The organism is Pseudactinotalea suaedae (assembly GCF_009733815.1).
Lineage (GTDB): Bacteria > Actinomycetota > Actinomycetes > Actinomycetales > Beutenbergiaceae > Pseudactinotalea > Pseudactinotalea suaedae.
In genome coordinates, this window is record NZ_WNXY01000002.1 from 169568 (window position 1) to 400253 (window position 230686).

At 71.4% G+C, this 230686-nt stretch carries 199 protein-coding genes, 2 tRNA genes, 2 pseudogenes and 1 riboswitch (2 of these 204 cut by a window edge); of the genes and pseudogenes, 79 read left to right on the forward strand and 124 right to left on the reverse strand.

Annotated features, from left to right (window positions below; genetic code table 11):
* From GPA04_RS04205 to GPA04_RS04215, 3 genes are all read left to right on the forward strand, one after another.
* A protein-coding gene (locus tag GPA04_RS04205) for a LysR substrate-binding domain-containing protein (protein ID WP_156222703.1) crosses the window boundary here: on the forward strand, positions 1 to 32 show its 3' end. It extends 868 nt beyond the left edge of the window; 32 of the gene's 900 nt are visible here — the last part of the coding sequence; the start codon falls outside the window, past its left edge; it ends in the stop codon at positions 30 to 32.
* 12 nt (positions 33 to 44) lie between these two features.
* A complete protein-coding gene (locus tag GPA04_RS04210; RefSeq protein ID WP_156222705.1) occupies positions 45 to 533 on the forward strand; it encodes a hypothetical protein in 489 nt (162 codons plus the stop codon).
* 76 nt (positions 534 to 609) lie between these two features.
* Positions 610 to 682: transfer RNA gene (locus tag GPA04_RS04215), tRNA-Asn, on the forward strand.
* A gap of 124 nt (positions 683 to 806) precedes the next feature.
* On the opposite strand, the gene GPA04_RS04220 is transcribed toward GPA04_RS04215, so the two are convergent.
* Both GPA04_RS04220 and GPA04_RS04225 read right to left on the reverse strand, forming a co-directional pair.
* Positions 807 to 1214: a four-helix bundle copper-binding protein gene (locus tag GPA04_RS04220; protein WP_156222707.1), complete on the reverse strand. Its 408-nt coding sequence runs from the start codon at positions 1212 to 1214 to the stop codon at positions 807 to 809.
* Positions 1215 to 1446: 232 nt separating this feature from the next.
* Entirely contained in the window at positions 1447 to 2766 is a 1320-nt protein-coding gene (locus tag GPA04_RS04225; RefSeq protein ID WP_156222709.1) for an HNH endonuclease, read from the reverse strand.
* Positions 2767 to 3129: 363 nt separating this feature from the next.
* On the opposite strand from GPA04_RS04225, the gene GPA04_RS04230 reads away from it, so the two are divergent.
* Positions 3130 to 3909 carry a hypothetical protein gene (locus tag GPA04_RS04230; RefSeq protein ID WP_156222711.1) on the forward strand — a complete coding sequence of 260 codons (780 nt, stop codon included), beginning with the start codon at positions 3130 to 3132 and terminating at the stop codon, positions 3907 to 3909.
* 40 nt (positions 3910 to 3949) lie between these two features.
* On the opposite strand, the gene dnaG is transcribed toward GPA04_RS04230, so the two are convergent.
* From dnaG to GPA04_RS04250, 4 genes are read right to left on the reverse strand one after another with little or no spacing between them, the layout of a single operon-like run.
* Positions 3950 to 5911, reverse strand: coding sequence for a DNA primase (gene dnaG, locus GPA04_RS04235; protein WP_156222713.1), 1962 nt, complete (start codon positions 5909 to 5911; stop codon positions 3950 to 3952).
* A gap of 9 nt (positions 5912 to 5920) precedes the next feature.
* Entirely contained in the window at positions 5921 to 7336 is a 1416-nt protein-coding gene (locus GPA04_RS04240; RefSeq protein WP_156222715.1) for an MFS transporter, read from the reverse strand.
* Positions 7333 to 7917: a winged helix-turn-helix domain-containing protein gene (locus tag GPA04_RS04245; RefSeq protein ID WP_156222717.1), complete on the reverse strand. Its 585-nt coding sequence runs from the start codon at positions 7915 to 7917 to the stop codon at positions 7333 to 7335. Before GPA04_RS04245 ends, GPA04_RS04240 begins: the two co-directional genes overlap by 4 nt.
* Before the next feature lie 32 nt (positions 7918 to 7949).
* Complete coding sequence (locus GPA04_RS04250; protein WP_156223086.1) at positions 7950 to 9203, reverse strand: deoxyguanosinetriphosphate triphosphohydrolase; 1254 nt, start codon at positions 9201 to 9203, stop codon at positions 7950 to 7952.
* 103 nt (positions 9204 to 9306) lie between these two features.
* Between GPA04_RS04250 and GPA04_RS04255 the strand changes: the two genes are divergently transcribed.
* Positions 9307 to 11115 (forward strand): glycoside hydrolase family 13 protein, encoded by a 1809-nt coding sequence (locus GPA04_RS04255; protein ID WP_156222719.1) that lies wholly within the window; start codon positions 9307 to 9309, stop codon positions 11113 to 11115.
* A 15-nt stretch (positions 11116 to 11130) separates the two neighbouring features.
* Here GPA04_RS04255 and GPA04_RS04260 read toward each other — a convergent pair whose 3' ends face one another.
* From GPA04_RS04260 to GPA04_RS04270, 3 genes are all read right to left on the reverse strand, one after another.
* The gene (locus tag GPA04_RS04260) at positions 11131 to 12018 is read right to left on the reverse strand and encodes a sugar ABC transporter permease (protein WP_156222722.1); all 888 of its coding nucleotides are present in this window, start codon (positions 12016 to 12018) and stop codon (positions 11131 to 11133) included.
* Between the two features lies 1 nt (position 12019).
* A complete protein-coding gene (locus GPA04_RS04265) occupies positions 12020 to 13609 on the reverse strand; it encodes an ABC transporter permease subunit (RefSeq protein WP_156222723.1) in 1590 nt (529 codons plus the stop codon).
* Between the two features lie 137 nt (positions 13610 to 13746).
* On the reverse strand, positions 13747 to 15009 hold the full coding sequence (locus GPA04_RS04270) for a sugar ABC transporter substrate-binding protein (RefSeq protein ID WP_156222725.1): 1263 nt from the start codon (positions 15007 to 15009) through the stop codon (positions 13747 to 13749).
* A 156-nt stretch (positions 15010 to 15165) separates the two neighbouring features.
* Here GPA04_RS04270 and GPA04_RS04275 point away from each other — a divergent pair, with 156 nt between their 5' ends.
* Both GPA04_RS04275 and GPA04_RS04280 read left to right on the forward strand, forming a co-directional pair.
* Positions 15166 to 16203: a LacI family DNA-binding transcriptional regulator gene (locus tag GPA04_RS04275; protein WP_194238928.1), complete on the forward strand. Its 1038-nt coding sequence runs from the start codon at positions 15166 to 15168 to the stop codon at positions 16201 to 16203.
* 152 nt (positions 16204 to 16355) lie between these two features.
* Positions 16356 to 17246, forward strand: coding sequence for a DUF559 domain-containing protein (locus GPA04_RS04280; protein WP_156222727.1), 891 nt, complete (start codon positions 16356 to 16358; stop codon positions 17244 to 17246).
* Between the two features lie 153 nt (positions 17247 to 17399).
* Here the strand turns inward: GPA04_RS04280 and GPA04_RS04285 are convergent, their stop codons facing one another.
* On the reverse strand, positions 17400 to 18869 hold the full coding sequence (locus GPA04_RS04285; protein ID WP_156222729.1) for an alpha-amylase: 1470 nt from the start codon (positions 18867 to 18869) through the stop codon (positions 17400 to 17402).
* 28 nt (positions 18870 to 18897) lie between these two features.
* The gene (locus GPA04_RS04290; protein WP_156222730.1) at positions 18898 to 19119 is read right to left on the reverse strand and encodes a KTSC domain-containing protein; all 222 of its coding nucleotides are present in this window, start codon (positions 19117 to 19119) and stop codon (positions 18898 to 18900) included.
* A gap of 103 nt (positions 19120 to 19222) precedes the next feature.
* On the opposite strand from GPA04_RS04290, the gene GPA04_RS04295 reads away from it, so the two are divergent.
* The 3 genes from GPA04_RS04295 to GPA04_RS04305 are packed head-to-tail and all read left to right on the forward strand — an operon-like array spanning position 19223 to position 21693.
* Complete coding sequence (locus GPA04_RS04295; protein ID WP_241680598.1) at positions 19223 to 20590, forward strand: MFS transporter; 1368 nt, start codon at positions 19223 to 19225, stop codon at positions 20588 to 20590.
* A complete protein-coding gene (locus tag GPA04_RS04300) occupies positions 20587 to 21417 on the forward strand; it encodes a ChbG/HpnK family deacetylase (RefSeq protein WP_156222732.1) in 831 nt (276 codons plus the stop codon). Before GPA04_RS04295 ends, GPA04_RS04300 begins: the two co-directional genes overlap by 4 nt.
* Before the next feature lie 45 nt (positions 21418 to 21462).
* Entirely contained in the window at positions 21463 to 21693 is a 231-nt protein-coding gene (locus GPA04_RS04305; RefSeq protein WP_156222734.1) for a hypothetical protein, read from the forward strand.
* 6 nt (positions 21694 to 21699) lie between these two features.
* Here GPA04_RS04305 and dusB read toward each other — a convergent pair whose 3' ends face one another.
* Entirely contained in the window at positions 21700 to 22851 is a 1152-nt protein-coding gene (gene dusB, locus GPA04_RS04310; RefSeq protein ID WP_156223089.1) for a tRNA dihydrouridine synthase DusB, read from the reverse strand.
* Between the two features lie 117 nt (positions 22852 to 22968).
* On the opposite strand from dusB, the gene GPA04_RS04315 reads away from it, so the two are divergent.
* Positions 22969 to 23433, forward strand: a complete 465-nt coding sequence (locus GPA04_RS04315) for a YbaK/EbsC family protein (protein WP_156222737.1) — start codon at positions 22969 to 22971, stop codon at positions 23431 to 23433.
* Here GPA04_RS04315 and GPA04_RS04320 read toward each other — a convergent pair.
* Together GPA04_RS04320 and GPA04_RS04325 are read right to left on the reverse strand one after the other, a co-directional pair.
* On the reverse strand, positions 23382 to 25055 hold the full coding sequence (locus tag GPA04_RS04320) for an N-acyl-D-amino-acid deacylase family protein (RefSeq protein WP_156222739.1): 1674 nt from the start codon (positions 25053 to 25055) through the stop codon (positions 23382 to 23384). The two genes, GPA04_RS04315 and GPA04_RS04320, sit on opposite strands and share 52 nt — an antisense overlap.
* Positions 25052 to 25762 (reverse strand): IclR family transcriptional regulator, encoded by a 711-nt coding sequence (locus GPA04_RS04325; RefSeq protein ID WP_162458516.1) that lies wholly within the window; start codon positions 25760 to 25762, stop codon positions 25052 to 25054. Before GPA04_RS04325 ends, GPA04_RS04320 begins: the two co-directional genes overlap by 4 nt.
* Positions 25763 to 26007: 245 nt before the next feature.
* On the opposite strand from GPA04_RS04325, the gene GPA04_RS04330 reads away from it, so the two are divergent.
* The 14 genes from GPA04_RS04330 to GPA04_RS04395 all read left to right on the forward strand — a co-directional run bounded on the left by GPA04_RS04330 (position 26008) and on the right by GPA04_RS04395 (position 43458).
* Positions 26008 to 28026: a glycoside hydrolase family 20 zincin-like fold domain-containing protein gene (locus GPA04_RS04330; protein WP_162458517.1), complete on the forward strand. Its 2019-nt coding sequence runs from the start codon at positions 26008 to 26010 to the stop codon at positions 28024 to 28026.
* A complete protein-coding gene (locus GPA04_RS04335) occupies positions 28014 to 28784 on the forward strand; it encodes an SDR family NAD(P)-dependent oxidoreductase (protein ID WP_156222745.1) in 771 nt (256 codons plus the stop codon). The genes GPA04_RS04330 and GPA04_RS04335 overlap by 13 nt, the downstream gene beginning before the upstream one ends.
* Positions 28785 to 28889: 105 nt before the next feature.
* Entirely contained in the window at positions 28890 to 30446 is a 1557-nt protein-coding gene (locus GPA04_RS04340; protein WP_156222747.1) for an ABC transporter substrate-binding protein, read from the forward strand.
* Between the two features lie 7 nt (positions 30447 to 30453).
* Positions 30454 to 31413 carry an ABC transporter permease gene (locus GPA04_RS04345; protein ID WP_156222749.1) on the forward strand — a complete coding sequence of 320 codons (960 nt, stop codon included), beginning with the start codon at positions 30454 to 30456 and terminating at the stop codon, positions 31411 to 31413.
* A gap of 5 nt (positions 31414 to 31418) precedes the next feature.
* A complete protein-coding gene (locus tag GPA04_RS04350; protein ID WP_156222751.1) occupies positions 31419 to 32309 on the forward strand; it encodes an ABC transporter permease in 891 nt (296 codons plus the stop codon).
* Entirely contained in the window at positions 32306 to 33958 is a 1653-nt protein-coding gene (locus tag GPA04_RS04355; protein ID WP_156222753.1) for a dipeptide ABC transporter ATP-binding protein, read from the forward strand. The genes GPA04_RS04350 and GPA04_RS04355 overlap by 4 nt, the downstream gene beginning before the upstream one ends.
* The gene (locus tag GPA04_RS04360; RefSeq protein ID WP_156222755.1) at positions 33955 to 35469 is read left to right on the forward strand and encodes a M81 family metallopeptidase; all 1515 of its coding nucleotides are present in this window, start codon (positions 33955 to 33957) and stop codon (positions 35467 to 35469) included. Before GPA04_RS04355 ends, GPA04_RS04360 begins: the two co-directional genes overlap by 4 nt.
* The gene (locus GPA04_RS04365; RefSeq protein ID WP_156222757.1) at positions 35466 to 36785 is read left to right on the forward strand and encodes an aspartate aminotransferase family protein; all 1320 of its coding nucleotides are present in this window, start codon (positions 35466 to 35468) and stop codon (positions 36783 to 36785) included. Before GPA04_RS04360 ends, GPA04_RS04365 begins: the two co-directional genes overlap by 4 nt.
* Positions 36775 to 37848, forward strand: a complete 1074-nt coding sequence (locus tag GPA04_RS04370; RefSeq protein WP_162458518.1) for a pyridoxal-phosphate dependent enzyme — start codon at positions 36775 to 36777, stop codon at positions 37846 to 37848. The genes GPA04_RS04365 and GPA04_RS04370 overlap by 11 nt, the downstream gene beginning before the upstream one ends.
* Complete coding sequence (locus GPA04_RS04375; RefSeq protein ID WP_162458519.1) at positions 37845 to 38753, forward strand: succinylglutamate desuccinylase/aspartoacylase family protein; 909 nt, start codon at positions 37845 to 37847, stop codon at positions 38751 to 38753. The genes GPA04_RS04370 and GPA04_RS04375 overlap by 4 nt, the downstream gene beginning before the upstream one ends.
* Positions 38750 to 39736, forward strand: a complete 987-nt coding sequence (locus tag GPA04_RS04380) for a Gfo/Idh/MocA family protein (protein WP_156222763.1) — start codon at positions 38750 to 38752, stop codon at positions 39734 to 39736. The genes GPA04_RS04375 and GPA04_RS04380 overlap by 4 nt, the downstream gene beginning before the upstream one ends.
* 44 nt (positions 39737 to 39780) lie before the next feature.
* Positions 39781 to 40161 carry a RidA family protein gene (locus tag GPA04_RS04385; RefSeq protein ID WP_156222764.1) on the forward strand — a complete coding sequence of 127 codons (381 nt, stop codon included), beginning with the start codon at positions 39781 to 39783 and terminating at the stop codon, positions 40159 to 40161.
* A gap of 163 nt (positions 40162 to 40324) precedes the next feature.
* Positions 40325 to 42112 carry a glycoside hydrolase family 3 protein gene (locus tag GPA04_RS04390; RefSeq protein ID WP_156222766.1) on the forward strand — a complete coding sequence of 596 codons (1788 nt, stop codon included), beginning with the start codon at positions 40325 to 40327 and terminating at the stop codon, positions 42110 to 42112.
* A gap of 29 nt (positions 42113 to 42141) precedes the next feature.
* Entirely contained in the window at positions 42142 to 43458 is a 1317-nt protein-coding gene (locus GPA04_RS04395; protein ID WP_156222768.1) for an exo-beta-N-acetylmuramidase NamZ family protein, read from the forward strand.
* Here GPA04_RS04395 and GPA04_RS04400 read toward each other — a convergent pair.
* The gene (locus GPA04_RS04400; protein WP_156222770.1) at positions 43449 to 44162 is read right to left on the reverse strand and encodes a DUF899 domain-containing protein; all 714 of its coding nucleotides are present in this window, start codon (positions 44160 to 44162) and stop codon (positions 43449 to 43451) included. The two genes, GPA04_RS04395 and GPA04_RS04400, sit on opposite strands and share 10 nt — an antisense overlap.
* A 99-nt stretch (positions 44163 to 44261) precedes the next feature.
* Between GPA04_RS04400 and GPA04_RS04405 the strand changes: the two genes are divergently transcribed.
* Complete coding sequence (locus GPA04_RS04405) at positions 44262 to 44885, forward strand: TetR/AcrR family transcriptional regulator (protein ID WP_241680599.1); 624 nt, start codon at positions 44262 to 44264, stop codon at positions 44883 to 44885.
* A 23-nt stretch (positions 44886 to 44908) separates the two neighbouring features.
* On the opposite strand, the gene GPA04_RS04410 is transcribed toward GPA04_RS04405, so the two are convergent.
* Both GPA04_RS04410 and GPA04_RS04415 read right to left on the reverse strand, forming a co-directional pair.
* Entirely contained in the window at positions 44909 to 46186 is a 1278-nt protein-coding gene (locus GPA04_RS04410) for a YibE/F family protein (protein WP_241680600.1), read from the reverse strand.
* Between the two features lie 2 nt (positions 46187 to 46188).
* The gene (locus GPA04_RS04415) at positions 46189 to 47577 is read right to left on the reverse strand and encodes a glycine--tRNA ligase (protein ID WP_241680601.1); all 1389 of its coding nucleotides are present in this window, start codon (positions 47575 to 47577) and stop codon (positions 46189 to 46191) included.
* Between the two features lie 116 nt (positions 47578 to 47693).
* Between GPA04_RS04415 and GPA04_RS04420 the strand changes: the two genes are divergently transcribed.
* The 5 genes from GPA04_RS04420 to GPA04_RS04440 are packed head-to-tail and all read left to right on the forward strand — an operon-like array spanning position 47694 to position 51251.
* On the forward strand, positions 47694 to 48638 hold the full coding sequence (locus GPA04_RS04420) for a metal ABC transporter substrate-binding protein (protein WP_156222776.1): 945 nt from the start codon (positions 47694 to 47696) through the stop codon (positions 48636 to 48638).
* Positions 48629 to 49420 carry a metal ABC transporter ATP-binding protein gene (locus GPA04_RS04425; RefSeq protein WP_241680602.1) on the forward strand — a complete coding sequence of 264 codons (792 nt, stop codon included), beginning with the start codon at positions 48629 to 48631 and terminating at the stop codon, positions 49418 to 49420. Before GPA04_RS04420 ends, GPA04_RS04425 begins: the two co-directional genes overlap by 10 nt.
* A complete protein-coding gene (locus GPA04_RS04430; RefSeq protein WP_156222778.1) occupies positions 49417 to 50334 on the forward strand; it encodes a metal ABC transporter permease in 918 nt (305 codons plus the stop codon). The genes GPA04_RS04425 and GPA04_RS04430 overlap by 4 nt, the downstream gene beginning before the upstream one ends.
* The gene (locus GPA04_RS04435; RefSeq protein WP_156222780.1) at positions 50297 to 50704 is read left to right on the forward strand and encodes a Fur family transcriptional regulator; all 408 of its coding nucleotides are present in this window, start codon (positions 50297 to 50299) and stop codon (positions 50702 to 50704) included. Before GPA04_RS04430 ends, GPA04_RS04435 begins: the two co-directional genes overlap by 38 nt.
* Positions 50697 to 51251: a DedA family protein gene (locus GPA04_RS04440; RefSeq protein ID WP_156222782.1), complete on the forward strand. Its 555-nt coding sequence runs from the start codon at positions 50697 to 50699 to the stop codon at positions 51249 to 51251. The genes GPA04_RS04435 and GPA04_RS04440 overlap by 8 nt, the downstream gene beginning before the upstream one ends.
* Positions 51252 to 51334: 83 nt before the next feature.
* Here the strand turns inward: GPA04_RS04440 and GPA04_RS04445 are convergent, their stop codons facing one another.
* From GPA04_RS04445 to GPA04_RS04525, 17 genes are all read right to left on the reverse strand, one after another.
* Complete coding sequence (locus GPA04_RS04445; RefSeq protein WP_156222784.1) at positions 51335 to 52111, reverse strand: isoprenyl transferase; 777 nt, start codon at positions 52109 to 52111, stop codon at positions 51335 to 51337.
* Positions 52108 to 52839 carry a DNA repair protein RecO gene (recO, locus tag GPA04_RS04450; protein ID WP_156222786.1) on the reverse strand — a complete coding sequence of 244 codons (732 nt, stop codon included), beginning with the start codon at positions 52837 to 52839 and terminating at the stop codon, positions 52108 to 52110. Before recO ends, GPA04_RS04445 begins: the two co-directional genes overlap by 4 nt.
* A gap of 287 nt (positions 52840 to 53126) precedes the next feature.
* A complete protein-coding gene (gene leuA / locus GPA04_RS04455; RefSeq protein WP_206674114.1) occupies positions 53127 to 54872 on the reverse strand; it encodes a 2-isopropylmalate synthase in 1746 nt (581 codons plus the stop codon).
* A 144-nt stretch (positions 54873 to 55016) separates the two neighbouring features.
* Positions 55017 to 56240 (reverse strand): FHA domain-containing protein, encoded by a 1224-nt coding sequence (locus GPA04_RS04460; RefSeq protein WP_156222788.1) that lies wholly within the window; start codon positions 56238 to 56240, stop codon positions 55017 to 55019.
* A gap of 34 nt (positions 56241 to 56274) precedes the next feature.
* Complete coding sequence (locus tag GPA04_RS04465; RefSeq protein ID WP_156222790.1) at positions 56275 to 58569, reverse strand: transglutaminase-like domain-containing protein; 2295 nt, start codon at positions 58567 to 58569, stop codon at positions 56275 to 56277.
* Positions 58566 to 59843: a DUF58 domain-containing protein gene (locus GPA04_RS04470; RefSeq protein ID WP_156222792.1), complete on the reverse strand. Its 1278-nt coding sequence runs from the start codon at positions 59841 to 59843 to the stop codon at positions 58566 to 58568. The genes GPA04_RS04465 and GPA04_RS04470 overlap by 4 nt, the downstream gene beginning before the upstream one ends.
* Before the next feature lie 10 nt (positions 59844 to 59853).
* Positions 59854 to 60828: an AAA family ATPase gene (locus tag GPA04_RS04475; protein ID WP_156223093.1), complete on the reverse strand. Its 975-nt coding sequence runs from the start codon at positions 60826 to 60828 to the stop codon at positions 59854 to 59856.
* A gap of 50 nt (positions 60829 to 60878) precedes the next feature.
* Positions 60879 to 67109 (reverse strand): Ig-like domain-containing protein, encoded by a 6231-nt coding sequence (locus tag GPA04_RS04480; protein WP_156222794.1) that lies wholly within the window; start codon positions 67107 to 67109, stop codon positions 60879 to 60881.
* A 122-nt stretch (positions 67110 to 67231) separates the two neighbouring features.
* Positions 67232 to 67993 carry a hypothetical protein gene (locus GPA04_RS04485; protein WP_241680603.1) on the reverse strand — a complete coding sequence of 254 codons (762 nt, stop codon included), beginning with the start codon at positions 67991 to 67993 and terminating at the stop codon, positions 67232 to 67234.
* Between the two features lie 47 nt (positions 67994 to 68040).
* Entirely contained in the window at positions 68041 to 69495 is a 1455-nt protein-coding gene (locus GPA04_RS04490; RefSeq protein ID WP_156222796.1) for a serine/threonine-protein kinase, read from the reverse strand.
* Positions 69496 to 69502: 7 nt separating this feature from the next.
* The gene (locus tag GPA04_RS04495; protein WP_156222798.1) at positions 69503 to 71065 is read right to left on the reverse strand and encodes an FHA domain-containing protein; all 1563 of its coding nucleotides are present in this window, start codon (positions 71063 to 71065) and stop codon (positions 69503 to 69505) included.
* A gap of 31 nt (positions 71066 to 71096) precedes the next feature.
* Positions 71097 to 71954, reverse strand: a complete 858-nt coding sequence (locus GPA04_RS04500; protein ID WP_156222800.1) for a PP2C family protein-serine/threonine phosphatase — start codon at positions 71952 to 71954, stop codon at positions 71097 to 71099.
* Positions 71955 to 72010: 56 nt separating this feature from the next.
* Positions 72011 to 73510: an alpha/beta hydrolase family protein gene (locus tag GPA04_RS04505; protein ID WP_241680604.1), complete on the reverse strand. Its 1500-nt coding sequence runs from the start codon at positions 73508 to 73510 to the stop codon at positions 72011 to 72013.
* A 176-nt stretch (positions 73511 to 73686) separates the two neighbouring features.
* Positions 73687 to 74628: a GTPase Era gene (gene era / locus GPA04_RS04510; protein WP_156222804.1), complete on the reverse strand. Its 942-nt coding sequence runs from the start codon at positions 74626 to 74628 to the stop codon at positions 73687 to 73689.
* Positions 74625 to 75941, reverse strand: coding sequence for a hemolysin family protein (locus tag GPA04_RS04515; RefSeq protein ID WP_156222806.1), 1317 nt, complete (start codon positions 75939 to 75941; stop codon positions 74625 to 74627). The genes era and GPA04_RS04515 overlap by 4 nt, the downstream gene beginning before the upstream one ends.
* The gene (gene ybeY / locus GPA04_RS04520; protein ID WP_156222808.1) at positions 75938 to 76390 is read right to left on the reverse strand and encodes an rRNA maturation RNase YbeY; all 453 of its coding nucleotides are present in this window, start codon (positions 76388 to 76390) and stop codon (positions 75938 to 75940) included. The genes GPA04_RS04515 and ybeY overlap by 4 nt, the downstream gene beginning before the upstream one ends.
* Positions 76387 to 77439 (reverse strand): PhoH family protein, encoded by a 1053-nt coding sequence (locus GPA04_RS04525; protein WP_241680605.1) that lies wholly within the window; start codon positions 77437 to 77439, stop codon positions 76387 to 76389. The genes ybeY and GPA04_RS04525 overlap by 4 nt, the downstream gene beginning before the upstream one ends.
* Positions 77440 to 77558: 119 nt before the next feature.
* Here GPA04_RS04525 and GPA04_RS04530 point away from each other — a divergent pair, with 119 nt between their 5' ends.
* A complete protein-coding gene (locus GPA04_RS04530) occupies positions 77559 to 79094 on the forward strand; it encodes a phytoene desaturase family protein (protein ID WP_156222812.1) in 1536 nt (511 codons plus the stop codon).
* Between the two features lie 154 nt (positions 79095 to 79248).
* Here the strand turns inward: GPA04_RS04530 and GPA04_RS04535 are convergent, their stop codons facing one another.
* The 7 genes from GPA04_RS04535 to hrcA all read right to left on the reverse strand — a co-directional run bounded on the left by GPA04_RS04535 (position 79249) and on the right by hrcA (position 89103).
* Positions 79249 to 82875 (reverse strand): ATP-binding cassette domain-containing protein, encoded by a 3627-nt coding sequence (locus GPA04_RS04535; RefSeq protein WP_156222814.1) that lies wholly within the window; start codon positions 82873 to 82875, stop codon positions 79249 to 79251.
* Between the two features lie 76 nt (positions 82876 to 82951).
* Positions 82952 to 83836 carry an aminoglycoside phosphotransferase family protein gene (locus tag GPA04_RS04540; RefSeq protein ID WP_156222817.1) on the reverse strand — a complete coding sequence of 295 codons (885 nt, stop codon included), beginning with the start codon at positions 83834 to 83836 and terminating at the stop codon, positions 82952 to 82954.
* 27 nt (positions 83837 to 83863) lie between these two features.
* Positions 83864 to 85240: a Dyp-type peroxidase gene (locus GPA04_RS04545; protein WP_156222819.1), complete on the reverse strand. Its 1377-nt coding sequence runs from the start codon at positions 85238 to 85240 to the stop codon at positions 83864 to 83866.
* 152 nt (positions 85241 to 85392) lie between these two features.
* Positions 85393 to 86004, reverse strand: a complete 612-nt coding sequence (locus GPA04_RS04550) for a GNAT family N-acetyltransferase (protein ID WP_156222821.1) — start codon at positions 86002 to 86004, stop codon at positions 85393 to 85395.
* Between the two features lie 145 nt (positions 86005 to 86149).
* The gene (locus GPA04_RS04555) at positions 86150 to 86914 is read right to left on the reverse strand and encodes a 16S rRNA (uracil(1498)-N(3))-methyltransferase (protein ID WP_156222823.1); all 765 of its coding nucleotides are present in this window, start codon (positions 86912 to 86914) and stop codon (positions 86150 to 86152) included.
* 10 nt (positions 86915 to 86924) lie between these two features.
* On the reverse strand, positions 86925 to 88043 hold the full coding sequence (dnaJ, locus tag GPA04_RS04560) for a molecular chaperone DnaJ (protein WP_156222826.1): 1119 nt from the start codon (positions 88041 to 88043) through the stop codon (positions 86925 to 86927).
* A gap of 34 nt (positions 88044 to 88077) precedes the next feature.
* Entirely contained in the window at positions 88078 to 89103 is a 1026-nt protein-coding gene (gene hrcA / locus GPA04_RS04565) for a heat-inducible transcriptional repressor HrcA (protein WP_156222828.1), read from the reverse strand.
* A gap of 112 nt (positions 89104 to 89215) precedes the next feature.
* Here hrcA and GPA04_RS04570 point away from each other — a divergent pair, with 112 nt between their 5' ends.
* Positions 89216 to 90061, forward strand: a complete 846-nt coding sequence (locus GPA04_RS04570) for a DUF3097 domain-containing protein (protein WP_241680606.1) — start codon at positions 89216 to 89218, stop codon at positions 90059 to 90061.
* 9 nt (positions 90062 to 90070) lie between these two features.
* Here the strand turns inward: GPA04_RS04570 and GPA04_RS04575 are convergent, their stop codons facing one another.
* From GPA04_RS04575 to lepA, 4 genes are all read right to left on the reverse strand, one after another.
* Entirely contained in the window at positions 90071 to 90934 is an 864-nt protein-coding gene (locus tag GPA04_RS04575) for a hypothetical protein (RefSeq protein ID WP_156222833.1), read from the reverse strand.
* Positions 90935 to 90955: 21 nt separating this feature from the next.
* Complete coding sequence (locus tag GPA04_RS04580) at positions 90956 to 92008, reverse strand: DUF2189 domain-containing protein (protein WP_156222835.1); 1053 nt, start codon at positions 92006 to 92008, stop codon at positions 90956 to 90958.
* A gap of 84 nt (positions 92009 to 92092) precedes the next feature.
* Entirely contained in the window at positions 92093 to 93244 is a 1152-nt protein-coding gene (gene hemW / locus GPA04_RS04585) for a radical SAM family heme chaperone HemW (protein WP_156222837.1), read from the reverse strand.
* Positions 93241 to 95139: a translation elongation factor 4 gene (gene lepA / locus GPA04_RS04590; RefSeq protein ID WP_277754276.1), complete on the reverse strand. Its 1899-nt coding sequence runs from the start codon at positions 95137 to 95139 to the stop codon at positions 93241 to 93243. The genes hemW and lepA overlap by 4 nt, the downstream gene beginning before the upstream one ends.
* 94 nt (positions 95140 to 95233) lie before the next feature.
* Between lepA and GPA04_RS04595 the strand changes: the two genes are divergently transcribed.
* The 5 genes from GPA04_RS04595 to GPA04_RS04615 all read left to right on the forward strand — a co-directional run bounded on the left by GPA04_RS04595 (position 95234) and on the right by GPA04_RS04615 (position 99358).
* Entirely contained in the window at positions 95234 to 95905 is a 672-nt protein-coding gene (locus tag GPA04_RS04595; RefSeq protein ID WP_156222841.1) for a hypothetical protein, read from the forward strand.
* A gap of 69 nt (positions 95906 to 95974) precedes the next feature.
* A complete protein-coding gene (locus GPA04_RS04600) occupies positions 95975 to 96904 on the forward strand; it encodes an ABC transporter ATP-binding protein (RefSeq protein ID WP_156222843.1) in 930 nt (309 codons plus the stop codon).
* On the forward strand, positions 96901 to 97668 hold the full coding sequence (locus tag GPA04_RS04605; RefSeq protein ID WP_156222845.1) for an ABC transporter permease: 768 nt from the start codon (positions 96901 to 96903) through the stop codon (positions 97666 to 97668). Before GPA04_RS04600 ends, GPA04_RS04605 begins: the two co-directional genes overlap by 4 nt.
* Positions 97665 to 98741, forward strand: coding sequence for a sensor histidine kinase (locus GPA04_RS04610; RefSeq protein ID WP_206674115.1), 1077 nt, complete (start codon positions 97665 to 97667; stop codon positions 98739 to 98741). Before GPA04_RS04605 ends, GPA04_RS04610 begins: the two co-directional genes overlap by 4 nt.
* Complete coding sequence (locus tag GPA04_RS04615; protein WP_156222847.1) at positions 98738 to 99358, forward strand: response regulator; 621 nt, start codon at positions 98738 to 98740, stop codon at positions 99356 to 99358. Before GPA04_RS04610 ends, GPA04_RS04615 begins: the two co-directional genes overlap by 4 nt.
* A 210-nt stretch (positions 99359 to 99568) precedes the next feature.
* Here GPA04_RS04615 and GPA04_RS04620 read toward each other — a convergent pair whose 3' ends face one another.
* Positions 99569 to 100003 (reverse strand): GNAT family N-acetyltransferase, encoded by a 435-nt coding sequence (locus GPA04_RS04620; protein WP_156222848.1) that lies wholly within the window; start codon positions 100001 to 100003, stop codon positions 99569 to 99571.
* Positions 100004 to 100112: 109 nt separating this feature from the next.
* Between GPA04_RS04620 and GPA04_RS04625 the strand changes: the two genes are divergently transcribed.
* The gene (locus tag GPA04_RS04625; protein ID WP_156222850.1) at positions 100113 to 100394 is read left to right on the forward strand and encodes a GNAT family N-acetyltransferase; all 282 of its coding nucleotides are present in this window, start codon (positions 100113 to 100115) and stop codon (positions 100392 to 100394) included.
* 10 nt (positions 100395 to 100404) lie between these two features.
* On the opposite strand, the gene GPA04_RS04630 is transcribed toward GPA04_RS04625, so the two are convergent.
* Genes GPA04_RS04630 through GPA04_RS04655 form a run of 6 tightly spaced genes read right to left on the reverse strand, consistent with a single transcriptional unit; the run spans position 100405 to position 106117 of the window.
* Positions 100405 to 101271 carry a hypothetical protein gene (locus GPA04_RS04630; protein WP_156222852.1) on the reverse strand — a complete coding sequence of 289 codons (867 nt, stop codon included), beginning with the start codon at positions 101269 to 101271 and terminating at the stop codon, positions 100405 to 100407.
* A 44-nt stretch (positions 101272 to 101315) separates the two neighbouring features.
* Positions 101316 to 102176, reverse strand: a complete 861-nt coding sequence (locus GPA04_RS04635; protein ID WP_366464288.1) for a transglutaminase family protein — start codon at positions 102174 to 102176, stop codon at positions 101316 to 101318.
* A complete protein-coding gene (locus GPA04_RS04640) occupies positions 102170 to 103099 on the reverse strand; it encodes an alpha-E domain-containing protein (protein WP_156222854.1) in 930 nt (309 codons plus the stop codon). The genes GPA04_RS04635 and GPA04_RS04640 overlap by 7 nt, the downstream gene beginning before the upstream one ends.
* Entirely contained in the window at positions 103099 to 104679 is a 1581-nt protein-coding gene (locus tag GPA04_RS04645; RefSeq protein WP_156222855.1) for a circularly permuted type 2 ATP-grasp protein, read from the reverse strand. Before GPA04_RS04645 ends, GPA04_RS04640 begins: the two co-directional genes overlap by 1 nt.
* A 36-nt stretch (positions 104680 to 104715) precedes the next feature.
* Positions 104716 to 105357 (reverse strand): 3-oxoacid CoA-transferase subunit B, encoded by a 642-nt coding sequence (locus GPA04_RS04650; protein WP_194238929.1) that lies wholly within the window; start codon positions 105355 to 105357, stop codon positions 104716 to 104718.
* Between the two features lies 1 nt (position 105358).
* Positions 105359 to 106117 (reverse strand): CoA transferase subunit A, encoded by a 759-nt coding sequence (locus tag GPA04_RS04655; protein ID WP_156222857.1) that lies wholly within the window; start codon positions 106115 to 106117, stop codon positions 105359 to 105361.
* 149 nt (positions 106118 to 106266) lie between these two features.
* On the opposite strand from GPA04_RS04655, the gene GPA04_RS04660 reads away from it, so the two are divergent.
* The 3 genes from GPA04_RS04660 to rpsT all read left to right on the forward strand — a co-directional run bounded on the left by GPA04_RS04660 (position 106267) and on the right by rpsT (position 108468).
* Complete coding sequence (locus GPA04_RS04660) at positions 106267 to 107463, forward strand: acetyl-CoA C-acetyltransferase (protein WP_156222859.1); 1197 nt, start codon at positions 106267 to 106269, stop codon at positions 107461 to 107463.
* A gap of 18 nt (positions 107464 to 107481) precedes the next feature.
* The gene (locus GPA04_RS04665; RefSeq protein ID WP_156222861.1) at positions 107482 to 108021 is read left to right on the forward strand and encodes a type II toxin-antitoxin system PemK/MazF family toxin; all 540 of its coding nucleotides are present in this window, start codon (positions 107482 to 107484) and stop codon (positions 108019 to 108021) included.
* A 186-nt stretch (positions 108022 to 108207) separates the two neighbouring features.
* Positions 108208 to 108468, forward strand: coding sequence for a 30S ribosomal protein S20 (gene rpsT, locus GPA04_RS04670; RefSeq protein WP_156222864.1), 261 nt, complete (start codon positions 108208 to 108210; stop codon positions 108466 to 108468).
* Positions 108469 to 108530: 62 nt separating this feature from the next.
* Here the strand turns inward: rpsT and GPA04_RS04675 are convergent, their stop codons facing one another.
* Both GPA04_RS04675 and holA read right to left on the reverse strand, forming a co-directional pair.
* Complete coding sequence (locus GPA04_RS04675) at positions 108531 to 108761, reverse strand: glycine zipper domain-containing protein (protein WP_156222866.1); 231 nt, start codon at positions 108759 to 108761, stop codon at positions 108531 to 108533.
* Between the two features lie 85 nt (positions 108762 to 108846).
* Entirely contained in the window at positions 108847 to 109863 is a 1017-nt protein-coding gene (gene holA / locus GPA04_RS04680) for a DNA polymerase III subunit delta (RefSeq protein WP_156222868.1), read from the reverse strand.
* Between the two features lie 66 nt (positions 109864 to 109929).
* Between holA and GPA04_RS04685 the strand changes: the two genes are divergently transcribed.
* On the forward strand, positions 109930 to 110598 hold the full coding sequence (locus tag GPA04_RS04685; protein ID WP_156222870.1) for a hypothetical protein: 669 nt from the start codon (positions 109930 to 109932) through the stop codon (positions 110596 to 110598).
* Here the strand turns inward: GPA04_RS04685 and GPA04_RS04690 are convergent.
* Together GPA04_RS04690 and GPA04_RS04695 are read right to left on the reverse strand one after the other, a co-directional pair.
* The gene (locus GPA04_RS04690; RefSeq protein WP_156222872.1) at positions 110572 to 112047 is read right to left on the reverse strand and encodes a ComEC/Rec2 family competence protein; all 1476 of its coding nucleotides are present in this window, start codon (positions 112045 to 112047) and stop codon (positions 110572 to 110574) included. The genes GPA04_RS04685 and GPA04_RS04690 overlap by 27 nt on opposite strands.
* A 2-nt stretch (positions 112048 to 112049) precedes the next feature.
* On the reverse strand, positions 112050 to 112766 hold the full coding sequence (locus GPA04_RS04695) for a helix-hairpin-helix domain-containing protein (protein ID WP_156222874.1): 717 nt from the start codon (positions 112764 to 112766) through the stop codon (positions 112050 to 112052).
* 143 nt (positions 112767 to 112909) lie between these two features.
* Between GPA04_RS04695 and GPA04_RS04700 the strand changes: the two genes are divergently transcribed.
* The 3 genes from GPA04_RS04700 to GPA04_RS04710 all read left to right on the forward strand — a co-directional run bounded on the left by GPA04_RS04700 (position 112910) and on the right by GPA04_RS04710 (position 116480).
* On the forward strand, positions 112910 to 114754 hold the full coding sequence (locus GPA04_RS04700) for a helicase HerA-like domain-containing protein (RefSeq protein ID WP_156222875.1): 1845 nt from the start codon (positions 112910 to 112912) through the stop codon (positions 114752 to 114754).
* Positions 114755 to 114873: 119 nt separating this feature from the next.
* Positions 114874 to 115491, forward strand: a complete 618-nt coding sequence (locus GPA04_RS04705) for a maleylpyruvate isomerase family mycothiol-dependent enzyme (protein ID WP_156222877.1) — start codon at positions 114874 to 114876, stop codon at positions 115489 to 115491.
* Positions 115488 to 116480 (forward strand): RNA polymerase subunit sigma-70, encoded by a 993-nt coding sequence (locus tag GPA04_RS04710; protein WP_206674116.1) that lies wholly within the window; start codon positions 115488 to 115490, stop codon positions 116478 to 116480. The genes GPA04_RS04705 and GPA04_RS04710 overlap by 4 nt, the downstream gene beginning before the upstream one ends.
* Here the strand turns inward: GPA04_RS04710 and GPA04_RS04715 are convergent.
* The 9 genes from GPA04_RS04715 to GPA04_RS04755 form a co-directional block, all read right to left on the reverse strand.
* Positions 116438 to 116854, reverse strand: a complete 417-nt coding sequence (locus GPA04_RS04715; protein ID WP_156222878.1) for a DUF1801 domain-containing protein — start codon at positions 116852 to 116854, stop codon at positions 116438 to 116440. The genes GPA04_RS04710 and GPA04_RS04715 overlap by 43 nt on opposite strands.
* A 55-nt stretch (positions 116855 to 116909) precedes the next feature.
* Positions 116910 to 117287 carry a DUF4260 family protein gene (locus tag GPA04_RS04720; RefSeq protein WP_156222881.1) on the reverse strand — a complete coding sequence of 126 codons (378 nt, stop codon included), beginning with the start codon at positions 117285 to 117287 and terminating at the stop codon, positions 116910 to 116912.
* A gap of 16 nt (positions 117288 to 117303) precedes the next feature.
* The gene (locus tag GPA04_RS04725) at positions 117304 to 117882 is read right to left on the reverse strand and encodes a hypothetical protein (protein WP_241680607.1); all 579 of its coding nucleotides are present in this window, start codon (positions 117880 to 117882) and stop codon (positions 117304 to 117306) included.
* Positions 117883 to 117986: 104 nt separating this feature from the next.
* Positions 117987 to 118721: a GOLPH3/VPS74 family protein gene (locus GPA04_RS04730; RefSeq protein WP_156222885.1), complete on the reverse strand. Its 735-nt coding sequence runs from the start codon at positions 118719 to 118721 to the stop codon at positions 117987 to 117989.
* A gap of 5 nt (positions 118722 to 118726) precedes the next feature.
* Positions 118727 to 119302 carry a small multidrug efflux protein gene (locus GPA04_RS04735; protein WP_156222887.1) on the reverse strand — a complete coding sequence of 192 codons (576 nt, stop codon included), beginning with the start codon at positions 119300 to 119302 and terminating at the stop codon, positions 118727 to 118729.
* Between the two features lie 96 nt (positions 119303 to 119398).
* Positions 119399 to 120172 carry a MerR family transcriptional regulator gene (locus GPA04_RS04740; protein ID WP_156222889.1) on the reverse strand — a complete coding sequence of 258 codons (774 nt, stop codon included), beginning with the start codon at positions 120170 to 120172 and terminating at the stop codon, positions 119399 to 119401.
* Positions 120173 to 120196: 24 nt separating this feature from the next.
* Positions 120197 to 120421: a hypothetical protein gene (locus GPA04_RS04745; RefSeq protein ID WP_156222891.1), complete on the reverse strand. Its 225-nt coding sequence runs from the start codon at positions 120419 to 120421 to the stop codon at positions 120197 to 120199.
* 69 nt (positions 120422 to 120490) lie between these two features.
* Positions 120491 to 121330, reverse strand: a complete 840-nt coding sequence (locus tag GPA04_RS04750) for an alpha/beta fold hydrolase (RefSeq protein WP_156222893.1) — start codon at positions 121328 to 121330, stop codon at positions 120491 to 120493.
* A 48-nt stretch (positions 121331 to 121378) separates the two neighbouring features.
* Complete coding sequence (locus GPA04_RS04755; protein ID WP_156222895.1) at positions 121379 to 122287, reverse strand: protein kinase domain-containing protein; 909 nt, start codon at positions 122285 to 122287, stop codon at positions 121379 to 121381.
* A 305-nt stretch (positions 122288 to 122592) separates the two neighbouring features.
* Here GPA04_RS04755 and GPA04_RS04760 point away from each other — a divergent pair, with 305 nt between their 5' ends.
* Both GPA04_RS04760 and GPA04_RS04765 read left to right on the forward strand, forming a co-directional pair.
* Positions 122593 to 125325 (forward strand): ATP-binding protein, encoded by a 2733-nt coding sequence (locus GPA04_RS04760; protein WP_156222897.1) that lies wholly within the window; start codon positions 122593 to 122595, stop codon positions 125323 to 125325.
* 173 nt (positions 125326 to 125498) lie between these two features.
* The gene (locus GPA04_RS04765) at positions 125499 to 126149 is read left to right on the forward strand and encodes an NAD(P)H-binding protein (protein WP_156222899.1); all 651 of its coding nucleotides are present in this window, start codon (positions 125499 to 125501) and stop codon (positions 126147 to 126149) included.
* Between the two features lie 12 nt (positions 126150 to 126161).
* Here GPA04_RS04765 and GPA04_RS04770 read toward each other — a convergent pair whose 3' ends face one another.
* From GPA04_RS04770 to GPA04_RS04830, 13 genes are all read right to left on the reverse strand, one after another.
* Positions 126162 to 127064 carry a carbohydrate ABC transporter permease gene (locus GPA04_RS04770; RefSeq protein WP_156222901.1) on the reverse strand — a complete coding sequence of 301 codons (903 nt, stop codon included), beginning with the start codon at positions 127062 to 127064 and terminating at the stop codon, positions 126162 to 126164.
* Positions 127064 to 127939: a carbohydrate ABC transporter permease gene (locus tag GPA04_RS04775; protein WP_241680609.1), complete on the reverse strand. Its 876-nt coding sequence runs from the start codon at positions 127937 to 127939 to the stop codon at positions 127064 to 127066. Before GPA04_RS04775 ends, GPA04_RS04770 begins: the two co-directional genes overlap by 1 nt.
* Before the next feature lie 175 nt (positions 127940 to 128114).
* Complete coding sequence (locus GPA04_RS04780) at positions 128115 to 129470, reverse strand: ABC transporter substrate-binding protein (RefSeq protein ID WP_156222902.1); 1356 nt, start codon at positions 129468 to 129470, stop codon at positions 128115 to 128117.
* A gap of 54 nt (positions 129471 to 129524) precedes the next feature.
* Positions 129525 to 130670, reverse strand: a complete 1146-nt coding sequence (locus tag GPA04_RS04785) for a glycoside hydrolase family 183 protein (protein WP_156222904.1) — start codon at positions 130668 to 130670, stop codon at positions 129525 to 129527.
* Positions 130667 to 131779, reverse strand: a complete 1113-nt coding sequence (locus tag GPA04_RS04790; protein WP_156222906.1) for a glycoside hydrolase family 172 protein — start codon at positions 131777 to 131779, stop codon at positions 130667 to 130669. Before GPA04_RS04790 ends, GPA04_RS04785 begins: the two co-directional genes overlap by 4 nt.
* Positions 131780 to 131791: 12 nt before the next feature.
* Positions 131792 to 132748, reverse strand: coding sequence for a ribokinase (locus GPA04_RS04795; RefSeq protein ID WP_156222908.1), 957 nt, complete (start codon positions 132746 to 132748; stop codon positions 131792 to 131794).
* The gene (locus GPA04_RS04800; protein WP_156222910.1) at positions 132745 to 133371 is read right to left on the reverse strand and encodes a KpsF/GutQ family sugar-phosphate isomerase; all 627 of its coding nucleotides are present in this window, start codon (positions 133369 to 133371) and stop codon (positions 132745 to 132747) included. The genes GPA04_RS04795 and GPA04_RS04800 overlap by 4 nt, the downstream gene beginning before the upstream one ends.
* Positions 133372 to 133488: 117 nt before the next feature.
* Positions 133489 to 134526: a LacI family DNA-binding transcriptional regulator gene (locus GPA04_RS04805; RefSeq protein WP_162458520.1), complete on the reverse strand. Its 1038-nt coding sequence runs from the start codon at positions 134524 to 134526 to the stop codon at positions 133489 to 133491.
* Positions 134523 to 136244: a glycoside hydrolase family 183 protein gene (locus GPA04_RS04810; RefSeq protein WP_156222912.1), complete on the reverse strand. Its 1722-nt coding sequence runs from the start codon at positions 136242 to 136244 to the stop codon at positions 134523 to 134525. Before GPA04_RS04810 ends, GPA04_RS04805 begins: the two co-directional genes overlap by 4 nt.
* Before the next feature lie 4 nt (positions 136245 to 136248).
* Complete coding sequence (gene leuS, locus GPA04_RS04815) at positions 136249 to 138744, reverse strand: leucine--tRNA ligase (RefSeq protein ID WP_156222915.1); 2496 nt, start codon at positions 138742 to 138744, stop codon at positions 136249 to 136251.
* Positions 138745 to 139134: 390 nt separating this feature from the next.
* Positions 139135 to 140502: a mannitol dehydrogenase family protein gene (locus GPA04_RS04820; protein WP_241680610.1), complete on the reverse strand. Its 1368-nt coding sequence runs from the start codon at positions 140500 to 140502 to the stop codon at positions 139135 to 139137.
* Positions 140499 to 141908 carry a glucuronate isomerase gene (gene uxaC, locus GPA04_RS04825; RefSeq protein WP_170299342.1) on the reverse strand — a complete coding sequence of 470 codons (1410 nt, stop codon included), beginning with the start codon at positions 141906 to 141908 and terminating at the stop codon, positions 140499 to 140501. Before uxaC ends, GPA04_RS04820 begins: the two co-directional genes overlap by 4 nt.
* A gap of 81 nt (positions 141909 to 141989) precedes the next feature.
* Positions 141990 to 142991, reverse strand: coding sequence for a LacI family DNA-binding transcriptional regulator (locus GPA04_RS04830; protein ID WP_156222919.1), 1002 nt, complete (start codon positions 142989 to 142991; stop codon positions 141990 to 141992).
* Positions 142992 to 143058: 67 nt separating this feature from the next.
* On the opposite strand from GPA04_RS04830, the gene GPA04_RS04835 reads away from it, so the two are divergent.
* Both GPA04_RS04835 and GPA04_RS04840 read left to right on the forward strand, forming a co-directional pair.
* Positions 143059 to 143886 (forward strand): sugar phosphate isomerase/epimerase family protein, encoded by an 828-nt coding sequence (locus GPA04_RS04835; protein WP_156222921.1) that lies wholly within the window; start codon positions 143059 to 143061, stop codon positions 143884 to 143886.
* Positions 143883 to 144902 (forward strand): Gfo/Idh/MocA family protein, encoded by a 1020-nt coding sequence (locus tag GPA04_RS04840; RefSeq protein ID WP_156222923.1) that lies wholly within the window; start codon positions 143883 to 143885, stop codon positions 144900 to 144902. Before GPA04_RS04835 ends, GPA04_RS04840 begins: the two co-directional genes overlap by 4 nt.
* A 6-nt stretch (positions 144903 to 144908) precedes the next feature.
* On the opposite strand, the gene GPA04_RS04845 is transcribed toward GPA04_RS04840, so the two are convergent.
* The 8 genes from GPA04_RS04845 to ku all read right to left on the reverse strand — a co-directional run bounded on the left by GPA04_RS04845 (position 144909) and on the right by ku (position 155310).
* Complete coding sequence (locus GPA04_RS04845) at positions 144909 to 145586, reverse strand: vitamin K epoxide reductase family protein (protein ID WP_156222925.1); 678 nt, start codon at positions 145584 to 145586, stop codon at positions 144909 to 144911.
* A 45-nt stretch (positions 145587 to 145631) separates the two neighbouring features.
* Positions 145632 to 147488 carry a metallophosphoesterase family protein gene (locus GPA04_RS04850; RefSeq protein ID WP_156222927.1) on the reverse strand — a complete coding sequence of 619 codons (1857 nt, stop codon included), beginning with the start codon at positions 147486 to 147488 and terminating at the stop codon, positions 145632 to 145634.
* A 14-nt stretch (positions 147489 to 147502) separates the two neighbouring features.
* The gene (locus GPA04_RS04855) at positions 147503 to 147766 is read right to left on the reverse strand and encodes a hypothetical protein (protein WP_156222929.1); all 264 of its coding nucleotides are present in this window, start codon (positions 147764 to 147766) and stop codon (positions 147503 to 147505) included.
* Between the two features lie 2 nt (positions 147767 to 147768).
* Positions 147769 to 149265 carry a hypothetical protein gene (locus tag GPA04_RS04860; RefSeq protein WP_156222931.1) on the reverse strand — a complete coding sequence of 499 codons (1497 nt, stop codon included), beginning with the start codon at positions 149263 to 149265 and terminating at the stop codon, positions 147769 to 147771.
* A gap of 34 nt (positions 149266 to 149299) precedes the next feature.
* Positions 149300 to 150022: a hypothetical protein gene (locus tag GPA04_RS04865; protein WP_156222933.1), complete on the reverse strand. Its 723-nt coding sequence runs from the start codon at positions 150020 to 150022 to the stop codon at positions 149300 to 149302.
* A 51-nt stretch (positions 150023 to 150073) separates the two neighbouring features.
* Positions 150074 to 151918, reverse strand: coding sequence for an ABC transporter ATP-binding protein (locus tag GPA04_RS04870; protein WP_156222935.1), 1845 nt, complete (start codon positions 151916 to 151918; stop codon positions 150074 to 150076).
* Positions 151915 to 153792, reverse strand: a complete 1878-nt coding sequence (locus GPA04_RS04875; RefSeq protein WP_156222936.1) for an ABC transporter ATP-binding protein — start codon at positions 153790 to 153792, stop codon at positions 151915 to 151917. Before GPA04_RS04875 ends, GPA04_RS04870 begins: the two co-directional genes overlap by 4 nt.
* Positions 153793 to 154410: 618 nt before the next feature.
* Complete coding sequence (gene ku, locus GPA04_RS04880; protein WP_156222938.1) at positions 154411 to 155310, reverse strand: non-homologous end joining protein Ku; 900 nt, start codon at positions 155308 to 155310, stop codon at positions 154411 to 154413.
* A 106-nt stretch (positions 155311 to 155416) separates the two neighbouring features.
* Between ku and GPA04_RS04885 the strand changes: the two genes are divergently transcribed.
* The gene (locus GPA04_RS04885; RefSeq protein WP_241680612.1) at positions 155417 to 157801 is read left to right on the forward strand and encodes an ATP-dependent DNA ligase; all 2385 of its coding nucleotides are present in this window, start codon (positions 155417 to 155419) and stop codon (positions 157799 to 157801) included.
* 67 nt (positions 157802 to 157868) lie between these two features.
* Here the strand turns inward: GPA04_RS04885 and GPA04_RS04890 are convergent, their stop codons facing one another.
* A complete protein-coding gene (locus GPA04_RS04890; protein ID WP_156222940.1) occupies positions 157869 to 158402 on the reverse strand; it encodes a DUF4282 domain-containing protein in 534 nt (177 codons plus the stop codon).
* A gap of 177 nt (positions 158403 to 158579) precedes the next feature.
* Between GPA04_RS04890 and GPA04_RS04895 the strand changes: the two genes are divergently transcribed.
* On the forward strand, positions 158580 to 159068 hold the full coding sequence (locus tag GPA04_RS04895; RefSeq protein ID WP_156222941.1) for an SRPBCC domain-containing protein: 489 nt from the start codon (positions 158580 to 158582) through the stop codon (positions 159066 to 159068).
* Positions 159069 to 159125: 57 nt separating this feature from the next.
* On the opposite strand, the gene GPA04_RS04900 is transcribed toward GPA04_RS04895, so the two are convergent.
* Positions 159126 to 159569, reverse strand: a complete 444-nt coding sequence (locus GPA04_RS04900) for a Rieske (2Fe-2S) protein (RefSeq protein WP_156222942.1) — start codon at positions 159567 to 159569, stop codon at positions 159126 to 159128.
* Positions 159570 to 159666: 97 nt separating this feature from the next.
* On the opposite strand from GPA04_RS04900, the gene GPA04_RS04905 reads away from it, so the two are divergent.
* From GPA04_RS04905 to GPA04_RS04915, 3 genes are read left to right on the forward strand one after another with little or no spacing between them, the layout of a single operon-like run.
* Positions 159667 to 160065, forward strand: coding sequence for a hypothetical protein (locus GPA04_RS04905; RefSeq protein ID WP_156222943.1), 399 nt, complete (start codon positions 159667 to 159669; stop codon positions 160063 to 160065).
* Positions 160062 to 160310 (forward strand): helix-hairpin-helix domain-containing protein, encoded by a 249-nt coding sequence (locus tag GPA04_RS04910; protein WP_156222944.1) that lies wholly within the window; start codon positions 160062 to 160064, stop codon positions 160308 to 160310. Before GPA04_RS04905 ends, GPA04_RS04910 begins: the two co-directional genes overlap by 4 nt.
* A 31-nt stretch (positions 160311 to 160341) precedes the next feature.
* Positions 160342 to 160800, forward strand: a complete 459-nt coding sequence (locus GPA04_RS04915) for a hypothetical protein (protein ID WP_156222945.1) — start codon at positions 160342 to 160344, stop codon at positions 160798 to 160800.
* A gap of 12 nt (positions 160801 to 160812) precedes the next feature.
* On the opposite strand, the gene GPA04_RS04920 is transcribed toward GPA04_RS04915, so the two are convergent.
* From GPA04_RS04920 to GPA04_RS04935, 4 genes are all read right to left on the reverse strand, one after another.
* Positions 160813 to 163482, reverse strand: a complete 2670-nt coding sequence (locus GPA04_RS04920) for an FtsX-like permease family protein (RefSeq protein ID WP_156222946.1) — start codon at positions 163480 to 163482, stop codon at positions 160813 to 160815.
* Positions 163479 to 164210: an ABC transporter ATP-binding protein gene (locus GPA04_RS04925; protein WP_156222947.1), complete on the reverse strand. Its 732-nt coding sequence runs from the start codon at positions 164208 to 164210 to the stop codon at positions 163479 to 163481. Before GPA04_RS04925 ends, GPA04_RS04920 begins: the two co-directional genes overlap by 4 nt.
* Positions 164207 to 164794 (reverse strand): PadR family transcriptional regulator, encoded by a 588-nt coding sequence (locus tag GPA04_RS04930; protein ID WP_156222948.1) that lies wholly within the window; start codon positions 164792 to 164794, stop codon positions 164207 to 164209. Before GPA04_RS04930 ends, GPA04_RS04925 begins: the two co-directional genes overlap by 4 nt.
* 166 nt (positions 164795 to 164960) lie before the next feature.
* Entirely contained in the window at positions 164961 to 166121 is a 1161-nt protein-coding gene (locus GPA04_RS04935; protein WP_156222949.1) for a Gfo/Idh/MocA family protein, read from the reverse strand.
* Positions 166122 to 166230: 109 nt separating this feature from the next.
* On the opposite strand from GPA04_RS04935, the gene GPA04_RS04940 reads away from it, so the two are divergent.
* The 3 genes from GPA04_RS04940 to GPA04_RS04950 all read left to right on the forward strand — a co-directional run bounded on the left by GPA04_RS04940 (position 166231) and on the right by GPA04_RS04950 (position 168714).
* Positions 166231 to 166812: a YbjQ family protein gene (locus tag GPA04_RS04940; RefSeq protein ID WP_156222950.1), complete on the forward strand. Its 582-nt coding sequence runs from the start codon at positions 166231 to 166233 to the stop codon at positions 166810 to 166812.
* A gap of 12 nt (positions 166813 to 166824) precedes the next feature.
* Entirely contained in the window at positions 166825 to 167673 is an 849-nt protein-coding gene (locus GPA04_RS04945) for a phosphotransferase family protein (protein WP_156222951.1), read from the forward strand.
* Positions 167674 to 167805: 132 nt separating this feature from the next.
* Entirely contained in the window at positions 167806 to 168714 is a 909-nt protein-coding gene (locus GPA04_RS04950; RefSeq protein ID WP_156222952.1) for a DUF4349 domain-containing protein, read from the forward strand.
* Here the strand turns inward: GPA04_RS04950 and GPA04_RS04955 are convergent.
* The 4 genes from GPA04_RS04955 to GPA04_RS04970 all read right to left on the reverse strand — a co-directional run bounded on the left by GPA04_RS04955 (position 168671) and on the right by GPA04_RS04970 (position 171722).
* Positions 168671 to 169306 (reverse strand): GNAT family N-acetyltransferase, encoded by a 636-nt coding sequence (locus tag GPA04_RS04955; protein WP_156222953.1) that lies wholly within the window; start codon positions 169304 to 169306, stop codon positions 168671 to 168673. The two genes, GPA04_RS04950 and GPA04_RS04955, sit on opposite strands and share 44 nt — an antisense overlap.
* A gap of 25 nt (positions 169307 to 169331) precedes the next feature.
* A complete protein-coding gene (locus tag GPA04_RS04960) occupies positions 169332 to 170435 on the reverse strand; it encodes a PQQ-dependent sugar dehydrogenase (RefSeq protein WP_194238930.1) in 1104 nt (367 codons plus the stop codon).
* 61 nt (positions 170436 to 170496) lie between these two features.
* The gene (locus GPA04_RS04965) at positions 170497 to 171132 is read right to left on the reverse strand and encodes a class I SAM-dependent methyltransferase (protein WP_156222954.1); all 636 of its coding nucleotides are present in this window, start codon (positions 171130 to 171132) and stop codon (positions 170497 to 170499) included.
* Complete coding sequence (locus tag GPA04_RS04970; RefSeq protein ID WP_156222955.1) at positions 171129 to 171722, reverse strand: TetR/AcrR family transcriptional regulator; 594 nt, start codon at positions 171720 to 171722, stop codon at positions 171129 to 171131. Before GPA04_RS04970 ends, GPA04_RS04965 begins: the two co-directional genes overlap by 4 nt.
* 161 nt (positions 171723 to 171883) lie before the next feature.
* Here GPA04_RS04970 and GPA04_RS04980 point away from each other — a divergent pair, with 161 nt between their 5' ends.
* The gene (locus tag GPA04_RS04980; protein WP_241680613.1) at positions 171884 to 172198 is read left to right on the forward strand and encodes an ArsR/SmtB family transcription factor; all 315 of its coding nucleotides are present in this window, start codon (positions 171884 to 171886) and stop codon (positions 172196 to 172198) included.
* A 113-nt stretch (positions 172199 to 172311) separates the two neighbouring features.
* Here the strand turns inward: GPA04_RS04980 and GPA04_RS04985 are convergent.
* The 4 genes and pseudogenes from GPA04_RS04985 to GPA04_RS05000 form a co-directional block, all read right to left on the reverse strand.
* Positions 172312 to 173433, reverse strand: a pseudogene (locus GPA04_RS04985) (Cmx/CmrA family chloramphenicol efflux MFS transporter); the annotation flags it as partial.
* Between the two features lie 260 nt (positions 173434 to 173693).
* Positions 173694 to 176438: an ATP-binding protein gene (locus tag GPA04_RS04990; protein ID WP_241680614.1), complete on the reverse strand. Its 2745-nt coding sequence runs from the start codon at positions 176436 to 176438 to the stop codon at positions 173694 to 173696.
* 189 nt (positions 176439 to 176627) lie between these two features.
* On the reverse strand, positions 176628 to 177203 hold the full coding sequence (locus GPA04_RS04995; RefSeq protein ID WP_156222959.1) for a hypothetical protein: 576 nt from the start codon (positions 177201 to 177203) through the stop codon (positions 176628 to 176630).
* Positions 177204 to 177266: 63 nt separating this feature from the next.
* The gene (locus tag GPA04_RS05000; RefSeq protein ID WP_156222960.1) at positions 177267 to 178040 is read right to left on the reverse strand and encodes an SDR family NAD(P)-dependent oxidoreductase; all 774 of its coding nucleotides are present in this window, start codon (positions 178038 to 178040) and stop codon (positions 177267 to 177269) included.
* Positions 178041 to 178750: 710 nt separating this feature from the next.
* Here GPA04_RS05000 and GPA04_RS05005 point away from each other — a divergent pair.
* Positions 178751 to 179943, forward strand: a protein-coding gene (locus GPA04_RS05005) for an IS3 family transposase (protein WP_436277902.1) whose coding sequence is annotated in 2 segments (ribosomal slippage) — positions 178751 to 179035 and positions 179038 to 179943 — 1191 coding nt in all. Because the reading frame shifts where the segments join, the coding sequence is not laid out codon by codon here.
* A gap of 274 nt (positions 179944 to 180217) precedes the next feature.
* Positions 180218 to 180361, forward strand: a pseudogene (locus GPA04_RS21620) (hypothetical protein); the annotation flags it as partial.
* Positions 180362 to 180445: 84 nt separating this feature from the next.
* Here the strand turns inward: GPA04_RS21620 and GPA04_RS05010 are convergent.
* Genes GPA04_RS05010 through GPA04_RS05025 form a run of 4 tightly spaced genes read right to left on the reverse strand, consistent with a single transcriptional unit; the run spans position 180446 to position 183259 of the window.
* Complete coding sequence (locus tag GPA04_RS05010) at positions 180446 to 181396, reverse strand: aldo/keto reductase (RefSeq protein ID WP_156222962.1); 951 nt, start codon at positions 181394 to 181396, stop codon at positions 180446 to 180448.
* Positions 181393 to 181719, reverse strand: coding sequence for an L-rhamnose mutarotase (locus tag GPA04_RS05015; RefSeq protein WP_156222963.1), 327 nt, complete (start codon positions 181717 to 181719; stop codon positions 181393 to 181395). Before GPA04_RS05015 ends, GPA04_RS05010 begins: the two co-directional genes overlap by 4 nt.
* A 14-nt stretch (positions 181720 to 181733) precedes the next feature.
* Positions 181734 to 182369, reverse strand: coding sequence for a GntR family transcriptional regulator (locus GPA04_RS05020; protein ID WP_162458521.1), 636 nt, complete (start codon positions 182367 to 182369; stop codon positions 181734 to 181736).
* A 41-nt stretch (positions 182370 to 182410) separates the two neighbouring features.
* Positions 182411 to 183259 carry an amidohydrolase family protein gene (locus GPA04_RS05025; RefSeq protein ID WP_162458522.1) on the reverse strand — a complete coding sequence of 283 codons (849 nt, stop codon included), beginning with the start codon at positions 183257 to 183259 and terminating at the stop codon, positions 182411 to 182413.
* Between the two features lie 151 nt (positions 183260 to 183410).
* Between GPA04_RS05025 and GPA04_RS05030 the strand changes: the two genes are divergently transcribed.
* From GPA04_RS05030 to GPA04_RS05060, 7 genes are all read left to right on the forward strand, one after another.
* The gene (locus tag GPA04_RS05030) at positions 183411 to 184700 is read left to right on the forward strand and encodes an alpha-hydroxy acid oxidase (RefSeq protein WP_156222966.1); all 1290 of its coding nucleotides are present in this window, start codon (positions 183411 to 183413) and stop codon (positions 184698 to 184700) included.
* Positions 184693 to 186453 (forward strand): extracellular solute-binding protein, encoded by a 1761-nt coding sequence (locus tag GPA04_RS05035; protein WP_156222967.1) that lies wholly within the window; start codon positions 184693 to 184695, stop codon positions 186451 to 186453. Before GPA04_RS05030 ends, GPA04_RS05035 begins: the two co-directional genes overlap by 8 nt.
* 4 nt (positions 186454 to 186457) lie before the next feature.
* Positions 186458 to 187381, forward strand: coding sequence for a carbohydrate ABC transporter permease (locus GPA04_RS05040; protein WP_206674117.1), 924 nt, complete (start codon positions 186458 to 186460; stop codon positions 187379 to 187381).
* Positions 187382 to 187527: 146 nt separating this feature from the next.
* Positions 187528 to 188361, forward strand: a complete 834-nt coding sequence (locus GPA04_RS05045) for an ABC transporter permease (protein WP_241680615.1) — start codon at positions 187528 to 187530, stop codon at positions 188359 to 188361.
* Between the two features lie 52 nt (positions 188362 to 188413).
* Positions 188414 to 189709 carry an alpha-L-fucosidase gene (locus tag GPA04_RS05050; protein ID WP_156222969.1) on the forward strand — a complete coding sequence of 432 codons (1296 nt, stop codon included), beginning with the start codon at positions 188414 to 188416 and terminating at the stop codon, positions 189707 to 189709.
* A 208-nt stretch (positions 189710 to 189917) separates the two neighbouring features.
* Positions 189918 to 192164 carry a glycosyl hydrolase family 95 catalytic domain-containing protein gene (locus GPA04_RS05055; RefSeq protein ID WP_156222970.1) on the forward strand — a complete coding sequence of 749 codons (2247 nt, stop codon included), beginning with the start codon at positions 189918 to 189920 and terminating at the stop codon, positions 192162 to 192164.
* A gap of 1096 nt (positions 192165 to 193260) precedes the next feature.
* Positions 193261 to 194076, forward strand: a complete 816-nt coding sequence (locus GPA04_RS05060; protein ID WP_156222971.1) for a hypothetical protein — start codon at positions 193261 to 193263, stop codon at positions 194074 to 194076.
* 407 nt (positions 194077 to 194483) lie between these two features.
* Here the strand turns inward: GPA04_RS05060 and GPA04_RS05065 are convergent.
* The 9 genes from GPA04_RS05065 to GPA04_RS05100 all read right to left on the reverse strand — a co-directional run bounded on the left by GPA04_RS05065 (position 194484) and on the right by GPA04_RS05100 (position 202469).
* Positions 194484 to 194556: transfer RNA gene (locus GPA04_RS05065), tRNA-Ala, on the reverse strand.
* Positions 194557 to 194610: 54 nt separating this feature from the next.
* Positions 194611 to 195231, reverse strand: a complete 621-nt coding sequence (locus GPA04_RS05070; RefSeq protein ID WP_156222972.1) for a histidine phosphatase family protein — start codon at positions 195229 to 195231, stop codon at positions 194611 to 194613.
* Positions 195228 to 195650, reverse strand: coding sequence for a ribosome silencing factor (rsfS, locus tag GPA04_RS05075; protein ID WP_156222973.1), 423 nt, complete (start codon positions 195648 to 195650; stop codon positions 195228 to 195230). Before rsfS ends, GPA04_RS05070 begins: the two co-directional genes overlap by 4 nt.
* Positions 195651 to 195663: 13 nt before the next feature.
* Positions 195664 to 196860, reverse strand: coding sequence for a hypothetical protein (locus GPA04_RS05080; protein WP_156222974.1), 1197 nt, complete (start codon positions 196858 to 196860; stop codon positions 195664 to 195666).
* Positions 196857 to 197513 carry a nicotinate-nucleotide adenylyltransferase gene (gene nadD / locus GPA04_RS05085; protein ID WP_156222975.1) on the reverse strand — a complete coding sequence of 219 codons (657 nt, stop codon included), beginning with the start codon at positions 197511 to 197513 and terminating at the stop codon, positions 196857 to 196859. Before nadD ends, GPA04_RS05080 begins: the two co-directional genes overlap by 4 nt.
* Positions 197514 to 197552: 39 nt before the next feature.
* On the reverse strand, positions 197553 to 197711 hold the full coding sequence (locus GPA04_RS21095; RefSeq protein ID WP_170299341.1) for a hypothetical protein: 159 nt from the start codon (positions 197709 to 197711) through the stop codon (positions 197553 to 197555).
* Positions 197712 to 197801: 90 nt separating this feature from the next.
* Positions 197802 to 199106: a glutamate-5-semialdehyde dehydrogenase gene (locus tag GPA04_RS05090; RefSeq protein ID WP_156222976.1), complete on the reverse strand. Its 1305-nt coding sequence runs from the start codon at positions 199104 to 199106 to the stop codon at positions 197802 to 197804.
* A gap of 22 nt (positions 199107 to 199128) precedes the next feature.
* A complete protein-coding gene (locus tag GPA04_RS05095; RefSeq protein WP_156222977.1) occupies positions 199129 to 200142 on the reverse strand; it encodes an LLM class oxidoreductase in 1014 nt (337 codons plus the stop codon).
* 311 nt (positions 200143 to 200453) lie between these two features.
* A riboswitch (SAM riboswitch) is annotated at positions 200454 to 200567 on the reverse strand.
* Positions 200568 to 200654: 87 nt separating this feature from the next.
* Positions 200655 to 202469, reverse strand: a complete 1815-nt coding sequence (locus tag GPA04_RS05100; RefSeq protein WP_156222978.1) for a hypothetical protein — start codon at positions 202467 to 202469, stop codon at positions 200655 to 200657.
* A 140-nt stretch (positions 202470 to 202609) separates the two neighbouring features.
* On the opposite strand from GPA04_RS05100, the gene GPA04_RS05105 reads away from it, so the two are divergent.
* Positions 202610 to 204349 carry an NAD(P)/FAD-dependent oxidoreductase gene (locus GPA04_RS05105; protein WP_241680616.1) on the forward strand — a complete coding sequence of 580 codons (1740 nt, stop codon included), beginning with the start codon at positions 202610 to 202612 and terminating at the stop codon, positions 204347 to 204349.
* Here GPA04_RS05105 and proB read toward each other — a convergent pair.
* The 5 genes from proB to GPA04_RS05130 all read right to left on the reverse strand — a co-directional run bounded on the left by proB (position 204336) and on the right by GPA04_RS05130 (position 209327).
* Complete coding sequence (gene proB / locus GPA04_RS05110; RefSeq protein ID WP_156222979.1) at positions 204336 to 205487, reverse strand: glutamate 5-kinase; 1152 nt, start codon at positions 205485 to 205487, stop codon at positions 204336 to 204338. The genes GPA04_RS05105 and proB overlap by 14 nt on opposite strands.
* Positions 205484 to 207007 (reverse strand): GTPase ObgE, encoded by a 1524-nt coding sequence (gene obgE / locus GPA04_RS05115; protein WP_156222980.1) that lies wholly within the window; start codon positions 207005 to 207007, stop codon positions 205484 to 205486. The genes proB and obgE overlap by 4 nt, the downstream gene beginning before the upstream one ends.
* A 104-nt stretch (positions 207008 to 207111) precedes the next feature.
* Positions 207112 to 207378 carry a 50S ribosomal protein L27 gene (gene rpmA, locus GPA04_RS05120; RefSeq protein ID WP_156222981.1) on the reverse strand — a complete coding sequence of 89 codons (267 nt, stop codon included), beginning with the start codon at positions 207376 to 207378 and terminating at the stop codon, positions 207112 to 207114.
* A gap of 29 nt (positions 207379 to 207407) precedes the next feature.
* Positions 207408 to 207716, reverse strand: a complete 309-nt coding sequence (rplU, locus tag GPA04_RS05125) for a 50S ribosomal protein L21 (RefSeq protein WP_156222982.1) — start codon at positions 207714 to 207716, stop codon at positions 207408 to 207410.
* Positions 207717 to 207941: 225 nt separating this feature from the next.
* Positions 207942 to 209327 carry an MDR family MFS transporter gene (locus GPA04_RS05130; RefSeq protein WP_156223104.1) on the reverse strand — a complete coding sequence of 462 codons (1386 nt, stop codon included), beginning with the start codon at positions 209325 to 209327 and terminating at the stop codon, positions 207942 to 207944.
* A 137-nt stretch (positions 209328 to 209464) separates the two neighbouring features.
* Between GPA04_RS05130 and GPA04_RS05135 the strand changes: the two genes are divergently transcribed.
* Positions 209465 to 210193 (forward strand): Type 1 glutamine amidotransferase-like domain-containing protein, encoded by a 729-nt coding sequence (locus GPA04_RS05135; RefSeq protein WP_156222983.1) that lies wholly within the window; start codon positions 209465 to 209467, stop codon positions 210191 to 210193.
* Between the two features lie 83 nt (positions 210194 to 210276).
* On the forward strand, positions 210277 to 212334 hold the full coding sequence (locus GPA04_RS05140) for a hypothetical protein (protein WP_156222984.1): 2058 nt from the start codon (positions 210277 to 210279) through the stop codon (positions 212332 to 212334).
* Positions 212335 to 212383: 49 nt separating this feature from the next.
* Here GPA04_RS05140 and GPA04_RS05145 read toward each other — a convergent pair whose 3' ends face one another.
* Positions 212384 to 215410, reverse strand: coding sequence for an Rne/Rng family ribonuclease (locus GPA04_RS05145; RefSeq protein WP_241680618.1), 3027 nt, complete (start codon positions 215408 to 215410; stop codon positions 212384 to 212386).
* A 415-nt stretch (positions 215411 to 215825) separates the two neighbouring features.
* Here GPA04_RS05145 and GPA04_RS05150 point away from each other — a divergent pair, with 415 nt between their 5' ends.
* Genes GPA04_RS05150 through GPA04_RS05170 form a run of 5 tightly spaced genes read left to right on the forward strand, consistent with a single transcriptional unit; the run spans position 215826 to position 222985 of the window.
* Positions 215826 to 217301 (forward strand): cytochrome ubiquinol oxidase subunit I, encoded by a 1476-nt coding sequence (locus GPA04_RS05150; protein WP_156222986.1) that lies wholly within the window; start codon positions 215826 to 215828, stop codon positions 217299 to 217301.
* 20 nt (positions 217302 to 217321) lie between these two features.
* The gene (gene cydB / locus GPA04_RS05155; protein ID WP_156222987.1) at positions 217322 to 218368 is read left to right on the forward strand and encodes a cytochrome d ubiquinol oxidase subunit II; all 1047 of its coding nucleotides are present in this window, start codon (positions 217322 to 217324) and stop codon (positions 218366 to 218368) included.
* A gap of 2 nt (positions 218369 to 218370) precedes the next feature.
* A complete protein-coding gene (gene cydD / locus GPA04_RS05160; protein WP_156222988.1) occupies positions 218371 to 220035 on the forward strand; it encodes a thiol reductant ABC exporter subunit CydD in 1665 nt (554 codons plus the stop codon).
* Complete coding sequence (cydC, locus tag GPA04_RS05165; RefSeq protein WP_156222989.1) at positions 220032 to 221729, forward strand: thiol reductant ABC exporter subunit CydC; 1698 nt, start codon at positions 220032 to 220034, stop codon at positions 221727 to 221729. Before cydD ends, cydC begins: the two co-directional genes overlap by 4 nt.
* A gap of 5 nt (positions 221730 to 221734) precedes the next feature.
* Positions 221735 to 222985 (forward strand): GAF domain-containing sensor histidine kinase, encoded by a 1251-nt coding sequence (locus GPA04_RS05170; RefSeq protein WP_156222990.1) that lies wholly within the window; start codon positions 221735 to 221737, stop codon positions 222983 to 222985.
* Between the two features lie 3 nt (positions 222986 to 222988).
* Here GPA04_RS05170 and GPA04_RS05175 read toward each other — a convergent pair whose 3' ends face one another.
* The gene (locus GPA04_RS05175; RefSeq protein WP_156222991.1) at positions 222989 to 224359 is read right to left on the reverse strand and encodes a dipeptidase; all 1371 of its coding nucleotides are present in this window, start codon (positions 224357 to 224359) and stop codon (positions 222989 to 222991) included.
* The gene (locus tag GPA04_RS05180; protein ID WP_156222992.1) at positions 224360 to 225010 is read right to left on the reverse strand and encodes a response regulator; all 651 of its coding nucleotides are present in this window, start codon (positions 225008 to 225010) and stop codon (positions 224360 to 224362) included.
* Between the two features lie 123 nt (positions 225011 to 225133).
* On the opposite strand from GPA04_RS05180, the gene GPA04_RS05185 reads away from it, so the two are divergent.
* The gene (locus GPA04_RS05185) at positions 225134 to 226306 is read left to right on the forward strand and encodes a Gfo/Idh/MocA family protein (RefSeq protein WP_156222993.1); all 1173 of its coding nucleotides are present in this window, start codon (positions 225134 to 225136) and stop codon (positions 226304 to 226306) included.
* A gap of 22 nt (positions 226307 to 226328) precedes the next feature.
* Here the strand turns inward: GPA04_RS05185 and GPA04_RS05190 are convergent, their stop codons facing one another.
* Positions 226329 to 227315: a LacI family DNA-binding transcriptional regulator gene (locus tag GPA04_RS05190; RefSeq protein ID WP_156222994.1), complete on the reverse strand. Its 987-nt coding sequence runs from the start codon at positions 227313 to 227315 to the stop codon at positions 226329 to 226331.
* Positions 227316 to 227457: 142 nt separating this feature from the next.
* On the opposite strand from GPA04_RS05190, the gene eda reads away from it, so the two are divergent.
* Together eda and GPA04_RS05200 are read left to right on the forward strand one after the other, a co-directional pair.
* Entirely contained in the window at positions 227458 to 228084 is a 627-nt protein-coding gene (eda, locus tag GPA04_RS05195) for a bifunctional 4-hydroxy-2-oxoglutarate aldolase/2-dehydro-3-deoxy-phosphogluconate aldolase (protein ID WP_156222995.1), read from the forward strand.
* Positions 228085 to 228335: 251 nt separating this feature from the next.
* Complete coding sequence (locus GPA04_RS05200; protein ID WP_156222996.1) at positions 228336 to 229436, forward strand: sugar kinase; 1101 nt, start codon at positions 228336 to 228338, stop codon at positions 229434 to 229436.
* 155 nt (positions 229437 to 229591) lie between these two features.
* Here the strand turns inward: GPA04_RS05200 and GPA04_RS05205 are convergent, their stop codons facing one another.
* A complete protein-coding gene (locus GPA04_RS05205; protein ID WP_156222997.1) occupies positions 229592 to 230074 on the reverse strand; it encodes an LpqN/LpqT family lipoprotein in 483 nt (160 codons plus the stop codon).
* A gap of 44 nt (positions 230075 to 230118) precedes the next feature.
* Positions 230119 to 230686 carry the 3' portion of a hypothetical protein gene (locus tag GPA04_RS05210; RefSeq protein ID WP_156222998.1) on the reverse strand. The gene runs 671 nt beyond the window's last position, so 568 of the gene's 1239 nt are visible here — the last part of the coding sequence; the start codon falls outside the window, past its right edge — the gene reads right to left on this strand; it ends in the stop codon at positions 230119 to 230121.

Consider the following 230686-nt stretch of genomic DNA (forward strand, 5'->3'; position numbering starts at 1 on the left):
GGCAGACGTTCGAGCCGGGCATCCCGCTGTGATGGACTGAGCACATGTTCAAGCGCGCGCAGCGACCACCCGCGTTCGTGAGGGCCGCGGTCGCGGAGCGGCCGCTCGCCTGGGCGGCGCTCGACGGCGACCGGTGGCTCGTGCTCGCTCGGTCCGAGCTCGCTCTGCTCACCGGGGAGGCGCTCACGTGGCGGCGGCCGTGGCACGAGGTCGAGCGTGGCGAGTGGGACGGCGAGCGTCACGCGCTCACGGTGCACTGGGTGGGCGTCCCTGAGCCCGACGTGCTGGTGACGGTCGAGGAACGACCGCGCGACCTCCCGCTGACCTTCCGTGAGCGGGTGGAGGCGAGCGTGGTGCACAGCGAGTCCGAGCGCGCGGTCGGAGGCGGTCGACTGCGTGCGGTGGTGCGCCGGACTCCCGAGGGCGAGCTGCTCACCCAGGTGCTTGCGGTCGGGCGGGTTCAGCCCGGCCCGGCTCTCGATGCACAGATCGACGCCCTCGAGGCCAAGGTGCGCGACGCCGTCGGGCTCTGATCCACGGGTGTGACGAGGGCCGCACATCCAGGTGCGGGAGCACCCTCGCCGGGCCGGTATGATCGTCAGGCCGCATTCCCCTGTAGCTCAATTGGCAGAGCAGCCGACTGTTAATCGGCAGGTTGTTGGTTCGAGTCCAACCGGGGGAGCTCGGACACCACGGCCCCGTCATCGGCGGGGCCGTTCGTCGTCTCCGGGCGCTTGTCGTGGTCTTGGGGACCGCCGGCCGACGGCGTCGTGGAGAGCTGGAGCCGTGCGACCGTCGCGCGGGTGTCAGGTGAAAGCGGTGAGCAGCTGGCGGCATGCCGCTTCGCACGCGCGGCAAGCCTCGGCGCAGATGCGGCAGTGCTCGTGCATGCCGGCGTGCTGCTCGCACTCGTCTCCGCACGCCTGGCAGGCGATGATGCAGGCCTCGAGTGCAGCCTTGACGGTGGCGAGGTTCTGTCCTGTGCGGCGACTGAGCAGCTTGCCCGTGGTGGCACAGAGGTCAGCGCAGTCGAGGTTGAGACGGATGCAGCTGCGGAGGTCCGCGACCATGTCTTCAGCCAGGCAGGCGTCGGCACAGGCGGTGCAGGTCTGGGCACATTCGAGACACGCAGCGATGCAGTCGGCGAGCGTCTGCACATCCAGGCCCGCGGTGTCGTGGGGATGGGTCTCGATCATGGACGTGATGTGAGTCATCGGTGCGCTCCTTCTTCTCCGAGTCGATGCCAGGATGATCAGCCGATGTCGACGCTAGTCCGAGTTCCGGCTCCGGGACCGGTGTTCGAGCAACCCACATGAGGCAGGACACTCGCGCTGTCATAGCCGTAGTCGGGACTCGTGGTCGCCGCGCGCAGTCTCGGACGCCATTGCGGCGCCAGTCTCAAGCCGGTGCCATGAAGGCGCTCGTCGTCAGCAGGCCGAGCGACTGTCAAGCGGCGTATCGGAGCAGCTCGTCGACGATCCGCTCCCCGGGTGAGTAGTCCACGGGCACACGCTCCTGCTCGAGGAGCTCCAGATGTCCGGGTGGCGAGCCGGGCAGGGGCGGAGCACGATCGACGTAGCGGTGGCCGCTCGGCGTTCGGGTCTCCACGCTGTGCCGTTGCGGCTCGGCGCGCCATCCCAGCGCTTGCTTGGCGTAGTTGTGGGCCTCGCAGTACGACTGCAGGTTGTTCGCCTCCGTGGCTCCGCCCTCGGCGACCGGAACCACGTGGTCGACATGGCGCACCGGTGCGTCGCACCACGGGACGCGGCAGCGCCCGCCGTCCCGGATCCGCACCAGGTCGCCGAGACCCTGGGGAACCCTGCGACGGCGCGAGTCCATGGCAACCAGCGCCCCTGTTCGCGGTGCCATGTACAGGCGCCGCACCCAGGCGCCGGCGCCCGCAGCCTTCTCGACCATGTTTCGCGCTGTTGCCGCGGGGACCGGCCCAAAGCCCGGGAGCATGGCGGCTTCCGTGTCGGCGCTGGTGAACAACGCGGTGTCGGTCATCACCAGGTTCACCAGCACCGGCGGGTGCTGACCCTCGGGCTGCCCGGTCACGGCCGCGACCAGCGCGTCGGCCATCACCTGCCCGCGGGTGCGCGTGTCCTCCGCGTCACCCTCCTGCTCGCGGGTCCGTGCGGCGTCGGCACGCTGGACCAGCGCGGCGTAGGCGGCCACACCCTGGGCGACAGGGAGCAGCGCGGTCAGGTACGTCATCGTCTCCGGGGCCGGTCGCAGGCTGACCCGGCGCTCGGCCTCGGCCCTGGCGTTGCGCGCGACCACCGCCTCGGCGTTCTCCCGGGCGCACCACGCCCGGGCGACGTCACCGATCTGGCGGTCGCCCAGCCCAGCGAGCACGTGCGGATCAGCGCAGAGCTCCTCGTCGAACCGCTCGCGGTCCTCCCGGGGCAGGCACGCGGACTCCTTGACGAGCAGCGTCGCTCGCCAGGGCGACAACCTGCCGTTCGCGAGCGCCGCCATCGTGTGGGGCATCTCCAGGCACAAGGCCTTGCCGAATCCCAGCAGCCTGGAACCGCGCGAGAGGGATGTCCGGGCGGCCAGACCGATCTCGGCCGCCACCCCACGGCCGCGGCGAGCAGCGGGCACGCCACGCTCGGCCTCCTGCGCCCGGCGCTCGCGGTCGAGCTCGACGGCGGCCCTGGCCTGCAGCGCGGCCGCCGCAGCAACAAGGTCCTCCAGACCGGAGATGAGATCGACCAGCTCGCTGTCGGTGTCCGCCGAGTCGTCAGCGACCAGGCCGGCCATCGCCGCCGGATCCAAGGCAGCGGCCCCCAGGTCGCGAGCGTGAGTCCGAACCGCCTTCAGCAACCCTGCGATGGGGCTCGGGGAAGGCGCGACCTCGACACTTCTCTGTGTTGTCATATCGCCACCTCCATTAGTACGCATGTTCGATTCTAACTAGCCGTGTAGTACTTGTCAAGCCCTGACCGGATCGAGGTCTGCGGAGCCGTCCCTCTACGTGGATGAGCCATGACCTCACGCTAGAGCGAAGGTCTGACAACGCACCGTCGCGCTCGCGACTGGTCGCTTCCTGCGGGAGGACAACACCGCCGGCGGGTCGGCCTCGACCCGCGACGGACTCGTGGTCCCGGTGAGAACATCTCCCGCATGGCCGCACATCCCGACCAGCTGCCCCCACCGCCGGACAGGGCGCCGGACCTGGACGAGGACTTCGCCGGCGGACTGTCCTGCGACCGATGGATCCCGCACTACCTGCCGCACTGGACGACGCCGGACCGGTCGAAGGCCCGATATCGCCTCGTCCCCGCGGGGCTCGAGCTGCTGATCGAGGCGGACCAGCTCGACTGGCGTCCCGAGGACGCACCGCTGCGCGTCTCCAACCTGCAGACCGGCGGGTACTCGGGCGCGATGGGGTCTCAACGAGGCACTCACCGCCATCGCGACGACGGGCTCGTCGTGCGCACCGAGGTACCCGAGCAACTCCTCTTCGCACCCCGCCGCGGGCGCGTGGATCTGACCGTCACCGCGAGCCGGGACGAGGGGTGCATGCTCGCCGCCTGGCTCGTCGGCACCGAGCATCTGTCGCCGGACGACTCCGGAGAGATCTGCGTCTTCGAGATCGACGCAGCGTCGATCGGTGCGACCACCACGGTCCGCAGCGGGATCAAGGCCCATCACGATCCCCGCATGACCACCGACATGGCCGAGGTCACCGTCCCGTTCGACGCCGGCCGGGCCAGCACCTGGACCGCGATCTGGGACGACGGCGAGACCGTCATCGGCTGCGAAGGTCTCGTGGTGCGGCGCGTGCCCCAGGCACCGACCTACCCGCTGTTCCTCATGATCGACCTCTTCGAGATCGGGCCGGCCTCGGGCACCTATCCCAAGACCGCGACCCTCCAACGCGTCCGGGGCTGGAGCGGCTAGCCCGAAGCGTGCAGGCACAAGCCCACCCCGCCCGCCCGACCTACTCCCCCTGCAACGCCCGCCGCCGCTGCTCGAGCTCGATCAGCTCGGTGAAGGTCGCCTGGTAGACCGGGTCCTCGGGCTCGGTGCGCTGCAACCTCGCCTTGACCTCGCCGATCTGACGGTTCAGCCCGAGCCGGATCAAGGCCACCAGAACCCCGCGCGCCCAGGGACCCACCGCCTCCGGGCGGTCCTCGGGCAACGGCGCCACCGCCAGCTCGGTCACCATCGCCTCGACCGGCCCCGCGGACTCGCGCACCGACTCCGCCCACAGCGCCGCCGCCTGGGACGCGGCACCAGCACCCGCTCCGCGGGCGGTCATCTCCTCGACCAGCGTCCCGTAGGCGCCCACTCCCCCGGCGGCACGGATCGCGTCGTGCACGGCGCGGTGCGCGGGCACCGCGAACGTGTCCGCGCCCAGCTCGTCGAAACCTGCGGTCAGCGCGTGCTGCGGCAGCTGCAGCACCGCCACCAGCACCTCGCGCTCCAGCCGCACCACCGGATCGTCCGAGGGCGGCCGCCGCACCGGCGCAGGCTGCCCGCGCCCCTCGTCGGGGCCACCGCGCCGCTCCGACCCGCGCTGCTCGCCGCCGCCATCGCTGCGGCCCGCCCGCTGCACCGCCTGCCGCACCGGCACCTCGTCCATGCCGAGCCACCCCGCCAGCTCCCGCGCGTACTCGCTCCGCAAGGCGTGGTCACGGATCCGCGCCACCACGGGCGCGGCCGCACGCAACCCGCTCACCCGGCCCTCCGCCGTCGCGAGGTCGACCTGCCGGAGCACCGAGCGGATCGCGAACTCGAACAACGGCTCGCGCGTGCTGACCAGCTCCCGCACCGCGGCATCACCCTTCTGCTGCCGCAGGTCGCACGGGTCCAGGCCGTGGGGCTCCACCGCCACGAACGTCTGCGACGCGAACCGCTGGTCCTCGCCGAACGCCCGCAGCGCTGCCTTCTGCCCGGCCTCGTCGCCGTCGAAGGTGAACACCACCTCGCTGCCCATGGCCGCCCCCGAGGACAGCATCACGCCCGCCCCGCCGCCGACGCCATCCCCCAGCAGCCGCCGCACCACCCGCACGTGCTCGGACCCGAACGCGGTGCCGCACGTCGCGATCGCGGTCGGCACGCCCGCCAGGTGCATCGCCATCACGTCGGTGTACCCCTCGACGACGACCACCTGCTTGCGCTTGGCGATCTCACGCTTCGCCAGGTCGATCCCGTAGAGGACCTGCGCCTTCTTGTAGAGCGGGGTCTCGGGGGTGTTGAGGTACTTCGGCCCCTGGTCCTCCTCGTACAGCCGCCGCGCGCCGAAACCCACGACATCGCCCGTGGTGTCGCGGATCGGCCAGACCAGCCGGCCCCGAAACCGGTCGTAGACGCCCCGGTTGCCCTGCGAGGCGAGGCCCGACGTCGTCAGCTCAGCCTCCGTGAAGCCGCGTCCGCGCAGGTGATGGCTGAGCGACTCCCAGCCCTTGGGCGCGTATCCCACCCCGAACTGCGCGCTCGCCGCCCGGTCGAAGCCCCTCTCGGACAGGAACGCGCGCGCCGTGGCCGCCTCCGGCGACTCGAGCTGCTCGGTGTAGAACTCCGCCGCCACCCGGTGCGCCTCGAGCAGCCGCTGCCGCCGCCCGGGCTCCATACCGGGGCGGGCGCCTCCGCCCTCCTCGTACCGGAGCTGCACACCCGCACGGCCCGCCAGGTGCTCGACCGCCTCGGTGAAGGAGAGGCTGTCGATCTTCTGCACGAACGAGATGACGTCGCCGCCCTCGCCGCAACCGAAGCAGTGCCACAGTCCCAGCTGCGGCCGCACGTGGAAGCTGGGCGTGCGCTCGTCGTGGAACGGGCACAGCCCCTTCATCGACCCCACGCCCGCCTGCTTCAGCGTGACGTGCGCGCCGACAATCTCCTCGATCCGCGCCCGCTCCCGAACCGCAGCGATGTCCTCGCTGCGAATCCGGCCTGGCATGCTCGGAGTCTATGCGTCGCCGACGGCGGAGCTCGTCTCCTCCACAGGGCTCGCCTCTCCCGTGGTCGGCCCGGCCTCGTCCCGCGCCGCCTCGGCCTCCGCGGCGGCCTCGGCCGCCCGGATCTGCGCGGTGTTGACGCGCCTGGCTGCGTAGCCGAGCAGCGCCAGCGTCAGCACCCCGGAGATCAGGTACACCGAGCGCAGCGCCCACTCGCGCGAGAGCAGCTCCTGCCCCCACGCCACGAGCGCGCCGCCGAGCAACGCCCCGAGCGAGATCGTCCCCCAGCCGAAGAACCGGTACACCGAGTTCACGCGCCCGAGCAGCCGGTCCGGGATCAGCCGCTGCCGCAGCGACACCGTGATCACGTTCCACACCACCACGAACACCCCGGCCGCGACCCCGCACGCCCAGAACGCGATCGCCCACGGCAGCAGACCCATCAGGAGCGTCGCGGTCCCCATCCCCAGGATCGAGACGAGCAGCGCCGTCCCGGGCGAGAGCCTCGCGGTGACACGCTCAGCGGTGAGCGAGCCGATCACCGCCCCGGCGGCGAAGCCGGTGGTCACCAGGCCGAACTGCCAGCCCTCGTAGAGCCCGAGCACGTCCTGCACATACAGCACGCTCGTGATGAACGCGACGTTGCTCAGCAGGTTGAGCAGCCCGAGCAGGATCGCGAGGCTCCGGATGAGGCGGTGGCTCCACAACCAGGTGAAGCCCTCCTTGATCTCCCCCTTCCAGTCGATCTTGCCGCGCACCGCCGCAGCGGCCCCACCCGGCGCGAACGACCCGGCCAGCGCGAACACCAGCGCCGCGCTGACCGCCAGCAGGCCGGCGTTGATCAGGAACGGCACGGCGAGCGCCACCGCGATCAGCACCCCGCCCAGCGGCGGCCCCACGAAGTTGTTCATCGTGGTCTCGGCCGCCCACATCCGACCGTTCGCCTTCTCGAGCTGGTCCTTGCGCACCACCGCGGGCATCAGGGTCTGCGCGGTGTTGTCCCGGAGCACCTCGGCGCAGCCGAGCAGCAGGGACGCCACCACCAGCGCGGTCACCAGCACCGGCGCGCTCGCCGGTTCCGGAGCGCCCGCCGCCAGCTCCTGCGGCGTGGGCAGACCCGACTGGTATCGCAGCACCAGCAACCCCAGCCCGGCAATCACCACCACCCGGCACACGTCCATCCACGCCACCAGCCGGCGGCGGTCGAACCGGTCGCTGATGACCCCGGCCGGCAGGCTGAACACCAGCCACGGGATCTTGCTCGCCACCCCCACCACCGCGATCGCGACGGGATCGCGCGTCACCGCGGAGGCCAGCCACACCAGCGCCACCGCCATCAGGCCGTCACCGAGGTTGGCCGAGACCGCGGAGCCGAACAGCTTGCGGTAGTTCGCGCCGAGCGGGCGCCGTTCGACGGCGGCGGTCATGGCCGGTCCTCGGGCAGCGGCGCACGGGTGGTGGCGTAGAGGCCGAAGACGAGCCCGTAGGTCGTCTCGCCACCGCGCGGCTCGTCGGCGAACTCCATCAGCAGGTCGTCCAGGCGGTGCTTCCACTCCAGCGCCCGCTCGTCCGGGATCCGGACGTAGCGGATGTTGGCGTTCAGGTGAGCGCCCTCGCTCGGGCTCTGCGCGATCTCGGCGGCCGCCTGCGCCATCACACGCGCCTCGTACCCGACCGCCTCGTGCTCGCGCTGGTACAGGAACACCCGCGCCGTGCGCCCGTAGTACTTCGCCTCCAGGGCGCGCACCTTCTTCGTCCGCACCACGCGGACCAGACCGGCCTCCTCGAGCACCTTGAGGTGGTGGCCCACCGTGCCCTTCGGCTTGCCGAGCGCGGCGGCGAGCTCGGACGTCGTCGCCGCCCGCTCCAGCAGCAGCGACACGATCAGGCTCCTGGTCTCCTCGAACAGTGCCCGGTACTGCGCGGGGTCGGCGAGGTCCAGGGTCTCGTCGAGCTCGTAGTCGGGGCCCGACGGCGCACCGCCGCCCTGGTCGTCATGGTCTGCCATTCCCGTATGGTCGGCTAATCCCGACCATTGTGTCAAGAGCTGCAGAGCCGGGCGTGCCAGGCGTAGGCCGACAGGTCGGTGAGCGAGGCGACCTGGTCGATGACCACCCGTTGGCGAGCGGCGTCGTCGGCCGCCTCGCGCCAGTCCGCGAGGAAGGGTGGCTCGAGGGCCAGCTCCGCGCGCTCCCCGATCGCCTCCACGAGCTCGGCGAGCACCACCCGTTGCCGCAGGTAGACCGGCTCGTCCTCGCGCGGCGCCATCACGTAGGCCGCCGCGATGCCCTTGAGCACCGCGATCTCGGCGAGGATCCGATCCGGCACCACGACGGACGCGTCGAAGCGCACCAGCCGTCCCTGCCCGTACCGGGCGCGGGTGGCGTCGCCGGCCGCGTCGCAGAACCGGCCGATCAGCTGGCTCGTCATGTCCTTGAGCCGCGCGAGAGAGGCACGGCTGCCGTCGTAGGAGTCGACCCAGTACGGCAGCACGAGCAGCTGGTCGAGCGCGTCGCCGAGCATGTCGTCGCTGACGTCGGGGTCGTACCAGTCGCGCACCTGCGCGATCACCTTCTCGTGCGCGGCGTCGCTGCCGAGCATGACAGGGTCGACCTTGCCGAGCACGATCGCGTCCTCGACGTCGTGCACCGAGTACGAGACGTCGTCGGCCAGGTCCATGACCTGGGCCTCCAAGCACCGCACACCCGCCGGAGCGCCGTCACGCAGCCACCGGAACGCCGCGACGTCCTCGCGGTACACGCCGAACTTCGCGGTGACGATCCCGTGGGAGCCGACCGGGCCGTCGCCGCTGAACCACGGGTACTTGGTCGTCGCGTCGAGCGAGGCGCGGGTCAGGTTGAGACCACATGGCACGCCGTCGGGCGTGAACGTCTTCGGCTCCAGCCTGGTGAGGATCCGCAGCGTCTGGGCGTTCCCCTCGAAGCCCCCGATGCTCATCGCCGCCAGGTCGAGCGCGTTCTCCCCGTTGTGCCCGAACGGCGGGTGCCCGAGGTCGTGGGCCAGGCACGCGGTGTCGACGACGTCGGGGTCGCACCCCAGCGACTTGCCGAGCTCGCGCCCCACCTGGGCGACCTCGAGCGAGTGCGTCAGCCGGGTGCGCACGAAGTCGTCGCTGCCCGGACCGAGCACCTGGGTCTTCGCCCCCAGCTTCCGCAGCGCCGAGGAGTGCACCACCCGGGCCCGGTCACGCTCGAACGGCGTGCGTCCCGCGCGCTTGGGAGGCTCCTGGAACCAGCGTTCCGCGTCGGCGTCGTTGTAGCCGGGATCCGGCATCTCGACGCTCCGCTCGTGGCTGGCTGACACGCTCGCGAGCCTAGGCCATCCGCGAAACGGCCCTCGCTTTGCTTCCCCTCCACCAGGTGTGAACAATGACCCGGTGACGACGACCCACACCCTCGACGCCGGCGCCGCAGTGACCACGACCACGCTCGTGCACCCGGCGACCGCCGGCCGCGAGTGGTGGCGCAGCGCCGTGATCTACCAGGTCTACCCGCGCAGCTTCGCGGACGCCGACGGCGACGGTCTCGGCGACCTCGCCGGCGTCACCTCGCGGTTGGGTCACCTCACCCGGCTAGGTGTCGACGCCGTGTGGCTCTCGCCGTTCTACACCTCGCCGCAGCACGACGCCGGCTACGACGTGGCCGACTACCGCCAGGTGGACCCGCGGTTCGGCACGCTGACGGACGCCGACGCGCTGCTCGAGAAGGCTCACCGGCTCGGGCTCAAGGTCATCGTCGACCTCGTGCCCAACCACACGAGCAACGAGCACGCGTGGTTCCAGGCCGCTCTTGCCGCAGCGCCGGGGTCGCCCGAACGAGAGCGGTACGTCTTCCGTGAGGGCCGCGGCGAGCACGGTGAGCTCGCGCCCACGAACTGGATCAGCGTGTTCGGCGGACCCGCGTGGAGCCGGGTGACCGAGGCCGACGGCTCCCCCGGTCAGTGGTACCTCCACCTCTTCGACGTCACCCAGCCCGACCTCAACTGGGAGAACGAGGAGGTCCGGCTGGAGCTGGAGTCGATCCTGCGGTTCTGGCTGGACCGAGGCGTCGACGGGTTCCGCGTCGACGTCGCGCACGGGCTCGTCAAGGACCAGTCCTTCCCCGACTGGGGGCACCGCACCGACATGGTGAGCGGGCACGACGACGAGGGCGGCGAGGACGAGCTGGGCGACGTCCGCACCGGCGGCCATGCCGATCCTGGTCCTTCGCCCTACTGGGACCAGCCCGGGGTCCACGAGATCTACCGCCGCTGGCGCCGCGTGCTGGAGTCCTACGACGGCGATCGGTGCCTGGTGGCCGAGGCGTGGGCCGACGGTCCGGAGAAGATCGCGGCGTACACGCGCCCGGACGAGATGCACCAGGCCTTCAACTTCGACTTCCTGTCGACGCCGTGGGATGCGGAGCTGCTGCGCGAGTCGATCACCGGCGGCCTCGGTGCCGCCGACGCGGTCGGCGCACCCTGCACCTGGGTGCTCTCCAACCACGACGTGGTGCGGGCCGCGTCCCGCCTGGGCCTGGCCAAGACCGGCAAGGGCCCGAACGGCATCGGCGCGGACGACCCGCAGCCCGACGCCGAGCAAGGGCTTCGACGGGCGCGTGCTGCGGCGCTCCTCATGCTCGCGCTGCCCGGCAGCGCCTACCTGTACCAGGGCGAGGAGCTCGGGCTGCCCGAGCACACCACGCTGCCCGACGAGCTCCGCGAGGACCCGGCCTACGTCCGCACCGGACGCGCCGAGAAGGGCCGCGACGGCTGCCGCGTGCCGCTTCCCTGGGAGGCGGACGCGCCCGGTTTCGGGTTCTCGCCCAACGGCGCGACCTGGCTCCCGCAGCCGGCCGACTGGGCGAGCTACGCCGTCGACACCCAGAAGGGGGTGCCCGGTTCGACGCTCGAGACCTACCGCGCCGCGCTGCGGCTGCGACGGGACTACCGCCTCGGCACCGGCTCGCTCGCCTGGGTCGACGGTCTCGACGACTGCGCCCAGGAGTCGGTGCTCGCCTTCACCAACCGTGAGGTCCTCGTGGTCGCCAACCTCGGCGCCACCCCGGTCGAGCTGAGCCTCGGCGTCGAGCTCGTGCACGCCAGCGGTCCCCTGGGTCAGGGGACGACCGGTGGCCTGCTGGTGCCGACCGACACCACCGTGTGGGTGCGCCCGGTCCAGCCCGAGCGGTCCGAGCCGGCCCGCTGAGCGAGGCGGGCTGGCTCAGCCCTTGACGGCGCCCGCCGTCAGCCCGCCCACGATGTAGCGCTGCAGGAACTGGAACAGCAGCACGATCGGGATCGAGGCCAGCACCGCGCCGGCGGCGAAGATGCCCCAGCGGGCGTCGAACTGTCCCGAGACGAACTGGTACAGCCCCACGGCGACCGTCAGCTGGTCCTGCTGCGTCAGCACCACGCGCGCGATGATGAAGTCGCTGAACGAGCCGACGAAGCTGAGCAGCGCCACGACCGCCAGCACCGGGGCGACCAGGCGCAGGATGATCGTGAAGAAGATCCGGCTGTGCGAGGCGCCGTCGATGCGGGCCGCCTCGTCCAGCTCACGTGGCACCGAGTTGAAGAAGCCGTACATGAGGAACGTGTTGGCTCCCAGCGCGCCGCCGAGATAGACAGCGATCAGCCCCATCCGGCTGTTGAGACCGAGGATCGGGATCGCGTTGCCGAGCGCGAGCAGCAGCAGCAGGATCGCCACGAACGCCAGCAGCTGGGGGAACATCTGCAGCAGCAGCAGCAACGTCAGCGCGTTGCGGCGGCCCTTGAACCGGAAGCGGGAGAAGGCGTACGCGGCCGCGGCGGCCATCAGCACGGTCCCGATCGCCGAGACGCCGCCGATGATCAGCGAGTTGAGCATCCACTGCCAGAACAGGGTCTCGAAGAGCGCCTCGTACTGCGTGGTGGTCACCGAGGTGAACAAGCCCGTGGTGCCGCTCAGCGTGCCGCGCCGCGAGAGCGAGGCCGAGATCACGAACACGATCGGGAAGGCGGCGTACGCGATCGCCACCACCGCCACGAGGTAGCGCCAGGACAGGTCGCGCCACCACCGGTTGCGCCGTGCCGCCTTGCGCAGCCCGGTCGCATCGGTCACAGCAGCCATCTCAGAGCACCTCCTCGAGCTTGCGTGTCTGTCTGAAGCCCAACCACGAGACCAGGCCGACGATGACGAAGATGAGGATCGACATCGCAGCCGCCAGCCCGTACTGCTTGGTGCCCGCGACGACAGCCACCTTGTAGACGACCGAGATCAGGATGTCGGTCTCCCCCAGCGCCAGCGGGTGGCCCGGGATGTTGGGACCGCCCTCGGTCACGAAGTAGATGAGGTTGAAGTTGTTGAAGTTGAAGGAGAACGAGGCGATCAGCAGCGGTGCCACCGAGATCATCAGCAGGGGCAGCGTGATCGAGCGGAACACCCGGAACGGTTTCGCGCCGTCGATCTTCGCGGCCTCGTACACATCGCCAGGGATCGCCTGCAGCGCGCCGGTGGCGATGAGGAACATGTACGGGAAGCCGAGCCACAGGTTCACCGCGATGATCGAGAACCGCGCGAGCCACTCCTCGGTCAGCCACGGGATGTCCGCGCCGCCGAGGATCGTCGAGTTGATGAAGCCGTAGGGGTTGTTGAGCATGCCCTTCCAGACCAGCGCGGCGAGGAAGCCGGGGAACGCGTAGGGCAGGATCAGCAGCGACCGGATCAGCTTGCGACCCCGCACGGCGGGGTGGTTAAACGTCATGGCGAGGAACAGGCCGAGGAAGAACGTCGTCGCGACCGACAGGAACGCGAACGCGAACGTCCAGGCACCTGCCTGCAGGAGCGCGCTGCTGATCCGGGAGTCGGTCAGCATCCGCTGGAAGTTCTCGAACCCGATGGTCACCGGCCAGCCGGGGGTCAGCCTGGTGCCGTCCTGGGACTCGAAGAAGCCGCGGTCGTTCGGGGTGTAGACGGCGTCGGTCGTGACATCGGTGAAGGTGTCGGCGGCCTCGTCGTAGGAGAACCGGGGCGAGGACTGGAAGCCGACCGCGCCGGTCTGGGTGCGCACCCAGCCGTCCTCGGGGTCGTCGGAGAACGGCACCCGCAGCGCCGTCACCTCGCCCTGCACCTCGAGCACCTCAGCGAGGCTGAGGATCTGCCAGCCGGGCACCTCCTGGGGTGCGCCGCGATCGTCGATCGTCGCGCCGTCGACCGTGTCGAGCGGCTCGTCCGCGGTGCCCGCCTCGACGGTGTCGTCGACCACGACCGCGAAGCCGAGCTCTCCTGCCTCGTTCCGGACGACCTTGAGCGGTAGGTCGACCGCGCCCTCGACCCGGACGTCACCGGTGCGCAGGATCTGCTCGATCGCCTGGTCGCGCGAGATCGTGTTCTCGGAGCCGTAGTTGGTGAACGCGATGTAGGCCGTGTAGCCCATCGTGAAGACCTGGTACACGAGCAGGAAGATCACGCCCGGCAGCAGATACTTCGCCGGCACCATGCGCTTGCTGAAGTACACCCAGTTGACGACCACCAGGAGCACGACGGTGACGGCGAGGATCCACCACTCCTCCACCATGAACGAGGAGTAGACGGCGTACAGCAGCCCGGCGTTGATCACCGCCATCACGGCGAGCTTGGCGAACCACCAGCCGTTGAGCTCGCGGGCGTGCGAGGTGCTCCCCCGGGCCGGGGTCTCGTCCTTGGTGGCAACCGTGCTCATCAACACTCCGAGGGTGGCGCGCGTCGCGCTGTTGGGTATCGCTCCGAACGCGAAGGTACGGGGATGCGGCCTCGGAGGCGCCGTGTTCACGACGCCCCCGAGGACCTGCCGCCGCGCGCTCTCGCGCGGCGGGCGGATCAGCCGATCGCGCCCTGGATGTTCTCGACCATCGTCTGCCAGGCGGCAGCGGGGTCGCTTGCGTCACCGGCGATGATGTCGGCCTGCGTGGTGCCCCAGAACTCCCAGACCGCGCCCATCTGCGGCAGCGTCGGCATCGGGACACCGACCTCACCGGCCGCCGCGAAGCCCGCGACGATCGGGTCGTCGGCCGACACGGCGTCGGACGCACTGGTCAGTGCGGGGATGCGGCCGCCGGAGGTGTACAGAGCGGTCTGCACCTCGTCCGTCGCGACGTAGTCGAGGAGGAACGAGTTCGCCAGCAGCTGGTTCTCGGACGTGGCGTTGACGAAGAAGCCCTGCACGCCCACGAACGGGGTCGCGGTCTCGCTACCCGCCGCGGGGATCGGCAGCACCGAGACCTCGAGCCCGGCGTCGGTGAAGGCCGAGATGTTCCAGGGGCCGGTCACGATGAAGGCCGACTCGCCGTTGGCGAACGCCTCCTTGGCGATGTCGGCGGTGACAGCGGTCTGGAGCGCACCGGTACCGGCGGCGCCGTTGGCGGCGAGCCACTCAGCGAACGCGGTGCCGGCCTCGCCACCGAGCGCGAGCTCAGGGACGTAGGCGCCGCTCTCGTCGGTCGCGAACACCGGTGCACCGAACGAGGTCTGGAACGGGTACATGTGGTACGCGTCACCGCCGTCGCCCTGCTGCAGCAGCACCGGGTACTGAACGCCTGCGGCCTCACCGGCGGCGATCATCTCGTCCCAGGTGGCGGGCGCGACGTCGGTCAGGCCGTCGTTGCGGACGAGCGCGATATTCTCGATGCCGTAGGGCACGCCGTAGTTGGAGCCCTCGTAGTTGAAGGCGTTGACCGCCACGTCGACGAACTCCTCGGACCTGACACCGAGGTCGACCGGAGCGACGACGCCGGCGGTCACGAGCTCGCCGGTCCAGTCGTGCGCGCCGACGATCACGTCGGGGCCCTCACCGGTCGGTGCCTGCGCGAGGAACTCGGGGCGGATGTCGTCGAAGTTCTTCTGCACGATCTCGACGGTGACGCCGGTCTCGGACTCGAACTGTGCGGCGACCTCGGTCAGCGGCTCGGCACGGAGCTCGTCCGCCCAGATCGTGAGCGTGCCGCTGGCTGCGGGCTCGCTGGTCTCCTCGCCGGTGCTCTCGCCGTCGGTGGTGGTCTCCGTGTCGGTGCCACCGCCGCTCTGGCATGCGGCCAAGGCCAGGGTCAGGCCTGCTGCCGCAGCGATCATGATGCTTCGACGCATCTGTCCACTCCTGTGTGTGTCGTGACTCGGCCTGCGTCGCGACGTAGCGAACGGGGCCCTGTTCCGAGAAAGGTAACCGCGATCCTTCCGCCTTGCAAGAGTTTGCTGTAACTTTCAGGTCACGTTGCAGACGTGCACGTCAGACATGGAGGTCTCGTGAGCTCGACCAGCACCAGCCGCACTCGGCTGACCGATCTCGCCGACATGGCGGGGGTCAGCACGGCGACCGTCTCGCGCGTGCTCAACGGCAAACCGGGTGTGGCCGGCGAGACCCGGCAGTCGGTGCTGCAGGCCCTCGACCTGCTCGGCTACGAGCGGCCCGAGCGGCTGCGAGGTCGCTCGGTCGGGCTGATCGGGCTCGTGGTCCCCGAGCTGACCAACCCCGTGTTCCCGCTGTTCGCGCAGCGCATCTCCGCCTCGTTGGCCAGCTCCGGGTTCACGCCGCTGCTGTGCACCCAGGTCGCCGGCGGCACCACCGAGGACGAGTTCACCGAGATGCTGCGCGACCACGGCGTCGACGGCATCGTGTTCGTCTCCGGGCTGCACGCCGACCGCAAGGCCTCCACCGAGCGCTACCACCGGCTGCGCAGCGACGGCGTGCCGATGGTGCTGGTCAACGGGTACATCGACGGGCTCGATGCCTCCTTCATCTCGGCCGACGACGTGGAGGCCATGGAGCTCGCCGTGCGCCACCTCTCCTCGCTCGGTCACCAGCAGATCGGCCTGGCAGTGGGACCGGACCGGTTCACACCGGTCGTCAGGAAGATCGAGGGGTTCGCCGCGGCGATGAAGCAGAACCTCGGCGTCATCGACACCGCGCCGTGGGTCTCGTCCTCGCTGTTCACCCTCGAGGGCGGCCAGGCCGCCGCCAAGGAGCTGATCGAGAAGGGGTGCACGGGCATCGTGTGCGCCTCCGACGTGATGGCGCTCGGGGCCGTCAAGGCGGCGCGTGCCCTGGGTCTGCGCGTTCCCGAGGACGTCTCGGTGATCGGCTACGACGACTCCCCGCTGATCGCCTTCACCGACCCGCCGCTCACCACGATCCGGCAGCGCGTCGAGGAGATGTCTGCCGCGGCCGTCAACGCCCTGCTCAGCGAGATCGGGGGCGGCGGCGCCCCCCGCACCGAGCTCGTCTACTCCCCCGAGCTGATCGTCCGCGGCTCCACAGCTCCCGCCCCGCCCCGCCCGAGCTGACCCCCCTCCCGATTTCAACGCACTTCCGACCCGTTCCCGATTTCAACGCACTTTCGACGCCGGTTTCCACAGACGGTCGCCGATGCACCTCTGTCCACAGCACCCCATGACGGGTGTTGTGACCGGCTGTCCGACGGGGCTGAGATCGCACGATGGACATGGGTCGGCTGAGAGCGGTCACCGAACGCACCCTCGGGGTGTTCACCCCCGCGATCGCTGAGGAGAACGGGGTCGTGCGCCGTGATCTCCTCCGCCTCCGCAGGACGGGCCAGGTCAGGCACGTCTGCGGTCGAGGCCTGGCGATCGGCAACGACCCGCCGACGTTGCAGCAGCGCGTCATCGCCGCCCACCTGACGTGGCCAGACTCGATCGTCTGTTTTCGTACCGCGGCCCTGATCCACGGATGGCCTGTGGATGACGACGGCGCCACGCACGTTCTTCTCCCGAACGGCCGCAAGCCTTTCGGAGGTCTGGCAACGCATCACTGGAGTGTCAGACCTCTCGAAGTGGTCGACGCCGGGCTCTGGCGCGTCACTGACCGGAGGACCACGCTGGCCGACTGTCTCGGCCGACTTCCCGCGAGCGAGGCGTGGGGACTCCTTGCGTGGCTATGGACGCGCGACCTCATCACCGTCGACGATCTCGAGGCGCAGATCGCCGACCGGAAGCATCTCTACGGAATCGTGCGGCTCCGACGGATGCTCGCGGCGGTCCGACGCGGCGCCGTCAGCCCGGCCGAGATCGAGCTCCAGGACTTCCTCACCAACCGAGGCTTCGAGGGCTGGATCGGCGACCAGAAGATCATCGTCCGGGGCAGGATCATCGCCAGGGCCGACATCCTCTTCGTCGCTGAGCGGGTGATCATCGAGTTCGACGGCGAGCTTGCTCACCCTGAGTCGGCTTCCGCAACCGATCAGGCGCGCGACAAGCGATTGGACGATCTTGGCTATCACGTGATCCGCGTGCGCTGGGAGCGGCTGATCCATGAGCCGCGCGATCTCGTGAACGAGATTCGCGTCGCCCTCGCCGCCCGCGCCGCGTGACGGTGCGTCGACGACCTTGCGCGCGACAGCGCCAACCGGCGTCCTCCCGAGGCAGGGCTGGGACGGCAACTCGGAGCTGGAAGTGCGGTGAAATCGTGCCGTGGTCGAAAGGGCGGTGAAACCGCGCCGTGGTCGAAAGTGCGTTGAAAGCGGTCAGGGGCGGGCGAGCACGTGCAGCGCCAGGGCGGAGACCGGGGGCACCTCGGCGCTGAACGTGCCGTCGTCGGCGACCTCGACCACAGGGCCCGAGCACTCGCCGTCGACCATCGGTCCGGTGATCACGTCGCAGTAGCTGCCCGCCGGAAGCGTGGTGGTCCAGGTCGCGCTGAGCGGCTCGTCCGCCTTGTTGACGACGACGAACCCGGCGTCGCCTCGGCCGAACGCGATCGCACGCACGTCCTGCCACCAGCTGGTCATCGGCTGGCCCGCGGTGGCGTTGTGGAAGCCCACCATGCCGGTCACGGCCGGCCAGGCGTGCGTGCACACCCAGTCGCCGTCCGCGCGCTCGACGTCGACGTCCGGCTCGGCCGGGCACGTCGCGTCGAGGACGGCGCCGGCGTCGTCCAGCGCCGGACCCGCATCGCGGTCAGAGAAGGCGTAGCCCGAGTACACGACCGGCGTGCCGTAGTCGCCCGCCAGCAGCAGCACGTTGGCGAGTAGGTAGGTCGCCCCCTCGGTCGCGTCGAGAGTGCGGCCGTTGCGCTCGGTGTCGTGGTTGTCGACGAACGTCACCGCCTGCCCACCCTCCAGCATCCCGACGCTCCCGAGCTCCTGGAACCCGCGGATCGAGCCGCCCTCGAGCATCCCGACGATGTTCTCGCCCCACGCGAACTCGTAGACGAGCCCGGCGTCGACGTACTGCTCGGGCGTCACCGGCTCCCCCGCGGCGCGGATCACCTCCTGCAGGATCACCACCTCCTCCGGGAGCTCAGCGGTGATCGCGGCGATGTCCTCCGGCGGCATGTGCTTGGCGGCGTCGATCCGGAGACCGGTCACGCCGAGCGAGACCAGGTCGGCGAGGTAGGCGGCGAGCTGCTCGCGGACGTGGTCGTCCTCGGTGGCCAGGTCGGCCAGGTTGACCAGCTCGCAGTCGCGCACCTGGAAGCTGTCGCGGTAGTCGACGATGTCGTCGTCCGCCGTCCGCCCGCAGTGGTGGAAGTCGCTCTCGGTCCAGATCCCCGGGTACTCGTAGTGCGAGTAACTAGAACCGGCCCAGCCGGTCGCGATCGGTGCGTCGTCGGGTGCGCCCGTCATGTGGTTGACGACGGCGTCCGTGTACACCTCCACCCCCACCGCGTCGCAGCGGCGCACCATGTCGGCGAGCTCCTCGCGGGTGCCCAGCCGAGACTCCAGCTGGTAGGAGACCGGCTGGTACGCCGTCCACCACGCCTCGCCCAGGATGTGCTCCTGCGGCGGCGACGTCATCACCCAGCCGAACCCGGCCGGGCCGAGCACGCGCTCGCACTCGTCCGCGATCGCGTCCCAGGTCCACTGGAACAGCTGCACCCCCACGTGGCGCTCGACCTGTTCGGGCGCGGGGCCCGGACCGGGGTCGGCGGTGCACGCCGCCGTCAGCCCTGCGGCGAGCACCAGTGCGACCGCGGCACGTGCTTGTGAGCCCACGCTCGTCTCCCTCGCTCGGAACGCCTGCTCACCCTAGGTCGAAGATCTCCCGACCGGGATAGTGGGGCTTCACCTCGCGGTTGACGAAGGAGCCGATCGAGTCGGCCGCCAGCAGCTCGCGGTGCACCGAGGGCGGCACCATCGAGTAGCGGTACACGTCGCCGCCCGTGTACTCGATGTCGAGCTCGTTGGTGGTCGGGTCGTACCCGACGGCGGACACCGCACCCGACCGGACCGGAACCCTGCGCACGGCACCAGCCTGCGTGATCGCCGCGCGCACGGCAAGGCGCCGCACGAGACACGACCGGAGCAACCGTGCAAAGATCGCGGGCGATCCCGATCGGAGGTGCCCGGTGACCAGCGAGGCAGTCGTCCCTGAAGCCCGCACGCCGCCGTGGCGGTACGCGATCGGCATGTTCGGCACGTCGATCCCGATCAACATGATCAAGGGATCGATGATCCTGTTCTACGTCGACATGCTGGGCATGGACGCCCGCGTGTACGCCGGCGTCATGGTCGTGTACGCGATCATCGACGCGATCGACAACCCGCTGCTGGGTCACCTCTCGGACCGCACCCGGACCCGGTTCGGCCGCCGCCGCCCGTGGCTGCTGATCGGCGCGCCGCTGCTCGCGGCGTCGATGATCGCCTTCTTCTCGGCGCCCACCTCGCTCGACGGCGTGGCTCTGGTGATCTGGTTCGCCACCTTCGCGATCCTGTGCGAGGCGTTCGACTCGATGCTCAACGCCAACTACGGGGCGCTGCTGCCCGAGCTGTTCCCGGCCGAGCGGGCGCGCGCCAGCGCCAACGGGTTGCGGCAGGGGTTCCAGCTGGTCGCGCTGGTGATCTCGCTCGCCGTCACGCCGCTGCTGACCACGCGCGTGTTCGGGACCGAGGACACCACGGTGGGCTTCCGCACCACGGCGATCATCTACGGCGTGGTCGCCGTCGTCGCGATCTGCTTCATGGCGATCGGTGCGCACGAGAACCCGCGCTACGCCACGCGGGAGCGGACCCGGTTCCTGCCGAGCGTCGCCGCGATCCTCAAGAACCCGCTGTTCTGGAAGGTCGGGCTGATCGGGGCCTGCTACGCGATCCCGATGGCGCTGGTGCTCTCCGGCGTGCAGCTGTACGTCCGCTACTCGCTCGGGCTGCCGGTCGCGCAGACGCTGTACCTGCAGGGCGTCGTGATCCTGGTCGCCGGCGGCGGCCTCGTCGTGTGGACACGGGTGGTGGCGCGCAAGGGCGCGCTCTGGACCTGGCGGCTGGCCTTCCCGCTGCTGGCGGTCAGCTTCGTGGGGCTGTTCTTCGCCCGCGACCTGATCACCGGGATCGCCGCCGGGGTGCTGGTCGGGATCGGCTGGTCGGGGATGCTGGCGACCAACGACCTCATCGTCGCCCGCGTCCTGGACGGCGACGCCGTGCGGCACGGCACCCACCGCGAGGGCTTGTTCCTGTCGGCGTTCGGCACCCTGGGCCGGCTCAACGGGATCATCAGCGGGCTGGCGCTCGCCTCCCTCACCGTGTTCTTCGGGTACACCTCGGGCGACGATCCCGGTGCGGACCCCGGCACCGCGTTCCGGTTCTACATGTGCGTCTACCCGTTCGTGCTCGCCCTCATCGGCTCCGTCGCGGCACGCTTCCTGCACGTCCCCGCCCAGCTGCCGGCCGAGGCCGTCGCACCCGAGCCGCCGGAGCACGTCGCCGAGCGCACCGCGTGACCGAGCGGCGCCTCGTCGTCACCGCCGACGACCTCGGCCGCGACCCCCGCACCGACGCGACCGTGCTGGACCTGCTCCGGGAGGGCCACGTCACGGCCACCACGCTGCTCGCGGTCGCGCCCGGCGCCGCCGACGCCGCCGCCGGCGCGGTCGCGCTGGGCAGCACCCCGCGCCTGCATGCCACGATCACGAGCGAGCGCGGGCTCGCGCCCTGGCCGCCACGATCGCCCGGATCCGCCGTGATGGCCGACGGCGGCGCTCTCCCCCTGGACACCGGGCTCGCCCTGGCCAGGGCGAGCGTCGACGACGTCGTCGCCGAGGTGGCTGCCCAGCTGGCCTGGATGCGCGCCCAGGGCATGGCACCCGCGGGTCTCGACTCCCACGCCGGCACGCTCTACGGGCTCGACGGCGGCCCGTGGCTCCATCCGGTGCTGCGCTGGTGCGCCTCGGAAGGGCTGGCGTTCCGGCTCCCGCGGGACCTGCGGCCCTACCTCGGCCGACCGGAGCCCGAGGTGGCGGCGCTGCACGCGCGAGCGGTGGCGCTGGCCGATGACCTCGGCGTGGCGCTGCCCGCCGCGATGATCACCAACCGGAGCAGCGCCGCCGCCCTCGGCCGCTACGAGACGTTGCGGCAGCAGCTGGTGGTCGCTCTGGACTCGCTGCCCGCCGGGACCAGCGAGCTGTTCCTGCACCCCGCCGACGGGCTGCCCGGACCGGTCGGGCAGGTCCGCGCGTGGGAGGCACGGCTGCTGCGGGACCCGGTCTGGCACGACGCGGTCGCGAGCGCCGCCGTCGAGCTCGTCGGAGACTGGTGGTCCAATCCGTGACAGGCGTCATCCCGGCCCGCCCACGCGGTGTGACACGGTCTTCCCATGCCCCGCACGTACCTCTCGTTCATCGCGCTGGCCCTCTCGATCCTGTACGGCGCGGGTTTCGCCGCCCTGGACCCGACGCCGAACGGGTACGCCGCGGTCGGCGGTGCGCTGGTCGCGATCACCTGGATCGCCGTCGGGGTGTTCGGCAAGGACGACCCGGGGCCGCGCGCTGGCCCGACCGAGGACGCGATCCCTCCGTTCGGGACGCCGCCGGAGGACCGCCGATAGTGCCGGTCAGCCCCCGGAGACGCTCAGCTCGGCCCCGGCGAGCATCTCGCTGAGGCGGTCGTCGATCTCGCGGCTGGCCAACCAGCCGTCAGGCACCGCAGGCGTCTTGGGGCTGCCGGCCCGGCCGCGCGGACCCTCGGCACCCTCGCCCGGATAGGGCTGCTCGAGGTCGAGCACGCCGAGACGCTCGTCGAGCTCGGCGAGGCTGCTGACCAGGCCGAGCTGGGCGCGAGCCTCACCGCCCACCACGTAGCCCTTGAGGTACCAGGCCATGTGCTTGCGGAGCTCGCGCAGCGCGCGGCCCTCGTCCTCGAAGTGCTCCACCATCAGCTCGGCGTGCCGGCGGATCGCCTCCGCCACGGCCCGCAGGCCCGGCCGGACCCGCAGCGGCGAGCCGGCGAACCCCGCCACGAGGTCGGTGAACAACCACGGCCGACCCTGGCAGCCACGACCCACCACCACGCCGTCGCACCCGGTCTGGGCGACCATGGCCAGCGCGTCCTCGGCCGACCAGATGTCGCCGTTGCCCAGCACGGGGACATCGGTCACGGCGTCCTTCAACGCGGCGATCGCCTCCCAGTGCGCCGTGCCGGAGTAGTAGTCAGCCGCGGTGCGCGCGTGGAGCGCCACGGCGGCGACGCCCGCATCCTGCGCCCGCAGCCCGGCATCGCGATAGGTGAGGTGATCGGCGTCCACACCCATCCGCATCTTGATCGTCACCGGCACGCCTCCTGGCGCCGCCTCCTCGACCGCGCCTGTCACGATCGCGCCGAAGAGCTCGTGCTTCCAGGGCAGCACCGCTCCCCCGCCCTTGCGCGTCACCTTCGGTACCGGGCAGCCGAAGTTGAGGTCGATGTGGTCGGCGCGGTCCTCGGTCACCAGCATCCGCACGGCGGCCCGCACCGTGGCGGGGTCGACGCCGTAGAGCTGCACCGAACGGACCTTCTCGCTCGCGTCGTGGCTGATGATCCGCATCGACTCCGGCGTGCGCTCCACCAGCGCACGCGAGGTGACCATCTCCGCGACGTACAGTCCGACCGGCGCGGGCGAGGACGCGAGGTCGGCCTCCCTGCCGGGCGGGACGCCGTCGAGCCTGAGCCCCGCTGACGCCGCATCTCGGCACAGGGTGCGGAAGGGTGCGTTGGTCACCCCCGCCATCGGCGCGAGCACGAGGGGGGTGCCCACCTCGATGGGACCGATGTGCAGACTCACCCCAGCAGTATCGCCGATGCCGGCGCGTGCTCCGGCGGTGCCGGCGTCGATAGGGTCCACCTCGTGGCTGAGCACGCGTCGATCACGAGGTTCCGGGAAGCCCTCGCCGCAGCGGGCGGCACCGGTGAGATCAGGGTCCTGCCGGACTCGGTGCACACCGCGGCGCTCGCGGCACAGGCGCTCGGCTGCGAGGTCGGCGCGATCGCGAACAGTCTGCTCTTCGACAGCGAGGGCTCGCCCGTGCTGATCCTCACCTCCGGCGCTCATCGCGTCGACACCGCCGTGGTCGAGGACGTCACCGGGCCGCTACGGCGGGCGGACAAGGACTTCGTCCGGGTGCACACCGGTCAGGTGATCGGCGGCGTGTCCCCGATCGCGCACCCGAGCCCGATCCCCACCTACATCGACCCGTGGCTGCGGCGGCATCCCGTGCTGTGGGCCGCGGCCGGCCACCCCGCCGCGGTGTTCTCGACCAGCTACGACGAGCTGGTGCGGATGACCGGGGCCGTCGAGCTCGTCGTGGCCTGACCGCCCGACGCCGTGATCGACGAGGAACGTCCGCTGCGCAGCAACCGGCCGGGTCGCGCGTCGCGCTGGACTCCCCCTTGCACGACGAGCGTGCCACCGACCCAGACGTGCTCGATGCCCGTGGGCGCCTGGCACGGGTCCTCGAACGTCGCGCGATCGGCGACCGTCGCCGGGTCGAACGCCACGAGGTCCGCCACCTGACCAGGTGCGATCCGGCCCCGGTCGCGCAGCCCCAGCCGGTCGGCGTTGGCCGCACTCATCTTGCGGACGGCGTCGCTCAGCTCCAGGACGCCGAGCTCGCGGACATAGCGACCCAGGACCCGGGGGAAGGTGCCGTAGTGGCGGGGGTGCGGACGCCGCTCACGCTGATGGATGTCGATGGCGTTGCCGTCGGAGCCGATCGTCGAGAGCGGGTGCGCCAAGAAGGTCTGCATGTCCTCCTCGGTGCGGTAGGCCATCACGACCTCGACCTGGTTGCCGTGCCGCCGGCACAGCTCGAGGGTGAGATCCACCGGATCCACGGCCCGTTCGAGCGCGAGCTGGGCCATCGTGCGTCCGGCCAGTCCTGGTTCGGGAGCGTGAGCGATCGTCACCCGGTCCCACAGCCACGGGATGCCGCCGTACCACCCTCGTGCCGTCTCCTCCCTGGCCCGCCGGTACGTGTCGGGGTCTGTCAGCCGCTCCGACAGCGCGGCGGAGCCTCCGACCTGCACCCATCCGGGCAGGTACTGCGTGAGCGAGCTGCTCGAGGCCGCGTAGGGGTAGAGGTCGAAGCCGACGTGGTGACCGCATTCGACCGCGTCGTCGAACAGGCCCAGGTACTCGCTCGCCCTTCCCCAGTTCACCGGGTCGTTGAGGGCGACGTGGGAGTACTGGAGCCGGGCCCCCGATGCCGCCGACACCATCAACGCCTCGCGCACCGCATCGAGCTCGGCCCCGGCCACCGCGCGCGCGTGGGTCGCGTACAGGGCTCCCGCCGAGGCGACCGGACCGAGCAGATCGATGACCTCGTCGGCATCGCCGTAGCTCGAGGGCACGTGGGTGAGCCCGGTGCTCAGTCCGAAGGCACCCGCACGAAGCGCCGAGCGGAGCAGCTCGCGCATCGCGGCCTGCTCGTCGGCGGTCGGCGGGCGTTGCTCGACGCCCATGGTGGCCACCCGCAGGGTGCCGTGCCCGACCAGTGCCGCCACGTTGAGAGCTGGAGGTGCCGCCTCCAGTCGGTCGGCGTAGCCCTCGAGATCGGTCCAGTCCACGTCGAGAGGTGGCTCCCCGATCCGCGCCATGTGGTCGCGGTGCAGGTCGAGACGCTCGGCACCGTTCGGGAAGGCGGAGAAGCTGCAGTTCCCGACCACCTCGGTCGTCACTCCCTGCAGGACCTTGCTCTCGGCGGCCGTGCTCTGCAGGACGCTGATGTCCGAATGCGTGTGGATGTCGATGAAGCCCGGCGCCAGCACCAGGCCGTCCAGGTCCCACGACTGCGCATTACCAGCATCGGGATGATCGGCCGCAGCCTTGCCGGACGCGACGACATGCCCGTCGCTCACCAGCACGTCCTGCACCTGCTGTGGCCCACCGGTGCCGTCGACGACGACCGCTCCGCGGAGCAGTGCAGGACCGCTCACAGCACCAGTGCGGCGGCCTCGGAGCGCACCGCCGCCGCTACCTCGGGCAACGAGTCCTCGTCGAAACGCACGGTCGGTGCCGACAGGCTGATCGCGGCCACCGTCCGGCCGTCGCGGTCACGAACCGGCGCCGCGACGCAGCGCACTCCGAGCTCGCTCTCCTCGTCGTCGATCGCCCAGCCGCGCTCGCTCACCTCGGCGAGCTCGCGCATCAGCGGCGCGAGCGTCACGATCGTCCGCGGCGTCAGCCGGGGCAGCTCGGCGTTGCCGAGCAACCGTCGCACCTCGCTGCTCGGGCGTGCGGCCAGGAAGATCTTGCCGAGTGCCGTCGCATGCATCGGGTCCCGGGAACCGACCTGGGAACCGGTGCGCAGCCCGCGCACGCTCTCGAGGATGTCCAGGTAGAGGACCTCGTCACGGCTCGGGATCCCGAGGTTGACCGTCTCCCCGTACTCCTCCCAGAGCCGGACGAGGGCGGGGCGGGTGCGCTCGATGAGGTTCGCCGACCGCGGGGCCGGCTCGCTGAGTCCGGCCAGGCTCGGTCCGACCATCCAGCTCTGGTCCTGTCGGACGGCCCATCCCCGGCGCTCGAGAGCAGTGAGCGTGCGGTACAGGGAGGGTCTGCTGATATCGGTGTCACGGCTGAGCTCGCTGACGGTCTGCCCGTTGGGCTGGGCCGCCGCCAAGGTCTCGAGGACGTCGATCACGCGATCGACGGACGATTGCGCAGGTTTGCCAGCAGTGTCTTGATCCGGCTCCGAGAGTGCCATCACGATCACCTCCAGAGGCGAACGTACACAATGCGCGCTCGTCCGACTAGCGGACAGTTGTACGTTTCGGCCCGGTAAACATCCTGCGAGTGTCTTGACGACCGCGCAACGCTCTGCTGTGATGTGACCGTTCAGTGACACAGCCGTCCGCTCAGCGGACACTTGACGGCGAGGAGAGCCGCGTGCACCACCTCATCCCGCGGCCACGCTCGGTCGAGTGGCTGACCGATGAGACTCACCAGGTCGACGGCTGGCGCCTCGTGGGCACGCCGCCTGCCCTGTCCACCTACGCCGACGCCGCCGCTGCGGTCCTCGCAGGATCGGCGGACGAGCCGGAGCGCAGGCCTGTCGTCGTCGCGCACGACGACTCGCTGCCCAGCGAGGGCTACCGGCTGCACGTGCGCCCGGAGGGCGTCGATCTCGCCGCCGCGGACGCGCGGGGACTCCTGCACGGCGCGCGGACTCTCGCCGATCTCCTCGACGCCTCGGGCGGCAGCGTTCCCGCCGTCGCGATCGAGGACCACCCCGAGATCGCATGGCGCGGCATCCTGGTCGAGTCCTACTGGGGCTCGGACATGATGACTCTCGAGGACTGGCAGACCCTGATCGACCGACTCGCCGGGCTCAAGCTCAACGTGCTCGCCATCTCGCTCTACGGGTGCTGGGACCTGCGGCACGATCGCGACCGCGGGGAGTTCCAGTTCGTCCCGCTCTCCGACTTCCCGGAGCTGCAGACCCCCCACCGCTACCGCACGTGGGACCCGAGCTCGCGCACGGAGATCCAGCTGGACTACCTCCCCCGGATGTTCTCGGAGGACCTTTTCGCGAGCGTCGCGGCCTACGCGACCTCACGCGGCATGCGAGTCGTCCCGCTGTTCGGCGGGCCCGGCCACTCCTCCTACCTGCCGCGCGCCGTCCCAGGCCTGTCCGCCGTCACCGAGGAGGGCAGCCCCACGGGGTTCGGGTACTGCGTCACGGATCCCGGTCGCACCGAGGTGCTGCTGTCGGTGTTCCGCAACCTCGTCGAGCAGCACCTGCTCCCGCAGGGCATCACGACCCTGGCGATCCCCGGTGACGAGTTCTACCCGATCATCAACGTCGATCCCGACGACCCGATGCGCGAGTACTCGCCCTACTGCCGATGCTGCGGCTGCCGCGATCTGACGCCGGGCGAGCTGCTCATCCGTTATCTCACGCTTGTCGGCGATTTCCTCGCCGGCTACGGGATTCGGATGCTCAACTGGCAGGACAGTCTCGTCCGCGAGGACGCCGTGCCCGCCTACGCCGACGCGCTCCGTGACTCGGATGCCCTTCGGCCGATCGTCTCCTGGTGGCGGTACAACGAGCCGATCCCGGTCATCGAGCCCCACGACGCGTGGGACACGTGGGTGACGCCCTCGCCGGGTGTCATCGGGTCACTGTTCGCGCAGAACTTCGCGCTCAACATCGAGCAGATGCTGAGATCCGGCCTGCGAGCAGGGGTCGACGGCGTCCTCGCGTACAGCATGCCGGACCCCGCCATGCACCGGAACTTTGCCTATCTCGCCGACGCCGCCTGGCGTCACACGGGCTCAGGCGGCGCGGTCGACTTCGACGCCCGGTGGGCGGCCAGGGTGTGCCCGGAGGCGCCGGAGGCCGTCGGTCTGGCCTACCGGGTCGGCGACAGCGTCATCGCCAGCTATCCGCTGATGAACTACCTGGCCAACCACCTGCTGCCGTACTTCTCGACCGCTCCGTACGGTGCCACGACGTTCCCGGACGACCTGGTGCGGCCGCTGTCCGTCGCCACACCGGCGTTCACCTCCGTGCTGCGTCAGATCCGCGACACCATGCGGGAGTCGATGGCGCTGATGCCGCCGATCCGGCCGATCGCGGGGTGGCCCGATCCTCGAGAGACGTGGCTGGCGGAGGGCGAGCGGCTGGCAGCACATGCCGATCTGTTTCTTCGTCTGATCGAGCTGAGCCGCCGGCTGCACGACGAGAGCCTGGCCGACCTCGAGGAGGAGATCGTCGCGCTCGAGGCAGCCGGCGAGGCACTGCTCGAGCACGTGGCGGCCACCAAGGTGAGCTACCAGCGAGCGAGCGTGCTGCGCGAGCACCTCGGACTGGTCGGAGAGCTCCGCCCGGCCCTGGCCCGCCTCGCAGCCGAGCCGGCGAAGCTCGCCGTGAAGACGGGGAGCTGGCACGCATGGCTGTTCTGATCGAACCTCGTCCTGCCGCGCTGGTGACCGGGGCGCGGCGCGACATCGGCGCCGAGATCGCCATCGGTCTGGCAGCCGACGGCTACGACGTCGCCCTGCACCACCTCGACGACGTGGAGCAGATCGAGTCGGTCGCTGCTCGGTGTCGTGCCCTCGGCGCGCGGACGGTCGTCGTCCGCGCGGACCTCGGTGAACCCGAGCGCGCTCCCGAGGTCGTGGCGGAGACGCTCACGGCCTTCGGCCGCCTCGACGTCCTCGTCAACAACGCCGTCCGTCCCTCCAACACCACCTGGGACGAGCTGACTCTGTCCGAGTGGCACGAGACCCTCACCGTGGGCCTCACATCGCCCTTCTTCCTCTCGCAGGCAGCTGCCGTCTCGATGACGGAACGAGGCAGCGGCCGGATCGTCAATATCAGTTCCGTGACAGTCCGGCTCGGTGGCCCTTCCGGAGCGGCGTACATCGCAGCCAAAGCCGGCCTCGTCGGGATGACCCGGTCGCTGGCACGCCAGCTCGGCGCCTCCGGCATCACCGTGAACGCGGTGTCCCCAGGTGCGATCAGGACCACCAACGAGCTCGAGCTCTACGGCCCGGACGCACAGCGCGAGCTCGACTCCGACCTGCTGGCCCGACAGGCGCTGCAGCGCCGCCTCGAGCCGGCCGACATCGCCGGAGCGGTCCGCTACCTGTGCTCGCGGGAGGCCGAGGCCGTCACGGGACAGGTTCTCGAGGTCAACGGCGGCTGGGTGTACCGCTGACCCGCCTTGTCACCCCCCTGCACTTCCTCTCGCAGTCCCTCCACCGCTTCACCCCTCCCCTCCCCCCACCGGCCCTCGGGCCGCCTCCGCACAAGGAGAACGCGCATGAGTCCTATGCACCGTCGCCAGTTCCTCACCTTCGCCGCCGGAACCACCGGCGCCGTCGCCCTCGCCGGCGTCCTTTCCGCCTGCGGCGGCGGGTCCGCAGGTCAGGACAGCACGTCCGGCTCGACCGACGACGCCGGCACCACCGCCCTGATCAGCATCGGCAACTCCGAGGGCGACCCCGCCAACCTCGACACCGGCATGCAGAACACCTTCGCCAACCTCTCCACGGTCGGTTCCGCGTGCCACGCCTACCTCTTGTATCTCGGTGCTGACGGCTCGCTCGAGGGCGACCTCGCCACCGGTTTCGAGTCGGAGTCGGACACGCGGATCCGCTTCGACCTCCGCGAGGGCGTCACCTTCCACAACGGCCGCGCCATGACCGCGCAGGACGTCGTCGACTCCTTCGAGCGGCTGATGAACCCCGACGGCGGATCACCGTACGCCGCCCTGCTGTCGCCGATCGAGACGATCGAGGTCGTGGACGACCTGACCGTCGCGTTCACGCTGAACCGGCCGTACGCACCCCTCACGGCGTTGTGCAGCCAGATCCCGATCATCCCGATCGAGACCGCCGACCAGCAGGCCACGGCGCCCGTGGGTGCGGGACCGTTCCAGTTCTCCGCCTGGGAGACCGACAACTACATGGCGTTCACCAGGTTCGAGGACTACTACAACCAGGACTACCCGAAGGTGGAGGAGATCCGATTCCTCCCCCGCGCCGACGCCACCGCGCTGCGGTCAGGGTTCCAGGCCGCCGAGACCAACGCGATCGCCGGTTTCGCCTGGCCGGAGATGGAGGCACTCGGAGCGCTGCCGGGCGCCACGGTCGGCACCTCCTACATCAACGGCTTCAACTTCATCTCCTTCAACTGCCGGGTCGCCCCGTTCGACGACGTCCGGGTGCGCAAGGCGTTCTCGCTCGCTCTCGACCGGGAGCTGATGGCCCAGGCCGAGAACGGTCCTGACGCCAGCCCGGCACACGTCCTCATCGCGGCCACGAGCCCGTACTTCCCCGCCGACCTGCAGGCGCCGTTCGACCCCACGGAGGCCCGGGCGCTGCTCGCCGAGGCGGGCATCCCGGAAGGCTTCGAGGTCGAGGCCCTGATCCCGGACCTGCCGTTGCTGCGGCCGCTGGAGCCGGTGTGGCAGTCGCTCATGGCCGACGTCGGCATCACGCTCACCACCCGGTTGCTGCCGCCTGCCGACTACGTGGCGCGGGTGTTCACGAACTTCGACTTCAGTCTCGGGATCGCCGGTGACTCCTCCGCACCCGACCCTGCGCTGTTCCTCGACCGGTATCTGATGACCGAGGGCGCGAACAACCACATGGGGTACAGCAACACCGAGCTGGACGCACTGCTCAGCGAGGCGTCAGCGACGTTCGACGAAGCGGCCCGCGCGGACCTCTACCGGCAGGCGATGGAGATCGTGGTCGAGGAGGCACCGATCATGCCGTTCATCCAGATCCCTGTGAACACCGCGGCCTACGAGGACGCGGCAGGCTTCACGGTCCGCCCGAACTACCTGTTCGAGGTCCGGGACGCGGGTCGCTGACGCCATCATGACGATCGCAGTCCTACGCCGCCTCGGCATCGGGGCGCTCACCCTGTGGGTGGTGAGCATCCTGGTGTTCCTCATCATCCATCACCTGCCCGGCGACCCGATCTCGGTCCTGCTGCGCCAGTACGCGACCCCCGAGACCCGTGCGGCCCTCGAGGCCTACTGGGGTCTGGACCAGCCGCTGCTGGACCAGTACGTGGCCTGGATGGGCAGGTTGCTGCAGGGCGACTTCGGCACCTCGATCACCTCGAACCTGCAGGTGAGCGACATCCTGGCCGAACGTCTGCCGCGCACGATGGTGCTGATGCTCGGAGGGCTGCTGATCGCGCTGCTCATCGCGGTCCCCGGCGGGATGCTCGCTGCATCCCGCCGGGGCTCGTTGGCCGACCACGGGCTGACGACCGGTTCACTCGTGCTGCAGGCGCAGCCCGAGTTCTGGATCGGCTCGCTGCTGGTGCTCGTCTTCGGGGTGCGGCTGGCCTGGTTCCCGACCTCGGGCTACGTCGACTTCGCCGACGACCCGCTCGACTGGTTGGCCCACTCGGTGATGCCGATGGTGACGATCGCGGTCGTCTCGGCCGGTCTGCTGCTGCGCACCGTCCGCGCCAGCATGGTGACCGAGCTCCAGCAGGACCACGTCATGCTGGCGCGATCCAACGGTGTGGCGGGCTGGCGCATCATCGGGCTGCACGCCGGTCGCAACGCCCTCGCACCGACGATCACGGTCGTGGGTCTGCAGGTCGGCATCCTCATGAGTGGTGCGGTCATCACCGAACGCGTCTTCGGCTACCCCGGGATGGGTCTGACGCTCGTGAACTCGCTGATCGCGCGGGACTACCCCGTGGTGCAGACCGGCATCCTCGTCTTCGCCGGACTCTTCATCCTCACGAACACCGTGGTCGACATCGTCTCGATGTGGATCGACCCGCGCGCACGCGCGAAGCTTCAGGGAGGGCGCTGAGCACCATGACGCCGACCGACATCGCCCCCCTCGTCCCGGCTGGGGCCTCGCCCACGGGCAGCCCCCAGCGGCTCTGGCGCCAGCTGCACCGCAACCCCAAGACGCTCGTCGGCATGATCATCCTCGTCCCGATCGTGCTCGTGGCGATCTTCGCGCCGTGGCTGACGCCGTATCCCTACGACGCGATCTACGTCGGGGACGTGCTCGGCGCCCCGACGAGCGAGCACTGGCTCGGCACCGACCTCAACGGCCGCGATCTCCTCAGCCGGCTGATCATCGGCACGCGCGTCGTCGTCGGAGTCCCGCTGGCCGTCGGCCTGCTCACCCTCGTGATCGGGGTACCCATCGGCCTCCTGGCGGGCTATCTCCGCGGCGTCGTCGACGGCGTCCTGATGAGAGTCGTCGACGTCTTCCTGAGCTTTCCCTGGCTGCTGGTCGCGCTCGGGCTGGCCGCCGTGCTCGGTGCAGGCCTCAGCACCGTGATCGTCACACTGGTGGTCGTCTACTGGCCGCAGGTCGCCCGCGTCACCCGCAACTCGGTGATGGCGGTGTCCGAGTCGGAGTACGTCACGGCGGCCGCCGCGATCGGTGAGCCCCGCTCGTCGATCGTGCTCCGCTACGTGCTCCGCAACGCCTACTTCCCGATCCTGGTGCTGCTGAGCAGCATGCTGGCCTTCTCGATCCTCAACGAGGCCGGGATCAGCTTCCTGGGGTTCGGCATCCAGTCCCCGCAGACGAGCTGGGGTCTGGAGCTCGCGGCAGGGAGCACCTACCTCACCGCGGCGCCGCACCTCGTGATCTTCCCCGGGCTGGCGATCGTGCTGGTCGTGCTGGGCATGAACATGTTCGCCGACGGGCTCGGCGACCTGCTGAACCGACAGGGACGAGAGCGATGAGCACCGACGAGCGACCCACGCTGGTGGTCGAGGACCTCTCGGTCGAGATCCTCGGGCACGGCCACCCGGTCACCCGCGTCTCCTTCGCGGTCGACCGCGGCGAGATGGTCGGCATCGTCGGTGAGTCCGGGTCCGGCAAGTCGATGACGCTGCGGTCGATGTCCGGCCTGCTCCCGTTCGGCGTCCGAGCGCGGGTCGACGGTTCCGTGACCGTCGCAGGCACCGAGGTGGTCGGCGGGAGCCGAGAGCGGCAGCGCCACCCGCGCGTCGGTGGCCGGGCCGCTTTCGGCTACGTCTTCCAGGAGCCGCTGGCTGCACTCAATCCGGGCTTCACCATCCGACGACACCTGCTCGAGGCGATGCGCCCGCACGGGCTGCTCGGCTCCCGCGGCGACCGGCACGAACGGCTGGTGGCGGCGCTCGAGGAGGTGCGACTGCCCGATCCGGAGCGCGTGCTCCGGTCCCATCCGCACGAGCTCTCCGGCGGTATGCGGCAGCGCGTGGTGATCGCGCTCGCGCTCCTCGGACGCCCGCACGTGCTGCTGGCCGACGAGCCGACCACCGCGCTCGACGTCACCGTGGCAGCGGAGGTGCTCGACCTCGTGCAAGCGCTCCAGAGGAGCCATGCGCTGGCGACGGTCCTGGTCTCGCACGACCTGAGCCTGGTGGCCGAGCGCTGCGACCGTGTGATCGTGATGCGTGCGGGTGAGATCGTCGAGTCCGCGAGCGCCCAGGACATCATGCGTTCGCCCCAGCACCCCTACACGCAAGCGCTGCTCGCCGCCACCGTCGACCCGTTCGACCCGACGCTCAGCCGCACGCAGCCCGAGGGAGGAGCATCGCCCGTGCTGCTCAGCGCCGAGCATCTCTCGGTGAGCTACAGCAGGCGCCGCCGCGGAGCCCAGCCCGTCAAGGCTGTCGACGACGTGGACGTGAGGGTCGCAGCCGGCGAGGTGCTCGGCGTCGTCGGTGAGTCCGGCTCCGGCAAGTCGAGCCTCGCGAAGGCCCTCGCCGGGATGCAGTCCACGTCCGCCGGCGCCGTCCGGCTCGGCGACCGCCTCGTCACGACGGCACACCGCGACCGTTCATGGCTCACCGGCGACGTCCAGATGGTCTTCCAGGACCCGTACTCCTCGCTGAATCCCCGGATGGCAGTGGGGTCGGCGATCCAGCGAGCCCTGGCGATCCACCAGCCGATGCTCGACGGCCGTGCGCGCTCGTGTGCCGTGCACGACCTGCTCGATGACGTCGGGCTGCCGCGGACGTTCGTGAGCCGGTTCCCGCAGGAGCTCTCGGGCGGCCAGCGTCAGCGCGTCGTCGTCGCGAGAGCGTTGGCAGCCACGCCCCGCGTGCTTCTGGCCGACGAGCCCACCTCGGCGCTCGACGTGTCCGTGCAGGCACAGATCCTCGACCTGCTCCGGGACCTCGTCGACGAGCGCGGACTCGGCATGCTGCTCATCACCCACGACTTCGCCGCGGTGCGAGCGATCGCCGACAGGGTGATCGTCATGCACGCGGGCCGCATCGTCGAGGCCGCGGCCGTCGACGCGCTCATCACCTCACCCCAGCACCCCTACACGCGACGCCTGCTCGACTCGGTCCCCAGTGCGAGCCGAGCAGGACGACCGCACGACCAGGAGGCATCGTGACATCGGCCAGGCCACGGATCGCGGTGGGCGGGATCTACCACGAGACCAACACGTTCGCCGTCGGGTCGACCGGGCTGGACGGCTTCGCGGCGTACCAGCACTTCGTCGGCGAGGACCTGCGCCGGATGGCGGGAACCCGGTCGGAGACCGGCGGATTCCTGACGGCGCTCGAGCGGGCGGCGGCCACTGTGGTGCCCACCGCGTACGCCGCTGCGGTGCCCAGCGCCACCGTGACGCACGCCGATTACGAGGTGCTGCGCGACGCCATCCTGACGAGGATCGCCGCGACACCTGTCGACGGCGTGCTGCTGACGCTGCACGGCGCCATGGTCACCGACGGCAGCGGCGACCCGGACGGCGACCTCGTCCAGGCGGTCCGCGAGCTCGTGGGTCCCGACGTGCCCATCGCCGTGACCATCGATCTGCACGCCAACGTCAGCGACGCGATGGCGAGCGGGGTGCAGGCGCTCGTCGCCTACGACACCTATCCCCACATCGACATGTACGAGCGCGGCCAGGAGGCTGCCGACCTGCTGCTCGGGGTCCTCCGTACCGGACAGCCGCGCTCGATCGTGCACCGCAAGCTGCCGTTCATGACCGCGCCAGGCATGCAGGCCACCGACGGCGACCCGATGCGTGACCTGATCTCCCTCGCGCACCGGATCGAGCGCGAGGGCGAGCTGCAGGTCTCGCTCGCACCCGGGTTCTCCTACGCCGATGTGGACGCGACGGGGTTCTCGGTCATTGTCAGCGGCGCGGACCAGGCCGCGGTTGCCGAGGCCGGTGCGACCATGGCAGCCGCTGTCGACGCGGCCAAGGAGAGGTTCGTCTACGAGGCGCTCAGCGTGGCCGAGGCGTGCGATCTCGCGCGCGGTGACGAGAACCGACCGGTGATCCTGGTCGACGCCGCTGACAACATCGGTGGCGGAGCGCCCGGCGACGGGACCGCGATCCTCGAGCAGTGGCTGACCGACGGTGGCACCGGCCTGGTCGTGACGATCGCCGACCCGGAGAGCGTCGAGCGTGCGATCGCCGTCGGGCCGGGCGCCTCGGTCCAGCTCGAGCTGGGCGCCAAGACCGACGACGCGCACGGCACACCGGTCTCGGTCGAGGCGACCGTGCTCCGCGTCACCGACGGCCGCTACCGGCAGCTGGGCACCTACAACCGTGGCTATGAGGTCTCGATGGGGCGCACCGTCGTGCTCGACGTCGCGGGCAACACGGTCGTGGTCAGCGAGCTCAAGGCCATGCCCTTCGACGCCCAGCAGCTGATCTCCCAGGGCATCGAGCCGGCGGAGGCCGACGCGATCGTCGTCAAATCTGCCATCGCGTGGCGCGCCGCGTACGGCGACGTCGCGGGAACCGTGCTCGAGGTCGACACCCCGGGGATCTGCACGAGCAGGCTCGACCGGCTCAGCTGGTCGCCGGCACGTGCCGCGATGCTCCCGCACTGGACCCTCCCGACCGCATCCACCGACATCACCACCATCCACGAAGCAGAGGACGCATGACCACCACGCCGCAGACCCAGCAGACGATCGATCGCGCCGAGCGCTATGCCGGGTCGCTGGCCTTGATCGAGCGGGCCTCCCGCAGCACCCCGGGGGGTGTGCACAGCAGCTTCCGGCTGAAGGGTTCACCCACTCCCCTGGTCTACTCCCGCGGCCAGGGATCACGGCTGTGGGACGTCGATGAGAACTGCTACGTCGACTACGCGATGGCCTTCGGACCGCACGTGCTCGGCCACTGCCACCCCGCGGTGTCCGAGGCGGTCGCCGCCACGCTCGGGACAGGGCAGCTCTGGGCTGGGCAGCACGTCGGCGAGATCGAGCTCGTCGAGGCGATGCTCGAGGTGCTCCCGAACGCCGAGCACATCCGGCTCGGGCAGTCCGGCACCGAGATGGACCAGCTCGCGCTCCGGCTCGCGCGAGCGGCGACCGGTCGTCGACGCGTGATCCGGTTCGCCGGGCACTACCACGGCTGGTTGGACCCGCTGTTCGTCGACCCTGCCACCGACCCGTTCCCCGCGCAGGACGCCCCGCTGACCAGCGGGCAGTCCGCGGCGGCGGCCGCGGACGTCGTCGTGATCCCGTGGAACGACGTCGAGGCCGTCAGGGGTGTCTTCGAGGCCTACCCGGACGAGATCGCCGCCGTGTTCATGGAGCCGATCCTGTCCAACGTCGGGATGATCATGCCGAGGGACGGCTACATCGACGCCGTCCGTGAGCTGTGCGAGCAGCAGGGCGCGCTCCTCGTCCTGGACGAGGTCATCACGGGGTTCCGGGTGCGCCTCGGCGGCGCCCAAGAGCTCCTCGGCACCCGTGGACACCTCACGGTCTACGCCAAGGCGATGGCCTCCGGGTACCCGGTCGCCGCACTGGCCGGGCCTGCCGACGTCATGGGCCTGCTCGGTGGCCCCGACGTCATGCACGGCGGCACCTACAACACCGGTCTGTCGGCCGTCGCGGCTGCGCTGGCGACCGTGCGGGTGCTGCGCGAGGAGAACCCGTACCCGCAGATGGAGGAGGTGGGCGGAGCCCTGATCCAGGGGATCCGTTCCTTGGCCGCCGATCGCGGGATCGAGCTCTCCGTCGACGGCATCGGGCCGGTGTTCCAGACCCGGTTCGGCCCGGAGGGTGGCGTCCACGACCGCCGCACCTACGCCGAGCGCTCCGACACGCAGGTGGCGGACCGCTTCCTGTGGGAGCTGCAGGACCGCGGCGTCCGCATCACCCACCGCGGTACCTGGTTCCTGTCCGCCGCCCACACCATGGCCGACGTGGAGCAGACCCTCGAGGCCGTCGACGGGGCGCTCGGTGCGCTCTGAGGTCGACCCTCCTGCTGCTGCGGGCTCGGCGGTCGACCCCTGGCTCAGCCTGGGCGAGGGGTCGACGCCGGTCCTGCGGGTGGGAGCACGACTCCCCGAGCTCGCCGGCGGTCCCACCGTGTGGTGCAAGGCCGAGCACCTCAACCCCACCGGCTCCTACAAGGACCGGCTCGCCGCCAGGGCGGTGACGATCGCCACCCGTACCGGCCTCCGTGGGCTGCTGGGGACCTCCTCGGGGAACGGCGGGGCGGCCGCTGCCGCCTATGGCGCCCGTGCAGGCCTCCCGGTGTGCATCCTCACCGTCCCGGGAGCCCCGGCCGCCAAGCTCGCGACCGCGACCGCGGCCGGCGCGCGCATCCTCCCGGTGGAGGGGCTGGGCATCACCCCGAAGGAGACGGACCGGGTGTTCGCCGAGGTGCTCCGGCTCACGCAGCAGCTCGGGCTGTTCCCCTTCATCACGGCTTGGTCCTACAGCCCCGAGATGATGCACGGCGCGGGTGAGATCTCGATCGAGCTGGCCGAGCAGCTGCCCGAGACCGACGCCGTGTACGTGCCCGTCGGAGGCGGCGGGCTGCTGACCTCGGTCTGGCGCGGCTACCAGGGCCTACCGGGTCGGACGCCACGCATCGTCGGTGTGCAGCCGATCGGCAGCGCCACCCTCCTGCGCGCGAGCCGTGGCGACCTCACGCCGGTGGAGCGCGTCACCACGAGCGTGTCGGGTCTGCAGGTGGCCCGGCTGCTCGACGCCGCCGCTGCCGAGGCCGTGACGACCACCGGCGGACACGTCGTCGAGGTGAGCGACGAGGACGTCTGGGCTGCACAGGCCGCGCTCGCCACGGAGGGCGTCGTGGTGGAGCCGGCCGGAGCCGTCGCACTCGCGGGAGTCCTCGCCGATGTCCGGCGTGGACACCTGACCGAGACCGATGTCGCGGTCACGCTCGCCACCGGAGCGGGCTGGAAGGACCAGGCAGCACTCGAACGGATCAGCGGTCCGCCCGTCTTCACCGACCCCATCGGGATCGACGACCTGGCGCAGGTCCTGGAGCAGGAGCTCTCACGGTGACTGGCTTTCAGCGGCGCACGATCGGTGGGCCGGGCGCGCCCACGCTCACGGTGCACGAGGTCGGTGACGCCGACCTTCCCCTCGTTGTCGTCCTCGGTGGGGTGCACGGCGACGAGCCCGAAGGCATGCTCGTGGCCCGCTCGCTCGTGGCCCGGCCACCCACGCTGCGCGGCGTGCGGCTGCGCGTGGTCACCGTCGCCAACCCCTCCGCCTACGACGCCGGGACCCGCGTCAGCGCGATCGACCAGGCGAACCTCGCACGGTCCTTCCCCGGTGACGGGCGCGGCTCCTGGACCGAACGGCTGGCGCACCTGCTGACCACCGAGGTGCTGGCCGGTGCCGACGTCCTGATCGACGTGCACAGCGCAGGGCTGCACTTCGCCATGCCGCTGCTGGCGGGCGCGCTGAGCACAGGCCCCCTCGGCGCACGTGCCCTCGACGTCGGCCGTGCCCTCGGGCTGCCCTTCCTCTGGCACCACCCCGAGATCGCACCCGGTCGCACCTTGAGCGCCGCGGAGACCCTCGGGGTCGCCCCGATCTACATCGAGATGCCAGGTGGCCCGACGGCGGACATGGAGATCGTGGGGCGTGTGCGTCGCGGGCTCGACGCCTACCTCGGCGGGTCATCGGCGCCGGCCGGCCTCACGCGTGAGGTGGAAGGCAGCGGGGACCTCGACCAGGAGGTGCTGCGCTCCCACGCCGACGGCCTGTTCCTGCCTGGGGTCCGTGCCGGCGATCTCGTCGGAGCAGGCACGTCGATCGGTCAGATCCTCGACCCGCTGGAACCGTCCGCGGCACCCGTGGATGTGACCGCTCCGGTCTCCGGGCACATCATGATGCTGCGCCGCACCGCCCGGGTGCCCCTCGGGACAGCGCTGGCCTCGTTCGGCGTGCCGGCCGCATGAGGCCGCACCGCACCGAGAGCGCGCCCAGCCGCGTCGCCGTGATCGGGTACGGCCACTACGGCGCGCTGCACGCCGCGACCGTCCGCGCCGACCCAGACAGCGAGCTGGTGGCTGTCGTCGACACCGACCCCGACGCCATCGAACGCGCCGGGCGCGACCTCGACGACGTCCGCCTGCTCAGCGACGTGCGCGAGCTGCCGGCCATCGAGACCGCGGTGGTCGCGACGACCGACGACCAGCACCTGGCCCCTGCCCTCGCGGCGCTGGACCTGGGCGCCGACGTGCTGATCGAGAAGCCTGTGACGACCCAGCTCGCCGATGCCGACCGGCTGCGGAAGCGAGCCAGCTCCGCAGGCCGACACGTGGCGGTCGGACACCTGCTGCGTCTGGACCCACGATGGCAGTGGCTGAGGCAGCAGCTGCGGTCGACGTCGTGGGGCGATGCCCTGCACATCAGCCTGCTGCGCAACGGCTCGGTCGACCTCCGCGACCGCTACCCCGACGTCTCGCCGATGATGCAGGGCGGCATCCACGACATCGATCTCGCCACCTGGCTGCTCGACGACCCGCTGACCGTCGTGTCCTGCCGGACCGGCGTGGACGACGTCGGCAGACCAGCTGTCATGACCCTCCTGGGCGAGACGTCTCGAGGGGCCACTGTGGTCATCGAGGCCTCCCGGACCCTCGACCTGCCCGCTCCGGTCGATCCGCGCACCTGGGCCTGGCTCACCACCTCCCGCGCCACCGCGACCGCCTCCGACGGCGACGCCCTGGAGGTCACCGGCGTGGCGCCCCCACCGCACCGACGCGCCTCGACACCGCAGCAGATGATCGCCGCCCAGTGGCGCGACTTCCTGCGCCTGACGCGTGGTGAGGGCGCGACGTCGATCGCCACGCTCGAGCAGGGTCGTCACGCCGTCGCCGCCGCGCTTGCGGCCGAGGCATCGGCCGCCTGCGACGGCGAGCCGATCGAGATCACCTGAACACCTCCACCCATCCGCACCAACCACGACGAAGGACAACACCCATGCGTGAAGCCATCCAGTCTCCTGACGCCTCCCTCCCGGCCGGTCCCTACTCCCAGGGCATCCGCGTCGGGGACCTGCTCTTCGTCTCGGGTCAGGGCCCGTTCGACCCGAACGGAGCCAAGATCGGCGAGACCTTCGCCGAGCAGTGCGAAGCCACCTTCGACAACCTCGGCATCCTCGCCCGCGCCGGCGGCAGCGATCTCGAGCACATGGTGCGGCTCGGGGCCTACCTCCGCACACTCGACGACTTCCCGGAGTTCAACCGGATCATGCAGGAGCGCCTGACACCGCCGTTCCCGGCGCGCACGACCGTCCCGGTCGAGCTGCCCGGCTTCGACATCGAGCTCGACGCCGTCTTCTACGTCCCCGGTCGGGGCTGAAAACTGGCAACGCCAGGGCGGACAACCCCCGCACTTGAGTACAGGTTCGGTCAAAGGTCTTCCTTCTGCCGATCTCGTCCTGTAGGCAAGGAGAGCAAACCTAGCGACGACTCGGCCACATCGCGGTGACCGGGCACTGCGACCAGGAGATGCCATGCGCTCGATGACGACGTACACCCGCAGGACCGTGCTCACCAGTGGCTTGACCGCCGCAGCCCTCGGAGCGGCGTCGGCCGCGAGCGCCGGGGACGGCGGAGGCGGCGCCCATCGCGGCGAGCACGGCTGGGTCACCTCGCACCTGCGCCGGATGAGCACGGAGCAGAAGATCGGCCAGCTGTTCGTCCAGAACGTCTACGGCTCCGACGCCGCCACCCCGGACCCGCGCAACCTCCCGCTCTACGGCGTGGCCAGCCCCGTCGAGGTGGTTCAGAAGTACCAGCTGGGCGGTGTCATCTACTTCGCGTGGACCGACAACGTCCAGGATCCCGACCAGATCGTGGCCCTCTCGAACGACCTGCAGGAGGCCGCCAGCCAGGGTCGGAACAAGGTCCAGATCCCGTTGCAGATCGCGATCGACCAGGAAGGTGGTCTCGTCACCCGCATCGGTCCGCCGGCGACCCCGTTCCCCGGAGCGATGGCGCTCGGCGCCGGCCGGAGCGCCGAGGACGCACGCGCTGCGGCCGACATCATCGGTTCCGAGCTGAGGGCGATGGGCGTCAACACGAACTTCGCTCCGGTGTGTGACGTCAACGTCGACCCGGCCAACCCGGTGATCGGCACCCGCTCGTTCAGCTCCGACCCCGCGCTGGCTGCCGAGATGGCAGCCGCGCAGGTACGCGGGTTCCAGGACGACGGCGGCGTCGCGGCCTCGGCGAAGCACTTCCCGGGTCACGGCGACACCGCGGTCGACAGCCACGTCGCCTTCCCGATCATCACCCACACCCGTCAGGAGTGGGAGGAGATCGACGCGCCGCCGTTCCGGGCGGCGATCGAGGCGGGCATCGACATGATCATGACGGCCCATCTCGCCTTTCCCGCTCTCGACGACTCCGGCGACCCGGCGACGCTGTCCCACCCGATCCTCACCGGCGTGCTGCGCGAGGAGCTCGGTTTCGACGGCGTCATCGTCACCGACGCACTCAACATGCAGGGTGTGCGGGACCTGTACGGCGACGCCGAGGTCGCCGTCCGGGCGCTGCTGGCCGGTGCCGACCAGCTCCTCATGACGCCGGCGATGGACGAGGCGCATGCGGCGGTCACCGATGCCGTGCGGACCGGTCGCATCAGCCGCCGCGAGCTCGACGACAAGGTGGCGCGCATCCTGCGCCTGAAGTACCGGCGTGACATCGTCGCCCAGCCCTACGCCGATCCCGACGAGGTGAGCGACGTCGTCGGCATCCCCGCCCACCTGAGCCGCGCGAACGAGATCACGGACCGGACGACCACGCTCGTGCGCAACGACGACGGCGTGCTTCCCATCGCCGTCGCCGGTACCGCGATCCTGGTGACCGGCTACGGCGTCACGTCCACGAGCGTCCTCGCCGACGCACTGACCGAACGGGGCGGGGTGGTCACCCGTGTCGAGACCGGGAGCGCGCCCTCCAGCGCTGCCATCGCGGCCGCGGTGGCCGCCGCCTCGGCGGCCGACGTGGTCGTCGTTCTCACGATGAACGCATCGACCTCCGCGGGCCAGCAGCAGCTGGTCGCCGAGCTGCGTGCCACCGGAGCGACCGTCGTGGTGGTCGCGGTGCGGAACCCGTACGACATCGCCTCGCTCGGTGACGCACCGACCTACCTGGCGACGTACTCCTACTCACCGATCGCCATCGAGTCGGCAGCCAGGGTCCTCGCTGGTGAGGTCGCACCCGTGGGCACGCTCCCGGTCGACATCCCCGCGGCGGATGATCCCGACACCGTGCTGTACCCGTTCGGGCACGGCCTGACCTGGTGAGCAACCACCCGACCGAGAAGGAGACGACCATGGCAGTGAATCGACGACGCGTTCTCACCGGAGGGTTGACCGCGGCGGGTGTGTCCGTGGCCGGGGTACTGGCCGGTGCCGGATCGGCCGGGGCCACCCCGCCGCCGACGGGCGGTGGCGGGCACGGCGGCGGTCGCAAGGTCGTCACCGGTGCCGACAGGGCCGCCGCCGACGACTGGTCCGTGCTGGAGGGCCAGCGGGTCGGCATCATCACCAACCCCACCGGCGTGCTCAGCTCGCTGCGCAGCATCGTCGACGAGATCCACGACTCAGGTGCGGTCGACGTCGTCGCCGTCTTCGGGCCCGAGCACGGCTTCCGAGGCTCGGCGCAGGCGGGCGAGGCGGAGCCGACCTTCGTCGACCCGCGCACCGGCATCACCGTGTACGACGCGTACGGCGCCGACGCCGACGCGATGACCGAGATGTTCACCACGGCCGACGTCGAGACGGTGGTGTTCGACATCCAGGACGTCGGCGCCCGGTTCTACACCTACATCTGGACGATGTACACAGCCATGCGCGCCGCCGTCAGGACCGGCATCCGGTTCGTCGTGCTGGACCGGCCGAACCCGATCGGCGGCACCGCCCGCGGCCCGATGATGACCACGGAGCTCACCTCCGGCGTCGGCGCCAAGGAGATCGTGCAGGCGCACGGCATGACCGTGGGTGAGCTGGCGCAGTTCTTCAACGGCGAGTTCCTCCCGGACGAGGAGGGCGGCGCCGTCGAGGACCTGGAGGTCGTCGAGATGCGCCGCTGGAAGCGCAGCATGCTGTTCGCCGAGACCGGGCAGACGTTCGTGATGCCGAGCCCGAACATGCCGACCGCGGACACGGCGCTGCTCTACCCCGGGACCGGCCTGTTCGAGGGCACCAACCTGTCCGAGGGCCGCGGCACCACCCGGCCGTTCGAGCTGATCGGCGCGCCCTACGTCGACCACCGCTGGACGCAGGCGCTCACCGCTCGCGAGATCCGCGGCGTGCAGTTCCGGGAGGCCTACTTCACGCCCTCGTTCAGCAAGCACATGGGTGAGGTGTGCGCCGGGGTGCAGGTCCACATCACCGATGCCCGCCGCCTGGACCCGATCCGGGTGGGCGTGGAGATGTTGGTCGCGCTCCACGAGCTGTACCCGGAGTTCGCGTGGCGCGAGGACGCGTGGGACCCCGCGCGGCCGTTCTGGATCGACAAGCTCACCGGTTCCAGCCGGCTCCGGGAGCAGATCGACGCCGGCGCGCAGGCGGACGAGGTGATCGCGGCCTGGGAGGACGAGCTGGCCGACTTCGACCGCCGGCGCCGCCCGTACCTGCTCTACCGCTGAGCCGCGGTCCGGGGATCAGCCGACCCCGGGCCGTAGAGGCGCGCGATGTCCGGCGAGTCGAGCCACCCCGAGTACGCCGGCGACGTCGGCCAGCCCTCGGGCGAGTCCTGCCAGTCCTCGCGGCGCCCATAGGGCAGCAGGTCGATCAACGGGAACGTGTGGCTCAGCTGCTCGGTGCCACGACCGCTGGTGGTCCAGGTCCGGTACACGTCCTCGCCCTGGCGCAGGAACACGTTGACGGCGAATCCTCCGCCGGGAGGGGCGCCGACGTCGGCCCCGAACGGGCTCTCCGCCGTCGAGTACCACTCCATCCGGTTGCCGACGCGCTCGGCGTAGGCGAGCGCCTCGTCGATCGGACCCTGGGTGACGATGACGAAACGGGCGTCGTAGGGGTCGAGGAACCCGAGCCGCGTGAACTGCGACGTGAACCCGGTGCAACCACCGCACTGCCACTCGGCACCCTCGTGCCACATGTGGTGGTAGGTGATCAGCTGCGACCTGCCGTCGAAGATCTCGGACAGCCGGACCGGCCCGTCCTTGGCCACCAGCGTGTACTCGGGCATCTGGACCATCGGCAGCCGACGCCGCTGGGCGGCGATCGCATCCAGCTCGCGGGTGGCGGCCTTCTCGCGGACGCGGATGGCGTCGAGCTCGGCCTGCCAGGTGGCGGCGTCGACGACGGGCGGCACGGCGGTGCTGGACATGGACTCTCCTTGGTGACCTGAGGGTGCATGTGGACAGCGTCCACACACTGCTATGTTGACACTGTAGACAATGCACGCGGCGAGTCAAGGGGGTTTCAGGTGTCCGAGCGTCGGTACCACCACGGCAACCTGCGGGCCGCGCTCGTCGACGCCGGGCTGGACCTCACCCGGGACGGCGGCGCCGCTGCCCTGGGACTGCGTGAGGCGACCCGCCGCGTGGGAGTCTCGCCCAACGCCGCCTACCGGCACTTCTCGGACCGGCGCGCGTTGCTGGGCGCCGTGGCCAGGCGCGTGCAGGAGCTGATGGCCGAGCGGATGGCCGTTCCCGCGCCGACGTCCTCCGACGACGACGCCCAGCAGGCGCGGGCGCAGCTGCACGCCGTCGGGATGGGCTACATCGAGTTCGCCCTCGCCGAGCCCGGGTGGTTCGCCGTCGCGTTCTTCCCCTCGCCGGGAGACCAGCCCGACGACGACGAAGGCACCGGTACCGACCCCGCCGACGCGCCACCGTTCCGGATGCTCGTCCAGGCACTGGACGCGCTGGTCGCGGCAGGCGCGCTCGAGGCGGACGCACGGCAGGGAGCCGAGTGGCCCTGCTGGTCCGCCGTGCACGGGTTCGCCGACCTGGCGATCCACGGTCCGCTGCGCGGCCTGCCGACCGAGCAGCTGCGTGCGCTCGCCGACCGCACGGTGTCCGCGATCATCGCCGGCCTCGGCGGCTGATCACCGCCCCACTACTCGTGCGGCTACTTCCGTGCGGCGCTGCGCCCCACGAGCAGGGCCGAGATCGCCGTCGTGGCCGGGATGGCCAGCACCAGGCCGATCGAGGAGACGAGCGTGCGCACCACCTCTTCGACGATCTCGCCGGACATGAGGAACTCGACGAGCGTCCGGTCGTAGATCGCTCCGACCATCAGCAGCGGCAGCGACGTCCCGACGTAGGCGAAGGCCAGCGTGTAGACCGTGGAGGCGATGTGGTCGCGGCCGATCCGCATCGCGCGACCGAACACCTTGGCGCGGCCGGCGGCCGGGTCGCTGGCGTGCAGCTCCCAGACCGCGGAGGCCTGCGTGATCGTCACGTCGTTGAGCGCGCCGAGCCCGGCGATCACGATCCCGCACAGCAGCAACGCGCTCAGGCTGACACCGGGGAAGGTGGTGAAGACCATGTAGGCCTCTTCTGACCCGTTGCCCACCAGGTTGCCGGAGCCGATCGCCCACCACCCCAGCCCCGTGGTGATCGCGAGACCGGCGAACGTGCCGAGCAACGCCGTCGTGGTCCTGATCGAGATCCCGTGCGCGAGATAGACCGCGACGAACATCATCGCGCTCGACCCCACGAGCGCCACGAGCAAGGGCGAGGTGCCCACGATCAACGCCGGGATCACGAAGATCCCGACGATCACGAGCGAGGCACCCAGCCCGAGCACGGCCGCCAGCCCGCGCCAGCGGGCGACCAGGGCGACCACCAGGAGATAGAGCACCGCCAGCAGGATCACGGGGATGTCGCGGACGAAGTCGACGAACACGAACGGCGACCCGGTGGCCGCAGCGCCCGCGAGGTAGAGCATGCGGATCTCGTCGCCGACCTCGACACCCTCCTCGATCACCTCCGGTGGCGCCTGGACGCTGACCACGCGACCCGCGTACTCCCCCGTCGTGACCTCGACGACGATCTCCGCGCCCAGCTCGCCGGGAACGTCGGTGACCGTGCCGCGCTCGAACGTCGCGCCGTCGGCCGTCAGCGGCAGGGAACCGATCTGGGTCTCACCCCGCGGCCAGAGCGCGATCAGCCCGACGATCGTCGCGATCAGCAGCGGCACCACGAGCGCAGCCAGGACCGTCCGGACCCGGCGCGCCTCGGCGGCCGGGATCGTGACAGGCCCGTGGCCGTGCCCGTGGGCGCCGATCTCGCGACCGGCGCCCCGGCGGGCACGACGGCGTCGCGGGGGTGGCGAGGCATCCTCGCCCGATTCCTCGGGCGGGTCCGGCTCGGCCCCCGCCGACCCGTGCGGCTCGGTGCTCACCCTCAGGCTCCGACGAGCCGCTCCGCGAGGTAGCCGCGCACCTGGTCGAGCGCCACGCGCTCCTGCGACATGGTGTCCCGCTCCCGGACCGTGACCGCCTGGTCGGTCTGGGTGTCGAAGTCGACCGTGATGCAGAACGGCGTGCCGATCTCGTCCTGGCGGCGGTAGCGACGACCGATCGCGCCGGCGTCGTCGAAGTCGACGTTCCAGCCCGTGCGCAGCTCGGCGGCCAGGTCACGCGCGGTGGGCGAGAGCTGCTCGTTGCGCGAGAGCGGCAGCACCGCGGCCTTGACCGGCGCCAGCCGCGGGTCCAGGCGCAGCACCGTGCGGGTGTCGACACCGCCCTTGGTGTTGGGGGCGGTGTCCTCGGAGTACGCCTCGATCAGGAACGCCATCAGCGACCGGGTCAGCCCCGCCGCAGGCTCGATCACGTACGGGACCCAGCGCTCGTTGGTGGTCTGGTCGAAGTAGGACAGCTCCTGGCCCGAGTGCTCGGCGTGCGTGGACAGGTCGAAGTCGGTGCGGTTCGCGACGCCCTCGAGCTCACCCCACTCCGAACCGGTGAAGCCGAACCGGTACTCGATGTCGACGGTGCGCTTGGAGTAGTGGGAGAGCTTCTCGGCCGGGTGCTCGAACAGGCGCAGGTTCTCGCGCGCGATGCCCAGGTCGGTGTACCAGCTGGTGCGGGTGTCGATCCAGTACTGGTGCCACTCCTCGTCCTCGCCGGGCTTGACGAAGAACTCCATCTCCATCTGCTCGAACTCGCGGGTACGGAAGATGAAGTTGCCGGGCGTGATCTCGTTCCGGAACGACTTGCCGATCTGGCCGATGCCGAACGGCGGCTTCTTGCGCGCGGCGCCCATGACGTTGGCGAAGTTGACGAAGATGCCCTGCGCGGTCTCGGGCCGCAGGTAGTGCAGCCCGCTCTCGTCCTCGACCGGGCCGACGTAGGTCTTCAGCATCATGTTGAAGTCGCGCGGCTCGGTCCAGCGGCCCACGGTGCCGCAGGCCGGGCACGGGATGCCCGCGAGGCCGCCCTCGGGCTCGCGGCCCTTGCGCTCGGTGAACTCCTCGATGAGCTGGTCCTCACGGAACCGCTTGTGGCACTGGAGGCACTCGGTCAGCGGATCGGTGAACGCGCCGACGTGACCGGAGGCCACCCACACCTGGCGCGGCAGGATCACCGAGGAGTCGAGGCCGACGACGTCGTCGCGGCCGCGGACCATCGTCTGCCACCACTGCCGCTTGATGTTCTCCTTGAGCTCCACCCCCAGCGGCCCGTAGTCCCAGGCCGACCTGGTACCGCCGTAGATCTCACCCGACTGGAAGACGAAACCGCGCCGCTTGGCGAGGCTGATGACGTTGTCGAGTCTGGACGGGGCGTTGGCCACGATGGGAGCCTTCCTGTGGTGGTGCCCGACCTGGCTGGCCGGACGTCCGGCCAGGCTAGCCGGTCGAGGTGACGCCGGTTTGACAACCATTCTCAGCATTGTTGAGAATGATTGTCATGCCGTCCCGTTCCGCGCGCTCCTCGCTGCTGCCCGTCCTCGCGTCGCTCGCGCTGCTCGCCACCGGGTGCTCGGCAGCCGGGGCCGACGACGGGGTGGAGGTCGCGGTCACGGCGTACCCCCTGCAGTACATCGCCGAGCGCGTCGCCGGCGAGGCGACGACCGTGACGAGCGTCGCACCTGCCGGTACGGAGCCGCACGACCTGGAGCTGTCCCCCACCGGCGTCTCGACGCTCATCGGCGCCGATGTGGTGCTGATGCTCTCGGGGTTCCAGGCCGCCGTCGACGACACCATCGGCGAGGCCGGGGAGGCCACGCTGGTGGTCGATGCCGCCGAGTCGGCCGACCTGCTCGCCGTCGAGGAGCACGACCACGACCACGAGGGCGAGGAGGAGCACGAGGAGGAGCACGAGCACGGCGGCGTGGACCCTCACTTCTGGCTCGACCCGATGCGCGTGGCGTCCGTGGCGGACGCGCTCGCCGAGGCGCTCGCCACCGCGGACCCGGACGGCGCTGCCACCTACGAGACCAACGCGGCCGCGCTGCGGACCGACCTCGAGACGCTCCAGGGCGAGTTCGACGCCGGCCTCTCCGACTGCACCGACCGCACGTTCGTCACCAGCCACGAGGCCTTCGGCTACCTCGCCGACGCGTTCGACCTCGCCCAGGTCGGCATCAGCGGCCTCGACCCCGAGGCCGAGCCCTCCCCCGCTCGCGTCGCCGAGGTGCTGCAGCAGGCCCGTGACGAGGGCGTCACCACGATCTTCACCCAGCCCGGTGGCCTGACCGCCGGTGCCGACACGCTCGCGAGCGAGCTCGGCGTGACGCTCGCTACGCTCGACCCGATCGAGCTCGCGCCCGCCGGCTCTGACGGGAACGACGACTACCTCGACGCGATGAGGGCGAACCTCGCCGCCCTCCACGAAGGACTTCGGTGCAGCTAGCAGACCCAGGCAGCGATCCCGATCCCCTGCACCTGCACGGGGTCTCGGTCGCCGTCGCCGGCACCACCCTGCTCGAGGACGTCAGCCTCCGCGTGCACCCGGGCGAGGCGGTCGCCCTCCTCGGAGCCAACGGGTCGGGCAAGTCGACGCTGATCCGCGCCGCGCTCGGCCAGGTCCCGGTCGTCTCCGGCGACGCGAAGCTGTACGACGTCTCGACGCGCCACCACGCCGCCCGCGTCGCCTGGCCCCGGATCGGTTACGTCCCGCAGCGCCTCAGCGCCGCCTCCGGGGTGCCGGCGACCGTGCTCGAGGTCGTGCTGACCGGGCTGCTGGGCCGCAACCGCTGGTGGCTGCGGCGGGCCGACCGCGAGCAGGCGCTGGCGGCGCTGGAGGAGCTCGGCGTCGCCGACCTCGCGCACCGTCCGTTCGGGATCCTCTCCGGCGGCCAGGCCCAGCGCGTGGTGATCGCGCGAGCCCTGGTCCGCCGCCCCGACCTGCTCATCCTCGACGAGCCGCTCGCGGGCGTCGACCTGCTCACGCAGTTCTCGTTCGCCGCGCTGCTGGGGAGGTTGCACGCCGAGGGTCGCACGATCGTGGTGGTGCTGCACGAGCTCGGACCGTTCGCCGAGCTCCTGGACCGCGCGGTGGTGCTGCGCGCCGGCCGGGTCATCCACGACGGCGACCTGCCCCGCGACCACGCGCACCCGCACGGCGCCCACGACCACCTCCACGTCGAGCACGCCCTGCCCTCCGAGCCGCCGACCCAGCGGAGCCTGCCATGAGCACCGTGCTCGAGATGCTCTCGACACCGCTGTTCCAACGGGCCCTCCTCGCCGCCCTCGTGGTCGGCATCAGCGCGCCCGTGGTGGGCACGTTCCTCGTGCAGCGCAGGCTGTCGCTGCTGGGCGACGGCATCGGCCACGTCGCCCTGACCGGAGTGGCGCTGGGCTGGCTGGTCGGCGCCGCCACCGGTGCTGCCAGGGCCGACGCCTACGCCATCCCCGGCGCCGTGCTCGCCTCGATCGCCGGCGCCGTCGTCATCGAGGCGGTCCGTGCCCGGGGCCGCACCAGCGGGGACCTCGCCCTCGCCCTGCTCTTCTACGGCGGCATCGCCGGGGGTGTGGTGCTGATCGGGCTCGCAGGTGGCACCAACGCCAACCTCATGAGCTACCTCTTCGGGTCGCTCGCCACGGTGAGCAGCGCGGATCTCGTGGCCACGCTGGTGATGTCGGGCGTGATCCTCGCGGTCGGCGTCGGGCTGCGCAGCGCGCTGTTCGCCGTCAGCCAGGACGAGGAGTTCGCCCGGTCGACCGGCCTGCCGGTCACCGTGCTCAACATCGCGGTCGCCGTGGTCGCCGCCCTCACGGTCACCGTGTCGATGCGGGTGGTCGGGCTGCTGCTGGTCAGCGCGCTCATGATCGTCCCGGTCGCCGCGTCGCAGCTCGTGGCACGGTCGTTCCGCCAGACCATGACGATCGCGATGGTCATCGGTGGCCTCGCGTGCGTGGGCGGCCTGCTCGTGACGTTCACGGTCGACCTGGCGCCGGGAGCCCTCATCGTGGTGATCGCGATCGCCATCTACGCTGGTACCGCTGCCCTGCGGCCGTTGTGGCACCGGGCCGCACGCCCCGCATCGACGTCGGAGGAGGCGAGAGCTGATGCAACGGATGACCCGGCAACGCACCGCGCTCGCTGACCTGCTCGAGGTCACGCCGGACTTCCGCTCGGCACAGCAGCTCCACCAGCTGCTCAAGGACGCCGGCCAGAACGTCGGCCTCGCGACCGTGTACCGCACGGTGCAGGCGATGGCCGAGGCCGGTGACGTGGACGTGCTGCGCATCGAGGACGGTGAGGCGCTGTACCGCCGCTGCGCGCGCGGCCACCACCACCACCTGGTCTGCCGCGAGTGCGGCAAGACCGTCGAGCTGGCCGGCGAGGCCGTGGAGCGCTGGGCCTCCCGGATCGCGCAGGAGCACGACTTCGTGGACGTCGACCACACCGCCGAGCTGGTGGGCATCTGCCGCGACTGCGCCGCGCGCATCTACGGAGGCGGCGCGCGTGCCTGACTTCCTCACCACGGTCCCCTTCTGGGCCGCATTCGTGGCGCTGTTCCTGGGCGCCATGACCCGGGGCCAGCTCGTCTACTGGGTCGGCCGTGTCGCGACCGAGCAGACGCTGCGTCGCACCCGACCCCAGGACGGCTGGCAACGCCGCATGCACGGCTGGCTGGAGGCCGGTGGCGCCGATCCCGGTGTGCGCGCGCTGCGCCGCTGGGGCCTGGTGATGGTGCCGCTGTGCTACCTCACGGTCGGGTTCCAGTCGATGGTGCAGGCCGGTGCCGGCATCCTGCGGATCGAGGTCTGGAAGTACGCGCTCGCGCAGATCCCGGGGGCGCTGGCCTGGGCCACGATCTACGCGACGATCGGTTTCGCCGCGTGGGAGGCGGTGATGGCGACCGCCGCGGGCTCGCCGCTGGGCCTCGCCGCGATCCTGGCGGTCGTGCTGGTGATCGTGCTGACGATCGCGTTCCTGCGTCGTCGCCGCCGCTCCCCCGAGACGCCGGCCGAGGACCGCCCGACGGCGGAGCTCACCGAGCCCGAACGCGCTCCCTGAGCCGCTGTGACGGGATCCCGACCCCCGCTTTCAACACGATTCCGTCCACCCCGGCCTTGCCAGGCGTCGACGAGGTCACCGGGCTACCGCTCGCGCTCGACGGCGTCGACCGCCGCGCCGTAGCGCCGGTCTCGGCGCGCGTAGGTGACGGCGGCGTCCCACAGGTCGCGGCGGTCGACCTCGGGCCAGGGCTTGTCGAGGAACACCATCTCGGCGTAGGCGGACTGCCAGATGAGGAAGTTCGAGGCACGCTGCTCGCCGCCCGTCCGCAGGAACAGGTCGACGTCGGGCATGTCCGGCTCGTCGAGATGACGCGCCACGGTGCGCTCGGTGATCCGCTCCGGGTCGAGCCGGCCCGCGGCCACCTCGCGCGCGATCGCGCGGGTGGCATCGGCGATCTCGGCGCGACCGCCGTAGTTGACGCACATCGTCAGGGTGCACGTCGCGTTGCCGCGCGTGACCCGTTCGGCCTCCTCGAGCTCGGCGATGACGCTGCGCCACAGCCTCGGCCGGCGGCCGGCCCACCGCACCCGCACGCCCCACGAGTTCATCTGGTCACGACGCCGGCGCAGCACGTCGCGGTTGAAGCCCATCAGCCAGCGCACCTCCGCGGGCGAACGCTTCCAGTTCTCGGTCGAGAAGGCGTACGCGCTGATGTGGGTGATCCCCAGCTCGATCGCACCGGCCACCACGTCGAGCAGCACGGCCTCACCGGCGGCGTGCCCCTCGGTCCGGGGCAGCCCTCGCGCGTTGGCCCACCGCCCGTTGCCGTCCATGACGACGGCCACGTGCTTCGGCACCAGCGCCGGCGGCAGCTGCGGCGGTCGAGCCCCCGACGGATGCGGTGGCGGAGCGATCATGCGCGCTCGACCAGCCGGAGCGAGCGCAGCCCCCGCTCCAGGTGGTACTGCGTGTAGACGGCGACCAGACCCGAGGTCTCCCGGCGGTGCCGCTCGTCGCTGGCATCGGCGACCGACCAGTCACCGGTCAGCAGCGCGCCGAGCAGCGCGACCGTCTCGGTCGCGGGAGCCGCTGACCCCGGCGGCCGGCAGGAGGCGCACACCATGCCGCCCACCGCCGGAGAGAACGCGCGGTGCGGTCCCTCGGCGTCGCAGCGGGCGCACTCGCCGAAGCTGGGCGCCCAGCCCGCGATCGCGAGCGCGCGCAGCAGGTAGGAGTCGAGCACGAGGCTCGGGGCGTGCATCCGCTCGGCCAGCGACCGCAGCGCGCCGACGAGCAGCAGGTACTGCTGCGTGGCCGGCTCGCGCTCGATCTCGGTGAGCCGCTCCGCGGTCTCGACCATCGCCGTCGCGGTGGTGAACAACGCGTAGTCGGCCCCGATCGCGCGCCCGTGCGGGGCGAGCGTGTCGACCTGCGTGACGATGTCGAGGTTGCGGCCGATGTGGAGCTGGACATCGACCACGCTGAAGGGCTCCAGCCGGGCACCGAACCGGGAGGAGGTGCGGCGCACACCCTTGGCGACCGCACGGACCTGGCCGTGCTCGCGCGTGAGGAAGGTGATGATCCGGTCCGCTTCACCGAGCTTGCGGGTACGCAGCACCACGCCCTCGTCCCGGTACAGCTTCACCCGGCCATTGTCCCCCACGGGCGCGTGCGCGGCACGATGCCGCGCCCGGTCGGCCGGCACCTTCCCGCGATCTTCACACCATGCCTCCGCGACGAGCGGCGCTGGCGGGCAGCAGACCCACCAGCGCCGTTCACAGCGGGACGGACCGCCGTTTGTTCGCCGGGTGTCGTCCTGCCGGAGGCAGACCCCTGGTCATCCCGGATCCACACGCCGCCACCATCAGGACCGAACCACGCTCGGCTCCCGGAAGTCTCGGCTTCGGTCGTGCCGGTGTCAACCCCCGAGAGTCAGCGCAGCGCCCTGTTGACGGCGGAGATCACGGCCTTGAACGAGGCCGTCGTGATCGAGGGGTCGATCCCGACGCCCCACAGCACCTCGCCGTCGACCTCGCACTCGACGTACGCGGCGGCGCTCGCCGACTCCCCCTCAGACAGCGCGTGCTCGGCGTAGTCCAGTACCTGGACCTGCACGTCGCTCTGGGCCAGCACCGACACGAACGCCGCGAGGGGGCCGTTGCCGGAGGCCTGCACGGTGCGCTCGTCCGCGCCGTCGCGCAGGGTCACGGTGAGCAGGTCGTTGCTGCCGTCGCCGGCCGAGGCGACCTGGCTCGCGCCGAGGGCGAACCGGCCCCACGGCTCCAGCCCGTTCTCCGGCGTCGCGGGCAGGTACTCGTCGGAGAAGATCTCCCAGAGCTGCTCGGCGGTCATCTCGCCGCCGAACCGGTCGGTGTACTTCTGCACGATCGAGGAGAACTCGATCTGCAGCCGCCGCGGCAGGTCGAGGCTCCGGGTGCTCTGCAGCAGGTACGCCACGCCACCCTTGCCGGACTGGCTGTTGACGCGGATCACGGCCTCGTAGCTGCGGCCCACGTCGCTCGGGTCGACCGGCAGGTACGGCAGGTCCCACGCCACGGCGGTCTCGTCGCCACCGGCCTCGGCGACCTGCTGCTGCCGGAACACGAAGCCCTTCTTGATCGCGTCCTGGTGCGAGCCGGAGAACGCCGTGTAGACCAGGTCGCCGCCGTAGGGGTGGCGCGGGTGCACGTCCATGCGGGTGCAGTACTCGACGGTGCGGCGGATCTCGTCGATGTCGGAGAAGTCGACGCCCGGGTCGATGCCCTGGCTGTACAGGTTCATGCCCAGCGTCAGCAGGTCGACGTTGCCGGTGCGCTCGCCCTGACCGAACAGGCAGCCCTCCACGCGGTCCGCGCCCGCCATCACGGCCAGCTCGGCCGCCGCGACGGCGGCGCCCCGGTCGTTGTGGGGGTGCACCGACAGCGACACGAAGTCGCGCCGCGACAGGTTGCGGCTCATCCACTCGATCTGGTCGGCGTACACGTTCGGCGTGGCGCGCTCCACCGTGGCGGGCAGGTTGAGGATGATCTCGCGACCGTCCTCGGGTGCCCACACGTCCATGACGCCCTCGCAGACCTCGAGCGCGAAGTCGAGCTCGGTGTCGATGAAGATCTCGGGCGAGTACTCGTAGCCGAAGATCGTGTCCGGGTCGAGGACCTTCTCCGCGTACTCGATCACGTGGCGGGTGCCCTCGGTCGCCAGGTCCTTGGTGCCGGCCTTGTCGTTGCGGAACACCACGCGGCGGAACACCGGTGCGGTCGCGTTGTACATGTGCACGGTCGAGCGGTGGGAACCGACCAGCGAGTCGATCGTGCGCTCGATCAGGTCGTCCCGCGCCTGCGTCAGCACCGAGATCGTGACGTCCTCCGGGATCGCCTCGTCCTCGATGATCGACCGCACGAAGTCGAAGTCGGTCTGCGAGGCCGCGGGGAACCCGACCTCGATCTCCTTGTAGCCGATCCGCACCAGCAGGTCGAACATCATCCGCTTGCGGGCAGGGTCCATCGGCTCGATGAGCGCCTGGTTGCCGTCGCGCAGGTCGGTCGAGAGCCAGCGCGGTGCGGCGGTGATGCGCTTGCTCGGCCACTGCCGGTCGGGCAGGTCGATCGGCGCGGTGGTGTCCTGGAAGGGTCGGTACTTGCCGACCGGCATCCCGAAGGTCGTGTGGGTCGTGCTCATGGCTGCTGCTCCTGTGCTCCGCGCTCGGTTCGCGGCTCGTTGCCGGTGGCCGGGCACCACGTCACTCCGCGACGAGGAAGCCGGCCTTAGTGGGCCTCGCCGCGGCGACGAAGGAGGAGCTGCGTCGTCCGCACGGAATCCACTCTAGGGCATGTCCTCCGCGGCGACGACCTTGACCCGGTAGCTGCCCAGCAGCACCTCGCTGCCGGTCTCGACCGCCTCCTCCACCCACGGGCGCAGGCGGCGCTGCGCGCCGTCGCGGTCGACGACGGAGCTCCCGTTGGTCGAGCTCCGGTCGGTCACGTAGACCGTATCGGCGGTGATGCGGAACGACGCGTGCGTCTTGGAGACGGTGGGATGGAGCACCGCGACGGTCTCGACGTCGAGGTCGGCGTCCTTGGCGAGAGGTGCCCGGCCCAGGAGGGTGACGGCGCCGGACGTGAGGCGGCGACCGTCGTCGAGCACGACGGCGGGGCGTGGTGCGCGCTCGGAGCGTCCGGACATCGTCGTGTCGGCCACCAGCCGCGTGTCACCGATGTCGGGCTCGCTCACCTCGGGCTGCCAGGTCTCGCCACCGGGCGCGCCGGCGCCGGGCAGCCAGGGCTGCGTCGGCTGCGGTTGCGGGGGCTGGGCCGGTTGCGGTGGTGGTGGTGCCCAGGCCTGCGGGCTCGCCTGCGGCAGCGGGTGCTGCGGCTGTGCCGGGGGGTAGGGCTGCTGCGGGGCACCCGGGTGCGCGTACGGGGCGGGTGCGAAGGCCTCCTGCGAGGCCTGCGGCGCCGTGAGCCGCAGCATCGAGCGCAGCTTCCACCAGCCGAGCCCGGCGACGGCGCCGGTCGCGAGCAGGGCCACGGCGGCGATGCCACCACCCACCCAGACCGAGGTCTCGCCGGTGACCGCCGCGAGCAGGAGCGCCCCGAGGCCGGCGAGCACGGAGACTCCGGCCAGCACGACCCGCAGGATGCCGGGCTGCTCGGTGAGCACCTCGGCACCGCGCACGGGTACCTCGGGGGCGACCTGGTGCCAGCGCCGCAGGGCTTCGACCAGCCGGGCGCCGCTGCGCAGCAGCCGGATCCCGAGCAGCACGGACGCGGCGAGCGCACCGGCGGCGACGACGAAGGCGAGCACGGCGAGCACGGTGGAGGGGTCGGGCTGGTCGAGCTGCTCGAACCCGAACCAGGCGCCGAGCCCGGCGAGCGCACCGAGCAGGGCGGCGGCCGCGCCGGCACCGGTGCGGGTGCTGCCCGTGTAGGTCGTCACCAGCACCGGGATCGCGAGCGGTCGGGTGTTGCGACCGCCGGTGCTCGGTGCGCCCTCCTCGAGGTACGGTGCGGCCTCCCCCACCAGCTGATCATCTGCGGCGCGGTCCATGTCACCCATTCTGGCCGAGCTCAGGCACCGGCGGTCACCGGCGCCGCAGCGAGCGCAGCGTGAACCGCGCTCGTACGCGTCGGCGCCACGGCACCGCGGCGCCGGCGTGCCTGACGGCGGTGGAGACGTCCGCCCAGTAGCCGTCGATGTCGGCCTCCGACGCCGGCTCTGGTGCGAACACCGCGGCGTCGGCGCGGCGGGCCAACCCGGACGTGCCGGCTCCGGTGAGCGCGGTGTCGTAGCTGCGTGCTGCCTCGCGGCGGGTCACACCTGCCGGGGTGGTCACCCCGAGGTCCAGGACGCGGTCGGACAGCTCGGCCCAGCCGCCTGCGATGCGGGCGTCGGCCGAGCCCGAGGTGCGGCGCCTGCGCCAGCGCCTGGCCTTGAGCGCCGCGATCACCAGGAACGGGCTGATCAGCACCAGCAGCGGGATGCCCACCATGGCCACGTACAGCAGGATCTGCTCGCCGAGCGTCTCCTCGTCCTGGCCCTCCTGCTCGGCCGGTGCCTCGCCGCGGTCCAGCGGCGGCACGACCGGTGGCTCTTGCGGGGGCTCAGGCGGCTGCAGCACCTGCGGCTCCGGACGATCCTGCGGGTCGGGGTTCTGGACCTGCGGGACCTGGTCCTCCTCCGGCGTCGGGAAGAACGGCATCCATCCCTGGGCCTCGAACGGCACCTCGACCCAGGCCGTCACGTCCGCGCCGGTGACGGTCACAGCGCCGTCCTCGACCGGTGCCTCGGAGACGTCGAGCCCCATCACCACCCGGGCGGGCAGCCCGAGCTCGCGCACCATCAACGCCATCGCGGCGGCGTACTGCTCGGCGTCGCCGGTCATCTGGTCGGACTCGAGCATCGCCACCAGCCGCGACGCGCCGTGCCCGGGCCGGGAGGGCGGATCGCCCTCCAACCCGTGGGAGAAGAAGCCGTAGCGCTGCAGCGACGTCGCGATCATGCTGACGCGCTCGTAGTCGCCGGTCGCGCCCTGGGTGTACTCCGAGGCGAGCGAGGCGATCACGTCGGGCACGCCGGTGGCCTCGGGCATCTGGATGCGTGCCGCGGGCAGCTGCAGCATCGACTCCGAGGGGGCCGACTCGTCGTCCTCGACGACGTCGGGAGCCGGGTCGGCCACCAGCTGGTAGCCGTCGCCGGAGCGCAGCGTCGCCGCCACCAGCCCGGTGTCGGTGGTGCGGTTGAAGTAGAACGAGTCCATGAGGTTCTCGGCCCGGCTGCCGGTGAAGTCGACGTCCTCGCTGGAGCCGATCGTCGGCAGCCAGACCCCGGTGTAGGCCTCGATGCGGACCTGCACCCGCGACCCGGTGGCCGACGGCTCGGTGACCAGCCGCTCGCCGGGGCGGGTGAACGTGCCGGTGCCGGCCGCACCGGAGCCGGTGATGCCCCACACGTGACCGTCGTAGCTGTCCATCGTCGCGAGCCGGATCCGCTCGGTCCCGGCCGGCAGCCCGGAGGCGGTCAGCAGCGTCTCCTCCGCCAGGGTGTCGACGTAGCGGCGGAAGCTCGCGAGAGGGCTGGTGTAGTCGTGCGGGTCCGGCGGCGGGTCGATCAGGTCGCGCAGCACCAGACGCGAGTTGTCCGGTGTCACGAGCAGCGCCGTCGCCGTGCCGCCGACCGCGACGAGGCCGAGCACCAGCGGGATCGCGATCACGCGATGGGTCTCGAGCCGGCCGGAGCGCCAGGCGACCCACATCACCGCGATCGCCACGGCCGCGATGCCGACGACGCCGGGGGCCACCGGGATCCGGGTGCCGAACAGGATGCCCACGATCCCCACGACGACGGGCACCAGCAGGCTCAGCGACCACCTCCGGGCGCGCAGCGAGATCGTGACGGCGATCAGCGACCCGAAGAACGCGAGCAGGTACGGCAGCAGCAGCAGCACGCCGGTGGTGCCAAGCGGCGGTGCGATCGTCAGCACCTGCTTCCACACCGTGACGACGCCGACACCCATCAGCTGCCAGGTGGTCAGGGTCGGGAGCACGCCGCCGATCGCCGTCGACGGCGCCGCGAACGCACCGAACAGGAAGAACGTCGGCAGGGCGAACGCGAGGACGGTCAGCGTAGGCCAGCGGCGCTGGGCACCGGCGATCGCGAGCGCCGTGCCGAGGACCGCGCCACCGGCGATCGTGACCCACAGCGCCGCCGTCAGGTACACCTGGTGCAGCGGCGCCAGCCCGAGCACGATCAGCGCGACCGGCACCAGGGTGGCGACCACCCGCTGCACCGTGAACCACCGCGCCCAGGCGGGCAGCCCGGTCGCGTTCCCGCGCAGCTGACGACGGCTCGGGGCCGCGGCGCCGCCGGCGGCGCTCATCGTTCCACCTTGCGGAAGCCGCGCGGGAGCTCCTCGAGGGTCGGCAGCGTCAGCACCGTGACGTTGCCGAGCCGGCGCGCAGCGAGCTCGGAGTCCTCGCCGAGGCTGGCGCGGATCGCCAGCGCGCGCACGCCCGTGGGCAGCACCGCGCCGGCGGTCCGGATGTGGTCCGGCGTCACGGTGGACCCGAACGCCAGCAGCACGACCGTGGCCCGTTGCACGTCGCGCGCGATCGTGCGGCCGAGGTCGACGATCGAGGTCGGGTTCCGGTTCGCCTCGATGCGGGTGAGCCCGTCGAGGAGCTGGCGCGGGCTGCGGTGCGGCAGCACCTCCTCGGTGGTCATCGCGGTCAGGTCGGACTCGCTCCGGATCGCGTGCAGGCCCAGCGACCCGATGGCGCTGATCGCCAGCTCCATCTCGTCGGGGTGGCCGTAGTCCTGCTCGTGGACCGACAGCCCGAGCACGAGGTGGGAGCGGCGGGTCTCCTCGAACTGACGGACCATGAGGGTGCCGGTGCGTGCCGAGCTGCGCCAGTGCACGTAGCGGCGGTCGTCACCGGGGACGTACTCGCGCAGCGCGTGGAACGACAGGTCGGCGTTGGTGATCTCGCGGGTCTCGCGACCTTCGAGGTCGTGGAGGAAGCCGGCGGCCGAGCCGCCGATCTTGATCGTGCGCGGGTGGACGTAGAGCTCCTCCGGCTCCGTCCAGAGCACGGCGCGGCGGATGAGACCGACCGGGTCGCCGCGGACCGAGGAGACCGGCCCCACGGTGATGACGCCGCGACGCTCGGTGGGGATCGCGAACAGCTCGTCGTGCTCGGCGCCGCCCGCGAGCGTCGGCAGCGCGAAGGACGCCTTCGCGGTGCCGACCGGCAGCTCGATGCGGGCGGGCAGCACCGACCGGTGGCTCACGTTCGTGACCTCGAGCGCGCCCATCGCCCGCTCCCCGACCACGACCCGTCCCTCGCGCAGCCGCAACTGCACCTGGTAGGGGTGGCGACCGATCGCGAACGCGATCGCGCCGACGACGAGCGTCAGCAGCGCACCACCGAGGACGATCAGCTCGACCCAGCCCAGCCGGAGCCCGACGCCCAGCGAGACGACCCCGGTGATCAGCACCACCCAGCCGGCGCGGCTGACCCAGGAGATCGCCGTCCGGGACCTCGCGACACCGGCGACCAGCCCGGTGACGGCGCGCGACATCGACCCGGTGCCCTCGGGCAACCCGGGCGTGATCGCGGCCGCCTGCCGCGTGGCCGAGTTCGGTGCGCTCATCCCAGGTCCGTCAGACCGAGTCCGATCGCTGGGCGGGTGGCGCGATCTCGCTCAGCACCCGCTGCAGCGAGCGCCCGGTCGTGCCGCCCTCGAACTCCGCCTCGGCGTCGAGCACCATCCGGTGCGCGAGCACCGGCTCGGCGAGCTCCTTGACGTCGTCCGGGATCACGTAGTGACGACCCTTCGACGCCGCCCAGGTCTTGGCGCAGCGCACGAGCGAGAGTGCACCGCGCACGCTGGCGCCGAGCGCGATCTCCGGTGCAGCGCGGGTGGCCTCGGCGACGTGCGCGATGTACTCCAGCACCGCGCCGTCGACATAGACGTTGGCCGCGAGCTGGGCCAGCTGCAGCACCTCGGGTCCGCCGATGACCGGTTGCAGCGCGGCGGTACGGTCGCGGACGGCGGAGCCCGCCAGGATCTCGACGGTGGCACGCTGGTCGGGGTAGCCGAGCGAGGTGCGCATGAGGAACCGGTCCAGCTGCGCCTCGGGGAGCCGGTAGGTCCCGGCCTGCTCGATCGGGTTCTGGGTCGCGAGCACGATGAACGGGGTCGGGACGGCGCGGGGGACGCCGTCCACGGTGACCCGGCCCTCCTCCATGACCTCCAACAACGCTGACTGGGTCTTGGGCGAGGCGCGGTTGATCTCGTCCGCGAGCACCACCGAGGCGAAGATCGGGCCCTCGTGGAACTCGAACTCGCGCTTGGCCTGGTCGAAGATCGTCACGCCCGTGACGTCGGAGGGCAGCAGGTCCGGCGTGAACTGGATCCGCGTGTGGCTGGCGTGGACCGACGCCGCCAGCGCGCGCGCCAGCGAGGTCTTGCCGGTCCCGGGGAAGTCCTCGAGCAGCAGGTGCCCGCCGGAGAACAGGCACGTCAGCGCCAGCCGGATCACGTGATCCTTGCCGAGCACCGCCCGCTCGACGTTGGTGACCAGCCGCGTGAAGACGTCAGCGAACTGCTGCGCCTGGACCGCGGTCGTGGTCATGCTCGGCGTGCTCGTGATCGCGCTCACGTACAGATCTCCTTCATGGTCGCCTACCAGTTGTCGGTGCCCTCGAACGAACCCGCAGAACCGCTGAGTCGCCAGGTCACGGTGCCGTTGCAGCTGGTGCCGTAGTGGGCCGTCGATGCCCACGAGCCCGTTCCGCCGGCCGTCACCGTGTACGAGCGGCCGTGGCTGCAGTTGCTGCTGTTGGTCGTGAACGATGCGCTGTAGGTACCTTGCGGCAGGTTCTCATACGTGAGGACGACGACTCGGCAGGAGCCACCGCCGTTCTCGCACGTGATCGGGCTCCCGCGATCCACCCCGATCACCACGGGTGGCGTCGGGTCGGCCTCCGCACGTTGGTTGCGCACGCTGGACCACGAGCTCCACTGACCATGCTCGTTCTGCACCCGAATGCGGAAGGTGTGGTTCTGCTCCCAGTTACCACCGGCCGAGACGGTGCCCGTACGCCCTTCGTTGCGTGTGTTGCCGTCGATCTCGATCTGTGCACCGGTGATCGCCGCACCGTTGCTGTTCGCCGGGTAGTTCCAGCTGAAGGCCACCGTCCGGCCGTTCGCCGAGGAGGTGATGCTCCCGGATGACGGCGGCTGGGAGGGGGGTCCGTAGGGAGCCGCTGCGTTCGATGCCGCGCTCCAGGCGCCGCAGTAGGTGTTGCAGGCGCGGACCTGCACCGTGTACGCCGTGCCGTTGCTGAGCCCCCCGATGTTCGCGGGGCTCGTACCGAGGTTCCCGCTGCCGCCGCTGCTGAGCCGGTACTCGAACCGCTGGATCGCCTGCCCGTTGTCGGACGGGGTGCCGTAGCTGACGCTGATCTGCCCGCTGTTCCCGGTCGGTGCCGCCGACACCCCGGCCACCTGGCCCGGCGCGCCGAACGAGGTCACGGGTGCCGACTGCGCGGACGCCTCGGATCGGCCGGACCGGTTCTCGGCGACCACGCTGACGCTGTAGTCGAAGCCGTTCTCGACGTCGAAGATGCGCGTCAGTGTGCCGCCGTCGACCGACACGGTGCGGTAGACCACGCCGTTGCGGTAGAGCGTCACGTGATAGGCCGCGATCGTGTCGCCGTTGTTGTTCGGTGCCGTCCAGGTGGCCTGCACCTGCCCGCCCGCGGGCGTGTCGATGCGCGTCATCGACGGCGTCGCCGGGCGCGCGGGCGGCCCCGAGGGGTACTCGCCGCGCGACCAGTCACCCCACGCACCGGCGTCCGGCGCGTCGTTGTGCGCGCGCAGCCGGAACTCGTAGGTGACGCCGTTGGTCAGGCCGGCCCACGTGTAGCTGCTCGCCCCGCCGTCGAGCGAGATCTGCGACTGCCCGTTCGGGGGCGGCGGTGAGATCTGCACGTCGTAGGTGTGGATCGGAGAGCCCTCGTTGGTCGGCGCGGACCACGCCAGGTGCAGCTCGGTGTCACCGAACTCGACCGACGGTGCCGGCACCGGACCGGGCGACACGTCCGGGCGAGCCTCGGCCGAGGACGCGCTCGGCTCGGACCGCCCGACGTCGTTGATCGCGACCACGGTGAAGGTGTAGGTGACGTCGTTGGTGAGCCCGGCGATGCGGCAGGTCGTGGTCGCGCACGTCGTGGTGCCGCCGCCGCTGGCCGTGACCTCGTAGCCGGTGATGGGCGAGCCGTTGTCGTCCGGCGGCGTGATGTCGACGACGACCTCCCGGTTGCCGACCGACTCGATCGCCGGCCGCGCCGGCACCTCCGGAACACCGAGAACCGTGCCGGTGATCCGCGCCTCCCGCCGGCGTTCGGGCTCACCGGTCGCGTCTTCGACCGTGTACACCACGACCAGCCGACCGACGTAGTCGGCGGCCGGAGTCACCACGACGCTGTCGCCCTGGACGCTCGCAGTCCCTGCGCCCGTCTCGACGAACGCATCGACGATCGTGCGCGGACGCCCCTCGAACGGGTTGGTGTCGTTGTCGAGCACCGGCACCGAGACCGAGTCACCCTGGTGCACCTCCCCGATGTCGTCGTCGTTCGCGACCAGCAACGGCGCGGTGCTGCCGGTGGCCGTGAGCGTGATGACACCGTCCACGGGAGGGTTCGTGCCGTCGCTGATCTGGACCGGCAGGTCGACGGTGGTGCCGCGCGGCGTCTCGAGGTCGGCCGACGCGGTGAGGATGACGCCGTTCTCCAGCCGGGCGTCGAACCCTGAGGGGACCTCGCCGAGCGTGATCTCGAGGTCGGAGATCGCGGTGTCGCGGTCGTCGGCCAGCCGGCCGATGTCCATGCTGACCGGGTCGCCTCCGGCCTCCAGCTCCATCGAGCCGTTGCGGAACGTCGGCGGCTGGTCGGTGGTCGCGATCACCTCGATCGGGATCGTGATGACCGAGGAGATCACGTCGGCGGCGTTGATGTCGGCGAAGTCGGTCGCGGAGAACGTGATCGACGCCGGCCCGGCGTAACCCTCGGCGGACACGAAACGCATCGTGTCCTCGTCGACGACGTACGGGCCGCCGTCGCTGTTGGTGGCGGTGACGCCGTCGAGGTCGAACAGCCGCACCGGGCGGCCCGTGAGCGAGACGACCGTCTCCTCGAGCTCGACCAGCAGCTCCTCGCCGGAGTTCACCCGCAGCTCGACGTCCGAGCGCAGCACCGGACCGGTGTCCTCGGTGCCCGGCACCTCGACGAAGGCGTAGGTGCTCTCGCCGTCGACGTCGGTGACCTGGTAGGTGATCACCTGACGGGTCGGGGTCACCGGGACCCGCAGCCGGCCGTCGTCGAGGATCGTCACGGCGTCCTCGCCGTCCGGCAGCGCGACGGTCAGGTCGGCGCTCGAGCCGTCCGGGTCGTAGTCGTTGGCCAGCACCTCCACGTCGACCGTGACCGCATCGATCAGCTGGGTCGCCGGCACGAGGTCGTCGAGGGCGACCGGCGGGATGAACGGCGCATCGGCGTCGACCGTGACCGTGAGGGAGCCGATGTCCTGGCCGCCGTGCGTGTCGTCGGCCTTGTAGAGGATGGTGTAGTCGCCCTCCTCCGAGGGCGAGGTGAACGTCAGCAGCCCCTCCTCGACCCCGACCTCGAGCCCGGCAGGTGACTCCACGACGGCAGGGTCGGCGAACGTCAGCTGGTCGCCGTCGGGATCGGTGTCGTTGAGCAGCACGTCAGCCTGGATGCTGCGGTCCGGCCGGACCGTGATGTGGTCGGCCGCGGTGACCGGGCTCCGGTTCGTGCTCGGCGGCGGGATCACCCCGATCGTCACCGTGGCCGTGCCGATCGCGCCCTGGCGGTCCCGCACGGAGAACTCGAAGGTGTCGGTGCCGCCCTCGGCCGAGTTGAAGGCGATGTAGTCGATGTAGCCGGACTGCACGTCGACGATCCGGCCGCGCTCCGGGGAGGTCGTGGGCCCCACCAGCTGCACCGAGTCGCCGTCGGGGTCGATGCCGAAGATGTCGATCGGGATCCGGATCCGCTCGCCGGCGAACGCGCGGACCTCGACGTCGGCGGGCTCCGGCGGCGCGTTCGCCTCGTCACCGCGCGCCTCGACATAGATCGTGATCGTCGCCGAGTCGGAGCGGTCGTTGTCATCGGTCACCGTGTAGGTGAACTTGTACGTGCCGGGCTCGTCCGGGGCCGCGTAGCGCACCAGGTCCTGGCTGACGAACGGCAGCCCCGGCATGTCGTCGGGGACCTCGATCCCGCTCACGTGGAAGTCGACGCCGTTGGGGTGCACGTCGTTGCGCAGCACCGGGATGGTGACGTGGTCGCCGGTGCGCACGGTGGCGGCGTCGGGATTCGGCTTCGGGCCCAGCGCGTCGCTCTGCCCGCTCAGCGGGATCACGGTGACCGCCCCCTCCGCCGAGCGGATGCCGTTGGAGACCGTGTAGCCGATCGTCACCGGCCCGTTCAGCGTCGACTCGGACGTCACCCGCAGCACCCGGTGGTCGAGGATGGCGACCTGCAGCCCGTAGCCGTCGGGCACGTCGATGCTCTGCACGGCGAGCACACCGCCGGCGGGGTCGCTGTCGTTGTCGAGCACGTCCACGGCCACCGAGCCGCCGGGCGGCAGCAGCGCGGTGTCGCTCACCGCGACCGGGGGCAGCTCGCCGTTCGGCTGGACCACGTCGACGCGGACGAGTCCCTCGGCGTTGAGCCCGTCGTCGTCGGTGACCACGTACGTCAGGTAGTAGACACCGGCGGTGGGCGCGGTGAACGTGAACGTGTCGTTCGCGGTGTCGGTGCGCTGCTCGCCACCGTTGGTCGGCGTGACGATCGCCAGGTCGAGCGGCTTGCCGTTGGGGTCGATGTCGTTGGCGATCGGTGTCACCAGGATGGGCTCGTCCACGAACCCGGTCGCGAAGTCGAACACCGCCTCCGGCGGCGCCGCGACGTCCGGCAGCACCTCGAGGTCGAGCACCACCTCCGCGCTGTCGCTGCCGTCGCTGGCCTGGACGATCACCTGCTTGCGCCCGGTGCTGATACCGAGGTCGGTGATCGTGACGAGACCGTCGGGGCGCACCGAGGTGTTGAGGGTGTCGTCGGACTGGGCGCCGAGGAGGAAGATCTCGTCGCCCTCGGGGTCGCGGACGTCGTTGAGGATGTTCACCTCGACCGACTGCCCGGCCACGACCAGCGGCTCGATCTCGCGCAGCTGCTCCGGGGGCGAGTTCCGGGATGCGCCGATGACGTCGATCGTGATCGTCGAGGCGTCCTGGCCGTCGCGACCGTCGGCGATCGCGTAGTCGAGCACCACCTGACCGGACGCGTCGGGCGAGACGCGGATCTGCACAGCACGGCCGCCCAGGATCGTCTCGACCTCCCCGAACGACGCCGCCGGCTGCGACACCGAGGTCACCGTGAGCAGGTCGCCGTCCGGGTCGTTGTCGTTGTCCAGCACCGGCAGCACCACGGTGCGGCCCGGTCGCACGCCGAACTCGTCGGGTTCCGCCGTCGGGTCCTGGTTCTCCGCCTCGCGGTCGAGCGGGACCTCGTCGGTCTCCTGCTCGGAGGGTTCCTCGGTCTCCTCGTCCTCGGCGTCGGAGGAGATCACGTCCTCCCAGCTCTCCACCAGGACCAGTCGATCCTCGAGCATCCAGACGTCACCGCTGCGCAGGTCGTTGAGGACCACGAGGTTCCGGTTGACGCGGAACACCAGCTCGGCACCGACCGCCGCCTGCGGGACCTGCTGCTCCTCCGGCTGGTCGTCGCCGCACACCCGCAGGTAGGTCGGCGTGGCGCCCGCCCACGCGCTGTGCACGCAGCCGTTGACCTGCACCGGCTGCGCGGGCGGCCCGGGCTGCGCGGTCGGCACGACGCGCGGCTCGCCGCCGTCGAGCGGGACCAGCACGACGGCGTCGCTCGTCGCGATCGCGGCCTGGTCACCATCCCTGCTGGTGGCCTGGAGCAGCGCGCTCGCGTGGTCGACGTCGAGCCCGGTCAGGTCGATCGGGTCGGAGTCCGGACGCAGCAGCGTGAGCGTGGCGTCCTCGGCCTCGTAGGCGAGCACGACCACGTCGTCGCCCACCACGGCGATCTGGATCTCCGACGTGGTCAGGTCCACGTCGTCACCGAGGACGGTGACCTCGGGAGCCGCGGTCGTCTCCTCCTCGCTCGGCTGCGCCTCGTCCGCGCTCGTCTCGGTCTCGGTGGGCTGCGCGCCGGCACCGGTGGCGGCATCGCCGTCGGTCGCCTCGTCCGCTCCCTCGACCGCCTGCCCCGAGAGCGCCTGCCAGACCTCGGGCGCGTACGTGAGCACCTCGTTGTCGACCACGTCGAGCACGACGACCGTGCCGTCGTCACCGATCGCCATGTGAGCGCCCTCGCCGAAGGTCGCGGTCGGTGACACCGTCGCGTCCTCGATCACCGCGAGCGAGGTGGGTGGCGTCACCCACAGCCGGCCGTCCGCCGGGTCCAGCACGGCGACGGCGCCCTCGCCCAGACCCAGCTGTGCGGCGGGTGGCAGCGCCACCGACGAGCCGGCGAACTGCACGTTGACCGTGTCGATGCGGCGCAGCAGGCCGGCGCTCGGGTCGTGCATGAGCACGTCGTCGCTCCGCTGCAGCACGTCGATGTCGGGGGTGTCCGCCGCCAGTGTCGCGTCGATCTCGCGGACCGGGTAGTTGAGCCGACCCACCAGGACGCTGTTCTCGTTCGAGACCCACACCCCGCCGTCGTTCAGCTCCACGTCGGCGGTGGCCACACCGCGGTAGTTGAGCGAGAGCGCGACGATCGTCCCGACGACCAAGGCGACGACGAGAGCGCTGGCGACGCGCCTGCGGTCGCGCAACCACGACAGCCGCCTCCCCGGCATGCGCCACTCCCCCATCAGCCCGTCAACACTCGCGGGACCGTTCGCGTGCGAGCGCTCGCGGCACGGCCGGGTGACATCCTAACGGCGGGCTCCCGCTGCCCCGATGGGCACCGGTGCCCGGGTCAGTCGACCTTGACGGCCTGCGTCGACTGCTCGGACCGCTCCACCTCGGCCGCCGCGGCAGCGGCTGCGGCCACCTCCTCGGCGTTCTTCTCCAGCAGCTCGAGGTCCGCCGCGACGACCAGCCGCGACGCCACGCTGTGCTCGACGAGCCGGGCCCGGCGGTTGACGGCGAGCTGCTGCTGACCGCCGCGCAGCCCACGCACGCCGTGCCGGCTGAGCTTCTCGCACACGTTGTCGAGCTTGCGGTTGAACCGGGTGATGCTCCAGCCGAGCCGCTTGGCGGCATCGGCCGACGTGGGGATCGAGGCGGTGCTGCCGCGCCCCCGGAGCACCGGCTCCGCGAGCGAGAGGATCAGCAGCTTCTGGGAGTCGGTGAAGGTGACCGGACCGATCGTGGTCTCGCCGACCTCGGTGTGCTCGTTCACGGCCGAAGTGAACGTGGGCTCGTCGCCGACGATGCCGAGCTCATAGGTGGTCGGGCCCGCCGTGAACAGCACCGTGGTGTGCGCGAACACCAGCGGCAGCCGGGCTCCCGGTGCCAGCCACGCCTGCACGTTGCCCTCGCCGTCGGAGACGGTGGCCGACAGCCGCGACCCGACGTTCTCCAGCCACCACAGGCCCTCGTGGTAGTTGATCGTCAGGAACCTGCGGTGCAGGTAGGGGTTCTCGTCGACCTCGAGATCGCCCTCGCGCCCGATCTGGAACGGCTGGGCCTCATCGAGGTCGTACCACTCACCGCAGAACTCGACCTGCAGGCCCATCTGATCAACCCCGTCTCGCCGATGGTGCTTGGTTCATGCGACGCCGCTCATCCCGCGCACACCCCGACGTAGTCCGAGAGGGTGCCCCTGTCGGTGCGGGAGGCGACCTCGACACACACCGTACCGGGCTGATCGACGTCCAGCGTCGTCCCCGCGACCGGTTGCTCGGTGTTGTCCGCGCCTCGGATGCGCCAGATGTAGGTGAGCTCGTCCTCCCACTCCGGCGCCGCCCAGGTGAACCGGACCGGGCCGTCGGCCACGCGTTCGCCGGTGAGGTCCTCGGGCGGCGGCGGGTACTCGAGGGAGTCGGTCGGGACCTGCTCGGTCGGGGGCGGCGAGGTCGTCGTCTCGGTGATCGGGGTGTCCGGCCGGTTCAGGGCCCCGATGATCACGACGGCGAGGATCGCCATCACGACGGCGAGCGAGGCGAGCAGGGCCGGCCAGCGCCGTCGTCGGTCCCCCTCTCCCGGCGGCGCCGGGAGGGCGTGGCCCTCCGGGCTCGCGGGCGGTGCCATCGGCTGCGGAGGCACGGTCGAGTCCGACGCGAGCCCCTGCTGCACCGTGGTGACCATGCGGGCGCGCGTGCGCAGGTCGTCGGTGTCGACCTCCTCGGTGTGGGCCCAGGAGGTGTCGGGGAGGTCGAGCGAGGTCTGCGACAGCTGCATCTCCTGCTCGACGCGCTGCAGCGCGCGACCGAACGCCGCAGCGCTCGGGTAGCGGGCCTCGGGCCGCTTCGCCATCGCACGCACCAGCACCGACTCCAGCGAGCCCGGCGCGTCCGGACGGCCGATCGGCGGCACGGGGTTGCGCTCCACGCGCGTGATCAGGTCCAGCGCGGAGTTCGGGCCGCCCGGGTCCTCGAACGGCGAGCTCCCCTTGAGCAGCGTGTAGACGGTCGCGGCGAGCGAGTACACGTCGCCCGGGATGCCGCGGATCGCGTCCTCGGCGAAGAACTCCGGGGCCGCCCACGGGATCGACATGCCGACCGCCTCGCTGCTCGGCGTCGCGGTCGAGAGCACCGAGATGCCGAAGTCGGTCAGCGCCGGCCAGCCGTAATCGGTCGTGAGGACGTTGGCCGGCTTGATGTCGCGGTGCAGGATGCCGATCCGGTGCGCCGTCTCGACGGCGCCCGCCAGCCGGATCCCGATCCGGATCGCCTCGGCGACCGCGATCCGCTCGGTGCGGTACCGCACCGACATGTTCGGTCGCGGGCAGTACTCCATCATCAGGTAGGGCCGGCCGTCGGCGGCGGTGTCGGCGTGGTAGATCGTCACGATCGAGGGGTGCGTCGAGAGCTGCGCCATCAGGTTCGCCTCGGCGACGAACTGCGCCCTCGCCGACTCGCCGGAGGCGTGCGCCAGCAACACCTTGACCGCGACCCGCCGTCTCGGCAGCTCCTGCTCGTACAGGAAGACGTCGGAGAACCCGCCCGAGCCCAGCAGCTGGATGTAGGTGAAACCGGGGATCTCGGGCGGCGGAGCCGGTGGGCGCTTGCTGGCCACCGGCGCGTCAGTGGGCGATCGGGGTGGTCGTGCCAGGAAGGCCGACGACCGCCGTCACGCCGTCACCGAGATCGATCACGGTCCCGGCCGGGACCGGGACGCTCTCGCCCGGGTGCAGCCGCCGGGGCGGCGATCCCGGGAGCACCACGACCGTGCCGTTGGTCGAGCGCAGGTCGGTGACCAGCACCGAGTCGCCCTCGAGCTTGATCTCGACGTGGGTGCGCGAGATGTCCTGCTGCGGGCTGGGGACCGTGACGAGACGGGGCGTCTCGCCGAACCCGAACCGCGACGACTCGGGCGCGCGCCCGATCAGGACCGACCGGTCGAGCTCGACCTGCTGCCCGGTCGACAGCGACAGCTGCATCACCGGTCCCTGGGACGACTGCTCGCCGCCCTCCTCCTCGTGCGCCGGGGCGAGGGTGTGGTCGACCGGGGGCTCCTGCACGGGCTGCGGCACGTCAGCGGCTCGCATCGTGTAGCCGTCGTGGTCGCCCGCGAGCTCGTCGGTCTGCTGCGGCTGAGGCTGCTGCCACGGCTGCGGCTCTGGCTGGGCAGCCGGCTGGTGCCAGGGCTGCGGCTCCGGCTGGGGCTGCTGCTCGAAGGACTGCTCCTCGGGCTGGCTGCCGGGCGGGCCCCACTGGTTGGCGTGCACCTCGACGGGCGCCGGCGCCGCCCAGGGCTGGTACTCCGGCGGGGCGAGCGGTGCCTCGCCGGCGGCCTCCTGGCCGTCGGGCAGGTCCTGCAGCTGGGCGACGACGGCCTCATCGGCCCACGCGCCCTCGGGAGCAGCCTCGGTCCACGCCCCCTCGAGCGCGGCCTCGCCCGCGGACTCGACGTCATCGACCCGCTCGGCCTCGGCCGCCTCGGCCGCCTCTGCGGCCTCGGCCGCCTCGTCGTCGGCGTCCAGCACGAAGTCGGGCTCGACGTCGTCGGCCTGCGCGGCCTCGTCGGCCTGCAGGGCATCGTCGACCTGCGCGACGTCGTCGACCTGCGCAGCGTCGTCGTCGACCTCGGGGTCCTCGTCCGCCGACATCTCCGAGACCCACCCTGCGCCGGCGGCCGCAGCACCTGCGGCCGCGCCGTCAACCGATGGAGAAGGCTCCGCATCGTCGGGCTCGGCGCCCTCGGCGCTGCTCTCCTCGCCCGCGGTGGTCTCGACCAGATCGCCGACCTGCAGGCTCGAGGCCAGGACGATGCCACCGATCAGCGGGTAGCTCGCCTCACCCGGTGCCACGTGCAGGAGCACCCCGGTGTCGATCGGCGCCACGTGCTCGCGCCACGTGCGCATGCCTCCGGCCGAGATCTCGTGGTCCTCCACGACCGCGGTGACCGCGCCACGCACGACGACACGGACGCCGTCCTCACCGGGCTCGACGAAGCCGAAGCTGGGCAGCGAGGCCAGGCCGTTCCCGGCGAGCACCTCGAGCCACGACTCCAGCGCACCGCCCTGGGACAACGACTCCCAGATGCGCGTGACGGCCTCGGCGGAGATCGCCGGATCGAGGATCGCGGCCCTGCCACCGTGAGCGAGCGCCGTCCACTCCCCCGGCCCGTAGGCGTAGTCGGTCATGGTGCCACCGTCTCCTTCATGAGTGATCGGATCATCTGGCGTACTCGCGGGGCATCGTGTCCTCCGGATCGTGCGCTCCGGCAAGTCGCGGTGCGGTCACCTCGTCGACCTGGGTCGAGCGGTCGAGATCGACCACGACCACCGAGACGTTGTCACGGGCGCCACGGTAGGTCGCGCGTGCCATCAGCGTCTCGCAGACCTGTCGGGGCGTGCCACCGCCGGCCAGCGTGGCGGCGATCTCGGACTCGGGGACCTCGTTGACCAGTCCGTCGCTGCACAGGAGCAGCCGGTCGCCCGCGCCGGCTCCCAGGAGCCAGAAGTCGGGGCTGACCTCGACGCCGCTGCCGACGGCGCGGGTGATCATGTTCCGCATCGGGTGGCTGAGGGCCTGCTGCTCGTCGATCTCGCCGGCGTCGATCATCTCCTGGACCACCGAGTGGTCGACGCTGACGCGGCTGAGGCCGCCGCCCGCGAACCGGTAGATGCGGGAGTCGCCCACGTTGAAGGCCAACCAGCAGAGCCGTTCGTCCGCCCGTGTGAGGATCACGCCCGCGAGCGTGGACCCCGCCGTCATCTCGGCGTCGGACTCGGGAGCGGTCAGCCCGAGCTCGGCGCGGATGCGTGCCTGGGCGTCGACGACGGCGGCCTGCACCTGCTCGGCGGACACCTCGGCCGTGCCGGGGTCGCTCTCGAGGCTGGAGGCCAGCTGGGCGAAGGCACCGACCACGGCGGCGGACGCCATCGCGCCCCGGCTGTGGCCACCCATCCCGTCGGCGACGCAGAAGACCGGCGGCTGGGCGAGCACCGCGTCCTCGTTGACCGCTCGCCGACCGCCGGTGTCGGTGAGCGCCCCGAATCTCGTCGGCGTCGCGCGGTCGTCGGTGGACATCGGGAACGATCCTATGAGGATTCGCGAGCAGGGCGAGCCGGTCGGGAGGGGCAGACCTACACCACGGCAGGGTAGACGCCCCAGTAGGCGGCGACGAGCAGCAGCCCGACCGCGCCGGCGTGCGTGGCCCACCAGAGGATGCGGCCGGCCACGCCCGCCTGCTCGTCCCCGCCGCCCCACCGCCCGGGGTGCAGCGGCCTCGCGACCCACACGCTGCGCACCAGCACGCCGGCAGCGAGCGCCCCGACGGCCTGCACGAGGACCCAGCCGCCGAGCACGACGAGGTCGTTGTTCCGGTAGTTGAGCGCGAGGTCGGCCACCTGCGTGCAGTAGGCCACGAACACCACGAGCACGGCGACCGCGGCCAGGCCGGTCGCTGCCGTGTGCCGCGCCGCGGGTGCGGGGAGCCGCCGCCCCACCCGGCGGCGTGGCAACGCCGTCGCGACCCACAGCAGCGGTCCGATCACCAGCAGCAGCGCCGAGACCACGACCGACCAGATCAGCATGTCGCCGTCGGCGTACCACCGCGGTCGCGGGAGCGGCTGCGCCTCGTACTGCTGCTCGGGCTGGTCACCGGCGACCCGCGGCGCGGCGTCGGCACTGCCGGGGAGCCCGAGGGTCCACGCGGCCAGGACGTCGGTGAAGCCGGGCGCGAGGCTCTGCTCGATCCGGATCCCGTGGTTGGCGCCGGCGAAGTACCGCAGCGTGAAAGCGTCGTTGCCGTTGACCGCCATGTCGTCGATCACCTGCTGCGGACCCTGGATCAGCGGCATCGAGCTGTCCCCGGTGCCGTAGACCATCAGCACCGGCTGGGAGAGCTGCTGCTGCCAGGGCGCAACGTCGAAGTCGACGTACTCGAAGCCGCCCCCGGGGATGTTCGCCCCGGCCGCCCGCGGGATGGCCCGGAACACCGGCCACGGTACGTGCGTGTTGCGCAGGTAGTTGTCCATCGCGAACGCGCCCTGCTCGCGCGGCGGCACCACCGGCGCCGAGACCTGCACCAGGAACGCGACCTCGGGCTCGAGCACGGCGGCGACCGGTGAGATCCAGGCACCCTCGCTCTCGCCGTAGATGCCGACCCTGCTGGGATCGACGCCGGGGGTGGAGGCGAGGAGGTCCCACGAGACGAGGTAGTCGCGCGCCATCGCCACGTAGTCGCGCGAGGACGTGGTGTAGGTGTCCATCCGCTTCGCCGGGACCAGCACGTAGACGCCTGCGCTCGCCAGCGCCTGCGCCTGATCGGTGAAGTTCGTATGGCCCGCGGTCCCGGCGCCGTGCATGAACAGCATGCCCGGCTGCCCGGGCGGAGCACCGACGGGCGCGGTCAGGCGCGCGGTGACGGTCGCGCCGTCGAGCTCGATCTCGATGTCGGTGGCGGTCGTCTCATAGGTGCCGATCGCCGTCGTCGGCTCGTCGGTGACGACCGCGACGTCGTCGGACTCCACGGTGAGCGGGTCGGGAAGCGGCTGGGGGTCCCAGCGGGGCCCGGCCAGCGAGCCGATCAGCCCCAGCAAGAGGATCGTGCCCAGCACAGCGAGCACGAACCTGGCTTTCACGCGCCTCAGGGTATGACGTCTCCGCACCTTCCCCCAACCACCCCCGGTTTCAACACGATTCCGTGCACCTGAGGGTTTCAACACCATTCTGTGCGTGCACGGAATCGTGTTGAAACCCGGGACTGGACGGAATCGTGTTGAAACCCGGGGCTGGACGGAATCGTGTTGAAAGCGGGTCAGAAGCCGAGGCGGCGGAGCTGCTTCGGGTCGCGCTGCCACTCCTTGGCGATCCGGACGTGCAGGTCCAGGTAGACGGAGGCGCCCAGCAGCGCCTCGATGCCCCGGCGGGACCGGGTACCGATGTCGCGGAGCCGGGAGCCCCCGGCGCCGATGATGATCGCCTTCTGGCTGTCGCGCTCGACGTAGACGTCGGCGCGGACGTCGAGCATCCGGCGGCCGTCGCGTCGCGGCTCCGGCCGCTCGACGATCTCCTCGACCACGACGGCGAGCGAGTGCGGGAGCTCCTCACGCACACCCTCGAGTGCCGCCTCGCGGATCAGCTCGGCGACCATGATGTTGTCCGGCTCGTCGGTCAGCTCCCCCTCGGGGTACATCCGCGGGCCCTCGGGCACGTGGCTGAGCATCACGTCGACCAGGACCTCCAGCTGGAAGTTGCTCTTGGCGCTGACGGGCACGACGTCGGCCCACTCACCCAGCGCCGTGATCTCGAGCAGGTGCTCGACCAGTCGTTCCTGCTTGACGGCGTCGGCCTTGGTCGCCACCGCGACCACGGGGGTCCTGTTGTCCTGCAGCTGCTGGGCGATGAACCGGTCGCCGGGGCCGACCTTCTGGTCGGCCGGCAGGCAGAAGACGACGACGTCGACCTCGGCCAGCGTGCCGCGCACGAGCTCGTTCAGCCGCTCGCCGAGCAGTGTGCGCGGCCGGTGCAGCCCGGGGGTGTCGACCAGCACCAGCTGGCCGCCGGGCCGGTTGACGATCCCGCGCACCGCACGCCGCGTGGTCTGCGGGCGCTTGGAGGTGATCGCCACCTTCTGCCCGACGAGCGCGTTCGTCAGCGTGGACTTGCCGGCGTTGGGGCGTCCGACGACGCACACGAACCCGGCGCGGAAGCCGTCCGGGTGCTCGGTGCTGTCGCCGCTGTCGTTGTTCGCCGTCATCGGCTTGCCTCCTGGTCTTCCTCGACCGGAGCACGCATGACCCGGATCGTGTCGATGCGGCGCCGCCTGCCGGCGGCGTTGACCGCCGTCAGCGTCAGGCCATGGGTGACGGTGTGGGCACCCTCGATCGGGACCTTGCCCAACGCCTTGGCGAGCAGGCCGGCGACGGTGTCGACGTCGTCGTCCTCGACCTCGATCTCGAAGAGGTCACCCAGCTCGTCCAGCCCGAGCCGAGCCGGGACCAGGTAGCCGCCGTCGCCGTCCTCGCGCACCTCGGGCTCGCTGCGGTCGTGCTCGTCGGTGAGCTCGCCGACCAGCTCTTCGAGGATGTCCTCGATCGTGACGATGCCGGCCACCCCGCCCCACTCGTCGAACGCGACCGCGATGTGGATGCCGGACGTGCGCATCTGCTCGAGCAGGTCGTCGACCGGCTTGGTCTCGGGCACCAGCACGGGCTCCCGCAGGACCGACTCGACCTTCTCCTGCTCGCGGTCGGGGTTGTTCAGCGTGTAGCGCAGCAGGTCCTTCAGGTAGAGGATGCCGCGCAGGTCGTCGACGCTCTCGCCCACCACCGGCACCCGGGAGAACCCGGAGCGCACGAACAGGTTGCGTGCCTTGGCCAGCGTGGTTCCCTCGGCGAGGCAGACCATGTCGGTGCGGGGCACCATCACCTCGCGCACGATCGTCGAGCCCAGCTCGAAGACCGATTGCAGCATCTCGCGCTCGTCGTCGTCGATCTGCTCGCTCTCGCTGACGCGCTCGACCATCTGGCGCAGCTCTTCCTCCTCGACGGCGCGCTGCTCGGTGCTGGTGCGACCGCCACGCTCACCCAGCCGCGCCGCGAGCCGCGCGGCCGGTGCGGTCAGCCGCGCGAGCGCGAGCATGAGCGGTCCGACGTTGGCGAGCACCGCGGTGGGGTCGAGCCGTCCCAGCCGGCGGGGACTGGCACCCACGACGACCATCATGATCAGCGCCGCGAGCAGGATCGAGCCCACCAGCACCTGCCACCAGGTCTCGAGCAGCCCGACCAGCACGAGCGTCAGGCACACCGCTCCGGTCATCTGGGCCAGGACCAGCAGGTACGCGGTCGCCCGTGCAGCGGGTACCGGGTCCTCCGCGATCGCGACCACGGCCTTCGCGCCCCGGCCCTCGGCCTCATGAGCCGCGGACCGGGTGATCGTGCGGGCCGCTTCCTCGCCTGCCGACAGCACGGCGCCCAGCGCGATCGAGGCCAGCGCCAGCAGGAGCAGCGGGCTGATCGGGACACCCTCGGCCGGTCCCGTGGTCGCAGCGACGAGGGGTAAGCCGCTCATCTGTTCGCGAGGAACGTGAGCAGGAGGCGCCGCTGCAGCGCGAACATCTCCTTCTCGTCCTCCGGCTCGGCGTGGTCGAACCCGAGCAGGTGAAGGATCCCGTGCGTGGTCAGCAGCAGCATCTCCTCCTCGGGCGAGTGGCCGGCCTGCTTGGCCTGCACGACCGCCACGTCCGGGCACACCACGACCGATCCGAGGATGCCCTCCTCGCTCGGGTCGTCCACGTCGCCGGGGCGCAGCTCGTCCATGGGGAAGGACAGGACGTCGGTCGGTCCCTCCTCGTCCATCCACCGCACGTGGAGCTCGGCCATCACCTCGGTGGTGACGAACCGGACCTCCAGCTCGGCCTGCGGGTGCACGTGCATCTCGTCCAGCACGTAGGTGGCCAGGTCGCTGAACTCGATCTCGTCCAGCTCGTAGCCCGACTCGTTGGTGACGTCGGTGCTCACCGCGCGCTCCGCCCTGACCGGGGCTCGTGCCGCGGGCCCCGCTGCCGCCGGTCGCCCTGCTCGGCGGCCTGCTGCGTCACGTCCCAGCGGTCGTAGGCATCGATGATGTCGGCGACGAGCCGGTGCCGCACGACGTCGGCGCTGGTCAGCCGGCAGAACTTCACGTCCTCGATGTCGGTAAGGATCTCCTGCACCACGCGCAGACCCGACTGGGTCCCGCCCGGCAGGTCGACCTGGGTGACGTCACCGGTGACGACGACCTTGCTCCCGAACCCGAGCCGGGTCAGGAACATCTTCATCTGCTCGGCCGAGGTGTTCTGCGCCTCGTCGAGGATGATGAACGCGTCGTTGAGCGTGCGGCCGCGCATGTACGCCAGCGGCGCGACCTCGATGGTCCCGGCCGCCATCAGCCGCGGGATCGAGTCGGGGTCGAGCATGTCGTGCAGCGCGTCGTACAGCGGCCGCAGGTACGGGTCGATCTTGTCGTTGAGCGTGCCCGGGAGGAAGCCGAGCCGCTCCCCCGCCTCGACCGCCGGCCGCGTCAGCACGATCCGGTTGACCTGCTTGGCCTGCAGCGCCTGCACGGCCTTCGCCATCGCCAGGTACGTCTTGCCGGTGCCGGCAGGGCCGATGCCGAACACCACGGTGTGCCGATCGATCGCCTCGACGTAGTCCTTCTGACCGACCGTCTTGGGCCTGATCGTGCGGCCGCGGCTGGACAGGATGTTCATGGTCAGGACCTGCGCCGGCCGGTCCGTGGTGGCGGCGGTCAGGATCGCGATCGCGCGCTCGACGGCGTCGGCCTCCAGCGGCTGACCGCTCGCGGCGACCTGGCTGAGCTCGTCGAGGAGCCGCTCCGCGAGCGCGACGTCTCCCTGCGGGCCGATCAGGGTGACGACGTTGCCGCGGACGTGCATGTCGACGTCGTCGAAGCCCTTCTCGATGGCGCGCAGGACCTCGTCACGACGACCGAGGAGGGCGACCATCGGGACGTCGTCGGGGATCGTCACCTGGTGGGTGACGCGGGCGGCACCGCCGGGCGTGGACATCGCTGGCTGTGGGGTGCTCTCAGACATGGGCGGGGCCGGGGCCCTCGATCGCTCCTCGGGATGGCGACTGGGTCGGTATCCAGCCTACCGGGGAGCGGTCGCGTCCTAGGCTCGATGTCGTGGACGTCGTCATCGTGGGTGGGGGGCACAACGCCCTGGTGGCGGCCACCTACCTCGCCAGGTCAGGGTTCGCCGTCGAGATCCTCGAGGCGGCCGACCACGTCGGCGGCGCGGCCGTCAGCGAGGCGCCGTTCCCGGGTGTGGACGTGCGGCTGTCGCGGTACGCCTACCTCGTGAGCCTGATGCCGCCGGCGCTGATCGCCGATCTGGGGCTGGCGGTGCGGCTCGCCGACCGGTCGGTCGCCTCGTGCACGCCGTACGACGGTCCGCAGGGGCCGGCCGCGCTGCTGGTGACCGACGACCTGGCCACCACGCGGGCGTCCTTCCGCTCGCTGACCGGGTCCGACGCCGAGCACGAGGCGTGGAGCCGCTTCTACGACGACGCCCAGGCGCTCGCCGACAGCCTCGCCCCGACGCTCCTGGAGCGGCTCCCGACGGGCGAGCAGGTGCGCGCGAGCCTGCCCGACGAGATCTGGCGGGACCTGGTGGAGCGCCCCCTGGGCGAGGCGTTGGAGCGCCGGTTCGGTCACGACCTGGTCCGCGGCGTCGTCGCGACCGACGCCTTGATCGGGACGTTCGCCTCGCTGCGTGAGGACTCGCTGCTCCAGAACCGCTGCTTCCTCTACCACGTGCTCGGTGGCCCGTGGCGGGTGCCCGTGGGCGGGATGGGCGCCGTCAGCGCCGAGCTCACGCGGGTCGCGCTGGCCGCCGGGGTGCGGATCAGCGTGGGGCACCGGGTCAGCGCGGTGGTGCCGCACGACGGCGGGGTCACCGTGCGCGGTTCGGGTCCCGACGGCGGTGCCTTCGTGCGCGAGCCCGGCTGGGTTCTGTCCGGGGTCGCCCCGGCGGTGCTGGACTCGATGTGCGGTGAGGCCGCGGGCACCCGACCGATCGGCGCCCAGCTGAAGATCAACATGGTGCTGAGGCGGCTGCCGCGGCTGCGCAGCGGGGTCGACCCCGCGGTCGCGTTCGCGGGGACGCTGCACACCGGCGAGGGGTACGACGACCTCGAGCGCGTGCACGGAGCGGTCGCGGCGGGCGCGCCGATCTCCTCGCTGCCCGGGCCGCCACCCGGCGAGGTCTACTGCCACACGCTGACCGACCGCTCGATCCTGTCGCCCGAGCTCGCTGCGGCCGGCGTGCACACGCTGACGTACTTCGGGCTGCACGTGCGCGCCGACGACCCGACGCCGCGCGAGCAGCTGGTCGCCGCCGCGCTCGCGGGTCTGGAGACCCATCTCGCGGAGCCGCTGGCGCCGCTGCTGCTCACCGACGCCGATGGCCGCCCGTGCCTGGAGGCGAAGATCCCGGCGGACATCGAGGCCGAGCTGGGGATGCCCGGCGGCCACATCTTCCACGGCGACCTGGCGTGGCCGTGGCTGACCGGGACTGCTGCCACCCCCGCCGAGGCCTGGGGTGTGGCGACGCGGTACCCGCGGGTGCTCGTGTGCGGCGCCGGTGCCGTGCGCGGCGGGGCCGTCAGCGGCATCGGCGGCCACAACGCGGCCCAGGCGCTGCTGGAGCTCCTCACCTGATCCTCGACCCCGCGTTCCGGCAGCGCCGGGGCGAGCGCGGGTGCCCGCACCTGGGAAGAAGTCGTCGCCCAACCGCCGCCGACGGCCTCGACAACCGGTTGCCACGCCGACGGGCGACGAGTTCTGCCCGCAGCCGGGCGCGCTCGGCCTGCGGTCAGCCGGCCAGGTGACTCCACCGCTGGGAGAGCTGGTGCCACGGGCCGACGTCGGCCACCGTGCCGTCGACCAGCACCACCACACGGTCGGCGCGTGACAGCGCTGCCCGCTTGGAGGTCGCGCCGACCACCGTGGTGCCCTGCTCGCGCAGCGCCTCCCACAGCTCGATCTCGGTGGTCGCGTCCAGCGCGCTCGAGACGTCGTCCGCCAGCAACAGCTCGGTGTCCGCCGCGAGCGCCCGCGCGAGAGCGAGCCGCTGCACCTGACCACCCGAGAGCCGCACCCCGCGGTGCCCCACCAGCGAGTGCGGCCCCCCGGCCTCCTCGACGTCCTGCGTGAGCCGGGCGCCACGGATCGGGCCCTCGAGGTCACGCGGGTGGTCGAGCCGGACGTTGTCGGCGAAGGTGCCGGAGAGCACCCGCGGCACCTGCGCCACGTGCGCGACCTGGGCGGGCCGCAGGAACTCCTGCGCATCGCCCACGTCGGCGCCGTTCCAGCGCACCCCGCCGGTGTGCTCCACCAGACCGGCCAGCGCGGACAGCAGCGACGACTTGCCCGAGCCGACCTGCCCGAGGAGCAGCACCAGCTCGCCGCGCCGCACCTCGAGGTCCACGCCGTAGACGCCGATCGTGCCATCCTCGTGGACCGCGCTCAGGTCCCGCAGCTCGAGGTGCTCGAGGCGCTGCCGCCGCGGCGTCCGGGGTGCCGGTGCGGTGCCGTCGACGAGATCGACACCGGGCGTCGGGCGCGTCAGGTCGGCGCCGTCGGCGAACCGGGCGGTCGCCACCTGCCACGACCGGGTGCCCGGCGCCTCGGTGATCACGGCGCCTGCCACCACGCCGAACCACGCGAACCCGGTCACCGCGTTGGCGACCAGCAGCGTCGTGGCGAGATCCCATCGCTCGGTCAGCAGGAAGCCCCAGGCGACGACGACGCCGATGTAGAGCGTCACCATCGGCACCGAGTCGAGGACCGCCTGCACCCGGTGCTCGAAGATCGCGGCGCGCACCCGGCCGGAGTCGACCTCGGCCAGGTGGCGGCGGACGTCGGGTGTGCGGGCCGCGAGCTTGACCGTGCGCGCGGAGTCGAGCGCGGACACGAGCGCGCGCCCGAAGCCGGCGCGTGCCGCCGAGGACTTCGTGGCCGACCGGCCGGCGATCGGTCGTCCGATCGCCGAGGCCGCCGCCGAGATGACCATGACCGCCAGCAGCACGGCGCCCGCCGTCCAGGTCCCGCTGATCACCGCCGTCACGACCACGATCAGGAGGCCGTTGATGAAATCGACCCAGCGGTCCGCGTACCGCGCGAACCTGTCCGCGTCCATCGCTCGTGCCACGATCTCGCCGGGCGGCGTCGGCGGCAGCCGGTGCTGCCGGGTCTGCCCGTGCATGACGCTCATCCGGATCCGCAGCAGGATCTCGATCCACCAGCGCGGGTACAGGCCCACCGCCCGGGACAGCAGCAGCGGCTGGGTGAGGAGCAGCACCGCGAGCGTCGCCAGGAGCGCCACAGGGACCTCGCCGCCGATCTGCACCTGCTCGACCGTGCGGCCCCACAGGAACCCGCTGACCGCGCCCTGCGCGGCCACCAGCGCCGAGAGCAGGAACAGCAGCGCGGCGAACAGGCCCCACTTCGGTCGCACCAGCAGGGCGTTGAGGATCCCGCGCGCCAGGCTCGGCCCGGAGCCGGGCTCCGGGACGTCCGGCGGGGTGCCGGTCCGGCGGCGCCCACCCACCGAGTGCTGAGCGGCACCGTCGCCCGGAACGCCCGACGTGCTCGCAACGGGTGCCTCGACGACCTCGCGCTCCCGAGGCTCGTCGGCGGCCGCCGCATCGGGGTCGAGGTTGTTGTCGTAATCCTCGTCGTCCAGCGAGCCGTCGCTCGCACCCGCCTCGACCAAGGTCCGGAACGGGCCAGGCGTGCGCGCGAGCTCGGAGCGCGAGCCGTGCTGCACCACACGGCCGTGGTCGAGCACGGCCACGAGCCCGGCGCGCTCGATCGTGCCGAGGCGGTGGGCGATGAGCACCCCGGTACGTCCGCTGAGCAACCGGTCGGACGCGGACACGACGCGGGCCTCGGTCAGCGGGTCCATCCGCGCGGTGGCCTCGTCCAGCACGACCAGCTGCACGTCGCGCACGAGCAGCCGGGCGAACGCGACGAGCTGCTCCTCGCCCGCCGACAGCGTGGTGCCGCCGGGACCGAGCAGGGTGTCGAGGCCGTCCGGCATGCCCGAGACCCACTCGGTCAGGCCGAGCTCGTGCACCGCCGCCTCGATGTGGGCCCGTGGGACGTCGGCGAACAGCGCGATGTTCTCGGCGAGCGTCCCGGCCAGGATCTCGGTGCGCTGGGTCACCACCCCGACGGCGCGGCGCAGCTTCTGCAGGTCGAGGTCGCGCACATCGGCGCCGCCGATGACGACCATGCCGCGCTCGGGCTCCACCGCGCGCGACAGCAGCGCCGCCAGTGTGGACTTCCCGGAGCCGGTGCGACCGACGAGCGCGATCGTCTCGCCGGCCGGGACCCGGAGGTTCACGCCGCTGAGCGCGAACGTGCCCTCCTCGTAGGTGAAGGTGAGGTCGCGGAGCTCGAGGTCGAGCGGTCCGGAGGGGACGTCGTCGCCACCCTCGGGCTCGGGCTCGAGATCGAGCATCTGACGCAGCCGGATGACCGCACCCAGCCCCTCCTGGATGTCGGGCAGGTGGTGCACCAGGTTGTCGATCTGCCCGATGAACATCGCCGTGACCAGGAACAGCGTGACCAGCTGCTGCACGGACAGCCCGCCGCCGGCCGCGATCGCGGCGCTGGCGACCGCGACCGCCGCCAGCAGCGAGTACGTGAGCAGCCCGGCGCGCCGGATCAACCGCTCCTCCACGCGCACCACCGCGAGGAACTTCTCGTGCACCAGCGCGGACAGCTGCGCGAGCCGGCGGACCGCGAACGCCTGCCCCAGGCTCGTGCGCAGGTCGTTGCGGGCCGCGACCGCCTCCTCGAAGGCGGCCGCGTGGTCGGTCCACGCGATCTCCTCGACGACCTTGCGGCGGGCGATCTCACCGAGCATCCGCCGGGTGGCGAACCACACCACGACCGCCAGCAGCGGGAACAGAGTCCATGCGGGCCACCACGTGAGCCCGGCGACGATCCACATCGGCACGGTGCCGACCACCGTGCGGCCCGCGCCCCAGAGCTGGCGCCGAACCAGCGTCCCGACCGCATGGGTGTCGTCGTCGACCCGGTCGAGGACCTCGCCGACGGCCTGCTCCGAGAGCGCCGACAGCGGCTGTCGCAGCGCCGCGTTCAGCAGGTCGCTGCGGAGCTTGCCCTCGGCACGATCCACGACCCCCGCCCAGATCACCTGACCTGCGCCGTCGAGGAGCGCGCCGCCGACGACGCACAGCGCGAGCAGCCCGAGCCCGGCGAGCGTGGCGTTCTCGGCCAGCCGACCCGCCGCGGCGGTGCCGAGCACCTGACCCCAGGCACCCGCGGTCAGCGCGATCAGTGCCATCACCGCGGCGGGTCGACGCAGGCGTCGCCAGTCCAGCCGACGCGCAGGGTCCTTCGCGACCGGGGCGCGCGGCGACTCCCGATCGAGCGGCGGGGTCTCGGGGGTCTCGGGCGCGCTGATCATGACCACCCGACGTTAGTCGCAGGCGACGACAACCCTCGCCTCAATATCGCCCCGCACCGGTCGATGGTTCCTCGACTCAGGCGGTGTCCTCGAAGGTGTGCGCGAAGGTGCGGTGACAGCTGTCGAGGTACGGCGCGCGCGTCACGGGTTCGTCCGTGGCGAAGTGGAAGTCCTCGAGCCACTTGCAGCGTGCGTGGAACCGGATGCGCGTGCGGTCGTCCGCGCCGGGAGGTCCGTCCAGCGCCTCGGCGACGGCGAGCGCGACCTCGCTCCCGAGGTCGCGGTAGAGCAGTCCGAGGTCGCGAGCGGGGTCGGAGCGAGCGGCATCGGTCCAGTCGATCACTCCCGTCACGGTGCCGGCCGGGTCGACGAGGATGTGCTCCGCCCCGAGGTCGTTGTGCTGCGGGACGACCCGGTCCCGCGTCGGTGGTACCGGCGCGTCGAGGAAGGACGAGACCACCGCGGCGCGGTTCGGGTCCAGGCACGACTCGACCGCGCGGAAGTGCTCCTGCGCGTCCTCGTGCCAGGCCTCGTTCGCGTAGTCGTCCACGGGCAGGTGCTGCGCCACCGGGACGCTTCGCAGCGCGGCGAGCACCTGGCTCAGCGCCGCCACCGTGCCGGCCGCGTGTCGTCGCCTGCGCACCAGCAGCGGCTCGCCCGGCAGCATGCGGTAGACCAGGAGCCCGAGCCGGGCGTCGTGAACGAGCGGCACCGGCGTCGCGACAGGCGTGGCCTCGGCGAGCGCACGCAGGAGCGCAGCCTCGCGTGCGACGGCGTCGTGATCCTCGTTGAAGCGCACGACGCAGCCGGCCACGGCGAAGCTCGTGTTCTCCCCGCCGCGGGCCAGCGTGACCGCCGTGGTGGTCGCGGACCACAGCTCGTGCCGCGTGCCGATGTCGGCCAGGATCGCCCGTTCGGCCGCGGTCGGCTCGTCGGGCGGCGGCTGCGTCGTGTCGCTCATCGGGTCTCCTGGACGCTCGTTCGGGGATCAGACAAGAGTGTCGCCGAGGTGGCCCGCTTCCCCGAAGCCCGGGAGGATCGCGACGACGGCGCTGCCGGTGTGCTGGATGAACTCGTTCAGAGCATCGTGCTCGTCCAAGCGCTGCTGGGCGGCGACGAACTGGTTGTCGGGGTCGTTGCCGTACGCGCAGAACAGCAGCCCCACATCCAGCTTGCCGTGCCCACCGTGGTGATGGTCCTCGGTGCCGGGAGCGTGCACATGGTGCTCCGGCTGCTCCAGCGGGTCGGGGCTGCCGCCTGCCATGGCGGTCAGGAAGCCGTAGTCGTAGCTGTAGCTGCGGCGCAGCATCGAGAACCCGTGCACACGCCGGATGTGCGCGTCCGGAGCGATGACGGTCGCACCATCCGCGCCGGTGGCCTCGAGGTCGGGCTGGTCGTGCTCCTGCTCACCCGTCAGTGGGGACCCGTCCGCGCGGCGGCGGCCGATCACCGCGTCCTGCACGTCGCGGGCGGTGAGATCCCAGTTTGCCGTCTTCATCCGGATCTTGCGGAAGACCAGGTACGTGCCGCCGGCGAACCAGGCCGGCTCGTCGGGCAGCGCCCAGACGGTGTCGGCGAACGCGCCGGAGTCCGGGCGGGGGTTGGAGGTGCCGTCCTTCTGCCCGAACATGTTGCGCGGCGTCCCGCCGTCGCGCGGCGTGCTGAGGAAGCCGGACTGGGTCCACCGGATGACCGCCTGGCCGGGCAATCGCGCGCGCAGGGCTCGCATGGCGGCGCTGACGACCTGGGCGTCGTCGGCACAGATCTGGACGATGAGGTCCCCGCCGCCCCATCGCGGGTCGAGGTGATCTCTGGAGAACGCGGGGAGCGGCCGCAGCCGTCGTGGCACCTCGCGCGCGAGGCCAGGGAGGTCGAACACCCGAGCGCCCACCCCCACCGTGATCGTCAGCCGGGCCGGTGAGAGCCCGGTCGCGAAGTCCGTGGGGGTGGCCGCGCCCTCGGGGAACATCGGCGACGGCGGTGGTTCCTCGCCTCGGGTGATGAGCGCCACCGTGGCCGAGAGGTCGACGAGCAGGCGGCGGAGCGCCGCGGCATCGGTGACGGTCACGTCGGCGGCCACGAAGGTGGCGTACCGCTGCTGCGCCGTCGCGATCCCGGCCTGGTGCGCGCCGAACGGCGAGACGACGTCCGAGGCCTCGGCAGGTGCCGGGTCGGCAGCGGCGACATCGGCGCCCGCGAGGAGATGTCCACCGGCGAAGCCGGCCACCGCTGCCCCGCCCACGGACGCGAGAGCGGAACCCAGCAGCGCGCGCCGCGGCACGGTGACGGTACGCCGGTCCTCCGACGTGGCGCCCCGGTCGGGAGCGCCGGGTTCCTCGGGCGCCGGGGATGATGGTCGTGTCATGGTTGCGACGCTACGAAGGTGACCGGACCTCCGCGTCCGCACCAGGGCGACATCCTGGGCGGAGCCCGGGCGACACCGATCGAGCCGGATGTCGCCCTCACGCGACAGGGTGTGCGCCCGGTGTCGACAACCTGGGCCGGCGCTCGCCCGCCTCACTCGGCACGGCGCCGCATGAACCAGCAGCGCGTGCCCAGCACGTCGGTCTTGTCGACCACGGCGTACCCGAACCGTTCGTAGAAGCCCACCGCTTCGGGACGGTCGGTCTCCAGGTAGCCGTCCACACCGGCGACGTCAAGTCGGCCCACGTGCCGCAGCAGCAGGAAGCCGCCGATGCCCCGCCCGCGCAGGTGTCGGTCCACCGAGACGGGTCCCAGGTGCACGTGCGGTGCGCCGGGGTCGTGTCGCGCCCAGGCCCGCGTCCACGTCAGCAGCCGGGCCGCCGTTCCCGGCCCGAACGTCAGGGCGCGTCCCAGCAGGTGCAGCCGCGCGTCCGGCGTCGGCTGACAGGTGCCCGGCGGTGCCCATGCCGCGATCCCCGCCAGTCCCTCGCCGCGATCGACGCCCTCGATCTGCAACGAGGGCGAGCGCCGCAGCAGCGTCCGCATGAGCAACCCATGCCGGAGCGCGCGGGAGGTCTCGTCACCTCGGTAGGCGGCGATGTGCACGGGGTTGTCGGCCATCCCGCGACCGAGGAGGTCGGCCGCGGCGTCCAGATCGGCTCCTCCGATCGCGTGCACGCGGTGATACGGCTGTGACGTCGGCATGGCGCTGGCCCCTTCGATGCTGTCGAGTGGAGCCAGCCTGCGCGCCTGGGTCGTCGGACGAAACCCGCCACGGACGACTCTGCCGATCGCCCCCGCGCGGCCCCGATGTCGACACGGGACGACCCGGTCGTCGTCCGCTGGTGACTCAGGTCCAGCGGCCGGTGCGGGCGGCCAGGACGGCGAGCGCGGCAGGTCCGGCGGTGGAGCTGCGGAGCACGTTCGGCCCCAGCAGCACCGCCGAGCCGCCGGCGCCCACGAGCGCGTCCACCTCATCGTCGCTGATCCCGCCCTCGGGCCCGATCACGATCAGCACCTCGCGGGCGCGCTCGAGCGGCACCTGCACCAGCGGTGTGCTCGCGACCTCGTGCAGCACCAGCACCACCGCGCCGGCCGCGGCGGCCTCGGCCACCACGTCGACCAGCGCGTCGCCGCGGACGAACGGCAGCACCTCGGGCAGCCAGGACCGCCGGGCCACCTTGCTCGCCGCCTGCACGAGCGCGCGCCACCGCTGCTCGCCCTTGGCGGCCTTGTCGCCGCGCCACTGCACCACCGAGCGCGCGGACTGCCACGGCCGCACGGCATCGACGCCGAGCTCGGTCGCTGCCTCGACGGCCATCTCGTCACGCCCGCCCTTGGCGAGCGCCTGCACGAGCACGAGGCGGGGGCTGGGCGGCTCCTCGTGGCTCACCTCGAGCACCGAGATCTCGACGGCGGCCGGCCCCGATCCCTCGGCGACCTCGCCCCGCAGCCGGGTCCCGGCGCCGTCGACGACCTCGATCGGTTCGCCGGCGCGCAGGCGCTGGACCGTGGCCGCGTGGCGCGCCTCGGGGCCGGTGAGCGTCCAGGTGTCGCCCGGGCCGAGGGTGCTCGGCATCGCCCCCGGGTCGACCACGAAGACCGGGGCCGTCATACGGTGCTGCTCACCGACCGGCGAAGGTGTCCCGGAGCTTGCGCAGCACCGAGCTCTTGGTGGGCGAGACCCGCGCGACCGGGCGCTCCTCGCCGCGCTGGGCCGCGAGGTCGCGCATCAGCTTCTCCTGCTCGGGGCTCAGCTCGGTGGGCACGGTCACCCTGACGTGCACGTGCAGGTCACCGCGGCCGGAGGCCTGCAGGTGCCCCACGCCGAACCCGCGCAGGGTGACGATGTCCTCCGGCTGGGTGCCGGGCTTGATGTCGACGTCCTGCTCACCGTCGAGCGTCTCCATGGTGACCACGGTGCCGAGCGCCGCCGCGGTCATCGGGAGCTCGACCGTGCAGTGGATGTCGTCGCCGCGGCGCGTGAACACCGCGTGCTTCTTCTCACGGACCTCGACGTAGAGGTCACCGGCCGGGCCGCCACCGGGGCCGACCTCGCCCTGACCGCTGAGCTTGATGCGAGTGCCGGAGTCGACACCGGCGGGCACGTTGACCGTGAGGGTGCGCCGGCTGCGCACGCGACCCTCGCCGGAGCACTCGGGGCAGGGGTCGGGGATGATCGAGCCGAACCCGCCGCACGCGGCGCAGGGAGCGGTGGTCATCACGTTGCCCAGGAACGACCGGGCCACGCGCTGCACGGATCCGCGGCCCTGGCACTCGGGGCAGGTCTGCGGGCCGGTGCCGGGGCGGCAGCAGGACCCGTGACAGACGCCGCACACCACGGCGGTGTCGACCGTGACCTCGCGCGCCACGCCGAAGGCGGCCTCGGAGAGATCGACGTCGATCCGGATCAGCGCATCCTGGCCGCGCCGCACGCGCGAGGCCGGGCCGCGGCTCGCTCCCCCGCCGGCGCTCTGGAAGAACGACTCGAAGATGTCGCTGAACCCGAAGCCTGCTGCGCCGCCGGGCATGCCCGAGGTCCCGCCGCCGAGGTCGTACATCCGGCGCTTCTCCGGGTTGGACAGCACCTCGTGGGCGGCGCTGACCTCCTTGAACCTGTCGGCGGCATCGGGGCCGGCGACATCCGGGTGGTACTGGCGCGCCAGCTTGCGGTAGGCCCGCTTGATCTCCTCAGGAGTCGCCTCCCGGGACACGCCGAGCACCTCGTAGTAGTCCGTCGTCACGCTTCTCGTCTCGTCTGCTCGTTCTTGCTCGGCGTCAGGACGCCAGGATCTTGGACAGGTAGCGGGCGACTGCTCGCACCGCCGCCATAGTCGAGGGATAGTCCATCCGGGTGGGCCCGACCACGCCCAGCTGTCCGAACCCGGCACCGCCGCCAGATGTTCCATAGGCACCGGCCACGACCGCGGTCTCGCTGAGCCCCTCGTTGTGGGTCTCGGCACCGATCCGTACGGCCAACGGCGACTCCTCACCCATCTCGGTCAGCAGGCGAAGGAGCACGACCTGCTGCTCGAGCGCCTCCAGGACCGGCGAGATGGTGCGGGTGAAGTCGACATCGGCCCGTGCCAGGTTCGCTGTGCCTGCCATGACGATACGCTCCTCGACCTCCTCCGAGAGGGTGTCGGTGACCACCTCGGTGATCTCGGAGACCAGCGCCCGGTCCTCGTGCGGGAAGGCACCGACGATCTCGCCGAACGAGCGCACCAGATCGGGCATCCGGCGCCCGACACCCGCCGCGTTGAGCCGCGCGCGCAGCTCGGCCAGGAACGGGTCGTCGATCGTGGCCTGGTGCTCGATGCTGCGCTGCTCGACACGGCCGGCATCGGTGATGATCACGACCATCAACCGGCGCGGTCCGGCGGGCACGAGCTCGACGTGCCGCAACGCCGAGCGGCGCAGCGAGGGGTACTGCACGACAGCGACCTGCTGGGTCAGCTGGGCGAGCAGCCGCACCGTGCGTTCGAGGACGTCGTCGAGATCGACGGCGGAGTCCAGCAGCTCGCCTATCGCTCGCCGTTCCGCCGTGGAGAGCGGCTTGACCACGTTGATCCGGTCGACGAAGGCGCGGTAGCCCTTGTCGGTGGGGATGCGGCCGGCGGAGGTGTGCGGCTGGGCGATGTAGCCCTCCTCCTCCAGCACGGCCATGTCGTTGCGGATCGTCGCGGGAGAGACCCCGAGGTTGTACCGCTCGACGAGGTTGCGGGACCCGACCGGCTCGCGGCTGCGGACGTAGTCCTGCACGATCGCCCGGAGCACGTCGAGCTGCCTGTCCTGCCGTTCCATCGCCGTACCCCTCCCGCTGCTCGTGGATCCCATGGCACTCCCGTGCCGTGAGTGCCAATTCTACGCGGCGCCTCCCACACCTTCCCCGCGTGCGTGCGTAACGTCGTGCGGCGTGACCGACCGTTACGGACCCGACGTCCTCTCCCACGACCCGCACCGTGATCGCAGGCCGCAGACCACCGACGTGCCCGCCGAGCGCGGGCTCGTGGTCGAGGACGTCACCAGCGGCTGGGTGGGCGCCGTGGTGCGGGTCGAGAAGAGCGGCGGCGAGCACGTGGTGGTGCTCGAGGACCGGCACGGCCGCACCCGCACGTTCACCCTCGGCGCCGGTTTCTGGGTCGAGGGCAAGCCGGTCCGGCTGGTGCCCCCGCGCCCTCAGCCCCGTTCGACCGGTCCGACGCGCACCGCCAGCGGCTCGGTCGCGGTGAGCAACGCCCGCGCCCGCGTGGCTCGCGCGTCACGGATCTGGGTCGAGGGCCGCCACGACGCCGAGCTCGTCGAACGCGTCTGGGGCGACGACCTCCGCGTCGAGGGTGTCGTCGTCGAGATGCTCGACGGCGTCGATCACCTCGGCGAGCGGCTCGCCGACTTCGGGCCGAGCCCGCAGCGCCGGGTCGGGGTCCTGGTCGATCACCTGGTGCCCGGGTCCAAGGAGAGCCGGATCGCCGAGGAGGTGAGCGCCCGGTTCCCGGGCGTGCTGGTGCTGGGCCACCCGTACGTCGACGTGTGGCAGGCCGTGCTCCCGGAACGGGTGGGGCTGCAGGCGTGGCCGCACGTGCCACGGGGCACCGACATCAAGGTCGGCACGCTTCGGGCGCTCGGCTGGCCGGCGCGGAACCAGGCCGACATCGCGGCCGGATGGAAGCGGATCCTCGGCCGGGTGCGGGACTACAAGGACCTCTCCCCTGCGTTGCTCGGGCGCGTGGAGGAGCTGGTCGACTTCGTCACCGTCGAGTGAGCGAGGCGCTCATCGTCGAGCGAACGACGCGCTGCGCCGGTAGTGGTCGGCGAACGCCAGCACCCCGACCGGCGTCGAGACCAGCGTGCCGAGCCCGCACAGCAGCACCCCGACCGCGTTCATCAGGTAGGCGGCGAGCACGAGCACGATCGTCTGCCCGGGGTTGCGCAGGCTCGCGGTCACGCTGCTCCTGAGGGCCTCGATCGCCGGCAGCCCCCGGTCGACCACCAGCAGCACCGCCCAGATCCCGAAGAACATCACGACCACGGGGCCGATCCCGGTCACGGCCAGCAGCGCGGCGGCGAGGCCGAGGATCAGGGCGAGCAGCACGAGCTGCAGCAGATGACGCGGGCGGAAGAAGTCGCCGAGCCCGACCCGTACGCCGTCGACCGCCTTGAGGGTCGCCGTCGCGAACGCCCCCTGCTGGATGACGGCGAGCAGCACGACGACCAGGACCACGACGAGGCCGCCGACGCCGAACAGGGCCGACAGCCCGGCTCCAGGATCCCGCCCGCCGAGGCTCATCGCGCCGAACGCGAGCAGCAGCACCAGCACCGGCGCGGCCATGATCGCTCCCCAGATCAGCTGGGAGAGCACGAAGGGCCACGGATGGGCCGCGAAGATGCGCCACGCGCGGCGCAGGGAGTCGGTCGCCTGCGCCGCCTCAGGGCCGAGGTCGCCGCCGCTGTAGCCGGGGCCGGGTGGCCGGTAGTCGCCCTCGTCGATGCGGGGCAGCGGCGTGTAGCTGCCCTGGTCCGGCCCCGGGTAGGCACCTGTGGGGTCCGGGGACCGGCCGTAGTGTCCCCACGGACCGGACGCAGCCTCCGGCTCCGAGGCCGTGGTCGGCTCGGAGGGGTCCGGAGGCTGCGTCACGCTGACATCCGTCAGGTCGTGTCAGGGAGCCGCGACCTGCTGGCCGGAGAGCGTCTTGTAGGCGAAGCCCCACGCGAGCGCGACCAGGGGCACCACGATGATCAGACCGGTGAAGCAGACGACGATGATGCCGGCGATCACGAGCCCGATGGTGGCGAGCCACAGCACGATGACCGAGCCCAGGTTCGACGTGACGAGCCGGATGCTCTGCTGGACGGCCTCGACCACCTGGACGCCACGGTCGGCGGCGATGTACATCACGAAGGTGCTGAGGACGCCCCAGACGAGGCTGAGGATGCTCGTCAGGAACGGCGACACGATCGACAGCAGGCCGAAGACCAGGTTGACGGCGCCCAGCGCCGCGGCCGCGATGAACAGCGGACCCGCGTGATCGAACCTCGTGAACGAGCCGAAGCCGTCGAACCGGCCGTTGAGCTTGTGCACGACGCCCTGGACGAACACCGCGTACAGGAGGTAGGTCAGGATCGTGGCGACACCCGCGAGCAGCTGCCCCGTGAGCGTGTACTCGACCATCGGGATGCCGCCGTCGGCGGCGCTGTCGAGGTCGACGTTCACCGAGGGGTTGAGGATGCGCTGGATCAGGATCGAGAGTGCGGCGACCGCGAGGAAGCCGAGGATCCAGACGAGCGCGTGCGACTTGAACGCGTTCCAGCCGTAGCTGATCGCCGCACCCACCGAGAACTGCGGCTGGCCAGCACCCCACGGCCCGGGTGCGCCGGCCTGGCCGCCGTACTGCGGCGCGCCGTACTGCCCGTACTGACCGGGAGGCGGCGGCGGGGCGGACGGGAAGCCACCACCGGGAGGCGGCGGCGGAGCGGACGGGAACCCACCACCGGGAGGCGGAGGCGGCGGCGTGCCGTAGCCGGGCTGCTGCGGCGCACCGTAGCTCGGCGGCTGGTCGGCCGGCGGCTGGTTGGCCGGCGGCTGGTTGGCCGGCGGCTGGTTCGGGCTGCCGTAGGTCGGCGGCTGGCTGGGCGGCGGGAACCCGCCCGGCTGCTGCTCGTCAGGCTGCTCACCGCCCGGGTTCTGGGGATCCGGCGGGTTCTGCGTCATGTCACTCCTGTGGACGAATGATGGAGGTCTTGTGCGCGCCTACCGTACCGATGGATGTCGGTTTCGTGGGGATGTGGGGCCGGGTCAGGACACCAGGCGGCCGACGACCGTGTCCGCCAGCAGTCGCCCGCGCCGGGTCAGCCGTGCGACGCCGGAGGCGGCAGGCACGGCGTCCAGGAGATCCTCCTCGACCATCGCCGGCAGCAGGTGGCGCACGGCGGGATCGACCGGCAGCCCCTCGACGAGCCGGATCCCCAGCAGCACCCGCTCGTCGGCGATCTGCTCGGACGTCAGCGACTCGGTCTCGGCGATCGGCAGCTCGCCGGCCTCGACCCGCTGCGCATAGGCACGTGGGTGCTTGACGTTCCAGAACCGCTGCCCCGCCAGGTGGCTGTGGGCGCCCGGGCCGACGCCCCACCAGTCCTCGGAGCTCCAGTAGGCGATGTTGTGACGGCAGCGCTGCTCGGGCGAGCGTGCCCAGTTGGAGATCTCGTACCAGCCGTAGCCCGCCTGCTCGAGCAGCGTGTCCGCGACCTCGTACTTGGTGGCCTGGTCGTCGCCGTCGACGCCGGGGAGGTCACCGCGCCGGACCCGTGCGTGCATCTTGGTGCCCGGCTCGATCGTCAACGCGTACGCCGAGACGTGGTCGGGCTCGAGCGCGAGCACGGCCTGCACGCTCCTGCGCCAGTCCTCGACGCTCTCGCCCGGGGTGCCGTAGATCAGGTCCAGCGACACCGCAAGCCCGGCCTCCCGCGCCCACGCCACCACCTGCGGCACCCGCTCCGGGTCGTGGGTGCGGTCGAGCGTGGCGAGCACGTGCGGGACCGCCGACTGCATCCCGAAGGAGACCCGCGTGAAGCCGGCCGCCCGCAGGTCGGCCAGGTCCGAGCGACCCACCGAGTCCGGGTTGGCCTCGGTGGTGATCTCGGCGTCCCGGGCCAGGCCCCACGTCGAGGCCACCGCCCCGAGCATGGCGGCGAGGTCCGCCGTCGGGAGCAGGGTGGGTGTGCCGCCCCCGAAGAACACCGTGGAGACCTCGCGGCCGGCCAGGCCGCGCCGCTGCAGCTCGGCCTCGGCGAGCGCGATCTCGGTGACCGCGGTGCGCGCGTAGCTCATCTGGCTGGCGCCGCCACCGAGCTCGGTCGCGGTGTAGGTGTTGAAGTCGCAGTACCCGCACCGGACCGAGCAGAACGGCACGTGCAGGTAGACCCCGAACGCCGAGGAGGCGGCACTCACCGCTTCGGTGACTCCTTGCCGCCCGCCGCGTCGGAGGACAGCGCCGCCACGAACGCCTCCTGAGGGACCTCGACGCGGCCGATGTTCTTCATCCGCTTCTTGCCCTCCTTCTGCTTCTCCAGCAGCTTGCGCTTGCGACTGATGTCGCCGCCGTAGCACTTGGCGAGCACGTCCTTGCGCATCGCCCGGATGGTCTCGCGGGCGATGATCCGGGCGCCGATCGCGGCCTGGATCGGCACCTCGAACTGCTGCCGAGGGATCAGCTCCTTGAGCTTCTCGGTCATCATCACGCCGTAGGCGTAGGCCTTGTCGCGGTGCACGATCGCCGAGAAGGCGTCGACCGGCTCGCCCTGCAGCAGGATGTCGACCTTGACCAGGTCCGCGGTGGCCTCGCCGGTGAGCTCGTAGTCGAGCGTCGCGTAGCCGCGGGTGCGGGACTTCAGCTGGTCGAAGAAGTCGAAGATGATCTCGGCGAGCGGCAGCGTGTAGCGCAGCTCGACGCGGTCCTCGGAGAGGTAGTCCATCCCCTGCAGCGTCCCGCGACGCCCCTGGCACAGCTCCATGATCGTGCCGACGTAGTCGCTCGGCGTCAGCAGCGTCGCCTTCACCAGCGGCTCGCTGACCGTGCTGATCTTGCCCGCCGGGAACTCGCTGGGGTTGGTGACGACGACCTCCTTGCCGTCCTCCATCGTGACGTCGTAGATGACGTTGGGGGCGGTGGAGATCAGATCGAGGTTGAACTCCCGCTCGAGCCGCTCGCGGACGATCTCCAGATGCAGCAGCCCCAGAAAGCCGCAGCGGAACCCGAACCCAAGCGCCACCGAGGTCTCGGGCTCGTAGGTGAGCGCGGCGTCGTTGAGCTGGAGCTTGTCCAGCGCCTCCCGCAGCACCGGGTAGTCGGAGCCGTCGATCGGGTACAGCCCGGAGAACACCATCGGCTTCGGGTCGGCGTATCCCGCCAGCGCCACCGAGGCCGGCTTCTGCGCGTTCGTCACCGTGTCGCCCACACGGGACTGACGCACGTCCTTGACCCCGGTGATGAGGTAACCGACCTCGCCCACCCCGAGCCCCGCCGTCGAGGTGGGCTCCGGTGATGAGACACCGATCTCGAGCAGCTCGTGGGTGCCGCGCGTGGAGAGCATGAGGATGCGCTCACGGGGCTTCAGATGGCCGTCGATGACCCGGACGTAGGTGACGACGCCCCGGTAGACGTCGTAGACCGAGTCGAAGATCATGGCACGGGAGGGTGCGTCGGGGTCGCCCACCGGCGGCGGCACGTCCCGCACGATCCGGTCCAGCAGCGCCTCGACGCCCTCGCCGGTCTTGCCCGAGACCTTGAGGCAGTCCTCGGGGTCGCCGCCGATCAGGTTGGCGAGCTCCTCGGCGTACTTCTCGGGCTGCGCGGCCGGCAGGTCGATCTTGTTGAGCACCGGGATGATCGTGAGGTCGTTCTCCATCGCCAGGTACAGGTTCGCCAGGGTCTGCGCCTCGATCCCCTGCGCGGCGTCGACCAGCAGCACGGCACCCTCGCACGCGGCGAGCGAGCGGGAGACCTCGTAGGTGAAGTCGACGTGCCCGGGGGTGTCGATCATGTTCAGCGCGTAGGGAAGCACGGCGCCACCCTCGACGCCGCCCTCGCGGACCCCCCAGGGCATCCGCACCGCCTGGCTCTTGATCGTGATGCCGCGCTCGCGCTCGATGTCCATGCGGTCCAGGTACTGGGCGCGCATCTGCCGCGCGTCGACCACACCGGTCAGCTGCAGCATCCGGTCGGCCAGCGTCGACTTGCCGTGGTCGATGTGGGCGATGATGCAGAAGTTCCGCAACAGCTCGGGCGCGGTGGCGGCCGGAGCGATGCGGTCCGCCTGGGCGGAGTCACTGGGGATGAGGGGCAACGAGGGACCTCGGACGTGGCAGGGACGTGGCTGCTGCCATGGTCCCACGCCACGGCCGTACCGCTCGCCCCCACCATTTGTGAGAATGGTCCCCATGAGCTCGCTGTCGGAGAACCTGGGTGCCTTCGCTCGCGGTGGTGCCCAGCTGTTGAGGTTCCCGACGGCGTTCCTGCTCGGGTGGGCCACGCTCGTCCTGGTCGTCCTCACCTGGCAGGTGTGGGCGCTGCTGGCGCCCGCCGGCGGCCCCGGGGGGCTCGGCACGGCGCTGCTGATCGCGTTCCTGGCGCTGCTGGCGCTGCCGGTGCTGGTGCTGGGGCTGCGCCGCCGCCGGTGGCTGCGGCTGACGGAGGCGCCGGCGAGCGCGGACCGGCCGACCGTCGTGGTGGGTTCCCAGGAGCTGATCCGGATCGACTCGCTGTCCGACAAGGTCGAGGACGACATGACGGGCATCGAGGGCGAGGAGGACGTCCGCGCCGTGATGGACGCCTTCACCGAGGTGCAGCTGCCCGAGGTGAGCCGCCGCGGTGCCGGTGCGCGCATGACGCGGATGTTCGGCGTCGGCCGGCTCGCGGTCATCGGGAGGGTGTTCGGCCGGATGGAGCGCGCCCAGCGTGCGCTGCTGACCGCGGCGGGTGGCCCCACCAAGGCGCCCTACCTCGTCGACGACCTGCGGGTCACGGTGGCCGCGTTCGTGGGCACGCTGCTGACGATCGGCGTGGGCGGGCTGTCGATCCTGGTCCTCGCGGCGGTGCTGCTCAGCCGCTGACATCTGTCACGGGTCAGGGCGTGACGCCCGGGGCTGTGCCCGTGCGCGGCGGGCGAACACACTCGTCTCATGACGAGCACAGCAGAGCCGGCGCTCGACCTCGCCGGCGTCACGAAGACGTTCACACCGGTCGGCGGCGACCGCGTCGAGGCCGTGCGGGGCATCGACCTGACGATCGGGCGCGGCGAGATCGTCGCCTTCCTGGGGCCCAACGGCGCCGGCAAGACGACCACGCTCGACATGGCGCTCGGGCTGACGGAACCGACCTCCGGGACCGTGAGGGTCTACGGCCAGGGTGCACGCGCCGCCGTGCTCGGGGGCAAGGTCTCGGCGGTCCTCCAGAGCGGTGGCCTGCTGCACGACCTGAGCGTGCGCGAGACCGTGCAGGTCATCGCCTCCGCCTACCGGGCTGCGCTGCCGGTCGACGAGGCGATCGAGCGCGCCGGGCTGACCGCGATCGCGGGACGGCGCGTGAGCAAGTGCTCCGGCGGTGAGCAGCAGCGGCTGCGGTTCGCGCTGGCGTTGCTGCCCGACCCCGACCTGCTGATCCTGGACGAGCCGACCGCCGGCATGGACGTCGGCGCGCGGCACGAGTTCTGGGCCACCATGCGGTCCGAGGTCTCCGAGGGCCGCACGGTGGTGTTCGCCACCCACTACCTCGAGGAGGCGGACACGTTCGCGGAGCGGATCGTGATGATGGCGCGCGGAGAGGTCGTCGCCGACGGGCCCACCACCGAGATCCGGGCCCGCGCGACGGGCCGCACCGTGACCGCCACGCTGCCGCCGCACCGGCTCGAGGCCGCGGTGCAGCGGTTGCGCGCCACCGGTTCGGTCACCGACGTCACGACGGCGGGTGACCGGATCACCATCCACGCGGGCGACAGCGACGCCGTCGCCCTGCTGCTGCTCAGCGAGCTCGGCGGGACCGGTCTGGAGATCACCACCGGCTCGCTCGACGAGGCCTTCCTCGCCCTCACCTCTGGAGCTGACCGACGATGAACACGACCTACTACCTGATGGAGGTCCGGCGGGTCGTCCGGGACTTCCTCGGCCTGTTCTTCACGGCCGTGCTGCCCGCCTTCCTGTATGTGATCTTCGGCGCCTCCCAGGACTACTCGCAGGAGATGCTGCCGACCGGCAAGGGGAACGTCGCCTTCTACATGATGGTCTCGATGGCCGTCTACGGCGCGGTCACCGCGACGACGAGCATCGGTGGCATGGCCGCCGTCGAGCGCATGCAGGGCTGGGGCCGCCAGCTCGGCCTCACCCCGATGCGGGACGCGCAGTACGTGCTGGTCAAGGCGGTGCTCGGGCTCTCGGTGGCGCTGATCCCGGTCGCGCTGATCTACGTGCTCGGAGTCGTCACCGGCGCCCAGGGGCAGGGTTACCTGTGGGCGCTCACCGCGCTGCTGGTGCTGCTCGGCGCCGGGTTGTTCTCGCTCTACGGGCTGGTCTTCGGGCTCGCGTTCAAGACCGAGGGCGCCGTCAGCGCAGCGAGCGGGTCCCTGGTGATCCTGGCGTTCCTCGGCAACCTGTTCTTCCCGCTGAGCGGGGCGATGCTGGCGGTCGCCAAGCTCACACCGCTGTACGGGATCGTCGCGCTGGCGCGGTACCCGGTCACCGACGGCTGGCTGATCTCGGCCGACGGCACCGCACCCGTGCACGAGCCGCTGTGGATCCCTGTCGTTAATGTCACGGTGTGGTTGGTGATCCTCGCGACGCTCGCGACCCTGCTGGTGCGCAAGGGTCGCGGACGCCAGTGAGCCAGGCGGACGCGGACGTGCCGCCCACCCCCTGGGCGCGGTTCGGCTGGCTGATGGGGGCGGGGTGGCTCGTCTTCCTGTACTTCCCGGTGCGGTCCGTCCTCGAGGTCGACGCCGCGACGGTGTGGCAGGTGCTCTCGCTCGCCGGCATCGTGGCGTTCGCGGGGATCTACGTCCTGGGGTTCGTCCACATCATGCGCGACGAGCCGCCGTACGGCGGCTGGCTGTCCTTCGCGGTGCTGATCGCGCTGGCGGCGGGCCTGTCGCTGGTCATCGGCATCGAGGCCCTGGCGCTGTCTCCGTTCGTCATCTCCTTCGCGATGTTCGCGTTCCGCTGGCCGCGCGGGGCGATCGTGTCCGGGTTGCTGCTGGTCGTCTCGCTCGTGCTGCTCGCGCTGTCCGGCGACGACGACCAGTGGTTCTTCGTGATCCTGCTGCCGCTGATCTTCGGCTTCACCATGCTGGTCCGGGTGCTCGGGCACTACGGCGAGCGGCACGAGCGGTTCGCGCGCGAGATGGCGGTGGTCAGCGAGAGGGAGCGGGTGGCGCGCGACGTGCACGACGTGCTGGGCCACTCCCTGACGGCCATCTCGGTCAAGGCCGAGCTCGCGAGCAGGTTGATCGAGGTCGACGGCGGTCGTGCCGCGCAGGAGCTGCTGCAGGTGCAGACGCTCGCACGGGAGGCGCTCGCGGAGATCCGCCTGACGGTGTCAGGGCTGCGGGCGACGCGCATCGACGACGAGCTCGAGGTCGCTCGCGACGCGCTGACGGCGGCCGGGATCGAGGCCGTGCTCCCGGCCGACCCCGACGTCGTGGAGGTCGGCAACCGCATCGTGCTGGCCTGGGCGCTGCGCGAGGCGACCACGAACGTGATCCGGCACAGCCGCGCCCGGCGCTGCGTCGTGACGCTCGGCCCCGCCACGCTCGTGGTGAGCGACGACGGCGTCGGGAGCCCGGGTACCGAGGGGAACGGTCTGCGCGGGCTGCGCGAACGGGTCGCGGCCTCCGGTGGCACATTGACGCTGGGTGCCGGCCCGGACGGCCACGGGCACGAGCTCAGGGTGGAGCTGTGAGCGACCGGCCGGCGATCCGTGTGCTGCTCGCCGACGACCAGGCGATGGTCCGGGGAGCGCTCGCCGCCCTCCTGGATCTCGAGCAGGACATCGAGGTCGTCGCCGAGGTGGGGCGTGGCGACGACGTGGTCGGTGCCGCCGTCGCCACCCGCCCCGACGTCTGCGTGCTCGACATCGAGATGCCCGGCATCGACGGCATCGAGGCCACCGCGGCGGTGCTCGCGCGGCTGCCGGGAACCCGGGTGCTGATCGTGACGACGTTCGGGCGACCCGGCTACCTCAAGAGGGCGCTGACGGCGGGCGCGAGCGGGTTCGTGGTCAAGGACACCCCGGCCAAGCAGCTCGCGGACGCCGTGCGGCGCGTGCACAGCGGTCTCCGGGTCATCGACCCGACCCTCGCGACCTCGTCGCTGATCGAGGGTGAGAGCCACCTGACCGAGCGCGAGCGTGACGTGCTGCGGCTCGCGCTGACGGGCACCACGGTGGCCGACATCGCGACCCGCCTCCACCTCTCGCCGGGCACGGTCCGCAACTACCTGTCCTCGGGCATCGGCAAGACCGGGACGACGACCAGGTACGAGGCTGCCCGCGTCGCGCAGGAGCGGGGCTGGCTCTGACCGACTGCCGGCGCGGGCTCGCGTGAAGTGTCCCGGTACCGGTGCCAGGCGCCTGCCCGCTGTCCCCGGCACCGGTAGTCGTGGGTCGTGCTGCGGCCGCGGTGGCTGCTGCACGGTCGGTCTTCGGACCCACCCCCGGCATCGACGGGTCCGGTCAGCAAGTTCCCACATGCTGAGACCCGCGGGGCCGGGAGCGCTGTGCCGGTCCGCTCACGGCGCGGGCGCGGGACCCGGCCAAGCCATCTTCACGTCCGGCAGCTTCTCCTCGTTGCCGGCGCCGTCGGTGCGGTCGATCTCGACCAGCCCGTGGGCCCGGTAGAAGGCGCGGGCGGGGGTGTTCGACTCGAACACCCAGAGCCTGAACCCGTGCGGCCGTTGCGTCTTGACCTCCTCCAGGAGCCGTGAGCCGACACCCTGGCCCTGGTGCGCCGGGTCGACGTAGAGGTCCTCCAGCCAGTCCTGCCAGAGGCGCGCGTAGCCGAGCAGCCCGTCGCGCTCGGCGACCCAGACCGCCGCCTCCGACAGGTCCCAGCCGGCGACCCACTCCTGGACCTCGTGCGGCGGGTGGATGCCGCGTGGCATCGCGGGGTACGCCGCCGCGCGGGCCCGCAGGTGCAGGTCGGCGATCGCCGGCAGGTCGGTCACGGTGGCGCGGCGCGTCCCGACGGGTTCATGCCGTCATGATGACCGCCACGGCCACGGCATCGCCACGGATATCGCCCTGGCCCGGTGCGAGCCGTCCTAGGGTCGGTGCATGAGCGACATCACGGTCCGTGACGACGAGGGCAGCAGCCGCTACCTGGCCGAGCGTGAGGGCGAGGTGCTGGGGTTCGCGGCCTACGAACGAGCCGACGGCGTCACGACGTTCACGCACACCGTGGTGGATCCCGGTCACGAGGGGCAGGGTGTGGGATCCGCGCTCGTCGGTGGGGCGCTCGACGCGGAGCGTGCGGCGGAGCGCGCCGTCGTCGTGGTGTGCTCGTTCGTGGCCTCCTACGTGGAGGAGCACCCGGAGCACGCCGACCTCGTCACCTGAGGCCGGCCGGTCAGTCCACCGGGACCAGCGTGCCGGTCACCACGACCTGCTCGGGCGTCAACCAGGGCTCGACGGCGTCGAGCACCGCCTGGGTGGTGGCCTCGTCCGCGACGACGACGGAGACCTCGACGATCCCGTCGGTGCCGCCACCGCCCGAGCCGAGCACCCGGTCGCCGAGCTCCTCGTGGAGAGCCTGCTGCGCCGTGTGCACGTCCGCCTCCGCGGCGCCCGTGCCGGTGGCGACGCACAGCCAGCCCGGCCACACCTCGCGGAGCCGCTGGTGGGCCGCCTCGGCATCGCCCTGGACCAGCACGTTGTGCTCCGAGGACCCGTCGGAGACGTAGAGCGTGATATAGCCGTCGAGCTGCGGCGCGAGCGTCAGCAGCTCCTCCAGCGCGGCCGCGGCCTCCGGGGAGCTCGGGTCGAAGGTCTCGTCACCGCCTCGATAGGGGTCCTCGCACAACGGCGGGAACGTGACGTCCTCGGGTGCCGGGGTCTGCAGCCCGCTCGGTGGCGTGTCGCTCGCGGGCTCGGTCAGCGTGAACGTGCCGGCCCCGCCGTCGTAGGTGCCGACCAACCAGCCGGTCCCCCAGGTGACCCCGCTCGCCGTCTCGGCGTCGGCGACGTCCTCCCAGTCGAGCCCGATGAGCTCCAGGCCGCCGCACTGCGGCGGGTAGGACTCCATCACACCGCCCAGGCACAGCTCGGGCGGCACGTCTGCGCTCGCCTGCAGGATCGTGGTGAAGGTCGCGTACGTCACGTCGTCGCCACCTCCCGCCGGCGCCTCGCCGCCCGACGCGCCTCCGGGCGCGCCCGCACACCCCGCGACCACGGCCAGCACCGCGGCGCCTGACAGCAACCCCCGCACAGCTCTCATGTCCCGACCATGTGGTGAGCGCGCCGATCGTTGCGCCCTGCCGCTCACGCCTCCCGCGTGATCCGGACCTCGACCTGCTGCGAGGACCTGCCGCCGCCGGCGTACACACCGCGCAGCGGCGTCACGTCGCCGTACTCGCGGCCGCGCGCCACGATCACGTGGTGGTCGCTGACCCCGATCCGGTTCGTGGGGTCGAACCCCACCCAGTCCCCCGCCCAGTACTCGATCCAGGCGTGCGACTCCCCCGTCACCGGGACGCCCGGCTCGGCGTTCGAGGTCAACGGGTGCAGGTAGCCCGAGACGTACCGCGTGGGGATGCCGACCGCGCGCAACGCACCGACGCCGAGGTGCGCGATGTCCTGGCACACGCCGGAGCGCGACTCCCAGGCCTCCCTGGCCTTGGTGTGCACGCCCGTCACGCCCGGGACGTACTCGACCTCCTCGCGCATGGCGCCCAGCACCGCCGTCGCGGCCTGCGCCGGCGGCAGGTCGCCGATGGTGTCCTTCGCCAGGGCGACCAGATCGGCCGCCGGCTCGGTGACCGACGTGGCCACGAGGTACTCGCACATCCGGTCGGCCACCTCCGGCGACCGCAGCTGCTCCCAGGCCACCCCCGGGATCGGCCGTGGCGGCGTGAGCTCCACCCGGGACTCCGCCAGCACCACCAGCGCCTCGTGCGGCGTGAGCACCTCGAACGGCGTCACCGAGGTGCCCCAGTAGTCGAGGTAGGTCGACTGGAAGGTCGACGGCGTGGCCGTGACCCGTGACGAGATCAGCCGCTGGTGCGGCAGCTCCAGGGGCCGCATCCGCGCCTCGTTGTAGGACGCCGTGACGCTGCGGGCGTAGGAGAAGGTCGTGCGGTGCACGATGTGCAGGCGGTTCACGGGGTTCGCTGCGTTCACCATGGGTCTCCGATCCAGTCGTCGGACACCCCGGAGGGGAAGTAGCGCAGCTTGATCGCGTCGGAGGCCTCCGAGCAGGCGCGCTGCACGTCCTCCATCTCCTGCGGCAGGTTGCCGAGCAGCTTGAGCAGGGGGCGGTACTCCAGCGTCGACCGGATGCGGCCCAGCACGGTGCGCGGGTCGTCGTCGCCCTTGCGCCGGACACCGGGCTCCAGCTCGCCCAGGCAGGTCTCGGCGCGGGCCAGCGAGTACAGCACCGAGCGCGGGAAGGAGGGGTCGAGCAGCAGGAACTCGGCGGCCAAGCGGTCTGCCTCGCGGCCGCGGTTGGTGCGCAGGTAGGCCTCGTGCGCACCGCAGGAGCGCAGCAGCGTGGTCCAGTCGGGCGCCGCGCTCCCCGCCAGCACGCGGGTGGCGATGAGACGCGCCGTCATGTCGGCGCGCTCGATCGAGCGGCCGAGCACCAGGAACTGGTGGGTGCCCTCGCGCGGGGTGGTGGCGTCGGTGATGCCGCCGACCAGCGCCGCACGCTCGCGCACCCAGGCGAAGAACTCCGGCGGCGTGGATCGCGCGGTGCGGCTCGGCAACGCGTTCCAGGTGGTGTTGAGCGCCTCCCACAGCTCCGAGGAGAGAACCTCGCGGGCGCGCCGGGCGTTGCCGCGCGCCGCGGTCAACGAGCCGGCGATCGCGCCGGGTGAGACCCGGTTGAGCGCCAGCTCGTCCAGCACGATCTGACGGGTTGCGAGCACCCCCTCGGGCGGCTCGGCGGCCCCCATGACGGCGAGCAGCGAGCGGCAGGCGAGATCCTCCTCGACCCAGGGGTCCTCCAGCAGCAGCTGCAGGTGGGCGTCGAGGATGCGCGCGGTGTCGTCGGCGCGCTCGACGTAGCGACCGATCCAGAACAGCGACTCAGCGATCCGGGACAGCATCAGCGCTGCCCTCCCAGGTCGGTCTGCTGCTGCTGCTGCGCCTGCTGCTGGTGGCCGCTGTCCTGCGGGTTGGTGTCGAGCGGGATGCCGTGGATCGGCGGCTGCTCGATGCGCACCTCCGGGCGCACCGCGGTGCGCTTGCGGCCGCTGCCGAGCACCCAGGTGTCCTTGGAGCCGCCGCCCTGGGAGGAGTTGACCACGAGCTGGCCCTCGGCCAGCGCGACACGGGTCAGCCCACCCGGGAGCACCCAGACGTTCTCGCCGTCGTTGACGGCGAACGGTCGCAGGTCGACGTGCCGGGGTCGCAGCGACTCGCCCGCCAGCGTCGGCACCGTGGACAGCTGCACCACCGGTTGCGCGATCCAGCCGCGCGGATCCTGCTGCAGCCGCACCCGGGCGGCGTCGAGCTCGGCCTTCTCCGCGGCCGGGCCGATGATGATGCCCTTGCCGCCGGAGCCGTCGACCGGCTTCACCACCAGCTCCTCCAGCCGGTCCAGCACCTCCGCGAGCGCCTCGGGCTCCTCGAGCCGCCAGGTGTCGACGTTCTTGAGGATCGGTTCTTCACCGAGGTAGTAGCGGATCAGGTCCGGCACGTAGGTGTAGATCAGCTTGTCGTCGGCGACGCCGTTGCCCACCATGTTCGCGATCGTCACGGTGCCGGCGCGCGCCGCGTTGAGCAGCCCGGGGCAGCCCAGAAGCGAGTCGGGCCGGAACGCGACCGGGTCGAGGAACTCGTCGTCGACGCGCCGGTAGATCACGTCCACGCGGCGACGGCCCTCGGTGGTGCGCATGTAGACACGGTCGCCCGCGCACACCAGGTCGCGGCCCTCGACCAGCTCCACGCCCATGAGGCGCGCCAGCAGCGAGTGCTCGAAGTAGGCGCTGTTGTACGCGCCCGGGGTGAGCACCACCACGACCGGGTCGTCGACCCCGGGCGGTGCGGCCGCCGTCAGGGCGGCGAGGAGCCGGCGCGGGTAGTCCGCGACCGGCCGGATGCGCATCTTGGAGAACAGCTCGGGGAACGACTGCGCCATGGCGCGCCGGTTCGAGAGCACGTACGAGACGCCGCTGGGGACACGCACGTTGTCCTCGAGCACGCGCCAGGAGTCGGCGGCGTCACGGATCACGTCGATGCCGGCCACGTGCACACGGACGCCGTTCGCGGGCTCGACCCCGACAGCGGCCCGGTGGAAGTGCGCCGAGGACAGGATCAGCTTGCGAGGCAGCACGCCGTCGGCGATGACCTTCTGCGGTCCGTACACATCGGCCAGCAGCGCCTCCAGCGCCCGGACCCGCTGCGCGATGCCCGGCGCGAGGTGCTCCCACTCCGCGCCGTCGACCACGCGAGGCACCGAGTCGAGCGGGAACGGCCGCTCCTCGCCACCGACGTCGAACGTGATGCCCTGGTCGAGATAGCTGCGGGCGAGCGCGTCCGCACGGATCCCGAGCTCGTCGGCGTCGAGCGCACCCATGGTGCGGTGCACGTGCTGGTACGGCCCGCGCACGGCGCGGTGCTCGCCCTCGCCCATCATCTCGTCCCAGGCCACCCCGCTCGGGTATCCCTCGAACAGATCGGCCATGTCGGGAAACCTACCGCGCGTGAGGTGTCCGGGCTGTTACGTGCCCAGCGCGATCCGCAGCGGTGGCTCGGTGGCGGCGGCGACCTCCTCGGCGCTGACACCCGGAGCGCACTCGCGCAGCACCAGACCCTCGGGCTCGACGTCGATGACCGCGAGGTCGGTGATCACCCGATCGACCACACCGCGGCCCGTCAGCGGCAACGAGCACGCGCGGACGATCTTCGGACTGCCGTCCTTGGCGACGTGCTCCATCAGCACGATCACCCGCCTGGCGCCGTGGACGAGGTCCATCGCACCGCCGGGGCCCTTGACCATCTTCCCCGGGATCATCCAGTTCGCGAGGTCACCGGTGGCCGAGACCTGCATGCCGCCCAGGATCGCGGCGTCGATCTTGCCGCCGCGGATCATGGCGAAGCTGAGCGCGCTGTCGAAGAACGCCGCGCCCGGCAGCGTCGTGACCGTCTCCTTGCCCGCGTTGATCAGGTCGGGGTCGACGGCGTCCTCGTGCGGGTACGGACCCACGCCCAGGATGCCGTTCTCCGACTGGAGGACGACCGTGACGCCGTCGGGCACGTAGTTCGGGATCAACGTCGGCAGCCCGATGCCGAGGTTGACGTACGAGCCGTCCACCAGCTCGGCTGCCGCGCGGGCGGCCATCTGCTGCCGGGTCAGTGCCATGTCAGCCCTCCTGCACGGTACGGCGCTCGATGCGCTTGGGCGTGTCGGTGCCGACGGCGACCACGCGCCGCACGAAGACCCCGGGCAGGTGCACCTCGTCCGGCGGGATGTCACCGACCTCCACCAGCTCCTCGACCTCGGCGACGCAGATCGCGCCCGCCATCGCAGCCAACGGGTTGAAGTTGCGCGCGGAGGCGTGGAACTGCAGGTTCCCGGCCCGGTCACCACGCCGGGCGTGCACCAGCGCGAAGTCGCACGTGATCGCCTCCTCGAGCACGTACTGGATGCCCCGGAAGTCGCGGACCTCCTTGGCTGAGGACGACACCGCCACCCCACCATCGCCGTCATACCGGCGCGGCAGCCCACCCTCGGCGACCTGGGTGCCGACCCCGGTCTGGGTGAAGAACGCGGCGATCCCCGAGCCACCCGCCCGCAGCTTCTCGGCGAGCGTGCCCTGCGGGGTCAGCTCCACCTCGAGCTCACCGGCGAGGAACTGCCGCTCGAACTCCTTGTTCTCCCCCACGTAGGAGGACGTCATCTTGGCGAGCCGGCCGTGCGCCAGCAGCAGCCCCAGCCCCCAGTCGTCGACCCCGCAGTTGTTGCTCACGACCGACAGCCCGGTGCTCCCGTGGTCCAGCAACGCGCGGATCAGATCCATCGGGTTCCCGCACAGACCGAAACCGCCGACGGCGATGCTCGCCCCGTCACCGATGTCCGCCACCGCGGTGGCGGCGTCGGGGACGACCTTGTCGATGTTCATGCTGCTCCTCCTGCGACGTTGCCCGGGCGGATCTGCTTGCATCCTGCCCCAGCGGCGTGGGCGGCGTCTCCCGGTCGCACGCCGGGGCCGCGTGGGCGATGTCGAGCGGTGCGAGACTGGCATCACCCCCGATGAAGAGGAGTCGACGGATGACCTCCGTGCCAGAGCAGGACGCCCCGACCGACGTCGTGATCGTCGGTGCCGCGCGCACCCCGTACGCCAAGCTCGCGGGCGCGCTCGCGAGCATGACCGCCGTCGAGATGGGGTCGCACGCGATCCGGAACGCCGTGCAGCGCGCGGGCATCTCTCCCGGATCGGTCGACGCCGTGCTGCTGGGGCAGGTGCTGCAGGCCGGCGCGGGGCAGAACCCGGCGCGGCAGGCTGCCCTGGGCGCCGGGCTCGACCCCCGCGTCCATGCGAGCGCCATCAACAAGGTGTGCCTGTCGGGCCTGACGGCGGTCATCGACGCCGCGCGCATGATCCGCGCCGGCGACGCCACGGTGGTGGTCGCGGGCGGGATGGAGTCGATGAGCCATGCGCCGCACCTGTTGCCCGGCACCCGCACCGGCTGGCTCTACGGCGACCGGACCGCGCTCGACCACCTCGCCCACGACGGGCTCACCGACGCCGCCGAGGGCGGGCCGATGGGCGCGCTGACCGAGCGGGGCAACGCCGACCGCGGGCTCACCCGCGAGGAGCAGGACGCCATCGCGCTCGCCTCGCACCAGCGGGCTGCCGCGGCGCGCGAGCTCATCGCCCAGGAGATCGCGCCGGTCACGATCTCCTCGCGGCGGGGCGAGGCCGTGATCGCTCACGACGAGGGCGTCCGCGAGGACACCAGCGCCGAGGGGCTCGCGCGCCTGCGCCCGGCCTTCGCCGCGGACGGCACGATCACGGCCGGAAACGCCTCGCAGCTGAGCGACGGCGCCGCGGCGCTGGTGCTCACCACGCGTGCGCATGCCGAGGCGGAGGGGCTGACCGTGATGGCCACGATCGGCGCGGCCGGACATGTCGCGGGGCCGGACAACCACCTGCACCACCAGCCGTCGCGCGCCATCTCCGCCGCGCTCGAGCGCGCCGGCTGGGGCGTCGAGGACCTCGACCTCGTCGAGATCAACGAGGCCTTCGCCGCGGTCTCGCTGGCCTCCACCCGCGAGCTCGGGATCGACGGCGAGCGTGTCAACATCCACGGCGGTGCGATCGCCCTCGGTCACCCGATCGGCTCCTCCGGGGCGCGCCTGGTGATCCACGCCGCGTACGAGCTGGCTCGCCGCGGGTCGGGCCGGGCGGGGGTCGCGCTGTGCGGCGGCGGCGGGCAGGGGGACGCGCTGCTGCTGCGTCGCTGACCGGTAGCCTCGGCGCTCATGAGCGTGCTGAACCGGATCGTCAGGGTCGCGACCGGGCTGGTGCGTGATGCCGCGCGGAGCTCGCAGCGGCGCGCACGGCGCGGCCAGCGAGCCGGGCACCGTGGTCCCGAGCGCGCTGACGTCACGGTGCCCTTCGAGCAGCCGTTGCCGGCGCTGCGGTACGCGCCCGAGGCCGACGACGACGCCGATCCCGGTGAGATCGTGTGGGCCTGGGTGCCCTACGACGAGAACGACGGCCGCGGCAAGGACCGCCCGGTCCTGATCCTCGCGCGCCACGCCGGTGGCTACCTCGGGCTGCAGGCCACATCCCAGGACCACGACCGCGACCGTGCCGACGAGGCACGGTGGGGGCGGTACTGGTTCGACATCGGCGCCGGCGCGTGGGACAGCCACGGCCGGCAGTCGGAGGTGCGGCTGGACCGGGTCCTGTACCTGCCCGCCGCCGCGGTCCGGCGTCAGGGAGCGGCCCTGGACGAGGAGCGGTTCGACGCCGTCGCGCAGGCGCTCCGCGCGTTCCGGCGTGACCAAGATCGCTGACCCGGCCGGGCAGAACCCCTGGTAAGGTATCCCGTTGGGTTGCTGTTGTACCGGCGGCCCGGTGAGCGCTATCGCGGAAGCCCAGAGGATCCCAACCCTCGTGCCCGTCTCCGCGTCGCAGCTCCGACACCCTCTTCGACGTAGTCCGATCGCGCGAGCGAACCACCGAAAGAGTTTGAGTTACACGTGGCCAACATCAAGTCCCAGATCAAGCGGATCCGCACCAACGAGAAGGCGCGCCTGCGCAACAAGGCCGTGAAGTCGGAGCTGAAGACCCAGGTCCGTCACGTCCGCGAGGCGATCGCCGCCGGCAACAAGGAGACCGCAGCCGCCGCCCTGGCGACCGCCTCCCGTCAGCTGGACAAGGCAGCCTCGAAGGGTGTCATCCACCTCAACCAGGCAGCCAACCGCAAGTCGGCGCTCGCCAAGCAGGTCGCCGCTCTCTGAGCGACCCGCACCACAGCTTCACGACGGCGCCACCCCACGGGTGGCGCCGTCGTCGTGTCCGCTCACTCGTCCCCGGCGCGCCCTGCTGACTCGTCGTCACCCTCGCCGGCCCCGGGCTTCCGGGCCTGGAACGCCGCTCCGAAGGCCAGGCCGATGGCCATGCCGATCGGGATGCCGAGCGCGATGTTGTCCATCGCGACGCCGATCGCCACCCCGATGGCGACCCCGATCGCGAGGCCGGCTCCGAGCATCGGCGCCCCAGCGGGCTCGGTGGGCTTCTGATCCTCGTTCATGGCTTCAGCCTCCCGCGTGTGCCCCCGAGACGTCCTCCGTCGGCCGGGTGAAGCTGGAGCCACCGCTCCCCCGCGCGGCTGAGGATCAGCGACCGGCGCGGGCGCCGGCGACCCGCAGGACCGCCCGCTCGACCGCGAACTGAGGTTCGCGGCTCTCGCCCTTGACCTCGGCGTCGGCATCGGCGACGGCGGTGATCGCCGCCGCCAGCCCCTCGGGTGTCCAGCCGGAGAGCTCGCGGCGGGCACGGTCGATCTGCCAGGGGGCGAGCCCGAGGTCGGCGGCGCTGGCGCCGCCGCGGCCGCGGGTCGCGGCGACCTTGGCCAGCGTGCGCAGCTTCATCGCCAGCGCGGCGACCAGCGGCACCGGGTCGGACCCGGTGGACAGGGCGTGCCGCAGCAGTGTGACGGCGGCCGCGCCGTCGCCGGCGATGGCGGTGTCGGCCACCCGGAACCCGGTCGCCTCGACCCGGCCGCCGTGGTACCGCTGCACGACATCGGGGGTGATGGCGCCGGTGGTGTCGTCGATCAGCTGCTGCACACCGGCCGCGAGCTCACGCAGGTCGGATCCCAGCGCCTCGACCAGTCCGCGCACCGCGTCGGCGCTGGCGCGACGGCCCGCGGCGCGGAACCGGGCGCTGACGAAGTCGACCTTCTCGGTGTCGCGCTTGAGCGGGTCGCACTGCACGACCGGGAGCCCCGCCGCCGCGATCGCGTCGAGCAGCTTCTTGCCCCGCACGCCCTTGGTGTGACGGAGCACCATCGACACCTCACCGACCTCGCTGTCCAGCTGCTCGAGGTAGGCGAGGCCGTCGGTGATGAACGCGTCGGAGGCCGCATCGACGCCGTCGACCACGACGTGCCGGCGCTCCTCGAACAACGACGGGCTGGTGATGACGTCGAGCTGGTGCGGCTGGTACGCCGCGGCGTCGATGCGCGTCACCTCGACCTCGGGGTCACGCTGCTTGGCCAGCGCGAGCAGGTGGTCGGTCACGGCGTCGACGAAGTAGCCCTCGGAACCCTTGACGAGCACGACCGGGGCGAGCGGGATCGCGTCGAGATCGAGCGGGTTGAGCCCGGCAGGCTTCCGGCGTGAGGGTGGCACGCGACCAGCCTGCCATCTCTGGCCGACAGCGGTGTCCCGGGCCCGGTTCGGACCTACGATCGCGCCATGCCCACCGTGGTGATCAAGCCCTCGACAGGCCGACTGGTCGGCCTGGTCGCGCTGTCGCTGCTGCTGACGCTGGGCTCGATCTTCATGATGCGCGAGGGTGGTCTGCTGCTGCTGGTCGGGCTGATCGGCCTCGCACTCTTCGGCGGCGGCGCGGTCATGCTGCTGGTGCGGCACGCCCGGGGCGGGGTGACCCTGACGCTGACTCCCGCGGGTCTGCTGCCCGGATCCGGTGGCTTCGTGCCGTGGCACGACGTCGGCGGCTTCGGCGCCACGAAGACCGGCGGCGCCGCCTGCCTGGGCGCGTGGCTGACCGACCCGCGCAGCTATCTCGCCTCGCTGACGCCGCAGCAGCAGTCGCTGGTGCTCAAGGCCGCGCTCGCCGCCAAGGGCATCGCCCCCATCCTGGGCGCGGCCGACCCGGGTTCGCTGCGCGACGCTGTCACGCTCGCCTCCATGCCGGCGCACGACGTCGGCGCAGCGCTGCGGTGGGCGAAGGCGCAGGCCGGCGGCTATGACCTGACGTTCCCCGCCCTGAACCTGGACCGCCCGATACCGCAGCTGGTTCAGCTGTGCGAGCAGTACCGGTCCGCGGCCACGGCAGCACTGGCACAGCAGTGGCAGCCGCCTCCGGTGCCACCGTCAGCGTTCCCGCCGCCGACGGGATGACCGCAGCAGCCGCGCCAGCAGCAGCCCGGCAGCACCGATCGTGACGGCCACCCACCACGGGACGGTGGCCAGCGGCAGTCCCGCGCACCAGGTGGCGACCGAGGCGACCCACGCGGTCGCGACCCCGGCCGCTGCCGCCAGCAGCTGCGCGAGCGTCGGTGAGGCGGGGGCCACGAGGGTCGCGAGCAGGCCGAGGGCGGTGGCCGGCGGCACCGCCGGGGCGGACAGCACGTTGGCGAGCACGCCGTGCACAGGCATGGCGGGCTGCAGCAGCGCGAGTGCCGGCGTGCATGCCAGCTGCGCCGCCAGCGGCACGGCGAGCGCCAGCGCGACGAGGCGCGGGAGATGTCGGCTCAGCCGGTCCGCGAGCGGACCGGACGCGAGCAGCAGCCCCGCTGTAGCCAGCACCGACAGCACGAACCCGAACGATCCAGCGAGCCACGGGTCGACCGCCAGCAGCGCGATCACGCTCGCCCACAGCGCGGGGAGCGCTGCACGCGGTCGGCCCAGCAGCAGCCCGGTCAGCAGCACGCCACCCATGGCCGCCGATCGCAGCACGCTGGCACTGGGGTGCACCAGCACGACCAACGCTGTCAGGACCACACCACCGATCACCGCCTGCCAGGGTCGGGGCAGCCGGCGCAGCACCAGCAGCACGACGCCGACCACCATCGCCACATGGGCTCCCGAGACCGCGGTCACGTGCGTCAGGCTGACCGTGCGCAGGTCAGCCGCCAGGGTGACCGGCAGCGCGCGGTCGTCACCGATCGCGATCCCCGGCACGAGGCCGCGCGCCTGGGAGTCGAGGCCCGCACTCGCGCTGACGAGCCCCTCGCGCAGGCGTGCGACGAGGGCAGCGACCGGCGGCGCCCGCGCCACGACGTCGGGCGGGCCGTCGGCAACCAGCAGCGCGGCCGCAGCGTCGCCGGGCTGCGTCGCCACGACGCGCGCCGCGGCCTGGACCCGTGACCCGACGACGACCGACATCCAGCTCGCGTCGGCGAGCACGGTCACGGCGACGCCGGGCCGCCCCGGCGCCGACTCCTCCCCTGTCTGCACCGCGACCCAGGTCGCACGCACCAGCAGACGATCCTCGGCCAGCGGGCGCGGCTCGGAGTCGATCCGCAGCTCCGACGTCACGGTCGAGCGCAGATACGGCTCCACCACCGCGTCCCGGATCTCGGCGCGCGCCCACGACCAGCCCAGCAGCATCGACATGCTGGCGCCGGTCAGCAGCACCGTGGCGGCAGCCCGGCCGTGGGTGCGGCGGCGATGCCGACCACCCGGCGGCCGCCCCGACCGAGCGGCGGCTGTAGCCGTCAGCACGAGGCAACCGAGCAGCAGCACGCACCCGAGCACCGGGTCGGCCCGGGTTCCGACCAGCGCCACGGCCCACCCGAGCAGCGCGGCAGGCAGGAGCCTGAGGTCGCGACTCACCGGGACCGTCATCGTCAGACCGTGACCTTGTCCTGCAACCGCGCCAGGATCGCCGGCCCGATGCCGGAGACGTTGGTCAGCGCGTCGACGCTGGGGAACGGTCCGTTCTCCGCGCGCCAGGCGATGATCCGCTCGGCGAGCGCCGGACCGATGCCCGGCAGCGCCTCCAGCGCCACCGCGTCCGCGGTGTTGATGTTCACCAGGCCGCCGCCGGGCTGGGAACCACCGGCTCCGGTGCCGCCGGAGGTGGTGGGCGGGATGTTCTCGCCCTCGCGCGGCACGTAGACCTGCTGGCCGTCGACGACCGGCGCGGCGAGGTTGAGCGCGTCGAGGTCGGCACCCTCGGCAGGGCCGCCCGCCACCTCGATCGCCTCCGCCACCCGAGCACCGGCGGGCATCTGGACCAGACCCGGCTCGAGCACCGCCCCGGCCACGTGGACCACCAGCACCGTCGCGTCGCCACCGGTGGGCTCCGCGGTGGCCACCCCCCCCGGCGGCTCGGGCTCGGCAGAGGGTGCCGCAGGCGCCCCCGGTGCGGGCGGGACACGCACGAGCACGAGGTAGGTGATACCCGCCACCACCAGCACGATCAGTACGGCCGCAACCCGGGCGGCGGCGCCGGTCGGCGCCGCCCATCTGCTGGGCGCCCGCTCCGGCGGCTCGGGTCGACCGCCGGCGTCGTACGCCACCCGCAGGTACCTCCGCAGCCGCGCCGCAGAATCGTCACGCATGGCGCGAACGTAGGCCGACCCGCCCGCGCGCGCCCCACCCGCCAGGGGGTGCTGTGGATGGAGATGCATCGGTCCGGACCTGTGGACATCCGAGGTTGCGGAGGCACCGCTGCGAGCCGCACCAGCCCCTACCCTGAGGGACCATGACCGAGGCAGAGCTCGCAGCCCTTCGCGCCGCAGCAGCACAGGCCGCTGCCGAGGCGGCAGAGGCGAGGGCCGCGGCGGCGGCGGCCGCGCTCGAGGCCGCCGAGGCTGCCGCGGCCGCATCCGCCGGCGCCCCAGCGGCGCCGACCGCCGCGGCGGTGCCCGCAGGACCGGCGGACGCGGTGACGGACCCGACCGGCGAGGCCGCGCCGTCGGCTAGTTCGCTGTCGGAGCAGGCGGCGGCGATCCAGGCCGGCTACACGTTCCAGGGTGGAACGCTGCCGCTGGGCGCGCTCGTCGAGAACGACGAGGCGATCGCGGCCGTGCAGGTCGGGCTCCCGCTGGCGATGATGAACCGGCACGGGCTCGTCGCCGGTGCCACCGGTACCGGCAAGACCCGCACCCTGCAGGCGATGGCCGAGGGCCTCAGCGCGGCGGGGGTGCCGGTCTTCCTCGCCGACATCAAGGGCGACCTGTCGGGTCTCGTCGTCGAGGGCGAGCCGAACGAGAAGCTGCTCGCCCGCACCACCAGCCTCGGGCAGGACTGGACCCCCGCCACCTTCCCGGTCGAGTTCTACTCGCTCGGCGGCCAAGGCAACGGCGTCCCGATCCGCACCACCGTGACCGACTTCGGTCCGCTGCTGCTGGCCAAGGTGCTCGGCCTCAACGACACCCAGGAGTCCTCGCTCGGGCTCATCTTCCACTGGGCCGACACCCAGGGGTTGGCGCTGCTGGACCTCAAGGACCTGCAGTCCACCATCGGCTACCTCACCGGCGACGACGGCAAGGACGAGCTCAAGGGCATCGGTGGGGTCTCCGCCGCGACGGCGGGAGTGATCCTCCGCGAGATCGTCGCGCTGCAGGCCCAGGGCGCCGACGTGTTCTTCGGCGAGCCCGCCTTCCGCACGAGCGACCTGATCCGGACCGCCGCCGACGGCCGCGGTGTGATCTCCGCGCTCGAGCTCCCGGACGTGCTCGACCGACCGGCGCTGTTCTCCACGTTCCTCATGTGGCTGCTGGCCGACATGTTCGGCGACCTGCCCGAGGTCGGCGACGCCGACAAGCCGACCCTGGTGTTCTTCTTCGACGAGGCGCACCTGCTGTTCAACGACGCCTCCAAGGAGTTCCTCAACCAGGTCACGCAGACCGTGCGGCTGATCAGGTCGAAGGGCGTCGGGATCTTCTTCGTCACCCAGACCCCGAAGGACGTCCCCGCCGACGTCCTTGCGCAGCTGGGCAACCGGGTCCAGCACGCGCTGCGCGCGTTCACGCCCGACGACGCCAAGGCGCTGCGCGCCACGGCACGGACCTTCCCGACGTCGGAGTACGACCTCGAGGAGCTCCTCACGTCGCTGGGCACCGGTGAGGCGGTCGTGACCGTGCTGGCCGAGAAGGGCGCACCGACGCCGGTGGCGTGGACGCGGCTCCGCGCACCGCAGGCGTCGATGGACCCGGCACCGGACGCCACGATCGCCGCGGTGGTGGACGCCTCCCCCGCCCTCGCGCAGTACGGCGAGCCGGTCGACAACGTGAGCGCCTACGAGATGCTGGTGCGGCGGATCGACCAGGAGAAGCAGGCACGGCAGGCGGCTGAGCAGGCCGAGGCCGCGGCCGTGCAGGCCGAGAAGGACCGTGTCGCCGCCGAGAAGCGCGCCGCCAAGGAGGCCGAGGCCGCTGCCAGGGCCCGGGCCAAGGAGGACGCCGCACGAGCGGCCCGTGAGGCGAAGGAGGCCGAGCGCAACGCCCGCACCCGCCGCTCGAGCCTCGACTCGCTGCTCAAGTCCGCCGGCACCGTGATCGGTCGCGAGATCACGCGCTCGATCTTCGGGACGCGCCGGCGCTGACCCCGCGCGGGCGACAGGTCCTCCTCGAGCGACGAATCCGGCTGCTCTCACTCGTATCCACTCTCGACAGGAGTGCCACGCTCGTCGCGGGCACTCGTCCGTAGCGAAAGAGGATCCCGATGACTGCCGCCGAGCTGTACCAGCTGACCGTCGCCGAGCGTCGACGTCTCGCGTCGTTGCTCACCGGTCTGACACCGCAGCAGTGGGCCGCCGAGTCGCTGTGCTCGGTCTGGCGCATCAGGGAGGTGGTCGCGCACCTGAACACCTCGGAGACCCAGACGTCGGAGGCTTTCGAGGCCGAGGTCACGGCCGCCGGCGGTGACGTCAACCTGGCCTGCGACCGCACGGCACGGGCTGACACCGCCCGCTTCCAGGACGTCGAGCTGCTCGACATCTACCAGCGCCGGATCTTGAGCCGTTGGACGCCCGGACCCGAGCAGCACCAGGCCGCCCTCGCCCACGAGGTCATCCACGGGCTCGACATCACCAGGCCGCTCGGCCTCCCGGATCCCAGCCCGGACGTGGTGGCGGCCGCGATCGCGGGCGCCGGCTCGGAGTCCGTCGCCTTCTTCGGCGTCGACCTGACCGGCGTCCGGCTGACGGCGGACGACGTCGAGCTCACGGTCGGCGCTGACGATCCCGATGGTGCGACCCAGGTGCGGCTGCCTGCGGTCGACCTGACGCTCATCGTCACCGGCCGAGCGCCGCTGCCCCGCCGGACTTCGGAAGGCCCGTGAGCGGCGGCGTGGACGAAGCTGCGCTGGCGCAGCTGCGGCCCGAGCTCGTGCGTTACGGGTACCGCATGCTCGGCGACGGCGCCGCCGCCGAGGACGCCGCCCAGGAGGTCCTGCTGTCCGCCTGGCAGGCGCGAGACCGGTTCGACCCGTCGCGCGGCAGCCTTCGGACGTGGGCCTTCACCATCGCGACCCGGCACTGCCTGGACCGGCTCAGGTCCGCGTCCCGGCGTGAGCTGCCGACAGACCTGGTCGGACGTGCCGCGGCGGATGGTCCGTTCGACCGCATGCTGCCCGTCGGTCGTTGGGTCACCCCCTTGCCCGACGCCGTCGACCCGGCCACCGCCGCCGAGCAGCGCGAGAGCATCCGGATGGCGTTCGTGGCGGCGCTGCAGTGGCTCCCGCCGCGGCAGCGGGCCGTGCTCGTGCTGCGCGACGTCTACGCCCTGTCCGCGGCCGAGACGGCGGTCGTGCTCGAGACCACCGAGCAGGCGGTCCACTCGACGCTGCAGCGCGCGCGCCGAACGCTGGAGGTGCCCACCGGTGGCAGAGTCCCGCAGCCGGTGGACCCGGGCCTGCTGACCGACTTCGTGTCCGCCTTCGAGCGGCACGACGTCGACGCCCTCGCCCGGTTGCTGCGCGACGACGTGGTCAGCTCGATGCCGCCGCTGGCGTTCTGGCTCTCGGGGATCGACGACGTGACCAGGGTGTTCGCTGCGGGCGAGGGCTGTCTCGGTCACCGGCTGGTGCCGACCGGAGCGAACGGCGCCCCCGCGTTCGGCCAGTACGCACCGACCGTGACCAGAACGGGGACGGACTACCGACCGTTCGCGATCCTGCTGCTCGAGGTCGACGGGCCGGCGGTGTCCAGGATGACGACCTGCCTGGACCAGCGGGACCGGTTCCCGGCGTTCGGGCTGCCCGAGCGGCTCGACCCGTCCGACGTGGGTCAGGCCTCGTCGACCCGGGCGAAGGCGAGACCCACGAGCTGACGCAGCACGCCCTCGTCGACGTCGCCGAGCCGCTTCACGTACACACAGCCGGCACCCTCGGTGTACGTGCCGAGCGAGGCCAGCAACGGCTGCGCCTCGGGACTGTCCTTGAGGCCGTACAGGACGAGCGCGTTCTTGCGCGCGGCGAAGCCCACCCTGGGTATCTCTCCCTGCGTGCGGGGGTTGGCGGACGAGCGGTAGCGGAAGGTGCCGTAACCCACGATCGAGGGGCCCCACATCACCGGTTCGACGCCGGTGACCTCCGCCATCAGCGCCGCGAGCGCGACGCCGTCCTCGCGGCGCGCCGCCGGCGTGACCGCGTCCAGGAACTGCGACACCGGTACCTCGGTGGGCCGGGTCTTCGCTTCAGCCATGCACCCAGGATGGACCCGGGCACCGACGTCGGTCCAGAGCCCGGCGCCAGCCCGCTTAGGAGCGCGCCGTGCGACCGATCCGCCCCAGGTGCGTGTGGGTGAACTCGTCGAGCTTGAGCCCGTAGCCGAGCGCGCGATCGACCGCCACGTGGAAGGCCCAGCACCCTGCGAGCAGTGCGAGCCACGTCACCTGGTGATCCAGCAGGAGGAGCACGAGGTAGAGCGAGATCACGAGGGCCGGCCCGGTGTAGTTGTGCACCACGTTGTACGTGAGCGCGCCGGCGCGAGGGCTGCGCAGATAGCCCAGCGCCGACAGGTCGAACAGCAGGAACGCGGCGAGCAGCAGCCACCAGGGCTGCTCGAGAGCGATCGCCGCGACGAGGATCGCCACCGCCAGCGCCCCGTTCTCGATGCGCTGGATGAGGGTCGTCATTCCGGTCTCCTGTCGATCACGAGAAGTCCCCGTCGAAGATGCCGCCATCGAGCAACCAGTTGTAGCGCAACCGGAGTGCCCGCTCGGTGCTTGCCACGAGCGTCGCCGCCACGAGCGAGGTGTTCGCCCACCCCGGCACACGCACGGGGCTGCTGAAGCCCCCGACGATGCTCGCGACGGGAGGGATCTGCGTGATCTCCTCGAGCAGCTGTGGCCCGCCCAGGACGAGGCCGAGCAGCAGCACAGCCACCGAGCCGATGCCGATGGAACGGCTCAGCGCGGGATGGCGTCGATCGAATCGTGCGCGTCGCCCTTCCGCGGAGGCGGGATCGGGAAGGAGCTGCCGCTCGGTGCCGTCCTGGGTGATGTAGTGACAACGGCGGAGTCCGAAACCGCTGGCGACGACCTCGATGATCCCGCCCGGGACCGGGAACGCTGCAGGAAGCGTCGACCGGGCGTGATGGGCACCGTCGCGGTAGAGCTGGGCGTACACCTCACCGTTGGCGTCTCCCCCGTGCCGGACGTCCACGGACCAGGTCTCCCGAGCTCCGTCCTCGCCGACGAGGCGCAGATGGAACACGGAGCGCATCAGCATGGTCCACCAGCGATAGCGCGGCAGTGCGTGCCCGTCGCCGGGCTGGACCCGTGCTGCTGCGTCGCGTCTGCTCTCAGGATCCATGGCCCCGCCCGCGCCGCTCGCTACGTCCGTGGGTGTGCAGCGATGGCGACGATCACGCTGCTGGTGATGATCGCGTTCATGGTGCGCGTGACCGCCTCGGCGCCGGCGGCGGCTCCCCAGCTGCCACGCTCGAGCTCCTGGGCGCGGGCGATGACGGCGGAGGTCCAGGGAATCTCCGGGTCGAGCTGCGGCAGCGCGCCGCTCGCCCAGATCAGTGCGGCCAGCGTGGCGACCCGGGGCGTCGGTTCCGCGCCGTCGACGAGGACCTCGCGAACCGCTCCGAGCAGGTCCGCGCGCCGGCCGTTCCCGCCGTCGATCAACGCGGTCGTGCCGAACAGGCCCATGACCCTTCGGCGCTCCTGACCGATGTCGCCACGGGCGAGGAGGCGCTCCAGGACCGGCTCGCGCAGCGCTGGCCCGACCGCGGGCAGGACGGTCTGGACCCCGCGGGGCTTGTCGGCCACGTACTCCCACGCACGGCGCAACAGCTCGTCCGTCGGTGCTCGTCCGGCGACCGCGTGCACGTTGACGCTCCCCGTGCGCGTCGTCGTGGTGGCCACGCGCTCACCGAGGGCGAGGTCGGCCAGCACGGCTGCCGCGAGCACGTAGTAGAGGGTGTTCTCCCCGGCGATGGTGCCCGTGCCCGGCTGGAAGAGCAGGAGCAGCAGGTCCTCCGCGAGGGTCGGATCGAGCTGGCTCCCCGCCCCGCCGGCAGCCGTGGTCGCGTCGTCGACCGGCTCGTCAGGCTGAGTCATGGGGGTCAGACCCCGACGACGTAGGTCAGGGCGGCCCAGACCGAGACGGTGGCGATCGTCGTCCAGATGACGATCGCGACGCCCTGCCAGAGCAGGACCCATCCGCGTGCCGTTCCGCCGGCCACCAGGAGCGCTGACGTGATCTGGGTGGGGATGGCGAGGGGGCCGAGGATGCTCGCGCCGGGGACGCCGAACCGGACGAGCCACCTCGTGAACCGCTGGCGCCCCTTCGACTCAGGTGCGGCGGGAGCGGGCTCCCGTGCGTCCGGCAGGTCGATGTCCTGCGGCGCACCCCCCGCGCCCGCCGTCACGCCGACGGCGGCCGCACGCCGATCCACGACGGCGGTCCTGGCCCGCGAGGTCACCATCACGACGACCAGCACGCACACGAAGTTGCCGATCGCGGCTGCGACGCCCGCGACCACCGGATGCACCCCACCGAAGACGCCGATGATGGATGCGCCCTCGCCCTCGATGAACGGGACCGCTGCGGCGAGCATGACGATGAACGGTCGGAGCAGCTCGGGCACCTGGGCCACGAGCTCCTGGAAGTTGACGATGAGCTGCTCGATGGGACTCATGGCGGGTCTCTTTCCTTGTCTGATGGGGGGCGGGCTGCGGTGACAGGTGCGCCGCGCCGGCTTGCGTTCAGTAGAAACGGTGTTCTCACCACACGGTCAAGGGGTGGGTGATGACTGCTCGACGTCGCCGGTCTGCTGGTCCTCCTGCAGCCGTTGCTGCGCGAGGATGCCGGCGCGTTCGAGGACATCGAGCTGAGCGGGGTTGTAGAGCTCCGTCAGGGCCTCGACGAACGTCTGCCGTGTGACGCGCTCGCTCCGTGCGAGGTGCTTCACCGGATCCCTGAGCCACGGGTAGTCGATCAGGTTCTGGGCGAGCGTCGGCGCGAGCCGTTCGGCGAGCCGCGTGCGGGTCGCCTCGTCCGCATCGGCCGGGAGCGCGTCGATCGCCTTCCCGACGGCGCCGGCGTCGACATCGACCTCCACCATGCGTCGCAGGTCCGCCAGCGCGTCCGCGTCGTAGAGCTGTGTGTAGATGTGGATGATCGAGCTGTCGGACTCGGACAGGGCCGAGGCCACCGACTCGAAGCCCGCCGGCCCGTCTGCGGGGGCGTTCTCGCGCAGGATCGTGGCGATGTCGGCCCGCGCCTGTCGAAGTCGCGCGATGCTCGCAGCCAGCTCGGCGTCAAGCTCACGCAACGCCTCCGGCGTGCTCTCGCCGCCGGCCACGACCTCTCCGATCTGGGCGAGCGGGACGCCCAGGTGCACCAGCCGCCGGATCCTCAGCAGGGTCACCAGATCCCGCACGCCGTACAGCTTGTACCCGTTGTAGCGGCGTTCGGGCTCCTCGATCAGCCCGAGGCGGTGGTAGTGCCGGATCGTGTTGACCGTCGTGCTCGCGAGCTCGGCGAGCTCACGCGTGCTCCAGGCCATCGGGCTCCTCCTCGGTGTCGGACCTCAGGGACGCGGCGCGTGCCGCGGCAGCTCGCCGGCCGGGCTCGTCGCGTGGTGCTCGCCCGCCACGCTCAGCAAGATGCCGCCGAGGGCGGCGGCGAGGCTGATCGCCCCCTGCTCGGTGGTGGTCTCCGGCGTCACGCGTCGCGGTGGCGTCGGGGCAGGTCCGCTTCTCGTGGCGTGCAGGGTCGCGGCGCCGGGCCGCTTCGCCAGCAGCTGCTTGCTCATGGTGATTCCTTCCTGGTGTGTCGGGGGGTCGGCGATGTTGGCTGGTGGCGCTGCCGCGCTCGTGTGGGTCTAGCCGATGAAGGACCGCAGGGCGTCGTTGACCTCGTCGGCGTGCGTCCAGAGCAGACCGTGAGGGGCGCCCTCGACCTCCACGTATCGAGCGTCGGGCAGCGCACCGCGGAAGCGGTGGGCCGTGGCGGCGATCGGAAGGATCCTGTCGGCGGTGCCGTGCAGGATCAGTGCCGGCTTGCCGGAGGCGCGGACGGCGTCGACGTCGTGGCGGAAGTCCTCGATCCACGAGGTGACGACGGCGTAGGCCGCCACGGGAGCGCTCGCGATGGCGACGTTCCAGCTTGCCGTGACCGCCTCCTGGCTGATGCGGGAGCCGAGGTTCTCGTCGAGGTTGTAGAAGTCGGAGAAGAAGTTCGTGTACCAGGCGTAGCGGTCACCCTTGGCCTGGGCCGCGATGCCGTCGAAGACCTCCTGCGGCAGTCCTTCAGGATGGTCTTCACCGGCGACGAGGAACGGCTCGAGCGAGGCGAGGAACGCCAGCTTGGCGATGCGCTCGTGCCCGTAGCGCGAGACGTATCGGGCGAGCTCGCCGGTGCCCATCGAGAACCCGACGAGGACGACCTGGTGCAGGTCGAGGGTTTCCAGCAGCGTGTTCAGATCCGCTGCGAAGGTGTCGTAGTCGTAGCCGGACCCGACGCTCGTCGACCGGCCGAAGCCCCGGCGGTCGTAGGTGATGACGCGGTAACCGGCGGCGAGCAGAGCGCGGGTCTGACGCTCCCAGCTGTGACCGTTCAGCGGGTACCCGTGGATCAGGACGAGTGGCTGACCCGTGCCTTGATCCTCGTAGTAGATCTCGATCGGGGTGCTGTTCTCGTTCCCGACGCTGATGTATCCCATTGCCGTTCCTTTCGTGAGGCCAGTGCGTGCGGTGTGCTCACTGGCGGGTCATGTGGCAGACACGCTCTGCAGCGTCTCCATGTCGGCCCAGTCGCTCTCGCGGACCAGGCCCTTGGCGGCCGACGTGAGCGCTTCCCTGAACGACCGGGCGCTCGGGAACCGGTCCGTGCGGTCCTTGGCGAGTGCGGTGAGCAGCACCACGTCGAGCGAAGGAGGAATGCCGGCGCGGTGAACGCTGGCCCGCACGGGCTGCGCGTGCACGTGCTGATAGGCGACGGCGACCGCACTTTCACCCACGAACGGGGGCCGGCCGGTCAGCAGCTCGTAGAGCAGGCAGCCCGCGGCGTACAGGTCGCTGCGGGCGTCGGCGATCTCGCCGCGCACCTGCTCGGGCGAGAGGTACTGCGCGGTTCCCAGGACCGCCCGGGTGTGGGTCGCCGTCGCGCCGGCGTCGCCGCTGACACGGGCGATCCCGAAGTCCACGACCTTGACGTCGCCGTCGGGCGTGATCATGACGTTGGCGGGCTTGATGTCGCGATGGACCACGCCGGCTCGATGGCTGAAGTCCAGCGCCGCCAGCACCCCCAGCTGGTGCTGGACGGCCTCCTCCGGTGCCAGGCGGCCCTCACGCAGCACGTCCCGGAGCGAGCGGCCAGGTACGTGCTCCATGACGATGAACGGAGCATCGCTCCCGTCAAGGGCGTCGCTCTCGACACCGTCGTGGCCGAAGTCGTAGACGGCGGCGATGGCGGGGTGGTTGAGGCCGGCCACCGCCTGGGCCTCGCGTCGGAACCTGGACCACAGACGCGGATCCCGGGCCAGCTCCGTGCGGAGCATCTTGACCGCGACCGAGCGGTTGAGACGGAGATCGCGACCGAGATGGACGTCGGCCATGCCACCCCGGCCGATGACGTCACCGAGCTCATAACGTCCGCCAAGCACTCGAGCGGTGCCCATGGGAACTCCTCGCGTCTGTCGATCGGCGGAGCGCGGCTGCCGATGTCGTGCGTGCGGCGACCGCCGCCTGATGCCGGCCCGCATGGCCCGGCTGCTGCTGCAGATCAGACTCCCAGCGGGGGCAGAGTCGTCGCATCGGTGAGAGCCACGTACCCGTCAGGGCCACCCTGAGCGAGAACCGCGGGGGCGGCAGGTAGAGGGCATGTCCTCACCGCGGTGCTGTCGCCTTTCGCGTCAGGGACCACTACGGTGTTGGCTACCTAGACCGCGGGGGCCCTGACAGGAGCACGAAGCTGGCGGATCTCGTGGGCCGGCGCCCGGAGCGCGAAGCGGTCGAGAGACTCGTGTCCCGGGCGCGGTCGGAGCGCAGCGGCGTTCTGGTCCTCCGGGGCGAGGCGGGCATCGGGAAGACCGCCGTGCTCGAGCACGCTCGGCGGGCGGCACTAGCCGCGGGCGTCCGGGTGGAGTCCTCGGTCGGGGCCGAGTCCGAGACGCAGTTCGCCTTCGCGGGGCTGCACCAGCTCTGCGCGCCCCTGCTCGACCGCTCCGGCACGCTGCCCGAGCCGCAGCAGGCCGCACTCGGGGTGGCGTTCGGGCTCCACGGCGGCGCCGCCCCCGACCGGTTCCTGGTGGGGCTGGCGGTTCTGCACCTGTTGGCGGAGGTCGCCGAGCAGGGGCCGTTGCTGTGCCTCATCGACGACGCGCAGTGGCTGGACGAGGCCTCGTCCCAGGTGCTGGCCTTCGTCGCCCGGCGGGTCGCGGCCGAGCATCTGGCGCTCGTGTTCGCGGTGCGCGACTCCGGGGAGGCCGACCGCCCGCTGTTCGCCGGGTTGCCGGAGCTGCGTCTGAATCGTCTCGACGACGCTGATGCGCGTGCCCTGCTCGGCGCCGGCGTGCACGTGCCGCTGGACGAGCACGTGCGCGAGCGGATCCTCGCCGAAGCAGCGGGCAACCCCTTGGCGCTCCTCGAGCTGCCCCGCAACGCGCGGCCGACGCACCTCGCAGGCGGGTTCGAGCTGCCTGATGCGCTGAGCGTGCCGCGTCGCGTGGAGGAGAGCTTCCGGCGCCGATCGGCCAGCCTGCCCCGCGAGACGCAGGAGCTGCTGCTGGTCGCCGCGTCCGAGCCGACCGGTGACGTGACGCTGCTGTGGCGGGCGGCGGCGCACGCGAACCTGCCCCGGGAGGCCGCGTCACCCGCGGAGGTCGCCGGTCTGGTGGAGATCGACTCGCGGGTGCGGTTCCGCCACCCGCTGGTGCGCTCGGCGGTGTACCAGGCAGCCACGCCGCCGGACCGCCGCCGTGCCCACGACGCGCTCGCTGCCGCCACCGACCCCGAGGCCGACCCCGACCGGCGAGCCTGGCACCGCGCGCAGGCGGTGCTCGGCACCGACGAGGAAGCCGCAGCCGAGCTGGTCCGCTCCGCCGGCAGGGCGCGGGCGCGCGGCGGTGTGGCCGCCGCCGCCGCGTTCCTGCAGCACGCCGTCGAGCTGACGCCCGATCCAGCCACCCGTGCGGTGCGAGCGCTCGAGGCGGCGCACGCCAAGCACGACGCCGGCGCATCCGCGACCGCCCTGGATCTCTTGGGCGTCGCGGACAGCGGACCGCTGGAAGCCCTGCCACGCGCCCGGCTGGAGCTGCTCCGCGCCCAGATCGCGTTCCACCTGACGCGGGGCAGCGACATCCCGGGGATGCTGCTCGAGGCCGCCACGACGCTCGCCCCGCTCGACCCGGCGCTCGCTCGCGAGACCTTCCTGCACGCGCTCGATGCAGCCATCCACGCCGGCCACCTCGCCCGCGGCGGCGGGGTGCTCGAGACGGCTGCGGCCGCCCAGGACGCGCCGCCGTCGTCGACCCCGCCCCGGCCGGTCGATCTGCTGCTGGACGGGCTGGCGACACGGTTCATGCACGGGTTCGAGGCGAGCGTTCCCACCCTCCAGCTGTCCCTCGAGACGCTTCTCGACGACGAGTCCCGACCCCGGGACGACGACCGCCAGTGGATGTGGCTGGCCTGCCATGTCGCGTCGATGCTGTGGGACGACGGGGCCCTCTACACCTTGGCCACCAGCGCCGTCCGGCTGGCCCGCGATGCCGGCTCGTTGTCCTCGCTCCCCGCCGCGCTCAACGCCGTCGCCTCGATACTGGTTCTCACCGGTGACCTCAGCCGCTCCACCGAGCTTGCCGCCGAGGAGGCCGCGATCACCCAGGCGATCGGGGCCCCGCCGCTGCCGAACGCCCGGCTCATGCTGGCCGCCTGGCGCGGGGAGCGGTCCGAGACGATGGAGCTCTACGCCACCATGGTCTCGGAGGCGACGGAACGTGGTGAGGGCTCGACGGTCTCCCTGGCGCAGGCCACCCTCGCCGTGCTGCACAACGGTCTGGGCCACTACGACGAGGCCCTCGCCGCCGCGGCACCGCCGTGCGAGCACGACGACATGACGTACAGCGCCCTCGCCCTTCCGGAGCTCGTCGAAGCGGCGACCCGCGCCGGTGAGCCCGAGCGTGCCGAATCCGCACTGCAGCTGCTCAGCGCCCGCGCCAGCGCCAGCGGGACCGACTTCGCGCTCGGGCTGGCCGCGCGCTCACGTGCGCTGACCATGACCGGGCCTGCCGCCGAGGAGCACTACCGCGAGGCGATCGCACGGCTCACCCACTGCCGGTGGCGTGTCTTCCTCGCCCGCACCCACCTCGTCTACGGCGAGTGGCTGCGCCGCGAGGGCCGCCCCCAGGACGCCCGCGACCAGCTCCGTACCGCGCACCAGCTGCTCTCGGACATGGGCATCGGGGCGTTCGCCGAGCGCGCCGCCCGCGAGCTCCGCGCCACGGGTGAGCACCCACGAGCGCGGACCGCCCAGCCGACCGACGACCTCACCACCCAGGAGCTGCACGTCGCACGGCTCGTCGCCACCGGGGCGACCTCCCGCGAGGTCGGCGCCCAGCTGTTCCTCAGCCCCCGCACCATCGAGGCACACCTGCGCAACATCTACCGCAAGCTCGGCATCGCCTCCCGCCGCGAGCTGCGGGAGCTCCGCCTGTCCTGAGCGGCCGGCGCGGCCTGCCCACCACCTCGGTGGCTTCTACCGACGCGAACCCCTGGTGAGGGGAGGCAGCCTGGACCGGTGCTCCCCGATCCTCACCTCCTCGACGACCCCGACGCGGTGCTGCGCGACGGCCCGATGGCCGTGCCGGCGGGACGGGCAGGAACGGAGCGCTCGTGAAGGTCTTCATCTTCGGGATCACCGGGGCCGTGGGCGGACTGCTGGCGAGGAATCTGGTCGATCGGGGTGACGACGTCGTCGGCCTCGTCCGTCGCGGCGAGCAACGGACCGATCTCAGGGCCCGCGGGATCGAGAGCCACGTGGGTCAGCTGGCGGAGCTGACTGCTGACTCGATGGCGCTCATGATCGCCGACGTCGACGCCGTCGTGTACACGGCGGGGTCGAACGCCGGCCCGCGGGACGTCACGTCCGCGATCGACGGCGAAGGCGTGGTGAACGCTCTCGAGGCGGCATGCCTCGCCCGTGTGAACCGCTTCACGCTGGTGTCCGTGCTCCCCGAGGCAGGCCGCGGCCAACACCTCGGCGACGACGCCGAGTTCTACTTCGCGGTCAAGAAGCTGGTCGACGTCGCGGTCACCATGAGCGGACTGGACTGGCTGATCCTTCGGCCGTCGCTGCTCCTGGACCGCCCCGGGATCGGCACCGTCTCGCTCGGCCCGGCGCAGCCCCACGACGAGATCGCACGCGAGGACGTGGCCGCCACGCTGGCGGAGCTGCTGCACGAGCCGCGGGTCCGCAGGCAGATCCTCGAGCTCACGCAGGGGTCGACGCCGATCGCCACCGCGGTCCTCGCCAACCTCCCCTGAACAGGTCGTCGGCTACTTCAGCCCCGCGATCTTGATGCCTCCGATGATGTGTCGCTGGAAGACCAGGAACAGGATCAGCACCGGCAGCGCCGCCAGTGTCGATCCCGCCATCAGCATCCCTAGCTCGGCCGCTCGCTCCGAGCGGAACGTGGCCAGGTACTGCTGGATCTGGTAGAGGTCCCGGCTGGTGATCGTCATGATCGGCCAGACGTAGGAGTTCCAGAACGCCAGGAACGACGTCATCCCGACCACCACGAACACGGGCTTGCTCATCGGCAGGAAGATGTGCCGGTAGATCGCCCACTTGCTGGCACCGTCCAGGGTCGCCGCCTCCTCCAGCGCGAGCGGCACGTTGAGGTAGTACTGCCGCATGAAGAACAGGTGAGCGGCCGAGGCGGCACCGGGCAGCACCAGCACCGCGAGCGTGTCCAGCATCCGCAGGCGTGTCACCACCACGAACGAGGTCAGCAGGATCGCCATGCCGGGGATGAACATCGTGGTGATCACGTAGACCCAGAGCACGTTCTTGAACGCGAACTCCAGCCGCGCGAACGCGTACGCCCCGAGGGAGTTGACGGTCAGCGACAGCACCGTGAACAGCAGCGCACCGGCGAAGGTCACGCTCATCGACCGCACGAACTCGGGATCGGCGAGGATCTGCTGGTAGTTCTCGAACCGCCAGATCTCGGGGAAGAACTGGAACGGCGTCTCCACGACCTCCGACCGGCTCTTGAAGCCCGCGATCACCATCCACGCGAGCGGGAACAGCGCGAGCAGCACGATCAGCGTGCCCATCACCGCCTTGCCGGCCACGACCAGCACGCCCTTGGGGCCGCTGTCGGAACGCCCGGTCTTGCGTGGTGCTCGCCCGATCGAGCTGATCGCCGGTGCGGTCACCGGGGTCTCGGCAGCCATCAGCCGTCCACCGCCTTCTCGGAGTTGAGGACCCGGAAGATCCCGGCGGAGATGCTGCCGAGCACAAGCATCAGCAGGATCGCCGCCGCGATCGAGTAGCCCACGTAGGTGTCGTTGCGGAAGTGCTGGAAGATGTAGAGGTTCGGGAGCAGGGTCCGCTCCAGCGGACCGCCGTCGGTCATCACCAGCGGCAGCTCGAACTGCTGCACCGCGCCCGTGAAGCCGGCGATCAGCAGGTACAGGAAGATGTTGCGCATCAGCGGGATCGTGATGAAGAACGTCTTCTGGAACCAGCTCGCTCCGTCGAGATCCGCCGCCTCGTAGTACGACGTCGGGATGTCGACCAGTCCCGCCAGCATGATCAGGGTGCCGATGCCCAGCCCCAGCCAGACGGCCGGCACGGTCAGTGCAGCCAGCGCGGTGTCGGCGTTGCCCAGCCACGCCTGCTTCTCCACTCCGAAGATTCCCACGAAGGCGTTGAGGATGCCGCCCTGGTAGTTGTAGATCAGCACGAACACGATCGAGGCGATGACGCCGGAGATGATCGTCGGGATGTAGATGCTCACCTTGAGGATGGTCGCGATCTTGCCGCTGACCGTCTTGACCAGGCTCGCGAACAGGAACCCGATGACCAGCTGCGTCGGCACCACGATGATCGCGAACAGCAGACCGCGGCCGACCGACTCGATGAAGGTCCGGTCGCCCAGGACGTTGACGTAGTTGCGCCAGCCGACCGGGATCGGCGGCGTGTAGAAGCTCCAGTTGTAGAAGCTCAGGTAGATCGCGTAGACGACCGGCCACACCACGAAGATCGTCAGCAGCACGACGATCGGGGCGAGCATGGCGTACGCCATCACGTTGCTGCGGGCGCTCATGCCCGTCCTCGCGCGCGGTGGTCGCACGCGTCCACCACTCCGGCGGCGCACGCCGCCGGGCATGGTGCTGGTGCCTTCCGGCACCTGAACCGTCTGGGTCATCCTCGACTCCCTCTGATCGAACCGGCCGGCGGGCTCCGGTCCGGCGTCGCCGCGCCGGACCGGAGCGGCACTGCTACTGCGGCGCGGTGCCGGCGAGCTGGTTGGCCTCGATCAGCCGGTTGATCTCGGTCTCGGCGTCAGCGAGCGCCGTGCTCACGTCGGTGCCCTGCATCGCCTGCTCCAGCGCGGTGGCGAACGCCAGCGAGATGTCCCAGGGGTAGGACGCCTCCGGCATCGCCGTCGGCACGATCTCCGAGGCGATCATCGAGGCCCACGGGTTCTCGGAGTCGGCGGCAGCCTCCACGAGCGCGTCGTTGACGGCCGAGCGCGGGGAGTACTTGGAGTACTGGGTGCCCTCGAAGTACTCGAGCAGGTGCTCGTCGTCACCGCCTCCGAGGATCGAGGCGATCACCGTGGCGGCCTCCTCGGGGACCTCGCTCTTGGCGTCGACGACCCAGGTCCAGCCACCGAGCGTGGCGGTCGGTGCCGCAGGGTCGCCGTGGAAGCTGGGCATCGGCGCGGCGCCGATGTTCTCGACCATCTCCGGGAAGTCGTTGATGAACACGCTGGCGAACCAGGAGCCGCCCATGTTCATCGCGAGCTGACCCTGCCCCATCGGGTTGGCGTCGGCGTACCCGGCGAGCGCCTGCTGCGGCATCGAGCCCGCCGCGTACATGTCCTGCCACGCCTGCAGCAGCGGTGCGTACTCGTCGCCCACCTCGGCCTGGCTCCAGTCGTCGGAGATCGGCAGGTGCCCGGCCACGTTCCACTGCAGGCCCCACGTGCTCCAGCCCATGTCACCGGCGGCCTGTGCGGAGCCGAAGCCGTAGACGTCGCCCGTCGTGAGCTGCGCCGCGTAGTCCTGCAGCTCCTCCCACGTGGTCGGAGGGCCGTCGATACCGGCGGCCTCGAAGAGGTCCGTCCGGTACCAGAGCACCGACGACGGCTCCACGAGCATCGGGAACGCGTAGTGCGCGCCGTCCATCGAGACCGAGCCGAGCACGTTCTCCTGCATGTCGGACCAGACGTCGTCCTCGATGTGGTCCGAGAGCGAGACGATCTGACCGGTGGTCGCGGCCGAGATCACGCCGTTGTACGCGATCGTGTACATGTCGGGCGCGTTGCCGGCTGCCTGCGCCGCCGTCATCCGCTGCTCCCACGCGTCGCCGGGCACCTGCGTCAGGTTGACGTGGATGTCCTCCTGCGAGGAGTTGAAGGCGTCGATCGCATCGGTGTACCAGTCGTTCTCGACGTCCTGGAAGCTGAGCTGCCAGAACTCGACGCTGGTGGCTCCTTCAGGGACGTCGTCGCCACCGCCTCCGGTGTCGGCCGGCTGGCCGGGGGTGCCACTACCGCATGCCGCCACGGTGAGCGCGATTGCGCCCGCCGCCGCGACGATGCCCATGGCGCGGAACTGGGTACTTCTCATGTGCCATCCTCCTCGATGACTGGGTGGGACCTGGACGGGTGAAGCCTCGCGCGGTCAGCCATCGGCGGTCTCCAGCCGAGCGCTGTACCAGAACACGTTGTAGGGATCCCAGATCGAGAGCGAGAAGTAGACGGTGCCACCGTCCTCGCTCACGTATCGCGGGCTCATGTAGGGCGCGTAGAGACCGGGTGTCTCGGACTGCGTGGTGAGCACGTGCGGCTCGCTCCACGGGCCCCACGGTGTGAGGCCCTCGAGCAGCACGGCGTCACCGTTGTCGACCATCGTCGTCAGGAGCCACCGGTCGGTCTGCTCGTGGTGGATGACCGACAGCTCCCCGACGGCACGGTCGAGCACGGTGGCTGCCGCGCTCATGTCCTCCGACCAGAGGGGTGCGCCGTCGTCGTCGGTGCCCGAGAAGTAGGTGTACGCGCCGAGGTCCTCGACGGCCTCACGGGTCGCCTGCACGCGCATCAGCTGCACGTTGCCGAACCGGCCCGACGGGATCGACCAGAGGTAGAGGTACTCGGTGCCGTCCTCGGTGACCGGTGCGGCCGCGACCTGGACGAAGTTGGAGTCGCCGGGCCACCGCGGGTCCGGGAGCACCTCCCAGGTCTGGCCCTCGTCGGTGCTGCGCACCAGCCCGGCGTGGTCGGCGTCCCACCGCCCGGGCTCGCCCCAGTAGCTCACCGACATGTAGTGCAGGTACATCGCGCCGTCGACGGCGAACCCGTACGTCGGGATCTTGGTGACCTCTCCCCCGCCGTCGTTGGGAGCCTTGTCCCCCACCGCGACCTCCAGGGCCAGCCCGATGTCGTCGAGCACCCAGCCGTCGAAGGTGATGCCGTCGGAGGGGTCGTCGTCGGTGGTGTACGCGATCGCGTTGGAGCGCCAGTTGCCGCCACCACCACCGGTCATGCCCTCCTCGCGGGTCCCGAACGTGTCCCCGAAGACGAAGTACGTGACGTCGTCGACCGTCACCATCGACCCCAGGTCGGTACCGGCGACGGCGACCGCCTCGGTGTCGTTGATGGCGCCGGGTCCGGTGAGCTGGGCCACCTGGGTGACGTCGCTGACGCCGGTGACCACGAACGGCTTGTCGGTGTCGGTGTCCACGTCGGTACCGCCTCCTCCCGTGCACGCCACGAGAGCACCGGCGGCGAGGGCAGCGATGATCGCTGCGGTGGTGCGCGGCCTGCTCACGCGAGCCTCGGCAGCCGCTGCTCGACCGGCAGCAGGGTGAGCCCGGTGGCCGGCTCCTCGGCGTACCAGTAGGCCGTGGAGGACACGTCGTCGTTGCGGTGGTTGTTGTGGCCGTGCTCGATCGTCACCCTGATCGAGCTGGTGAAGGTCACCGGGTCCTCGATGTGGAACCGGTACATCGAGATCTGTCCGGACCAGTTCTCGCCGCCGGGCAGCGTGATGCCGTGGTACGGCGAGGCGTAGCTCTCGCTGGGGCACCACGCGGTGTTGAAGTAGTCCTCGGTCCCGGTGCCGTGCAGGCTCGGCGGCCAGCTCTCGCCGTCGACGAAGATCATGTCGTCGCCCTCGCCGTACCAGTTCCAGTCAGCGGTGTGCCGCAGGTTCGTGACGTTGAGGACGCATCCCACGTAGTGGCCACGTCCGGTCGTGTCGAGGATCGTGTAGTTGCCCTCGCCACCGACGTTCCTGCCACCGAACAGATACTCGGGGTTGGTCATCGAACCCTGCTCGACGCCGTCGGTCGGGTTCTGCCGGTTCCAGCTGGCGTGGAACCGGCCGAGCCCCGGCTCCAGCTCGCTGAAGGCGTCGTAGTCGATGTAGTAGTAGAAGGCGAGTGCCTCGGACTCGCACTCGCTCGTCAGCTCGAAGCGTGCGCGGGTGGCGAACGGCATGTGGAAGAAGGAGTTGAAGCCCTTGCCGTCCTGCGGGCTCATCTGCAGCGGAGCCGATGCGAAGTTGACGGTGCGGGCGTGGCCGACCCCGAAGAAGTCTCCGACCGGCACCAGCACGCTGGGCTCGGGCGAGTCGTCCCAGAAGATCCGCAGCACGAGCTTGCGCAGGAAGTCCTGGTCGGCGGTCTCCGGACCGGCGGGGTTCAGCGGCGCCACGGTGACCCAGATGTGGTTGATCGCCCCGGCGCCGGCGATGTCGGCGAGCGTCACGGTCTCCCCCGCACGCACCGTGACCCGGTCGTCGTTCCCGCCGGTGGTGTCCCAGCTGGAAACGCGCAGCCGCCGGTGGTTCCGCAGCCGCGGCAGATCGCGCAGGCTGCTGCCGTACCCGCCGTAGCCCGCGCCGGTGGCGGGGCTCGACCCGTGGGTGATCGTCATCGATGCTCCTTCTCAGGCGTGGGTCCGGACGCCACTGGGGGCGAGTGCGGGTGGGTCGTCGGGGTGGGCGAGCGCGTCCGCGGTCTCGGCTGCGGTCGGTGCCGCAGGTGCGCCGCCGCGGCGCAGCACGCTGAGCGCGGCCGCCGCGTTGGCGGCGACGACGGCGTCGCGCAAATTCTCGCCGGCTGCGAGGCGGGCGCCGAGGTTGCCGCAGAAGGTGTCACCCGCGCCGATCGTGTCGATCGCCGCCACCGAGCGAGCGGGTATGCGCTCCGGCGGCGCGTCGCCGTCGAGCAGCAGCACGCCGTCCTCACCGAGCGTCACGACCATCGCACCGCGGCGGCCGTGCCAGTACTCCCGGGCGACCTGGTCGATGTCGGCCTCGGCGGCGGCGCCGGCCAGCTCGCGGAGCTCGCCCTCGTTGGGGACCAGGACGTCGACCATCGCCAGCAGGTCCGGCGGCAGCTCGACGTACGGCGCCGGGTTCAGCACGACCGTCACCTCGGAGGCGTGGGCGATCCGCACGGCCGCCAGGATGGCGGCCACGGGGAGCTCCAGCTGCACCAGCAGCACGTCGGCGCCCGCGATGGCGGCGGACGCCGCCGCGACGTCGTGGCGCGTGACCTGCTGGTTCGCGCGCGGCACGATCACGATCGAGTTCTGACCACCGGTCTCCACCACCGGCAGCCCGACGCCGGTCCCGGCGGCGGCATCGGCGATCACGTGCTCCGCAGCGATCCCCTCGGCGTGCAGGAACTCCCGGAACTCCTCGCCGAAGGCGTCGTCCCCGAGTCTCCCCAGCACGGTGACGTCGGCGCCGGCGCGCCTGGCCGCGACCGCCTGGTTGAAGCCCTTGCCGCCCACGAAGGTCTCGAAGTGGGTGCCGACGACGGTCTGGCCCGGCTGGGGCCGCACCGGCGCCGTGGCCACCAGGTCGTACATGAACGAGGCGAGCACGAAGACCTTCATGAGCCGGCTCCCAGCTGCGCGCCGAGCGCGCCGCCCGGGTGCCGCTCGGCGAACTGCTCGGGGGTGAAGCCCGACATCGTCATCAGCACCGCGGCCAGCGCGTCCCCGATCGCGATCGTGACCGTGGTCGAGGTCGTGGGAGCCAGTCCCAGCGGGTCCGCCTCGCGGTCGACAGCGATGTCCAGGTGGACGTCGCACAGGTCCGCCAGTGTCGAGCTCGGGTCCCGCGTCATCGCGATCATCGGGACGCCCCAGCGCTTGAGCATCGTCGCGAACTGGTTCACCTCGGCCGTCTCGCCGGAGTTGGAGATCAGGATCGCCACGTCGGCGGGCGTCGCCATGCCGGAGTCGCCGTGCAGGGCCTCGGAGGAGTGGACGAACTGGGCCGGGGTTCCGGTCGAGGCCAGCGTGGCGGCGATCTTCGCCCCGACGTGGCCGGACTTGCCGATGCCTGAGATCAGCACACGACCGCGGGCACCGCGGATCAGCCGGACGGCGGCGCTCAGCTGCGGCGCGATGCGGTCGGCGGCGACCGTGATGGCGCTCGCCTCGATCCTCATCGCGCCGACACCCGCACGCACGGCCTCATCCAGCCGGTCCAGCTCGTCGATGTTGTCGACCATGCCCCGTGTCCTCCGTGACTCAGGAATCGATTACTCGGCACAGTAATCGATTTCTCGCCGCGAGGGAAGTCGTCGTGACCAGATCGTGACCGGACGACCTCGGAAGGGTCTCGCCGGTCAGCGGGCGGGGCGCGGGCCGGTGCTCTGGCGGACCAGCAGGCGCGGCGTCAGCAGCAGGTGCAGCACCGGCGCATCCGGCTCGGTGCCGCGGCGCAGCAGCTGCTCGGCGGCCCGCTCCCCCATCTCCGTGACCGGCTGCGCGACCACGGTCACGCTCGGGCGGACCATCTGGGCCCAGCGCTCGTCGTCGACGCCGATCAGCGAGATGTCCTCCGGCATCCGCAGCCCGCTCTCCTGGATCGCCTGGTAGGCGCCGACCGTGACGGGGCCGTTGGTCGCGAAGATCGCGTCCGGGCGATCGGGACCGCTCAACAGCTCGGCGACCATCGACTGGGCGTCGGGGGCGCGGAGGTCGGAGCGAAGCATGCGTCCGTCGTCGTGGGGGAAGCCGGCCTCGTCGAGGGCGTCGCGCGCGCCGCGCAACCGGTCCTCCGTGGTGCTGACGCCCGAGGGTCCCGCCAGGCAGACGATGTCGCGGTGGCCGAGCTCGAGCAGGTGCTGCACAGCCATCCGACCGGCTCGCACGTTGTCCAGCAGGATCGTGTCACCGGTGAAGTCGTGCACGCGCCGGTCGACCACGACGGTCGGGACCCCGGCGGCCAGGAGCGCCGACAGGTCGGAGTCCTCCTGCGAGGTCACCGAGACGACCACGCCCGCCATCCGCTGCGCGATCGCGGTCGCGAGATATCCGCGCTCCCGATCCAGCTGCTCGTCGGTGTTGCACAGCATCACCGAGAACCCGTTGCGCACCGCGACGTGCTCGACCGCCGCGACCAGCGAGGTGAAGAACGGGTTCTGCAGGTCCGAGACGATCGCGGCCCAGACGTCGGTCCGCTGGCGACGCAGCGCGCGGCCGTTGGGGTTGGGCACGTACCCCGACTCGGTGGCGGCGGCGCGCACGCGTTCGGCGAGCGCCGGGTCCACGGTCGCGGCACCGTTCAGCACCCGCGAGACCGTGGCGGCCGAGACGCCCGCCGCGCGCGCCACATCGGTGATCCGCACCGTCGCGCCCCCGCCCGATCTCGCCCTGCTCACGCCGTGATGCTCCCACGATCGGCGCTCGCCGTGGTGCCATCGGCGGTTCCGGCTGCTCGGACCACCAGCTCGGCGATCGAGGTGTACCCGCCCCAGCCGCCCGCCCGGCCGGCGATCCGGATCCCGGTCGTGACCTGCGCCGGAAACCGGAACGTGAACGTCCGACGGCCCGTCGCCGCGGCCGAGCACGGGTACGCGGGCTCGATGGTGGTGCCGTCCACGACACGCCACCCCGCGCCGTCCCGCACCTCGACCTGCGGCGGCTCGACGAACCACCCGGACCCGTTGTCGAACGGTCCGGTCGTGTACTCGACGGCGTCGGTCACCACCGGGAACGGCCAGGCCACACCCCAGTGCTCGCGTTCTTTGACGACCCCGTTCCAGGAGTCCTCGGCCCGATCGGAACGTCCGTCGACGAGCACGCCGAGCTGTCCGGAGCGGCAGGCCGTCGCGAACGGCTGTGCCTGCGGCAGGGCGGCCAGGTTGCTCCCGCCGGCCACCGGGTGCGGGGGGCTTCCCGGGGCCGGCATCGGCTCGAGGCGCAACCGGCGCAGCGAGAACCCGTAGCTGCTTCCCCCGTAGGTCGAGGCGCCGACGAACCAGTTGGACTGCACCCACGCCTCGCGGCCGTCGGCGCTGATGAACTTGCTGGGCACGGTCGTCGCGTACCCGCCGTGACGCGCCTCGGCGGCCAGCGGCCCGCGCCACGGGAACGGCCCGAAGTCGTGGGTGAGGATGCGGCGCCAGGGACCCCACGGCGTCGGGGCCTCGTAGAACTCGAACGTGAACTCGGTCCAAGAGGTGTAGAGGAACCGACGCAGCGGCGCGTTGTAGACCACCCCGCCCTGGGCGAGCACCGACCCGGGCACGGGCTTCGGGCCGGTGACGACCGGCTCGCCGGTGCCGGTGCGGCGGGTGTCGGTCAGCACGGGAACCCGCTCGGCGAGCGCCGCCGACCAGAGCGGCGCGCCGCCGTCGAGCCCTGCGAAGAAGCGCCACGAGGCGCGGTCCTGGATCGCGTCGACCCGGACACGCGCGAGGTAGAGGTCCTCCGGGTCGGGCACGACGCCCGAGTAGGAGGTGCGCCAGTTGTGGTCGAGGCCGTAGGCGTAGACGAAGCCGGCCGGGTCCTCGGCGTCGGGCGGCACGAGGTCACGCAGGACCTTCGCACCCGAGCTGCTCCGGCCGAGGTCGAGGAACATCAGCGTGGTCATCTCGCCGGTGAACATCGGCCCGGCACCGTGGTGCCAGGTGCGTCCGTAGTCGTCGGAGCGCACGATGCCGGCCGCGGGAGCGGTGTTGAAGGTGTCGGGGGTCGCGCCGTGGCGCAGGTCCTGCACCGCGAGGTAGAGCTCGTCGCGGCCGTCGCCGTTGCCGTCGACGGCCACCATCCCGGTGGGCTTGCTGTTGAACCGGCTGGGGTCGGTCCAGACGGGCGCGACGTCCCTCCCGGAGCTGAGCCGCTCGCCGCTGAGACCGGTCGCGGGCGTGCCGTCGATGCGGTTGACCAGGATGTCGGACCAGTCGCCGTCGGCGAAGCCGAGGCCGTCGCCGCAGGCGGCGTAGAGGGCGTCGTCGTCGGCCCAGGCGCTGGGCCAGAGGTCGCCGTCACCGGCCGTGGGCAGGCTGGCGTGCTCCTCGACCGCCACGACGGCGAACGCGTCCGAGTCCGGTGGCACGATGCTCCTGGACCCGGTGGTGGACGCGTCGGCCGTCATCCGGTCAGCCCAGGACGACGTTGACCAGCGAGGGCGGCCGCACGATCACCCGGCGCACGGTCTTGCCCTCGGTGTGACTGGAGATCGCCGCCAGCGCCTGCTCCTGCAGGTCCGCCTCGCTGATGTCCGGCGAGACCTCGAGCCGCGCCCGTACCTTGCCCATCACCTGGATGACGGCGGTCACGGTCTCCTGCGCCAGCAGGCTCTCCTCGACGGTGGGCCAGGTGGCGCGGCCGATCGTGGGCTGGTGGCCCAGCCGCTCCCACATGTCCTCAGCGGTGTAGGGCGCCACCAGCGAGAGCAGGATCGCAACCGCCTCGACCGCCTCCCGCACCGCCGGGTCCGCTCCCCCGACGCCGGAGTCGATCGCCTTGCGCGTGACGTTGACCAGCTCCATCGTGCGGGCGACCACCACGTTGAAGCGATGCAGCTCCAGCAGCTCCTCGGCCTGCCGCACCGTGCGGTGGGTGACCTGCCGGAGGGCGCGATCGCCGTCGGCCGGGTCGGTGCCGGGCGCGGACGTGACGTCCCCGGCCAGCCGCCAGGCGCGCTGCAGGAACCGCAGCGAGCCGCCGGGCGACATGTCGGCCCAGTCGATGTCGTCCTCGGGAGGACCGGCGAACACCAGGGTGAGCCGCACGGCGTCGACCCCGTACTCGTCGATCATGGTGCCCAGGTCCACACCGTTGCCCAGCGACTTGCTCATCGCCTTGCCCTGGTTGATGACCTGGCCCTGGTTCAGCAGCGCGGTGAACGGCTCCTGGAAGTCGACCAGGCCGATGTCGGCGAGCACCTTGGTGAAGAACCGCGAGTACAGCAGGTGCAGGATCGCGTGCTCGACACCGCCGACGTACTGGTTCGCGGGCATCCACGCCCGGACGTCCTCGACGTCGAAGGGCTGCGCGTCGTCCTGCGGCGAGACGTACCGCAGGAAGTACCACGAGGAGTCGACGAACGTGTCCATGGTGTCGGTGTCCCGCTGGGCGGCACCGCCGCAGCGCGGGCACGCCACGTTGACCCAGTCGGTGGCGTTCGCCAGCGGGGACTTGCCGCCCTGCTGCCTCAGCTGGTCGCCCTGCAGATCCGGCAGCACGACCGGCAGCTGGTCCTCGGGGACCGGCACCTCGCCGCAGTCCGGGCAGTGGATGATCGGGATCGGTGCACCCCAGAACCGCTGGCGCGAGAGCAGCCAGTCCCGCAGCCGGAAGTTGATCGTCTCGGTGCCGGCGCCCGTGGCCTCCAGGTACTCGAGCACGCGGCGCTTGGCCTCGGTCACGCCCAGACCGTTCAGGTCGATCTCGGCGTTCGCGGAGTTGATGGTGACGCCGTCACCGGAGTACGCGCCGCCGTCGGCGTCGAAGCCCTCCGGGGGCTGCACCGTGTGCACGACGGGGAGGTCGTGCGCCTGGGCGAACGCGTGGTCGCGCTCGTCGCCGCCGGGGACGGCCATGATCGCGCCGGTGCCGTAGTCGGCCAGCACGTAGTCGGCAGCCCACACCGGGATGCGTTCGCCGGTGACCGGGTTGATCGCGTGGCGGCCGAGGAAGACCCCCGTCTTGGGCCGGTCGGTGGCCAGTCGTTCGATGTCGGAGGCGCGGCGCACGCCCTCCAGGTAGGCGTCGAGCTCGGCCCTCCGGTCCTCGGTCACCAGCTCGGCGGCCAGCGGCGCGTCGGCGGCCACCACGAAGAAGGTCGCACCGAACAGCGTGTCCGGGCGGGTCGTGAACACGGTGACCGGCTGTTCGCGGCCCTCGATGACGAAGTCGACGTGGGCGCCCTCGGACCGGCCGATCCAGTTGCGCTGCATCGTCAGCACCCGCTCGGGCCAGGTGTCCTTGAGGCCGTCCATGTCGTCGAGCAGCCGCTGGGCGTAGTCGGTGACCTTGAAGAACCACTGGGTCAGCTCACGCTTGGTGACGACGGCGCCGCAGCGCTCGCACATGCCGCCGACGACCTGCTCGTTGGCCAGCACGGTCTGGTCGTTCGGGCACCAGTTGACCGGCGAGGCCTTCCGGTACGCCAGCCCACGCTCGTAGAACTTCTGGAACAGCCACTGCGTCCAGCGGTAGTACTCCGGGTCCGAGGTGTGCAGCCGGCGCGACCAGTCGAAGCTGACGCCGTACCGGCGGATCGAGGCGGCCTGCGTCTCGATGTTCGCGTAGGTCCAGTCCTTGGGGTTGATGCCGTTGCGGATCGCCGCGTTCTCGGCCGGCAGGCCGAAGGAGTCCCACCCGATCGGGTTGAGCACGTCGTAGCCGCGCAGCCACCAGTACCGCGCGAGCACGTCGTGCAGCGCGAACACCTCGGCGTGACCCATGTGCAGGTCGCCGCTGGGATAGGGGAACATCGTGAGCGCGTACCGCTTCTCGGCGCCGGGTGCGGCGCTCCCCGCGCGGAACGCGTCGAGCTCCTCCCACACCGGCCGCCACCGCTCCTGGATGGCGACGACGTCGTAGGACGCGTCGGTGCTCTCACTGTTCGCGGTCGTCTCGGTGCTCATGGTCGCGTTCGATCCCTCGTGCTCGTGCGGTGCTGCGCTGACTGGATCCTCCGGGCACAAAAAAGCCCCTCGGGCGAGGGGCGGCCGCGGCTGAGAAGTCGGTTCTCGCCGCGGCTAGATAAGGAGCAGCCTGAAGCGCATGGGGTCATCGTACTCGCGCCTGTCTCCTCTCGCGATCTCGAGGAGCCCTCCCGGGCAGGACGCGACCGTCTTGCAGCCCCGGCCTCCGCGCATTGCGGAACGCGCCTCGACGTCAGTTCCACAACGGCACGATCCGGGGGACGTGGCGGGAAGCACCCCGCTGTCACTTCTGCAACAGTGCGAGCGGCGAGCAGCCGACCGGTGGACGCCAGCTCCACCGCCCGAAGCAGCGACGCTGACGTCCGCGGATCAGGCGTGAATCGCGTCGACCTGGGTCAGCACGGCGGTCGTAAGCTCGTCGTCGCCGCCGAGGCCGAGCAGGTCGAGGACGGCGGGGACGGCGGTCGCCAGGTCACCGGAGGTCGCGGCGGCCTGGGCCTTGGCGACCGTGGCGTCGTGGATCGGCGCCCCTTCGCCGCGCAGGTGCAGCACCCAGGCGGCGAGCGTGGTGGCGCCGCCGACCGGCACGTTCCCGGCTGCCCGCTCGGCCCGCACCAGCGGCACCGTGCGGACGGGCAGCTTCTGCGAGCCGTCGTAGGCGATCTGCGCGGTCAGGTGCCGCACCCGGGCGTTGGCGTAGCGGTCCAGCAGCGCGGCCGTGTATGCGCTGATCTCCTCGTGCGGCAGCCCGAGATGCCGCTCGGCCTCCTGCCACCACTGCTCCACCCAGCCGCGGCAGGCGGGGTCGGCGATCGCGGCGTCGATCGTCGCGTGCCCGCGGATCGAGCCCGCGTACGCCAGCAGCGTGTGCGATCCGTTGAGCAGCCACAGCTTGCGCCGCTCGTGCGGCTCGACGTCCTCGACCAGTTGCGCCCCCGCGGCCTCCCACTGCGGCCGACCCGCCGGGAAGGTCCCGCTGATGACCCACTCCGAGAACGGCTCGGTGGGCACCGGCGAGGCGTCCTGCGCACCGATCGACTCGCGCACCAGAGCGCGGTCCTCGTCGGTGGTGGCCGGCGTGATGCGGTCGACCATCGAGGAGGCGAAGTCGACGTTCTGCTCGATCCACGCCACCAGCGCCGGGTCCACCGTCTCGGCCGCGCTGAGCACGACCGCGCGAACGGCGGCACCGTTGTCGGGCAGGTTGTCGCACGACATGATCGCGATCGGCCCAGCACCGGCCGCGCGGCGTGCGAGCAGGCCGGCCACGAGCTTCATCGGCGCGGTCGTGACCGCCGCCCGCGGATCGCCGGCGAGCCCCGCGACGTCGGCCGCGACGGCGCGGTCGGCGCGGTCGATCGTGCCGTCGTCGGCCCGCCGGTACCCGGCTTCCGTCACGGTCAGGCTCACGACGGCGACCGCCGGGTCCTCGAGGTAGCCCAGGTAGGCCTCGTGCTCGTCCGAGCGGTGGACGGCGGCGATCGAGCCGATCACCTCGGTCGCGTCACCCCCAGCACCCTTGGTGACGAGCGTGTACAGCCCGTCCTGGGGCGCGAGCGCCTCGGCGGCGTCGGGACGACGACCGGTGAACGCGGCGATCCCCCACGCGGCGGCGTCCGGCGCGTGATGGGTGTACCAGGCCGCGTGGGCGCGGTAGAAGTTGCCGACGCCCAGGTGGACGATCCGCACCGGGGCCGCGGCGGGCATGCCGGGCAGCGAACGAGACAGGCGGGTCACAGCTTGAACACCTTCCGGGGGTTGGTGGCGACGAGGTCGTTGATGGCGTCGAGCGCCTCGTCCATGGCCAGCGAGTGCTCGGCGACGAGCCCGGCGAGGTAGCCCGCGTCGAGGCGGCGCGACATGTCGTGGCGGGCGGGGATCGAGCAGTAGGCGCGGGTGTCGTCGATGAACCCGGACGTGCGGGAGAACCCGGCGGTCTCGGTGACCGCGGCGCGGAACCGGCGGATCGCCTCCGGGGCGTCGATGAACCACCAGGGCACGCCCACGTACACGCTCGGGTAGAACCCGGCGAGCGGGGCGACCTCGCGTGAGTACACGGTCTCGTCGATCGTGAACAGCACGAGGTTGAGGTTGGGGTGGGTGCCGTAGGCGTTGAGCAGCGGCGAGAGCGCGTGGGTGTACTCCACGGTGGTGGGGATGTCGCAGCCGACGTCGGGACCGAACCGCTCGAAGGTGGCCCGGTGGTGGTTGCGGCTGACGCCGGGGTGGATCGTCATGACGAGCCCGTCCTCGCAGGACATCCGGGCCATCTCGCTGATCATGTGACGGCGGAACGCGTCGGCCTCGGCATCGGTGGCCGAGCCCGCACGCGCGGCGGCGTACAGCCGGCCTGCCTCGCCGGCCTCGAGCACGAGGGTCTCGGCGTCGACCACGCCGTGGTCGGTGGAGACCGCGCCGTGGTCGATGAAGTAACGACGGCGGTCCTCGAGCGCCGCGATGTAGCCGGCGTAGTCGTCGACGGCGATCCCCGCCGTCTCCCCCAGTCGCGTGACCCGTTCGTTCCAGGTCGTCTCGCGCGGGTCGAGGTAGCGGTCCGGGCGGAAGGTCGGGACCACCCGGCCGGCGAAGGTCGGGTCGGCCGCGAGCGCCTCGTGGGGCGACAGGTCGTCACAGGGGTCGTCGGTGGTGGCGAGCACCTCGATGCCGAAGCTGTCGAACAGCGCGCGGGGCCGGAACTGCGGGGTGGCGATCTTCTCGGCGATCGCGTCGTAGATGGCGTCGGCGGTCTCGGCGCTGGGCCGCTCGGTGACGCCGAAGATGCCCGCGAGCTCGTCGATCAACCAGTACCGCACGGGTGTGCCGCGGTAGGCGCTCCAGTGCTCGCACAGGATGCGGAACGCACGCCGGGACGCCGCCTCGTCGAGCGGGCCCTGCCCCACCCCGAGGTCGGCGAGCGAGACGCCGTGGGCGTGCAGCATCCGGGTGACGTAGTGGTCCGGCGTGATCAGCAGCGAGGTGGGGTCGGTGAACGGGATGTCCTCGCTCAACCACTGCGGCGGCACGTGCCCGTGGGGGCTGATGATCGGCAGGTCGGCCACCGAGGTGTACAGCTCGCGCGCGACGTCGCGCATGGCCGGGTCGGTCGGCAGCAGTCGGTCGGGGTGCAGCTCCAGTGCAGGCATGGTGGTCATGCTTGGACGATTGCCTGGTGCGGCGCCACCTATTGCCAGCCCTTGCTGCGCAGCCGCCTCGTGCAGGCCGGCTCAGGCGTGCTCGGGACCCGGCCCCGTGCTCGCCCGCAGCACGAGCTTGGACGGCAGCACCACCGGCTCGGTCGAGGTGCTGCGGGCACCGCCCACGAACGCCAGCACGTGCCGCACCGCGCGGGCGCCGAGCTCGCGCTGCGGCGATGCCACGGTGGTCAGACTGGGCGAGACGATCTCGGCCGACTGGGTGTTGTCGAACCCGATCACGCTCACGTCCTCGGGGACCCGCTTGCCCATCGCCAGCACGCCCCGCATGAACCCGATCGCGATCATGTCGTTGTAGGCCACGACGGCGGAGGTCGGGTGCGCGGCCCAGGCCGCGGCCGCGCGGATGCCGCCGTTGACGGTCGGCGGCACCGGCCCGACACGGCGCACGGTCAGCCCCAGGTCGTGCCGGGCGTCGCGCAGGGCACGCCACCGGACGCCGTCGGGCCAAGCCGCCTCCGGGCCGGCGAGGTAGGTCACGTGACCGTGGCCGAGGCCGGCGAGGTGCTCGGCCGCCCGGCGCATGCCGCGCGGGTTGTCGACGACGACGCTCGGCAGGCCGCCGACCTCACGGTTGAGCACCACGGTGGGCTTGACCTTGGCGACCTGGCGCACCGCGGTGTCGGACATCCGCGGGCTCGCGAGCACCACGCCGTCGACGGCGGGGAGGATCTTGTCGAGGACCTCGCGCTCGCGACCCGCGGACTCCCGGGTGTCCGCGAGGACCATCGCGTAGCCGGCCTCGGCGGCCGCTTCCTCGGCACCGCGGACCAGCTCGGCGAACACCGGGTTGGCGATGTCGGCGAGCAGCACCGCGATCATCGAGGTGGTGCGCGTGGACAGGGCGCGTGCCTGCGGGTTGGCCCGGTACCCCAGCTCGGCGGCCACCTCGCGGATCCGCTCCGCGGTCTCGGCGTTGACGCGTCCGGGCCGCGAGAACGCGCGGGAGACGGTCGACGGTGCCACCCCTGCAGCACGTGCGACGTCGTAGATCGTCGTGGGCCGCTCTGCCATGATCGGCGACGCTACAACACGCGGCAACCGATTGCCATTCGACCTTGGGATCGATTGGATCGTGGGCATGTGGACGCTGAGCGGTTTCGCTGACGAGATCGGACCGGACCTGAACGACCAGCTCGAGGTGGTCGTCGATCTGGGCCTGAGCTACATCGAGCTGCGCAGCGTCTGGGACGTCAACGTCCTCGACCTCAGCGACGCCCAGCGCGCGGAGGTCGCTGCCGCCCTCGCGGACCGCGGCATCCGCGTCTCCTCGATCGGTTCGCCCATCGGCAAGATCGCGATCACCGACGACTTCGCGCCCCACCTGGACCGGATGCGCCACTGCGTGGAGGTGGCCCAGGAGTTCGAGGCGCCGTACATCAGGCTGTTCAGCTTCTTCATGCCTGCGGGCGGCAACCCCGCCGACCACCGCGACGAGGTGATGCGTCGCATGTCCGCGCTCGCCGAGATCGGCGGCGCCGCCGGCATCGCGATGGTGCACGAGAACGAGAAGGAGATCTACGGGGACATCCCGGCTCGCTGCCTCGACATCGTCCAGACCGTCGACAACGAGCACCTGCAGATCGCCTGGGACGCCGCGAACTTCGTGCAGTGCGGCGTGCGGCCGTTCAGCCAGGGCTACACGATGCTGCGCCCGCACCTGACCTACGTGCAGATCAAGGACGCGCTGCTGGCCGAGGGCACCGTGGTGCCCGCAGGCGCGGGCGACGGCGAGGTCCGCGAGACGATCCGCGCGCTCCGTGAGGACGGCTTCGACGGCTTCTTCTCCCTCGAGCCGCACCTGGCCGCTGCCGGTCCGTTCGGCGGGTTCTCCGGCCCGGATCTGTGGCGGACGGCGCACGAGGCGTTCACGCGCATCCTCACCGAGGAGGGCATCGCGTTCGCATGAGCACCACGACACGCCGGGCCGTCATCGTCGGCGCCGGTGACATCGCACGCGTCCATCTCGCCGCCCTCACCGCCCTCGGCGTCGAGGTGGCCGCCGTCGTCGACCCGGACGAGCAGCGGGCGGTCGAGCGCGCGGCCACCGCCGGCGCGCACGGCAGCAGCGACCTCGAGGCGGTGCTCGCTGCCGGCGACATCGACGTGGTGCACGTGTGCACACCGCACGACCAGCACGCGCCGGTGGCCCTGGCCGCGTTGGCCGCGGGTGTGAACGTGCTGCTCGAGAAGCCGCTGGCGCACACGCTCGCCGACGCGCAGCAGATCGCTGCCGCGGCCGAGGCAGCGTCGGTCAAGGTCGGCGTCTGCTTCCAGAACCGCTACAACCCGACGTCGCAGGCGATGAGAGCGGCGCTGGCCGGCGGCAGCCTCGGACCGATCCTCGCGGCCTCGGCCACCGTCCCGTGGTCGCGGACCGGGGCCTACTACGCCGCCAAGCCGTGGGCCGGCCAGTCCGTGCGCTCGGGCGGCGGCGCGCTCATCAACCAGTCGATCCACACGATCGACCTCGTGCAGTGGCTCGTCGGCCCCGTCAGCGAGATCTCCGGCCGCGCCTTCCAGCTCGAGGCGATCCCGGGTGTCGACGTCGAGGACACGGCCACGCTGGTGATGACCCACAACCCCGCGGGTCAGCCCCCGGTCCGCAGCACCATGTGGGTGACCAACACCAACGCGATCAACGCACCGGTCACCATCGACGTGCAGTGCGAGAACGGCAGCCTGTCGCTGCGCGGGAACCTCACGATCGCCGAGGCGGACGGCACCACCACGGTGGTCTCCGACGACCGCCCGGACTCGGACACGCCGTCGTACTGGGGGCTCTCCCACCAGGCGCTGATCGCCGACTTCTACGCGCAGCTGGACCGCCCGGAGCCGTTCTGGATCGCACCGGTCGACGCGCTCCCGGCGCAGCAGATCCTCAGCCAGGTGTACCAGCAGTCGGGTCTGTACACCTCCGGCTGAGCCGGCTCAGAGCAGCGTGCTCCACTGCTCGGCGAGCGCGATCAGCGCCACCGCCACGACCACCAGCCACCACAGCGCCGTCAGCACCCAGCGGTACTGCACGAGCAACGACCGCACTCCCCCGCCCACCGGCAGCGCGCCGTTCTGGGTGCTGCGCGCGAGCGTGTGCACGAACAGCGGGATCATCACCGCCCAGACCAGCGCGCACCAGGGGCAGATGGCGCGGATCGAGAACAGCGCCTGGTACTGCAGCCAGGTCACGAACCCGATGCCGAACAGGGTGCCGATGAGCAGCCCGCGCCAGTACCAGACGGGCAGCCGCTGACCTGCGAGCAGCAGCACCCCGGTGACGACCACCACCGGGAACGCGACCATCCCGATGACCACGTTCGGGAACCCGAACGCCTGCGACTGCGGCGATCCCAGGAAGGCACCGCACGTCAGGAACGGGTTGATGTCGCAGACCGGCGTGTACTCCGGGTCCTTGAGGATGTGGATGTACTCGATGTTGAGCATGGCGGCCGCGATCACGCCGGCGATGCCCGTGATCACCAGGAGCAGCGCGAACCCGCGCCCGGCACCACCCGCCCGCTCGTGCTCGCTCCCGGCCGACCTGTCGAGGGTCGACGGCGGACCGGCCTCGACGTCGTCGAGGTCAGGGTCCTCGCGGGTGCTCGCGCTCACTCAGGTCTCCTCATGCGTGCGGTCCGGTGGCCAGGATAGGTCCGGTCAGCCCTCGTCGTCGCCGCTGCCGTCCGTGGCCGCCTGCCCCGGGACGTCCCACGGGCCCTCGCCGGCGGGCGGCACCGGCAGGTCCAGCGGCACCTCCGATCGCGGCGGGAAGGCCTGCCACGGACCGATGGTCGCGCTGCGGTCGACGCCGAACGTGATCAGCCGGAAGTCCATCGGGACCCCGTTGGCGCGGTCCCAGCGGATGATCGTCATCGTCGCGGTGTTCTGCAGCGGACCGATCGTCGGGGTGTCCTTGGTGGCGCCCGCGGTGCTGGCGCTCAGGTACTGGAGCCCGAGCCCCGCCTGCCACGGCCCGATGCGGCGGTGCAGGTGCCCGTTGAGCGTGAACCCGACGCAACCCGAGGTCAGCCCGGGCCGGGCGGCGCGCATGTTGTGGACGAGGAGGATGTCGATCGGGTCGCCCGACTCGGCCGCCTCGCACGCGATCTCGTCGAGCCGTTGCCCCATCTCCTCGAACGTCTCGTCGCGCTGCGGATGGGTCGGGGCGCCGAGCGAGGTCAGCATCGGGTCGCGGTCGCCGAGGATCCTCAGCCCGGCGACCTCCACGGTCTCGCCGCGCAGCACCACCCAGCCGCGGGCCTCTTCCTGACCGGCGGTGGTCTCGGAGTCGTGGTTGCCGTCGGAGACCACCACCGGGACACCGGAGGGGATCGCGTCGGCGAAGGCGTTGACGCACACCGACTCCACCGAGGTGCCGCCCATGACCGTGTCACCGGCGTTGAGCACCACGTCGGCCTCGGAGAGCTCGACGACGGCGCCCACCACCGGGGCCATGCCCACGTTGCAGTGCAGGTCGGTGACCATCGCGATCGTCACCGGGTCCGGCTCGGCGAGCGGGGTCGCCTCCTCGGTCGCGTCCTCGGTGGCGTCCTCGGTCCCCTCATCGGTGGCGTCGCCCGCCGGGTCCTCGGTGGTGGCGGCGTCGGTCGGGTCCTCGGTGGCTGCGTCGGTCGGCTCCTGCGTCGCCTCCGCGGTGCTCTCGACCGTGCTGGGGTCGATCGTGGGCACCATCGCGGGCTCGTCCTGCGGTGCCAGCGGCTCGGGGTCGGCGGCGTAGGCGGTGCGCAGGTTGGTCTCGACCTCGACGTAGAACTCCTCGTTCTCCCGGATGGCGTCGACGACGTATCCCCCGTAGAAGTCGACGAGTCCGCCGAGCCGCCCGGTGATGCGGGCGTCGGCCAGCGGTGTCGCGGCCAGCACCTCGGACGTGCGACCCACGCCGCCCGATCCCCGGGTGGCAGTGACGATCACCGGCACCAGCAGCGCGAGCGTGACGCCGATCGCCATGGCGGGCACGCCCTGCTGCTTCCAGGCGCTGCGCGCGGCCTGGCGCAGCACGCCGTGCGAGGCCAGCCGGCCGAGTGCGATCATCGCCAGCGCGATCGACCATGCCAGGACCGTGCGTCCGACGGCGTCGCGCACCACGCCGTTGGCCGCGTCCCGGATCGCGGCCTCGGGGTTGGCCAGGAACTGGCTGTAGCTCGACAGGTCACCGGTCAGCCCGGCGATCGGGTTGGCGCCGCCGGCGTCCAGCTCGATCGGGATCTCCTTGACCACGACGTCCACGCCGAGACCGAGCGGCAGCGGCGAGTCGATGATCAACGCCCCGAGCGGACCCATGTCGACGGTGATCTCGGAGTCCAGCGTCGTGGAGTACTGCGCGACGTGGGGGCCGACCGACCCGGTGAACTGCGCCGTCGTGACCCCGAAGACCGCGGCGAGAACACCCACGCCCAGGACCGTGAGCGCGGTGCGGACAGCACGGCGGAACCCCGTGGTGCGCTGGTGCCACCACTCCCAGCGGTGGCGTGCGGACGCCGTCTCCTCGGGCATCGGTTCCGCGGGGCTCACTGGTAGGAGACGAAGTCGGGGACCGGGTCCACGGTGGCGTAGGTCTGCTCCGGGGTGAGCATCGGCTGGTCCTCGTCGACGAAGTTCTTCCAGCCCCAGCGGATGCCCTCGGGGGCACCCTCGTGCAGGGCCTGCCAGGTGGCCTGCTTGGCGCCCTGCGAGCCGAGGCCGTCGGCGTGGATCAGCAGCGCGACCTCGCTCCGGCTCATGTCGATGTCCTGCCGGTCGGTGATCATGCGCAGCTGGAACTGGTGCAGCACGATCAGCTTCTGCGGCAGGTTGCGCCCTGCACGAAGTCCGCGAGGTAGGTGATCACCTCGTTGACCTCGGCGGCCGTGACCGAGCCGATCTGCTGCAGGTGCTGCTGGTCCGGCTGCAGCCGCCACTCGGGGTCGAGCGCGATCCCGACGTGCGGGTGGGCGAGCAGGTCCTCGTACTGCCGGACCTGCTCGAGGAAGGTGCTGCGACCCGGCTGGAAGTCGATCACCACGTACTGCCCGGCCTCGGCAGCGGCCTCGATCAGCGGAAGGAACGTGTCCGACGACCACTCGTTGGAGTAGTTGCCGTCGTCGCCCGCGCTGTTGCTGGCGACCGTGACGATGATCTCGAGCGCCGGCACGACGGAGTCCTGCGTGAACGGGCTGTACAGCCGAGCGAACTGCGCGGCTCGGGCGATCGTCTCCGGGACGGCCTGCTCCCCGAGCAGCCCCAGGGCAGCGGTGACGGGGCTGCCGTAGAGCGCGATGTAGCGCTTGCTGTCGAACACGAGCTGGCCACCGCCGGGAAGCTGGGCGCCGGTCTGCGCGGTGGCGGCACGCCACCCGAACTCGGCCTCGGTGCCCATCCCGGCGCCCAGCCCGACGACCGTGGCCGGCTGCTGCTCGGCCAGCGTCGCGATCGCCGTCTCGTCGCCGCGGACGTCACCGGAGACCCGGATCACCTGCGCTCCCAGCCCGAGCGCGGTGCCCAGGCCCGCGAGCTGGCCTGGGTCGCCGTCGGCGAGCACGGCGCTGGAGGTGACCGGAACAGCCGGCGCCAGGGCGGGCAGCTCGCCGACCGGCTGCGGCTCCTCGTCCTGGGTGGTGGCCTCGCCCGAGGTGATCGCCTCGCTCGAAGGGGAGCTCTGGTCGGCCGGGTTCGCCGGTGCGAACACCTGGCCGGGCTCGAGCGCCAGCAGCGTCCCGATGTCGTCCGAGCCCTCCTCGAGCGGCGGGATCTCGACGGCGGTGAGCGAGAGCCCGAAGATCGCACCGAGCTCGTCGACGTCCTGGGGCGCGGGCGCCACGATCAGCGAGGTGGTGTCGACCTCGCTGATGTCGACGCCACCGACGGTGACCACGCCGACGACGCCCAGGCGCAGCAGCTCGGTGTCGAGGGCGCCGGGCGGAGCCTCGCTCAGCAGCACCGGGGCCCCGGTGGCCGCACCGATCGACGCCGCCCGCAGCACCGCGTCCCGGTCGCCCTGGGGCGCGAGGATGGCCACCTGCGCACCGGTGAGGTAGGTGCGGCTGACGCCGACGGCAACCTCCGCGGGGTCGGTGGCGGCCAGCAGCGTGTGGGCTGCGGCGGGGTCGTGGGCCTCCGAGACCGGGCGCGGCTCGTCCTCGGGCTCCTCGGACGTGCTCGAGGAGACCGGGTCCGGCTCCTCGGTGTCGAGATCGACGTTGCCGGAGCAGGCCGCCAGCACGAGCAGCAGGAACGCCGCGACGGCGGCCACCCCACGGGAACGCAGCCGCGAAGGCACCCCGGAAGCAGACATCGATCCACTCTAACCGCGCAGACCTCGGGGGTGACTACTCCGACCGCGGTTCGGGCGCGGGCCGGCCTGCGGGTGGTGGCGCGGGGGCTGCGGGGGGCTGCGCGGGCGCCGGTTGCTGGGTCTCGCTCGACCGGGGCTCGGTGCCACCCGGCGGCGGCTCGGTCACGCCCGGCTGCGGCTCGGCCCCGCTCTGCTGGGACTGCGCGCGTTCGTGCGCGAGCCGCTTCGCGCGCTCCCCCGCCTCCTCGATCGTGTGGCGGGTGTGCCGGGACCGGCGCCGGATCACCAGCACCGCGGCGAGCACGAGGACCACCAGGGCGACCCCGACCACCGTTGCACCCCGGAAACCCGGCGCGGCGATCGCGAGCACCGAGCGGGCGTCGCTGCTGCCGAGGGCGATGGCGATCGTCAAGACGTTGGGCAGCAGGAGCAGCAGGGCGATGACGATCAGCGCGATCCGCACCTTCGAGGTCAGGCCGCTGCGGAAGGCCAGCAGCCCCACGCCCAGCGGGAGCAGCGTGAACACCGCTCCGATTTCGAGGCCGAGCGGCACACCGCGGCCGGGCACGCCTTGCACCCAGCTGCCGACCTGGGTGGCCCACCAGCCGGGCAGCACAGCCACCCCGAGGACGACGAGCACGACGACCGCGAGCCCGGCACCCACCCAGACCGCGACGTTGTGCAACCATGCCGGCGGCGCGCTGCTGTTCCGCTCGGCGCGGGGCGCACGGCCGTCACCGGCTCGGTTCGGACGCATCGGTACCTCCTCGGGGCAATGCAACCACGAGTCCCGACGGCGGGGACGCGCTCAGACGAGCGATTCGCGCCAGGCCGCGTGCAGCGCCGAGAACCGTCCGTCTCCGGCGATCAGGTCCTCCGGGGTGCCGTCCTCGACCACGCGGCCATCGGCCATCACGAGCACGCGGTCGGCGATCGCGACCGTGGACAGGCGGTGGGCGATGATCAGCGCGGTGCGGTCGTTCAGCAGCGACTCCAGGCCGCGCTGCACGAGCCGTTCGCCGGGGATGTCGAGCGAGCTGGTCGCCTCGTCGAGGATCAGCACCGCCGGGTCCGCGAGGAAGGCGCGCGCGAACGAGATCAGCTGCCGCTGCCCCGCCGAGACGCGACCGCCGCGCTTGTTGACGTCGGTGTCGTAGCCGTCCGGGAGCTGCTCGATGAACTCGTGCGCACCGACAGCCTGCGCGGCGCGCACGATCTCCGCATCGCTCGCGTCCGGCCGACCGAGCGCGATGTTGTCGCGGACGGTGCCACTGAACAGGTAGGCCTCCTGCGTGACCATGACGATGGCTCGGCGCAGGTCCTTGCGGGACAGGTCGCGCAGATCGACCCCGTCGAGCCGGACCGCACCGTCGGTGACGTCGTAGAACCGTGCGATCAGCTTGGCGAGCGTCGACTTGCCCGCACCCGTCGAGCCCACGAGCGCGACAGTCTGGCCGGCCGGGACGTGCAGGTCGAACGAGGGCAGCACCACATCGCCCGACGCGTAGCCGAAGGTGACGTTCTCGAACTCGAGGTCACCCTTGGCGTGCGGCAGCGGTACCGGGTTGTCCGCGTTCCGCACGGTCGGCTGCTCCTCGAGCAGCCCGGAGATCTTCTCGAGCGCCGCGGATGCGGACTGGAAGGAGTTGTAGACGCCCGCCATCTGCTGCACCGGCTGGAAGAACCGCTTGGTGTACAGCAGGGTCGCGACGAGCACGCCCACCTCGAGATCGCCCTGCAGCACGCGGTAGCCGCCGATCGTGAGCGCCAGGGCGACCGTCAGGTTGCCGATCAGCTGCAGCGAGGGGTCGAAGATGCCGTTCAGGTTGAACGACCTCATGTTGTTGCGCCGGTAGTCCTCGGCGAGCTCGCTGTACTTGGCGTTGTTGTCGGACTCGCGACGGAACGCTTGGACGGCGCGCATGCCGGTCATGTTCTCGACGAAGTTGACGATCAGCCGAGCGGAGGCGACCCGTGACTCGCGGTACAGGATGCGGGAGCGGGTCGCGAACCAGCGCACGACAAGGAGCACCGGCACCACCGCGACCGCCAGCACCAGCCCGGTCTGCCAGTCGAGCAGGAACAGCGAGAGACCGGTGAACAGCATGAAGAGCATGCCGGAGGCCAGCGACGTGATGCCGTTGTCGAGGAGCTCGCGCAGGGCCTCCAGGTCGGAGGTCTGGCGGGCGATGATCCGGCCCGAGGTGTACTTCTCGTGGAACTCCAGCGACAGCCGCTGGGTCTGGGCGAACACCCGCTGCCGCAGGTCCAGCAGCACCGCCTGGCTGACGCGCGCGGCCAGCCGGATGAAGGCCGCCGAACCGGCGCCGGCCAGGATCGCCGCCAGCAGGTAGGCACCGCCGATGAAGGCGACCGTGGACCAGTTCCCCTCCTGGGCGTCGGGCAGGCCGCGGTCGATCGCCATCGCGATGATCGCCGGTCCGGCCACCCTGGAGGCCTGCGCCACCACGACCAGCACCACCGTGGCCCAGAACAGGGCGCGCTCGGGTCGGAGCAGGTCGAGCAGGAGACGCCGGGAACGCCTCCGGACCGCCGTCGAGGTGTCGCGGTCGAGGTTGATGTTCTCCTCGTCGCCGACGCCGATCGGCGTGGCGCTGCGTGCGGCCGCCGGGCCGCCTGAACTCGTGCTCATACTCGCAGTCCTCGTGCGCGGTCGAACTCCTCGTCCTCGATGAGGCTCGAGATGACGAAGCGGTAGTGGAGGTGGTCGACCAGCAGCTCCGAGTGCGGCCCGACGCCGGTGACGCGGCCGTCCTGGAGCACCGCCACCCGGTCGGCGAGCGCCACGGTCGAGGGCCGGTGGGCCACGACGATCACGGTGGTGTCCGAGAGCTCGGCGCGCAGCCGCGCCGTGACGGCCTCCTCGGTCTCGACGTCGAGCGCCGAGAGCGGGTCGTCCAGCACCAGCACCCGCGGGCGAGCGGCGACCGCTCGTGCCAGTGCGAGGCGCTGCCGCTGACCGCCGGACAGGCTCAGCCCCTCCTCGCCGATGGTCGTGTCGATGCCGTAGGGCAGCTTGTGCACGAAGCTGGCCTGGGCGATCTCGAGGGCTCGGTGCAGGTCGTCGTCGGTCCGGGCCTCCGGAGGCGCGCCGAGCAGCACGTTCTCCCGCACCGTGGCCGAGAACAGCGTGGCGTCCTCGAACGCGATCGCCACCTGCGTGCGCAGGTACTCCCGGGTCATGGCGCGGATGTCGACGCCGTCGAGCAGGACAGCACCGGAGGTGACGTCGAAGAGCCGAGGGACGAGCGCCGCCATCGTGGTCTTGCCCGAGCCGGTGAGCCCGACCAGCGCCATCGTCTCGCCGGGCCGGATCGTCAGATCCACACCGGTCAGGACCTCTTCGCGCGGTGCCTCGTGCGGTACGTGCGTCGGGGCCGGGACAAGGTCGATGGGCGGCGCGTCCGGGTAGTGGAACCGCACCGCCTCGAAGCGAACCTCACCGCGGACCTCGTCCAGATGGACAGGCTTCTCGGGGTCGGCCACGGTGTTCTCGCTGTCGAGGACCTCGAAGTAGCGGTCGACCGAGGTCTTGGCCGTCAGGCTCATCGAGAGCAGCTGGCCGAGCTGCTCGACCGGGCCGTTGATGACCGCGGCGGTCGCGAAGAACGCGCCCAGGGCACCGATCGTGAGGTCGCCCTGCGTCACGAGCCACACGCCCCAGACCACGCAGCCACCGAGAACGGCTTCCGGGATCGTGATGATCGAGAACGTGAAGGCCGACATCTGCCGCGCCTTGTTCATCTCGGTGTTGCGCAGCTCCCCGGCCTGCGAGGCGAAGCTCTGGTACGCCTCCGGGCCGCGGCCGAACGCCTTGAGCACGCGGATGCCGTGCACCGACTCCTCGACGGTGGTGGCGAGGTCGCCGGCCTGGTCCTGGGACAGCCGGGCGATCCGCCGGAACCGGCGGGAGAACCGGAAGCTGAGGATCGCCATCGGGACGGCACCCAGGAGATAGACCCAGCCCAGGGGTCCCGCGGTGCGGATCATCAGCGCGATGCCGACGCCCACGGTGGCGAAGTTGACGACCAGCATCACGATGCCGAACGCCATCCAGCGCCGGAGCATGTTGAGATCGGTCATCGCTCGCGAGAGCAGCTGACCGCCCGGCCACTGGTCGTGGAACGCCAGCGGCAGGTCCTGCAGGTGCTTGAAGAGCGTGGTCCGCATGCTCCACTCGACGTGCGTCGTCGGGGTGAGGATCAGCCGGCGACGCATGAAGACGAAGAACACCTCCAGCAGCCCCAGTCCCAGGACGGCTGCGACCGCCAACCACAGGCCACGGGTGTCGCCGCTGGTCGCCGCACCCGCGAGCGGGCCGTCGACCAGCGCCTCCAGCACCTGCGGGATCGCCAGCGCGCACAGGCCTGCGCCGAGCGCGCACAGCATCCCCATGCTGATCCGTGGCAGAGCCGGCCTCACGAACGGCAGCAGCCGCAGCAAGGTGGCAACCGTCGTGGTGTCTGCTGGCTTCCGCTGTGCGGGCGCCGTCGCGGACACGAGCATCCCTCCCCAGTGCACCGGCTGGCTCGCCGCTTTTGCGAATCGTTTCGACCAAGCCGGTGTGACCAGTCTACCCCTCTCGGGAAGCGGTATCCCGCGTCCCGCATGGTGGACGCACGAACGCCTCGGCGTTGGGCGGGGCGCTTGCCGACCCACGATCACGACCGCCGTGGGGTGTCCACCGTTGGTCGTCCTCCGATGCCTGCCGCGGCGCTGACCAGCGATGTCCCAGAGCCCACGCGCGCTGACCAGTGGTGAGTTAGCGCCTACACCCCCTGACCAGCGGTGACCTAGAGCCCACACCCGCTGACCAGCGGTGACCTAGAGCCCACGCGGCGCCCCTCCGTGGGCGCTATCTCACCGCCACTTCGCCAACGTGGGCGCTATCTCACCGCCACTCCACCAACGTGGGCGCTATCCCACCCCCGCAACCTGGGGCGCCACCTCACCGCCACTTCGCCGACGTGGGCGCCACCTCACCGCCACCCCCGGGTTGTGGGCGCTATCCCACCCCGCTCGCCAGACCGGTGGGGTTGCCGCGGCGGCCTCCCGGGACCGGGCGTCACGTCACGGGTCGACAACTCCAGGCGAGCCGAGCTGAGGGCGAGCGGTGGCCCGGCGTCAGGCCGACTTCTTGGTCGTCTTCTTGGCCGTCGACTTCTTGGTTGTGGACTTCTTGGAGGACGACGACGAGGACCCGGAGGACTTGCTGTCCGCGGTCTTTCCCGAGCCGGTGCGCTTGGCACGGGTCTCCTCGACCGAACGGCGAAGCGCCTCCATGAGGTCGAGAACCTCGCCGGGCTCCTCGTCGCTGGCGCCGAAGGTGGCCTCGGTGTCGATCGCGTCGCCCTGCTCGATCTTGGCCTCGATCAGCGTGCGGAGCTGCTCCTGGTAATCGTCGTGGTGGGCATCGGGGTCGAAGTCCGCCTCGAAGCTGGAGACCAGCGAGGCGCTCATCTCGAGCTCCTTGGCGCTGATGCGGACCTTCTCGTCGAGTGCGGGGAACTCCGCCGCCCGCACCTCGTCCGGCCAGAGCATCGTCTGCAGCACCAGCACGTCGTCCTTGACACGCAGCGCTCCGAGCCGGGTCTTCTGCCGCAGCGCGAACGAGACGATCGCCGTGCGATCGGTGTCCTCCAGGGTGCGCCGCAGCAGCACGTAGGACTTGGTGGACGCCGAGTTCGGTGAGAGGTAGTAGGCGCCCTCGAACATCAACGGGTCGATCTGGTCGCTGGGCACGAACTCCAGCACGTCGATCTCACGGCTGCGCTCCGCAGGCAACGAGTCCAGGTCCTCCTCGGTGAGGACCACGGTGCTCTCGCCCTCGGTGTAGGCCTTGTCGATGTGCTCGTAGGGCACCACCTCGCCGCAGACCTCGCACTTGCGCTGGTACCGGATCCTGCCGCCATCGGCGTCATGCACCTGGTGCAGCTTCACGTCGTGGCTCTCGGTGGCGCTGTACAGCGACACGGGCACGTTGACCAGACCGAAGGTGATGGCACCTTTCCAGATCGCGCGCATCTGCTCCTCATCTCTGCGTCGGTCGCCTCCCCGACATGGCCATAGTCAAACACCCTCCCCCGACGTGCGACAGGCAGACACCGCGCCGACAGGTGAGAATGTGGGCGTGCGCGAGGCGAGCAGCGAGGCGACCGTCGGGGTCGACGGCGTCCAGCTACGGGTGACGAACCTCGACAAGGTGCTCTACCCCGAGACCGGCACCACCAAGGCGGACGTGCTCCGCTACTACGCCCAGATCGCCGACGTGATGGTGCCACACTGCGCCGACCGGGCGGTCACGCGCAAGCGCTGGCCGAACGGCGTCGAGGGCGAGGTGTTCTTCCAGAAGAACCTCGGCGGCGGCACGCCGCACTGGGTGCACCGGGCGACGATGCAGCACTCCGACGGCGAGGTCGTCTACCCGATCGCGAACGACCGCCCCACGCTGGCATGGCTCGCGCAGGTGGCCGCGCTGGAGCTGCACGTGCCGCAGTGGCGCTTCGATGCCGACCTGCGTCCCATGAACCCCGATCGGATCGTCTTCGACCTGGACCCCGGCCCCGGCGTCGTGCTCACCCAGGTCGCCCACGTCGCACGCCTGGTCAAGGAGATCCTCGACCAGATGGGGCTGCCCACCTATCCGGTCACCAGCGGCAGCAAGGGCATCCACCTGTACGCGCCGCTCGACGGCAGCTACACCTCTGCCCAGACGTCCGCGCTCGCCAAGGAGCTCGCGCGCAGCCTCGAGGCCGACCACCGCGAGCTCGTGGTCTCGGAGATGACCAAGTCGGCCCGGACAGGGCGGGTGTTCCTCGACTGGTCGCAGAACAACGGCAACAAGACGACGATCTGCCCCTACTCGCTGCGTGGCACGACCCGCCCGCAGGTCGCCACGCCTCGCACCTGGGCCGAGCTCGAGGACCCGGACCTCCGCCATCTCGAGCTCGACGAGGTGCTCGCGCTCGTGGCCGATCGTGGCGACCCGATGGGCCCGATCGGGCGCCCGCCCGGCGTGGGCGCCGGTTCCGACCGGCTGTCCACCTACCGCGCCAAGCGCGACGCCGCACGCACGCCCGAGCCCGTCCCCGAGGCGCACGGCAGCGACGACCTCGACGCCACCGTTGCACGGGAGTTCGTGATCCAGGAGCACCACGCGTCCCGCCTGCACTGGGACCTGCGGCTGGCGCGCCACGGCGTGCTGGTGAGCTGGGCGCTGCCCAAGGGCGTCCCCGACGACCCGGACAGCAACCACCTCGCGGTCCAGACCGAGGACCACCCCATGGAGTACGCGACCTTCTCGGGCACGATCCCTGCCGGCGAGTACGGCGCCGGCGAGATGACCATCTGGGACTCGGGCACCTACACGACCAGCAAGTGGCGCGACGGCAAGGAGGTCATCGTCACCCTCACCGGGCGCCAGGACGGCGGCCTCGCCCAGGGCCCGGGTCGCACCAGCACGCTCGCCCTGATCCGCACGGGCGAGAACTGGCTGATCCATCTCATGGACCCGACCCGCCAGAAGAAGCGAGCCACGCCGTCGGGCGTGCCGCGCACACGCCGCGAGGTGCTCCCCAAACCCATGATGGCGACGCTCGCCGACGCCCTCCCCGACGAGCCCGGCTGGTCGTACGAGATGAAGTGGGACGGGGTCCGCGCGATCGTGGAGGTCGAGGGCGACCGGGTGCGACTGATGTCTCGCAGCGGCCGCGACCAGACCGCGCAGTACCCCGAGCTGAGCGTCCTGCCGGACCTGGTGGCGGCGCACCGCGCCGTGCTCGACGGCGAGATCGTCGCGCTGGACGACGAGGGGCGCCCCAGCTTCTCGCTGCTGCAGCCGCGGATGCAGGCGACCAAGGAACCCGAGATCGCGCGTGCCGCCCAACGGCGGCCGGTGCACCTGATGCTGTTCGACGTGCTCGAGGTCGAGGAGACCTCGCTGACCGCCGAGCCGTACGTCGACCGCCGCGACGCGCTCGAGGCCCTCGTCACCGAGCAGGGCATCGTCCACGTCCCACCGACCAGCGACCACGGCTCCGACGCCCTGTCCGCCAGTGCCGACCTGGGCCTGGAAGGCGTGGTGGCGAAGCGTCGCGACTCGCGCTACTCCCCCGGTCGTCGATCACCCGCCTGGCTCAAGCTCAAGCACACGCTGGCGCAGGAGGTGGTGGTGATCGGGTGGCGCGAGGGCGGCGGGAACCGTGCCGGGAAGGTGGGCTCGCTGCTGCTCGGGGTCCCCGGCGAGGACGGGGCGTTGCGCTACGTAGGACGTGTCGGGTCGGGATTCACCGAGCGGGAGACGAGCGCCTGGCTGGGCAGGTTCGAGCCGCTGCAGCGGGCCGACTCGCCCGCCGCGGACGTCCCGGCGCTCGACGCCAAAGGCGCGCACTGGCTCGACCCGGTGCAGGTCGCCGAGGTCGAGTTCGGCGAGTGGTCACCGGCGGGGCGGCTGCGCCATCCGCGCTGGCGGGGGTGGCGGCCCGACAAGTCCGTGGCCGACATCTCCAGCCACTGACAGGCCTCCGGAGCGAACCCGGCCGACGGCGATGGTCGCGTCGACCTGGGTTCGTCCCTCGAGCGGATCAGGCCTTCTCGGAGGACCCTGCGGTCGCCGCTGCCTCGCGCGCCTTGTGGGTCTGGACGAAGTACTCGATCGCCAGCCGGCCCAGCGTCAGGATGGCGAAGCCGAGGGCGGGCAGGAGCAGCAGCTGCCCGATGCCGGCCAGCACGAAGCTGGCGCCGCCGCCGCCCGGGTAGTCGGACATGCTGGCTGCGGTCGAGAACGAGGAGATCGCCGAGAACAGCCCGTACAGCACCAGGGTGCCGGCCAGGACGATCACCGAGATGTAGGCGGTCTTGGCCACCTTGGGCGTGGTCGGCCTGGCGAAGCTGGTGTCGAACAGACCCGGCTCGGCCGGGGGCTGCTGGAAGCCCTGCTGCGGAAAACCAGGCTGTCCGAACTGCGCCTGCGACTGCTGGCCGAACTGCGGCTGCGACTGCTGGCCGAAGCCCTGCGGCGCCTGGGACCCCTGCCCGAAGCCCTGCGGAGCCTGCTGCTGCGGGAACGGGCTGGGCTGAGGGGTGGGTCCGCCCTGGGGCGGCTGGTACTGGCTCATTCGTGCTCCTCGCATGAAGGCCGGACTCGTCGTCCGGCGTGGCGGGCCGCGAGCAGCCTAGAGGCAGCCGCTGAGCGCGCCGGGCACCGCCGTCGGGGAGAACTTCCCGCCGCGCGTTGTCGCACGGGCTCGCGCTGGGTAGCGTCAGGTCGACGCACCGACGGACGAGGAGGGCCGATGGCCGAGGGCACAGGGTTTCTGCGCACCACCGGGGACGGGCTGGAGCTGGTGGTACGGCGCACCCTCCTGGCCGACCCGAAGGACGTCTGGGCGTGGGTCACCGAGTCGGACAAGCTCGAGCAGTGGATCGGCCGGTGGCAGGGTGAGGGCGGGGTCGGCAACGTCGTCGAGCTCACGATGACGGCCGAGGCGAGCGCCCAGCCCGAGCGCGTGACCATCATCGACTGCGACCCGCCGAAGCGTCTGCAGGTCGAGCTCCTGAGCGAGGCCGGGACGTGGCAGCTGCAGGTCGACGTGCGCCCGCACGGCGAGGAGACCGTGGTGGAGCTGAACCAGCTGATCGAGCAGGGCGACGACATCAGCAGCGTCGGTCCCGGGTGGGAGTACTACATGGACCGCCTCGTCGCGATCAGGTCCGGCCTGGCCCCGGCACCGTTCGACGACTACTACCCGGCGCTGGTGGGGTACTACAACGAGCTCGAGTAGCCAGGCCCCGGCCGACGGTCGGCCAGCCCGTGCCTGGGTCCTGAGGTCGCCGTCGTCTCAGCCGAGGATGCTGTCGTCCTCGCCGACCTCGACCGCGACCTCGGGCAGCGGGTCGGTCGCCGGCCCCCGGACCGGCTCTCCCGTGGCGAGATCGAACACCGAGCCGTGACAGGGACAGCTGAGCTCTCCGTCACCGGGCTCGACGGCGCAGCCTGCGTGTGTGCACACGGCCGAGAACGCGTGCACCTCACCCTCGGCGGGTCGGGTCAGCAGCAGATCGCCCGCGACCTCGCTCGAGGCCGCGATGGCGCCGCCGACCGGGATGTCGTCGATCGTGCCGAGCGTGACCGGCGCGGCACCCGGGTCACCCGTGCTGGGCGGCGGTGTGCCACCGCTGCACGCGGCGAGCACCGCCGTCGCGGCCGCGCCGCCGGCCGCCAGCGCGGCGCGGCGGCTCAGGCAGTGGTGGGGTGCCGCAGCGGTGCAAGTGCTCGAGGTCATGGAGCTAGCCAAGCACGACCGACCGACGCCCCGGGAGTCGAAGGCGCCGCATCGTCCGTGGCGGCCAGCACAATGGGTGCGTGAGGACGTTGACCCGATGACTACCACCGCCGTCAGAACGCCCGGTGACGCCACCGGGCTGCGCAGGATCGCCGCGATCGCCACGGCCGTCTCCGCCGTCGTGCACGGCTACCTGTTCCTCGACGGGTGGTCGATCGTGCCGGTGGTCGGCCCGATGTTCGCCGTCAACGCGGTGGCCGGCGCGGTGATCGCTGTGGCCCTGATCGCGAGCGCGCACTGGGTGTGGCGCGTCCTGGCGGTCGGGTTCCACGGCGCCTCGCTGCTGGCACTGCTGATCTCGCACACGCCGAGGGGCTTCTTCGGGCTCCGGGAGGCGTTCTGGGACAGCTGGCAGGTCATGGCGGCGGTCTCGGAGTCCGTGGGGCTCGTGACGGCGGCGCTGGCGCTGCTGGTGTGGTGGCGGGCGCGGCGATGACCGACGACCGGCAGCTGCGGAAGGCAGCGTCCTCGACCGAGAACGGTGCGCGCGGCCAGCGCGCAGACGTCGCTGGTGACCTGCCCCGCTCCATCGGGCGACCGGCCACCCGGGCGCTCGCAGAGGCGGGCATCACCTCGCTCGACGAGCTCGCTCGCCTCTCGGAGGCCGAGCTCGCCTCGTTGCACGGGATCGGGCCGAAGGCCGTCGCCATCCTGCGCGACGCACTCGCCGCACACCGCTGACGGCGCGCTCGCACGCTGGCAGAGTGGGCACATGGACGATTCCGCGGAGCTGCCTGCGCCCGACCACACCGCCCCGTCGGGGGTCTCCGACGCGGTGGTCGACGCCGTCGGGAAGATCACCGAGGCGCTCGAGACGTGCGAGCGTGCGCGTGGGCACCTGTACTCCTTCCACCAGCTGACCGGGAGCGCCGACATCGAGCTCGGCGAAGCGGTCCAGGCGTTGCGCGACGCCGGGGAGGGCGAGGTGGTCGAGCGCATCGAGCGCGAGCTCCTCGGCCGCAACGTGATCGCGGGCCGCTGGACCTTCCAGATCGTCGAGGACTACGACGACAACTACTGGTCGCTGTTCCGCGAGCTCGAGCGCGACGTGCGCGAGCGGCTGGTCGGCGGTCGCCGTCACATCTACGAGGCGCGCATGAAGCAGCGCGAACGGACCGAGGGCGAGGCCGGCCACGAGGCGACACCCGACGATGTGCCGAACGGGGGCTAGCTCGACGAGCCGTCAATCCGCGAGACGCCGGACCAACGGCAGCCTGGACCGTACGAAGAGGTAGCCACTGGCTCCGGCCACGGCCGGAATCGCGACGACGAGGGCAAGGAGTTGCCACGGTACGACGAACGGGAAGTCGGGCCACGCTCCTTGCGCGCGCTCCCACAGCACCACCACCCCACCGAGCGCCAGGCCGGCGATCGTCCCCAGAGCGGCACCGACGCCAGCGATCACGACCGATTGGGCCGCGACGATGCGACGGCGAGTGCGTGGTGCCGCCCCGACGGCCAGCAACGTAGCCAGGTCAGGCGCGATGTGCGACCCTGCCAGTCCGGTGGCCAGGCCGGTGGCGACGAGCGCCACGATCGTCGCGATCGCGAGCGCGATCATCAGTGGCGTCCCCGTGCTCGACATCGGCGGGTCGTCGCGCCAGACCTGCACGCCATCGTCCATCTCGTAGAACGCCCCGGTCAGCCGAGCGACGTCGACATCGTCCAGTGGTTCTGCGCTGACCACCAGCGCTCCAGCCGCGACGGACTCCAGACCTGCGGCCTCGGCCACCTGCGGGGAGATGACGAGGGAACCCAACCGATCAGCCCAGTCCACGACCGCGGCGTCGGACGTCACCGTACGAAACCCGGGTTCGTCCGCCGACGACGGATCGAACGTGTCGATGCGGAGGTGCGCCCGACCATCGGACCAGACGAAGATGTCGCTCGGAACGAGTGCACCTCCAGAGGCCAACAACTCGCTCGCACGGTCGTCGGCGATCTTCAGCTCCGCCATGAGCGTGCCGTCGTCGACCATCGCGCCGAACGGGCCCGAGTGGAAGACATTCTGACAGCGCGGGTCGGTCCGTCGTTCGGCGTCCGTGAGCTGGTCCTCGGGGCATCCCTTCTCCGGTGCCACCTCCGCATGGATGTCGGCGAGCCTCACAGAATCGGCGCCCTCGGTCGCGATCGCGACTACCGGATGGATCGCATCGAACGGGACCTCCGAGCCCGTCTCGTCGGCCACCGACGCCACCAGCTCCGCACCCTCGTCCGGATCGAGGCCAGGCGAGAACCGGACGACGACGCTCGGGTCGGGAAGCAGGGGTTCCCAGTCGTCCTGCTGCGCTCGCTCCGTTCCTGCGACGTACATCATCAAGGTGCTCGCCACAGCGACGGCGGCGATCACCGCTGCGACGGCCGGCCCGGTCCTTGTACGGTGCCTGGCTGCCTCGCGGAGGGCGAACCGCCCGGCGACGCCCACCCGCGGCGCGAACCGGGCGACGAGCGCGACGGCGCCGCCCGCCGAGAGGATGATCCCGATCTCGAGCAGCACCACACCGCTCAGAAGCACGACGGGCTCGACGATCAGCGCCCCGAGGGCAGCGGTCAGCGTCCCCAGCACGGCGACTGCTAGCCCCAGCCGAGGCACACCGCGCGGCGTGGTCGCCTCGACGCGACGACCGCCGAGTGTGGCGACGACATCCGCGCGGGATGCCGTCCGTGCCGGGATCGATGCTGCCGCAAGTCCGACTGCGAGCGCGACCAGCAGCAGAAGCGGGGCCTCCCACGTAGGCAGCACCAGGTTCGGGAGCGCCGAATCGGTACGGCCGAGCACCACGTAGATCACCAGGCCCGCGAGAAGCCCGAGGACAATCCCGGCTCCGCCACCGGCAAGCGCGGTGACGAGGCCGCTCGCGAGCACGATCCGGCGCAGGTCTCGCGGCGAGCCACCGTGGGCTGCTACCTGGGCCAGCTGGCGAGCCTGCTGCCGCGCACCCACCGCGAAGGCCGGCCCGATCAAGAGCACGAGCTCGATGAGCAGCAGTGCCCCGACACCCGCGACATAGGCGGTCATGCGTAGGTCGGGTCCGTTGACGTCGTTGAACGGGACGGCGCCGGCGGAGGGTGGGTCGAGCAGCACGGCGCGGCTCTGGACCAGCAGGCCGGCAGCATTGAGCTCCAGAACCTGTTCCCAGCTCACTGGGTCGTCGCCTATGACGAACCAGAGCCTCGACCCGACGCCGTCTGTCGGCAGGGTCCCCGGCGCCACGTAGAGGTAGTGAGCATCGGCTTCTGTGACCGTGAACGAGAACGTCTGGATGTCCGCCGTCGTGCCGACGATCTCGATGACAGTGGTCTGCCCGTCGAGGGTGACCTCGACCGGATCGCCGACCGACACGCCGAGCTGCTGTGCCAGTGGCTCCCCGATGACACCCTCCCCCGCTTCCCGAGGCAACCGGCCGTCGGTCGGTGCGACGATGCCGGGTAGTGCTGCGAGGTCGACCTCGCGAACGTTCCAGGTCCGTGCCGCGGCGCCGCTGCTGATTGTGCCGGTGGCGTCCAGCGCCACGACAAGATCCGACCCGAAGGTCTCCGCGAGCAGAACCCCTTGGTCGGGAGTCTCGACGATGTCGCCCATGCACGACGACAGGTAGCCGTCGATGCTCTGCACGAGCCCATCGCCGCAACCGGTCGCCTGGACCCGCGCTTGCGCAGCGTCGCCGAGCTCAACCTGAGCCGTCGTCGCCAGAGTCGGGGTGGCGGAACGCAGCACCGTGATCAGAGTCGTCCCCGCGAGCAGCGGCAGGGCGATCATCGCGACGACCAGTACCGTTCGGCCCTTGTTGCGCCGCGCGTCCCGCCAGGCGATCCGCAGCGCGACCCGCCAGCGGGCCGCCCAGGTGCTCACGTTCCCGTGGACGAGTCGGCGAGCAGCGCCTCCGGCTCGTCGGTGCCTGTGGAGTCGACGACCGTGCCGTCGCGCAGGAACACCGTGCGGTCCGCCCAGGCCGCGAACCGCGGCTCATGGGTGACCAGCAGTCCCGCGGCGCCGGCATCCACGCGGGCGCGCAGCACCCGCATCACGGCTTCCCCGGTCACCGAGTCCAGCGCCCCGGTCGGCTCGTCGGCGAGCACCAACCGGCGCGGGCCCACGAGCGCCCGGGCGATCGCGACTCGCTGCTGCTGACCGCCGGAGAGCTCGTCCGGGAACCTGCGCGCCTGCTTCTCCAGGCCCACCTCGGCGAGCGCCGCCTTGGCCTCGGTGCGCGCCCGGCGGGCCGGGACGCCGTCGAGCTCCCGCGGGAGCGACACGTTCTCGGCCGCCGTGAGCGCCGGGATGAGGTTGAAGTCCTGGAACACGTACCCGATCCGCTTGCGACGCAGCGCCGCCCGGCCCTTGGCGTCCATCTCGGAGAGCACGTCGCCGGCGATCGTGACCGTTCCCGACGTCGGGGTGTCGAGCCCGCCCGCCACGTTCAGCAGCGTGGACTTGCCCGAGCCCGAGGGCCCCATCACGGCGACCAGCTCGCCCAGGCGCACGGTGAGGTCGACGCCGTCGAGGGCGACGACCTCCCGTGCCCCTGAGCCGTGAACCCTGCGCACGCCCTCCAACGTGAGCAGGACCGGATCGCTCACCGGGGCACCTCGGCCTCGTCGCGATCCGTGGTCTCCGTGCGCGACTGCGTGAGCACCGCCCGCGCGACGCTCGCCTCGATGTGGTCGAGCCACCGCACCTCGGCCTCGGCGGTGAAGGTGTGGTGGTCGAGCACCAGCGACCAGGCGAGCTCAGGGCTGGAGATCGGCTCACCGGGAGCGGGCACCTGGCTCTTCAGCCTGGTGAAGTCCCGCATCGCCCGCATCGTCTCGGAGCGCTGTGCCTGCACGATGTCGCGCACGTCGACACCCACCGCGCTGACGGCGAGCGCGAGCTTGATGACGAGCTCGTCACGCCCGACCTCGCCGCGCGCGACCGGGGTACGCCACCAGGCGGCCGCCTCCGCTCGCCCGCTCTCGGTCGGCTCGTACAGCTCGACGTCCTCGTCCTGCTGCGACGCCTTGGCCACGAGCCCGTCCCGCTCGAGCCGCTGCATCGTCGAGTAGACCTGACCGATGTTCACCGGCCACGACCCGCCCGTGCGTGCCTCGAACTCCTTGCGCAGGCGGTACACGCCCATCGGCTCCTCTGCCAGCAGCGCCAGCAGTCCGTGCTTGACCGACATCCTCGTCCCCCTTAGTTACGCGGTAACCATAGGGGTTACCGAGTAACCACGCAAGCCACAGCGCGTCGAGTGCCAAGGGTGAAGTCCGGCCGGTCCGCCGTCGGGGCACGAGCGTCGCGGCGCGGGCGCGGCGCCGTCGGGCACGCCGTGCCCGATCAGCGACGACTCAGGAGCGCTCGGGGAACATGCCCTCGGCGCGGATGCGTGCGTTCAGCTCGGCCAGGTACGCCTCGTCCTCGCCGTCGACGGCGACCTCGCGGCCCAGCCACGCGGACAGGTGCGCGGCGTTGGCGAGCCTGACGCCGTTGATGCCGTCCGATCCCGGCGCGATCAGCGGCTCGCCGCTGAGGATGTTCGCGGCGAAGTTGCGCAGCACCTCCTGGTGCTGGCCACCCCACCGGGAGTCGAACTCGATCGTCTCGGTCGCGCTGTCGTACAGCTGGCTGCCGCCGCTGACCACGCGGAAGACGTCCTCGAGCGGGACGGCGGCAGAGATCTCCTGCTCGTCCTTGTCGAGCCGGGTGACCGTGGCGCGCGCTGAGCCGTCGACGACGATCTTGCCCCGGTCGCCGAGGATCTCGAAGCGGTCGGTACCGATGAGGTCGTGGGTCGCGGTGATGAAGGTGCCGGTGACGCCGTCGCCGTAGTCGGCCAGGATCGTCGCCTCGTCCTCGACGGCGATGTCGCGGCGGAAGCCGAAGCCGAGCTTGGCCGTCACCCGCTCCGGCATGCCGCAGATCCACTGCCACAGGTCGAGCTGGTGCGGCGACTGGTTGACGAGCACGCCGCCGCCCTCGCCGCCCCAGGTCGCGCGCCAGGCGCTCTGCTCGTAGTACACCTGCGGCCGGTACCAGGTGGTGATGATCCAGCTGGAGCGTCGGATCGCACCGATCTCGCCGGCGTCGACGATCTCCTTGATCCGGCGGTACAGCGGGTTGGTGCGCTGGTTGAACATGATGGCGAAGGTGAGATCCGGGTGCGCGGCCGCCACCTCGTTCATCTCGCGCACCTGCGCGGCGTACACGCCCGCGGGCTTCTCCGCGAGCGCGTGCAGTCCGCCCTCCAGCGCCGCGATGACCACCTCCGGGTGCAGGTAGTGGGGCAGCGTCGCGACGACCGCGTCCACGTCGCCGCTGGCGATCAGCGCCCGGTAGTCCTCGTGGAACGGAACTCCGTAACCCTCGGCGTCCGCACGCTTGCGGGCGTCGACGTCGCAGACGGCGCCCAGCACCATCCCCTCGACCTCACCTGAGCTGATGGCTCGCGCGTAGCTGCTGCCCTGCACCCCGTGCCCGACGATCCCGAGCCGCACTGGTCCTTGTGTCATCTCGACCTCCCTGCGTCAGGCTAGGTGTCGGGGACCGTGCGGCCGACACGTTGCCAGACCTTGCAGCAAGGTCCCGCCCGTCCGGCGCACCGAGGTGCAAGATGTGGCCATGATCGTGGTGACCACCAACTCCGTGCCCGGCTATCGCATCGACGCCGTCCTGGGCGAGGTGATGGGGATGACCGTGCGCAGCGCCAACATCGGCCAGAACCTCATCGCGAGCTTCCGTTCGATCGGTGGCGGCGAGGTGAACGAGTACACCAGCCTGGTCTACGCCTCCCGCGAGGAGGTGATGGCACGGATGGTGCAGCAGGCCCAGCAGCGCGGCGCCAACGCGGTCATCGCGATGCGCTTCGACACCGGGGACATCGCGCAGGCCTTCTCCGAGGTCTGCGCGTACGGGACAGCCGTCGTCGTGAGCCCGATCGCCGAGGGCGAGGACGGCGCCACCAAGCAGTCGGCCGAGCAGGCGAAGAACCCGCAGCCCACGCCGACTCCGACCGATGCGCCCTCGCAGCCGCCTTTCGGCGGCCAGGCCCCCTTCCCGCAGGGCCAGCAGCCGCCCGCCGCCGGGTACGGCGCGCAGCCGTTCCCGCCCCAGCAGCAGCCGGGCTACGGCCAGCAGCCGCAGCAGCCCGGGTACGGCCAGCCCCCGGGCTACGGCCAGCAGCCGGGGTTCCCGCAGGGCTGAGCACGCCGAACCGTGTCGACGCCGGCCCTGCCGGGTGAGGTCGAGGACCTCGTCACGCGCCTCGTCGGCACGACCCATGAGTGCGAGCCGTTGGGCGGGCTCTCGGGGCGCACGGTGCTCGCGGTGCACGGGCGGCGGCTGAGCGTCGTCGTCAAGGGAGCTGTCGACGCCGTCGAGGCGGCGGTCGCAGGCCCGGTCGGCGCCGAGCTGCGCCGCCACGGCGTGCCGGTGCCGGAACCGCTCGCGATCGCCCGCACCGCCACGCACGGCACGTGGCTGGTGCTGGAGCACCTCCCGGAGCCGCTGCCTCGTGACAGATGGGGCGCCGACGCCGCCACCGTGACGGTGCTGCGACGCCTCCATGAGGCTCCGCCCGAGCTTCTCGACACCCTGCCGGACCGGTATCGGCCGCGATGGAGCGACGAGGTCACCGAGACCGCGGCTGCTGTGCTCGGTCTGGAAGCTGCCGACGTGACGCTGATGCGTGAGCTGCAAGAACGATGGAGCGCGACGAGCGGGCTGGACCGTGTGGTCTCGGGTGACCCCAACCCGCTGAACTGGCGCCTCGGTGGCGACGGCGCGCCGGTCCTCCTGGACTGGGAGCGGCTCACGCTGGGCGCACCCGCCCTCGACCTGGCCGTCCTGCTGCCCGGACTACCGGAGCGCGCCCGGGCGGACGAAGTGGTCGGGGCCTACGAGCGGGCCGGCGGCGATCGGGTCGCCGCGGGCGAGGTGCTGCTGTGGAAGGCGTTCACGGTGGTCGAGCTCGCGGCCGGTGCCGCACCCGGATCCGCAGCCGCCGACGTGGTGCGCGGCGTCGCCCCGGACCTCACCGCGTGGCTCCGGCGAACGTTCCACTGACAGTGTCGCGGCCCGCCGATTCGTTGCAAAGGAGCCGATATCCGGCCGTCGAGGTCACGGGAACGCATCGATCTGATGTCGACTCGGTGACGGTCCTTCCGCCCCTGTGAACCACCACCTAGCGTCCCCAGCATGGACGCCACCCGCACCAGAGCCGTTCTCGCTGCCGCCTCGCTGACGCTGCTGGCGCTGGCGGGCTGCTCCTCCGGTGGCGGCGCCGACGGCGGCGGGTCCGACCAGGGCGACAGCGGCCAGGTCGGTGGCGATGACGGCGGGGTGGAAGAGGCCGCCGGCGACGTCGACACCCCGATGAGCCCGATCGACGGCGAGCGGCGCGAGGTGATCATCACCGCCGACGCCTCGGTGCTCGTCGACGACCCACGCGAGGCCGCCGTCGAGCTCGCCGCGCTGGCCGCCGCGAGCGGCGGCCACGTGGAGTCCCGGCAGGAGCACGCCGGTACCGGCGAGCACGATCCCGGCTGGGCGTCGCTGGTGCTGCGGATCCCGTCCGAGGAGCTGACCGGCATGATCGACGACCTCGCCGACGTGGGCGAGGTCCAGTCCGTCTCCCAGTCCGAGGAGGACGTGACGTCGATCGCCGTCGACCTCGACGCCCGGATCGCGGCGCTCGAGACCTCGACGGACCGCCTGCTGGAAATCATGGCCGGTGCCGAGACCACCGAGGACCTGCTCGCCACCGAGAAGACACTGAGCGAGCGTCAGGCGGACCTGGAGTCGCTGCAGTCCCAGCGCGCGGCACTCAGCGACCGCGTCGCCATGTCCACGCTGACCGTCTCCCTCGACAGCGTGCCGCCCTCACCCGCGGCAGCCCGCGGCGGGTTTCTCGGCGGCCTGGAGAGCGGGTGGAACGCGCTGGTCTCCTTCGTCGGCAGCGCGCTCGTGGTGCTCGGTGCGCTGCTGCCGTGGCTGGTCGCGATCGGGGTGCCCGCGCTCCTCACCGTGGTGTTCCTGCGGCGGCGACAGCGCACCCCAGCGGCTACGACCGGGCCGAGCGCCGCCGCACCACCTGACGGAGCGTGACACCCAGGCCGATGGCGGCCTCCGGCGCCAGCCGCATCAGCACACGAGGGAACCCGTTCAGCACGGAGGTGGTGTCGGCGGCCTTGACGAAGCCGGCGCGCTCGAACAGGGCCCGGGTCCCCACATAGGCCATCGTCAGGTCGACCTTCTCACCCTTGTTGTCGACCGGGTAGGCCTCGACGGCGGGAGCGCCGTTCTCGGCCGCGAACGCCGCGGCGCCGCGGACCAGCTCGTGCGAGATCCCCCGCTTGCGGTAGCCCGGGCGCACCCGCACGCACCAGATGCTCCACACGTCGAGGTCGTCGACGTGCGGGATCCGACGGTTCGTCGCGAAGCTCGTGTCGGCCCGCGGGTGGACGGCGGCCCATCCCACCGGTTCGCCGTCGAGGTAGGCCAGCACCCCCGGTGCCGGGTCCTGGGCACAGAGCTCGCGCACCCGCTCGCCACGCTGGGGCCCGCGCAGCGCGTTGTTCTCCTTCGAGGACCTGAGCCGGTAGCTGAGGCAGAAGCACACGTTCGCCGTGGGCGACCGGGGCCCGAGGACCGCAGCGACGTCGTCGAACTCGGTCGCCGGGCGGATCGTGATCGTCATGCCGGGTGTCCTCTCGATCTACAGCTCACCCGACGGTCAGTCGGATGATCCGGTCGTCGCCGGGCTGCGCGTCACCCCTGCCGGCGGTGTTGTTGGTCACCAGCCACAGGGCGCCGTCGGGGGCGACCACCACGTCGCGCAACCGCCCGTACTCCCCGACGAAGCGCTCGCTGGAGGCCGTCAGGTCGTCCAGCGGGACCACGCGCAGGCGCTCACCGCGCAGGTTCGCGATGAAGATCGCTCCGCCCGTGACGGCGATGCCGCTGGGGCTGGCCTCGGCGGGGTCCCACTGCTGCACCGGGTCGATGAACCCCTCCCGCCCGGCGGCGCCCTCCACGTCGGGCCAGCCGTAGTTGCCGCCGGCCTCGATCACGTTCAGCTCGTCCCAGGTGCTCTGGCCGAACTCGCTCGCGTACAGGACGCCGTCCTCGTCCCAGGCGATGCCTTGCGGGTTGCGGTGCCCGTAGCTGTAGACCGGTGACCCACCGAACGGGTTGTCGGCGGGGACGTCGCCGTCGGGCATCACCCTGAGGATCTTGCCGGCGAGCGTGCCCAGATCCTGGGCACCGGCCGGGTTGCCGGCATCGCCGGCGGTGACGTAGAGCATGCCGTCGGGGCCGAACGCGATCCGGCCGCCGTTGTGGTTCTGGGCCACCGGCAGGCCGCCGAGGATGGTCTCGGAGGCGCCGAGACCGAGCGATCCGCTCTCACCGGTGAGGTCGTACCGGTCGATCCGGTTCTCGTCCGACGCGCTGAGGTAGACGAACAGGTCGCCGTCATGGATGGCGATGCCGAGCAGACCACCCTCACCCCGCGGCGCGACGTCGCGGACCTGACCCACCTCGCGCGCGCTCCCGTCGGGGTTGATCTCGAGGATCATGGCCGTCTCGCGTTCGCTGACGAGCGCCGTGCCGTCGTGGAAGGTCACCGACCAGGGAACGTCGAGATCCTCGGCCACCACCGAGACCTCGGGCTGCGAGGGCACCGAGGGGTCGCTCGGCGACGCTGGGGGCGAGGAGGACTGGTCGGCCGCTGGGGGTTCGCCGGTGCACGCGACCACGCCCATCAGGGCGGCCAGGGCGGCGGCAAGGCCGACGACCCTGAGCACCGATCGCCGCTCGATCGCCATGGTGGACAGTGTGTCAGGCCTGATCCCGGCGAGGACCGGCATCACCCCATCGGGTCCCTGCTCATGCCTCCTGCGCCGATGCCGATGTGCCACCGCCGGCCTGCTTCGTCGCCTCGATGACGACGAACGGCACCTGCACCCGCCCGAGCACCGGGATCAGGAACCGCCTGCTCGCGTCCATACGCAGCGCGCTGTCACGCACAGCGCTCTCGGTGTCACGCACCGGGTCGCAGCCGTGGTCGAGCAGCCGCGTCCAGGGTCGTGCGAGGCGCTGCAGCGTCCTGATCGCGGTACCCGGTGCGGCGGCGACGTGCTCGGCGAGCACCAGGCGGCCGCCGGGGACGAGCACGCGCGCCACCTCGGCGAGGACCTGCGCCTGGTCGTCCACGCTGCACATCACCGTGGTCGCCAGCACGCTGTCCATGCTGGCGTCGGGCAGCGGGATCGATTCGGCGGGCGCTGCGATCGGCGCCGCCTCGTGGCCGTGGCGGCGAGCGTTCTCGCCGAGCGCTGTGCGTCGCTGTAGCGAGGGCTCCAGCCCGACCCACGCGACGCCGGCCGACAGCTGGCCGAAGTTCGCGCCGTCACCAGCCCCGATCTCCAGCACCCGACCGCGCAGACCACGGATGGCGCGGTCCCGCGCAACGGCGAAGGCGCGCCATCCGACGACAGCGGTTGCCTGCGTCGCCGCGCTCATGACACCACCAGGCCTCGTCCGAACAGCTCGACGAGGGTCTCCGCGAACGTCTGCGGATCCAGCTCGGGATCCTCGTGCAGCGCCTGCGGGAAGCTCTCGACCGCACACAGCACGGTCTGCGCCACCCAGCCCGGGTGCAAGGACCGCAGCACCCCGGACGCCTGACCCGCGTGCAGCACTCCGAGCAACGGCTGCATGAGCGGCCGCTCGTCGAAGGCGGCGGCCGCCCCGGGGCGCCTCCAGTCCACGGCCAGCCGCCGCAGCGCCGCCACCTCGTCGCGGTGCGTGTCCTGCCAGGACACGAACGCCGTCAGGTAGGCCGTGAGGCCCTCGACCGGATCGGTCGCCGCCTCGACGGCCTCCTCGAGCGTGCGGACGCAGTCGCTGAGAACCGTGTCGCAGAGCACGGCCAGCAGCTCGTCCTTGTCGGCGAAGTGGTAGCTGATCATGCCGGGGCTCGACAGGCCACCCTCGGCAGCGATGCGGCCGAAGGAGGCCCTGGTCAGTCCCTCGCGAGCGATCACACGCACGGTCGCCTCGACGATCTGCGTACGACGGCCTTCCGCGGTGAAGGAGCGCTTTGTCTGCATGAACAAACTTTAGGATGAATGACCAAGTCCGTCAAGGCTCCAGCTTTCGGGGGCCGCATCCACCCCGGACGCAGCACCCCTAGCTCATTCCGGGGCCTCCTGGAGGGCACGCACCTCGATCCGCGAGCCCAGCGCGGCGGAGACCTGCTCAGCCCAGGCCAGTGCGCGCTCCTGGTCGGGAGCATCGACGATCCAAAACCCCGCCCACGTACTCCGTCGCCCGGCACCGTGACGGCACCGACGCCCTCGAGGCGCTCACCGCGCTGCTGGGGCAGGCCCGTGCTCGGCTGGTGCTGGAGCTTCAGCAGCCGCTGTCCACGTCCGAGTGCGCCGAGCTGACGGACCTGGCGGTGTCCACGGCCTCGCACCACCTCGCGGTGCTGCGTGAGGCCGGCCTGGTGGACAGCCGGCGCAGCGGAGTCCGGGTCCTTCACGCGCGGACGCCTCTGGGTGAGGCGCTGGCGGGAGCCCGCTAGCTCCTCGCACCGCGAGGCCAGCGCCTGGAGCGCTCTGCTCCGACGACCGACGTACGGCTCTCGTCCTGGTCGCGCCGCACTGCTGCGCCGTGCCGGACCGACGCCAGGCTCCACACGGCGACGGCGAGCAGCACCAGCACAGCACTCACGATGACGGGGCCGCGCACTCCGATCAGCTCGATCGCCGCACCGCCGCCGACCGGGCCGACGGCGGCACCGATGTTCAGCGCGACGGTCGCGAACGACCCGCCCATCGTCGGGGCATCGCGTGCGGTGGCCAGGACCCGGGCGATCAGCGTGCTGCCCAGCGCGAAGGACAACGCCCCCTGGGTCAGAGCGAGAAGCCACAGGGCGGCGGGGATGGTGATGCTGAGCGCGAGCAGGACCCATCCGGCCATCAGCAGCGGCGCGCTCACCGGGATCAGCCGTTGCCAGTGCCGGTCTCCGAACCGCCCGGCTGCGCTGACACCGAGGAACGCGCCCAGCCCGAAGACGGCCAGCAGCACCGGGACCGCTCGCTCGGGCAGCGCGGCCGGCCCGGTGGCGATCACCGCAAGGTAGGTGAACGTGCAGAACGTCGCGGCGTTGACCAGCACCGCCAGCACGAGAGTGAGCTGCACCGGACGCGAGCGCAGGCTCGCCAGCTCCCCTCCGATGGAGGCGGTCACCTCGGCCCCGTCGGCACCGGTGGCGCGGGTCGGCATGGCGGCCAGGACCGCCGCCAGTGCAGGCAGGCACAGCAGCGCGATCGCCCACAAGGTGGCGCGCCACCCGAGGAGATCACCGATGAAGGCCCCGGCGGGCACGCCCGCGACCAGCGCCAGCGTCGTCCCACCGAGGATCACCGCCAGCGCGCGGGTCCGGCGCTCCGGCGGCACGATCCGTGTCACGGTCGCGAGCGCGACGGCCAGAAACCCGGCATTCGCCAACGCGGCCGCGATGCGCGTGGCCAGCAGCACGACGAAGCTGTCGGTGACGGCGCCGACGACGTGCGCGGCGACGAACAGAGCGAGGAATCCGGTCAGCGTCCACCGCGGCGAGAGGCGGCGGGCAGCGGCGGCCATGGCAGGAGCGCCGATCACCATTCCCACGGCGAACGCGGAGGTCAGAAGTCCGGCGCGGCCGAGTGAGACGTCGAGATCGGTCGCGATGCCAGGCAGGATGCCGGCCAGGACGAACTCCGACGTGCCTTGGGCGAAGACCGCGACGGCGAGCAGATACAGCAGAACGGGCATGGGTGTGCCTTCCGAAGCAAGAACGTGAGGACATTGGTAGGCGCGGGGCACTACCGGTGCTTCGGACGCACGTGAGCTCACGCGACGCGACCGTGGCCGGCCGGAGCGGCGCGGCACTGTCCGTCAGAGCGGAAGAGCTGGGGCATCTGGGCTACCGGTAGACCGGCAGCCCTCGCCTGTCTGCTTCGGGGGAGCTCACCGAACCAGCGTAGCCGTCGCTCGCCCGGCGCTCCTCCTGGAAATCACGGTCGTCTCCACGCTCAGGAAGGCAGAACGTCCTTGAGCTGCCGGCGGGAGGTGATGCCGAGCTTGCGGAAGATGTTGCGAAGGTGAGCTTCGATCGTGCGGTGGCTGAGGAACAGCTGGGCACCGACCTCGCGGGAGGTTGCGCCGGTGGCCACCAGCCGCGCGATGTGGAGCTCTTGCGCGGTGAGGGCGTCGGTGGGTCGGGCGTGGCGTCGACGTGGGTGCTCGCCGGTGGCGCGCAGCTCGCGGGCCCCGCGCTCGGCGAAGGCGTCCACGCCCATGTCCGAGAGCATCTGATGGGCGGTGCGGAGCTGTTCACGGGCGTCCTGGCGGCGTCCTTCACGGCGGAGCCACTCGCCGTAGATGAGGTGGGTGCGGGCGAGGTACACGGTCATCCGGCAGCCCCGGAGGTGCTCGATCGCCTCGCGGTAGTCGTCCTCGGCGTCGGGCCCAGGGCTCGTCAGGGCTCGTGAGCGGGCCGCCAGCCCGAGCGCCCACGCGGTGCCGCTGGCGACCGCTCGCGAGGTGAGCTGCTCCAGTGCCGCGGTGGCGCGCTCGGGTTCACCCGCACGACAGGCCGCCTCGATGAGCTCGGGCAGCGCCAGGTTGCTGTGATTGAGCTCGTCGGACTCGCAGGCCCGCGCTGCGGCCTCCAGCGCCGCGGCGTAGGTGCCCAGGCCGTTGTGCAGCACCGCGAGCGCGTACTGCGCGAGAGAGATCTCGGTGCCGTGCCCACGCTCGGCAGCCATGCGGGCGACGGCCGCATGGATCGTGGTGACCTCGTCCGGACTGCCACGCCACGCGGCCAGGATGAGCTGGGCGTGGAGCAGGGGCACGGCCGTGGTCGCCGCTTCGATCCCGGCTTGTTCGACGGCGAGCTCAGCCGCGCTGTCGAGCTCACCGCTGAGCGTCAGGGCCACGGACTGGAACAGGAGCGCGGCGGGGAGCGCGACCAGCGCGCCCGCCTCACGGACGAGCCGCACGTGCCGGGCGGCCAGCGCGTGGACGGCCTCGTCGTCGAAGAGCGCCGTCGCGGTACGGCCGGCATGCCACAGCCAGCGGCGCTGTTCGCCGTCGTCCCCGCTGCCGGCGCGTGACCCTTGATCGCGGAACGCCGCCAACGCACGACGTAGTCCGGGCACGCCCGCCTCGTAGCCCTCGGTGAAGGTCGTGACGAGTCCGTCGAGCAAGATGTCCGACGGAACCGGCACCCCGGGCGGGGGTGGTGCGGCCCGGGCGGCCTCGGCGACCGTGCGCACGTCATGGCCGGAGCCCTGGCGGCCGGTGATGATCGCGGCGTCGAGGGCGTGCAGGTAGGTCTCGCGGGCGAGCGCAGCGTCGAGCGGGGCGAGCCTTCTCGCCGCATCGAGCAGCATGACCGACACCTCGTTGCCGCGCGTGAGGTGGAAGGTGATCTGGGCGCGCAGCAGCTCGGCGCGGGCACCGTGGAGGGCATCCGGCGGTCCGGACGCGGCGATCGTCAACAGCTCCAGAGCGGTGTGGGAGGCACCTGCTGCGTGCTTGGCTTGCGCGGCGATCAACGCCCGATGCGCACGCAGGGCCGGATCCGGAGTCAACGCGGCTGCCCGCTGCAGGAACGCCGCCCCTGCGGCCAGCCCGCCGCGGGCCTGCGCTCGGCCGGCCGAGCGCACGAGCGCAGCAGCGGCCTCCTCGTCGACTCCGAGCACGGCTTGCGCGCCGTGCCACGCACGGCGATCAGGGTCGAGCCGCGGGTCGGTCGCCTGGGCCAGAGCGCGGTGCGCCCGGCGACGGTCCGGTGCCGTGGCAGCTCGATAGACCGCCGAGCGCACCAACGGATGAGAGAACCGCACCCGGTTCTTGATCTCCACAAGCCCGGCCGCTTCGGCCACCGCCGCCGCCTCGTCGAGGATGTTCAGCTGCTTCGCCGCCCGCCACAGCAGTCCCGCATCACCGGTCGGGTCGGCCGCAGCCAGCACCAGCAGCAGCTGCGTCTCCGCGGGCAGACCGCTCGAGCGGCGCTGAAAGCTCGCCTCGATGCGACGCGGCAGGCTGACGGCGTCGGGCAGCTCGAAACCGCCGGCCAGCTGCGTCAGGTGAGCGCTTCGAGGCAGCTCCAGCAGCGCCAACGGGTTGCCGCGCGCCTCGGCGACGATCCGGTCCCTCACCCCGCGATCGAGCGGGATGCGGACCGCTGCTGCCAGCAGCTCCTGCGCGTCCCTGTCGTCGAGCCTGTTCAGATGGAGCTCCGGCAACCCGGTGAGCGGGTGGGTCTCGCTCTCGCTGTGGTCGCGCATCGCGAACACCAGCGCGATCCGTTCCGCGGCCAGGCGTCGTGCCACGAACGCCAGGATCTGCGCGGACGCCTGGTCCAGCCACTGCGCATCGTCGACAAGACACACCAGCGGCCCGTCCTCGGCGACCTCGGCCAGCAGGTTGAGGGTGGCCAGCCCGACCAAGAACCTGTCCGGCGTCGCACCACCGTGCAGCCCGAACGCCACGCCCAGGGCGGTCTGCTGCGGTTCGGGCAAGGACCCCGCGCGCTCGAGCAGCGGCGCGCAGAGCTGGTGCAGGCCGGCGAACGCGAAGTGCGTCTCGGACTCCGCCCCGACCAGGTGCGCGACCCGGAATCCCGCAGAGGCCGCGGACCGCTGGGCGTCCTCCAGCACCGCGGTCTTCCCGATACCCGCTTCCCCGCGCACCACCAGCGCCCCGCTGCGTCCGGCTCGTGCCGCGGCGAGCAGCTGTTCGAGCGCCTCGCTCTCTGTGCCTCGGCCCACGAGGTCCACAGGTTCGCTCCCTCCCCTGGTTACGCACCAGCGGACCAGCCGATTCTCCCCGATGCGGACTGCGCCTGCCAGACCCGCGCAGCTGGGCCGTTCACCCACAGGGCTGACACGCCTCCGTCGCGACCGGTGACGCGCCTTCGTCGCACCAGGCCATGTACCGCGATGCCGCATCCGAGCCGGTCACGACCGACGCGTCGCGGAGCGTCGCGACGACACCGCGGGATCTGGATCAGGCACCGGCGTCCGCTCGGCGTCGAAGACCGACATGATGACCGTCGCGGTGCTGGTGAAGCCGATGGCGAGGGCGAGAAGGAGAGAGGGGACGAAGTCGCTCGGCGAGGGGTTGGAACCGCCGAGCATCCACGGCAGGACGACCAGGGCCACGACCGCGAGCGAGGTGCAGACCTCGTTCGCGGCCAGCGCGGGCGACCTTCTCGTCGCCCCCTTCTTGAGGATTCGACGGGTCGTGTCGACGGTGGCGACCACGAGCGCCGCCGCGAACACCAAGAACGCGCCACGCGCCCAGACGGGCTCCGCACCGACAAGTGCGAGAGGCACGATCAAGGGCAGGCTGTAGGCGATGAGCACCCACCGGGCTCCGGCCCGCATGTACCGGTCCGACGCGCTGCCCGCGGCACCGCGGGATCGGTGCAGCACCGAGTCCAGGTAGAAGAACACCGCCACGATGAACGTGCCGACGAGGGTCGCCGCGATGCCCGCGATGCCGAGCAGAACTTCGTCGGTCACCTCACCCACGATCGTCACCTTCCTCTCGCCACCGCTCTCGGGACCGGGCGAGTCGGCGCTGCGCCGTGAGGCTCAACGCCCGCGCTCTTCGCTGATGGAGTTCGCACCGTCGACGGTGATGAGCTGACCCGTGATGTACGACGCGCCGTCATCGGCGAGGAACGCGATCGCGTGCGCCACCTCGTCCGCGGTGCCCGACCGGCCGACGGGTGTGGCTGCGCCCAGGACCCGCTCGTAGTCGGAGGCCGATGAGGTGTCGATCCACCCTGGAGCGACGGCGTTCACCGTGATGCCCGCCGCGGCCATGTCGATCGCCGTCGCGCGCGTGAGTCCGACGACGCCGGCCTTCGCCGCGTGGTAGGCGACGTCGCCGCCATAAGCGGCGACCGGCCCCGACACCGATGACACATTGACGATCCGGCCGTAGCCGGCCGCCTGCATGGGCCCCGCCACCGCACGGGTCATCAGGAACGTCGTCGTCAGGTTTCGATCGAGTGAGGCACGCCAGCCGTCAAGAGACAGCGTGTCGACCGTGCCCGAAGCGTACGAGCCGGACACGGACGTCATCCCGGCGTTGTTGACGAGGATGTCGACGCCTCCGAAGGAACCCCACGTGCGCGCGACGACGGCGGCCACGCCGGCCGGATCGGTGAGGTCGGCGACCACCCCCTCCGCTCGGACGCCGGCGGCCCGCAGCTCTGCGACCCGCTCGAAGATGCGATCCGTTGTCGATGTGATCACCACACGACATCCGCCGGCGCCGAGAAGTCGAGCTGCCGCGAACCCGATTCCGTGTGCGCTGCCCGCGCCGGTGATGATGGCGACTCGCTGTCCCCGCATGGTCATGGTGGAACCTTTCGTTCAGTGGCGTCGGGGATGCTCACGAGGCGAGCACACTGCCGATTCCTCGGCCCTCGAACGCGGGGCGACGACGTCTGTGTGGGCCAGGACGACCAGCTCGCTGGCCTCCTGGTAGCCGACGAACCGGACTCGACGACGAACGGGGAGTCCGGGTGCGCCCCGTGTTGAACGCCCTGGCCCATGACCAGCGTGCTGGAGGAGGTGAGGCCTTCGCGTCGGTGAAGGTCACTGACGACGCCCCGGCTAGGTAGCTGCTCGGACACCGTGTCCTCACTCGCCTCCGGGCGGGCCTGGTTTGATAGCCATCTCGAGCCCGTGCTCATCGGAGAAGCCGAGTCGCTTGACTGTCGCGTTCTGCACCACCTGCACCAGCGCGTCTCGCTGCTCACTCCTGCACGTGGGCGAGAACTGAAGGCCGCGCCGTCATGACACAGGGCCGGTCTCGTCGATCAGCCACGTGCTTGTGAGTTCAGGGACTTCGCCGTCCTCGCTCCGCTGCGGCGGCTCCTCGAATTACCGGCCTGCTCAACGCCAGAGGGACCAGGACGAAAAATGTCCTGGTCCCTCTGACCTTGTGGAGCTAAGGGGAATCGACTCGCAATCGCCTGCACCTGCAGTGATGCCTGGGTCTGCTGCACGGATAGGTGACACCTGATCTGCCTAGCCCACGGGGTTGGGCTGGAAGGATGATCGCTGTGACCAAGCCGTATCCCAAGGAGTTCCGCGACGACGTCGTGCGGGTGGCCAGGAACCGTGAGCCCGGTGTCGGGCTGGAGCAGATCGCGAAGGACTTCGGGGTCCACTTCACGACTCTGTATGACTGGATGAAGAAGGCCGACATCGCCGACGGTGAGCGCCCGGGCACCACCGAGATCCAGTCCGCTGAGCTGCGTGAAGCGAAGCGTCGGATCAAGACCCTCGAGCAAGAGGTCGAGGTGCTGCGCCGTGCTGCGGCGTACTTCTCTCAGGCGCATCTGCCGGGAAAATGAGCTACCCGCTCGTCCGTGACCTTGCCGATGACGGGATCCCCGTGACGGTGACGTGCCGGGTGCTCAAGATCGCCCGTCAGCCCTACTACCGTTGGCTCGCCAACCCGGTCACGACCGCAGAGCTCGACCAGGCATATCGCGCCAACGCTCTCCTCGACGCCCACCGCGACGACCCCGAGTTCGGGTACCGGTTCCTGGTCGATGAGGCCCGCGACGCCGGCATGCCGATGGCAGAGCGGACCGCGTGGAGGATCTGCCGAGACAACGGCTGGTGGTCAGCGTTCGGCAAGAAGCGCGGCAAGAACGGCAAGAAGCCCGGACCGCCCGTCCACGACGACCTGTGGGCGGTGGTCGACGACAATGGCCGGACCCGGCACGCCTTCACGGCATCCGCGCCGAACGAGCTCTGGATCGGCGATATCACCGAGCACTGGACGGGCGAGGGAAAGCTCTATGTCTGCGCGTTCAAAGACGTCTTCTCCAACCGGATCGTGGGCTACTCCATCGACTCCCGGATGACGTCCCGACTCGCGGTCACCGCGCTGAACAACGCCGCTGCCAGGCGCGGTGACGTCTCTGGGTGCGTCGTTCACACCGATAGAGGGTCCCAATTTCGAAGCAGGAGATTCGTCCACGCCCTGAACCGCCACAGCATGGTCGGATCCATGGGCCGAGTCGGTGCAGCCGGCCACAATGCCGCCATGGAGAGCTTCTTCAGCCTGCTCCAGAAGAACGTCCTCAACCGCAGAATCTGGGCAACCCGGGAAGATCTCAGGATTGCCGTCGTGACCTGGATCGAGAGGACCTACCACCGGCGACGCAGACAGGACGCACTCGGCAGGTTGACGCCCATCGAGTACGAGACCATCATGACCACGCCAGCCAGTCAGGCTGCGTGACTAACCACTGTCACCCGTTCGTGCAGCAGACCCAGACGATCCGGGTCCGCCTGCCGTCCACTGCGTGCGGCAGCTCGGCGGTGTCAACGGCTCGATGTGGTCGGCCGTTGTCAAAGAGCGGAGCGCGGGGGTAGAGCGATCGTGGAGAGCGCGCTCACCGTCCCCCGCGTGGCGTGAAGCCGCTTGTGCAGCTCCTACCCGTGCAGGGCGCCTCCTGCAACTGACCGAGGATGGCCAACTCGAGCACGGTGCCGCGACCCGGTCAGGTAGACGCCCGTTCCGCGAGATCACGCGGCCGGTACTGGAGTACGTGCGGTCGCTGCGGCGCTCCTCGCCGTGTGACCCGGGGATGCCCGAGTACGTCGTGGGTCACTGGTGGGGGCAGCTGTTGCACAATCAGTGCGCCTTGCGAGCCAAGCCCCTCGGTCGCGGCGCGCCCACCGACACCGGAGTCGCACTCATCGAACGCGAGCGCGGGCAGCGCGCCGCCCTCCGTCCGCGATCAGCGCGCGGGGGCCAGCGCAGGCCACACCGAGGCGCCCAGAGGCGAGCGGGCAAGGGCGATGTTGCGCCGGACTTGAGCCGAGCTATCTGCGCCGAAGACCACGGACGCCACAGCAGCGTGTTGCAGCGGGAACTGCAGCGCGGCCGCCGGCAGCGCCACACCGAGATTCAGGCAGTTGTTCGCGAGCCGGACAGCCTGGTGAAGGACGTCCTCGGGCACGCCGGCATACTCGTATCGGGAGAGCTCGTCGGGCTGCTCCGATGCCAAGATCCCCGAGTTGAACGGGGCAGCCGCGATCACGGCGATCCCGCGCTCGAGGCACAGCGGCAGCAAGACGTCCTCGGCTTCCCGCTCCAGCAACGTGTACCGCCCTCCGAGCATGAGCACGTCCACGTCGTGGTGCTTGGCCACATGGATGAGGCCGGCGAGCGTCCGGGCGCCGACGCCGATCCTCTGCGCGACGCCCTCGGCGGTGAGCGCCCGCATAGCTGGAAGCGCCGTCCGCAGCGACTGCTCGAGATCGTGCTCGTCCGGGTCGTGCAGCAGCAGGGTGTCGACTGCGTCCAAGCCCAATCTCGACAGCGAGCTCTCGACGCTGCGCAGCACTCCGGACCTGCTCGGATCCCACCGTCGCCGGTGGCTGGCGGGGACATCGAACTGCTGGTCGTCCCGGCGGCCGATCGTCTCAGGTGAGGGCTCGAGCACCCGCCCGACCTTCGTCGAGATCTGGGCCTGGGAGGCGTCGACCTCGCGCAGGAAGTCGCCGAGGCGCCGTTCAGAGAGTCCGAGGCCGTAGTGCGGAGCCGAGTCGTAGTAGCGCACGCCCGCATCCCAGGCTGCGCGGAAGAGCTCTCGTACCTGCTCGTCGCTGCGGTGGCGGTAGAGATTCCCCGCCGCTGCCGTACCGAGCCCGAACCTCGGGTAGGGAGATATCGGTGCCGGGCTCATCGCGAGACCTGCTCCGCGAGATCCCACACGAGCGGCAGGCCCGCACCGGCGTCGGAATAAGTGAATTCGACGTCCAGCAGCTCCGCCATGCGTTCCTGCCACACGAGATTGGCGGGGTGGTGAGCAAGCTGTTCCTGGAGGTGCTGGAAGTCATCGACGTCCACGACGTGGAAGAGATCGAGGCCATCACGCCAGATCCGCCACGAACGGACACCGGCGCCGCTGATCGCCGCGGCGAGCTCGGCGGGAATGGTGCGATGGACCTCCTCGTAGACGGCTTCCATGCCGGGCTTGAGTCTGGTGCGGAGCGCGATCGAGCGCATGGGGTCCTCTCGGGCTAGGTGTCCAGCCAGGGTCGGATGCGGTTGGCGGTGGCACGGATGTGGGAGATGAGTGCGTCCTGCGCGCCCTTGGGATCGCCTTGCCTGAGAGCGGCCACGATGGCCTCGTGCTCCCGGATGGCGCTGTTGCCCTGCTTGGCCTCGTACCGCAGGCGGAACGTGCGCACGTGCGGGTGGGTGCGCTGGAAGGCGGTCGTGAGCGCCTGGTTGCCGGCGATCTGCAGCAGACGCATGTGGAACCGCACATCGTGCTCCTGCAGTCGCCGGAACGACTCGTAGTCGTCGCCGTCGAGGGGGCGCGGCACCGTGTCGAGCTCGGCCTGAAGGGCTTCGATGTCCGCCTTGGTGGCGCGCAGCGCAGCGGTGGAGACGGCCCATCCTTCGACAACCTCGCGGAACTGGCACAGGTCGTCAAACTCTGCGGCCGAGAGCTGTTCGGTGGCGAAGTAGCCCCGCATGCTCTCCTTGAGGACCAGGCCGTCGGCCTCGAGCCGAGCAAGCGCTTCACGGATCGGCGTCGACGAGACACCGAGCTCGCGTACCAGCGCATCGATGCTGATCTTCGATCCAGGCCGGATCTGCTGGTCCATGATCAGTGCCATGAGCCTGTCGTAGACAGAGTCGACCAGCATCTGCCTGCTGAGCTGACCTACGGGCGTCGTGGAGCGATCGTTCATAGTTCCCCCTCGTGGATGTCGAGCCCATACCACTCCAGCACCGAGCCCGACCACATTCTCGACCGCTCGGCCGCGCTCCAGGACCTGATCCACTCGTCGACGTCTGCCACGACCTCGCCGTAGTCACCCCCGATCAGCGAGACCGGCCAGTCCGAGCCCCACATGAGGCGGTCGGCACCGTACAGATCGGCCACGGTCTCGACGAAGTCCCGAGCGTGCTGGTCGAATCCGGGCGACGATCGCAGTCCGGAGACCTTGACGGCGACGTTCTCCGCAGTGGCAAGCGCCGTGACGCCGTCCCGCCACGACACGGCCGCTGCGAGAGGTCGGCGCAGGTCAGGTTTTCCGAGGTGGTCGACCACGAACCGGGTCATCGGATACCGCCGGCACAGCTGAAGGGCAGCAGCCAGGTTCCCGGGATGGACCAGCAGGTCGACGGTCAGTCCGAGCCGGCCGGCGGCCTGCGCGGCGGCGCCAGCGGGGCGTGACGCGAGCCAGTCGAGATCGGTGAGGTACTCGGCCTGCAGCCGGATGCCAACAAGAGGCACGCCCTCCATCTCCAGAAGGGCAGATAGCTGGCGCTCCGGCGGCAGAGTCGGCTCCAACCAGCCGACGACGCCCGCGACGACGGTCGATGCCGCTGCCTGGGCGAGCAGGTATGGGGTCTCGGCCGCGTCGGGAACCGTTTGCACAAGGACGGCGCGCTCGACACCGTGCGGTGTGGCTGCGGCCCGCCAGTCGTCGAGCCAGAAGTCGGTTTCGAGGGTGGGGCGATGTGCTGCCGGGATCCACGTCTGTGGCCAGTCGCGGTGCCGCCAGATGTGGTGGTGCGAATCAATCCGCATCCCATACTCCTTTCCGTGTTTCGTACACGATACGCGATGCACCCTTTGGCTGTCACGGGTCGGAATCGTTGCACTGAGGGACGCGCAGTTGTCTACTTGCGTGATTGTCGTGCATCGTGCACGATACGTGGCGAACCCACGAGGGAGTGTGATGACCGAGTCACGGTGGCGGCAGCGAGCGGCGCTCATGCGCCCGGCGCCGATCAGGTTGTCGGCGCAGCGCAGGCTTGAGCGTGCCCTGACGATCGCGGAGCTGCGCTCCCTCGCGAGCAAGCGCGTGCCGCGTGCCGTGTTCGACTACGTCGACGGAGGTGCGGACGCGGAGATCACGCTGCGCCACAACCGGCACGTCCTCGATCAGGTGACGTTCGCTCCGACGGTTCTTGCCGACGTCGCGACACCCAAGATGTCGGTCTCGGCGCTCGGCATGACGAGCGAGCTGCCCTTCGCCCTTGCCCCGACTGGATTCTCGCGGCTCATGCACCATGCTGGCGAGGTGGCCGTCGCCCAAGCGGCTGCGCGTGCCGGGATCCCGTACGCCCTGGCCACGATGGGCACCACCTCGCCCGAGGATCTGGTCTCCGAGGTCCCGAGCGGACGCAAGTGGTTCCAACTTTATATCTGGAAGGACCGGGAGGCGACCAAGCAGCTCGTTCAGCGCGCAGCAGCGGCTGGCTATGAGGCCCTGATCGTCACGGTCGACTCCGCTGTGACAGGTCAACGGTTGCGAGATGTGCGCAACGGGTTGGCGATCCCACCGGGGGTCACCGCACGCACGGTCCTCGATGCTGCGCGGCACCCGAACTGGTGGCTCGCCTTCCTGACCAAGGAACCGCTCCGGTTCGCCTCGCTCGGCCGTTGGGACGCGCCCCTGGCTGAGCTCGGGAACCTGCTCTACGACGCGACCGTCACCGTCGAGGACATCGCCTGGATCCGGGCCCTGTGGAAGGGACCCCTCGTGATCAAGGGCGTGTCGTCGGCGCGTGATGCGGCACGAGTCGCAGCCGTGGGCCCGGACGCGATCGTGTTGTCGAACCATGGCGGTCGCCAGCTGGACCAGCTCCCGCATCCGTACGACTTCATCGACGATGCGCGAGCGCAGTTGCCCGCTGGTGTCGAGCTGTGGGTTGACAGCGGGTTCTCGACCGGCGCCGACATCATCAGCGCCTACGCCCGTGGCGCAGACCTGGTGCTGGTCGGACGTGCGTACCTGTACGGACTCATGGCCGGAGGCCTAATCGGCGTGGAGCGAGCCATCGCGATCCTCGCCGACGAGGCCAGGCGCACCCTGCAGCTCCTGGGATGCGCCTCGGTACGAGACGTCACCGCCGCTCACGTCCGCCGCGGAATCCCGGAGCGACCCGCGATCCCCGAACCTCTCCCGTCAGCCTCCGCTGCCTCACCCGAAGCAGCGCCACTCAGAAGGGACCATCATGAATGACCGCAAGTTCTCAGGGCGTCGCCTGAACCGACGTCAGCTGCTCATGCTCGGAGCCGGAGCCGTGGGTGCAACGGCGTTGGCGTCGTGCTCGGGCGGCGGCTCTTCCACGGCGCCCACCGGCGGCGCGACCGGCATCCCGGGCGTCGACCCCCTACAGCTCGCTGCCGAGCTGCCAGGTGTGCGCTATCCCGAGAACTATGTCGGCCCGAAGCTGCGGGACGTCCAGCCGTTCCATGACGGTTCCAAGACCTTCAAGGTGGTCGTCCAGCGTGATGCCCAGGTGATCGGCGACTGGAACACGAACGCCTTCAGTCGTTGGCTGGAGGAGAAGACCGGCATGAAGGTCGAGTACGAAGCGGTGCTGGTTCGTGACGCCAACGGTGGCCTCGACATGACCCGCATCAACGCGATGATCGCCTCCGGCGACATGCCGGACGCGTTCCTGAACATCCCGTTCACCAACGACCAGATCTCGCTCTACGGGAGCCAGGGAGCATTCGTCGCCGTCGACGACCTCATCGAGACCTACGCCCCCCAGATGCGCGAGGCGCTGGAGAACTATCCGCAGCGCAAACGCGTCGTCACCGCGCGGGACGGCCGGATGTACCAGTTCCGCGGCATCAATGACTGCTACCACTGCCACGTCATGCCCGGCAGGATCTGGGTGAACCAGCGCTACCTCGACGCCGTTGGAGCCGAGATTCCTACGACGACCGACGAGTTCCGCGAGATGCTGCGGCTGCTCAAGGAGAACGACCCCACCCCCGGCAAGAACATCATCCCGTTGGCCGCCGGCACCCAGCCGGTCGACACCTGGATCATGAACGCCTTCCTGTACAACCCCGGCGGCACGGCCTCAGGCGGTTGGATGCGGGTCAACGACGGCGCGGTCGAGTTCGTCGCTGACCTCCCAGAGTGGCGAGAAGGTCTGCGCTTCATGCGCTCGCTGACCGAGGACGGCACCATCGGGCGAGAGCTGTTCACCACCACGGGTGACGACTTCCTGAAGGCCGGGAACCAGGGCAGGCTCGGCGTCGCACGGGCCCTGTTCTGGGGCCAGTTCATCGACATCGACTACTCCGAGGGCGCGGCGTGGCGCGACTACGTCTCGATCCCGCCGCTCAAGGGTCCGGACGGCATCCAGTTTACGCCCTGGGACTACTACCTCTCGAACACGGCGATGCCCCCACTCGTCATCACGAGCGCCTGCGAGAACCCTGAGCTGCTCGTGCAGTGGGGTGACGCGATGATGAGCCTGGAGGGGACCACGGCAGCGTTCTCAGGCATTCAGGGTGAGAACTGGGGCTGGGCGGACGAGACCATGACCGGCTTCGACGGCCGGCAGGCCGTCTGGTACCAGGACGCCTGGCCGCCGCCGGAGGGCACAGGGTGGTCGCAGCAGTCGCCGATGTACCGCAGTCACGACTACCTGATCGGGCTCGCGGCGACAGCCGAACGGCCTACCTTCGAGAGCGACCTTTACCAGGCGACTCTCGAGTACGAGCCCTGCGCGCCGCCCATCGAGTCGGTGCTTCAACCGGTGCTGTTCGACGAGGCGGGTGCAGCCGAGCAGGCGCAGATCGCTGCGTCGGTGCACTCGCACGTGACACAGAGCTTCGCCAAGTTCACCACCGGCGAGCTCGACATCAACGACGACGGGGCGTGGCAGGGGTACGTCGAACAGTTCGAGGCGATGGGCATGACCCGCTACCTCGAGCTGTACCAGGCCGCGTACGACGAGCAGGCAGGCTGACGCGGTGGCACGGCGCGGACACTCGCCGGGCGCCGCCCGACGCATGAAGGAAACTGCCGGCGACCGCGCCGTGCACACCGTCACGATTGCGATCCTGGCGTTCTTCAGCCTCTCGGTCGCCTACCCGCTCATCTACGTTCTCAGCTCCTCTTTCAGCAGCGCTGACGCGATCAACAGCGGTGCCGTCCGTCTTCTCCCGGTCGACGCCAACGTCGACGCGTACCAGACGATCCTCGACTCCTCGTTCCTCATGGTCGGCCTGCGGAACTCCATCCTGTACGCGGTGGGAGGCGCGCTGCTCGGGACGGCGCTTACGTTGCTCGCGGGCTACGCGCTCTCACGTGCAGACCTGCCGTTTCGCCGATTCCTCACCTTCTTCTTCCTCATTCCCACGCTGCTGACGGCAGGCATCATTCCCACCTACATGGTCGTCCGGCAGCTCGGGCTGCTCGATACGCCCTGGGCTGTGATCCTCCCGGGCGCGATGAGCGTGTTCAACATGATCATCACCCGCACCTTCTATCAGATCACGGTCCCCCGGGAACTCCTCGAGGCGGCGAGGATGGATGGGGCGAACGACCTTCAGTTCTTCGTTCGGATGGCGCTTCCGCTCAGCAAGTCGATCATCGCGGTGAACATGCTCTTCTACGGGATCGCGCAATGGAACGGCTGGTTCAACGCCTTCCTCTATCTCTCCGATCCGGCCCTGCACCCGTTGCAGCTCGTGCTGCGCGAGATCCTCGCCCAGAGCTCGGTCGATCCTTCACAGCTCGGTGGCGGTGACGTCACCGAGATCATTCGACGCAAAGAGCTCTTCGATCGGCTCAAGTACGCCGTCATCGTGGTGGCGATGATTCCGCCGCTGCTCGTCTATCCGCTCGTCCAGCGGCACTTCGTCAAGGGTGCCCTCATCGGATCTCTGAAGTAGGAGACATGACCACTACCTCTGGCCCAGCTCGCTCAGAGCTGTCGCAGCCGCTCTCGCCTGCGCGTATGCGCCGGAAGGCGTCATGGGCTGGGATCCGCCGGTCCTGGCAGCTGTATCTGCTGCTCCTGCCCCCGTTTGCTTACGCCGTGACGTTCCTGTATGGGCCGCTCTTCGGGCTGCAGATCGCCTTCAAGGACTTCAGCGTCGTCCGCGGGATCCTGGGCTCGCCCTGGGTCGGCTTCGACCACGTCGTGCGTTTCCTGCAGTCCTATGAGTTCTGGAACGTCCTCAAGAACACGGTGTTGCTGAGTGCGTACGAACTGCTGGCGCTGTTCCCGCTGCCGATCGTGCTCGCGCTGATGCTGAACACGGTGCGGTGGCGGCGCTACCGGAAGGCGGTGCAGTTGATCACCTATGCCCCGCACTTCATCTCGACGGTGGTCGTGGTGGGCATCATCATCATGCTCTTCTCGACAACCGGTGGCGTCGTCAACGACCTCATCGAGCTGGCCGGTGGCCAGCGGATCGACTTCCTGGCCACCGGGACATGGCGCCACACCTACGTCTGGTCCGGGGCGTGGCAGACGCTCGGCTTCTCGGCGATCATCTACCTTGCGGCACTGTCCTCGGTCGACCCCGAGCTCTACGAGGCGGCGCGAGTAGACGGCGCCGGAGTTCTGCGACGCATCTGGTACATCGACATACCCACGATCATGCCGGTGATGGTCACCCTGCTGATTCTCAACATGGGGTCGGTGCTCAGCGTGGGATTCGAGAAGGTGCTGCTGATGCAGAACCCGCTGAATCTGTCCGTCTCCGAAGTGATCGACACCTATGCCTACCGCGTCGCCTTCATGTCCTCGATCCCGCAGTTCTCCTACGCCTCAGCGGTCGGGTTGTTCAAGTCGGTGATCGGGCTGGGCATGCTCCTGCTCGCCAACTGGCTCGCTCGCCGCGTCGCCAAGGAAAGTCTCTTCTAAGTCCGCAGCACCGACCCCCTCCTCACCCCTTTCTCGAAATGGAGTCTTTGTCATGTCTACCAACGACCACACGGCGTGGTTCACGCACGACCGCTTCGGAATGTTCATCCACTGGGGCATGTTCGCGGCCGGTGCTCGCGAGCTGTTCATCATGTCGACGGAGAAGTACACCAACGAGGAGTACGAGCGTTACATGCCGTACTTCGATCCCGATCTGTACGACCCCGCCGAGTGGGCTCGACTCGCCAAGCAGGCCGGCATGAAGTACGCCGTGCTCATCACGAAGCATCATGACGGCTTCTGCATGTGGGACACGCAGGAGAGCGAGTTCAAGATCACCAACACGCCGTACGGTCGAGATATCACCCAAGAGTTCGTCGACGCATTCAGGGCCGAAGGCATCCGGGTCGGCTTCTACTACTCGATCATCGACTGGCACCACCCCGACTTCACGATCGACCACCGGCACCCGCTGCGCGACCTGGACAACGCCGACGAGCTCAACAACGGCCGCGACATGGAGCGCTATCGCGAGTACATGCGTGCCCAGGTCCGCGAGCTGTTGACTGACTACGGTCCCATCGACTACCTGTTCTACGACTACTCCTACCCGGAGCGCAGCTACCGCAACTTCCCCGGCAAGGGCAGGGATGACTGGGGGGCGGAAGAACTGATGCAGCTGACCCGTGAGCTGCAGCCCCAGATCATCATCAACGACCGTCTGGACATCCCCGGCGACCTTGTCACCCCCGAGCAGTACCAGCCGTCGGGGGCCATGACCCGTGACGGTGAGCCCGTCGTCTGGGAGGCATGCCAGACACTGAACGGCAGCTGGGGCTACGACCGTGACAACAGGGACTGGAAGTCGCCCGACCTGCTCGTCAAGATGCTCATTGACGGGGTCGCCAAGGATGGCAACCTCATCCTCAACGTGGGCCCGACGGCCCGAGGTGAGATCGAGCCCTACGCTGTCGCGGCGCTGACGGAGGTCGGTGCTTGGATGCGACGGCACGGGCGAGCGATCTACGGCGCTGGTCCGGCAGCGATCGAGCCGCCGGCGGACGGCCGCTTCACCCAGCGCGGTGACCGGCTCTACCTCCACCTGTACAGCTGGCCGTACAAGCACATCTACCTGCCGGATCTCGCCGGCAAGGTGACCTACGCCCAGCTCCTGCACGACGCCTCGGAGATCCCGCTCAGCGAGGCCCCGACGCAGGGCTGGGGCACGCTCAAGCCGTCTCCGCCGTCCCGCAACCCGATCGCGATCTCGGGCACGCTGGCACTCACTTTGCCCACGGTCCGCCCCGATGTGCTGGTGCCGGTGATCGAGCTCTTCCTCGCGCCCTGATCCTGCACTCCCTCGGCACGGGCGAGACGAGGAGGTTCCCGCGGGCTCGCCACCAGCGAGCCTGCGGGCGCCCCTGGTCAAGCCCGCCCACATCCTTGGCATGGACTCGCTCTGCTTTCCAGACGAGCCGGTCATCGGTGTCCTTGACGGGTGGCCGACCGTCAGACCTCTTCGACCCGCTAATACCGACTCAGGAGACGACACGACGATGGCCGAGAGTTCAGACCTCACCTGGACGTTCCCGTTGCCGCGCACGCACACCGGTGCGCTGCTCGGGAACGGCAGACAGGGCTTGATGGTGTGGGGCGAGGACACACTGCACCTCACCGTGAGCCGGGCAGGGTTTTGGGACCGTCGCGGTGGCAACGCGTTCTCGGCGCGGACCACCTACTCCGAGCTCCGGTCGATGCTGGAGGAGGGGGACGAGGAGCGACTGTGGGAGACGTTCCGTGCCCCCGGTGCGACCGCCGGACCCGGGTGGACGCCCCAGACCCTCGACGAGCCGACCCGCGAGAGCGGTCCGGCCCCCGGCCTCGACCTGGGGACCGGGCCCACGCAGATCGGCGGCGGCCGCATCGAGGTCCGATTCGCCGAGGGCTGGCGACCAGCGACAGCCCACCTTCGTGACTCGCGCCTGACAGTGTCGTTGTCACGGCCCGACGGGGCGCAAGCGCAGGTCGTCCTCACGCAGTCGATGGACCACGAGCTGGCGTGGCTCGACTACGACACCGAGCAGCTCGGTGCCGTCGAGGTCACGGTGCTCTCGGTGTTCGACGTGATCCCTGAGCAGCTGGCGGCCCGTGGCATCGAACCGCCCGAACGGCTCACTGATGTCGTCGGCTTCGTGCAACGGCTGCCAGAGGACGAGGCGCTCGCGGTGGTCCTACGGGCGGTCGAGGGCCGCATCGTGCTGGCGACGGCGCTCGACTCGGACCCCGCCCCACCTGCCAGGGCGCTGCTCGATCTCGATCTGGAACGGGAACTGAGGGCGGCGAGCTCCTGGTGGGCGCACTATCGATCCGGCGTTCCGTCGGTGCGGGTTCCAGATCCTGACCTGCAGCACGCCTGGGACTACGGGCTGCAGAAGCTCCCCGGGCTCACCCATCCCGACGGCGTGGCAGCCGGACTGCAGGGTCCCTGGTTCGAGGAGTACCAGCTGCTGCCCTGGAGCGCGGACTACCACTTCAACATCAATGTCCAGATGACCTACTGGCCGTGCATGCCGGTAGGCGCCTTCGCGCACCTGCAGCCCCTGTGGGACATGCTCCGGAGCTGGTTTGATGACCTGGGGCGGATCGGAGCCGAGTTCTTCGGCGCCGACGATGCCTTCCTGATGCCGCACGCCGTCGACGACACGCTGCAGGTCATCGGATCGTTCTGGACTGGCATGATCGATCAGGGCTGTGTGGCCTGGATGGCGCAGATGGCGTGGCAGCAGTTCCGATACACAGGCGACGAGGACCACCTGCGCTCGGTCGCCTGGCCGCTCCTGCGGGGCGCGTTCGGCGGCTACTGGGCGATGCTGGAGAGCGGACCGCACGGCGGTCTGGAGCTGCCGGTCAGCGTCAGTCCCGAGTACGACGGCGCCGCGCTCTATGCCTGGGGTCGCAACGCCAGCTTTCAGTTGGCTGCGTTGCACTTCGTGACGGCTGCTCTTGGGGAGGCGGTCGATGTCCTCGATGAGGCTGTCGACCCGCGCTGGGCCCGCGTCGCCAAGGAGGTCCCCCGATACACGAGGGCCGACGCGGCGGCGCCGGAGCGGATCGCGCTCTGGCACGGACAGGACCTCGATCGCAGTCACCGCCACCACTCGCACCTGGCGGGAGTCCATCCCTTCGGGACGCTGGACCCCTCGGGCGAGGACCGCGCCGTCGTCTCGGCCACGCTCCGCCGCTGGGTCGAGATGGGCACCGGAGAGTGGTGCGGCTGGTCCTACCCGTGGGCCGCGATCATCGCCGCGCGCTGTGGCCAGGTCGACGCGGCTGTGGCCTACCTGCACTGGTGGCGCGAGGTGTTCACCAACATCGGGGACGGCACCCTCATCTCGGCGGACTTCGTCGGCACCTGCCTTCACGACCGCGCCCACCCGATGGGATTCAAGGGGGGCGTGGAGGACGAGGTCATGCAGATCGAGGCCGGGATGGGGGCGATGGCCGCAGTCTGCGAGTTGCTGGTCCAGCAACGCCCCAACGGGCTCTACGTGCTCCCCGGGATCCCGCGAGGTTGGCGCGAGGCGGACTTCGACGGGATCTGGACCGAGGGCGGCTTCCGCATCGGCGCCACGCTATCCGGTGGGGCGATCACCCAGATTCGCGTGATCGCAACGCGCGCCGAGCAGCTGCGGCTGCACACCGGCTGGCACTTGGTCCATGTCGACGGCGTCGCCGTCGCCGGTGGGGTCGTCGACCGGAAACTCTCGAGAGGGGAGGCGCTGGTCCTGACGCCGACGACGTAGCGCTCGGCGTAGCCGCGCCGCTCGATGTCCTCACGCACTCCCGGATGCGTCTCGCAGCGAGGATCGTGTGAAGGTTGACCGCGTGCGCGGTGAGGTCGGCTCGTGGGCTGCGCATCTTGGATGGACCGAGATCCTGACCAGCCGGTAGTAGTTGTCCGCTGCCTGAGCTAAGCCGTCCCGCCGTCCGCGTTGGTAGACCATCTTCTGCCTATGCACCCGATGGTGAGCCGGCCGAAGCGCATTCGCTACTGACGGACGATGTCACGGCTCGTGTCCTCCCGGTACCCGGACTGCGAGTCGCACCCACCCCCTACTTCGAACGCACCAAGCCCGCGCTCCAGACATTGCTCGAACGCTCGGGAATTGCCCACCCCATCAGCACACGCATCCACGAGTCCGGGGTGCCGCTGCGTCGGTAGCTGATGCCGTGTACCTGCAATGTGCGGTACGCCGCACATCTACCGGCCAAGAGCGCGCAGAGACCGCGCCCCCGCGCACCGGTCGGCGTCACAGAGGGTGGGCACCTCCGCCAGCAGCCGCGTGCGGAGTCGGAGGTGCACCTGCATGTCGGTATCCCGCCACACCAGGCGGCCGACGTAGTGTCCTTGACCCGGGCAGCCCGCTCCTGTTGCGTCTTCCAGGACGGCGACTCCTGAGAGGAGGGGTGAGTCCACCACCACGAACCTGCACGTAGTCATCGAGGCCACCGACGCCGGTACCGCGCTGGACGTCATCGCCGTCCTCGAGGGTGACGCGTCCCGCCAACGGCTCGGAGACGACGGTGTCGAGCTGCCAGCTCCGACGACGAGCACGAGGTCCGGTGGGTGCTCACCGACCAAGACCATTGGTCCCAGGTCATCGCGACCGATCACCCCCTCGAGACCGGGAGGCGCTCGTCCGCGTTCGAGGCCGACGTCGCGATGCGCAAGACGCAGCAGGTCGACCGCTACATCGCCCAGCAAGGCGCGCGCTATCGACAGGCATCCCGCCCAGGACCCTCAGGACAGCCGGTGGGTCACGCCTACCTTCCGACCCAGGCCCACGCACCCAGACCACGTGATGGTCCGGGTGCGGCCTCGTCGGCCAGGATGTCGACGTGGATGACGAGACACTCAGACGGCGCGAGTGGGATGCCCTGGTACGACTGCGCAGCACCTACGAGTCCTTGGACAGGTGGGCCAACCGCAGCGAGCGGATCGAGGAACCCGAGCCCGGTAGCGAGCTCGCCACTGACAACGACGCCGGGCTCGGCATTCCGATGTACCAGCCTGCTCGGCACGCGATGCTCGCCGCGGTGCAGCACCTCAATCTCGCGCGGCACGCCGTAGAAGCACGCCAGCTGTTCCCGATCGCCCATTACTCCGTACTGCGGGGAGCCCTGCTCGGTTCCGCCCGGGCCGTGTGGCTGCTCGCGCCCCACGATCAGGTCGAACGCCAGCAGCGAACCTTGCGGGCCGTCTACGACTCGCATCGACGCTTCCGGCAGTACGTCGAAGGCAGCGGCATGGACCCCGAGCGAGTGGACCTTGGCGCCACGATGTTCGCGCAACTCGCCGCCGACGCGAAGAAGCGGTGGCATCCGACCGCGACCCTGCGTATGGACCGGCCGCCTACGGAGACCGAGGTGGTAGCCGCAGGTGCCCAGGTAACCTTCCGTGACGTCGACCAGGTCGAGTCGGTCAAACGCCTCTGGATGCAGGCGAGCGGAGACGCCCACGGGCTACCGTGGCCCGCCATGACCCGACCCAGCACCAAGGTGACCCAGCAAGGGTGGCTCCCCGGGTACAGCCGTCGGATGATCACCGTCACCAGCGGTGTCGACCTGCACGAGTTTGAGAACTCGTTCAGCCTCGTATTCAGGATGACCCGTCGCGCGTGGAGCCTGTTCGACCAGCGAGCCGAACACCACTGACACGACGGAGCTGACATCGCCCGGCCTCAGGGCCGCTAGGCCGACCAACGGCGCCGGCCACGGCGCACCGCCAGCGGCGATAGCCGCAACCGCGGCCAGGCTGACACTCCAGTCCCGGGTACACCATCACAACGCGAGTCAGGCTCCGCTTCGGACCGATGCGTGTGCCAGGTATGTGCCAGTTCTACAGCACTCTTGAGTTTCGATGCTCCGCGCCGCTGCCCGGCATCGCGGAGGCGGGCCCTTGCAGGGCCTGGGCCGCAAGCCGCGCAATTTCAATGATTCCGGCCGTCGCCGTGTAACCGCACTCTTGGATCGACTTCGGGACGGGTTCGAACTATCGCGCCTTGCCCAAAGCAAGCGAGAGCCCCGCCAAACCAACGGTTTGGCGGGGCCCTTGCATCTCGTGGAGCTAAGGGGATTCGAACCCCTGACCTCTTCCATGCCATGGAAGCGCGCTACCAACTGCGCCATAGCCCCGCAGCCCTTGTGGGCCTGAACGAGTGTAGACGATGCGAGGCCCGAACGAGAAACTCAGGTCGGCACGCCGACGTTGTGCGCGTGGAGGCGCCACGGCGGGTGCCCGCGGTCGGTCGGACGCAGCACCGACCAGTGGCAGTTGCCCACCCCGGAGATGCCGTGCCACTCCCCCGCGTCGTGACCCAGCAGGGTCGAGATGCCGGCCCCGAGGGCGGCGCCGTGCGTCACCACCAGCAACGTCTCGTCGTCGCCGAGACCCGCTGCATGGTCGACGACGGCGCTCGCCATCCGGGTGCCGACGTCACCTCGGTGCTCCATCCCGATGCCGTCGGGCTGCTCGCCGCGGCTCCAGGTCGCATAGGCCTCGGGCCAGCCGCCTTCGATCTCGGTGTGGTTGAGACCCTCCCAGGTGCCGAACGCGCGCTCGCGCAACCGCGGATCGATGACGACGTCGATCCCGGTGAGCGCTGCGACCGCCTCCGCGGTCCGGCGCGCACGCACCAGGTCGGAGGCGACGATCGCCGCCGGCTGCAACCGCGCCACCGCCACCGCCGCACGCTCGGCCTGCGCCACGCCGACGTCGTCGAGGTCGATGTCCGCCTGCCCCTGCAAGCGGCGGGCGATGTTCCAGGGCGTCTGCCCGTGCCGGAGCAGCAGGACGGTCCCGGCGCTCACCCCCGCTCGGCCCAGCCGCCCGAACCGCTCTCGTCGTCGTCAGCGCGATCGGTGCGGGTGACGTCCTCGGGCAGCGGCACCACCGGGCAGTCCTTCCAGAGCCGCTCCAGGGCGTAGAACTCGCGGTCCTCGTCGTGCTGCACGTGCACCACGATGTCGCCGTAGTCCAGCAGCACCCAGCGGCCCTCGCTGACGCCCTCCTTGCGGAGCGCCTTCACGCCCGCGCCATGCATCGCTTCCTCGACGCCGTCGACGATCGCACCGACCTGCCGCTCGCTCGCGCCCGATGTCACCAGGAACACATCGGTGAGCACCAGCCGCTCGGACACATCGAGGGCGATCAGCTCCTTGGCCTTCTTGTCCGCTGCCGCCCGGGCAGCGAGGACCGCCAGCTCGACCGAACGCTCGTGTGCGCTCACGCAGTACCTACCGTCACGTCATCCATCCCTTCAGCCCCATGGGGCTCGTCACGTCCATCATCGCGGTGGCGGCGGCACCTGCAGCCTCATTGCCCTGCGCCATCCGCCACACCAGCAGACCGAGCACCACACCGGCGACCACCAGCACGAGCACCATCAACGCGCTGAGCCAGCCGGGGGTGTGGTGCTCGTCCTCATCATCCTCGTCGTCGTCCAGGTACGGGCTCTCGGCCTGCTCGCCGGAGGCCGCGGCCGCCGGTGCCGGCGCCGCCGGCACGGCAGGGGTCACCTCGGTCTGGGCCTCCGGCTGCTTCCGCTCGACGACGGCGAGGGGCCCCGCCGGGGTGGGCGGCGGCAGCTCGACCCAGCTCGGCCGGGCGTCGAACGGCTCCGGCTCGCCGTCCTCCCCGGCGATCAGCTTGTCCAAGGAGGGTGTCGCCCCGGCGGCCGCTGCGCCGGCCGGCCCCGACCCCGAGTCGGCAGCGATTCCCCCGGTCTCGGGGGACAGCCGGTCCGCGACCACCCTGCGTGAACGCCGTGTGGTCGGCAGCGGACCGGGGTCGGACACGGTCTGCGCGTCGGAAGCAGGCCCGGACGCGGCGCTCGCCGCGCTCAGCTTGTCGTCGGTGCGCACGGTCAGGTCGGTGACGTCGACGCTCGCGTGAGGGTCGACCGCCGTCAGTGCACCGGTCGCGGCCGGGTCGTCCTTCGGCTGCGGCGGCTCGTCGCGCACCACCGGCGTCAGCCCGGTGCCATCCTCGGCGAGGCTGCGCATCGCGCCGGTCGTGGCGGGCGGGCGGACCACCGGTCGCCGCACCGGCGGCGTAGGCGGCGTAGGCGTAGGCGCAGGTTCAGGGACACCACGGTGGGGCGTCGGCTCGGCGGCCGAGGCCGCGCTCGCGGCCTCCTGGCGGGCCCGAAGCTCGCGCAGCTGCCTGCGGCTGAGCCCCGCGGTGTCGGTGACCTCCTCGTTCGGCGCCCCTGCGGGCTCCGCCGGCGTGGCTGCCGAGGCTGCACCGGAGACGGGTTCGTCCCGGATGACGCGCACCTCACCGGTGGCGTCGATCTCGATCGCGCCGGTCTGCAGGGCAGCCTCACGTGCGCGCAGCTCGCGCCGGGTCAGCGGGCGCTGCTCGGCGGCCTCCCGCGCCGCACGCTCGGCGTCGCGGCGGCGACGGCGCTCCCCCACGCTCTGCTCGTCCTCACTCATGCCGCATCTCCGCTCGGCTCGCGGTCACGACCGCCGACCGTGTAGGTCGCCGGGTCGCGGTAGAGGCGGTGCTTGCCGATGTACTGGACCACACCATCGGGGACCAGGTACCACACCGGCTTGTCGGCGATCACGCGGGCGCGGCAGTCGGTCGAGGAGATCGCCATCGCGGGGATCTCGAGCAGGGAGTATTCGCCCGCGGGCAGCTCGGCGACGTCCAGCTCGTGCCCGGGCCGCGTCACCCCGATGAAGTGCGCGAGCTCCCAGAGCTCGTTGACGTCCTTCCACTGCAGGATCTGACCGAGGGCGTCGGCGCCGGTGATGAAGAACAGCTCGGCCTGCGGCAGCTGCGCACGCAGCTCGCGCAACGTGTCGATCGTGTAGGTGACGCCGGGCCGGTCGATGTCGACACGGGACACCGAGAACCGGGGGTTGGAGGCGGTCGCGATCACCGACATCAGGTAGCGGTGCTCGGCGACCGTCACCGCGCGGTCGGACTTGAACGGCTGCTCGCCGGTGGGGACGAACAGCACCTCGTCGAGGGAGAACACGGTGGCGACCTCGCTCGCCGCCACGAGGTGCCCGTGGTGGATCGGGTCGAAGGTGCCACCCATGATCCCGATGCGGGCCGGAGCGGACGAGGCAGCGATCATTGGGCGGTCACCCCGCTGCTGCTGGGGTGAGACGTCATGTCAGCGGTCGCGGTGCCGGGTGCCGACGCTGCGGAAGGCGAACGTGACGATCAGCAGCGCTAGCAGGATGACGAGCGCGAGGATGCCGTACCCGATCGGCGCCAGCTCACCAAACCCCTGCCCGCCCTCGGCGGCGAAGCCCACCAGGGAACTCCTCATCAGCGTCAACCTCTTTCGTGTCGGGACCCACAGCATTCTGGCACGACCACCTGAGCGCGCGAGCCGCTGCCTGCGCGTGGCGCGCGACGGTCAGCTCCGGACGTGCCCATCCCCCTCGACGATCCACGTCGAGGTGGTGAGCTCGGCGAGGCCCATCGGGCCCCGAGCGTGCAGCTTCTGGGTCGAGATGCCGATCTCGGCGCCCAGGCCCAGCTCACCGCCGTCGGTGAACCGCGTCGAGGCGTTCACCATGATCGCCGCCGAGTCGAGCTCGGTGGTGAACCGGCGCACCGCAGCCGTGTCCCGCGTCAGGATCGCCTCGGTGTGCCCCGAGCTGTAGGTGCGGATGTGCTCCATCGCCTCGTCGATGTCGGCGACGACCTTGACCGCCAGGTCCATCGACAGGTACTCGGTCCGCCAGTCCTCCTCCACGGCCGCGACCAGCTGCGCATCGGCGGGCGCGTGGACCGCCGCAGCCTCGTCGGTGTGCAGCACGACACCCGAGGTCGCCAGAGCCGTGAGCACCGCGGGCAGCACCCGCGGCGCCGCCTCGGCGTGCACCAGCAACGTCTCGGCCGCGTTGCAGACGCCGGTGCGCTGGGTCTTGGAGTTGAGGATGATCGCGACCGCCTGCTCGAGATCGGCGCTGGCGTCGACGTACACGTGGCAGTTTCCGACCCCGGTCTCGATGACCGGCACCGTCGAGCTGGTGACCACCGTCTGGATCAGATCGGCACCACCGCGCGGCACCAGCACGTCGACCAGCCCACGGGCCTGCATCAGCGCCTGCGCGCCGGGCCGGCCGTAGGCATCGATCGAGACCACGAGGTCGCGCGGCAGCCCGAGCCCCGCGAGCGCGTCCTGCAGCACCGCGACGATCGCCGCGTTGGAGTCCGCCGCAGCCGAGCCGCCGCGGAGCACGACCGCGTTGCCGGACTTCAGCGCCAGCCCCGCCGCGTCCACGGTCACGTTGGGACGGGCCTCGTAGATCATCCCGACGACGCCCATCGGCACCCGCACCTGGCGCACCGACAGCCCGTTGGGCAGCCGCTCGCCGCGGATCACCTCCCCGACGGGATCGGGGAGCGCGGCGAGCTCGCGCAGGGCATCGGCGATCGCGTGCACGCGACCGGCGTCCAGACGCAGCCGGTCCACGAGCGAGGGCGCCATCCCCGCCGCGCTCTCACGCTCGCAGTCGCCGCTGTTGGCCGCCACGATCTCGGCCTGGTGCGCCACCAGCGCATCGGCCATCGCGTGCAGGGCGGCGTCCTTCGTGGCGCGTGTCGCGGTCGAGAGCGAGCGGGCCGCGACCTTGGCGCGGCCGGCGATGTCGCGCACCGCCGTCACCACGTCGGGGGTCTCGACCCGTGGCTGCGAGGTGTCAGCTGCGGTCATGGCCACCAGGTTAACCGGCGGCTCAGACGCTCACCGCGACGCGGCGACGCGCTGCACGGACCGGTGCCGACCGGCGAGCCGGAGCCTGCTCCGGACGCGAGGACCTGCTCCGCAGCCCGCGAGCCGTCAGCTCGTCCACGACCTCGGTCACGACCGCGAGAACGTCCGTCGGGACCGACGCGGGGATCACGGTGAAGCCGTCCGCAGCACCGGCGTCGACCCACTCCTGCCAGAGCTCGGCGAACGCGGCGGAGGTGCCGACGAACCGGAGCAGCGAGCTGTCGGTCTCGCTCTCGGTCTCGCTCTCGAGAGCGGTGAGCAGATCCGCTCGGGCGCGAGCGCCGTCGTCGTCCGCCCCGAGAACGGTGTGGACGTCGACGAGGACGCGGACCTCGTCGGCGTCACGGCCCCAGTCCGCGGCGGCCTGCCGGATCGCCGCACGCGCGGTGACCGCCTCCGCGAGGCTGGTGACACGGATCCGCGCGACGTCCGCACGGGCGGCGGCGAGCTCGAGGTCCAGCGGCTCACGCACGGTCACGACGACCTGGGCGCTGCGGGCACTGACGTCACGGCCGGTCCGGCGGCTCACGCGCGGCGCGGCGAGTGCGCTGATCACGGCATCGACCGAGCGAGCCGAGAGCGGTCGGGCGCCGCGCTCGACCTGCCAGGCCGCGCGACCCTCGGTGGCCTTGTGGACGCTCGACACGGCGCTGGCGACGTGCGCAGGATCGGTGACCCCGAGCGGGACCGATGCCGCCACGGTGAGGTTGCTGGTGTGGCGACCCAGGCGGGAGGCGGCGAGCGCGCCGTCGAGCCAGTCGTCGCGGCGGCGGCCGCTGCCCAGCCGGAAGGTGGAGTCGAGCGTGATCAGGTCGACCCCGCCCTTGTCGGCGAGGGCCGCGAGGCCGGAGAGCCGGCCCATGATGAAGGCCTCCGACTCGCTGTCGCCGGAGCCGGCCCAGGAGCGCGGCGCTCCGGTGCCGGACAGGTCCAGGGCGAGGAAGGTGGGACGGATGGATGCAGAAGCAGAAGTCATCAGGGTGCCTTTGGGTGAGCAGGTGGGAAGGTCTGCTCGATGGCCGCTCACCGCGTCTGTGTCGTGTCACGCGACGACGACGGGAGTTGCCCACCGAGGGCGGCAGCCGAAGGGGCGGTGCTGCGGCGCGAGTGCCGGCAGCGAACGGCCCGAGGTGCCTGCTGTGTGCTGGTCGGACCTAGAAGGTCAGGCCGTCACGCACAGACACATGCACATGCAGGTACCCATGTTCGAACGCGTCGTGCGACCGAAACCGAGAACCGTGGCCTGTGCCATGTCCGTGCTTCCTTCTCTCTTTCCCGCCTACGGGACCTGTGCGCTTGCTCCCACCTGATGGTGGTAGCCAGGTCGTCACCCGGGGCACCCCACCGCATCTGGAGGGTTGCCGGTCAGCAAGCCGGGGCTTGGTGCTGACGCTCAAGACCTGGGTAGACGGTAGGTGGCGGCTAGGTGAGATGTCAACTACCGGGTCTACATGGTGAGATCGGTCGTCTCGGACTCTGTCAGCACCGTCAGCTCCAGTCGGGCAGGTACGCCCGGGTCGCCTGATCGACCGCGACGGCGTAGGTCCAGTCGAGCCGTCGTCTCGCCCCCCAGCCCTGCCAGCCCTGTCGGGGCGAGTGCGCGAGCACGTGGATGCCGTCCGGCACCCACGGCATCGTGATCGGGGCGAAGAACGGCACGGTGGAGACCGCCATGCAGAACTGGGTCCAGCGCCTGCCCAGGGACCGCAGCGGCCACGGCCCGAGCACGACGAGCACCCGCTGGTGACTGATACGGTTCGCGATGAGGTCCAGCTCCCAGCCGTAGCCGTGCCTGATCTGCCCCGGGGTCGCGGAGAGCACCACGGCGCGGGCGGTCTCGGCGTAGCGGGTGACGTGCTGCTGCCACTCGTCGTTGCTGAAGCTCGCCCGCGCAGCGCCGATCGGGGGCATGGTCGAACCCGGTGGTGCGATGGCGATCACCGGGCCGGTCGCCGAGAGCTGCCGCACCAGCACCTCCTCGAACCTGACCTTGCGGCGCATCGCCAGCACCGAGATCAGGCCGCGCCCGCGCAGCTGTCCCGGCAGCGACAACGTGTCCTCGTCGAAGCTGCGCAGGTACAGGTAGTGCGGCCGGTCGTCCTGCGCGAGGGCGTCGTCGAGCGAGGCCCCGCGAAGCCGTTGACCCAGCCCGTCGACCGTCGCGACGACGATCAGCACCGGGATCGCGAGCAGCAACCCCACCACCATGGCGTCGTCGCCGACCGACTCCACCAGCGGGCGCAGGCTCCCGAGCAGCGGCAGCCCCATGCGGCGCACGTCGGCGCCGGAGAGCGAGGGCCACCCGAGCGACATGTTCCCGTACACGCTCGCCAGCACGTACGCCAGCAGCAGCAGCCCCACGATCGCGTAGGACAGCACCGAGAGCATGCTGCCGATGACGGCCTCGGCGCCCTGGCCGGAGACGTTGCGCCGACCGCGCTCCACAGGGCTGGGCCGCAGGAAGGTCCGGTAGCCGATCAGCAGCACGATGCCGGGAAGGAGTGCCAGTATCAGGACGCCCAGGATGGTCCCGGTGTCCCTGGTCGTGACCGATGTCAGGCTCACGAAGACCAGGAACACCAGGAGCCACCACAGCAGCCGCCGGATGCGGCGCCGCCAGCGTGCTCGCGTCACCATGCTCGTGACGTCGTGGTAGCGGGGCGACGTCGAGACGCTGCCGTACCGCGCGCGTGCGAGCCGGCCGACCAGCCGGAACGGCGCCACCACGAGGGCCACGAGGACCACCGGCACGAGCAGCGCCAGCATGATCGCCTCGATCGTGAAACCCGGCGTGTCGACGCCTGCCCGGCCACCCGGTGAGGCGTCCATCGCCGCGAGCGCGAGGTCGTCGGAGTCGCTGAGGCAGTCGTCCTGCCCGGCTCCGGCGCAGGTGAGGGTCAGCACGACGAGCGCGTCGTTCTCAGCTGGGCCATCGGCGAGCCAGACGCGGGTCACGCGGTCCTGCGCCCACAGGACCAGCTCGCCTTCCTGCGAGACCCCGCCGACGAGCTCGCCCGGCACCTGCAGCCACTCGTACACGCCCGAGGCTGCGTCGTTCTCCGTGCACGGCACCTGGTACAGCGTCAGCTCGGTCTCGCCTGCGGACCACGTCCACTCCGAAGCCGTGGCGCACTCCTCCGCCGGCGCGGTCGCCGCGTCCTCGCGCGACGACGTCAACGTCCAGTCCGCCCCGGGGTCGAACGGCGGCTCCCCCGCCTCAGCGCTCGCCGGGGCGGCACCCATCACCGTGGCGGCGAGCACCGACACCACGACGGCGACCAGCCGCGGCACCCGTGCCCTCATCGTTGCGTGGCCCCTCTCGTTGCACCGCGACGCGCTCCGCAGGTGGCAGCGTAGGGGACCGGGGACCTGCCCGCGGTGCGACCGTTTCGCCGTCCGCCGAAGCCGGTGCGCCGCCAGGGCCGTCCACCTACGCTGACCGCGTGAGCATCCCCGCCCCCGGCCGGCCCGCGATCATCATCCTCGCTCCCGCGCACGGCGACGTGCTCGCGGACGAGTTCCGCCGCTACGCCCGCGACTACGACGTCATCACTGCTCGATCGGTGCCCGAGGCCAAACGGGCCGCCACGGCGGCCGTCGCGCTCGACCAGCCGGTCGCGCTGTTCGTCCTGGAGTCGCGGCTGCCCGACTCCGAGCTCTACGCCGCGATCGGCCACATGCGCGAGGGCGTCCCGACGGCGCGACGCCTCGTGGTCTCGCACATCTCGACGTTCGCCGAGGACGCCCCGATGCTCCGGGTCGCGATGGCCACGGGCAAGATCGACGCGCGGCTGCTGATCCCTCAGGGTCAGCGTGACGAGGAGTTCCACTACACGGTCACCGAGCTCCTCTCGGAGTGGGGCTCGCAGCAGCCGGTCGGCGTCGTCGAGGTCGCACGCCTGGTCACACCGGTGTTCGACGCCGCGGCCCTCGCCGTCCGCGACGTCCTGGAACGGCTGGGGATGCCCTACCGGATGTACCCGCCGGGGTGCGCCGAGGGCGAGGAGGTGCTGGCGGACTACGCTGCCGCGGGCCACGGAGAGCCGACCTACCCCATCGGCTGGATCCGTGGGCAGTTCGTGGGGACGGTCGCCGAACCCCGCCAGCTGTCCGCCCTGCTGTACGGCCGCCCCAGCGACGTCGAGGTGGACACCGTCGTCGACCTCGCGGTCGTCGGGGCCGGCCCTGCCGGGCTCGCCGCCGCCGTCTACGGCTCCTCCGAGGGGCTGAGCACGGTCGTCATCGAGTCCGACGTCATCGGCGGCCAGGCCGGCACCAGCTCGATGATCCGCAACTACCTCGGCTTCCCCCGAGGCATCTCGGGGATGCGCCTCGCCCAGCGCGCACGGGTGCAGGCGATCAACTTCGGGACGCGATTCTTCGCAGGCTGGCCGGTGACCGCCCTGGAGCCGGGCTCCGGCGGTGCGCCGCACGTGCTGCGCACCGAGGGCGGCGACGTGCACGCACGGGCCGTGGTGATCGCCGCCGGAGCCGACTACCGGCGGCTCGCGATCAGCGGCATCGAGGACCTCGTCGGCCGTGGCGTGCACTACGGCGCCGCGATGGCGGCCGCCCGCGAGATGACCGGCCGTGACGTGTTCGTGGTCGGCGGCGGCAACTCGGCCGGGCAGGCGGCGGTCCACCTCGCACGGTTCGCCAGGTCGGTGACGATCCTCGTCCGCCGGCCGGACCTCGCCGCGACCATGTCGAACTACCTCGTGCAGCAGATCCGCTACAACCCGCGGATCACGGTGTGCGGGCACTGCAGCGTGGTCGACGGCGGCGGCACGGCTCACCTGGAGTGGATCGACGTGCACGACGCCGCCGCCGGTGTGACCGACCGCCGCAGCGCGGACGGCCTGTTCCTGCTGCTCGGGGCCGAGCCCAGCAGCGGGTGGCTGCCCGAGGCCGTGCAGCTCGACGACCACGGGTTCGTCCGCACCGGGCGCGACGTCGACGCCTCGCTCTGGCCCGACGAGCGACCGCCGTCGAACCTCGCGACGAGCGTCCCCGGCGTCTACGCGGTGGGCGACATCCGGGCGGGCTCGATGAAGCGCGTCGCAGCCGCCACCGGCGAGGGCTCCAGCGTCGTGCCCGCGGTCCACGCCTGGCTCGAGCACGTGGCGCAGGTGGGGCCCGCCCCGGAGGCGAGCGCGGCGTCACCGAGCGTCAGCGGCGCGTGATCACCATGTCGTCGCGGTGGACGACCTCGCGGTCGTGGCCGTCGCCGAACGTCTCGCGCAGCTCCGCGGAGGAACGTCCCAGCCGGGCCGGGAGCTCGTCGGAGGAGTAGGAGACCAGCCCACGGGCGACGACCGCGCCGTCGGGACCGGCGATCTCGATCGGGTCCCCCGCCTCGAAACCGCCCTCGACGGCGACCACGCCGGCGGCGAGCAGCGACTTCTTGCCGTGCGTGATCGCCCGGACCGCGCCGGCGTCCACGACGACCCGGCCACGCGTGTCGGCCGCGTGAGCGAGCCACAGCCGCCGCGAGGTCACGCGCTTGCTCGCGGGTGAGAACCAGGTACCGACGTCCTCGCCGGCGAGCGCGGCACCGAGGGTGTCCGCGCGGGTCAGCACGACCGGCACGCCGGCGCCGGAGGCGATCGCGGCGGCGTCGACCTTCGTCACCATGCCACCGGTCCCCACGTGGCTGCCGCTCGCGGTGATCTCGAGATCGGCCAGCTCGGCGACGTCCTCGACGACGGCGATGCGTCGCGACCCGGGGCGCGAGGGCGGCGCGGTGTAGAGCGCGTCCACATCGGTCAGCAGCACCAGCGCGTCGGCGTGCACCAGGTGGCTCACCAGCGCGGCGAGCCGGTCGTTGTCACCGAACCGGATCTCGCGGGTGGCGACGGCGTCGTTCTCGTTGATCACGGGGACGACCCCGAGCTCCAGCAGCCGAGTCAGGGACCGGTGCGCGTTGCGGTAGTGGCCACGGCGGATCACGTCCTCCGCGGTCAGCAGCACCTGCCCCACACGCAGCCCGTGCGCGGCGAACGCCCGGGTGTAGTGCGCGACCAGCAGCCCCTGCCCCACGCTCGCGGCAGCCTGCTGGGTGGCGAGGTCCTTGGGCCGCCTCGCCAGCTCGAGCACCGGCAGCGCCGCAGCGATGGCACCCGAGGACACCAGCACCACCTCGCCGCCGGCGGCGCGCCGGGCCGCGAGGGTGTTGACCAGCGCGGTCAGGCGGGCGGCGTCGAGCAGACCCTCGTCATCGGTCAGCGACGACGACCCGATCTTGACGACCACGCGACGGGCGCGCGTCACATCCGCGAGCGAGTCCCGGTCGAGCACCCGCGCAGCGGCGCTCTGGCTCACAGATCGTCCTCGATGGAGGGCGTCTCGGTCCACACCTGCTCACGCGCGAGCGCCTTCGCGTCCATGCGCTCGTGGTGCAGCTCGCGCTTGGTGGCGCGCGTGGGCCGCTGACGGTCCTCCAGGCGCAGGTCGGAGCCGCGGGCGCCGAGCAGCTCGGGCCCGGTCATCATCGTGGGCTCCCAGTCGAAGACGACCCCGTTCGGCCCGTCGCCGATGACGACCTCGTCGCCCGACACGGCTCCGGCGGCGAGCAGGGCGTCCTCGACACCGAGGTTCGCCAGCCTGTCCGCGAGGTACCCCACGGCCTCGTCGTTGGAGAACACGGTCTGCCGCACCCAGCGCTCGGGCTTCTCGCCCGTGACCAGGTAGTAGACGTGATCGGTCTCGCGGCGGGTGACCTCGAACTCCTTGCGGGGGCGGCGCCGGTCGACCGCAGGCGGCCGGAGCACGGGCGCCGCGGTCTCCCGCTCGGGCTCGGCCGCCCGGACCTCGCGCACGAGGCTCGCGAGCGCGAAGCCGAGCGGACGAAGCCCCTCGTGGGACGCCGTCGAGATCTCGAAGATCTGATCGGGCGCGTACCCGCGTGCCTCGAGGTCCGGGCGGACCAGCTCGGCGAGCTCGCGCGCCTCGGGAACATCGACCTTGTTGAGCGCGACCAGCCGCGGCCGCTCCGCGAGGGGCACGCGGCCACCGACGATCCCGAGGTCCTGCGAGTACGCGCGCAGCTCGGCCTCGATCACGTCCAGGTCGCTGACCGGGTCACGGCCGGGCTCGAGCGTGGCGCAGTCCAGCACATGCACCAGCACGGCGCAGCGCTCGATGTGACGCAGGAACTCCAGTCCCAGGCCGCGGCCCTCGCTGGCGCCCGGGATCAGCCCGGGCACGTCGGCGACCGTGAACCGCTCGGAGCCCGCCTGGACCACGCCGAGGTTGGGGACGAGCGTGGTGAACGGGTAGTCGGCGATCTTCGGACGCGCCGCCGAGATCGCCGCCACCAGGGAGGACTTGCCCGCCGAGGGGTAGCCGATCAGCGCGACGTCGGCGACGCTCTTGAGCTCGAGGACGACGTCGACCTCCTCGCCCGGCTCACCCAGCAGCGCGAACCCGGGTGCCTTGCGCTTGGGCGAGGCCAGCGCGGCGTTCCCCAGGCCGCCGTGACCACCGCGGGCGACGACGAACCTGCTGCCGACGCCGAACAGGTCGGTGAGGACCTCACCGGAGGAGTCCTTGACGACGGTGCCGTCGGGGACCCCGATCACGAGGTCCTCGGCGTTCTTGCCCGAGCGCATGTCACCCGCGCCGGGCGCACCGTTGCCGGCGCGGCGGTGGGGCAGGTGCGCGATGTCCAGCAGCGTGGTCACGTCGTCGCTGACCTCGAGGATCACGTCACCGCCGTGGCCGCCGTTGGCGCCGTCGGGGCCGCCGAGCGGCTTGAACTTCTCGCGGTGGATCGACGCGCAGCCGTGGCCGCCGTCGCCACCGCGCGCGTGGAGCACCACACGGTCGACGAAGCTGGCCATGGTCGCCTCTCAGAACGGGGAAAAACGGAGGAAACGCGAAAGGGCGGGACGGCCAACGCCGTCCCGCCCTCCTACGCAGTATGTGTGGCTGTGCGTGCTCTGGCTCAGACGGTCTCAAGCTGAGCCGGGACGATGTCGATGACCTTGCGGCCACGACGCGTACCGAACTGCACGGCGCCCGGTGCGAGCGCGAACAGCGTGTCGTCGCCACCGCGGCCGACGTTCTCGCCCGGGTGGAAGTGGGTGCCGCGCTGGCGGACGAGGATCTCGCCGGCGCTGACGACCTGGCCGCCGAAGCGCTTGACGCCGAGGCGCTGCGCGTTGGAGTCGCGACCGTTGCGGGAGGAGCTTGCGCCCTTCTTGTGTGCCATGTCTGCAGTCCTTCGAGAGAGAGCGAGAGTTACTTGATGCCGGTGATCTTGACGCGGGTCAGGTCCTGACGGTGGCCCTGGCGCTTGCGGTAGCCGGTCTTGTTCTTGAACTTGAGGATGGTGATCTTCGGACCGCGCTCCTCGCGCACGATCTCGGCGGTCACCTTCACCTTGGCGAGGTCGGACGCAGCCGAGGTCACCTTCTCGCCGTCGACGAGCAGGACCGGAGTCATCTCGATCTCGGCGCCGGTCTCACCGGCGATCCGGTCCATGACGACGATGTCGCCGACGGACACCTTCTCCTGCCGGCCGCCGGCCTTGACGATCGCGTACACCACGGTTCAGCTCATCTCTTGTATCGGACGTTTGTCTACGTGCACCAGCCGCGCGCAGCCCTGGCGACTCACAGCAGCTCCGAAGGAGTCGCGGTGGGATCGAGGCCCAGCCCGGATCTGGTGGTCCGGACGGTCACGCGGGCACGGCGCAGCGCACCGAGCAACCACTGTACGCGAGTGTGTGGGGCTGCGGCAAACCCGCGATCCCCCGGCGTTCGGAGATGCTGGTCACGTCTCCTCCTCCTCGCGTGCGGTGGCAGCCAGGTGCGGCTGCCGCGACCCTGTCGGCATCAGGGCGACGAAGACCAGCAGCAGCACCGCCGTCAGACCCACGCCGAGGAAGACCTGCTGCAGCGGCGGCTCCAGCAGCCATCCCGGAAGGTTCTCGAGGTCTCCCTGCCCGGCGACGGCCGTGTTGATCACGGCGCCGTAGATCGCCACCCCGAACGCCGACCCGAGCGAGCGCGCGAACATGTTCGCCCCGGTCACCACTCCCCTGGTCGCGGTCTCCGCCGAGACCTGCGCGGCGATCAGCGTGGGCGTGGCCACCAGCCCCATGCCGAGCCCGATCGAGAAGCACGCCGCCGCGATCGCGATCACCGAGTCGGCGTGGCCCGCCAGGTTGAGCACGACCGTGCCCACGACGGCGATCGCCGAGCCGATCAGGCCCGTCGCCTTGAACCCGATCCGCAGATAGATCGTGCCCGACTGGGACGCCGCGATCGGCCACCCGAGCGTGAGGGCGGCGAGCGCGAACCCGGCGACGAGCGGCGACTGGTGCAGCACCGTCTGGGCGAACAGCGGCACGTAGGCGGTCAGCCCGATCAGCAGCGCGCCGACGAGCAGGCTCACGGCGTTGGTCGTGTTGAGCAGCCGCGAGGTGAACAACCATCCCGGGAGCACGGGGTCCGCCACGTGTCGCTGTGCGACCGCGAACACCGCCAGCAGCACCACGCCGCCCGCAGCCAGCCCGATGCTCGCGGTCGAGACCCAGCTCCAGCTCACGCCGCCCTCGAGCAGGAACAGGATCAGCGCAGCGCTGCCTGCGGTCAGCAGCACCGAGCCGACGACGTCGATGCGGCGCGAGGTGCGCTCGTGGGACTCCGTGAACCGCCGCATCAGGAGCAGCGCGATGACCCCGAGCGGCAGGTTGACCCAGAAGATCCACCGCCAGTCCAGGTAGCTGGTGAAGACACCGCCGAGGGTCGGTCCCACGACCGAGGAGATCGCCCACACGCTGGCCATGTAGCCCTGCACCTTGGCGCGCTCGGCGAGGTTGTAGACGTCGCCGACGATGGTCTGCGCCATCGGCTGCACGGCGCCGGCGCCGAGCCCCTGCACACCGCGCGCGAGGATCAGCACCAGCATCGACGGCGCCAGCGCGCACAGCACCGAGCCGACCAGGAACAGCACCACGCCCAGCACCATGATCGGCTTGCGCCCCAGGATGTCGGCGAGCTTGCCGTAGACCGGCACGGTGGCCGCCTGGGCCAGCAGGTAGACGCTGAACAGCCACGGGGCCTGCGTGAAACCACCGAGGTCGCGGGCGATGGTCGGGATCGCCGTCGCGAGGATCGTCGAGTCGATCGCCACCAGCGAGGTCGCGAGCATCATCGAGACGAGCACCGGCCCCCGCTCGGAGCGGAAGCCCACCCCGGTTCCTGTCGCGGTCACGCGCGGCCCAACCCGGGGGCGTCCCGTCTCATTCCCGACCCGCTGGTTTCCACGCCTGGCGACACTAGCCTGGGTGCATGCCTGCAGGCGCACCCACGATCCTCGCCACCTCGGGTGGTTACCGCGGCGGGGCCAGGACCATGCTCGAGCTCGGTGACCTGGTGACCCACGCCGTCGAGCGCTCGGGCGTGACCGGGCGGCGCCCGCGGCTGGCCTTCCTCGGCACGGCGGGCGGTGACCAGGCGTACCGGCTGGCCACGATGCACGAGGCCGCCCGGGTGGCGGGCTACGACATGACTCCCGTGACGCTGTTCATGATGCCGAACCACGACGACATCGCCGCCGCGCTGCTCGATGTGGACGTGGTCTGGGTCGACGGCGGGTCGGTCGCCAACCTGCTCGCGCTGTGGCGGCTGCACGGCGTCGACGAGGCCATGAGGCAGGCGTGGGAAGCCGGTGTCGTGCTCGCCGGCGTCAGTGCCGGCTCGATCTGCTGGTTCACCGGTGGCACCACGGACTCCTTCGGGCCCGAGCTCGCCGCGGTGACCAACGGGCTGGGCCTGCTCCCCTACGCCAACGGCGTCCACTACGACAGCGAGGCACGCCGTCGGCCGCTGGTGCACCGGCTCGTGGCCGAGGGCGTCCTCGGCGAGACCCACTGCACCGACGACGGCGTGGGCCTGGTCTACGAGGGGACCACGCTCGTGGAGGTGGTCGCCGAGCGGGACGGCGCGGCCGGGTACCGGGTCACCCGGGACGCGAGCGGCGAGGTGATCGAGGAGCGGTGGGAGCCGCGTCGGCTCTGACGCCGCGCCAGGCGGAGGTGGTGACCTCTGCCCCGGACACGTCCTCGGGATGACGCCCGTGGTGCCCTAGCCTGGGGCGCGACATGCCACGACCGCCTGCGCTCCCGGCCGCCACCCCGCGGACGACCACCCAGCTGCTCCTCGCCCGCGGTGGCGACCCTTACACGCACACGCACGCGATCATCGCCTCCGCGCTGCAGTCGGTGCGCGAGCTCCTGGAGTTCCTGCCCGCCGACCAGAAGGCGCTGCGCGCCCGCTTCCAGGAGATCCACGCGATGCTGGACGCGGCGTGGCCGACGCTCCCCGCGACCCTGGCTCAGCAGGGCCCCGGCGGGATGAGCCCGCAGATGCTCGCCTCGCTCGGCTGGGGCGAGCCGGTCGTCGTCAGCGGTGCACCCGTGGGTCGTGAGGCCGTCGACCCCGACCCGCAGGCCGAGCCCGTGTACGGGTTCGCGGCCGCGCTCGACGGCACGCGGCGGTACCTGAAGGAGACCACCGACGCGCTGCGCATGGGTGCGCAGACTTGGGGCGCGCAGCGGATCGTGCAGGCGGGCGCCGTCGCTCACGCCGCTGCTGCGATCGATCACCTCGCCGCGGTCTTCACCGCGGCGATGTGGGACTTCGAGAGGCCGGGTGTGCCGGCGCTGCCCTCCAAGGCCGGCCGCATCGAGCTCCGCGCCTCCCCGCGCCCGGCACCTATGACCACCTGGGCGCGCTACGCCCGTGCGATGTTCCTGACCGACCGCGTCGAGCTGACCACCGCGACCGGCCGCCGCGTGATCGGGGCCGACAGCCCCATCGCGTTCCTGCTGCACGTGGTGCCACCCTCCCCGACCGCCACGGTGATGCCGTACGACCCGGCCGAGCCGTACGCGCCCGTGCCGCTCTACGACGAGCTCGGCGTGGTCCACCTCTGCTCCGCTGACGGGCACAGCATGGGCGCGATCGCCGTCGCCGACTGGTTGGCACAGCCCGAGCTGGCGGTCGCCCAGGGCGCCGTGGTGCAGCCCTCCGAACGGCTGCGCGCCTACGACCGGCTCGTGTGGGCGCTGGAGGCGTCCGGCATCGCCGCCGGTGCCGCGACGCTGCGGGTGCCGATCCGGCGCGGTGTGCAGCACCCACCGCACGCGGACCCGGAGGCGCTGTCGGCCGCTCCGCGCAGCCGCAGGGGGACAAGCCCGCTCACCCTGACCCCCGGTGCGCAGCCTCCGCCGAAGGCCGCGGACGTGATCCGCCCCGGGCCGCACCTCATGCCCTACCGCGGCTGGGCCACCGACCCGGGCCGCGCGCTGCTGCGCCGTCAGCGCCGCCACAAGGCGCGCCAGGTCGACCTCGGACCGGGGTCGCGCGCGACCGAGCTGCTGCGCGCCTTCTACCCCACGGCGCTCTGGGTCGGATGCTTCTTCACGGGGTACCTGCTGGCCGAGCAGTGGTGGGTCCGGCTGCTGGTGATCCTGGCGTTCGCCGCGGTGCTGGAGCCGTGGGTCTCCTGGCTGGTGCGATGGTTCACCGATCGCGACATGCGGCGGATGGTCGCCACCTACCGGCCCGGCGCCTCCACCTACACCACCCGGGCGTTCCAGCTGCACGCCAAGCTCATGTACGACGGCGCTAACATCGGCGTGCGTACCGGCAGCCGGCACGAGGCGTGGGTGGCCTCGAGCAGCGACAGCGACCTCGGCGTGGTCGGGCTGGACCGGTTGACGCACCAGGGCGAGGCATGGGGCTTCGCCCTCGTCGACCGGCTCGGACGCTGGCGGCTCGTGCTCCCGGCCGACTCCTGGGCGCCCGGCGACGACCTCACCGGGCTGGCCGGGTTCGCGCAGGCCGCGGGCCTGCAGCTCGGTGAGCAGGTGGCACCGCCGCCGACCATCCGCGAGGACGTCATGGTCGAGGGGTCACGCTTCGCGACGACACGCTCGCACGGCCCGCGCACACGCGGCATGGTGATCGTCGCGATCCACGCGCTCGCGGCGTTCGTCGTGACGCTGCCGGGCTCGACCACGGCCTCGATCTACACGTTGGCGATCGCGGCGATCGCGCTCGTGCCCGTGTTTCTTCGCTGGCTCTGGACCGTCTGGTACCTCGGCACCCCCGGCGCCAAGGTCAGGGCCAGGACCGAGGACACCGGCCCGTCGTAGCAGCCCGGGAACCCGCCGCGGCGCGCTTGCGGCGGCGGGTCCCGGTGCCTCACTCGGCGGCGGGAGCGCCCTCTGCCTGCTCGACGTCGGCAGCCTCGTCCTCAGCCTGGCCGTCGAGCTCCGACGAGGTCGGCTCCGCCTCGGGGACGGGCTCCCCCTCGGGGACCGGCTCCGCCTCGGGAGCGACCTGCGCCTCGGGAACCGGCTCCGCCTCGGGGACCGGCTCCGCCTCGGGGACCGGCTCCGCCCCGGGAGCCACCTGTGCCTCGGTGGACGCGGCGGTGCTGGCCTTGAGCTCGGCGAGCGCGTCGGCGATGTCGGCGCCGGTGCTGATGGAGGCATCCTGGGCGCCGAGCTCGACGACCGCCTCCATCGTGTCCTCGGCGCTCGCCTGCTCCGGACGCGCCTCGGTGTCCAGGTGCTGCTCCTCGTGCGCGTGGGCGGCAGCGGCGGCGATCGCGGCGAGGGTGGCCCGCACCTGCGCGCGCTGCGCCGGGTCCTCCACCGTCTCGACCGCGGCCGGCTGCTGCTGCGGCTGCTGGGAGCCGTTGCCGCCGCGGCGGCCGCGACGGCCGCCCCGACCGGAGCGCGGCGTGTCGTCGGACTCCTCCGCGGGCACGGCGGAGCCGGACTCCACGGGCTCGTCGTGCACGTGGTAACCCCGACCGTGGCAGTGCTCGCACGTGGTGCTGAACGCCTCGACCAAACCCTGACCCACGCGCTTGCGGGTCATCTGGACCAGACCGAGCGAGGTGACCTCGGCGACCTGGTGGCGGGTGCGATCCCGGCCCAGGCACTCGACGAGTCGCCGCAGCACCAGGTCCCGGTTGGACTCGAGCACCATGTCGATGAAGTCGATGACGATGATGCCGCCGATGTCGCGCAACCGGAGCTGCCGCACGATCTCCTCGGCGGCCTCCAGGTTGTTCCGCGTCACGGTCTCCTCGAGCGTGCCGCCGGAGCCGGTGAACTTGCCGGTGTTGACGTCGACAACTGTCATCGCCTCGGTGCGGTCGATCACGAGCGAGCCGCCCGAGGGCAACCAGACCTTCCGGTCCATGCCCTTGGCGAGCTGCTCGTCGATGCGGTGCGCGGCGAAGACGTCGTCCTTGCCGTTCCAGTGGTGCAACCGGTCGGCGAGATCGGGTGCCACGGAGGAGACGTACTCGGAGATCGTCTTCCAGGCCTCGTCGCCCTGCACCGTGAGGGAACGGAAGTCCTCGTTGAAGACGTCACGGACCACCCGGGTCGACAGCTCCGGCTCACCCTTGAGCAGCACCGGAGCGGTCGTCGAGGACTTGTTGACCTTCTTCTGGATGTCGTCCCAGTTCTTGGTGAGGCGCTCGACGTCGCGGCGCAGCTCCTCCTCGGAGGCGCCCTCGGCGGCGGTGCGGACGATGACGCCCTGCCCCTCGGGCACGATCTCCTTGAGCAGCTTCTTGAGGCGGTTCCGCTCGGTGTCGGGCAGCTTGCGGGAGATGCCGGTCATCGAGCCCGAAGGCACCAGCACGAGGTAGCGGCCCGCGAGCGTGACCTGCGAGGTCAGCCTGGCCCCCTTGTGACCGATCGGGTCCTTGGTCACCTGGACCAGCACCGAGTCGCCCGAGGAGAGCGCCTGCTCGATGCGGCGCGGCTGGCCCTCGAGACCGGCGGCGTCCCAGTTCACCTCACCGGCGTACAGCACGGCGTTGCGTCCGCGGCCGAGGTCGACGAAGGCCGCTTCCATCGAGGGCAGCACGTTCTGCACGCGGCCGAGGTAGACGTTGCCGACCATCGAGGTCTGGGTCTTCCGGGCCACGAAGTGCTCGACGAGGATGTCGTCCTCGAGCACCGCGATCTGGGTGCGGCCCCCGCGCTCGCGCACCACCATGGCGCGGTCGACGGCCTCACGACGCGCCAGGAACTCCGCCTCGGTGATGATCGATCGCCGACGGTTGTTGTCTCGGCCGTCACGACGCCGCTGCCGCTTGGCCTCCAGGCGCGTCGAGCCCTTGAGCGCGGTCACCTCGTCGCGTGCACGCGCACCCTCGTCGCGGGTCGAGCGCGAGCGGCGACGACGCCGGCGACGGGAGCGGTTGCTCTCATCACCCTCGGCCGCCTCGTCGGCACCCTCGGAGTCGGCGGCGTCGTCCTGCTCGCCCGTCTCGTCCGCGGGCTCGCTCGGCTGCGCCGGCTGGTCCTCCTGCTTGTCCTGCTTGTCCTGCTTGCTCTGCTTGGACCGCCTGGGCTGCTTCGCCCGACGCGACGGCGTGACCGCGGCCTCCTCGGTCTGGTCGCCGTCCTCGGTGCCGTTGCCGTTGCCGGTGTCGGTGTCGTCGTTCTCGTCGTTGTCGTTCTCGTCCTCCGACGATCCGACGTCCTCACCGTCGCCCTTGGTCTTGCGTCGACCACGGCCACCCCGACGACGACGACGCCGCGGCGCCTGCGACTCCTCGGTGTCCTCAGGCTGGTCCTGGGCCGCATCCGCGGTGGCGTCGGTCGTCGCCTCGGGGGCCTCGTCCTCGGGCTGGACGGCCCTCTCGGGCGCGCTCTCGGCGGCCTGGCGTGCGCTCGTGGGCATCAGGGGTGCGCCGGCGGGCGCCGAGGCGCGGCGGCGGCGCCGCGCGGTCAGGTCCGGCGCCTGGAACAGCAGCGCGGTCGCGGGCAGCCGCGGCGAGACGTCGTCGCCGGCGTCGTCGGCACGGTCGTCGTCGTCGTCATCGTCATCGGCGCTGGCCGCACTGGGTGCACTGGCTGCGCTGTCCGGGCTCGGTGCGCTGGCGGGGCTGTCCGGGCTCGCTGCCGTCTCCGGCGTCGAGGCGCTCTCGGCGCTGTTGCCGCTCGGGGCGGTCGACTCCTCGACCTGCTCGTCGGCCTCCTGCGGGGACTCCTCGGCGGCCGGCTGCTCAGCGACCGGCTCCGCGGGCTCGGGCGTCTTGAGCCCGAGCTCGGCGAGCACGTCGAGCGCGGGCGGGTCCGGTGTCATCACCGGTCGTGTCGCGCGCCGCGAGCGGCGTCCCCGAGCCGGGGGCTGCTGCTGCGACTCGAGGCCGGCATCGTTGCTCTGGTCGTCCTGGGTGGCGTCGTAGTCGTCCACGTAGCTCCGCCGGGCCACCTCTGCCGTACCACCAGGGGTCACTCGGGTCTCTCGGGCGGTCCGCACGGGCGGATCCGGGGTGTCAGAAGTCTGAAGTGTGTGGCGCTCCTCGCGAGCTCTCGCGTCGAAGATCCACCGGATCCACCGTCGCGCCATGGGGGCCCGTGCACAGGTGGTGGCCCCGAGCTCCGCGCCTGCCTGGAGTGGCGGCGCCGGGACTCGTGACCCCAACGACCGTGCTGGTGTCACCGGGCCGTTCAACGGGTACGGAACTCGCCGTCCGGCCGCGCTCAGTATGTCACAAGCGGGTCTCGGCGGCGCCGTGCTCCTCGGCGCGTCTGGGCCTTAGGTCCCGACTCGCCGTCGATACCGCTTCCTACGCTCGTTCACGAGCCAGGAGAAGGGGGCCACGTCCGTGGAGGTTGTCGACGCCGCCCGGTGGCAGTTCGCCATCGTGACGGTCTACCACTTCGTGTTCGTCCCGCTGACGATCGGGCTGGCGCCGCTCGTGGCGATCATGCAGACCGCGTGGCTGGTGACCGGCAAGGACACCTGGCTGCGGCTGACGAAGTTCTTCGGCAAGCTGCTGCTGGTCAACTTCGCGATCGGCGTCGCCACCGGCATCGTCCAGGAGTTCCAGTTCGGCATGAGCTGGAGCGAGTACTCCCGGTTCGTGGGCGACATCTTCGGTGCGCCGCTGGCGATCGAGGGTCTCGCGGCGTTCTTCGTCGAGTCGACCTTCCTCGGCCTGTGGATCTTCGGCTGGGACCGGCTCCCTCGCAAGATCCACCTCGCCTGCCTGTGGCTGGTGGCGATCGCAACCAACGCCTCGGCGTTCTTCATCCTGGCTGCGAACTCCTGGATGCAGCACCCCGTCGGGGCGATCTACAACCCCGAGACCGGTCGTGCCGAGCTCGACGACTTCGGCGCCGTGCTGCTCAACAGCACGCTGTGGGCCGCCTACACCCACACGATCGCGACGTCGATGCTCGTGGCGGGTACGTTCGTCACCGGGGTGGCCGGCTGGCTCCTGGTCCGCGAGGTGCGCGCCGGCAACGTGGATCTCGCACGCACGGTCTACCGGCCCGCGGCGCTGCTGGGACTGGTCACGATCGTGCTCAGCGGCGCGGGGGTCGCGGCCTCCGGCGACTGGCAGGCCAAGCTGATGTTCGAGCAGCAGCCGATGAAGATGGCCGCGGCCGAGGGACTCTGCGAGACGCAGACCGGTGCCGGCTTCTCGATCCTGACCGTCGGCGACCTGTCGAACTCCTGCGAGGGGGTCATCCATCTCGTGGAGGTGCCCGGTCTGACCAGCTATCTGGCGACCGGCGACTTCGCCGGTGAGGTGCAGGGTGTCCCCGAGCTCCAGGAGTACATGAGCGAGCGGTACGGCGACGTGGACGCCGCCGGCGAGGAGATCAGCTACTCCCCCAACCTCGCGCTGACCTACTGGTCGTTCCGGCTGATGATCGGGTTCGCCGGGTTCTCGGCGGCGCTGGCGCTCGCGGCGCTGTGGCTGCTGCGCGGAAAGGGGTCCGTCACCGACAAGCGCTGGTTCGCTCGGCTGTGCCTGATCGCGATCCCGATGCCGTTCGTCGCCGCATCCTTCGGCTGGATCTTCACCGAGACCGGCCGACAGCCCTGGGTGGTGGTGCCGAACCCGACCGGCGTCGACCTGGTCCGGATGCTCACCAGCGACGGCGTGTCCAGCTCGGTGAGCCTTGCCGAGGTGCTGATCTCCCTGACGGTCTTCACGTTGCTCTACGGCGTCCTGGCGGTCGTGTGGGTCAGGCTCATGGTCCGGTACGCGAGCCACGGCGCTCCCGAGGTGGAGGCGCCGCCCGAGCCCGAGGACGCCGAGACCGACCGTCCCTTGTCCTTCGCCTACTAGAGACACCGGGAGGTCGCCTCATGGACGTCCACACCCTCGCCATCGTCTGGTTCGTGCTGATCGCCGTGCTGTGGACCGGCTACCTCGTGCTGGAGGGCTTCGACTTCGGTGTCGGCATGCTGCTGGCGCCGTTCTCCCGGGACGAGACCGAGCGCCGGCTGGTGATCAACACCATCGGCCCGGTGTGGGACGGCAACGAGGTCTGGCTGCTGGTCGCCGGCGGCGCCATGTTCGCCGCCTTCCCCGAGTGGTACGCGACGATGTTCTCCGGCTTCTACCTCGCGCTGCTGCTGATCCTGGTCGCCCTGATCGTGCGCGCGGTCGCGTTCGAGTGGCGCGGCAAGATCGACGACGCGCTCTGGCGCCGACGCTGGGACTGGGCGATCACCTTCGGCTCCTGGACGCCGGCCGTGCTCTGGGGCGTCGCCTTCGGCAACCTCGTGCGAGGCGTGGAGATGGACGCCGACCACCAGATGACCTCCAGCCTCCTCGACCTCCTGAACCCCTACGCCCTGGTCGGGGGTGCCACCACCACGCTGCTGTTCCTCACGCACGGCGCGGTCTTCCTCTCGCTCAAGACCGACGGCGAGTTCCGCCACCGGGCACGTGCCCTGGCGACGCGGCTGGCGCTGGTGAGCGCCGCCGTCGGGGTGGTCTTCGCGGTGTGGACCCAGGTCGCCTACTCGGACAAGCTCTGGACCTGGGGGGTCGTCGCGCTGGCGGCGGCGGGTGCGCTCGGGGCGCTGCGCGCGATCCGCGGCGGCCGTGAGGGCTGGGCGTTCGCCGCCTCCGCGGTCACCATCCTCGCCGTGGTGGTGCTGATCTACGGGGCGATGTTCCCGAACGTGATGCCCGCGATCGGCGACCCGGCGAACTCCCTCACCGTGGCCAACGCCGCCGCCACCCCGAAGACGCTGACGATCCTGACCTGGGTGGCGGCGTTCCTCGCGCCGCTGGTGCTCGCCTACCAGGGGTGGACGTACTGGGTGTTCCGCCGGCGGCTGACCGCCGATCGCATCCCCGCGCCCATCGGGTTGTCCCGGCGCCGCGACCCCGCGGCGAGCTGACGATGAGCAGACCGCTCGACCCCGCGCTGCTGCGCGCGGTCGGCAGCGCCAGGTCGGCGGTGATCGCCACCGCCCTGCTGGTGGTCGCGCAGACCGCTTCCGTGGTGGTGGGTGCGCTGCTGCTGGCCCGTGCGCTCGGGGGTCTGGTCGCGGGCACCGCCACCTGGTCCGAGGTGGTGCTGGCCATCGGGTGGTTCGCTCTCACGGTGGCCGCCCGGGTCGCCCTGACCAGCGCGACCGAGTGGCGCGCCCACCGCGGGGCGACGCGCGTGATCGCCGAGCTGCGGGAGCTGACGCTGCGCCACGTGGCGGCGCTCGGGCCGCGATGGCTGGCGGTGCACCGCGCCGAGGTCACCACCCTGCTCACGCGCGGCCTCGACGACCTCGAGCCGTATCTGGTGCGGTACCTGCCGCAGCTGCTGCAGACGGCGATCCTCACCCCGGCGATCCTGGTGGTGATGGCGTCGCAGGACCTGCTGGCGGCTGCCACCATCGCCCTCACCATCCCGCTGATCCCGCTGTTCATGTGGTTGATCGGGGTGGCGACGCAGCGCACCACCGCCGAGCGGCTGGCGGCGCAGCAGCGGCTGAACGCCCGCGTCCTCGACCTCGTGGGCGGGCTCGCGACGTTGCGATCGCTCGGCCGCGCCCGCGGCAGCGTCGGCCGGGTCCGCGAGCTCGCCGATGCCGAGCGGCGTGGCACGATCGCGACGCTGCGGGTCGCGTTCCTCTCGGGCGCCGCCCTCGAGCTGCTCGCCACGCTGTCGGTCGCGATGGTGGCCGTGGGCGTCGGGCTGCGCCTCGTCGAGGGTCGGTTCGACCTCGTCACCGGGCTGGCGGTGCTGATCCTGGCACCCGAGGTGCTGGCACCGCTGCGGCTCGTCGGCACCCACTTCCACGCCTCGGCGGACGGTGTCGCCGCCGTCGAGCGCAGCCTCCGCATCCTCGACGAGCCCACGCCCACCTCGGGCACGCAGCCGGTCGGCGAGGTCGAGGAGGTCGTCTGGGACCGTGTCACGGTCGCTCCCCCAGGCCGGGCCAGGCCCGCGCCGGAGGACCTGACCGCATCCGTGCGCCGCGGCCGCGTCACGGTGCTGCAGGGCGCGAGCGGCAGCGGCAAGACCACCGCCTCGCTGGCGCTGCTGGGGCTGGTGGCACCCGACGCCGGAGCCGTGCGGCTACGGACCGGCGCCACGTGGCGCGACCTCGCGGACGCCGACCTCGACCAGTGGCGTCGGCAGGTCTCCTGGGTGCCCCAGCACCCCGTCCTGGAGCCGGGGACGCTGCGCGAGGTCGCCGGTGCCGGGGCCGTCGACGACGAGACGCTGGGACGTGCGGCCGCGCTGGCCGGGTTCGCGAGCGTCGTCGCGTCGCTCCCCCGCGGCTGGGACACCCCGGTCGGCGGCCGTGCGCACGGCCTGTCCGCCGGGCAGCGGCAGCGCCTCGCACTGACCCGCGCCCTGGTCTCTCCCGCACCCTTCCTGGTGCTCGACGAGCCGACGGCGCACCTGGACTCGGCACGTGCGCGCGAGGTCGCGGACGTGGTCCGGGAGGCGGCCGCCAGCGGCACGGGTGTGCTCGTGCTCACCCATGCGGCCGAGCTCGTCGAGATCGCCGACGACGTCGTCACGGTCGCTGACGGCGCGCCGGTGGCGGTGGCGTCATGACGGCCGGCACGCGGTCGGTCGCTCCGGCTCGGCCAGGGCTGCGCGAGGACGTCGAGGCGCTGCGCACCATCTGGCCGCTGCTCGGGGTCTCACGCGGCCGACTGCTGCTCGCCGCCGTGTGGGGGAGCCTGACGCTCGGCGCCGCGGTCGGCCTGGCCGCCGTCTCGGCGTGGCTGATCGCGCGCGCCAGCCAGATGCCTGCGGTGCTCGACCTGACGGTCGCCGTGGTCGCGGTCCGCGCGCTCGGGATCGGTCGCGGCGTGTTCCGCTACCTCGACCGTCTGACGTCGCACGACGTGGCCCTGCGCGGATCGGCCACGCTCCGGGAGCGGCTGTACCGCGCGCTGGCGGCGGGTCGGCTCGACGCCGTCGCGACGCTGCGCCGCGGTGAGGTGCTGCGGCGGTGGGGCGCCGACGTCGACGACGTCGGTGACCTCGTGGTCCGTGCGGTGGTGCCCGCGCTGGTCGCGGTCGTGGTCTCCGCCGGTGCGGTGGCCATCGTGGGTGCGCTCTCGCCCGCGATCGGGGTGGCGCTCGGCCTGTGCCTGCTGGTCGCCGGCGCCGCCGCACCGGCGCTGTCGGCGCGGGCGGTGCGGCAGGCCGAGCTCGCGGGTGCGGCCGCACGGGGTGAGGTCTCGGCGTCCGTCATGACCGTGCTCGACGGCGCGTCCGAGCTGACCGTGAACGGCCGCCTCGACGGCGTTCTCGAGGGGCTCCGCAGAGCCGAGGGGCACGTGCGGGACTCCCGCGACCGCGCGGCTCGCCCCGCCGCGCTCGCGCAGGGCGTGACCGTCGGTGCCATGGGCGTGGCCGTGGTGCTCGCACTCGTCGTGGGGGCCTCCCAGCTCGCGGCCGGCGTGCTGACACCGGTCGAGCTCGCTGTCGTGGTGCTGACGCCGCTGGCCGCCTTCGAGGGCGTCGGCGCGCTCGCGCCTGCGGCGGTCCACACGGTGCGCGCGGCCGACGCCGCACGCCGCATCGGCGACCTTCTCGAGCGGGCGGACCACCCCGGCCGCGGCGGCGGACGCCCCGACCGCAGCGGCGCCCTGGTGGCCCACGACCTCGCCGTCGGGTGGCCGGGGCAGGAGCCGTTGCTGCGAGGCGTGGACCTCACGCTGGCGCCGGGCCGGGCCGTCGCGGTCATCGGAGCCAACGGCTCCGGCAAGACCACGCTGCTGCTCACGCTCGCCGGACTGCTGCCGCCGGCGTCCGGCCAGGTGCTGGTCGGTGGCGTACCCAGCACCGACCTCGCCGAGGGTGCGGCCGCCACGGTGGCGACGATGACGAGCGAGGACGCCCACGTGTTCGACACCACGCTGCTGGAGAACCTGCGGGTGGCGCGCGGCGACGTCAGCCGCGACGAGGCGGCCGCTGCGCTCCGGCAGGCCGGGCTCGGCGCCTTCCTGGCCGGCTTGGCCACGGGCCTCGACACCCCGGTCGGCGAGAACGGGACCCTGATCTCCGGGGGTGAGCGGCGCCGTCTGCTGATCGCGCGGGCGCTGCTGACCCGGGCGCCGCTGCTGCTGCTCGACGAGCCGGACGAGCACCTCGACCCCGCGACAGCGGACGCGCTGCTGGCGGATGTCCTCGCGCTGCGAGAGGCTGGCCGCGGTGTCGTCGTCGTGACGCACCGACGCAGCGAGAGGCTCGTCGGCGCGGACACCGTGATCGACCTGTCGGCTGCGGGAAGGTGAGGAGCATGTTCGGGAACCTGGCTGACGCCGGCCGTCGGCTCTCCTCGCGCGCCGCGGGCGCGATCCGGTCGCTGGCCGCGGCGATCGACCTCGCCGACACCGCCCGGCCGCTGCGGAACGCCCTCACCCGCTCGCAGTGGCTGACCGTCGGGCAGGAGGTCACCACGGCCATGCTGGAGGGTGCCGACGTCGAAGAGGCGCTCGACCTGATCGCCCAGCGTCTTCACGTCGTGGCCGAGGCCGACGCGGCGTGCCTGGTGCTCCCCGGCGTCGGCGACGACTGGGTCATCGAGTTCGCCGCCGGCGAGGACACCGACGACCTCGTGGGCATCGTGATGCCGAAGGACGGCCGCGCGCGCCGTGTGATCGAGTCGCGTGCCGGGCTCGTGGTGGACTCGCTCGAGCGGTCCGCCACCCTCAGGGTCCCCGAGTTCGGCCGGTACGGTCCGGCCCTGTACGCACCACTGGTCGTCGGCGAGCGCGGCACCGGCGTGATCATCCTCATGCGCGCCCGCGGGGCCGACGAGTTCAGCTACGACGAGCTCAAGATCGCCGAGTCGTTCGCCCGCCAGGCCGCGCTCGCGCTCGAGCTGGCGGAGGCGCGGGACGCCCAGGACCGTGCGGCGCTCCTCGACGAGCGCGCCCGCATCGCGCGCGACCTGCACGATCTCGCCATCCAGCACCTGTTCGCCACCGGGCTGTCGATCTCCCGTGCACGCGAGAACCTCCCGCCGGAGGCCGCGGAACAGCTGAGCGAGGCGCTCACCGGTCTCGACGAGGCGGTGGCGCAGATCCGAGAGATCGTCCACGCGCTGCAGCGCGACGCCGTGCCCTCGTTGCCGATGGAGCGGATCGAGCGCGAGCTCAGCCTCGCCCGGTCCGGTCTGGGCTTCGCTCCCGAGCTCGACCTGGAGTCCTCGGACCTCGACGTGGCCGCCTGGACCGAGGGTGCCGACACCGACCTCGTCGACGACGTCGTCGCCGTGATCCGCGAGGGTCTGTCCAACGCCGCACGGCACGCACGTGCCCAGCACGTGGGCGTGAGGCTGGAGCTGGGCCGTGGTCGGCTGGTCGTCACGGTCACCGACGACGGGGTGGGCATCCCTGCCGACCGCACCCGTTCCTCCGGTCTGGCCAACCTCGGTCGTCGCGCCGAGCGCTGGGGCGGCACCGTCACCACCGCCCGCGGGGCCGAGGGCGGCACCGTGATGACCTGGGACGTCCCCGTGGGTGCCGCGGCCGGCGCAGCGGACTGAGGCTCAGCGCCGGTAGCGCGACAGGAACAGCGCCTCGGCGAGGGCCATCCTCTCGATCTCGCCCGGGTCGACGCTCTCGTCCGAGGCGTGCATCCGGCTCGCGGGCTCGGCCACGCCGATCAGCACGATCGAGGCGTCGGGCTGTGCCGCGGCGATCGAGGCGGTGAGCGGGATCGAGCCGCCCTGGCCGGTGGTCTGGGTGGGAGCGCCGAACGCGTCCGACATCGCCCGGCTCAGGACCTCGAAGCCGCGCGTGTCCTGGCGGGCGGCGAACGGCTGGCCGATGCCCTGCCGCTCGACGCTCACCTGCACACCCCACGGTGCGGCCGCCCGCAGGTGGCTCACCAGGGCAGCCTCGGCCTCCTCGGCGTCGATGCCCGGGGGCACCCGCAGGCTCACGGTCGCGGCCGCGCTCCCCTGGATCGCGGGCAGCGCGCCGACCACCGCAGGGGCGTCGATGCCCACGACCGTCGCGGACGGCCGCGCCCACAGCTGATCGGCGACCGAGCCCGACCCGACCACCTGGGCGCCCTCGACCACACCCGCGTCGCGCGCGAACTGCTCGGCCGGGTACGGGGTCCCCGACCACGTACCGGTGCCGTCGAGTCCCGCGACGGTCGTGTCGCCGTCGGCGGCGCGCAGCGAGGCGAGGATCACGATCAGAGCGGCCAGCGCATCGGGGGCGGCGCCGCCGAAGGCGCCGGAGTGGCGGTTGCCGTCGAGCGCGGTGACGCGCACGGTCACCATCACCATGCCGCGCAGGGCGACGGTCAGCGTCGGGACGCCGACGGCGACGTTGCCCACGTCCCCGATGATGACGACGTCGGCCGCCACCTCCTCGGGGTGCTGCTCCACGTACCGCTCCAGGCCGCCTGTCCCCTGCTCCTCCGAGCCCTCGACGACGACCGTGAGCGAGACCGGGTACCCCGTGCCGGCACCCCGCAGCGCCCGCAGCGCCGTCAGGTGCGCGACGATGCTGCCCTTGCAGTCGGCGGCGCCGCGGCCGTACCAGCGGCCCTCGCGCTCGGTCAGCTCGAACGGCGGCGTGCTCCACTGCTCCGCCGGTGCCGGCTGCACGTCGTAGTGGGCGTAGAGGAGCACCCGCGGCGCGTCCGTCGGGCCCTCGTAGGTGGCGATCACGGCATCGGTGCCGTCGGGTGTGGTGGCCAGCCGGGCGTCGAGCCCCTCGGCGGCGAAGGCGTCCCGGACCCAGGCCGCGGCGCGCCGGCACTCCTCGGGGTCCTCGACGGCGGGATCGGCCACCGAGCGGAACGCCACGAGCGTGGCGAGCTCGGTGCGGGCGCGGTCCATCAGGCCGGCGACCGCGCCGCGGAGGGTCGCGACGTCGTCGGTCGGGAGGTCGGTCGTGCTCATCTAGCTCTCCTGCGCTCCGGAGTCGGTTCGTGGCCGCCAGCCGCCACCGCGGTGGCCGGCGACCCAGGCGGCCGCCTGGGTGCGGCGCTGCAGCCCCATCTTGGCCAGCAGCCCGGTGACGTGGTTCTTGACGGTCTTCTCGGCCACCCCGAGGACCTCGCCGATCTCGCGGTTGGAGAGGCCGTCGCCGATCAGCTCCAGGACGCGGTGCTCGCTCGGCGTCAGTCGCTCGGTGGGGTCGACCTCGTGCTTGCCGAGGCTCGCGCGCGCCATGAGGCTGCGGCCGGCGGCGACCGCGCGCACCGCGTCGGCGATGTCGTCGCCACGCACCGTCTTGAGCAGGAACGCGTGCGCGCCCGCCTCACCGGCCGCGCGCAGCGCGTCAGCGTCCTCGAAGGAGGTCAGCACCACGGCCCGGCAGTCCGGCAGCGCACGGCTGGCCGCGATCACCTCGAGGCCGGTGCCGTCGGGCAGCTGCAGGTCCACGAGGATCACCTGGGGCGAGGCGAGCGGCAGCCGGCGCAACGCCTCGGCAACCGTGGCTGCCTCGCCGACCACGGTGAGCCCGTCAGCGCGGTCGATCACCTCCGCGACGCCGCGGCGGACGATCTCGTGATCGTCGATGACCATCACCGTGATGTCCCCGTGCATGCTCCGAGCCTAGGGGCAGCGGCGTCGCCGGGCGGCGCCACGCGGACTTGCGCTCCGTGCGCCGGTCGGATACTGGTTGGTGTGCCCGAACCCACGTGAGCCCCGACCCGCGAAGGCAACCCCGTGACCGTCAAGATCGGCATCATCGGCTTCGGGCTGCGGTCCGGGCTCTGGCGCCATGCCCACCGACCCGACCAGGGCATCGAGGTGGTCGCCGCGTGCGACACCTCCGAACGCGGTCGCGCCGACGCCGTCGCCGCCCTCCCCCCGACCGCGCTGGTCACCGCCGACCTCGACGAGCTGCTCGGTCTCGGGCTCGACGCGGTGCTGATCACCACGCCCGACCACCAGCACCACGGGCCTGCCGTCGCGGCGCTCGAGGCCGGCGCCGCGGTGTTCTGCGAGAAGCCGCTGGGCATCACCGTGCAGGAGTGCGACGACATCCTGCAGACCGCTCGGCGCACCGGCAGCCGGCTCTACGTCGGTCACAACATGCGGCACATGCCCGTCGTGGTCCAGATGCGCCGGTTGATCCAGGAAGGACGGATCGGGCAGGTCAAGACGATCTGGTGCCGGCACTTCGTCGGCCACGGCGGCGACTACTACTTCAAGGACTGGCACGCCGACCGCAGCAAGACCACGGGCCTGCTGCTGCAGAAGGGTGCCCATGACCTCGACGTGATCCACTGGCTCGCGGGCGGCTACGCCACCACGGTGGCCGCGATGGGCGACCTGATGGTCTACGGCGACATCACCGACCGCCGGGACCGTGGGCACGAGCGCATGGAGGACTGGCACAGCCTCGACAACTGGCCGCCGACCGCGCAGACCGGGCTGCACCCGGTGGTGGACGTCGAGGACGTCTCGATGATGACCATGCGCCTCGACAACGGCGTCCTGGCGTCCTACCAGCAGTGCCACTTCACCCCCGACTACTGGCGCAACTACACCGTGATCGGCACCGAGGGTCGGCTGGAGAACATCGGTGACGGTCCCGGCGACACGATCGGGTTGTGGAACCGCAGGCACGCGGGCCACGCCGAGCCCGACGAGACGTTCACGGTCCCCGCCGTCGAGGGTGGGCACGGCGGCGCCGACCCGCTGCTGATCTCGGAGTTCCTGCGGTTCGTCACCGAGGGTGGCCACACCGACACCTCACCGGTCGCCGCGCGCATGTCGGTGGCGGCCGGGGTGGTCGCGACCGAGTCGCTGCGCTCGGACTCCTCCGCCCGCCCGGTGCCTCCGCTGCCCGCCGATCTGGTCGCCTACTTCGAGCGGGGACAGGTCGAGGCCTGAGCAGCTCGCGACGGCGAGCCGGTCAACCCACCGCCGGCTCCGCCGTCGAGCGGCGGACGGCGAGCTCGACCGGCAGCGTCCGCAGCCCGGGATCGGGCCGGTCCGGACCGAGCAGGAGCTCGACGGCGGTTCGTCCGAGCGCCTCGGCGGACACCGCCACCGAGGTCAGCGACGGAGCCAGGAGGCGCGCCACCGGGATGTCGTCGAAGCCGACGACGCTCAGCCGACCCGGCACCGGCACGCCGCGGTCGGCCAGCCGGCCGAGGATCCCCAGGGCGAGCTGGTCGTTGAAGGCGAGCACCGCCGTCACGTCGGCCGCGAGCGCGAGGTCCGCGGCGGAGACCCCACCCGAGGAACCGGGCCGGAAGGAGCCGAGGTCGACGACCGCCAGGCCCGGCAGCTGGTCCTGGGCGGCGCTCAGGCCGCGGCGACGAGCCGCGTCGGACCACGAGGTGGCCGGACCACCCGCGTAGCCGATCCGGCGGTGGCCCAGCGCGTGGAGATGGACCAGGGCCTGCCGGACGCCGTCGGCGTTGTCGCCGGTCACGGCCGCCACGCCGTCGACAGCCCGGTTGACGAGCACCACCCGCGCTCGATGTGCGATCTCATGCACGGCCTCGTCGGGCATGCGCGGGGAGGCGAGCACGAGCCTCGACGCCACCGGTCCCACCTGGGCGACGACCGCGGCCTCGGTGGCGGCGTCCTCGTCGGTGTCGGCGACGACCGCCGTCAGGCCCTCGGCGCGAACGCGGCGCTGCACACCCTTGGCGACACCGGCGTAGAAGGGGTTGGCGAGATCCGGGATCACGAGCGCGATCGACTGCCCCATGCCGGTGACCAGCTGGCGAGCGGCCAGGTTGGGCTCGTAACCGAGCTCGACTGCGGCGCGCCGGACCCGCTCACGGGTCGCCGCCGCGACGACCGTGGCACCGGCGAGCGCGCGTGAGGCGGTGGCGACCGAGACCTGGGCGGCACGGGCGACGTCGGCGAGCTTCGCCTCCCTCGTCATGCCGCGATGCTAGGGCCGACTACAAACGCTTGCAACCTGATGGCGCCGAGTCCTGGCTGCTGCTAGCGTGATCGCGTCTGCAAGCTGCAAGCGTTTGTAGGTCGCCCGCGTCGACGCGTGCGCCCGAGTCGAGAGGACCCACGTGACCGAGATCCTGGACCGTATCGGAGCCGCCCGGCTCGTCCCCGTCGTCGTGCTCGACGATGCCGCCTCGGCCGCGCCGTTGGCCGAGGCACTGGCCGCCGGCGGCCTTCCCGTCGCCGAGGTCACCTTCCGCACCGCAGCCGCGGTCGAGTCGATCAGGGCGATGTCGGCGAACCCCGACATGCTGGTCGGCGCGGGCACCGTGCTGACCCCCGACCAGGTGGACGCCGCGGTGGATGCCGGCGCCTCCTACGTCGTCTCCCCCGGTCTGTCCGTCCCGGTCGTTCGTCGCTGTGCCGAGCGCGGCGTGCTGGCGCTGCCGGGTGCGGTGACCGCCACCGAGGTGCAGGCCGCGCTCGCCGAGGGCCTGACCGCCGTCAAGTTCTTCCCCGCCGCCACCTCGGGCGGCGCGCCCGCCATCAAGGCGCTCTCGGCGCCGTTCGGCGATCTGCGCTTCGTCCCGACCGGCGGCATCGGCCCGGCCAACCTGAGCGAGTACCTGAGCATCGAGGCGGTACTGGCGGTCGGCGGCTCCTGGATGGTCCCCCGCGCCGACATCGCCGCCGGCGACTTCGCGAAGGTCACCTCGCTGACCGCCGAGGCCGTCGCGCTCGCCACCCCCTGATTTCACCGTACTTCCGACACCCCTCCGATTTCACCGCACTTCCGACACCGCTCGGGTTTCACCGCACTTCCGACACCGCTCGGGTTTCACCGCACTTTCGACACCCCTCCGGTTTCACCGCACTTCCGACGCTCGGGCGTCACGTCGACGCTGGTTCCGCCGAACGTGCGGTGGCATCGCGATCGGGTCAGATGTGCGTTGAGAGCGAACTGGCTGTTGCCGCGTCGTCACCACGAAGGAGAGTTCTACCGATGAGCCTGTCCATCCGCCCCGCAGACCAGTGCCGCTACGACATCGTCTCGCTCGGCGAGGTGATGCTGCGGCTCGATCCGGGTGAAGGCCGCATCCGCACCAGCCGCAGCTTCCGCGCCTGGGAGGGCGGCGGCGAGTACAACGTCGCGCGCGGTCTGCGCCGCGCGTTCGGGCAGCGCGCCGCCGTCGTGACCGCGCTCGCCGACAACGAGGTGGGCCGTCTGGTCGAAGACTTCATCCTGCAGGGCGGCGTCAGCGTCGACCACATCAGCTGGGTCCCCTACGACGGCATCGGCCGCACGGTGCGCAACGGCCTCAACTTCACCGAGCGTGGCTTCGGCGTGCGCGGTGCGGTGGGCGTCTCGGACCGCGGCAACACCGCGACCTCCCAGCTGAAGCCCGGCGACGTCGACTGGGACCACCTGTTCGGTGACCTCGGCGCCCGGTGGCTGCACACCGGCGGGATCTTCGCCGCGCTCTCGGAGTCCACCGCGGAGGTCGTCGTCGAGGCCGTGACCGCGGCCAAGAAGCACGGCACGGTGGTCTCCTACGACCTCAACTTCCGCCCGAGCCTGTGGAAGTCGATCGGCGGCGAGGCCAAGGCCCAGGAGGTCAACAGGGCCATCGCGCCGCACATCGACGTGATGATCGGCAACGAGGAGGACTTCACCGCCTCGCTGGGGTTCGAGGTCGAGGGTGTCGACGACAACCTCTCGGACCTCGACGTCTCGAAGTTCCAGTCGATGATCGCCACCGCGAGCGCCGCCTACCCGAACTTCGAGGTCATCGGCAACACGCTGCGGACCGTGCACTCGGCGTCCGACAACGACTGGGGCGCCATCGCCTGGTCCAAGGACGAAGGGTTCGCCGAGGCCACGCACCGACCGCACCTGGAGATCCTCGACCGTGTCGGCGGTGGCGACTCCTTCGCCTCCGGCCTGATCTACGGCCTGCTCACCGGTGAGCCGCTGCAGACGGCGGTCGAGTACGGCGCCGCTCACGGTGCGCTCGCGATGACCACGCCCGGCGACACCACGATGGTGACCAAGGCCGAGGTGCTCAAGCTCGCCGGCGGTGGCTCGGCGCGCGTCGACCGCTGAGCCCACCACCGATTTCAACGCACTTTCGACACCCTGCGGGGTGTCGAAAGTGCGTTGAAAGGTGCATGGCGTCAAAAGTGCGGTGAAACCGGCTCGGCGTCGAAAGTGCGGTGAAACCGGCCTGGCGTCGAAAGTGCGGTGAAATCGGGCGGGGGCTACTCGGTGATCGTGGCGCCCTGGAGGGCTTCGCGGATCTCCGGGAGGCGGTCGAAGGCCTGGCCAGCCGTGCAGCTGCCGACGGCCTGCACCACGTCGGTGTAGGCGCCCCGCTGGACGACGGTGATGAGCGCCGCCTGGTAGAGGGTGCCCGCCTGCGGGTGCACGAACGCACCCTCGATACGGAACGAGCGGTGGTTGCCGCCGAAGGCGTCGCGGTACTCCTGGCCGGTCTCCTCCCACTCCGGGGCGCTCTGCAGCGCCTCGGTGGTGGCCTGAGCGGTCTGCTCGAGGGTCGCGCCGATCGCACGGCGGCTCGTCACGACGACGTTCGGCTGAAACTCCTGGGCCCCGTCGAGCGACTTGCCGATGGCGACGAGTGCCTCGGCCACCGTGAGGACCTCCCACCCCTGTGGGCGTGGCAACGAGACCCCGACCGGGGCAGGGAACTCGGCGCTCGGGTAGGTGACGGTGTCGGACATTCTTCTCCTTCAGCGTGTGGACGTGGCAGCAGGTGGGGCTCGGGCTAGAACCCGAAGAAGCTCTTGACGTCGTCGACGATCTTCTTCGGTTTGATCTCGAAGTCCAACTTGACGCCGGCGCCGACGCCGATCGCCACCCCGAGGTCGAGGGAGACCTTGACCTCCTCGGACGTGACGGCGATCTCGGCCTTGGCGTCGACACCGATGCCCGCGCGGACGTCGGCACCGACGTTCGCCTTGGCACCCGAGACACCGACGCTGGCATTGGCCTCGGCCTTGGCCCCGGCGAAGGCCGTGACGCCCGCGTTCGCGGAGACGCCGTCGAGGCCGACGTCGACGCCGGCGCTCGCCTCGGCCTCGGCGCCGGCCATGCCGCGCGCGCCGACGTTCGCCGAGAGTGGGCCCGCGTTCCACGAGCCGTTCGCCGAGCCCTCGACCCCTGCGAAGCCACCTGCCTGGGCCTTGCCGTGGATGCCGTCGACGCCGATCGAGGTGTTCGCCGACGCGTTCGCCCTCGCACCGCCGTACAGGGCCGCATCACCACCGAACGTGCCTGCCCGGGTGTCGACGCTGCCGTGGGCGCTGAGGTCGAAGAGATGGGCGTCGGCCTCG

Bases quoted from the DNA above. Each gene is read 5' to 3' on its own strand.
- GPA04_RS04210 (WP_156222705.1), top strand. From the start codon at position 45: ATGTTCAAGCGCGCGCAGCGACCACCCGCGTTCGTGAGGGCCGCGGTC.
- GPA04_RS04220 (WP_156222707.1), bottom strand. From the start codon at position 1,214: ATGACTCACATCACGTCCATGATCGAGACCCATCCCCACGACACCGCG.
- GPA04_RS04225 (WP_156222709.1), bottom strand. From the start codon at position 2,766: ATGGCCGGCCTGGTCGCTGACGACTCGGCGGACACCGACAGCGAGCTG.
- GPA04_RS04230 (WP_156222711.1), top strand. From the start codon at position 3,130: ATGGCCGCACATCCCGACCAGCTGCCCCCACCGCCGGACAGGGCGCCG.
- dnaG (WP_156222713.1), bottom strand. From the start codon at position 5,911: ATGCCAGGCCGGATTCGCAGCGAGGACATCGCTGCGGTTCGGGAGCGG.
- GPA04_RS04240 (WP_156222715.1), bottom strand. From the start codon at position 7,336: ATGACCGCCGCCGTCGAACGGCGCCCGCTCGGCGCGAACTACCGCAAG.
- GPA04_RS04245 (WP_156222717.1), bottom strand. From the start codon at position 7,917: ATGGCAGACCATGACGACCAGGGCGGCGGTGCGCCGTCGGGCCCCGAC.
- GPA04_RS04250 (WP_156223086.1), bottom strand. From the start codon at position 9,203: ATGCCGGATCCCGGCTACAACGACGCCGACGCGGAACGCTGGTTCCAG.
- GPA04_RS04260 (WP_156222722.1), bottom strand. From the start codon at position 12,018: ATGGCTGCTGTGACCGATGCGACCGGGCTGCGCAAGGCGGCACGGCGC.
- GPA04_RS04265 (WP_156222723.1), bottom strand. From the start codon at position 13,609: ATGAGCACGGTTGCCACCAAGGACGAGACCCCGGCCCGGGGGAGCACC.
- GPA04_RS04270 (WP_156222725.1), bottom strand. From the start codon at position 15,009: ATGCGTCGAAGCATCATGATCGCTGCGGCAGCAGGCCTGACCCTGGCC.
- GPA04_RS04280 (WP_156222727.1), top strand. From the start codon at position 16,356: ATGGACATGGGTCGGCTGAGAGCGGTCACCGAACGCACCCTCGGGGTG.
- GPA04_RS04305 (WP_156222734.1), top strand. From the start codon at position 21,463: ATGCCCCGCACGTACCTCTCGTTCATCGCGCTGGCCCTCTCGATCCTG.
- dusB (WP_156223089.1), bottom strand. From the start codon at position 22,851: ATGGCGGGGGTGACCAACGCACCCTTCCGCACCCTGTGCCGAGATGCG.
- GPA04_RS04335 (WP_156222745.1), top strand. From the start codon at position 28,014: ATGGCTGTTCTGATCGAACCTCGTCCTGCCGCGCTGGTGACCGGGGCG.
- GPA04_RS04340 (WP_156222747.1), top strand. From the start codon at position 28,890: ATGAGTCCTATGCACCGTCGCCAGTTCCTCACCTTCGCCGCCGGAACC.
- GPA04_RS04345 (WP_156222749.1), top strand. From the start codon at position 30,454: ATGACGATCGCAGTCCTACGCCGCCTCGGCATCGGGGCGCTCACCCTG.
- GPA04_RS04350 (WP_156222751.1), top strand. From the start codon at position 31,419: ATGACGCCGACCGACATCGCCCCCCTCGTCCCGGCTGGGGCCTCGCCC.
- GPA04_RS04355 (WP_156222753.1), top strand. From the start codon at position 32,306: ATGAGCACCGACGAGCGACCCACGCTGGTGGTCGAGGACCTCTCGGTC.
- GPA04_RS04365 (WP_156222757.1), top strand. From the start codon at position 35,466: ATGACCACCACGCCGCAGACCCAGCAGACGATCGATCGCGCCGAGCGC.
- GPA04_RS04380 (WP_156222763.1), top strand. From the start codon at position 38,750: ATGAGGCCGCACCGCACCGAGAGCGCGCCCAGCCGCGTCGCCGTGATC.
- GPA04_RS04385 (WP_156222764.1), top strand. From the start codon at position 39,781: ATGCGTGAAGCCATCCAGTCTCCTGACGCCTCCCTCCCGGCCGGTCCC.
- GPA04_RS04390 (WP_156222766.1), top strand. From the start codon at position 40,325: ATGACGACGTACACCCGCAGGACCGTGCTCACCAGTGGCTTGACCGCC.
- GPA04_RS04395 (WP_156222768.1), top strand. From the start codon at position 42,142: ATGGCAGTGAATCGACGACGCGTTCTCACCGGAGGGTTGACCGCGGCG.
- GPA04_RS04400 (WP_156222770.1), bottom strand. From the start codon at position 44,162: ATGTCCAGCACCGCCGTGCCGCCCGTCGTCGACGCCGCCACCTGGCAG.
- GPA04_RS04420 (WP_156222776.1), top strand. From the start codon at position 47,694: ATGCCGTCCCGTTCCGCGCGCTCCTCGCTGCTGCCCGTCCTCGCGTCG.
- GPA04_RS04430 (WP_156222778.1), top strand. From the start codon at position 49,417: ATGAGCACCGTGCTCGAGATGCTCTCGACACCGCTGTTCCAACGGGCC.
- GPA04_RS04435 (WP_156222780.1), top strand. From the start codon at position 50,297: ATGCAACGGATGACCCGGCAACGCACCGCGCTCGCTGACCTGCTCGAG.
- GPA04_RS04445 (WP_156222784.1), bottom strand. From the start codon at position 52,111: ATGATCGCTCCGCCACCGCATCCGTCGGGGGCTCGACCGCCGCAGCTG.
- leuA (WP_206674114.1), bottom strand. From the start codon at position 54,872: ATGAGCACGACCCACACGACCTTCGGGATGCCGGTCGGCAAGTACCGA.
- GPA04_RS04460 (WP_156222788.1), bottom strand. From the start codon at position 56,240: ATGGACCGCGCCGCAGATGATCAGCTGGTGGGGGAGGCCGCACCGTAC.
- GPA04_RS04465 (WP_156222790.1), bottom strand. From the start codon at position 58,569: ATGAGCGCCGCCGGCGGCGCCGCGGCCCCGAGCCGTCGTCAGCTGCGC.
- GPA04_RS04470 (WP_156222792.1), bottom strand. From the start codon at position 59,843: ATGAGCGCACCGAACTCGGCCACGCGGCAGGCGGCCGCGATCACGCCC.
- GPA04_RS04475 (WP_156223093.1), bottom strand. From the start codon at position 60,828: ATGACCACGACCGCGGTCCAGGCGCAGCAGTTCGCTGACGTCTTCACG.
- GPA04_RS04480 (WP_156222794.1), bottom strand. From the start codon at position 67,109: ATGCCGGGGAGGCGGCTGTCGTGGTTGCGCGACCGCAGGCGCGTCGCC.
- GPA04_RS04485 (WP_241680603.1), bottom strand. From the start codon at position 67,993: ATGGGCCTGCAGGTCGAGTTCTGCGGTGAGTGGTACGACCTCGATGAG.
- GPA04_RS04495 (WP_156222798.1), bottom strand. From the start codon at position 71,065: ATGACCGACTACGCCTACGGGCCGGGGGAGTGGACGGCGCTCGCTCAC.
- GPA04_RS04500 (WP_156222800.1), bottom strand. From the start codon at position 71,954: ATGTCCACCGACGACCGCGCGACGCCGACGAGATTCGGGGCGCTCACC.
- era (WP_156222804.1), bottom strand. From the start codon at position 74,628: ATGACGGCGAACAACGACAGCGGCGACAGCACCGAGCACCCGGACGGC.
- GPA04_RS04515 (WP_156222806.1), bottom strand. From the start codon at position 75,941: ATGAGCGGCTTACCCCTCGTCGCTGCGACCACGGGACCGGCCGAGGGT.
- GPA04_RS04525 (WP_241680605.1), bottom strand. From the start codon at position 77,439: ATGTCCACGCCCGGCGGTGCCGCCCGCGTCACCCACCAGGTGACGATC.
- GPA04_RS04535 (WP_156222814.1), bottom strand. From the start codon at position 82,875: ATGATCAGCGCGCCCGAGACCCCCGAGACCCCGCCGCTCGATCGGGAG.
- GPA04_RS04540 (WP_156222817.1), bottom strand. From the start codon at position 83,836: ATGAGCGACACGACGCAGCCGCCGCCCGACGAGCCGACCGCGGCCGAA.
- GPA04_RS04545 (WP_156222819.1), bottom strand. From the start codon at position 85,240: ATGACACGACCATCATCCCCGGCGCCCGAGGAACCCGGCGCTCCCGAC.
- GPA04_RS04550 (WP_156222821.1), bottom strand. From the start codon at position 86,004: ATGCCGACGTCACAGCCGTATCACCGCGTGCACGCGATCGGAGGAGCC.
- GPA04_RS04555 (WP_156222823.1), bottom strand. From the start codon at position 86,914: ATGACGGCCCCGGTCTTCGTGGTCGACCCGGGGGCGATGCCGAGCACC.
- hrcA (WP_156222828.1), bottom strand. From the start codon at position 89,103: ATGGAACGGCAGGACAGGCAGCTCGACGTGCTCCGGGCGATCGTGCAG.
- GPA04_RS04580 (WP_156222835.1), bottom strand. From the start codon at position 92,008: ATGACGCAGAACCCGCCGGATCCCCAGAACCCGGGCGGTGAGCAGCCT.
- GPA04_RS04595 (WP_156222841.1), top strand. From the start codon at position 95,234: ATGAGCTCGCTGTCGGAGAACCTGGGTGCCTTCGCTCGCGGTGGTGCC.
- GPA04_RS04600 (WP_156222843.1), top strand. From the start codon at position 95,975: ATGACGAGCACAGCAGAGCCGGCGCTCGACCTCGCCGGCGTCACGAAG.
- GPA04_RS04605 (WP_156222845.1), top strand. From the start codon at position 96,901: ATGAACACGACCTACTACCTGATGGAGGTCCGGCGGGTCGTCCGGGAC.
- GPA04_RS04625 (WP_156222850.1), top strand. From the start codon at position 100,113: ATGAGCGACATCACGGTCCGTGACGACGAGGGCAGCAGCCGCTACCTG.
- GPA04_RS04630 (WP_156222852.1), bottom strand. From the start codon at position 101,271: ATGAGAGCTGTGCGGGGGTTGCTGTCAGGCGCCGCGGTGCTGGCCGTG.
- GPA04_RS04635 (WP_366464288.1), bottom strand. From the start codon at position 102,176: ATGGTGAACGCAGCGAACCCCGTGAACCGCCTGCACATCGTGCACCGC.
- GPA04_RS04640 (WP_156222854.1), bottom strand. From the start codon at position 103,099: ATGCTGTCCCGGATCGCTGAGTCGCTGTTCTGGATCGGTCGCTACGTC.
- GPA04_RS04645 (WP_156222855.1), bottom strand. From the start codon at position 104,679: ATGGCCGATCTGTTCGAGGGATACCCGAGCGGGGTGGCCTGGGACGAG.
- GPA04_RS04650 (WP_194238929.1), bottom strand. From the start codon at position 105,357: ATGGCACTGACCCGGCAGCAGATGGCCGCCCGCGCGGCAGCCGAGCTG.
- GPA04_RS04655 (WP_156222857.1), bottom strand. From the start codon at position 106,117: ATGAACATCGACAAGGTCGTCCCCGACGCCGCCACCGCGGTGGCGGAC.
- GPA04_RS04660 (WP_156222859.1), top strand. From the start codon at position 106,267: ATGACCTCCGTGCCAGAGCAGGACGCCCCGACCGACGTCGTGATCGTC.
- GPA04_RS04665 (WP_156222861.1), top strand. From the start codon at position 107,482: ATGAGCGTGCTGAACCGGATCGTCAGGGTCGCGACCGGGCTGGTGCGT.
- GPA04_RS04675 (WP_156222866.1), bottom strand. From the start codon at position 108,761: ATGAACGAGGATCAGAAGCCCACCGAGCCCGCTGGGGCGCCGATGCTC.
- GPA04_RS04685 (WP_156222870.1), top strand. From the start codon at position 109,930: ATGCCCACCGTGGTGATCAAGCCCTCGACAGGCCGACTGGTCGGCCTG.
- GPA04_RS04690 (WP_156222872.1), bottom strand. From the start codon at position 112,047: ATGACGGTCCCGGTGAGTCGCGACCTCAGGCTCCTGCCTGCCGCGCTG.
- GPA04_RS04695 (WP_156222874.1), bottom strand. From the start codon at position 112,766: ATGCGTGACGATTCTGCGGCGCGGCTGCGGAGGTACCTGCGGGTGGCG.
- GPA04_RS04700 (WP_156222875.1), top strand. From the start codon at position 112,910: ATGACCGAGGCAGAGCTCGCAGCCCTTCGCGCCGCAGCAGCACAGGCC.
- GPA04_RS04705 (WP_156222877.1), top strand. From the start codon at position 114,874: ATGACTGCCGCCGAGCTGTACCAGCTGACCGTCGCCGAGCGTCGACGT.
- GPA04_RS04715 (WP_156222878.1), bottom strand. From the start codon at position 116,854: ATGGCTGAAGCGAAGACCCGGCCCACCGAGGTACCGGTGTCGCAGTTC.
- GPA04_RS04720 (WP_156222881.1), bottom strand. From the start codon at position 117,287: ATGACGACCCTCATCCAGCGCATCGAGAACGGGGCGCTGGCGGTGGCG.
- GPA04_RS04725 (WP_241680607.1), bottom strand. From the start codon at position 117,882: ATGCTGATGCGCTCCGTGTTCCATCTGCGCCTCGTCGGCGAGGACGGA.
- GPA04_RS04730 (WP_156222885.1), bottom strand. From the start codon at position 118,721: ATGACTCAGCCTGACGAGCCGGTCGACGACGCGACCACGGCTGCCGGC.
- GPA04_RS04735 (WP_156222887.1), bottom strand. From the start codon at position 119,302: ATGAGTCCCATCGAGCAGCTCATCGTCAACTTCCAGGAGCTCGTGGCC.
- GPA04_RS04740 (WP_156222889.1), bottom strand. From the start codon at position 120,172: ATGGCCTGGAGCACGCGTGAGCTCGCCGAGCTCGCGAGCACGACGGTC.
- GPA04_RS04745 (WP_156222891.1), bottom strand. From the start codon at position 120,421: ATGAGCAAGCAGCTGCTGGCGAAGCGGCCCGGCGCCGCGACCCTGCAC.
- GPA04_RS04750 (WP_156222893.1), bottom strand. From the start codon at position 121,330: ATGGGATACATCAGCGTCGGGAACGAGAACAGCACCCCGATCGAGATC.
- GPA04_RS04755 (WP_156222895.1), bottom strand. From the start codon at position 122,287: ATGGGCACCGCTCGAGTGCTTGGCGGACGTTATGAGCTCGGTGACGTC.
- GPA04_RS04770 (WP_156222901.1), bottom strand. From the start codon at position 127,064: ATGGCTGCCGAGACCCCGGTGACCGCACCGGCGATCAGCTCGATCGGG.
- GPA04_RS04775 (WP_241680609.1), bottom strand. From the start codon at position 127,939: ATGAGCGCCCGCAGCAACGTGATGGCGTACGCCATGCTCGCCCCGATC.
- GPA04_RS04780 (WP_156222902.1), bottom strand. From the start codon at position 129,470: ATGAGAAGTACCCAGTTCCGCGCCATGGGCATCGTCGCGGCGGCGGGC.
- GPA04_RS04790 (WP_156222906.1), bottom strand. From the start codon at position 131,779: ATGACGATCACCCACGGGTCGAGCCCCGCCACCGGCGCGGGCTACGGC.
- GPA04_RS04795 (WP_156222908.1), bottom strand. From the start codon at position 132,748: ATGAAGGTCTTCGTGCTCGCCTCGTTCATGTACGACCTGGTGGCCACG.
- GPA04_RS04800 (WP_156222910.1), bottom strand. From the start codon at position 133,371: ATGGTCGACAACATCGACGAGCTGGACCGGCTGGATGAGGCCGTGCGT.
- GPA04_RS04810 (WP_156222912.1), bottom strand. From the start codon at position 136,244: ATGACGGCCGACGCGTCCACCACCGGGTCCAGGAGCATCGTGCCACCG.
- leuS (WP_156222915.1), bottom strand. From the start codon at position 138,744: ATGAGCACCGAGACGACCGCGAACAGTGAGAGCACCGACGCGTCCTAC.
- uxaC (WP_170299342.1), bottom strand. From the start codon at position 141,908: ATGCCTGCACTGGAGCTGCACCCCGACCGACTGCTGCCGACCGACCCG.
- GPA04_RS04830 (WP_156222919.1), bottom strand. From the start codon at position 142,991: ATGGCAGAGCGGCCCACGACGATCTACGACGTCGCACGTGCTGCAGGG.
- GPA04_RS04835 (WP_156222921.1), top strand. From the start codon at position 143,059: ATGTGGACGCTGAGCGGTTTCGCTGACGAGATCGGACCGGACCTGAAC.
- GPA04_RS04840 (WP_156222923.1), top strand. From the start codon at position 143,883: ATGAGCACCACGACACGCCGGGCCGTCATCGTCGGCGCCGGTGACATC.
- GPA04_RS04850 (WP_156222927.1), bottom strand. From the start codon at position 147,488: ATGCCCGAGGAGACGGCGTCCGCACGCCACCGCTGGGAGTGGTGGCAC.
- GPA04_RS04860 (WP_156222931.1), bottom strand. From the start codon at position 149,265: ATGTCTGCTTCCGGGGTGCCTTCGCGGCTGCGTTCCCGTGGGGTGGCC.
- GPA04_RS04865 (WP_156222933.1), bottom strand. From the start codon at position 150,022: ATGCGTCCGAACCGAGCCGGTGACGGCCGTGCGCCCCGCGCCGAGCGG.
- GPA04_RS04870 (WP_156222935.1), bottom strand. From the start codon at position 151,918: ATGAGCACGAGTTCAGGCGGCCCGGCGGCCGCACGCAGCGCCACGCCG.
- GPA04_RS04875 (WP_156222936.1), bottom strand. From the start codon at position 153,792: ATGCTCGTGTCCGCGACGGCGCCCGCACAGCGGAAGCCAGCAGACACC.
- ku (WP_156222938.1), bottom strand. From the start codon at position 155,310: ATGCGCGCGATCTGGAAAGGTGCCATCACCTTCGGTCTGGTCAACGTG.
- GPA04_RS04890 (WP_156222940.1), bottom strand. From the start codon at position 158,402: ATGAGCCAGTACCAGCCGCCCCAGGGCGGACCCACCCCTCAGCCCAGC.
- GPA04_RS04895 (WP_156222941.1), top strand. From the start codon at position 158,580: ATGGCCGAGGGCACAGGGTTTCTGCGCACCACCGGGGACGGGCTGGAG.
- GPA04_RS04900 (WP_156222942.1), bottom strand. From the start codon at position 159,569: ATGACCTCGAGCACTTGCACCGCTGCGGCACCCCACCACTGCCTGAGC.
- GPA04_RS04905 (WP_156222943.1), top strand. From the start codon at position 159,667: ATGACTACCACCGCCGTCAGAACGCCCGGTGACGCCACCGGGCTGCGC.
- GPA04_RS04910 (WP_156222944.1), top strand. From the start codon at position 160,062: ATGACCGACGACCGGCAGCTGCGGAAGGCAGCGTCCTCGACCGAGAAC.
- GPA04_RS04915 (WP_156222945.1), top strand. From the start codon at position 160,342: ATGGACGATTCCGCGGAGCTGCCTGCGCCCGACCACACCGCCCCGTCG.
- GPA04_RS04930 (WP_156222948.1), bottom strand. From the start codon at position 164,794: ATGTCGGTCAAGCACGGACTGCTGGCGCTGCTGGCAGAGGAGCCGATG.
- GPA04_RS04935 (WP_156222949.1), bottom strand. From the start codon at position 166,121: ATGACACAAGGACCAGTGCGGCTCGGGATCGTCGGGCACGGGGTGCAG.
- GPA04_RS04940 (WP_156222950.1), top strand. From the start codon at position 166,231: ATGATCGTGGTGACCACCAACTCCGTGCCCGGCTATCGCATCGACGCC.
- GPA04_RS04950 (WP_156222952.1), top strand. From the start codon at position 167,806: ATGGACGCCACCCGCACCAGAGCCGTTCTCGCTGCCGCCTCGCTGACG.
- GPA04_RS04955 (WP_156222953.1), bottom strand. From the start codon at position 169,306: ATGACGATCACGATCCGCCCGGCGACCGAGTTCGACGACGTCGCTGCG.
- GPA04_RS04960 (WP_194238930.1), bottom strand. From the start codon at position 170,435: ATGGCGATCGAGCGGCGATCGGTGCTCAGGGTCGTCGGCCTTGCCGCC.
- GPA04_RS04965 (WP_156222954.1), bottom strand. From the start codon at position 171,132: ATGAGCGCGGCGACGCAGGCAACCGCTGTCGTCGGATGGCGCGCCTTC.
- GPA04_RS04970 (WP_156222955.1), bottom strand. From the start codon at position 171,722: ATGCAGACAAAGCGCTCCTTCACCGCGGAAGGCCGTCGTACGCAGATC.
- GPA04_RS05000 (WP_156222960.1), bottom strand. From the start codon at position 178,040: ATGACCATGCGGGGACAGCGAGTCGCCATCATCACCGGCGCGGGCAGC.
- GPA04_RS05010 (WP_156222962.1), bottom strand. From the start codon at position 181,396: ATGAGCCCGGCACCGATATCTCCCTACCCGAGGTTCGGGCTCGGTACG.
- GPA04_RS05015 (WP_156222963.1), bottom strand. From the start codon at position 181,719: ATGCGCTCGATCGCGCTCCGCACCAGACTCAAGCCCGGCATGGAAGCC.
- GPA04_RS05020 (WP_162458521.1), bottom strand. From the start codon at position 182,369: ATGCTGGTCGACTCTGTCTACGACAGGCTCATGGCACTGATCATGGAC.
- GPA04_RS05025 (WP_162458522.1), bottom strand. From the start codon at position 183,259: ATGCGGATTGATTCGCACCACCACATCTGGCGGCACCGCGACTGGCCA.
- GPA04_RS05030 (WP_156222966.1), top strand. From the start codon at position 183,411: ATGACCGAGTCACGGTGGCGGCAGCGAGCGGCGCTCATGCGCCCGGCG.
- GPA04_RS05035 (WP_156222967.1), top strand. From the start codon at position 184,693: ATGAATGACCGCAAGTTCTCAGGGCGTCGCCTGAACCGACGTCAGCTG.
- GPA04_RS05050 (WP_156222969.1), top strand. From the start codon at position 188,414: ATGTCTACCAACGACCACACGGCGTGGTTCACGCACGACCGCTTCGGA.
- GPA04_RS05055 (WP_156222970.1), top strand. From the start codon at position 189,918: ATGGCCGAGAGTTCAGACCTCACCTGGACGTTCCCGTTGCCGCGCACG.
- GPA04_RS05080 (WP_156222974.1), bottom strand. From the start codon at position 196,860: ATGAGTGAGGACGAGCAGAGCGTGGGGGAGCGCCGTCGCCGCCGCGAC.
- nadD (WP_156222975.1), bottom strand. From the start codon at position 197,513: ATGATCGCTGCCTCGTCCGCTCCGGCCCGCATCGGGATCATGGGTGGC.
- GPA04_RS21095 (WP_170299341.1), bottom strand. From the start codon at position 197,711: ATGAGGAGTTCCCTGGTGGGCTTCGCCGCCGAGGGCGGGCAGGGGTTT.
- GPA04_RS05090 (WP_156222976.1), bottom strand. From the start codon at position 199,106: ATGACCGCAGCTGACACCTCGCAGCCACGGGTCGAGACCCCCGACGTG.
- GPA04_RS05095 (WP_156222977.1), bottom strand. From the start codon at position 200,142: ATGACTTCTGCTTCTGCATCCATCCGTCCCACCTTCCTCGCCCTGGAC.
- GPA04_RS05100 (WP_156222978.1), bottom strand. From the start codon at position 202,469: ATGAGGGCACGGGTGCCGCGGCTGGTCGCCGTCGTGGTGTCGGTGCTC.
- obgE (WP_156222980.1), bottom strand. From the start codon at position 207,007: ATGGCCAGCTTCGTCGACCGTGTGGTGCTCCACGCGCGCGGTGGCGAC.
- rpmA (WP_156222981.1), bottom strand. From the start codon at position 207,378: ATGGCACACAAGAAGGGCGCAAGCTCCTCCCGCAACGGTCGCGACTCC.
- GPA04_RS05130 (WP_156223104.1), bottom strand. From the start codon at position 209,327: ATGATGCTCGCGACCTCGCTGGTGGCGATCGACTCGACGATCCTCGCG.
- GPA04_RS05135 (WP_156222983.1), top strand. From the start codon at position 209,465: ATGCCTGCAGGCGCACCCACGATCCTCGCCACCTCGGGTGGTTACCGC.
- GPA04_RS05140 (WP_156222984.1), top strand. From the start codon at position 210,277: ATGCCACGACCGCCTGCGCTCCCGGCCGCCACCCCGCGGACGACCACC.
- cydB (WP_156222987.1), top strand. From the start codon at position 217,322: ATGGACGTCCACACCCTCGCCATCGTCTGGTTCGTGCTGATCGCCGTG.
- cydD (WP_156222988.1), top strand. From the start codon at position 218,371: ATGAGCAGACCGCTCGACCCCGCGCTGCTGCGCGCGGTCGGCAGCGCC.
- cydC (WP_156222989.1), top strand. From the start codon at position 220,032: ATGACGGCCGGCACGCGGTCGGTCGCTCCGGCTCGGCCAGGGCTGCGC.
- GPA04_RS05170 (WP_156222990.1), top strand. From the start codon at position 221,735: ATGTTCGGGAACCTGGCTGACGCCGGCCGTCGGCTCTCCTCGCGCGCC.
- GPA04_RS05175 (WP_156222991.1), bottom strand. From the start codon at position 224,359: ATGAGCACGACCGACCTCCCGACCGACGACGTCGCGACCCTCCGCGGC.
- GPA04_RS05180 (WP_156222992.1), bottom strand. From the start codon at position 225,010: ATGCACGGGGACATCACGGTGATGGTCATCGACGATCACGAGATCGTC.
- GPA04_RS05190 (WP_156222994.1), bottom strand. From the start codon at position 227,315: ATGACGAGGGAGGCGAAGCTCGCCGACGTCGCCCGTGCCGCCCAGGTC.
- GPA04_RS05200 (WP_156222996.1), top strand. From the start codon at position 228,336: ATGAGCCTGTCCATCCGCCCCGCAGACCAGTGCCGCTACGACATCGTC.
- GPA04_RS05205 (WP_156222997.1), bottom strand. From the start codon at position 230,074: ATGTCCGACACCGTCACCTACCCGAGCGCCGAGTTCCCTGCCCCGGTC.